Raw genomic sequence first — 171,709 nt, 5'->3', positions numbered from 1 at the left:
CCGACGACCTGAAGGGCATGAAGGTGCGCGGCCCGACACGGCAGATCACCAAGATGCTCGGCTACGTCGGCGCCACCCCGGTGGGCATGCCGCTGCCGCAGATCCCCGATGCGCTGTCCAAGGGCACCATCGATGGCTGCGTGATCCCGTGGGAGGTGGTGCCCTCGGTGAAGGTGCATGAGCTGACCAAGTTCCACAGCGAGTTCGAGAACTCCGGTGGCGCGCTTTACACGACCACGTTCGTGATGAGCATGAACAAGGCGAAGTACAACTCGCTGGCGCCGGACCTGAAGAAGATCATCGACAACAACTCCGGCATGGCCACGTCGGCCTGGCTGGGCAAGACGCAGCAGGGCAACGATCCCCTGGGCCGCAAGGCCGCGGAGGACCGCAAGAACCAGATCTACCAGATCACGGCCGCGGATGCCCAGGAGTTCAAGCGCAAGGCGCGCCTGGTCGAAGTCGAATGGGTGCAGGACATGGACAAGCGCGGCCACGACGGCAAGAAGCTGCTGGAAACGGCCCGCGCGCTGATCGACAAGCACGGCAAGGCGGCCGCGGCCCCGGCCAAGAAGGCGTGACAATCGCGGGGTGACGACCTTCCGAAGCCCCATCAAACACTGCCGCAATTGCGGCACCGCCGTCGTCTACCGCCTGCCGGACGACGGCGACACGCGCGAGCGCGCGGTCTGCCCCAACTGCGACACGATCCACTACGAGAACCCGCTGAACGTGGTCGGGACGGTGCCGTATTGGGGCCGGCAGGTCCTGCTTTGCAAGCGCAACATCGAACCCCGGTGGGGCAAGTGGACGTTGCCGGCCGGCTTCATGGAACTCGGTGAGTCCACCGAACAGGGTGCGGCCCGCGAGACCACTGAAGAGGCCGGCGCGCAGTTCGAGATGGAGGGGCTGTTCACCGTGCTGAGCGTGCCGCGCGTGGGCCAGGTCCACCTGTTCTACCGGGCGCGCCTGCTGAGCGAAGTGTTCGACCCGGGCCATGAAACGATCGAGGCCCGCTTGTTCGATGAAGAGCAGGTTCCCTGGGACGACATCGCCTTCCGGACCGTGCACGAGACGCTGAAGCGCTTCTTCGACGACCGGCGGGCCGGGCACTTCGGCGTGCACAACCTCGACATCGTCTAGGCCGGGAGCGCTTCCTCCCCGGCCCCTATTGCGGGCCCTGGCGCTGCTTGCTTTCCTCGCGCAGGCGGATTTCCTCGCGCCGCTTCACACACAGCGGGTGGTTGCGGGTGCCGGGCTTGTCGCACTGCTCGGCCAGGCAAAACTCGCGCGACAGGAACACCTTGTCGCGGCATTGCTCGACGGGGCTGCTGCCAGCGTTCACCGCTGGTGCCGCCGGCGGCGGGACGGGGCGCGGTGGCGGCGCCGGCGGCTGGTCGTCCGACCGGGGGACGGGCGCCGTGAATATCGGCCGGCTTGGCTCGGAAGCCGGTGCCCCGGGCCGCGCCGATGGCCGCGCGCTGGCGGGACGGCGGGCCTGACTGGCGGCGGCGGCGCGGGCGCTCGCTGAGCCCGCGGGCATGCTCGCCCCCGGAGTGGGTGCGATCACGAAGGGAGGCGGGCTGGCCGGCGGGGCAACGACCACAGGCGCATTTGCGGCAACAGGAGGCGCATCAGCTTGAGGGACTGGCTGGGGGGCGGCCGCGACGGGTTCAGGGGCTGAAGCGGCCGGCGTCGGGACGGCGACGACAGGCGGTGCGCTGCCGCCGCGGCTGAACATGACAGCCAAGGCGATCCCCGCGGCCACGAAAATGCCGATGCCCGCCAGCACGGCAACGGGCACCTTCTGGCGCGGCGCCGGCGCTGCGGTCTCGTCATCATCCATCGCACGCTTGCCGGCGCTCACGCCAGGGGTGCGGGCTGCGGGGGTTGCGGCGGCGGGCGCCGGCCGGGCTTCGGCTTTCACCGCGGGTTCAGTGACGTCCTGCGCTGGAGCGGCCGAGCCGATCGTCGTCGCCTCCTCCGAGGCCAGCACCTTGGCGGCGAACGCCTCGGCCTGTGCCAAAGGCGTGAGCGGAGCGGGTTCGGTGCTGTCGTAGGGCACGCCGGGGCGCGGCTCGATGACAGTCTTGGTGTAGTCCTCTTCGTCACTGAAAACCGAGGAGGAAGCGGGAGCAGGCGCCACGAAGGTGGTCGTCGCCACGAAAGCCGGCGCGGACGGATTCGTCGGTTCGCGGCTGGGAAGAAACGGCCGCGAAGAGTCGGAGCGCAGGCGCGTGGCCTCCATGTCCTGGTCGGCGGCACCGCCGATTCCGGGCTGCGTGCCTCCGCCGAAATTCGTCGAGTCACCGGACTGCCCCGAGAGCCGCCGCAAGCGGCGGCGCGCGAGGTCGGCGTAGATGCCGGCCGGAAACTTCTCCAGGAAACCCTCGAGTTCCTCGGCGTCCGTGGAGTCCTTGACGTCCTTCCAGTAGACCAGCTCCAGTTCCTGGGTGACGGCGCTGACGGTTCCCGTGTTGGTCCCCCCGCCAGGCCGCGTCATGCTGCCGGGCACCGAGCGGCCCCCCCGCGAGTTCGTGCCCTGCGGTTCGACCTTCTTGTTCGGGTTCTCCGGCGGCACCACCGTCTGGTCCTCGGCGCGCCGGATGGCGGATTGCAGCGCGACAGCGAAATCACGCGCCGTGGCGAAGCGCTCATCCCGGCCCTTGGCCAGCGCCCGCGCCACCACCGCATCGAGCGCCGGCGGCAGCCGCGCATTGAACGAGCTCGGCGCCGGCGGGTTGTGCCCGATGATCTGGTGGATGATGGAGAAGTCGTTGTCGCCGTCGAACGGGCGCTTGTCGGTGAGCAACTGGTACAGCACGATGCCCACGGAGAACAGGTCGGCCCGCGAGTCGATCTTCTGGCCCTGCACCTGCTCGGGGGCCATGTACTTCAGCGTGCCGACCATGCTGCCCTGGGTGCGGGTGGCGTCGCCCGAATCCTGGATGCGCGCGACGCCGAAGTCGGTGAGCTTGACCCGGCCGCCCGGTTCGATCAGCAGGTTCGCCGGCTTGATGTCGCGGTGCACGATGCCCTGCTTGTGCGCATAGTCGAGCGCGGACAGCAGGTCGCGGATGATCTTGAGGGACTGCTCCAGCGAATAGCGCACGCCCCGGTCCAGGTGGTGCTTGAGGTCGTCGCCCTGGATGTATTCCATGACCAGGAAGGCGATGTCGCCGTCGCGGTCCGAGTCGTAGACGCTGACGATGTTGGGGTGCTGCAGCCGCGCGGCCGAGCGTGCCTCGGTACGGAAACGATGCTCGTATTCCGCGGCGGCTTCTTCGGACAGGTTTTCGACCTTGACGGTCTTGATCGCGACGCGCCGGTCCAGGTTGGGATCGCGCCCCTCATAGACCACACCCATGGCGCCCTTGCCCAGCACCCGGATCAGTTCATAGCGGCCCAGCTTTTTCAGACTCACTTCAGCACTGCCGTGGGTAACAGGTAGAAACCCATTCTAGCCTTGCTCTCGCGCGGACCGGTCACCGTCGTTTGGCGGCTGTGTCGCGTTTCACACGGAGGAACTCCCGGATGTAGGCATCGACGAAGTGGCGGTCCAGCACGCGCTGCACCCATTGCTCCATCACCTGGCTCTGTTCGCCGTAATCCTTGACGAAGGCGTCCCAGGCCCGGGACGACTCGAAGAGGCGTCCTCCGGTGCCCAGCAGGCGCGTCTTCAGGGTCTCCGGATTGAACTCATCCAGCGTTCCGCGCACGGCTTCGCGCGATGCGAGGGCGACCGCCTGCTGGTGCGCCAGCACGTCCGCCACGATGTCGCCGACGGCACGGTCGGGCTGCACGAAACCGGCCGCGGCGATGCGGCCGCCGAACAGGTAGAAAAGCTTGGCCTCCGGCGGCATGTCCATCCGCAAGGGGTTGCTGTCCTTGGCGCCGATCATGGTGCGGTCTTCGGCGTGCAGCTCCTGCTTGGTCGCGGAGGCGCCCTGCGCGGCCTGCATCAGCCCCGCCAGCGCGATGCGCGTCAGGCGGCCGATGGTTTCCAACTCGCCGTCGCTCAACGCGGGCGCGCGCGTGGGATCGAGACCGAGGCCCTGGAAGAACGACTTCAAATCCGTCGCGGCCCCGAGGCTGTCGGCATGCAGCGCGCCGCTGGGCGAGCCCGGGCCGAACGTGCTGCCGAAGCCCCAGTCACCGAACGGATCGTCGTCCGTGGGCGCCGGCACGGTGTCCATCGCCTCCATCATCCCGCGGACCGCCGAGGTGGAATTGGCGGTCTCGCGCTCGAGCATCTCCCAGGGGTCCGCCGCTGGCGCGTCGCCGGAAACCATCGAGACGGTGACGCGATAGGACGACAGCAGCAGGGCTTCACCAACATGGAGTACGCCGCGGCCGCCGGGCGGCACCTCGCCGCCCGGGAGGTCGACCCCGTTCACGACGGACAGGACGTGGAAGTGCAGCTGCTCGGCCTCGTTCCAGACACTCAGGTGCCGGCGCGACACATTGCGCTCCGGGTCGGCCAGGCAGATCGTGCAGTCAGGGTCACGCCCCAGGATGAGCGCGGGGTCGCCCGGGTTGAGCCGGCGCGTGAAGTCCAGGCCCGGGCCGGCGATGTGCAGTTCCAGCGCCACGGGGAGGGGTCCTGCCGGTCAGGCCTTGACCGCGAAATGCGCCGATGGGGCGTCTTCCGCTTCGCGTTCGCAGCCGAACGTGATCTGGCCGTTGCCCACGAGGTAGAGCTCGGTGCGGCGCAACACCACCGGCTCGCTCTGGTTGCCCACGTAGACCCAGGTGCCGAAGCTCGAGACGTCGCTCAGCACGTACTGGCCGCCCCGCCATTCGATGGTGGCGTGGATGCGGGACACGCGCGAGTCGTTCACGGACAGGCTGGCCGAGGTGGAGCGGCCGAGCGTCATGCGCTCGCTGCGGGGGGTGAGCCGCACGGTCTGCCCCGCGGCAGTGACCTCGAGGTGGCCCTGCTGTGAGGGCGGCGAGAACATCGACGCGCCCATCACGGTGGCGTCGGTTTCGTGTTCGGGCTGCCATTGCACGCTGAAGACTTCCGACGCCTCGGTCTTGCCGCGCAGGTACATCGGCCCCAGGCTGCGCAACTGGGCCTGGTGGGCGGCGCTCAGCGCATCGCGCACGCGCTGCGTGGTGAGGATCTGGTCGGCACCGGCCAGGTCGGCCAGGCGGGCGGCACTGTTGACGGCGTCGCCGTAGCAGTCACCTTCGATCTCCACCACCTCGCCCGACTCGATGCCCATCTGCATCTGGACCGGATTGCCCAGGCCGCCCGGCACCAGCGGCTTTTCGACCAGCCGCTTCTGGATCGCCACGCAGGCCGTCAACGCATCGCCTTCCACCGGGAATACGACGAACAAACCGTCCCCGAGCAGCTTGACCACGCGGCCGTTGTGCTGTTCGAACGTCTTGGAGAGCGCCGTGGTGAGCTGGGTGACGAAGCGCCCGGCGGTCTCGTCGCCGAGCCGCTCGAAGATGCCGGTGCTCCCGACCAGGTCAGCGAATACGACAGTGGGCACGGTGGCGGCTCAGTCCCCGGTTATGTTTTCGTCTCGGCGCATGCTCGATCATTTTATGCCCGCTTGTGCAGCCCTCTTGTGCTGCATATCACCGCTTATACCCGCAACCCCAAAAGACGAAGCCGGCAGACCCCGAAGGACCTGCCGGCTTGCTGATGTCGCTGGTCGGCGTGGCGGGATTCGAACTCGCGACCCCTTGCACCCCATGCAAGTGCGCTACCAGGCTGCGCTACACGCCGAGCCCGCCATTATAGCCAGCACGGCGGGCCGTGCCCGCACATCAATGCACCGCGTTCAGCAAGTCACGGATCTCGAACAGTTCGCGCTTCAGCAACTGCAGCTTCTGCGTCATCATTTCGCGCTCCTCGGCGGGGCCGTCGTCGAAGGCCTCGATCGGGGAGTCGTCCATCTCGATCACTTCCACCCCTTCGAGCATGACTTCACCGGCGCGGCGCTTGTCGCGCTCGACCTGCACGATCTCCTGCAGCTTGTTGCGCGCGCCGCTGATCGTGAAGCCCTGGTCGTACAGCAGGTCCCGGATGCGCCGGATCATCAGCACCTCGTGATGCTGGTAGTAACGGCGGTTGCCGCGGCGCTTCATGGGCCGCAACTGCGTGAATTCCTGCTCCCAATACCGTAGCACGTGCGGCTTGACGCCGCATAGCTCGCTGACCTCACCGATGGTGAAGTAGCGCTTGGCGGGTATGGCTGGGAGGCCTTTCTCCATTGAAATCAATCTTGTAGGAGAGAAAGCTGCTAGGTTACTCTAACTGGTGCCGGAAGCAAAGACCGCCCCGCCGGCCTGCCGCCAGGCGTTGCTTTTTCGGGTGCCGGACGGTCATCCCCGCCCAGCCATCCGCTCTACCCCGGATTGGGGTCGGTGGGACCGCCGGCGCCCTGGATCTGCTCCTTGAGCTTGTGGCTGGCGTGGAACGTGACGACCCGGCGCGCGTCGATGGGGATCGCCTCCCCCGTGCGCGGGTTGCGGCCCGGCCGCGGCGCCTTGGTGCGGATCTGGAAATTGCCGAACCCGGAAATCTTGACGTCCTGGCCATCCACCAGGCTGGCGGCGATGAGGTCGAAGAACGCGTCGATCATGTCCTTCGACTCGCGCTTGTTCAGGCCGATCTGCTCGAACAGCAGCTCCGCGAGCTGGGCCTTGGTGAGTGCCGGCGTCTCCAGGCTCTCGACGGCAAACTCCATGATGTCCTCTCGCGTTCTTGTTGTTGTCAGGTCGGCCAATGCGTCATCCCCTCAGGCGGCCACCGAGATCGCCGGCGATGCGCTCGACCACCGCGCGCACCGCCGCATCGATCTGTTCGTCGGTCAGTGTGGCTTCGGCACTCGCCAGCGTCAAGCGCACCGCCAGGCTTTTTTCGTTGGCTGCCAGCGCGGGCGTGGCCTGCTTCGGCTTGTAGACGTCGAACAGCCAGGCATCGCGCAGCAGGCCCTTCGTGTCGGCCGCATGGATCGCGGCCATCAACGCCGCATGGTCCACGTTGTCGGCCACGATGACGGCGATGTCGCGCTCCGCCGGCTGGAACTTGGGCACGGGCTCGAACACCGGGATCCGCCTCTCGGTGACGGCCTCGAGATCCAGCTCGAACAGCACCGGCGGGTGTGGCAGCTCCCATTGCTGGCGCCAGCGCGGGTGCAGCTCGCCCACCACGCCGACCTGGCGGCCGCCGAGCAGGATCGCGGCGCAGCGCCCCGGGTGCAGCGCCGGATGGCTGGCGGCCACGAACTCAGCGCGCGCGGGGGACAGGAGCGCCTCGACGTCCCCCTTGGCGTCGTAGAAATCGCTCCCCGGCGTCTTGCGGCCCCACTGCAATCCGTCCGGCTCGCCATAGGCCAGCCCGGCCACCTTCATCGGCTGGCGCACGCCATGGACCGTGGTGTCGCTGGTCGGCACGCCGGCGTCGCGCGCGAACACGCGGCCCAGTTCGAACACGCGCACGCGCTCGGCCTTGCGGTCCAGGTTGAACTTCAGCACCTGCAGCAAGGAGCCGAGCAGGGAGGAGCGCATCACGCTCATCTGGCTGGCAATCGGGTTCAGCAGCTGGATCGGGTTGGCGTTGCCGGCGAGGTCACGCTCCCAGTGCGCTTCGACGAAACTGAAATTGATGGTTTCCTGGTAGCCCAGCGCCGCCAGCAGGCGTCGCGTGGCAAACCGGTTGCGGCGGTTCTCGGGCGGCAGCTTGGCGGTGATCGGCGCCAGCGGCGGCGTGGTGGGCAGGTTCGCGTAGCCGACGATGCGCACGACCTCCTCGATCAGGTCTTCCTCGATCGTCAGGTCAAAGCGGTACGCGGGCGGCGTGACGGTCACATTGCCGCGGTCGGCTTGCGCCGGCAGTCCGAGGCGCCGGAACGCGTCAAGGCACTGCGCTTCGGTCACGGGCATGCCGATGACCTTGGCCGCGCGCGCCACCCGCATGTGGACGGGCTTGCGCTCGGGCAGCTGGACGACCTGGTCGTCCATGGGCCCCGCTTCGCCGCCGCAGATATCGAGGATGAGCCGGGTGATGTGCTCGATGTGCTCGACGGTCAGGCTCGGGTCGACCCCGCGCTCGAAGCGGTGACCGGCATCGGTGGAGAAGTTGTAGCGGCGCGAACGCCCCTGCACCGCCTCGGGCCACCAGAAGGCCGCCTCCACGTAGACATTGCGGGTCGCGTCCGAAACGGCCGTCGCGTCGCCACCCATGATGCCGGCGAGCGATTCCACCTCGACATCGTCCGCGATGACGCCGACCTTGCCGTCCACCTCGATGGTGGTGCCGTTCAGCAGCTTCAGCTGCTCGCCAGGGCGGCCCCAGCGCACGTCGAGGGCGCCGTGGATCTTGTCGTAATCGAAGATGTGCGAAGGCCGTCCGAATTCGAACATCACGTAATTGGAAATGTCGACCAGGGCGGTCACGCTGCGCTGGCCGCAGCGGGCCAGGCGGTCCACCATCCATTGCGGCGTCTTCGCGGTGGTGTCCACATTGCGGATGATGCGGCCAGAGAAGCGGCCGCACAGGTCGGGCGCGCTGACCTTCACCTTGAGCTTCGCGTCGTGCACCGGCGGGACTGGTGGGAACGCGGGCTGAACAAGGGGCGCGCCGGTCAGCGCCGCCAGTTCGCGAGCCACGCCGTAGACGCTGAGGGCATGCGCCAGGTTCGGCGTGAGCTTGAGCGTGAAGACGTGATCGTCGAGCTGCAGCGTCTCCCGGACGTCCTGGCCCAGCCGGGCTCCGGCGTCCAGTTCCAGCAGGCCGCCATGGTCGTCGCTCAGCTTCAGCTCACGCGCGGAGCACAGCATGCCCTGGCTCTCGACGCCGCGCAGCTTGCCCAGTTTGATGGCGAAGGGCTGGCCGTCCTCGCCGGGCGGCAATTCGGCGCCCACCAGCGCGCAGGGCACTTTGATCCCGACGCGCGCATTCGGCGCGCCGCAGACGATGTTCAGCAGTGCGCCCTGCCCCACGTCCACCTGACAGACCCGCAGGCGGTCAGCATTGGGGTGCTGGGCGGCTTCCTTGATCTCACCAACGACGACCTTCGTGAACGGCGGCGCGACCGGGCGGAGTTCTTCCACCTCCAACCCGCCCATGGTGAGCGTGTCGGCGATTTCCTGGGCAGACAACGGTGGGTTGCAAAAGGCGCGAAGCCACGACTCTGGGAATTGCATGGGGCTTAGCGGAATTGCTGGAGGAAACGGATGTCGCCATCGAAGAACAGGCGCAGGTCGTTCACGCCATAGCGCAGCATGGTCAGGCGGTCCGGGCCCATGCCGAAAGCGAAACCGATGAACTTCTCGGGGTCCAGGCCCATGTTGCGCACCACGGTCGGGTGCACCTGGCCGGAACCCGCGACCTCGAGCCAGCGGCCGGCCAGCGGCCCGCTCTGGAACTGGATGTCGATCTCGGCGCTGGGCTCGGTGAACGGAAAGAAGCTGGGCCGGAACCGCAGCGCCAGGTCGTCGCTCTCGAAGAAGGTGCGGCAGAAGTCCGTGAAGACGACCTTCAGGTCCTTGAAGCTCACGTTCTCGCCCAGCCACAGGCCTTCGCACTGGTGGAACATCGGCGAGTGGGTGGCGTCGCTGTCGACGCGGTAGGTGCGGCCCGGGGCGATGACGCGGATCTCGGGCATGGCCTCACCGCGCTTCACCGCTTCGGCGAACTTCTTGACGTGCTGGTGGGCGTAGCGCACCTGCATCGGGCTGGTGTGCGGGCGCAGGTTGTAGTGGATGCCGTCGTCGCCCTGCATGTCGACGTAGAACGTGTCCTGCATCGACCGCGCCGGATGGTTCGGCGGGTTGTTCAGCGAGGTGAAGCTGTGCCAGTCGCTTTCGACCTCGGGGCCGTCGGCCACGTCGAAGCCCATGCTGGCGAAGATCTGCTCGATGCGCTCCATGGTCAGGCTGACCGGGTGCAGCCCGCCGGGTTCGCGCAGTCGGCCGGGCAGGGAGACATCGAGCGCTTCCGCTTTCAATTGCGCTTCGAGCTCGGCGTCCGCCAGGGCCTGGCGGCGCTCGGCGAGCGCCTGCTCGATCGCCTGCTTGGCCTGGTTGATCGCGGCGCCGCGCGCCTTCTTCTCGTCCACGGGCAGCGCGCCCAGGCCCTTCATCAGCTCGGTGATGCGGCCGGCCTTGCCGGTGAACTGCGCCTTGGCGTTTTCCAGGTCGGCTGGCGTGGAGGCACCCGCGAATGCGCTGCGGGCGCTCTCGACGACGGAAGCCAGATCGTTCGTGGTCATAAATGAAAAAGAGGCTAGCGCCCTTGCAAGCCCTAGCCTCTGGAGTGTGTTGCCTGGGTAGTGTGGACCGACTCAGGCAGCCAGCTTGGCCTTGACTTGTTCCACGATGCCGGTAAACGCGGCGGGGTCGTGATAGGCGATATCGGCGAGGACCTTGCGGTCGATGTCGATGCCGGCCTTGCGGATCCCGTTGGCGAACTGGCTGTAGGTCAGGCCGTTGGCGCGGGCCGCGGCGTTGATACGCGCGATCCACAGCTGACGGAAGACGCGCTTCTTGGCGCGGCGGTCGCGGTAGGCATACTGCCCCGCCTTCATCACCGCTTCTTTGGCGATGCGGTAGACGTTACCGCGGCGGCCGCGGAAACCCTTGGCGAGTGCGAGGACCTTCTTGTGTCGGGCGCGAGCCGTGACACCACGTTTGACGCGAGGCATGTGTGTTCTCCTTCTTCGTCTGGTGGTTACAGGCCCGCGAACGGCAGCATCTGCGCCATGTGACCCATGTTGGTCTCATGAACGCTGACAGGGCCGCGCAGGTGGCGCTTGTTCTTGGTGGACTTCTTGGTCAGGATGTGACGCTTGAAGGCCTGGCCGCGCTTGACCGTCCCGCCGGGACGGACGCGGAAGCGCTTTTTCGCTCCGCTCTTGGTCTTCATCTTGGGCATTTCTGCTCCTTCTAATTTGTGCTCGTGAGGCGCCGCGGATGTTTCCGCGTCTTGGAGGCCCCGAGCCACTAATGCGGCGGGCTTGCGCCCGCCTTTTTGTTCACCACGGACGACCAGCCCGTGGATCTTCAAAACTTTCCGATCCCCTGCCCGCTCAAGCCGTCGTCGTCGCGGCCGCCGCTTCGGCGGCCTTCTGCGCGCTTGGCTTGCGCTTGCCCGGCGCGATCATCATGATCATCTGCCGGCCCTCCAGCTTGGGGAACTGCTCCACGAGGATGGTGTCCCCGAGGTCGTCCCGAAGGCGCTGCAACAGCGCCATGCCGATTTCCTGGTGCGTGATCTCGCGGCCGCGGAAGCGGAGCGTGATCTTGCACTTGTCGCCTTCTTCCAGGAACCTGCGGATGTTGCGCAACTTGATGTTGTAGTCGCCGTCATCCGTGCCCGGGCGGAACTTGACTTCCTTGACCTCGATGACCTTCTGCTTCGACTTCGCCTCGGCCGCCTTCTTCTGCTCCTGGTACTTGAACTTGCCGTAGTCCATCAACCGGCACACGGGCGGGTTGGCGGTGGCGGCAATTTCGACCAGGTCAACGTCTGCCTCGCCTGCCATGCGCAGGGCTTCGGACAGGCTGACGATGCCCAGGGGCTCGTTGTTCGGCCCGGAGAGCCGGACCTCCGGGGCCATGATTTCCCGGTTCAGGCGGTGCTTGCGTTCCTCGCGTTGGCGGCGGTCGCGAAAGTCAGTAGCGATGGTCTCTATTCCTTCAAATCAATGACTGTCCTCAGACAGCGAAACCGCCCCAGTCCGCGCTTCAGAGCAGGAAAGCAGACTCGTCCCGGAAGGTGAATCAGCTCTTGCTGGCGATGTCGGAGGCGACTCTTTGGGAGAACGCTTCGAGGGACATCGCACCGAGGTCCACATTGCCCCGGGCGCGCACTGCGACGGCACCAGCCGCCCTCTCTTTCTCGCCGACGACGAGGAGGTAAGGCGGCTTTTGCAACGAATGCTCGCGTATTTTATACGTTATTTTCTCGTTGCGCAGGTCGAGCTCCACCCTAAGCCCTTGATTTTGCAGAGCTTTGGCGACTTCCCGGGCGTAATCGGACTGCGAATCCGTGATGTTCAGCACGACCGCCTGCACCGGCGCCAGCCAGGCCGGCAGCGCGCCGGCGTGGTGTTCGACCAACATCCCGATGAACCGCTCCAGGCTGCCCACAATGGCCCGGTGCAGCATGACGGGGTGGGCCCGGCCGCTGGTTTCGGTCACGTATTCGGCGCCCAGACGCTCGGCCGTATTGAAGTCCACCTGCATCGTGCCGCACTGCCACTGCCGGCCCAGGGCATCCTTCAGGGTGTATTCGATCTTCGGGCCGTAGAAGGCGCCGTCGCCCGGCGACACCACGAAATCGACACCCGAGCGGCGCAGCGACTCCATGACCGCATGCTCGGCCTTGTCCCACAGCTCATCCGAGCCGACGCGGTTCTCCGGCCGCGTGGCGACCTTGTAGAGGATGTCCGTGAAGCCGAAATCTCGGTAGACCTGCTGCAGCTTGGCGGTGTAGGCGACGCATTCGTCGAGGATCTGGTCTTCCGTCACGAAGGCATGGCCGTCATCCTGCGTGAAACCGCGCACCCGCATGATGCCGTGCAAGGCGCCGGAGGGCTCGTTGCGGTGGCACTGGCCGAATTCACCGTAGCGCAGCGGCAGGTCGCGGTAGCTGCGCATGTGCGACTTGAAGATCAGCACATGGCCGGGGCAGTTCATCGGCTTGAGCGCGTAGTCGCGCTTTTCGCTCTCGGTGACGAACATGTTCTCGCGGTAGTTCTGCCAGTGGCCCGTCTTCTCCCAGAGGCTCTTGTCGAGGATCTGCGGGCCCTTCACTTCCTGGTAGCCCGTGTCCTTGTAGACCTGCCGCATGTACTGCTCGACGGCCTGCCAGATGGCCCAGCCCCTGGGGTGCCAGAACACCACGCCCGGCGCGACGTCGTCGATGTGGAACAGGTCGAGCTCACGGCCGAGCTTGCGGTGGTCGCGCTTTTCGGCCTCTTCCAGCATCGTCAGGTACTGCTGCAGCTCGTCCTTCGTCGCCCAGGCCGTGCCGTAGATGCGTTGCAGCATCTCGTTGCGGTGGTCGCCGCGCCAGTAGGCGCCCGCCACCTTCATGAGCTTGAAGAATTTCAGCTTGCCCGTGCTCGGCACGTGCGGCCCGCGGCACAAATCCTCGAAGCCGCCCTCGGCGTACAGCGAAACGTCCTCGCCGGCCGGGATGCTGCCGATGATCTCGGCCTTGTAGTGCTCGCCCATACCCTTGAAATGCGCCACCGCCTCGTCGCGCGGCAGCACACGCCGCGTGACGGGCTCGTCCTTGGCCGCGAGTTCCGCCATGCGCTTCTCGATGGCGACCAGGTCTTCGGGCGTGAAAGGCCGCTTGTAGGAGAAGTCGTAGAAGAACCCGTTCTCGATCACCGGTCCGATGGTGACCTGGGCTTCGGGAAACAGCTCCTTCACCGCATAGGCCAGCAGGTGCGCCGTCGAGTGGCGGATGACGTCCAGCCCCTCAGGATCCTTGGCCGTCAGGATCGCGAGCTTGGCGTCGGCGGTGATGGGATGGCTCGTGTCGACGACCTTGCCGTCGACCTTGCCGGCCAGCGCGGCCTTGGCCAGGCCGGCGCCGATGGAGGCGGCGACTTCGGCCACCGTCACGGGGCCGGGGAACTCACGGCGCGAGCCGTCGGGGAGCGTGATCTGGATCATGGTGAAAAGCGTTTCGGCAAACAAAAAAGCGCGGGACAAGCCGCGCTTTTTCAGTTGGGTGGAAGCAACTCAGTGCACGCGACGACGCGGCCGCTAGCGGGCCGTGGACCTTTCCGGGGTAGTTCGCGGTGTCATAACCAAGGTGCCTTTCTCGCTCTTGCTGCAAGGATTCGAGCCGGGATTCTAACCCGCGGGCACGAATCCCACACCGCCGCAGCGGGGGCAATCCGTGATGACGGTCTGCTTCTCGACTTCGAAATGCTCGTTGATGTTCTCGCTGTCGATGCGCAGCTCACCGGTGCCGCTGCATTCGGGGCAGCGCTGCTGGTTGAGCTTGCTGGCGTCGAAGACACCGGTCTTTTCGTCTGTCGATGCGCTCATGGCCGGTCCCCGCTCTGTTTTCGTACAGGCCCAAATGTACTGAGGAATCCGGGAAAGGCAAAACCGGCCGCCGGGCCGGCCAAAAAAAAGCCCGCGGGCTGGCCGCGGGCGATTCGATGAGAAAAGTAGCGGGGGCGCGGCGCTCAGGCTGCCTTCTTGTGGTCGTCGAAGAACTGCTCGTCTTCGGTCGAACCCTTCAGCGCGGCCGTGGAGGCATTCGCCTCGATCGTCGTGGTGACCGCGTCGAAATAGCCCGTGCCCACCTCGCGCTGGTGCTTGACGGCGGTGAAGCCCTTGTCGGCGGCGGCGAACTCGGCCTGCTGCAGCTCGACGAAAGCCGTCATGTTGTTGCGGGCATAGCCGTAGGCCAGGTTGAACATCGAGTAGTTCAGGCTGTGGAAGCCGGCCAGCGTGATGAACTGGAACTTGTAGCCCATGGCGCCGAGTTCCTTCTGGAACTTGGCGATGGTGGCGTCGTCGAGGTTCTTTTTCCAGTTGAAGGAAGGCGAGCAGTTGTAGGCCAGCAGCTTGCCGGGGAACTTGGCGTGGATCGCGTCCGCGAACTGCTTGGCGAAGGCCAGGTCCGGCGTGCCGGTCTCGCACCAGATCAGGTCGGCGTACTCGGCATACGCCAGGCCGCGGCTGATGGCCTGCTCGGCGCCGTTGCGGCTGCGGTAGAAGCCTTCGACCGTGCGCTCGCCGGTGAAGAAAGGCTTGTCGTTCTCGTCGACATCGGTGGTCACCAGGTCGGCGGCTTCGGCATCGGTGCGGGCCAGCAGGATGGTGGGGGTGCCCATCACGTCGGCGGCCAGGCGGGCGGCGACCAGCTTCGACACCGCTTCGCGGGTCGGCACCAGCACCTTGCCGCCCATGTGGCCGCACTTCTTGGCGGCGGCCAGCTGGTCTTCGAAGTGCACGCCGGCGGCGCCCGCTTCGATCATGGCCTTCATCAATTCGAAAGCGTTCAGCACGCCGCCGAAGCCGGCTTCCGCGTCCGCCACGATCGGGGCGAAGTAGTCCACGAAGCCTTCGTCGCCGTGGCTCTTGCCCTCGCTCCACTGGATCTGGTCAGCGCGGGCGAAGGTGGCGTTGATCTTCTTCACGACCTTCGGCACGGAATCCACCGAATACAGCGACTGGTCGGGGTACATCTCGCCATTGCTGTTGGCGTCGCCCGCCACCTGCCAGCCGGACAGGTAGATGGCCTTCAGGCCGGCCTTGACCTGCTGCATGGCCTGGTTGCCCGTGAGCGCGCCCAGCGTGTTGACGAAGGGCTCCGTGTTGATCAGGTTCCACAGCTTTTCGGCGCCACGCTTCGCCAGCGTGTGCTCCACCTGCAGGGAGCCGCGCAGGCGCACGACGTCGGCAGCCGAGTAGCCGCGCTTGATGCCTTTCCAGCGCGGGTTCTCGGCCCAGTCTTTTTCCAGTTGGGCGATCTGCTGTTCGCGGGTCAGGTGGGTCCAGTTGCTCATTTGCTTTCACTCCGAAGGTTGCGTTGGGAACCGTTGCGGCCTGCACGGATGCAAGTGCAGTGCCGATGGGTGAACTGTAAGTCTTGTACAAGACCTTGTGAAGCTCTTATGTCTTATACAAGACACAAATTATCGTCAATGAATTCAATGGGTTACGGACAATATTCCTCAATGCGGAAAACTCTTTCTTGTATTGAGAAAATTTGGCGCGCCGCAGCATTGCTATTTTTTGCAATACGAAAAGCTTTTCACGGCTGGTGAAACAGGATCCAGTCGCCATGCCCGATCGACTGCTTGCCGCGCGCGCGTGCCGCATTGATCTCGTACACCAGGCACCGGATCGGGCGGCCCTGCACCGAAACGGGAACCTCGCGCTTGAAATACTCGCTCTCGGGTCCCGGGACGATCTGCTCGATCCCGTCCAGGACCTGTTCGAGCTCGGGCGTGACGCGGTAGACCTCGCCAACGACGGTGACCGCTTCCTCGCCGCCCAGCGTGAGGCCGGGATACCAGTCGATGTGGTACAGGATGCCTTGCACCTCGCCCATGCCCACGTAGTCGGGCGCCGGCTCCAGGCGGTTGATGTCGTTCCGGCCGCCGCGGCGCAGCGTGCCGTAGACGAAGACGTGGCGCCGGGCCCCATCGGATTCGCGCAGCGAATCCGCGGGGTGCGGTTGCGGGTCGGCTTCAGGCATGATGCGGCGTTTTTCGCGAACAGGCGCCATTCTCGGTGAGCTTCGTCCCCAATCGCCCGCTGGCCTATGGCTGCCTCGCCCTCAGCATGGCGCTGGTGGGCAGCTACGTCGCCCTCTCCAAGCCATTGGCGGCCGCCATCCCCGTGTTCCTGCTCGCCTGGCTTCGCTTCGGCATCGGCGGCACCGCCATGCTGCATTGGCTGCGCCGGCCGGCGAACGAAGCGCCCATGACCGCCCGCACGCGCAAGCTGCTGTTTCTCGAGTCCTTCCTCGGCAACTTCCTGTTTTCGATCTGCATGCTGTTCGGCGTGAGCCTGACCAGCGCCGTTTCCGCGGGTGTGATCATGGCGTCCATCCCCGCGGTCGTCGCCATCCTGAGCTGGCTCTTCCTGCGCGAACGGATCGCGCCCCGCGTCTGGGGCGCGGTGGCCTGCGCGGCTTTCGGGATCGCGCTGTTGGCGGCCGGCAAAGCCGAAGAACGAGGCGGAGCCGCCTCGGCCGACGCGCAATGGGCCTGGCTCGGCAACCTGCTGGTGTTCGGCGCGGTCCTGTGCGAAGCGGCCTATGCGGTGATCGGCAAGGCGCTGACCGGCGCGCTGGGGCCCAAGCGCATCACCGCGCTGATCAACCTCTGGGGTTTCGCGCTGGTGACGCCGTTCGGGATCTGGGCGGCCTTGCAATTCGATTTCGGCTCGGTCCAGGGCCACACCTGGCTGCTGCTGCTGTTCTATTCGCTGGCGGCCAGCGTCTGGACGGTGTGGCTCTGGATGACCGGACTGAAGGTCGTGCCCGCGGCCCAGGCCGGCGTTTTCACCGTGATGCTCCCGGTCTCCGCCGCGGCGGTGGGCGTGCTCGCCCTCGGCGAGAGCCTCGGCGGCCTGCAACTGCTGGCGTTGGCGATCGCGCTGGCCGGGGTGGTTCTGGCGACGTGGCGCCCTGGATCCCCACGTACGCCTTAGCTCCTCGCGCGGGGATGACAGGTCGCAAGGACCGCTTCGCGGCCCTCAGCGACCTGTCACCTTCCGGATCGCGGGTTTGATGTTCTCCCGCCGGGCCGGCAGGACGGCGGCATGCTCGCGCGGCGTGTTCAGCACGATGGAAGTGGATGTCTCCGTCAGGATGCAGAACTTGGTGACGACCGCGTCGAGGTGCTCGACATCGATGACCGCGATTTCCAGGATCCAGCTGTCTTCCCCAGTCACGTTGAAGGCGTTCACGACCTCGGGCGTCTGCTCGATCAGCTTGACGACCCGGGCGTATTCCACCCGGCCCACGCGCACGATGGCCCGGATGCCATAGCCCAGGCGCTGGTAGTCCACCACCGCCCGGTAGCCTTTGATGAAGCCGGCCATCTCCAGCTTGCGCACGCGCTCGGTCACGGCCGGCTGGCTCAGGTGCACCTGCCGGCCGAGCTCCGCCATGGTGATGCGCGCGTCGCGCTGCAATTCCCCCAGGATGCGGGCGTCGTAGGCGTCGAGCTCTGGAACTTCGGTCGGCATGCGGATCTACCTTGAAATCAACGGCCGCGACAGCCGCGGACCTTCAATGATGCATGGAAGACGGCCATCGGGCAATTTAGCATCGTGGACATGAACAGCGCCGTCCTCTCCTCGCGCCCTGCCCCTCGCGCCTCGCTCCTGCTGCCCGCCCTGCTGGCCTGCTATGTGATCTGGGGGTCCACCTACCTCGCCATCCGCCTGGCGCTGGTGAGTTTCCCGCCCTTCTTCCAGATGGGCACGCGCTTCCTCGCCGCCGGCGTGCTGCTGATGGCCTGGGTGGCCTGGAAGAGGCGTCCACTGCCCACGGTCGCACAGTGGCGCAACGCGCTGGTCATCGGGACCCTGATGCTGGGTGGCGGCATGGGCCTGGTGGCCAGCGCCGGGCAGCACATCGGCTCCGGCCTCATCGCCGCCTTCATCGCCATCGTCCCCATGCTGGTCTGCGGCTGGGGCCTGCTGTTCGGTCAGCGCCCCAGCCGCCTCGAGTTCGCCGGCATGGCGGTGGGCGTGGCCGGCGTCCTGCTGCTGGTGCAAGGGGCCAGCTTTTCGGCGGCGCCCGTGGGCATGGCGTGCATCGCAGGCGCGACGCTGGCCTGGTCGCTGGGCTCGGTGCTCTCGACGACGCGCCTGCCGCTGGCCGCGGGCCCCGCCGGCTTCGCCAGTGAAATGTTGTGTGGTGGCGCGGTGTTGATGCTGATTTCTCTCGCGTTGGGTGAGCAGTTCACCGCACCGCCGCAGCCGCAGGCGCTTGCCGCATGGCTCTATCTCGTGGTGTTCGGCTCGCTCATCGCCTTCAGCGCGTACCTCTACCTGCTGGCCAATGCGAGTCCCGCGATGGCGACCAGCTACGCCTTCGTGAACCCCGTGATCGCGCTTTTCCTGGGCGTCGCCTTCGCCTCGGAGGCGGTTTCCAATGGCGAATGGCTGGCCTGCGGCGTCATCCTCTTCGGCGTTTTCCTGATCTTCAGAGGGAAAACAGCCAACGGGCCCGGATAAAAAAGCAACATCTCCCAATGAAAAAGCCTCGTTTCCGCTTGGAAACGGGGTTTTTCTCCTTTAGCATCCGCAGTGCCAGCGAGAGTGGCAGTTCCGCTGGTGGTTCTTATCAACTTCTAGAAGGAAATCAAAATGGCAACTGCGAAAAAGGCGGCGAAAAAAGCCCCGGCGAAGAAGGCGGCTCCGGCCAAGAAGGCGGCAGCGAAGAAGGCGGCTCCGGCGAAGAAGGCCGCAGCCAAGAAGGCGCCCGCGAAGAAGGCGGCTCCGGCCAAGAAGGCCGCAGCCAAGAAGGCGGCGCCCGCGAAGAAGGCAGCGAAGAAGGCTCCGGCCAAGAAGCGCACCCCCAACGCGGCGTTCATGAAGCCCCTGACCCCCAGCCCGCAACTCGCGGCCGTGGTGGGCTCCGCTCCGCTGCCCCGCACGGAAATCGTGAGCAAGCTGTGGGCGTACATCAAGAAGAACAAGCTGCAGGACGCGGTCAACAAGCGCATGGTCAATGGCGATGCCAAGCTGAAGGAACTCTTCGGCAAGGCCCAGGTGTCCATGTTCGAAATGGCCGGCCTCATCGGCAAGCACGTCAAGTAAGCGGCAACGCTTCTGACGACAAGGGCCGCGCATGCGGCCCTTTTTCATTTGGCGGCCGCTCGGGCGGCCCTCCTCATTTCTTCAAGGCGTTCGCGCGGATCGCACTCAAGGTGCCACGCGTGGTGATCACCTCGGGATCCAGCATCACCTCGATCAGCGTGCCCTGCTTCCGTTCGAGTGCCGCAAGCAGTTCGGGCTCGAACTCGGCCGTGCGCGTGATGCGGACACCGGCGTAGCCGTAGGCCCGGGCCAAGCCAACGAAATCCGGGTTCGCCAGTTCGGTGCCATGCACGTGCGTGGGGTAGTCGCGCTCCTGGTGCATGCGGATGGTGCCGTACATGCCGTTGTTCAGCAGCACGATGATGGACTTCGCGCCGTACTGCGCCGCCGTCGCCAGCTCCTGCCCGTTCATCAGGAAGTCGCCGTCGCCCGCCATCGTGAGCGCGACGCGTCCCGACACGATGTTGGCCGCGATGCCGGCCGGCACCCCATAGCCCATGGCCCCGACCGTCGGGGCGAGCTGCGTCTTGTGCCCCTTGGCCAGGCCGTGATGCTGGAAGAAGCGGTGCGTCCACGAAGCAAAATTGCCGGCGCCATTGGTCAGCACCGCATCGGCGGGCAGGTGCTTCGCCAACAGTCCGACGATGGCCGGCATGTCGATCTCGCCCGGCAGCGCCTGCGGCACGAGGTTGCCCTCGTAGTCGGCCCGCGCGGCTTCGGTCCAGGCGGTCCACGGCACCTCGGGCGGAGCGGTCAGCACTTCGAGCGAACGCGCCGCGGCGTTCATGGTCGCGTTGATCGCGAGGTCGGCCTGGTAGACGCGATTCAGCTCCTCGGCGCTGGCGTGGATGTGCACCAGCTTCTGCTTCGCCTTGGGCGGCGTCAGCAGCGTATAGCCGCCGGTCGTCATCTCGCCCAGGCGCGGACCGATGGCCAGGATGAGGTCGCTTTCCTTCACCCGCGCCGCCAGCTTCGGATTGATGCCGATGCCCACGTCGCCCGCGTACTGCGGATGATGGTTGTCGAAGGTGTCCTGGAAGCGGAAGGCATTGCCCACGGGCAGCTTCCAGTTCTCGGCGAAGCGCTGCAACGCTTGCGCGGCCTGCGGGGTCCAGCCGCCGCCACCGGCAATGACGAAGGGCTTCTGCGCGGCCAGCAGCATCTCGCGCAATTTGCGCAACGAGCCCGGGTCGCTCCAGGCTTCCACCGCCTCGACCTTGGCAACCGGTCGCGCGGCGGTTTCCTTCACCAGCATGTCCTCGGGCAGCACCAGCACCACCGGGCCGGGCCGGCCGTTCATGGCGGTGGCAAAGGCGCGCGCCACGTATTCAGGGATGCGGTCCGGCTCATCGATGCGCTCCACCCGCTTCGCCATGCCCTTGGTGCTGGGGCCGAAGAAGCTCATGTAGTCGACTTCCTGGAAGGCTTCGCGGTCGCGCTGGTCGCTGGCGACGTCACCGACGAACAGCACCATCGGCGTCGAATCCTGGAACGCGGTGTGCACGCCGATCGAGGCGTTGGTGGCGCCGGGGCCGCGCGTCACGAAGCACACGCCCGGCCGCCCGGTCATCTTGCCGGCGGCCTCCGCCATGTAGGCCGCGCCGCCCTCCTGGCGATTGATGATGAAGCGGATCTGCTCGCGGTAGGCGTGGAAGCCGTCGAGGACGGCGAGGTAGCTCTCGCCCGGCACGCCGAAGGCGTGCGTCACGCCTTGCGCCACCAGGCATTCGACGATGAGATGGCCGGCGATCTGCGATGTGGCTTGCATGCTTGACTTAATTAACTGGAAAGTGAATTATCGGCGCATGGCCAGAGACCCCATCGCCGTGCCCGAAGAGCGGATGCGCGACGCAGACCGCTCGCAGAGCACCATCTTAGCCGCCGCCCGCGATGAATTCGCCGAGTGCGGCCTGGGTGGCGCACGCATGGACCGCATCGCGGAACGCGCAGGCCTGAACAAGCGGCTCATCTACTACTACTTCGAGGACAAGGAGAAGCTGTTCCAGGCGGTGCTGGAGCAGGCCTACCGTGACATCCGCGAGGAGGAGATCAAGCTGCACCTGCTGGAGCTCGAGCCGGCGGCCGCCGTGCGGCGCCTGATCGAGTTCACGTGGGATTACTACCTCGCGCATCCCGAATTCATGACGCTGCTCAACAGCGCCAACCTGCACAAGGCCCGCCACCTCGCCGGATCGGAGCGCGCCCGCGAACTCAATTCCCCGCTGGTGGAAACACTGGCCGCCGTGCTGGAGCGCGGACGCCGGGAAGGCAAGTTCCGCGGCGGGGTCGATCCGGTACAGCTGTACGTATCGATCGCCGGCCTGTCGTACTTCTACCTGTCCAACAACCCCACGCTGTCGGCCATCTTCGGCCGCGACCTCCTGGCGCCGAAGGCCCGCAGCGAGCGCCTCTCCCACATGAGCGACGTGATCCTGGGCTACTTGCTGCGCAGCTGAGAAACCCGCTGGCGCCGGGGGGCTTGCGCCGGCTCGCGCTCGCCCTATAATTCACCAGTTAGTGAATTAGCCAGTCCACACCTCATCCAGGAGACATCGATGAAGCTGAACCGTCGCACCGTGGCCGCCGCCGCCCTCGCCTTCTTCGCACCCCTCGCCGCCTTCGCCCAGGCCGGCTACCCGAACAAACCCATTCGCGTGATCGTCCCGTTCGCCGCGGGAAGCACCACCGACATCATTGCCCGTGCGATCGCCGACAAGATGGGCCAGAGCATGGGCCAGCAACTGGTCATCGAAAACAAGGGCGGCGCCAGCGGCACCATCGGCCAGGCCCAGGTGGCGCAAGCCGCGCCGGACGGCTACACGATCATGGTGCACTCGTCGTCGCACACGGTCAGCCCGCATACCTTCGCGAAGCTGCCCTTCGACACCGAGAAGGACTTCGTGGGCATCACGCCGATCTCCTCCACGCCGAACGTGCTGGTGATGTCGCCCAGCAAGAACATCAAGACGCTGCAGCAGCTGCTGGCCGCGGCGCGCGCCAAGCCGGGCAGCATGAACTTCGCCTCGGCCGGCCAGGGCAGTGCCACACACCTGAACGCCGAGAAGTTCAAGCTGGCCGCCAGGATCGAAGCGACGAACATCCCCTTCAAGGGCTCGGCCGAAGCCGTGACCGAGGTGATGGCCGGCCGCGTCGACTATTACTTCTCGCCGATCGCCCCGGTGATCGGTCAGATCAGGAACGGGCAACTGGTGGCTCTCGCCGTGGGTTCGCCCAAGCGCGCCGCCGCCCTGCCGGATGTTCCCACGACGGCCGAAGCCGGCGTGCCCGGTTCCGAATTCAACTTCTGGATCGGCATGATGGCGCCGGCGAAGACCCCACCCGCCATCGTCCAGCGGCTGCAGGACGAAGTGGTGAAGGCCCTGGCCACGCCCGAGGTGAAGGAACGTTTCGCCACGCTGGGCGCCGACGCCTGGACGCTCGAGCCGGCCGCCTTCGACGCGTACATCCGCGAGGAAATCAAGAGCAACGCCGCGCTGGTGAAGGCTGCTGGCCTGCAGGTCACGCAGTAAGGGACGACGACCATGGCTACCCAACGACTCGGAATCATCATGCACGGCGTCACCGGACGCATGGGCATGAACCAGCACCTGATCCGCTCCATCGTCGCCATCCGCAACCAGGGCGGTGTCACGCTCTCGAACGGCGACAAGGTCATGCCGGACCCCATCCTCATCGGCCGCAACGCCGAGAAGATCGAGGCCCTGGCCCGCGCGCACAAGATCGAGCGCTGGGGCACGGACCTCGACAAGGCGCTGCAGAACAAGGACGACACGGTTTTCTTCGACGCCGGCACGACGCAGATGCGTCCGACGCTGCTGGCCAAGGCGCTGCGCGCCGGCAAGCACGTGTACTGCGAAAAGCCGATCGCCACGACCCTGGGCGAAGCCGTCGAAATCGCCAAGACCGCGGAAGCGTCCGGCCTGAAGCACGGCGCCGTGCAGGACAAGCTGTTCCTGCCCGGCCTGCGCAAGCTCGACATGCTGCGCCGCTCCGGCTTCTTCGGCCGCATGCTGTCGCTGCGGCTGGAGTTCGGCTACTGGGTCTTCGAGGGTGACCTGCAGCCGATCCAGCGTCCCAGCTGGAACTACCGGGCCGAGGACGGCGGCGGGATGATCCTGGACATGATGTGCCACTGGCGCTACGTGCTCGACAACCTGTTCGGCGAAGTCAAGTCCATCTCCTGCACCGCGGCGACCCACATCCCGCGCCGGTGGGACGAAGCCGGCCAACCGTATGACGCCACCGCCGACGACGCCGCCTATGCGACCGCCGAATTGATCGGCCACAACGGCGAACCCGTCATCGCGCAACTGAACATGTCGTGGGCCACGCGCGTACGGCGCGACGACCTCGTCACCTTCCACGTCGACGGCACGCACGGTTCGGCCGTGGCAGGCTTGACGGACTGCCGCGCCCAAAGCCGCGTGACGACCCCGCGGCCGGTCTGGAATCCGGACGTCAAGCAGACCATCGACTTCTTCGACGGCTGGCAGGAAGTGCCCGACACCCAGACCTACGACAACGGCTTCAAGATCCAGTGGGAGCACTTCATCCGCCATGTGGTGGAAGACGCACCCTACAAATGGACCCTGCCGGAAGGCGCCAAGGGCGTGCAGCTGGTCGAGGCGGCCCTGCAAAGTTCCAAGGAACGCCGCTGGGTGGACGTGCCCGCATTGAACTTCTGAGAGCGCCATGGCACTGACCGTCAAGCTGCCGACGCCCGCCGGCGCACTGGAAACCTACACCGTGCGCGGCAGCGCACCGGTGAAGCCCGCGGCCGGCGTGAAGTTCAACCGCATCGCCTATTCGGCGGCGCACGTCGTGGCCGATCCGTTGGCAGCCATCGACCCATGGCTGCAGGCCGCGGTCGACTGGGACGCCACCATCGCCTACCGCCAGCGGCTCTGGTCGCTGGGCCTGGGCGTTGCCGAAGCCATGGACACCGCGCAGCGAGGCATGGGCCTGGACTGGCCGACTTCACTGGAGCTGATCCGCCGCTCGCTCGATGCGGCGCGGGACGTCCCCGGAGCCCTCGTGGCTTCCGGCTGCGGCACCGATCACCTCGCGCCGGAGAACGCGAAGACAGTGGACGACGTCATCCGCGCCTACGAAGAGCAGATGGCCGCCATCGAGAAACTGGGCGGCAAGCTGATCGTGATGGCCAGCCGCGCGCTGGCTCGCGTGGCCACTTCGCCCGCCGACTACGAGAAGGTCTACGGCCGCATCCTGTCGCAGGCGAAGCAGCCCGTGGTGCTGCACTGGCTCGGCGACATGTTCGATCCGGCGCTGGCGGGCTATTGGGGTACGAAGGACGTGGACGCCGCGATGGACACGGCCGTGGGCATCATCGCCGCGCACGCGTCCAAGGTGGATGGCATCAAGATCTCGCTGCTGGACAAGGACAAGGAAATCGCCATGCGCCGGCGCCTGCCAGCCGGCGTGCGCATGTATACGGGCGACGACTTCAACTACGCCGAACTGATCGCGGGTGACGCTTTCGGCAGCGAACCCACGCATGGCAAGAGCGACGCGCTGCTCGGCATCTTCGACGCCATCGCGCCGGCGGCGAGCGCCGCGCTCGGCGAACTGGCGCAAGGCAACATCGAGAAGTTCCACGCCATCCTGGGTCCGACCGTGCCGCTCTCGCGCCACATCTTCGCGGCGCCCACGCGCTTCTACAAGACCGGCGTGGTCTTCATGGCCTGGCTGAACGGCCACCAGAAGCACTTCACGATGGTGGGCGGGCAGCAGAGCACGCGCAGCCTCCAGCACTTCGCCGAGCTGTTCCGGCTGGCCGATGCGGCCAACCTGCTGGAGCAGCCGGAGCTGGCGGTGCGCCGGATGAACACCCTGCTCGCGCTGCACGGGATCGAAGGATGAGGGATTTCTCGGCCGACCACCGCTGGCTGTCCCTCAACACCGCGACGATCCGCAAGAGCCGCGGGGCCGACCTGCCGCTCACGGACATCCTCGAGGCCTGCGCGCGCAAGGGCATCCGCGCCGTCTCGCCGTGGCGCGACCAGGTCGCGGCAGCCGGCCTCGCGAATGTGTCGAAACTGGTGCGGCAGCACGGCCTGGAGCTCTCCGGCTATTGCCGCGGCGGCATGTTCCCGGCTGTCGATGCCGCCGGCGTGCGGGCCGCGCGTGACGACAACCGGCGCGCGGTGGATGAGGCGAAAGAGTTGAACGCCACCTGCCTGGTGCTGGTGGTGGGCGCGCTGCCCGGCGCGTTGCAAGGCAAGGCGACGCACAAGGACATCGCGCTTGCGCGCAACCAGGTGCAGGACGGCATCGCCGAACTGCTGGAGTACGCCCGCCAGGCGAAGATGCCGCTCGCCATCGAGCCGTTGCACCCGATGTACGCGGCGGATCGCGCCTGCATCAACACCATGGAGCAGGCGCTCGACGTGTGCGACGCCCTCGATCCAGGCAAGTCAGGAGCGCTGGGGGTCGCCGTCGACGTCTACCACGTGTGGTGGGACCCGAAGCTGCAGCAGCAGATCGAACGCGCGGGGCGCGAACGCCTGCTCGCGTTCCACGTCTGCGACTGGCTCACGCCCACCACCGACCTGCTGAACGACCGCGGCATGATGGGTGACGGCGTCATCGACATTCCCAGGATCCGCGGCTGGGTCGAAGCGCAGGGCTTCGCGGGCTACAGCGAGGTGGAGATCTTCTCCACCGGCAACTGGTGGCAGCGCGATGCGGAAGAGACGCTGGACACCTGCATCGCGAGGCACAGGTCCAGCGTCTGAGGGCGGGCCCGTCAGCCCACCGAGCTGTGCACCTGCAGCCCCGGGCGCCCCGCCGGCGGCACCACGCGCGCGGCACTCGCGCCGAACTCGATCTCGCCCGACAGCTGCCCGCCTTCCTCGATCACCACCTTGCCATAGCGGATGCGCCCGGTCACCTTGCCGGTGGAATAGATCACCAGCTTCTGCCGCACCGTGAGATTGCCGTCGAACAGGCCGCGGATCTCCGCGATGTCGATCTCGGCGGAGCCCTTGAAGGCACCGCGTTCGGAAATCTGGATCACGCGCGAATCCATCGTCGCTTCGACCGAGCCTTCGACCACGAGGGTGTCGCAGTCGGTGATCTCGACGCCCTTCAGCTTGATGTTCGGACCCACCGTCAGCTTGCTCTCGCCCTCCTTCGCCGGGGCGGCGGCGGCAGCAGCCGGCGCGGGCGCGGCCACGGGTGCCGCACCGGACACGGCGGCGGCGTTCGGGCTGGTGCCCGGCCGCCCCAGGGGCTCGCTCTCGCGCTTGTTGCTGTTGAAGAACGGGGATTGCAATGCCATGGGAACAGTCCTCTGAGTGGGTGTGGATGGAGAGCTGCCGATGCTACGCAGCGCACCTCTTACATGTTCATCGGATGAGGCAAGAGAGGTAACCAATTCCGTTGCGTGATGAAGACGATGCATGGGCGCTTTCGACGCTTCGCGCGCATCGGGGCTTGCGGCTCGCGCGGAGGCGCTGCACCATGGGTGGTGGACGGAGGAACCATGGCCCCAAGACTCGCATGCATGCTGGCGGCGCTCACGCTGGCCGCCGCGAATGTCGCCTGCGCCGCGACCGCGGGCCCCAACGACGATCAGCAGATCGAACACAGCGCATCCAACCTGCTGGTGGTGTTGCGCGAGTCGCCCGGCGCCAACAAGCAGGCCGAAGGCCTGGAGCCGTTCGGCAAGATCGCCACCCGGCTGCCCAATGGGCGCGACATCGAATTCGAGCCCAGCTGGTACCAGTACCTGGGCGACCTGCACCTGCGCATCGTTTTCGACGGCGGCCGCCAGGTCCAGAGCGCCTTGCCCCAGGACCTGGAACGGCTGTCGCTGGCGCCCGAACAAGCCCTCACGCGCGCCATCGGCAACCTGCGGGCGCGCTATGGCCCACCGGTGGCGCTGCCGTGGAGCGGCGGCCTCATGCAGGTCGGCGGCGACGCGCCCGACTTGAACAGCAGCTACCTGCTGGATCGCGACTTCTGGAACACGCAGCTGCGCGAACATCCGGCGGGCGTCGTCGTCGCGGTGCCCCGGCGCGGCGGCCTGGTCTTTGCCCCCGCCGACAACGAGACGGCCGTCATCAGCTTGCGCTTCGCCGCCGCCGCGCTCTACGCGGCGGGCGACCGCAACCGGCTGTCGTCCGCGCTGTACCTGTTCAAGGACGGGCGCTGGTCGGTGTTCCAGCCGCCGCAGAAGCCCTTCGACTAGCGCGGCCCTCTCAGCGCACCAGCAGCCGGCCCGCGAAGCGAAATCCCCCCTGGTGCGGCGTCAGCACCACCATCTCCGCGGTGGCCGGCGAGACGTCCGTCAGGGCCAGCGTGGTCGACCCATGCGTCACCATGAAGACATTGCCGCGGCCGGCGCGTTCGGCCACCAGCTTCTTCAGGGCCTCCACCTGCGCGACCGCGCGCTCCGGCCGGCCGAACAGGTTGCCGAGCGCCGCATGGACCTGCGGCTCCTTGCCGAAGACCAGCCGGGCGGTTTCCAGGCAGCGGCACCAGGGGCTGGAGAGCAGCGTGCCCACCGGCACTTTCTGCTCCCGCAACGCCTTGGCGAGCATGCGGGCCTCACGCCGGCCTTCGTCGTTCAGGTTGCGCTGGGTGGTGCAGTCGTCGAGCTTCATGCCGGCGGGGTCTCCCACGCCGGGCGTCGTCAGCCCATGGCGGATCAGGACGACCTGCCCGCCGCCCTTCAACAGGGACCAGACGGCCTCGTCGTCGGCCCACGCAGCGGGCGCGACCGCCAGCAGCAGCCAGGCGACCTGCCGGCACAGCAATCCCAACGACAGCATGGCCATCTCCTTCCGATAGCATGCTAATCCGACTTCAGGAGTCCCGCCAGTGCGACCTGCCCTACCGCGGCGTCAGTTCCTCCAGGCTGCCCTGGCCGGCATGGCCGGGGCGGTCACGCCGGCCGGCGCGCAGCCGGCCATGGCAACGCGCCCCATTCCCTCGACCGGCGAGCAGGTGCCGCTGGTCGGGCTCGGCACCTGGATCACCTTCAACGTCGGCCAGGATCCGCCGGCCAGGGCGCGCTGCGCGGAGGTGATGCGCGCCTTCTTCGAGGGCGGCGGCCGCGTGATCGATTCCTCGCCCATGTACGGCTCCTCGCAGGGGGTCGTCGGCGAGGGCCTGCGCAAGCTGGGAGCCCAGCGTGGCGTGTTCGCGGCCGACAAGGTGTGGACCTCCGGCGACGGCGCCGCGCAGGTGGAAGCGTCGCGCCGGCAATGGCAGGTCGAACGCTTCGACCTGCTGCAGGTGCACAACCTGCTCGCCTGGGAAAAGCAGCTGCCGCTGGTGCTGGAGATGAAGGCGCGCGGCCTGGTGCGGACAGTGGGGATCACCACCTCCGAAGGCCGGCGGCACGCCGAGATCGAGCAGATCATGCGCACGCATCGCATCGACTTCGTGCAGCTCACCTACAACATCCTCGACCGGGAGGCCGAGGCCAGGCTGCTCCCCCTGGCGCGGGACCGTGGCATCGCCGTGCTCGCGAACCGGCCGTTCCGCGAAGGCGCGCTGCTGCGGCAGCTGCAGCGCCACCCGTTGCCGCCCTGGGCCGCGGAGGCCGGTTGCTCCTCCTGGGCGCAGTTCGCGTTGAAGTTCGTGGTGTCGCATCCGGCGGTGACTTGCGCCATCCCGGCCACCAGCCGCGTCGACCACGTGCGGGAGAACCTGGGCGTGGCGCGCGGCCGCATGCCCGACGCCGCCATGCGTCAGCGCATGGCGGCCCACGTCGCGGCCCTGTGAGAAGCGCCCGATGAGCGAGTGGTGGTCGTATGGCCTGTCCGACTTCCTGATGTTCGCGCCGGGCACCTATTGGCGCTTCGTGGAACTGCACAACCGCGAGTACTGGCCGGGCCCGCTGGTGGCCGGCATCCTGGGCTTGGCCGCGTGGTGGATCACCGCACGGCAAGGGCCCGGTGGCCAGCGGTGGATGATGCTGTTGCTGGCCGCGGCCTGGTTCTGGGTCGGCTGGGCGTTCTATTGGGATCGGCTCGCGCAGATTCACCTGGCGGCGCCGCTGCTGGCCGGGGCGGCGCTCGTGCAGGGCGCGTTGCTCGTTGCGGTGGGGCTCGTGCCCCAGCACTCTGAGCCACGCCCCATCTCACTCCGCATGCGCAGGGCCAGCCTCGCCGCCGCCCTGGGAGCCATCGTTCTCTATCCATGGGCCGGGCTGCTGACCGGACGGCCCCTGGCGCAGGCCGAGGTGTTCGGCTGGATGCCGGACCCGACCGCCCTGGGCACGTTGGGGCTGGTGTTCGCCGTGCCGGCGCTGCGGCTCTGGCAGCGCGGCCTGCTCGCGGTGCTGCCGGCGCTGTTCATGCTGGCGGGTGCGGTGCACCACGCCAGCATGGCTCAATAGGGCACGCTGTACCGCATCCCCCGGAACCGCAGGACCGCGGCCTTGGGCCGGATCTGCTCGAGCACCAGGCCTGGCGCGAGCTCCGCGCCCTCGTGCATCACTTGCCCGCCCACCACCAGCATGCGTTGCGCGGCGTTCTCCGAATGGACGCCGCCGTTGATCACGAGCTTGGGCAAGTCACGCTGCACATCGGGCGGCAGGTCGGCGAACGCGACGACGCGTTCCGCGGGTGCGGGGGCCGCGGCCGGGGGCAAAGGCATCGCGCCGGGCGGCGCGGCGGCGGGCGCCGACGCAGGGAGCACGGGCACCCGCCGTGGCGCCACGGCGGGGCCGGCCGCGGCAACGGGAGCCGCCGGCGGTGCGGCCGCGGGCATCGGGGGCGGTGCGGGCTGCACCGCGGCGGCAGGCACGGCCGGGACGGGAATCGGCGCGGGCGCAGGCGCAGGCGCGCTCGGCGTGATCGGCGTGATCGGCCCGGCAACCGGCGGTGAAGCCGCCGGCGGCGCTGGACGCCAGAAGGCCAATGCAGCAGCGACGGCCAGACCCGCCGTCATGCCGGCGATCCAAGGCCAGCGCGAGCGCCGCCCAGCGTCGGCGCCGTGCTGCAAGGCGGCAGGCTGCGCATGGATGCCACGGGCGGGGTCCCGCTCGCGTTCGGCATCTGCCTTGCGCAGCGCGTCGAGGATGTAGGACATGGAAAGCGGCTCTCAGGGTTCCGTGCGCAGCCGCGGCTCGTCCACGCCGCTCGCGCGATTGAGTTGCATGAAGGTCAGGGGCCCGGGGTGGCCGTCGGCCGGCAGGCCTTGCGCGACCTGGAAGGCGCGCACGTCGGCGCGCAACCGCACATCCAGCCGTTGCGGCCCCGGCCGCGGTGAAGTTCCTTTCGCGCCCGCCAGCCGCTGCGCCAGCCATTCGACGGTGGGCCCGGCCTGGCCTTCGGTGAAGCTGTCGCGGTAACCGGCAGGCACGCGGACCAGCGTCGCAAATTCACCGTCCCAGCGTTCCGCCAGCGCCGCCAGCGTCACGGTCTGCTCCGAGCCGGCGGCGCGCAGGGTCGCGCTTTGCTCCGTCAGGCCGGAGAGGATCGCGTACGAGGGCTTGCCGGTCGCGGCGTCCAGCGTCACGATGCCCGGCCGGCCCAATTGGCGGATCAGCGCCAGGTTCAGCTTGCGGGTGAAGCAATGCAGCTGCTCGCGCGCGAGCGCGGCGCAGGGCTCGCCCTGGGCCGGGTCGGCTTTCCAGGACTGGGCCAGCTCGCGCCAGGCCTGCTTCTCGTCGCGCAGGAGGACGGGAGGGGGCGCGGGCGGTGGGGGAGTCGGCACCGTCACGGGTGCCGCCACGATTGCTGGCGCGGATGCCGTCACGGCCACCGGCGGCGGCGGTGCAGGTTTCGAGACGGCCACCGGCGCCGGCCGCACCGGCTCCTCCGTGACCTTTGTCGCCGCGGCGAGCAGGCCCGCGCCCGCGGCCAGCCCCAGCCCGGCGGCCAGCATGGTGCGGCGCCAGGGCCCCGCAGCCCGCGTCTGCGCAGGAAAGACTTCGGCCGCGGCGCGATCCGCGATCCGTCTGGTCACCGTGGCCTGTCCGCCCGCGTAGGCGCCGAGCAGCGCCCGGTCGCACAGCAAGTTGATGCGGCGCGGCACCCCACCCGCCAGCGCGTGGATGCGACGCAGCGCCCCGCGGTCGAACGGCAGCGGGCGCTCCAGCCCGCAGACTTCCAGCCGGTGCCGGATGTACTGTGCCGTTTCAGCCTCGCCAAGCGCCGCCAGGTGATAGCGCGCGATCACGCGCTGGGCGAGCTGCTCGAGTTCGGGCCGCGCCAGCATCTCGCGCAGTTCAGGCTGGCCGATCAGGATGATCTGCAGCAGCTTGCGCTCGCTGGTCTCCAGGTTGGTCAGCAGGCGGAGCTGCTCCAGCACGTCGGCCGAGAGGTTCTGCGCCTCGTCGATGACCAGCACGTTGTTGCGGCCGGCGGCGTGCGTCGCCAGCAGGAAGGCGTTGAGCGGATCGAGGTAGTCCTTGACGGTGGGCGGCAGCAGGTCGCGCGAGCGCACCTCGATGCCGAACTCATGGCACACCGTCTCCAGCAGCTCGATCACGGTGAGCTTCGGATTGAAGATGTACGCGAGATTGCAGTGCTGGGGCACCTGCTCCAGGAAGGAACGGCAGACCGTCGTCTTGCCGGTGCCGATCTCGCCTGTGAGCAGCACGAAGCCGCCGCCGCCCTGCACGCCGTACAGCAGGTGCGCCAGCGCTTCGCGGTGCTGTTCGCTCATGAACAGCAGGCGCGGGTCGGGCGCGATGGAAAACGGGTCCTGTTTCAGCCCGTAGTAGGCGGCATACATAGCCGGCAAGGATAACGCGCGCTTGTTGCGCGCCGGTTTTCAGGCCGGCGCGAGCACCGTGCGCCGCACCTTGCGCACATTGAATGCGCTGGCGATCAGCACGGATTGCATGATGACCAGCCCCAGCCAGACGCCCTGGTAATTCTGGCGGTCCATCAGCGCCCCAAAGATCAGCGGGGCGATCGCCTGCCCGATGTCGAGCCCGGAATAGACGACGCCATACACGCGTCCGCTGGCGTTTTCGGGCGTGGATTTCTTCACCAGCAGGTCGCGCGATGGGCCGGCGATGCCGCTCACGAAGCCCATGGCGCCGAACATGAAGGGGACCAGGATCGCGGGAACAGGTGCGAAGCCGATGGCCAGCGCGATCAGCGCCGCCATGCCGAAGCCCGCGCCCACGACACGCTCGATGCGGGCCGGGTCCGAGGCCAGGAAGCCGCCCAGCACCATGCCTCCGGCGCTGCACACCATGTAAATGGTGAGGCAGGCCGCGGCCACCCCCACCGGCACCTGGTGCAGCTGCCGCGCGGCTTCGGGCGCGAAAGCCTGGATCACGCTCAGCACCACGGCATAGAAGAAAAAGAAGGCGAAGCACATCCACACGGCGGGGATGCGCAGGAAGGCGAAGCTGCCTTCGGCCTGCACCTGAGCCGTCGTGCCAGGCTTGGCGGCAGGCGCCGCCGGCAGGGTCAGCGCATCACGCTTCCAGAACAGGACGCCCAGGACCACGAGGGTCAACACACCCGCCGATGCCAGCGCGGCCCGCCACCCGAACGCAATGGCGATCGGCACCATCAGCGCGGGCGCCAGCGCCCAGCCCAGGCTGCCCGTGATGCCGTGGAAGCTGTAAGCGTGGCCCAACCGGGGCGCGCTGACCTTACGGTTCAACAGCGTGTAGTCCACCGGATGGAAAACGCCGTTGCCGATGCCGGCGACGATGGCGAAGAAGGCCATGGACCAGTAATTGGGACTGATGGCGAAGCCAAAGGCGGCCACGGCAATCAGGCCCAGCCCGGCGAACAGCACCGGCCGCGGCCCATGCTTGTCCACGAGGAAGCCCGAGGCCGCCTGCACCGCGCAGGAAACCACGAAGAACAGCGTCATCAGGAAACCGAGCTCGATGTAGCTGGCGTTGAACGCGTCCTTCAGCCAGGGAAACAGCGGCGCCAGCAGGAGCTGGCTGAAGTGGCTGATCATGTGGGCGATGCCCACGAGTCCGATGACGCCGGCGTCCTGCCGCAGCGGGACGGCGGACAAAGGCAGCGCATTGCTGGGTGTGCTCATGGCTCAAATCGTAGTCGCGCACGGGCTTTCTGAAATGCGACAGAAGGACAGCTTTCGGCGAAAATCAGCCAATGCCTGTAACCGTGCCTCGTGCCAGCCGCGCCACCCCCGTCGGCGACACCGATCCGTTCACGCCCGATCGCGCGCGCCCGGTGCGGGTGCGCTCCCGCACCATGCCCGCCGACACCCATTTCGATCCGCACCGGCACGCGTGGGCGCAGCTTGCCTATTGCGCCACCGGAATCGTGCAAGTGACAGCCGCCGCCCCTGGCGACGCGGCCGGCGAAGTCACCTACATCGTCCCGCCATCGCGCGCCGTCTGGATCGCACCGGGCGCGCGCCATTCCGTGCACGTGCTGGAAGATGCGCAGTTCCGCACCCTGTACATCGACGACTCGGCCACGCCCGCGGGCTGGGGGGGTTGCCGGGTGCTGGTGGTCTCGCCGCTGTTGCGCGAGCTGGTGCACGCGCTGGACGCCCCGCGCCTGCCGCAGCCGCGGCAGGACCTGCTCACGCGGCTGGTGCTGGACGAACTCGCCAGGGCGGCGACGCAGCCACTGGGCGTGCCGATGCCGCCCGCGCAAGGCGGCGACAAGCGGCTGCGGGCCCTGTGCGAATCGGTGCTGCGCGCGCCCGCGGAGCGTGCCACGCTGGCGCAGTGGGCCGCCGACGTCGGGGCCAGCGAGCGGACGATGGCGCGGCTCTTTCGCGATGAGCTCGGCACGAGCTACCAGCAGTGGCGCCAGCAGGCGGTGCTTGCGCACGCCCTGCCCTTGCTGGCCCGCGGTGTCCCGGTGAGCCATGTGGCCGCCGCCAGCGGCTATGCGAGCGACAGCGCCTTCACCGCGATGTTCAAGGCAGCGATGGGGCAACCGCCGAGCGCACTGCAGGGCCGCGCCCCAGCCTGACCGGGTGGCGGCCGGCGGATGTACATTCCGAAACATCCGTCGAAAGTACGCGTAACGCAGCGCCATGACGCCCCTGGTCCAGCCCTTCCGAGATGCCGCCACCGGCACGGTCACCTACGTCCTCTACGAGCGCCCGGATGCCCCATGCGCGATCGTCGACCCGGTGCTGGATTACGACGCGAGCTCGGGGCGCACCAGCACCGCCTCGGCGGAACGGGTGATGGCCTTCCTGGCCGAGCACCGGCTGCAACTCGAGTGGATCCTGGAAACGCACGCGCATGCGGACCACCTGAGCGCCGCCGCCTGGCTGCGCGAGCTGCTGGGCGGGCGCATCGCGGCGGGCCGCAAGATCGTGGAGGTGCAGGTGGTGTTCAAGGAACTGTTCCACCTGGAAGACGATTTCGCGACCGATGGCAGCCAGTTCGACAAGCTGTTCGCCGACGGTGAAACCTTCTCCGTCGGCCAGCTTGCCGGAAAGGCGATCACGGTGCCCGGCCACACGCCGGCCTGCGTGGCCTACCAGTTCGGGGACATCGTCTTCGTGGGCGACACCCTGTTGATGCCGGATCTCGGCACGGCCCGCTGCGATTTCCCCGGCGGCAGCGCGGCCCAGCTCTATCGCTCGGTGCGCCGGCTGCTGCAATTGCCGCCGGCCACGCGCCTCTTCGTCTGCCACGACGAACCGCCGGCCGACCGCGAGCCGCGTTGGGAAACGACAGTGGCGGAGCAGCGCAGGCACAACATCCACCTGAACGACGGCGTCACGGAGGAGGAGTTCGTCGCCCTGCGCAACGCACGCGACGCGAGCCTGGGCCTGCCGCCGCTGATGCTGCCGGCCGTGCAGGTGAACATCCGGGCCGGCCAGTTGCCGCCGCCGGAGGCCAACGGCGTGGCTTACCTGAAGATTCCCCTGAACCTGATGTGAGGCAGCTTCAGGCCCACAAGGCGCGCATGGCGTCGGCGAAAGGCGCCGCGACATCGGCGGGCTCCACCGCCCGCCCCGCCACATAGACCTGCCGCGGCACCGTGCCGGGGCTGGAGAACACCAGCGCATCCAGCAGGTGGTCGTCCGGCACGCCCAGCAGCGCCGGCGCCTGCGCATCGAGCACCATGAAATCGGCCCGCTGCCCGACGGCCAGCCCCGCCAGCGGCACGCCGGCGGCGGCGCTTCCGCCCTCCAGCGCGCCTTCGAACAAGGCACCGGCCGAACTCTCCGTCAGCGCGGCACGCGCCGCGACATTGCGCTGGCGCAGCGCGAACCGTTGCGAATACTCCAGCAGCCGCAGCTCCTCCATCCAGCTGCGGCTGACGTGGCTGTCCGAGCCGATCGACCAGCGCCCGCTGGCGCCCAGCCAGGGCGGCAGGTCGAACACGCCGTCGCCCAGGTTCGCTTCTGTCGTCGGGCACAGCACGATCGCCGCTCCGCGTGCGCGCAATGCCGCCAGCTCGTCGCGGTCGGCATGCGTTGCATGCACCAGGTTCCAGCGCTCGTCCACGGGCGCGTTTCGCACCAGCCATTCGATGGGCCGCATGCCGTGGGTCTCGATGCAATCCTCCACCTCGCGCCGCTGCTCGCTGATGTGGATGTGGATCGGGCGCCGGCCGGCACCCGCGGACGCTTCGGCCAGTGCGGCCTGGTCCACCGCCCGCAACGAGTGCAGCGCCACGCCCGCATTCACCAGCGGCCCTTCCCCACCCAGGCCGTCCGCGATGCGCAGCACGGATTCCGGCGTGGAAGCGAAGCGCCGCTGGTCCTCGCGCAAACCCGGGGCACCGAAGCCACTGCGCATGTAGAGCGTGGGCAGCAGCGTCAGCCCGATGCCCACGCGGCGGGCCGCGCGCGCGAGCGCCAGCGCCATCTCCAGCGGCTGCGCGTAGGCCCGGCCATCGACGTCGTTGTGCAGGTAGTGGAACTCGCACACCTGCGTGTAGCCGGCACGCAGCAGCTCCGCGTACAGGTAGGCCGCGATGGCTTCCACCTGGGCCGGCGACACGCGCAGCGCCGCGCTGTACATGCGGTCGCGCCAGCGCCAGAAGTCGTCCTCGCCGCCGCCGCTGCGCTCCGTCAGCCCGGCGATGGCGCGCTGGAAGGCGTGGCTGTGGGCATTCACCAGGCCGGGCAGCACCGGGCCGGCCAGGCGCTGGACCCCATGCGCCGCGCCCTCGGCCGCGCTGTCCGGCGTCACCTGGCTCCAGAGGCCGAATGCATCCGTCTGCAGCAGGACGTCGTTCGCCCAGGCGCCCGCCACCCAGGCGCGGGGCGCGAAGAAGCGCTGGCCTTCAGCCGCCATGCAGCCTCTGCGCCGCCTCCAGCGCCGCGCCCACCATGGAGCGCAGCGTGGGCCGGATGGCGGCAGCCTTCAGCTCGTCGTAGACGAAGGGAAAGGTTTCGGCCATGTACAGCTTCTGCGTCATCTCGAGCTGCACGGCGTGGACGTGCTCCGCCGGCCGCCCGTAGTGGCGCGTGATGTAGCCGCCCTGGAACCGCCCGTTGAGCACGTGGGTCGCCCCAGGCGCGCGCGCCGCCGCCGCGGTGACGGCGGCCGCGATGGACGGGTGCGCGCTCGCACCGCCCGCGGTGCCGATGTTGAGGTCGGGCAGCAGGCCTTCGAACAGCCAGGGGATCTGCGAGCGGATGCTGTGCGCGTCCCAGAGCACGGCGAAGCCGTGCAGGGACTTCAACCGCGCCAGCTCGGCCGCCAGTGCGTCGTGGTAAGGCTGCCAGTGCTGCTCGCGGCGTCGCTGCCGCTCCGCGGCGTCGGGCGCGCCGCCTTCGACATGCAGCGGTTCGCCAGTGAAGAAGCGGGTCGGGCACAGCTCGGTGTTCGAGGCGCCGGGATACATGGGCGCGTCGTCGGGCGGCCGGTTCAGGTCGATCACGTAGCGCGAGAGCCGGGGCGTCAGCACGCTGGCGCCGAATTCATCCAGGAAGTCGTAGAGCCGGGCCAGGTGCCAGTCGGTGTCCTCGACGTCGATGGCGCGAGGCACGTACCCGCCGACCAGCTCCGGCAGGATCTCGGTGCCGATGTGTGGCATGCTGACCAGCAGCGGGGCCGTGCCGGTATGCAGGTCGAAGGTCATGCGGCCAGTCCTCCAGCGACGGTCTGGCGCCGCGGATTGGCGCCGATGGCATAGCAAAGTTGCGCGGGCCGCGCGACGTCCCACAGGACGAAGTCGGCGCGCTGCCCGGGGGCAAGCGTACCGCGATCGGTCAATCCCAGGGCGCGCGCAGCCGCGCGCGTCACTCCCGCCAGCGCTTCCTCGGGAGTCAGCCGGAACAGCGTGCAGGCCATGTTCAGCATGAGCAGCAGCGAGGTACAGGGCGAACTGCCCGGGTTGCAGTCGGTCGACACGGCGATCGGCACACCCTGAGAGCGCAACAGGTCCACCGGCGGCAGCCGCGTTTCGCGCAGGAAGTAGAAGGCGCCGGGCAGCAGCACCGCCACCGAGTTGGCGGCGGCCATCGCGCGGGCACCCTCCTCGCTCAACCACTCGAGGTGGTCGCAACTCAAGGCGCCGTAGCGCGCGGCCAGCGCCGCGCCGCCACTGTCGCTCAATTGTTCGGCGTGCAGCTTCACCGGCAACGCGAGGGAACTCGCGGCCTCGAACACCCGGGCGGTCTGCTCAGGACTGAAGGCGATCCGTTCGCAGAACGCATCGACGGCATCGACCAGGCCTTCGCCATGCAAGGCGGGCAGCATGTTCAGCACTTCGGTGATGTAGTCGTCCGCGCGGCCGGCGAATTCCGGCGGCAACGCGTGGGCGCCGAGAAAGGTCGTGCGCACGGCGACTCCCTCTTCCTGGCCCAGCCGGCGCGCCACGCGCAGGCACTTGCGCTCCTCGGCCAGCGAGAGGCCGTAGCCGGACTTGATCTCGACGGTCGTCACACCCTCAGCTTTCAGCGCGCGCAGGCGGACCCGGCTCTGCTCCAGCAGCTCGTCCTCCGAAGCCGCGCGCGTCGCGCGCACCGTGGAAGCGATGCCGCCGCCCGCACGGGCGATGTCTTCATAGCTGGCGCCATTCAGCCGGAGTTCGAACTCGTGCGCCCGGTCGCCGCCGTAGACGAGGTGCGTGTGGCAATCGATCAGGCCGGGCGTGATGAGCGCACCGCCGCAATCGTGCCGCGCTTGGGCCTGCGCATCCCATTCCGCCGGCAAAGCGGCGCGTGGCCCCAGCCACGCAATTCGACCGTCCTCGACGACCAGGGCCGCATCCTCGACCAGGCCGTAGGGCGAACCGCGCGCCATGGTCGCCACCGAACACCGGTGCCAGAGCGCGATGCTCACAGGCGGAACTCGATCCATAGGGCCTGGGTGGCTTGCAACTGCACCGAGGCGGGACCTTCCGTCTGCAGCCAGGCGAAGCTGCCGGGCCGCAGGTCGGCCGCCGCCGGACCGCAAGCGACCTGCGCCGCATTCGCGTGCACATACACGCCGACGATCGCGGGCACCTGCGGTTCAAAGCGCTGCGGGCCGGCGGTTCTGCGCAGCAGCGCTCGCCCCGGCGGTGCCATCAGGTTGAAGTCGCGCGTGCCGTCAGCGGCCACGCGGCAATCGACCGGCGCCGCGCCATCGAATCGCAACGGCGCGCTGTCCGCATCGAGCGTGTGCTCGTCCTGCCCCACCCGCAGCCGCACCGCGCCACCCTCCAGCACGGCGAACCAGCGCTCGATGCCGGGATAGGCGGAAAACGGGCCATCCGAAGCGATGTCCGCAACCGAGACCCGCAGTTCCCAATCGGCAACGGCCGGCCAGGCCAGCAGCTCGCGCGTCACGCCGCCGCCATTGCGCCAGGGGCTGGCCGCGACTTCGGCGAGCGTGACGACATTCCACCTCATGCCTGAAACTGCCCCGCGATGCTGTACCGGGCGCCGGGATACACCAGCCGCGCCACGCTGGCCGCGTGGGCGCCGCTCACGGTGCGCCGCATCATGACCAGACAGGGCTCGCCGCGCCGGATGCCGAGTTCGCGCGCCTCCACCTCGTTGGGCAGGCAGGCCTCGATCGAATAGCTCGCCTCGGTCAGGGGTGCGTGCTGCAGCAGGTGCAGCGTGGGCGAGGTCTGGGTGAAATCGGTGTTCAGGTAGTCCGGCGCCGCCGCGGGATTCACGTAGCGGTCCTCGTACTGGATGGGCACGCCGTTCTCCATGTGCACCAGGATGGTATGGAACACCCGCGCGCCCTTGCGCAGCCCGAGCGACTCGGCGACGGCCGGGCCGGCCTTTTCCTCCGTGACTTCCAGGATGCGCGTGGTGTGCACGTGACCGCGCTCGGCCACCTCTTCGTGGATGTCGCGAATGACGAGCTGCGACGAGATGCGGTGCAGCTGGGCCACTTTGGTGCCCGAACCCTGGACACGCGTCACCAGCCCCTCGGCGGCGAGTTCGCGCAGGGCGCGGTTCGCCGTCATGCGGCTGATGCCGAACTGCTCCATGAGGGCGCTTTCACTCGGCACGGGGTCGCCCGGCTTCCAGTCGCCCCTGGCGATATGCTGCCGCACCCAGGCTTTGACCTGCTCATAGGCGGGCACCACGTCTTTCTGCATGGCCGGGATGATAACCCCGGTTGACACAAGTTGTATAGACAACTAGGATGCCTGCGAATTCGTATCAGGAGCCCGCCGTGTCCGACCACTCCCAGTCCGCCTACCTGGCCGCCGGGCCGCGCCCGGTCAAGTCCCCGCACGGCACGCAGCTCAGCTGCGCCAACTGGCAGATCGAGGGCGCGTACCGGATGATCCAGAACAACCTGGACCCGGCGGTCGCCGAGAACCCGGACGAGCTGGTCGTCTACGGCGGCATCGGCAAGGCGGCGCGCAACTGGCCGGCCTTCGAGGCGATCCTCGCCACCCTGAAAAAGCTGCAGCCCGATGAAACGCTGCTGGTGCAATCCGGCAAGCCGGTCGGGGTGTTCCGCACGCACCCGGGGGCGCCGCGGGTGCTCATCGCCAATTCCAACCTGGTGCCCAAGTGGGCCACCTGGGAACACTTCAACGAGCTCGACCGCCAGGGCCTGATGATGTACGGCCAGATGACGGCCGGCAGCTGGATCTACATCGGCACCCAGGGCATCGTCCAGGGCACCTACGAGACCTTCGCCGAAGCGGCGCGCCAGCACTACGGCGGCAGCCTCGCCGGCCGCTGGGTGCTGACGGCCGGGTTGGGCGGCATGGGCGGCGCACAACCGCTCGCGGCTTCGTTCGCCGGCGCCTGCTCGCTCAACATCGAATGCCAGCAGTCGCGCATCGATTTCCGGCTGCGCACGAAGTATCTCGACAAGCAGGCCAAGGACCTGGACGAAGCGCTGGCCCTGATCGCGCACCACACGGCGCGCAAGGAGGCCGTGTCCATTGGCCTGTGCGGCAATGCCGCCGAGATCGTGCCGGAGCTGGCGCGGCGCGCCCAGGCCGGCGGGCTCCGGCCCGACATCGTGACCGACCAGACCTCGGCGCACGACATCATCAATGGCTACCTGCCCGCGGGCTGGACGGTCGAACAATGGCAGGCCGCGCAGAAAGATCCGGCGCAGCACGCGGCCTTGACGCAGGCCGCGGGCGAATCGTGTGCCGTGCACGTGCGCGCGATGCTGGCCTTCCACGCCATGGGTGTTCCCACCGTCGACTACGGCAACAACCTGCGCCAGGTCGCACAGGACTTCGGCGTGGCCGACGCCTTCGCCTATCCTGGCTTCGTGCCGGCGTACATCCGTCCGCTGTTCTGCCGCGGCGTCGGTCCGTTCCGCTGGGTCGCGCTCTCCGGTGACCCGGAAGACATCCGCAAGACCGACGCCAAGCTGAAGGAATTGTTCCCGCGGAACGAATCCCTGCATCGCTGGCTGGACATGGCGGGCGAGCGCATCGCCTTCCAGGGCCTGCCCGCTCGCATCTGCTGGATCGGCCTGGGCGAACGGCACATTGCGGGCCTGGCGTTCAACGAGATGGTGAAGAACGGTGAGCTGAAGGCGCCCATCGTGATCGGCCGCGACCACCTGGACAGCGGCTCGGTCGCCTCGCCCAACCGCGAAACCGAAGCCATGCGCGACGGCAGCGACGCGGTGAGCGACTGGCCGATGCTGAATGCGCTGCTGAACACCGCGAGCGGTGCCACCTGGGTCAGCCTGCACCACGGCGGCGGCGTTGGCATGGGCTATTCGCAGCACGCGGGCGTGGTGATCGTCTGCGACGGCACGGCTGAAGCGGCGGAGAAGATCGAACGGGTGCTGTTCAACGACCCCGCCACAGGCGTGATGCGCCACGCGGATGCCGGCTACGAGATCGCGGCGGAGTGCGCGCGCGAGCAGAAGTTGAACCTGCCGATGATCGGTTGAGCGTGCCAGGACCGGAAATCCTCGTTCCCGGCGAGCTCTCCCTGGCGCAGCTGCGCCGGCTGTGCGCCCCCGAGCCTTTGCAGGTCGCGCTGGCACCGTCCTGCCGCGCCGTCATTGCCGCCAGCGCCGAACAGGTGCGGCGCGCCACCGAAGGCGACGCACCGGTCTACGGCGTCAACACCGGCTTCGGCAAGCTCGCCACGCAACGCATCGCCAGGGAAGACTTGGCCCTGCTGCAGCTCAAGCTGCTGCGCTCGCACGCCGTCGGTGTCGGCGAGCCCTTGTCGCAGCGCGTCGTGCGCTTGATCCTGCTGCTGAAGGCCGCCAGCCTGGCGCGCGGTTACTCGGGGGTGCGGGAGGAAGTCATCGATGGGTTGCTGGCCCTGCACAACCGCGGCGTGATTCCGGTGATTCCCTGCCAGGGCTCCGTGGGCGCATCGGGTGATCTCGCGCCGCTCGCCCACCTGAGCCTGCCCCTGATCGGCGAAGGCGAAGTCTTCTACGACAACGAACGCATGCCGGCGGCGCACGCGCTGGAACGCGCCGGCCTGAAGCCGCTGGTGCTCGGCGCCAAGGAAGGCCTGGCCCTGATCAACGGCACGCAGGTGTCGACGGCGCTGGCCATCGACGCCCTGCTCACCGCCGACCGCGTGTTCGAGGCGGCCGTGATCGCCGGCGGCCTGACGCTGGACGCCGCCCGCGGCAGCGACGCGCCTTTCGACCCGCGCATCCATGCCGTGCGCGGCCAGCCGGGCCAGATCGCCTGCGCGTCGGCCTACCGCGCGCTCACGGCCAGCAGCGAAATCCGCCGCTCCCACCTGGAAAACGACGACCGCGTGCAGGACCCCTATTGCCTGCGCTGCCAGCCGCAGGTGATGGGAGCTTGCCTGGACCAGATGCGCTACGCGGCGCAGGTGCTGGTCCGCGAAGCCAACGCCGTCACCGACAACCCGCTGGTGTTCGCGGCGGAAGGCGAGATGATCTCCGGCGGGAACTTCCACGCCGAACCGGTCGCGCTGGTCGCCGATGCGCTGGCCGTGGCGATCGCGGAGATCGGCGCGATTTCGGAGCGCCGCGTCGCCATGCTGGTCGACACGGTGGTTTCCCGACTGCCGCCCTTCCTGACGCCCGAGCCGGGGCTGAACTCCGGCTTCATGATCGTGCACGTCACGGCGGCCGCGCTCGCTTCGGAGAACAAGTCGCTGGCGCACCCCGCCAGCGTGGACAGCCTGCCGACCTCGGCCAACCAGGAAGACCACGTGAGCATGGCCACCTTCGCCGCCCGGCGCCTGGGACCGATGCTACGCAACACCGCCCACATCGTCGCCATCGAGCTGCTGGCCGCCGCGCAGGGGATCGAATTCCTGCGGCCGCTGCAAAGCTCGCCGGGGCTGGAAGGCGTGCTGCGCCTGCTGCGCAGCGTCTCGCCGGCGATGATGGCCGACCGCAGCCTGGCCCGCGACATGGAAGCCGTGCACCACCTGGTCTGCAGCGGCGACATCGGCCACGCCATCGAAAGCGCCATCCCGGAGTTGCACGCATTGCATCTGGCATGACGGTTGCATAGAGTTCCCTACCTTCCCACGAATCGGAGAATCCCATGAAGAAGCTGCTCGCCCTGTCGCTCGCCGCGTTCGCCGCCACCGCGGTGCAGGCGCAGGAAACCAAAGTCGCCATCGGCATCTCGGGCTGGACCGGCTTCGCGCCGCTCACGCTGGCCAAGGAAGCCGGCATCTTCAAGAAGAACGGCCTGGACGTGACGATCAAGAAGATCCCGCAGAAGGACCGCCACCTGGCCATCGCCTCCGGCGACATCCAGTGCGCCGCCACCACGGTGGAAACCTGGGTGGTCTGGAACGCCGCCGGCGTCGCCACCACGCAAATCTTCCAACTGGACAAGAGCTACGGCGCCGACGGCATGGTGGTGAAGCCTGGGATCGCGAAGATCAGCGACCTGAAGGGCAAGACCATTGGCGCCAGCGCTCCCGGCACGTCCCCGTATTTCGCCCTCGCCTGGATGCTGAAGAAGAACGGCATGTCGGTGAAGGACGTGAAGGTCACGACGATGGAGCCGCAGCCCGCCGCCAACGCCATCCTTGCGGGCGTGGCCGATCTCGATGCCGCCATGACCTACGAGCCCTACCTGTCGGCCGTGCGCGCCAAGCCGGAAGCCGGCAAGATCCTCGCCACCACGCTCGACTACCCGATGGTGATGGACACCTTCGGCTGCGCCCCCAAGTTCCTGACGGACAACGCCAAGGCCGCCAAGGCGCTGGCCGACAGCTATTTCGAGGCCGTCGAGATGATCAAGAAGGACCCGGCCAAGAGCTACGAGATCATGGGCGCCGACGTCAAGCAGACCGGCGAGGCATTCGGCAAATCGGCCAGCTTCCTGCGCTGGCAGGACAAGGCGGCCAACCAGAAGTTCTTCGCGGGCGAGCACGCGGCGTTCACCAAGGAAGCGGCCGACCTGCTGCTGGAAGCGGGCGTGATCCGGGCCATCCCGGACCTGAGCAAGCTGGCCGACACGACCTTCATCCGGTAACTTGCGCCCCCTGCAACCCGTCGCCCCCGGCACGCGCATCGCGCTGGGGGTCGGCTTCTTCGTGCTGTTCGTCGCCGTGTGGGCTGCCGCCACGCTGGGCGGGTTCGTCTCCAAGACCTTCCTCGCCGACCCCATCACCATGGTGAAGTCCGGCTATGACCTGCTCCTCAAGCAGGGCTTCGCCAAGGACATCGGCATGACCATCTGGCGGGTGTTCGGCGGCTTCGCGATCGCCGCGGTGCTCGCGGTTCCGCTCGGCGTGCTGATGGGCGCCTACAAGCCCATCGAAGCCTTCTTCGAGCCGTTCGTGAGCTTCGCGCGCTACCTGCCGGCCTCGGCCTTCATCCCGCTCCTGATCCTCTGGGCGGGCATCGGCGAGGCGCAGAAGCTGGCGGTCATCTTCATCGGCTCTTTTTTCCAGCTGGTGCTGATGGTCGCGGTAAGCGTGGGCAACACCCGGCGCGACCTGGTCGAGGCCGCCTACACGCTGGGCGCCGGCGACCGCGGCATTGTCACGCGCGTGCTGCTTCCTTCCAGCGCGCCGGAAATTGCGGAGACCCTGCGCATGGTGCTGGGCTGGGCCTGGACCTACGTGATCGTGGCGGAGCTGATCGGCGCGTCCAGCGGCATCGGGCACATGATCACCGACAGCCAGTCGCTGCTGGCCACCGACCAGATCATCTTCGGCATCATCGTCATCGGCCTCATCGGCCTGGTGACCGACTTCGCCTTCAAGGCCTTCAACCGCAAACTCTACCCGTGGGCGCAGCTGTCCAGATGAGCGTTCTCCATATTTCCGGGGTCTCCAAGACTTTCACCGGCGGCACAGTGGCCCTGCAGGCGACCGATCTGCAGGTCGAAGAGAACGACTTCATCACCATCCTCGGCCCCTCCGGCTGCGGCAAGAGCACCTTGCTGCGCATGGTGGCCGGGCTGGACAGCCCCACGACCGGCAGCATCGCCCTGGACGGCAAACCGGTGGCCGGGCCGGGCGCCGACCGTGGCATGGTCTTCCAGAGCTACACGCTGTTCCCCTGGCTCACGGTGCTGCAGAACGTGTGCTTCGGCCTGCGCGAGAAAGGCATGCCGCTGGCCGACCAGCACGCGCTGGCCCGCCAGTTCATCGCCAAGGTGGGGCTGAACGGATTCGAGAACCACTTCCCGAAGCAGCTCTCCGGCGGCATGCAGCAGCGCACCGCCCTGGCCCGTGCGCTGGCCAACGCACCCCGCATCCTGCTGATGGACGAACCTTTCGGCGCGCTGGACCACCAGACCCGCGAACTGATGCAGGAATTGCTGCAGGGCATCTGGGAGGCCGAACAGAAGACGGTGCTGTTCGTCACCCACGACATCGACGAAGCCATCTTCATGGGCAACCGCGCGGTGGTCATGAGCGCGCGGCCCGGCCGCATCAAATGCGACCTGCCGGTGCCGCTGCCGCACCCGCGGCACTATGCGATGAAAACCGCGCCCGAATTCATGCAGCTGAAGGCGCGCCTGACCGAGGAAATCCGGGTGGAAGTCCAGCGGGCCGCCGGGCTGGGTGAACTCGGCATTGGAAGTCTTCCTACACCACGCGCATCAGCTTTCTGACCGGCCAGCCTCAGCCATTTTTCCAGAATCGCCGCATGGGCCGGGACTGCATTCCGGCAGGGAAGAAACATGAGCAGCGCCAGCGATTCAAGACAGGATACCGGCGGGGGCCAGGAGCAGCCGTCCTCCGGCTCGGAGCAGGAACATGCCGGAAGCTCCGGCGAGGGCGCCGCGAGCGCGCTCGCGCAACTGAAGACCCAGACCAAGCAGCATCGCCGCCTGACGGGCGACAACGAAGACCCGTCCGGGGGGCCCGGCCAATGACAAAGGACGGCAAGAGCAAACTCCCGCCGGCTGAAGACGGCTCCACCGGAGGTGACCGGGCGGCGCGCAGCGGCGAAGGTTCCAATACGGCCCTGGAAGCGCTGATCCGCAAGCGCAAGCAGCAGGGGTTCGACCTCACCGACGAAGACTCCGCGGACAACCTGCCTCCCGCCCTGCCGACGTAGACTGCGTACGTGGCCATTCCCCGCAGCGCCGGTTTGCTGATGTATCGCCGCCAAGGCGATGCCGTCGAAGTGCTGCTGGCCCATCCGGGCGGGCCCTTCTGGGCCCGCAAGGACCTCGGCGCCTGGACGTTGCCCAAGGGTGAATACGACGAGACCGAAGCGCCGCTGGAGGCCGCCTGCCGTGAATTCGTGGAGGAAACCGGCTTCCCTTGCCAGCCTCCGTTCGAGCCTCTGGGTGAAGTCCGGCAAAAAAGCGGCAAGCGCATCAGCGCCTGGGCCTTCGAAGGCAATGCCGACCCGGCCGCCCTGCGCAGCGATCTCTTCGAAATGGAATGGCCGCCCCGGTCCGGGCGGCAACAGTCGTTCCCCGAGATCGACCGGGTCGCGTGGTTTGGGCTCGATGAGGCCCGCTACAAGCTCATCCCGGGCCAGGCGCCCTTCCTGGACGCGCTGACCCGATCGCTTTCGCTCAAGCCGTAGCCATCGCCCGCCGGCCCGCCGGCGCCCGGCGGCTGGCGATCACGCTGCCCGCGAGTTCCAGCAGTTCGGCTTCGTCTTCCGCTTCCTCGCGCGTCGCCGTCGCGGCGCCGCGTTCGGCCTGCTCCGCGTGCGCCCAGGCGGCACGGATGGCTTGCAGGGCTTCTTCGACGCTCAACCGTGAACCGCCCTTGATGCGGAACCAGTTCGCGCACAGGGACTTTTCAGCGTCGTCGAAACAGCCGCCGTACTGAGCGTAGCCGATGTAGCCGACGCAGTAGGCGGGCGCGTAGTCTTCGAAGTCGTATTCCCGGCGGTAGTAGGACTCACCCCAATACACGCTCTGCCAGTAGGCCTCATGCACGTGCGGATCGATGCGGGCGTCGACGCAGATCCGCGGCTCGTCCGCTTGGTCGTGCCAGTAATCGGTCTGCGTGTCCTGCGTTGCGGCGGTCATGTCGGGTACTCCGTGTGTTTTCACTGGATGCCATGTTCGCCATTCGGCGCGGACCGCGGCGTAGGACGCCATCGTCGCGCTGGTGTCGGAGGCCGCACCCGTCGCATGCAGGCGCGCCCCCGGCGCAGCGCGCGCCGGCCGCTTACTTGCCCCGCAAGTACTCGCGGACTTTCTCGGCGCGGTCCCCCACGGCCTGCACGGCTTCCTTCAGGCGCTCCGGGGTCGTGTTGAGGCTGTTGGCCCAGTCACGCAATTCGTACTCCTGGTTGACGTTGACGCGTTCGCGGTCCTGGCCGCCGGATTGGGTCTTGTCGTCGGACATGGGAAATCTCCTGATCGTTTGCAAAAATTCATCCTAGGAAGGCTCAACCACGGCGCCTGTAGGACGCTGCTGTCACTTGGGCGGCTGGCGCGCCTGCACCGCCACGCCATACTTGGGGCGACTGGAGGTCAACATGGAAATTCGGGACAAGGTGGCCATCGTCACCGGCGGCGCGAGCGGCATCGGCGCGGGGATGGCCCAGCATTGGGCGCGGCAGGGCGCACGCGGCGTCGTCGTGGCCGACCTGAACCTCGAGCGCGCGCAGGGCGTCGCGGCGGGCATTGGCGCGCAAGCGGTGGCGATGAAATGCGACGTCAGCCGGGAGGCCGACATCCAGCAGCTCGTCCACGCCACGCGCGAGCGTTTCGGCCAGGTCGACATCTACTTCTCGAATGCGGGGATCCTCGGCAAGCCGGGCGGCATCGACCTCGAGGATGCCTTGTGGGACAAGATGTGGCAGGTGCACGGGATGGCCCACATCTGGGCGGCACGCGCCGTGGTGCCCGAGATGGTGGCCCGCGGCGAAGGCTATTTCGTGATCACGGCTTCAGCGGCGGGGCTGCTGAACATCGTGGAATCGGCACCCTACGGCGTCACCAAGCACGCGGCGGTCGCCATCGCGGAATGGCTGCGCATCGCCTATGGGCGCCAGGGCGTTCGCGTGTCCTGCCTGTGTCCGCAGTCGGTGCAGACGGACATGACCGCCGGCGGGACCGGTTCGGCCGGGCTTGACGGCGTCCTCACGCCCGAGCAGGTGGCGGAAGTCGTGACCCAGACCATGCGCGAGGAGAAGTTCCTCGCCCTGCCCCACCCCGAGGTGGCCAAGTACTTCCTGAACAAGGGCCAGGACTACGACCGCTGGCTGGGCGGCATGCAGAAGCTGTATTCGGCGCACATGGGCGCCGGCGCCAAACCTTAGGTCCAGGCCGCGATCGACGGTCGCACCGCGCGGGCACGCGTGGCGCGCCGGTCAACCCTTGAAGATGTCGTTGAAGACCTTGTGGGGCGGCATGTCCTTGGCGAAAGCAAAGTCGCCCTGCTCCAGCATTTTCCTGGCGGCCGCCATCATCGACCCGTAGGCGACCCGCGCGAGGGAGCCGCCCACGCTCAGGCGGCGCACGCCGGCTTCCTGCAGCTGCGCCAGGGTGAGCGGCACGCTGCCCATGATGACGTTGAGCGGCCGGTCGATGGCGGCGAGCACCGTGCGGATGTCCTCGAGCGTCTTCAGGCCGGGCGCGAACAGCACGTCCGCGCCGGCCTCCTGGTAGGCCTGCAGCCGGCGGATCGTGTCCGGCAGGTCGTTGCGGCCCCACAGGTGGTTCTCGGCACGCGCCGTGAGCATGAACTTGAAGCCGGTTGATCGCGCCGCCGCGACCGCCGCGCGAATCCGGTCGGTGGCCGCGTCGATGTCGTAGATCGGGTTGGCCGCGTCGCCAGTCGAATCCTCGATGGAGCCGCCGACGACGCCGGCCAGCGCAGCCTGCCGGATCGTCTCTGCCGCGTCTTCCGGCTTGTGCCCGTAACCGTTCTCGAGATCGGCGCTGACCGGCAGGTTCGTCGCGGCGCACAGCTCGCGCAGGTGCAGCATCTTCTCCTCGCGCGTGACGCTCATGTCGGGCTTGCCGCGCGAGAACGCGAACCCGGCGCTGGTGGACGCCAGCGCCTCGAACCCCATGTGCTCCAGCAGGCGGGCCGAGCCGGTGTCCCACGGGTTGGGAATGAGGAAGCACTGGGTGCCCGCGTGCAGCTGTTCGAAGCGCTGCGCCTTTGCTTGCTGGGTTTTCATCCGCCGCATTCTTGCACCGGCGGCGCAATGAAGCTGGCAGCAGGGAAATTGGAATCTGACCCCAATTAGCGGAGCGTGTCGAAGAGCGCGCGGGCCTGGCCGTGGCAAAGCGGCGGTTCGAAATCCGTGTGGTACGCGGCGAAGTACGCTGCATGGGCGGGGCTGGCCGGGTCCGCGGGTGCCTGGCCGTTGGTGCCATGGGCGGCGCGGATGGCCGCATCGACATCGACCGAGCTCACCGTGGTGACGCCGCGGCTGTCGAAGTCGGCCTTGAGCACGTTCTGGTGCAAGGCTGGCGAGACCGTGGGGTCGGCGGCGCCGCCGCACAGCAATGTGCGCGCACGCGGTGACCAGCCCAGCAAGTCGTTCCTTCGTGCCGCCACACGCAGCGGATGCGCCGGGTCGGTCTGCATGGCCGCCAGGTAGGCCGGCTGGAACAGCAGGTCGCGCGCCTGCCTTGCCGACACGTCGGAGCCGGGCAGCAGCCCGCTGGTCCGCAGGGACTCGAAGGTGTGCGTCGGATGGGGCAGCAGCGACTCGATGTAGGCGGCATAGGGATCGCGGAAAGCCTGGCGCACGTCGGCATAGGCGTTGCCGTAGATCTTCTGCCAGCTGGTCACGAGGAACGGCAGGAAGTACTGGACCCCTGTGATGTCGGCGCCGCTCGCGAGCAGGCCGGAGAGGTTGTAAGGGCCGGCCAGGTGCGCGCCTGCCACCAGGTTGATCTCGCCGGCGTGCGATTGCTCGATCTGCCGTTGCGCCGCCATCGACGCGTGCGCCCCCTGCGAGTAGCCGGCCAGCATGACCTTGCCGGACAACGCGGCGCCTTGCAGGGCGGAGGCGTTGCGGGCGGCGCGGATCGCGTCGACGAGCGTCGTGGCCTCGCTGTCCGCATGCAGGTACGGGTGGAAAGCATGCGTGGACTTGGCGAAACCGAGATAGTCGATGGCTACGACGGCATAGCCGTGGCCGGCATAGGTCGCGGCCAGCATCGCCGTCTCCCGGTCGGCGGTGTCCGCCAGCGTGCGCGCCCGGTTCACTTCGGTGCTGCGCGCGTAGGCGACGAGCGGATGGCTCTGCGCCGCGCACGCCCCCGCCGGCAGCAGCAGCGCGGCCGATGCATTCGACGCGGCGCCATCCACGCCGGGCGTCCGGTAGTTCAGCGCCAGGACGCGGACGTCGCAGCGGGCGCCGTTGCCCAGCGCTGTGGCCGTGGATGTGCCCACCTGGACAGGGGGTTCCAGCAGCGCGCCGCGCGTTGCGGTGGGGTCGGCCGGGCCGCCACCGCTGCCGCCGCCACCGCCACAGGCCGCCAGGGCGAACGTCACGAGGACGGCGAGGCAAGAGGAAGGAAGATGCATCGGGGTGTGCCTCATGGCCCGGCGAGCGGGAGCGAGAGCGTGAATGTCGTGCCGCGTTCGGCTTCCGATTCGACCTGCACGGATCCGCCATGGGCCTTGGCGATCTCGCGCACGATGTACAGGCCCAGACCGACGCCGCGCGCCTGCGCCACCTTGGTGGTGCCCCGGATCATGGGTTCGAAGAGCGCATCGCGCAACGCGGGCGGGATGGGGTCGCCATGGTTGTGGATGGACAGCATGCAGCGCCCCTCCTGCCGGGCGACCGTCACGGTCACGGGGCTGTCCGGCGAGCCATAGTGCGCGGCGTTCGCGACCAGGTTGCCGAGGGCCTGCGCGATGCGGTCCGCATCGGCCTGGCAGGCGACGGCTGAACCCGCATGAACAATGCGGCGCTCCGGAAACGCCGCACTCAACTCACCGATGCAGTCCGCCACCACTTCGTTCAGGTCCACCCTGACGAGGCGCACCGAGATGCCTTTGCCCAGCCGCGCCTGGGTGAAGTCCAGGAGGTCCGCGATCAGCCGTTCGGCGCGCCCGACGGAACGTTCGACGCGGGCGAGCGCGGTCCGCTGGGTGTCCGACAACGTGCCCATCCCCATCAGCACCGCACTCATGTGGATGGCCGACAGCGGGTTGCGCAGGTCATGGCTCACGATGCCGACCATCTGCTCGGCAAACAGCGCGCGGTCCTCCGCCTGCGCGCGCGCCACGGCGAGATCGGTCTGGTCCTGCGCGTGCTGGGTGGCCAGGTCTTCGGCGCGCCGGCGTTGCAGCAGCAGTTCGCGCTCGTACTTGTGGCGATCCTCGGCGACGAAGACGGCGACGTGCATCAGGCGCTCACCCTGCCAGGCCCGCTCGGCCAGGTTCACCATCACGGGGATCGGCGCGGGCTGGCAACGCAGTTCCAGCTTCACCTCGGCCACGGAGCCCTGCATCCGCACCAGCGGTGCCAGGTGGGTCTGGTAGAAGATGCGCCCGCCCATGGTGAGCAGGTCCTGGAAACGCGCAACGCCGACCAGGTCTTCCTTGCGGCATTTCAACCAGCGGCACAGGGTGCTGTTGACATCCAGGATCTCGCCCCTGGCGCCTGCCAGCAGCAGGCCGCATGGCGCCGAATCGTAGAGTTCGTCCGGCCCGGGCAGCGGGCGAGAAGCCATGGTCAGGGCCTGCCAACGCTATTTCTGGCGATGCGTTGCTCGCCAAAAAGGTCATGCGCAAGGCGCGAGTCCGCCGACGCAGTGACCTGCGTCAAGGACTCGTAACGCGGCGCATGGCCTTTTTGGCCGCAACCCGCAGGGAACGTGCCTAAAACCGCGCCATGCGTCGTTCCACTCCTAGCCAAGGCGGCCAGCCTTGGCGTCGTCGTGCGCCTAGCCTGGCGCGGTTTTAGACACGTTCGCATCGTCAGAAATAGCGTTGGCAGGCCCTGATTTCAGCGGGCCGCGAGGAATTCTTCCATCGCGGCGACGCTGGCGCTCGGCGCGCTCAGGTGGGGACAGTGCCCGACATTCTCGATGATGCGCAGGGTGCTCCTGGGGAGGACCCGATGCATGTACTCGCCGACGGCCACCGGAGCGATGACGTCGTCGCTGCACTGGAGGATCAGGGTGGGGGCCTGCAGCTTGGGCAGGTCCGCCCGGTGGTCCGAAAGGAAGGTCACGCGGGCGAAATGCTTGGCGATCTCGGGGTCGGTGCGGCAGAAGCTGTTGGTGAGCTCGGCCGCCAGTTCCGGCTTGTCGGGCGCGCCCATGATCACGGGAGCCATGTTGCTCGACCAGCCGAGGTAGTTGCTCTCGAGGGTTTCCAGCAGCGCGAGGATGTCGCTGCGCTCGAAGCCGCCGAAATACTCGCCGTCGTTGACGTAGCAAGGCGACGGACCCACCATGATCTGCGCCGCGAAGCGCTCCGGGCACTTCACGTTGGCCAGGGCGCCGATCATCGCGCTGACGGAATGGCCCACGTGGATGGCGGGCTCGCCGGGCGCCACCTCGTCCAGGATCTCGCAGATGTCGTCGGCGTAGCCGTGCAAGGTGGCGTACTTGTCGAAGTCGAAGGCCGAGAGGTCCGAGTTCCCGTTGCCGACCAGGTCGACCAGGATCACCTTGTAGCGATCGGCAAACCGGGGCGCGAGCAACCGCCACATGTGCTGGTCGCAGCCGAAGCCGTGCACGAAGATCATCGGGGTGCCGGACCCTTCGACGTGGACGTTGTTGCGGCGCAGGACGGACATGGAAGATGCTCTCTCGAAGGGACGGTCGAGTATGACGCGCCCGCCCGGCGCCGTCCGTAGGAAAGAACCTACGGCCGCCGCGGTGCCGCGGTCTTTACCTTCGCACCGTCAGCGGCGGGCCGCCGCCCGCGCGGGCCGCGCCGACAACGCAGGCCTGCGAGAACCCGTGGCGCGAGAAAACCGCGAGCACGTCGGCCACCACATCCGGGCTGCAGGAAACCAGCAAACCGCCGCTGGTCTGCGGGTCGGTCAGCAAGGCCTTGTCAACGGCGCCGAACTCGTCAGGCAATGCCACTTCGGCGCCGTAGCCCGCCCAGTTGCGGCCGGACGCGCCGGTGACGTGGCCCGCTTCGGCCAGGGCCCGCACACCCTCGATCAACGGTACCGCGGGCCAATCGATCTCGAGCGCCAGCCCGGCGCCGCGCGCGAGTTCCAGCGCGTGTCCCGCCAGCCCGAAGCCGGTGACGTCCGTCATGGCATGCACCCCTTCGAGCGCCGCGAGTTCCGGGCCCGGCGTGTTCAGGCGCGTGGTGGTGGTGATCATGCGTTCGTAGCCGGCGGCGTCGAGTTGCTCCTTCTTCAAGGCGGCGGACAGCACGCCGACGCCCAGCGGCTTGCCGAGCACCAGCACGTCGGCCGCGCGGGCGTCCGCGTTGCGCTTGACGCGCTTGGGATGCACCAGCCCCAGCGCCACCAGCCCGTAGATCGCCTCCACCGAATCGATGGTGTGGCCGCCCGCAACCGGGATGCCCGCGGCCTGGCAGACCGATTCGCCGCCCGCCAGGATGCGCGCGATGGTCGCCGTGCCCAGCACGTTGATCGGCATGCCGACAAGTGCGAGCGCCATGATCGGCGTGCCGCCCATGGCATAGACGTCCGAGATGGCATTGGTGGCGGCGATGCGGCCGAAGTCGAACGGGTCGTCGACGATCGGCATGAAGAAGTCGGTGGTGGCGATCAGCGCCTGCTCGTCGTTGAGCTGGTACACCGCCGCGTCATCCGCGGTTTCGATGCCGACCAGCAATTGCGGCGGCACCGGCATGCGGGCCGTGCCCTTGAGGATCTCCGACAGCACCCCGGGGGCGATCTTGCAGCCGCAGCCTCCACCGTGCGAGAGCGAGGTGAGGCGGGGTTCGGGCTTGGCGGTCGGACGGGCGGCTTGCATGCCGGCATTTTGCATGCCCCCGCCTGGGACGCCCTACTTCATCAAGCCAACGACCCCGACGATGATCAGGTAGATGGCGATGATGTAATTGAGCAGCTTGGGCATCACGAGGATGAGGATGCCGGCCACGAGCGCGGCGACCGGGCCGAGCTGGTTGATGTATTGCATGCGTGAGCTCCGAAAGAGGAAGCCCAGTATGGACCCGCCCGCGCCCGCGTGCGGCGGCCGTTACACGTAGCGCTCGGGGTCGGTCGTTTCCGCGAGTCCTTGCGACTCCCGCAGGATCCGCACTTTCTCGCGCAGGCAATGCACCCGCAACAGCAGCAGTGCCTCCCTGTCCGGGGCTGGAGCGGCCGCCTCCACCAGCCGCCGCTCGGCATCCATCAGCTGGACTTGCAGCTCCAGCCACTGGGGGTGCTCGGGTTCATGATTCCAGCTGTGTTGCATTTGCGGGCACCGGTTCTCCGGGGCGATGGGCCGGAGCTGCGCGAATGTTGCTCGCCCGGTCTCAATGCGCAATGGCTGCCCCATGAACCCCGTGTAAATCCGCGTGCCCAGGCCGTAACAATTCCTCATCTTCCGGGATCGCGCGGCGTGAAGCTCAAGCTTGTCGCCGCCACCCCTCGTTGGACTAGCTTCGGTACGACCGGACTTCGTCCGTCAGCGCCAGCAGGTCCACCGGCTTGACGAAGTGCTTGTTGAAGCCGGCCTCGGCGGACTTCTTCCGGTCCTCTTCCTGGCCCCAGCCGCTCAGCGCAATCAGCATCATCTCGCGGCCCCAGGACTGCTGGCGGATCCGGCGCGCCACTTCGTGCCCGCTGAGGTGCGGCAGGCCGATGTCGAGCACGATCACGTGCGGGAGGAAGTCCTGCGCGGCGCCCAGGGCTTCGAGGCCGTCGTGCACGGTGCGGGTCTGGTAACCCACGAGGGTGAGCACCTGCGCCAGCGTCTCCGCGCCGTCGACGTTGTCGTCCACGACCAGGACGCGCAGGTCACCCGCACTCGCCACTTCCAGCGGCGCATGCGGCGCGGCGCCCAAGGCCGGCTGGGCCTTGCTGGACAGCGGCAGGCGGACCGTGAACACCGACCCCCGGCCGGTCCCGCCGCTCTGGACCGAGACCTGGCCCCGGTGCAGCTCCACCAGCCGCTTCACCAGCGCCAGGCCAATGCCGAGGCCGCCTTGCGAACGCTCCAGCGTGCGGTCGATCTGGGTGAACAGGTCAAAGACCTTCGGCAGGTACTCCTTCGGGATCCCGACGCCCGAATCGCGGACCGTGACCACCGCGTGCCCATCGGCCGCGACCGCGGAGAGCTCGATGGTGCCGCGCTCCGGCGTGTACTTGGCCGCGTTGTTCAACAGGTTCGAGACCACCTGGCACAGCCGTGTCTCGTCGGCATCGACCATGAGCGTCTGCGGCAGGGGCAAGGTCACCGTCAGGGCGTGCCGCCGCGCTTCCACCAGCGGCCGGCTGGTCTCGACGGCCGTCTGGATGATCTGGTTCAGGTCGGTCCGTTCGAGCCGCAGCTGCACCTTGCCCTGGCTGATGCGGCTCACGTCCAGCAGGTCGTCCACCAGGTGCACCATCTGGCCGAGCTGGCGCTCCATGATGTGGCGCGCCCTTTCGTGCACCTCGGCACTCGGCGTCAGCTGCATGAGCTGCAAGGCATTGCGGATGGGCGCCAGGGGGTTGCGCAGTTCATGCGCCAGCGTCGCCAGGAATTCGTCCTTCTGGCGGTCGGCCTCCTGCAAGGCGCGTTCGGCCTCGACCCGCTCGGTGATGTTGCGGATCACGTACAACTGGCCGGTCCGCGCGCCGGAAGCATCGCGCAACAGCGAGACCCGCGTTTCCACGTGGATGTTGCTGCCATCGACGGTGCGGTGCACCGAGATCGCCTGGAACGCACCTTGCCGGTCCAGGGCCTCCTTGGCCGCCTGGCGGGCCGCGTCGTCGGTCCAGGTCTCCTCGAAGACCTCGGCCTTCGGACGGCCCAGGGTCGCCGATGCCGTCTTGCCGTACAGCCGCTCGGCGGCCGGGTTCATGAAGACCAGGTGGTGGTCGTTGTCGAAAGCGAGCACCGAGTCTTCCATCTGCGACAACACGTCCTGCCGCAGCTTGTTGGTGGCGGCATTCGAGCTGTCGAGCGTGTAGATGTCGCTGCCGACGATGAGCGCATCGACGTCGCCGCTCTGGATCGCGCGCAACGTGTCATGCGCCTCCTGCAGCTGGATGCGCAGTTCGGCGTTCTCGTGCGCCATGGCCTCCGGATCCGGCCCCATGGCGTCCATGGTCCAGTCGCCCGCCGCCGTCATGCCGCGCTCCTGCCCCTGAGGCCGAGGCCGTCCAGCAGCCGGTCGGCGTTGGACATGTCGCCGATGAACTTGCGCACGGGAAGCGGCGAAACCCGCACCAGCGTCGGCGCTGCCAGCACCTGGTCCTGCATCGCCTTGTCGACGTTGTCGGCGATGCTGAGGATCTCGAGCTGGTAGCGGCCCGCCAGGTGCTGCTCGCAGAAGGCGCGCGTATTGACGACGGCCTTCGACGAGAGGGGCGCCGCGGAGCTGAGGTAGAGCCGCAGGATGCAATCGTCGTTCATGGCTCAGTCCCGCGGGATGACGTCGAGTCCGACCAGCACCCGCTCCTCGTTGGAAAGGTCGCCGATGATCTTGCGGATGGGTTCCGGGAATTTGCGCACCAGGGTCGGCACCGCCAGGATCTGGTCGCCCGCCGCCAGCTGCGGGTTGACGAGCAGGTCGATGACTTCGATGCTGTAGCGGCCCGCCAGGTGGGTCTCGCACACCACTTTGAGGTTGGCGAGCGCCGCAGCGGACTTGGGCGTGGTGCCGGCGACGTAGAGCCGGAGCTGCCACTCGGCGACGGGGGCGTTCTTGCCCGTGGGGCTGGACGTCTTGCTGCTCATTTTTTCTGCTTTCCTGCTGGCTGCCGGCTCGCCTTCGTCGGCGCGCGGGCGGCGGCGATCTTGCGCGCGCGGGCCGCCATGCCCTCGGCCTCGAGCTTCTCGCGCGCGATCTGGAAGTTGATTTCGCCTGCGCGCTCCTCCGCTTCCGCGGTCAGCGAGGCGATCTGCGAATCCAGCATGCGGCGCCGCGTCGCCAGCTCGCGGATCCGGCGCTCGTGGTCCTGCTCTCGCAATTCGCCGGCGGCGAGTTCCTGGGCTTCCTGGGCCATGCGGGCCGTGCCGGTGAGCACGCGGTCCCCGGACAGGTACACGTCGACCAGGTCCACCCCGTGGTCGCTGAAGACGAACTCACGCACCTGGTTGCTGTGGTGCATCCCGCGCGACTTGAGCACCTGCAGCGTGCGGGTGCGCTCCCCGTTGAAGGCGAGGTTGTTCAGCAGCAGCCAGCTGTCCATCAGCGATGACACGCCGACCTCGGAGCTGGCGACGGGCTGGCTCGTGTCCGCGGTCAGGCTGGTGAACATCGCCGTGATGGCCCGCGCCTTGAGGAAATCGATCAGGCGCATCAGCGTGAGCTTGAGCCCGCTGTCCTGCTGGGTGGCGCTCAGGTTGCTGATCGGGTCGACCACGACAATGTCCGGCTTGAACTCCCGCACCAGGTCGTAGATTTCGACGAGGTGCTGCTCCAGGCCATGCAGGGTGGGCCGGGTGGCGTGGATCTTCAGCAGCCCCTTCTTCACCCACTGGCCGAGGTCGAGGCCGATCGAACCCATGTTGCGCAGCAATTGGCTTTGCGACTCCTCGTAGGCGAAGATCAGCGCCCGCTCGCCGCGCTCGCACGCCGCCGCCGCGAAGCTGGAGGACACGCTGCTCTTGCCTGTGCCCGGGGCGCCCGACACCAGGACGCTGCTGCCCTTGTAGAGGCCCTGGCCGCCGAACATGTCGTCGAGCCCGGCGATGCCGGTGGAAACCCGCTCGCGCGGTGCCTCATGCTCCAGCCGCATCGAGGTGACGGGAAGGACCGACAGCCCGTGGGAGCCGATCAGGAAGGGATACTCATTGGTGCCGTGGGCCGATCCGCGGTACTTGACGACACGCAGCCACCGGGTCGAAACCTGATCCGCGATCCGATGGTCGAGCAGGATCACGCAGTCGGCCACATACTCCTCGAGCCCATAGCGTGTGAGCGTGCCCTCGCCGCGCTCGCCGGTGATCACCGCGGTCATGCCGCGTTCTTTCAGCCAGCGGAAGAGGCGCCGCAGTTCGGAGCGCAGGATCGCATGGTTCGGGATGCCCGCGAACAGCGCTTCGACGGTATCGAGCACCACGCGCTTGGCGTTGACCTGGTCGATGGCATGGCCCAGGCGGATGAACAGGCCGTCGAGGTCGTACGCCCCGGTCTCCTCGATCTCGCTGCGCTCGACGTGAACGAAGTCGATGGCGACCTTCTTCTCGCGCACGAGCTTGTCGATGTCGAATCCCAGCGAACGCAGGTTGTCCGCGAGCTCCTGGGCGTTCTCCTCGAACATCATGAACACGCCGTTCTCGCCGAAATCCGTGGCCCCGCGCACGATGAATTCGGCACCCAGCATGGTCTTGCCGCAGCCGGCGGCCCCGCAGACGAGTGTGGGGCGCCCGCGCGGGAGTCCGCCCTGGGTGATCTCGTCCAGGCCGGCGATGCCGGTCGGCGCCTTTTCGATGCTTCCCCGAGGGCCGCCCGCCCGGTGTTTTTCGGATGTTTTTGCCACGGTAGCCGGCCTGGGCCGGGATGGGTTGGAACAGCGACGAATGCTATCGGATCGAGCTGTTTCCGGGGCGACCTCAGCCGTCGGACGGCAAGCACATCGGGTGTGCGTACGCCGCACACACCGTGGCGGCGCCGTCCTACGGATGAGCCGTGCGCGCCTACCCCGGCCTGGCCTGCTTTTCGACTTGCGTGCGCAGGCGTTCCTCCTGCTCCCGCAGCTCCGGCGTGAACTCCGCGCCGAAGTCCTCCGCCTCGAACACCTGGCGGATCTCGATTTCGGATTCACCCGGCATCGGGTTGGGGCACCGCTTGACCCAGTCGATGGCTTCCTGCAGCGAGGCGCACTTCCACATCCAGAAACCGGCCACCAGCTCCTTGGTTTCGGCGAAGGGGCCGTCGATGACCTTGCGGTCCTTGCCCGAGAAGCGGACCCGGGCGCCTTTCGAACTGGGGTGCAGGCCTTCGCCCGCCTGCATGATGCCGGCCTTCACCAGCTCTTCATTGAACTGCCCCATCTTGGCCAGCATCTGCTCGCTGGGCATCACGCCGGCCTCGCTGTCGGCCGTGGCCTTCACCAGAATCATGAATCGCATCTCGGGTTCTCCTTTGCGTTGGCATCCGGAGCAGAAGCGCTCCTGCATGCACGACGAACGAGCCCGCGTGATTTCGACAACCCGCGGGCCGGGAACCCCAAAGTTTGCAACAGGACGCGACGCCAGCGCAGGGCGGAGGCTCAGGCGCGCAGCATTCCTGTCCTGTCGTGGCAGTTGAAGTACTCGAAGTGCTGCTCGTCCGTGGTGGCCACGGACACCTCGTGGTAGAGCTTCAGTTTCGCGGCCGGCCCCAGCGCCGACAGGTACTTCATCGCAGCCCCGAAGATGGCCACGTGCGTCGGGTGCGACTCGGCCCAGCGCTCCAGCGCGGCCAGGCTTTTCCACCAGCTCATGCCGAAACTCTTTTCCAGCTCAGCCCCCTGCGCGTCCAGCACGCGCATGTAGCGGTTGGCGAAGCAGCCGATGGCCAAGCCGTCGTCCCGCAGGAAATCCATTCCCTGGCGCAACACCGGCTCCACGTCCTCCAGGTACATGCGACGCTCTTCCGGCGGCGTGTCGCCCCAGTCCTGGCCGGAGCGGATCAGGCACACGTTGTCGTGCGGGACCACCCGGCGATAGAGGCCCTCGGTCACCACGCGGGGCGCGCCGGCGGGCGCGAGCGCTTCGGTTTGCGACGCCGGCATGCGATCACGCGCGCCACCCCAGTACGCGTGCTCCTGCACCACGTCGCTCATGCCCGCGGAGACCACGGCCACGCCCTCGGCGCGCTCGCTGGACGAGAACAGGGTCTCGAAACGCTCCATCCTGGGCCTCAGCACCTCGGTGAAGGTGCCGCAGCCATCGAGCTTGTTCGCACCGGAAGCCCAGTGGGTGCCGTGCGCCGCGAACCACGCGTCGAACACGGCCGGCCGGTCCCAGTAGGCGATGGAGATGATGTTGGTGTACCCGGCCTCGTCCACATGGGACGCGCGGTCCCAATGCCCGGGAGCATTGGCCGCGCTGAAGGCTTGCTCCAGGCCGGCCAGTGCCTCACGGGGCTGGGCCGTCATCGACCCCCGGAACTGCAAGCCGAAATAGGCCATGGCCACCTGGGCCACGGCAGGCTGGAAGCGCGCCACGAACGAGGGGTACGGAGGCTGGTAGTCGTCGGGCACGCGCTTCTGGCGCGTGCGCGGGCACTGCAGGTGGACAGGGATGGCGGATTCCATGGTGCGAGCCTCAGTGCGTCAGCGGCGATGCCGGCTCGGCCGCGAGTTCGCCGCCCACCACCATGCCGGGCAGTGCCTGCGCCACCACCCGGTCTCCCGGCGTCTTGTTCAGCAGCAGGCGCGTCACGTCCGGCCGCGCGTAGTGCCCCGACGGATCCGCAGCGGCCTTGGCCAGGGAGATCATCCCCAGGTCGATGTCGGCGATGACGAGGCCCTCCTCGTTCTCGGGCAGCGGTGTGCCCATGGGTGACCCATCCGGCGCGTAGATCCGCGCGAAGCCGCCGCCTTCCAGCAGCAGCTGGCGCTTCACGTCGTCGGTGCACAGCAGCTCCACCATCTCCTTCGACACCGTGGCACACGGCGCGAGCACGAAGCACTGGCCTTCGGCCGCGTACATCTGGCTGGCCGCGTTGTTCAACTCCGGCCCCAGGGCGAACGCGGCGCCGCGGTACAGGGAGAAGCTGGGCCAGGCCGCCACGTGGATCTGTTCGTTCTGCGCGTACATGGCGTACTTGGTGAGCGGCTGCAGGTGCTCCCAGCAGCAGAGCGACCCGATGTTGCCGATGGCGGTCTCCATCACGGCCAGGTGGCTGCCATCGCCTTCGCCGAAGACCGTCCGCTCCACGTGCGTGGGCTTCAGCTTGCGGCGCGTCTGCACCACGTTGCCCTGATCGTCGAACAGGGCCTGCGCCATGTAGAGGCTGCCGCCGGCCTTCTCGCTGAAGCCCATGGACAGCCACATCCGGTGCTTCTTCGCCGCCTGCGCGAGCCGCCGGAACTCCGGCGAATCGAGGGTGAGCGAGTTGTCGTGGTAGCGCTGCACGAAAGGCATGCCGCCGGCCGGCGAATCCAGCCAGATCCACCACGGATAGCCGGGGATCCAGGTTTCGGGAAAGGCGATCAGCTGCACGCCCTTGTCGGCGGCGCGGGCCATCAGGCTCACGGCCTTGTCGATCGTGGCGTCGACGTCCAGGAACACGGGCGCCGCCTGGACGGCCGCGACGCGGGGCTTGGGGTGAGAACGGCTGGGCATGGCGGGCTCCTGGTGGTTGCAAAGGTGGAGCGATGGTCCGCCGGCACGGCCACGGCGTCTTGCCCAGGATTCGCCGCCTTGTTGACCTGGCTTCTCCGGGGCCTGTCGCCGACGGCGCTTTCGGTCCAGAATGGGCGCGCAGCAGGAGCTCCCATGGGCCAAGTCCTCACCACCGACACGGTGGCCGCCGGCCAGCGGCTCGCCTACTGGGTCGACATGATCTGCAGCACCTATGTGCAGCTGGAATGCGACGCGCGCGCTGCGGGTCCCTTCGACGGCGCCATCGAGAGCCACCGGATGCCGGGGCTCGACCTGTCCGTGGTGACCGCGAGCGCGCAGGACGTGCTGCGCACGCGCCGCCACCTGGCGCAGGCCGACGACGACTGTTTCCTGGTCAGCATCCAGGCGCGCGGCCACGGCCGCATCGAGCAGGACGGCCGCACCGCGCTGCTGGCGCCCGGCGACTTCGCCTTGTACGACAGCACGCGCGAGTACGGCCTGCATTTCGACGACGGCTTCCAGCAGATCGTATTGAAGCTGCCCGGCGAGCGGCTGCGCAACCTGGTGCGGGACACCGACAAGCTCACCGCCACGGCCGTCAGCGGCAAGGCCGGAGCGGGCCACCTGATGATCAACATGATCGACACGCTCTGGCGGGACATGGATACGTTGCAGCCCGCCAGCGCCGCGGCCGTGGCCGACGGCGTGATGAACATCCTGCTGGCCGGCCTGCAGACCCTGCCGGCGAGTCACTGCCCGGGCCTGTCGTCACTGGCCACCTATCACCTGGGCCGGATCAAGCAGGTGATCGCGACGCGGCTGGCGGACCCCGCATTCGGCGTGAACGACCTGGCCAGGGAGCTGGGCATGTCGGTGGCCCACATCCACCGGCTGTTCAAGAACGAGGCGACGACGCCGGCGCAGTACATCTGGGGCCGGCGGCTCGAGGCGTGCTCCCGCGACCTGCTGGATGCGCGGATGGCGCACCGCGCGATCAGTGACATCGCGTTCAGCTGGGGCTTCAACGACGCGGCGCACTTCAGCCGGGCCTTCAAGGAGCGTTTCGGCCAGGGGCCTCGCGCCTGGCGCATGCAGCGCAAGCTGCTGCCGAACTGACCGGGGCCGCACCATGCCCACGAAAACCTTCACCAACGGCCGCATCCGCAAGGCCGACTACGACTCGCGGTCGCGCCAGCTCGACCTGCACTTCGACAACAAGTCCGTGCTGGCCTACAAGCATGTGCCGGAAGAGGTGTTCCGGCGCCTCTGCAGCGCGCCCTACCCGGCCACGTACTGGGAGGACAGGATCGCGGAGGAGTATCCCAAGGGCACGCCGATGACGTCGCAGTTGGACCCCGACGGCGCGAAGAAGCTGGGCGACCTGCTCGGGGGCGGCGACCCGTCCTGAGCGGTCGCATGCGGCGGGCGCATGCACCCCATGCGAAACCGCCGCTTGGCGACTGTTGAGAGCCCGCCTATGCTGCGCGCATGGCCAACATCACACGAGAGATCCCCGTCAACGTGCCGCCCGGGCAGGTCTGGGAACAGGTCAAGGACCTGGGGAACACGCACCGGCTGTTCGCCGGCGTGCTGACGGATTGCAAGCTGGAGGAAGGCGCCCGCGTCGTCACTTTCGCCAACGGCATGGTGGTGCGCGAACTGATCGTGGAGGTCAGCGACGAGCGGCGGCGCGTTGCCTATGCGGCCGTCGGCGGGCGCACGACCCACCACAACGCGTCGCTGCAGGTCCTGCCGGGTGAAGCCGGCGGCAGCAGGGTGGTGTGGACGACCGACTTCCTGCCGGATTCGGTGGCGCCAGGGATCGCCGGGCTGGTGGACGCGGGCGCTGCGGCGCTGAAGCGCAACCTCGAGCGCCGAGCCTAGAACCGTTGCTTCGGCTCGACGTCGGTCACGTCACCCACGCGACCGAGGGGCGCCGCGTCCGCCCGGGGCGTGCGACTTGCGGCACCCGCCCGCCGGTACATGGCGAAGCCGTTGCGCGGATGCATGCGCATCACGAACGGCATCACCGGCCGGCCAGTCAGCCTGGCCCAGCCGGCGCGCAGCAGCCACAGCGCCAGCACGATCACGAACACGACGGCCAGGCTGGCCGCGAAGACGAGGCCTGCCGCCAGCAGGAACAGCCGGAACACGAAGGAGAGGATGGTGGGCATGCCGTCGGAGGGTGGAATGAACCCTGATTTTGCACCTTCGCCATTAGCTGACGATTAGCGGATGGCTCGGCGGGCGAGCCCCCATCCCGGCCTTCCCCCGCAGGGGGAAGGGGCAAGTCAAGCCGGCTGGGGCTCCTGCGGCGCCGGCGTGGCCCCGCCGAAATGGAACACCCCCGGCTCGCGCACCGGGTCCACTTCCACCGGGATCGCGCTCTTGGGCGGGAAGCGCCCCTCCAGGATCAGCTTGGACAGCGGGTTCTCGATGCGCTGCTGGATCGCGCGCTTCAGCGGCCGTGCGCCGTAGATCGGATCGAACCCCACCTTCGCGAGCTCTTCCAGCGCCGCCGGGCTGACCTGCAGCATCAGGTCCATCTTCGCCAGGCGCTGCTCCAGCACGCGCAACTGGATCTTCGCGATCTTGGCGATGTGGTCCGCGCCCAGGCCATGGAACACCACGGTCTCATCGATGCGGTTCAGGAACTCGGGACGGAAGTGGTTCTTCAGCTCGTCCCACACCGCCTCCTTCACGTCCTCGTAAGGACGGCCCGTCATGCCCTGGATCATGTGGCTGCCGATGTTGCTGGTCATCACGATCACCGTGTTCTTGAAGTCGACGGTGCGGCCCTGGCCATCGGTCAGGCGGCCATCGTCCAGCACCTGCAGCAGCACGTTGAAGACGTCGTGGTGCGCCTTCTCGACCTCGTCGAGCAGGATCACGCTGTACGGCTTGCGGCGCACGGCTTCCGTGAGGTAGCCGCCCTCTTCGTAGCCCACGTAGCCGGGGGGCGCGCCGATCAGGCGGGCCACGGAGTGCTTCTCCATGAATTCGCTCATGTCGACCCGGATCAGGTGCTCCTCGGTGTCGAAGAGGAAGTTCGCGAGCGCCTTGCACAGCTCTGTCTTGCCGACCCCAGTCGGGCCCAGGAAGAGGAAGCTGCCGGTCGGCCGGTTCGGGTCGGACAGGCCCGCGCGCGAACGCCGGATCGCGTTCGAAACCGCGGTGATCGCCTCGGACTGGCCGACCACGCGGTCGTGCAGCTTCGCTTCCATCAGCAGCAGCTTCTCGCGCTCGCCCTGCATCAGTTTGGACACGGGAATGCCGGTGGCCCTCGCCACGACTTCGGCGATCTCTTCGGCGCCGACCTGCGTGCGCAGCAACTGCGGCCGGCCCGTCTTCGCCTTGCCGGTCTCGGCGACCTGCGCCTCCTTCAGCTGCTTCTCCAGTTCGGGGATGCGGCCATATTGCAGTTCGGCGACCTTGTTGAAGTCGCCCTTGCGCTTGAACTCCTCGATCTGCTGCAGGACCTTGTCCTTTTCCTCGCGCACCTGCGCGCTGCCCTGGGCCTGCGCCTTCTCGGACTTCCAGATCTCCTCCAGGTCGGAGATCTCCTTTTGCAGCCGGACGATCTCCTCCTCGATCAGCGCCATGCGCTTCTGCGAAGCCTCGTCCTTTTCCTTGCGCACCGCCTCGCGCTCGATCTGCAGCTGGATCATGCGGCGGTCCAGCCGGTCGATGGCCTCGGGCTTGGAGTCGATTTCGATCTTGATCTTCGACGCCGCCTCGTCGATCAGGTCGATCGCCTTGTCCGGCAGGAAGCGGTCGGTGATGTAGCGGTGGCTCAATTCGGCCGCGGCGACGATGGCCGGGTCGGTGATGTCCACGCCATGGTGCACCTCATACTTCTCCTGCAGGCCGCGCAGGATCGCGATGGTCGCTTCCACCGTCGGCTCACCCACCAGGATCTTCTGGAATCGGCGCTCGAGCGCGGCGTCCTTCTCGATGTACTTGCGGTATTCGTCGAGCGTGGTGGCACCCACGCAATGCAATTCGCCACGCGCGAGGGCGGGCTTGAGCATGTTGCCGGCATCCATGGCCCCTTCGGCCTTGCCGGCGCCCACCATGGTGTGCAGCTCGTCGATGAAGACGATGGTCTGGCCTTCGTCCTGCGCCAGTTCCTTCAGCACGTTCTTCAGCCGTTCCTCGAACTCGCCGCGGAACTTGGCGCCGGCCAGCAGCGCCGCCATGTCCAGCGACAGCACGCGCTTGCCCTTGAGGGACTCGGGCACCTCGCCCGCGATGATGCGTTGCGCCAGGCCTTCGACGATGGCCGTCTTGCCCACGCCCGGCTCGCCGATCAGCACCGGGTTGTTCTTGGTGCGCCGCTGCAGGACCTGGATGGCGCGGCGGATCTCCTCGTCGCGGCCGATCACCGGGTCGAGCTTGCCCATGCGGGCGCGCTCGGTCAGGTCCAGGGTGTACTTCTTGAGCGATTCGCGCTGGCCTTCGGCTTCCGCGCTGTCCACGTTCTGGCCGCCACGCACCGCGTCGATGGCCGATTCGAGCGCCTTGCGCGAGATGCCGTTCTCGCGCGCGATCCGGCCGATGTCCTGCTTGGTCTCGGCCACCGCCAGCAGGAAGAGTTCGCTGGCAATGAACTGGTCGCCGCGCTTCAGCGATTCCTTCTCCGCCGCCTGCAGCAGGCTGGCGAGATCGCGTCCCACCTGGACTTGCTCGTGGCCCTCGACGGTGGGCAATTTGTGCATGGCGCCCTCGGCGGCCGCCAGCAGCCCCGGCACGTTGACGCCGGCCCGCTGCAGCAGCGGGCGCGGCCCGTCCTCCTGCCGCAGCATGGCCACCAGCAGGTGCGCGGGTTCGATGTAGGCGTGGTCGTTGCCCAGCGCCAGCGTCTGGGCTTCGCCCAGGGCTTCCTGGAATTTGGTCGTGAGTTTGTCAAGTCGCATGGAATGGCTCCGTTGCAGACCAGATAGCGCGAAAGTGGCCGTTTTCAAGCCCGAATCTAAGGCAGTCCCGCCTTTCCGGGATGACTAGAATCAAACGCATGCAGATCCACCAGATGTCGGTCACCTACCTGCCGGAGCAGGACCGCATCCTCATGCGGATCAATACGACGGCCGCGGAGGAGATGCGCCTGTGGCTCACGCGCCGGCTGATGGTCGGGTTGTGGCCCCTGCTCTCCAAGATGCTGACCGAGCACCTACTCAAGCTGGAATCGGCCGGTGCCGCCGTCACCGGCGCCAACCCCGAGCTGAAGAAGATGCTGGCCGAGTTCCGCAAGGAAGAGTTCCTGCAGCACGCCGACTTCGACACGCCCTACAAGGAGGAGCAGAACCGCCTGCCCCTGGGCGAGGAGCCCCTGCTCGTGACGGACGTGGATGCAACGCCGCTCGCGGGGGGCCCCCTGCGGTTGAGCTTCAACGAGCGGCCGCCCGGCGGTGACCGCAAACCGCGCAACTTCCAGCTGGAGATGGCGCCGAAGCTGATGCAGGGCTTGATGCACCTGCTGGAGCAGGCGCTGGTGCAGTCGCAGTGGCGGGAGGCGTTCGTGCCGGTGTCGCCGCCGGAGACGGCGGCGGATGATCCGGATGCGACGCGGCCGCGGTATTTGAATTGACGCGCCTGTCACCCTTCGGGCTTCAACGCGAACCCGGCAACCTGCTTGTATTCCTCCGAGATGCGCCGCAACTCCTCCTGGCTGACCAGGTCGTCGATGCTGCCCGCGTAGGGCCGGTGGCCCGCCAGTTCATCCGCCTTCATGATGATGAAGTCGGGCGGTACCGTGCGATTCGTCTCCACGATGCGTGAGGTCGGCGCGAGCCGCTGCGCTTCGTAGCGTTGCAAGGCGGCCCGGGGATCCCCGGCAGCCGCCAACTCGCGCGCCAGCGTCGCCGCATCGATCAGGGCCTGCGCGCTGCCATTGGACCCGCGGGGATACATGGGGTGCGCCGCGTCCCCCAGCAGCGTGATGCGGCCGAACGTCCAGCGCGGCACCGGGTCCCGGTCGACCATCGGGTACTCGAAGACCTGCCGGGCCTGCAGGATCAGCTGCGGCACGTCCAGCCAGTCGAAGCGCCAGTCGGCGAACATGGGAACGATGTCCTCCGGCCGCCCCGGCTTGTTCCAGTCGTTCATGGCGGCACCCGACTGCCGGATTTCCGCCACCCAATTGATCAGCTGGCTGCCCTGCCCATCGACGTCGTCCACGATGGGGTAGATGACCATCTTGCCGGTGTCGATCGAGCCGATGCGCAGGTAGCTCTTGCCGGTGAGGATGGGCTTGTGGACGGTCACGCCGCGCCAGGTGTTGATGCCGGCGAAGGCCAGGCCCTCCGCCGGGTAGAACTGCCGGCGCAAGGCGGAATTGACGCCGTCGCAGGCGACGACCACGTCGGCCCGCACGGTGTCGCGGCGGCGCCCCTGGCTGTCCTGGAAGCCGAGCGTCACGCCCTCCGGGTCCTGCTCGGCCCCCGTGCAGCGGTGGTCCAGGTGGACGCGGTCCGCGCCCAGCCTCTGCACTGCCGCGCGGTACAGCACGGTGTGCAGCTTGCCGCGATGGATGCCGATCTCCGGCAGCGCATACCCGGCATGGCGCCCGCGCGCCTCGCGGAAGATGAACTGTCCCCACCGGTTGAAGAACACGCTCTCCAGGTTCGCTATGCCCTGCGCCTCCAGCGGCGCCTGCACGCCGAGCGCGGCCAGCTCCCGCATGGCGTGCGGCAGCAAGGTGATGCCCACCCCGATCTCGCGGATGTCCGGCGCGCTCTCGTAGACGTCGCATTCGATGCCGCGGCCATGCAAACCCAGCGCGAGGGCCAGACCGCCGATGCCGCCGCCCACGATCGCGATGCGCATCATTCCGCCTTGATGCCCTGTGACTTCACCAGTTGCGCCCACCGGTCGGCATCCCGCTCGACCAGGCGCTTGAATTCGTCCGGACTGCTGGTGGCGGGGTCCATGCCCTGGGTCTGGAAGGCGGCGCGCACGTCGGGCGCCGCCAGGATCTCCTTCAGCTCGCGATTGAGCCGCGCCACGAGCTCGGGCGAGGTGCCCGGCGGCGCGAAGATGCCGTACCACATGTCGACGTTGACATTGCCGGCACGCGCCTCGGCCAGGGTGGGCAGGTCCGGCAGCAGCGCATGCCGCTTGTCGCTTCCGATGGCGAGGGCCACGAGCTTGCCCCCCTTGATCTGCGGCAGTGCCACGTGGATCGGCAGGAACATTGCATCCACCTGGCCCCCGAGCAGGTCGGTCACCGCCTGCGCCGTGCCCCGGTAGGGAATGTGCGTGAGGAACACGCCGGCGGTCTGCTTGAACAGCTCCATGGACATGTGGTGCGGGGTGCCGACGCCGGGACTCGCATAGTTGAGCCTGCCGGGCCGTGCCTTGGCAGCCGCCACCAAGTCGGCCGCGGTCTTGTAGCCGGTTTGCGGATGCGTCACCAGCAGGAGCTGGCCCCAGCTGGTCAGCGACACCGGCATCAGGTCCTTCACCGGATCGAAGGGCAGTTGCGGATAGAGGCCGCGGTTCATCACCAGGGTGTTCACGCTCACCAGCAGCGTGCCGCCGTTGGGCGCGGCGCGCACGACGGCCTCGGTGCCGATGTTGCCGGACGCGCCCGGGCGGTTGTCCACCACCACGGGACGGCCGAGGCGTTCGCCGAGCTTGGGGCCGACCGTGCGGGCGATGAGGTCGATGCCGGTGCCGGGCGTGAAGGGCACGATCAGGCGCAGGGGCGCCTGGGCGGCACCGGCCGGCGGCGTCTGGGCACTTGCCGCAAACGCGGCCAAGGCGAGGGCCGCTGCGGCGACACGGATGATCGGTTTCATGATGGGATGCCTCCAGTTGGCATGCTAACCACTATTCGGTGCGCCGCGCAAGGCACAATCCACGGATACCCGCAGCCCCATCCGATGCCCAGCCTCCAACAGAAGAACGCCAGCACGCTTTCGCGCCTCTATGCCCGCCCCGGCTTCCTGCTGCGGCGCGCCCACCAGATCTCGGCCGCGGTGTTCGAGGATGCCTGCCGGGAGCTGGGCCTCACGCCGGCGCAGTTCGGCGTGCTGACGGTGCTGCAGGCGCATCCCGGCATGGGCCAGTCGAGCCTGGCGCGCGCGCTCGGCTTCGACAAGGTCACGGTGCTGCGCGTGCTGCGCGGGCTCCAGGCGCGCGGCTTCGTCAGCCGTTCGCCGGCCCAGGACAACCGCCGCAACGTGTCGGTGACGCTCACCGCCGCGGGCGCGGCGGTGCTGGAGCAGGCGCAGAAGCCGGCTGAGAAGGCCTACAAGCGCCTGATGGCGCCGCTGAGCAAGGAACAGCAGGCGCAGTTGCTGGACCTGCTGCAGTTGCTGACGGGGGAGCTGGAAGAGGAAGCGCGCGCCGCGTTCGTCCCGCCGGGCGTGGCCGCCGCTGCGCGCGAGACGGCCTGACTATCCATTGCCGCCGGGGATGCCCCAGCGCGCGGCCGCCGCGTCGTCGCTGACCCGCGCGTCCACCCACTGCTCACCCTGCGGCGTCCGTTCCTTCTTCCAGAACGGTGCCTGCGTCTTCAGGTAGTCCATCAGGAATTCGCAGGCCTGGTAGCTCTGGCCGCGGTGCGCGGAGGTGACGGCCACCAGCACGATCTGGTCGCCGGGCGCCAGCAGCCCAACCCGGTGGATGATGCGCACGCCGAAGATGTCGAAGCGATGCAGCGCCTCGTCGATCATGGCCTCGATGGCCTTCTCGGTCATGCCGGGGTAGTGTTCCAGCTCCATGGAAAGCACGGGAGGCCCATGGGTCCCTTCCTCGCGTCCCCGGACGGTCCCGACAAAACTGCAGACCGCGCCGACGCGCTTGTCGTGGCGCCGCAGTTCGGCGATCTCGTTCGAGAGATCGAAATCCTCGTGCTGGATCGCGACGCGCGCCACGTCCTCAACCCCCGGTGACGGGTGGAAAGAACGCGACCTCGGCGCCCTCTCGCAGTGCCGCCGCTTCGTCGCTCATCACCTGGTCGATCGCCATGCGCACGGACTTGCCGCGCGCGAGCGCGCCGGCATGCGGCTCGCCGCGCGCGATCAGCTCGTCGCGCAAGGCCGCCAGGGTTTCCGCTCGCGTCTCCACCGTTTCGCCGCCCTGCCCGATCGCTTCGCGAATCGAGGCGAAGTACCGCACCGCGATCTTCATGACAGCAACTCCGCCAACGGCAGGAAGCGCAGCAGGTCGCCGCTGGCAATGGCCTGGCCGCCCGGGTTGTCCGCCAGCCCATCGGCCCACGTCATCGAGGTCAGCACCCCCGAACTCTGGTTGGGGAACATCTCGAGGCCGCCGTCGGCCGTGCGCCGCACGCGCAGGAACTCGCGGCGCCGATCAGGCCGCGGCAGCTCGAAACGCGCCGGCAGGTGCACGGCCGCGGGCTGCAGCTGCGTGGCGCCCTGCAGCTTCAGCAGGAAAGGCCGCACCAGCAGCAGGAAGGTGATGAAGCTGGACACCGGGTTGCCCGGCAACCCGATGAAGTGCGCCTCACCGATGCGGCCATGCGCGAACGGCTTGCCGGGCTTCATCGCGATCTGCCACAGGTCGAGCGTTCCCAGTTGCTGCACGGCCGGCTTGACATGGTCTTCCTCGCCGACGGAGACGCCGCCGCTGGTGAGGATGACGTCGTTGCCCTGCGCCGCGTCGCGCAAGGCCTGCACGGTCGCGGCGCGATCGTCCGGCACGATGCCCAGGTCGTTCACTTCGCACCCCAGCCGCCGCAACAAGGTGCGCAGGAAGAAACGGTTGGAGTTGTAGATGGAGCCCGGCTTCATGGCCTCCGGGGCGACCGTGCCCGGCATCACGAGTTCGTCGCCCGTGGAAAACAGCGCGACGCGCGGCCGGCGCGCCACCACCAGGCGGTCGAGCCCGATGCCGGCGGCCTGGCCCTGCGAGGCCGGGCCGATGCGTTCGCCGCGCGCGACCACCACGGCGCCGCGCCTCACGTCCTCGCCGCTGCGGCGGATCCATTGGCCAGCCGAGGGCACGCTCTGGATCCGCACCCGACCGTCCGGCAGGACCTCGGTGTCTTCCTGCATCACGATCGCATCGGCGCCCTGCGGAACGACCGCCCCGGTGAAGATGCGCGCCACGGTGCCGGGCGCGAGCGGCTCCGCCGGGCCGCCTGCGGCGATCCGCTGGCTGACAGTGAGCACCACACCCTCGTCCGCGATCTCCGCCCGGCGCACCGCATAGCCGTCCATCGAGCTGTTGTCCTGGGGCGGAATCTGCAGCGCCGATACCAGGTCCTGCGCCAGCACGCGGCCGTCGGCGTCGAAGGTGGAGATGGTTTCGGTGCCGCCCAGCACGTGCGCATGCCCCAGCAACTCCGCCAGGGCCTCGTCCAGCGAACGCAGCGGTGCGCGGGGCGTGCCTGCGGCCATCAGCCGGCTCGCTCCAGGTAGCTTTGGAACACACCCACGTGGACCAGCGCGGAGTCGGCGCCGTTGGGCCACAGATCCTCGCTGCGGAAACGCACGTCGTAGGTCGGTTCGTCCTGGGCCTCCACGCCGTGCGCGTGGGCGTCCGGGAACGGATAGGCAGGTGACTCGCCGACCACCACGCCGGTCTGGCCGCGGATGTAGGCCGGCAGGCGGATGTGGCCAGGCACGAAGTCCATCCGCACGCGCACGCGGTCACCGGGCTGGAATCGCTCGCGCACCACGGCGTTGCCGCGCCCGGGCTTGCTGGGGCCGGCCAGCGGGAACGCTCCCTCCGCGCGCTGCTCGAGTTCCTCGCGGGTGAACACGCCCTTCTCGACGCACAGCGTGGCCAGGCTGGTCAAGGTGCGCTCGTAGTAGCTCGCGCCCAGGTAGTGGCGCGGCTCCATGCGTTCGATCGCGTGGCGGTATTCGTCCATGTTGAAGATGCCGCTGCGCACGGCGAACGAATACAGCGAATTGGCACGCACTTCCCATCGCGCATGGAAGCCCGGCGCGTTCAGGGTGTAGCGGACCGGGCCGAAACCCTGCCGGCCGCCGAGATCGTGGACGCCGTCCATGGAAGGTTCTCCTCAGAGCCGCGCGACGCCGATCAGGGCGTCGCGGGTGACCACATCGGCCAGTTTGTCCTCGGGCCACCCCAGTGTGTGCGCCGGCTGCTCGGGCAGCACCATGTAGCGCGTGTCGGCCGTGGTGTCCCACACGCGGATTTCGGTGTCGGCCGGCAGGTCCAGCCCCATCTCGCGCAGGACCGTGCGGGACTCACGCACGACGCGGGCACGGTATTCCAGATCCTTGTACCAGTCGGGGGGGATGCCGATGATCGTGAAGGCGGTGCACGAGCAGAGCGTGCAGCAGATCACGTTCTGCACCTTGGCCGTGTTCTCCAGCACCACCAGGTGGCGGTGGTGCTTGGGCATGGACAAGCCAAGCTCGAGCACCGCGGCGCGGCCATTCGCGAGCAGCCGCCGCTTGAATTCAGAATCGGTCCAGGCCTTCGCCACCACACGGGCGCCATTGCGCGGAATCCACTCTTCCTCCGCAAGGTGGCTGAGCTCGGCGACGGCTTCGGTGGCCTTCATGCCGCGCGCCTCGAAAGCGGCCTGGATCGCATCGACGCGCCGCTCCACCGGGGCGACGTTCAAGACTGCACGAACCTGTTCCATCGGCGGTTCCTCAACTGTAGTTGTCGGGCTCGTAGTCGAACCGGTGCTGATTGTCCACGAGCCACTGGGCGACGGCGTCGGGACTGTTCAGATCCAGCACCGGCCGGAGGGTCGCCTGCGGCAGCCGATCGGGCGAGTCGGTGGCGATGGCCACGACGAAGTCGTCGTCGGGGTAGCGGGCCGGCTTGCCCGCTTCGGCCCGCCAGACTTCGATCTTCAGCAGGTTGCTGCTCTTGAAGCCCTCGACCAGCACCCAATCCACGCCGTCGTAGAGTTCGGCCAGCAGGTGGTGAACGGACAGTTCCGAAGGCCGTTCGAACTCGCGCATGAGCGCCAGCCGGCGGTCGGACGCGACGACCACCTCGAAGGCGCCCGCCTCGCGATGGCGAAAGGTGTCCTTGCCAGGGCGGTCGATGTCGAAATCGTGGTGCGCATGCTTGGCCACCGACACGCGCAAGCCGCGCAGTTTCAGCGCGGGGATCAGGCTTTCGACCAGGGTCGTCTTGCCCGAGCCCGAATACCCGGCGAAGCCGACGACTTTCATGAGGGGACTGCTTTCAGGCGCAATGCGCCGCGATGAACTGCTTGACCTGCGCGGCGTCCGCCGGCAGGACGGTGACGCGCTTCGGCAACTGCTCGATGCCTTCGAACCGCGCGGGCCGCTCGGGCTCGTGCCCCAGCGCTTCGACGATGGTGGCGGCGAACTTGATGGGCAGCGCGGTCTCCAGCACGATCATGGGCGTGCCCGGGCTCAGGTGCTCGCGCGCCACCTTCAGGCCGTCGGCCGTGTGGGTGTCGATGGTGACGCCGAAGCGCTGGTGCGTGTCGCGGATGGTCGCCAGGCGGTCGGCGTGCGTGCTCTTGCCGCTGACGAAACCGTAGCGCTCGCGCGCGGTGCGAAACGCGGGGTCGTCCCCCAGGTCGAAGCGGCCGGTGCGCGTCAACTGTTCGCCGAACAGCGACTTCACCCGCGCGCCGTCCCGGCCCAACAAGTCGAAAACGAAGCGCTCGAAGTTGCTCGCCTTCGAGATGTCCATCGAAGGGCTCGATGTCTCGTGCGTGTCGGCGGCGGCGCGCACGCGGTACACGCCGGTGCGGAAAAACTCGTCGAGGACGTCGTTCTCGTTGGTCGCCAGCACCAGCTGCTCGATCGGCAGCCCCATGCTGCGCGCCACGTGGCCGGCGCAGATGTTGCCGAAGTTGCCGGACGGCACGGTGAAGCTGACCTTGCGCGCGCCCGCTTGAAAGTAACCCGCGAAGTAATAGACCACCTGCGCCACCAGCCGCGCCCAGTTGATCGAATTGACCGTCCCGATACGGTACTTGCGCTTGAAGTCCAGGTCGTTCGACACCGCCTTCACGATGTCCTGGCAGTCGTCGAACACGCCTTCGATGGCCAGGTTGTGGATGTTCGCGTCCTGCAGGCTGAACATCTGCGCCTGCTGGAAAGGGCTCATGCGCCCGTGCGGCGACGTCATGAAGACGCGCACGCCCTTCTTGCCCTTCATCGCATATTCGGCGGCGCTGCCGGTATCGCCAGAGGTGGCGCCCAGGATGTTCAGTTCCGCACCGCGCCGGGCCAGTTCGTACTCGAACAGGTTGCCCAGCAGCTGCATGGCCATGTCCTTGAAGGCCAGCGTGGGGCCGTTGGACAGGCCTTCGAGGAAGACGCCGTCCTCCAGCGGCCGCAGGGGCACGATCTCCTGCGTGCCGAACACCTGCTCCGTGTACGTCTTGCGGCAGATCGCGCGCAGGTCATCGGCCGGGATGTCGTCGATGTAGAGCGAGAGGATCTCGAAAGCCAGCTCGTGGTACGGCAGGCCGCGCCATTTCTCCAGCGTCGCCGCGTCAACCTGCGGATAGCTTTCCGGCAGGTACAGGCCACCGTCGGGCGCCAGGCCCTCCAGCAGGATCTCGCAGAACTTCTTGCGGTCGGGGTGACCGCGGGTCGACAGATACAGCATCAGGCGAGTTCTTCCTTGCGGATGCGGGTGATGGTCTGCAGCACGGTGGGCAGCGCCTGCATCTGCGCGATCACGTCGTTCATCGTGCCTTCGCGGACCGTGTGCGTGAGCAGGATCAGGTCGGTCTGGGTCGAGCCGGCACCGCCGACGGCCGAAGCCTCGCGCTGCAGCATGGCGTCGATGCTGATGCCAGCATTCGCTAGCAGGCCGGCGACCTTGGCCAGCACGCCGGCCTGGTCGGAAACGCGAAGGCGCAGGTAGTAGCTGGTGACCACCTCGCTCATGGGCAGCACCGGCTCCCCGCTCATCTGGTCCGGCTGGAAGGCCAGGTGGGGCACGCGGTTGGCGGCATCCGTCGTGTGCAGGCGGGTGATGTCCACCAGGTCGGCGATGACGGCGCTGGCCGTCGGTTCGCTGCCCGCGCCCTTGCCGTAGTACAGCGTGGTGCCGACGGCATCGCCCTGCACCACGACCGCGTTCATCGCGCCCTCGACGTTGGCGATCAGCCGCTTGGCCGGCACCAGGCAGGGGTGCACCCGGAGTTCAATGCCACCGGCCACGCGCTTCGTGATGCCCAGCAGCTTGATGCGGTAACCCAGTTGCTCGGCGTACTCGATGTCGGTGGCCGACAACTTGGTGATGCCTTCGACATAGGCCTTGTCGAACTGCACCGGCACGCCGAAGGCGATGGCGCTCATGATCGTCGCCTTGTGCGCGGCGTCCACGCCTTCGATGTCGAAGGTCGGGTCGGCCTCGGCATAGCCGAGCCGCTGCGCCTCTTTCAGCACCACGTCGAAGTCCAGGCCCTTGTCGCGCATCTCGGACAGGATGAAGTTCGTCGTGCCGTTGATGATGCCGGCGATCCACTGGATGCTGTTGGCCGTGAGGCCCTCGCGCAGCGCCTTGATGATCGGGATGCCGCCGGCTACCGCGGCCTCGAACGCGACCATCACGCCTTTTTCGTGCGCGGCGGCGAAGATCTCGGTGCCGTGCACCGCCAGCAGCGCCTTGTTGGCGGTGACCACGTGCTTGCCCGCGGCGATCGCTTCCATCACCAGCGTGCGCGCCACGCCATAGCCGCCGATCAGCTCGATGACGATGTCGATGCCGGGGTTGGCGATGACCTCGCGCGCATCCTTGACGACACGCACCGCACCGCCGACGACGGCCTGGGCACGCTCGACGTCGAGGTCGGCCACCATGGTGATCTCGATGGCGCGGCCGGCACGCCGCTGGATCTCGGCCTGGTTGCGCTTGAGGACGTTGTAGACGCCGCTGCCGACGGTGCCGATGCCGAGCAGGCCAACTTGGACGGGTTTCATGCGGAATGACGTTTTCGGTAGTTGGCCAGGAATTTCGAGATGCGGCCGATGGCCTCGCGCAGGTCGTCCTCATGCGGCAGGAAGACGATGCGGAAATGGTCGGGCGTGGGCCAATTGAAGCCGGTGCCCTGCACCAGCATCACCCGCGTCTCCTGCAGCAGTTCCAGGAAGAACTGGCGGTCGTCCTGGATCGGGTAGACCTTGGGGTCGAGGCGCGGGAACATGTACAGCGCGGCCTGCGGCTTGACGCAGCTGACGCCGGGGATGGCCGTGATCAGCTCGTAGGCGAGGTCACGCTGGCGGCGCAAACGCCCGCCGGGCTGGATCAGCTCGTTGATGCTCTGGTAGCCGCCCAACGCGGTCTGGATCGCCCACTGCCCCGGCACATTGGCGCACAGGCGCATGTTCGAGAGCATGTTGAGGCCCTCGATGTAATCGGCCGCGGCCTTCTTGTCCCCTGACACCACGACCCAGCCGGCGCGGTAGCCGCAGGAGCGGTAGCTCTTGGAGAGCGAATTGAACGTGAGCGTGAGCACGTCCTCCGACAGGCTGCCGATGGCCGTGTGCTTGACGCCGTCGTAGAGCACCTTGTCATAGACCTCGTCGGCCAGGATCACCAGGCCGTGCTGGCGGGCGATGGCGACGATCTCCTTCAGCAGCTCGTCGGAATAGAGCGCCCCGGTCGGGTTGTTGGGGTTGATGACCACGATGCCCTTGGTGGCGGGCGTGATCTTGGCGCGCAGGTCGGCCAGGTCGGGCATCCAGCCGTTGGCCTCATCGCAGCGGTAGTGCACCGCCTTGCCGCCCGACAGCGTGGTGCAGGCCGTCCACAGGGGATAGTCCGGCATGGGCAGCAGCAGTTCATCGCCGTCATTGAGCAGCGCATTGGTGGCCATGGCGATGAGCTCGCTGGCACCGTTGCCGAGGTAGATGTCGTCGAGCGTGACACCCTTGATGCCCTGCTTCTGCGTCTCGTGCATCACGGCCTTGCGCGCCCCGAAGATGCCCTTGCTGTCGGAGTAGCCCGCCGAGTTGGGCAGGTTGCGCGCCATGTCCTGCTGGATCTCCTCGGGCGCGTCGAAGCCGAACACGGCGAGGTTGCCGATGTTCAGCTTGATGACCTTGTGGCCCTCTTCCTCCATCTGCCGGGCGGCGTCCATGATGGGGCCGCGGATGTCATAGAGAACGTTGGCAAGCTTGGTGGATTTCTGGACGGTCTTCAATGCCCCTCCGGGACGGCTGTTTCGCTCGATAAACCTATAATTTGAACATAGTTCGATGAAGCTCCAGCCCGATCGCTCCGACGCACAGACCATCAGCGCCCATGGGCCCGGATGGGTGGCTGTCGGCCAGGAAAAAATCACGCACAGCGTGGTCCTCAGCGCCGCGGGTGCCCGCTTGCCGTGGGCCGAACGTTTCGAGGACCTGGGCCAGGAACACTTCGACACACTTGCGCAGCTGGGCGTCGAAGTCGTCATCTTCGGCAGCGGTACACGCATCCGCTTCCCCCACCCGGCCTGGCTGGCCACCCTGCACAAGGCGCGTGTCGGCGTCGAAACGATGGACACCGCGGCTGCCTGCCGCACCTACAACATCCTCGCCCAGGAGGGCCGTGAAGTCGCGGTCGCCCTGCTGCTGGAACGGCCGGCCTGAAGACTCCGCGAGCCGCGGCGCGGTTTCGCTGTAAAATCACGTGTTGCAGCGGAGCCGGCGCGCAATTCTCATTGTGGCCGTGGGGCCCGCGGCCAACGAGCAAGTACTGTCACACCAGAACCACATACCTATGGCGATCGTTGTCAACAAACCCCTCCCCGAATTCGAAGCGAGCGCCACCGGCGGCCTCAAGGTCACGAACACCTCGCACCTCGGCCAGATCCTGGTGCTCTACTTCTATCCCAAGGACAACACGCCCGGCTGCACCACCGAGGCCATGCAGTTCCGTGACAAGTACAAGGACTTCGTGAAGGCCGGCGCCATCGTCTTCGGCGTTTCGCGCGACAACATGAAATCGCATGACGAGTTCAAGTCCAAGCTCGAGCTGCCGTTCGAGCTCATCGCCGACACCGAGGAAAAGATGTGCCACATGTTCGGCGTGGTCAAGAACAAGATCATGTACGGCAAGAAGGTGAAGGGCATCGAGCGCAGCACCTTCCTGGTGGGCGCCGACGGCATCCTGAAGCAGGAATGGCGCGGCCTCAAGGTGCCGGGCCACGTCGACGACGTGCTGAAGGCCGTCAAGCTCCTCAAGAAGGCTGCGTGAGCCACGGCAGAGCTTGACGTTTTGTCGCAACAGGAAACCGGCTGACATTGTCGCGACACGGCCCGTGTGCATAATGAATTCATGCCGTTGACCCCGACGCCACGCGTCATCACCGTCAGCTCCCAAGAAGCCGCCCGGCCTGCCAGGCGGCTTTTTTGTTGTTCGTTTCCACCACCCGAGAGCTTTTCCCTCCATGCCCCTGCCCCCCGCCCCCACCAAGCGCGCCGCCCTGCTTCCACCGGAGGCGTACGACGCGCCCGCCCGGTCCTCGCACAAGGCGGCGCGAAAACTGGAGGCGGCGGACAGCGACAGCCCGGTCGCTGAGCGGCCGCAGGCGCAGGACGACTTCGACCCGCGCTCCGGCGGCGGAGACGCTCTGCCGGGCGCCCACCCCGGCGCCTACGCCGGGGACGTCGAGACCTGGCTGGACGAGCCCCAGCCCGTGCGCAAGCGCAACGTCACGCAACCGGCCCCGGCGCCGCGCAAGAAGAAGCTCGCGGGTCCGTCCAAGCTCTTCGTGCTGGACACCAACGTGCTGATGCACGACCCGATGAGCCTGTTCCGCTTCGAGGAACACGACATCTTCCTGCCGATGATCGTGCTGGAAGAGCTCGACGGCCACAAGAAGGGGATGACCGAGGTGGCGCGCAACGCCCGCCAGACCAGCCGCGCGCTGGACGCGCTCGCGGGCGCCCAGGGCGCGGACATCGGCCAGGGCCTGAAGCTGGACACCACGGGCCACCGCGAGGCCGGCGGTTGCCTGTTCTTCCAGACGAACATGCTGGAGTCCAAGCTGCCCTCCAGCCTGCCGCCGGGCAAGGCCGACAACCAGATCCTGGGCGTCGTCGCGGCGCTGCGCGACAAGTTCGCGCCCCGGGAAGTCGTGCTGGTGTCCAAGGACATCAACATGCGCGTGAAGGCGCGTGCGCTGGGCCTGGCGACCGACGACTACCAGAACGACAAGACGCTCGACGACCTGGAGCTGATGTATTCAGGCTCGCTCGCCCTGCCGACCGATTTCTGGGCCAAGCACGGCAAGACGGTGGAGAGCTGGCAGTCCGGCAGCACCACCTTCTACCGCATCACCGGGCCCATCGTGCCCAGCCTGCTGATCAATCAGTTCGTGTTCTTCGAGGCACCCGGTGAGCCCAGCCTGTACGCGCGCGTCACCGAGATCCGCGGCAAGACCGCCGTGCTGAAGACGCTCAAGGACTTCGGCCACCTGAAGAATTCGATCTGGGGCGTCACCACGCGCAACCGCGAGCAGAACTTCGCGATGAACTTGCTCATGGACCCGGAAGTGGACTTCGTCACCCTGAGCGGCACGGCCGGTACCGGCAAGACGCTGCTGGCGCTGGCCGCCGGCCTGACGCAGGTGCTGGATGACCGGCGCTACACCGAGATCATCATGACCCGTGCCACGGTGAGCGTCGGCGAGGACATCGGTTTCCTGCCCGGCACGGAAGAAGAGAAGATGGGCCCCTGGATGGGCGCGCTCGACGACAACCTCGAAGTGCTGGGCAAGACCGACGGCGGCGCCGGCGAATGGGGCCGCGCGGCCACCAATGAGCTGATCCGCTCGAAGATCAAGATCAAGAGCATGAACTTCATGCGCGGCCGCACCTTCCTGAACAAGTACGTGATCATCGACGAGGCGCAAAACCTGACGCCCAAGCAGATGAAGACACTGATCACCCGCGCGGGACCGGGCACCAAGATCATCTGCATGGGCAACCTGGCGCAGATCGACACGCCCTACCTGACGGAAGGCTCGTCGGGCCTGACCTTCGCGGTCGACAAGTTCAAGGGCTGGCCGCACAGCGGGCACATCACGCTGGCGCGCGGCGAAAGGTCGCGGCTGGCGGATTTCGCCTCCGAAGTGCTGTAGCCATGAGAAAGGGCGCCCGGAGGCGCCCTTCACACACACACACGTTCCTGCGCGGATTACTGCGCGTTCACCGGCGTTCCCGCCATCGTGGTGGAGTTCACGCCGCGTTGGCCGCCTTGCGCGTAGTACGCGGCGCCGCCATCTTCGCTGTTCACCGCGGCGACTTCGTCACGCGAGGCGATGTAGGCGGCGGTGACGTCCTGGCGGTTCGCCTTGCTCACGAAGGTGCGCAGCGGGTTGTACTGGATCGACCAGGGGTTGACGCCCGACTTCTTGTACGTGGCCAGTTCGGCCTGCACTTCGGCGCGGGTCTTGGTGGACACGAAGTCGTCCTTCACGACGGTGGGCGTTTCCGCATGGGCGGCGCCGGCAGCGACGAAAGCGATGATGGGGAGCAGGAGCTTGGCATTCATGATGGGACCTTTTCAGTGACTTGGGTTGAGGTTGGTACGGAAGCCGCTTCTTGTTGCGCCGTCCGTGTAGTCACTGTAGGAGCCGCGGTTTAGCTCTCTCTGAGGGGTTTCTTAGCTGAGGGTTATCCCGAATACGGCGGCAAGGGCGCGAACTGGCCCGCGTATGCGCTGGATCAAGCGCGGGCCTCAGAGGCATGCGCGCCCGCCGGACCATCGGGCTAGCATGAGTTGATGACGCGGACCGCATCCTTGTCCAGCAAGCTCGTGCGCATCGGGGCCGCCTTGCTGGTGCTCGCGCTCGCCTCGATCGGTCTCACGTTGTGGGTGACCTGGCAGCTCGAGGGCGGTGCCGCCGCCGTGAACGAAGCCGGCCGCCTGCGGATGCAGACCTGGCGTCTGGCCAGCGCCGTGCAAGGGGCCACGCCGGCGGATGCCGTCACGTTGCGCGTTCGCGAGCTGGATGCGAGCCTCGCCCTGCTGCGCGCGGGAGACCCTGGGAGGCCGCTGTTCGTGCCCTGGGACCGGCACGTCGGCGCGGCCTTCGAAGCCGTGGAGTTCCTGTGGCAGGCCCAGCGACCCTTGTGGGCCGCGACGCCACCACCCGCGCCCGCCGCGGCGGACCGGGCCGCGCAGGACCTGGTGGCGGCGATCGACCGCCTCGTTTCCGGGATCGAGCGGCAGCTGGCGCAGCTGACGGCCATCCTGAACCTGTTTCAGCTGCTGATGGTGGCGATGGCAGTCGCCAGCGCGGTGGTGGTGCTTTACACCGGCTACCTGTATGTCATCAGCCCGCTCGGCCACGTGCGCCAGGGCCTGCGCCGGATCGAGGCGGGGGACTTCGGCACCCGCATCGAAGTGGGTACGGCCGACGAATTCGGCCAGGTCGCCGCCGGCTTCAACCGCATGGCGGGCACCCTGCAATCGCTGTACGGCGGGCTGGAGGCGCAGGTCGAGGCCAAGACCCGCCGCATCGAGGCCCAGCACGCGCGGCTGGCCGCCCTCTATGAAGTCAGCGCCTTCCTGGCGCAAGCCACCACGCTCGACGCGATGGCGCGCGGCTTCGCCCAACGGGTGCGCGCGATCCTGAAGGCCGAGGCCGCGGTGGTGCGCTGGTCCGAAGACAACGAGCGATTCCTGCTGGTGGCGGCCGACGGCTTCCCGCCGGCCCTGTGCGAGCAGGAACACAGCCTGCCGGCCGGCGCCTGCGCTTGTGGAAACCTGCAGCCGGCTTCGGGCACACGGGTCATTCCGATCCATGCCGACCTGCCGCTGCACCGGCGCCCGTGTGCCGAGGCCGGGTATGCGGCCCTCGTCAGCGTGCCGATCCGCCTGCAGCAGCGCCTGCTGGGCGAACTCAACCTGTTCTTTCGCAGCCCGGTGGCGCTATCGGACGAAGAGGCCGAATTGCTGGATGCCCTGGCGAGCCACCTGGCCAGCGCCGTGGAGGGCCTGCGCGCGGCGGCCCTGGCGCGCGAGGCCGCCGTGGCCGCGGAGCGGGGACACCTGGCCGGGGAACTGCACGACTCGATCGCCCAGTCGCTGGCGTTCCTGAAGATCCAGGCCCAGTTGCTGCGCACCTCGCTGCAGCGGGGCCAGGCGAAGCAGGTGCAGGCGACCCTGGACGAGCTCGACGCCGGGTTGCTGGAGAGCACGAACGACGTGCGCGCCCTGCTGCTGCACTTCCGCACTCGAACCAACATCGAGGACATCGAGCCGGCGCTGCAACTCACGCTGCAGAAATTCCGGCACCAGACAGGATTGCGCGCGCACCTGGAGATCAGCGGCCAGGGACTCCCGCTGCCGCCCGACGTGCAGGTGCAGGTGCTGCACGTGCTGCAGGAAGCCCTCTCCAACGTGCGCAAGCACGCGCGGGCCACCGAGGCCCGGCTGGAGGTCACGAAGGGACGCCGCTGGCGCTTCGCCGTGCACGACAACGGCGCGGGGTTCGATCCCTCGCTCGTGCAGGACGAAACCCATGTCGGCCTGAAGATGATGCGCGAGCGCGCGGCCTGCTTCGGCTGCGAGGTCCGCGTGGCGTCGGGCACGGCCGGCACCACGGTCGAACTGAGCTTGCCCGAGCATCCCGCCGTCCTTCCCGCCCGGCCGACGTCGCCGCAGGCGCCGAGGCACGCAGCGGAGGCGTTGCAGGCGTGAGCGAAACCGTCGGGGCGCCCGCTCCTCCGATCCGTCTTTTGGTGGTGGACGACCACGCGCTGTTCCGGCGCGGCCTGGTTGCCTTGCTGGCACAGGACGGTCGGTTCGAAATCTGCGCGGAAGCCGGCGACAGCGGGGAAGCCCTGCGTGCCGCCGCGCGGGAACCGCCGGACCTCGTGCTGCTGGACAACCACCTGCCCGGCGTGCGTGGCGTCGACGCGATCGCCGCGTTGAAGGACGTGGCTCCGCGTGCGCATGTGCTGATGCTCACGGTGAGCGAGGACGAAGACGATCTCGCGGCTGCGCTGCAGGCTGGCGCCGAGGGCTACCTGCTGAAGACCGTGCAGTCCGAGGCCCTGTGCGATTCCATCGTGAAGGTGATGGCCGGGGACTCGGTCGTGAGCCCGGAGATGACGCGCAAACTGGTCACGGCCTTCCGCGCGCGTTCGGCGCCGGGCGCGCCGGCGGAGGCCGCGGCCAGCCATGCCCCGGCCCCGCCCGACACCTTGTCGGCGCGCGAACGCGAGATCCTGGCGCTCATCGCCCAGGGCGCCTCGAACAAGGTGATCGCCCGCGCGCTGGGCATCGCCGAGACCACGGTGAAGATCCACGTCCAGCACATCCTGCGCAAGCTCGGCCTCAGCTCGCGCGTGCAGGCCGCCGTGTACGCCGCCGCGCGGGGAACCGCTTGATCCAGCGCAAGCGGCCGCGTCACGCAAGCGCCGCTACTCCTTCCGGACGATAGCGCGGGCCCCTTCGCCACCGCGGGGCCCTCCTTCAGGAGGATGTTCAGCTTCGCCGCCGGCTCGCACAGTCAGGGCATGCGAATTCCGGAGCGTCCAGATGGCAGGTGAACTGAAGACCGCACGCCAGGCGTGGTCGGTGTTGATCGTGAGCACGCTGGCCTTCACCGTGTGCTTCATGGTGTGGATGATGTTCGGCGTGATCGGCATCCCGATCCGGAAGATGCTGAACCTGAACTCCACGCAGTTCGGCCTCCTGACCGCGGTGCCGGTGCTGACCGGGTCCCTGATCCGCGTGCCGCTGGGCATCTGGACCGATCGCTACGGCGGCCGCATCGTCATGACGGTGCTGATGGCGTCCACGGTGCCGGCGATCTTCCTGATGGGCTACGCCACGGAGTACTGGCACTTCCTGACCATCGGGCTCTTCGTCGGCCTCGCAGGTGGGTCGTTTTCGGTCGGGACGCCCTACGTGGCGCGGTGGTTCCCGCGCGAGCGCCAGGGCATGGCCATGGGCGTCTACGGCGCGGGCAACTCGGGCGCGGCGGTGAACAAGTTCGTGGCGCCGGTGCTGCTGGTCGCGTTCGGCTGGGCGATGGTGCCGCAGGTCTACGCGGCCATCATGCTCGGCACGGTCGTGCTGTTCTGGCTGTTCAGCCACAGCGACCCTTCGCACCTCGTGCCCGGCAGCGTCAAGTTCTCCGACCAGCTGAAGACCCTGAAGGATCCGAAGGTGCTGCGCTATTGCCAGTACTACAGCATCGTGTTCGGCGGCTACGTCGCGCTGTCGCTCTGGATGGTGCAGTACTACGTGGGCGAATACGGGCTGGACATCCGCGTGGCCGCGCTGCTGGCCGCCTGCTTCTCGCTGCCGGGCGGCGTGCTGCGCGCCATCGGGGGCGTGCTCTCGGACAAGTATGGCGCCCACAGCGTCACCTGGTGGGTGATGTGGGTGAGCTGGATCTGCCTGTTCCTGCTGTCCTATCCGCAGACGGAATTCACCGTCGTCACCGTCAACGGGCCGCGCAGCTTCCACATCGGGCTGAACGTCTACACCTTCACCGCGCTCATGTTCGTGCTGGGCATCGCCTGGGCGTTCGGCAAAGCGAGCGTCTTCAAGTACATCAGCGACGACTATCCCCGGAACATCGGAGCGATCTCGGGCGTGGTGGGCCTCGCGGGCGGGCTGGGCGGCTTCGTCCTGCCCATCATGTTCGGCGCGCTGATGGACCTGACCGGCGTGCGGTCGAGCGCCTTCATGCTGATGTACGGCGTGGTCTGGGTGTCGCTCATCTGGATGTACTGGACCGAGGTGCGCCGCACCGCGGTGATGGGCGAGCACGCCTCGCCTTCCCCACTGGCGACCGCCCCGTGACGGCGGCCCGCCACCCGCATGGAAAGAAAGCAATGATCGCCACCTCCCTGCAACGGCCGTCCGGCCCCGACACGCGCGGAACCGTCGAGGACTGGCGGCCCGAAGATCCGCAGTTCTGGGAAACGACCGGCAAGCGCGTCGCCTACCGCAATCTCTGGATCTCGGTGCCGGCGCTGCTGTGCGGCTTCGCCGTGTGGGGCATGTGGGGGATCATCACCGTGCAGATGATGAACCTGGGATTCCCCTTCACCCAGGCCGAGTTGTTCACGCTCACCGCCATCGCCGGCATCGCCGGGGCGACGATGCGCATCCCCGCCTCGTTCCTGATCCGCGTGGCGGGCGGGCGCAACACCATCTTTCTCACGACCGCCATGCTGCTGGCCCCGGCGCTCGGCACCGGCATCGTGCTGCAGCACCCGGAGTGGCCGCTGTGGACGTTCCAGCTGATGGCGCTGTGGTGCGGCGTGGGCGGCGGCAACTTCGCCAGCTCCATGTCGAACATCAGCACCTTCTTTCCGAAACGGCTGCAGGGCACGGCGCTGGGGCTGAACGCCGGGCTGGGCAACTTCGGCGTGACCACGATGCAGGTCGTGATCCCGCTGGTGATGACGCTCTCGATCTTCGGCACGATGGGCGGAGCTTCGACGACTCTGGTGAAGGACAGCGGCTGGATCTTCGGCAAGATCGCCGCGGGCACGCCCACCTGGATCCAGAACGCGGGCTTCGCCTGGGTGCTGTCGCTGGTCCCCCTGTCGGTCCTGTGCTGGTTCGGCATGAACAACCTGAAGACGGTCACGCCCGACGCCGGCCATCCGCTCATGGCCTTCGCCCGCATCACCTGGCTCTACACGCTGGCCTTCATCCCGTCCATCCTGGGCCTCTACCTGTACCTGCCCAAGCCCACCGGCCTGGGCCTGATCAGCATGTGGGTCGCGATCCCGCTGGACATCGCGAGCGCGCTGCTGATCATGAAGCTGGCGGCCTTCGGCCCGATGAAGGAGAACGTGACGAAGCAGTTCGCGATCTTCCGGGACAAGCACACCTGGTCGCTCACCGCCCTGTACATCGTCACGTTCGGCTCCTTCATCGGCTTCTCGATGGCGCTCCCGCTCGCCATGAAGGTGATCTTCGGGATCAGCCACGTACCGGACGCAGCGGGCGTGATGCAGCACACCGCGAACAACCCGAACGCGCCCACCATCCTGGCCTACGCCTGGATCGGGCCCTTCGTCGGCGCCGCGGTGCGGCCGGTCGGCGGCTGGATCTCCGACAAGGTGGGCGGGTCCATCGTCACGCAGGTCATCTCGGTGGTGATGGTGCTGGCGTCGGTGGCGGTCGGCTACGTGATGATGCAGGCCTACGCTTCGCCCTCCCCCGAACAGCATTTCCCGGCGTTCCTGGGCCTGTTCATCGTGCTGTTCGCCGCCAGCGGCATCGGCAACGGCTCGACCTTCCGCACCATCGGCGTCATCTTCGACCGGACCCAGGCCGGCCCGGTGCTGGGCTGGACGTCGGCGGTGGCTGCCTACGGCGCCTTCGTCGCGCCCATCGTCATCGGCGACCAGATCAAGGCCGGCACCCCCCAGTACGCCATGTATGGCTTCGCGGTGTTCTACGCGCTGTGCCTGGTGCTGAACTGGTGGTTCTACCTGCGCCGTGGCGCCTACGTGAAGAACCCCTGACCCCATTCCCTGCGGACTCCGCGAAAGAACAAGAGCCATGAGCCATTTCCTCGATCGCCTCTCCTACTTCCAGCAGCCGCGCGAAAGCTTCGCCGGCGGGCATGGCCAGACGACCGGGGACGACCGGACCTGGGAAGACGCCTACCGCAACCGCTGGGCGCACGACAAGGTCGTGCGCAGCACGCACGGCGTCAACTGCACGGGGTCGTGCTCCTGGAAGATCTACGTCAAGGGCGGCATCGTCACCTGGGAAACCCAGCAGACGGACTACCCGCGCACGCGCTGGGACCTGCCCAACCACGAACCGCGCGGTTGCGCGCGCGGGGCCAGCTACAGCTGGTATCTCTACAGCGCCAACCGCGTCAAGTACCCGATGGTGCGCGGCCGGTTGCTCAAGCACTGGCGCGAAGCGCGTCTCACGCTCGGGCCGGTGGAGGCCTGGGCGAGCATCGTCGCGGACGACGCCAAGCGCCGCGACTACCAGCAGGTGCGGGGGCTGGGCGGCTTCGTGCGTTCCAGCTGGGACGAGGTCAACGAGATCGTGGCGGCCGCCAACGTGCACACCATCCAGCGGCACGGGCCGGACCGCGTGATCGGCTTCTCGCCGATCCCGGCCATGTCCATGGTCAGCTATGCCGCGGGTTCGCGCTACCTCAGCCTGATCGGTGGCGTGTGCATGAGCTTCTACGACTGGTACTGCGACCTGCCGCCTTCCAGCCCGCAGGTCTGGGGCGAGCAGACGGACGTGCCGGAATCGGCCGACTGGTACAACTCCAGCTACATCATCGCCTGGGGCTCCAACGTGCCCCAGACGCGCACCCCGGACGCGCACTTCTTCACCGAAGTCCGCTACAAGGGCACCAAGACGGTCGCGGTCACGCCCGACTATTCCGAAGTCGCCAAGCTGGCCGACATCTGGATGAAGCCACGCCAGGGCACGGACGCCGCCGTGGCCATGGCGATGGGCCACGTGATCCTGAAGGATTTCTACTTCCCGGGCCCGGGCCGCGAGCGCAGCGCCTACTTCGACGACTACGTGCGGCGCTACACCGACATGCCCATGCTGGTGATGCTGAAGGAGCACACCTTGCCGTCGGGCACCACCATCATGGTGCCGGACCGCTACGTGCGCGCGAGCGACTTCAACGGGAAACTGGGCCAGGCGAACAATCCCGAATGGAAGACCGTGGCCTTCGACGCGACGGGCAAGGTCGTGCTGCCCCATGGCGCCATCGGCTTCCGCTGGGGACCGGACGGCCGCGCCGACGAGGGGCAGTGGAACCTCGAGGCGAAGGAGGCGCGCGCGGGCCGGGAGGTCAGGCTGCAACTGTCGGTGATGGAAGGCGGGGCGGGCGAATTCGAAACCTCGAAAGTCGGCTTCCCCTATTTCGGCGGCATCGCGAGCGAGCACTTCCCCAACAACGAACAGGCCGACGTGCTCGTGCGGACCGTCCCGGCGCGGCGCATCGCGCTCGGCAAAGCCGGCGAAGAGCGTTCCGCGCTCGTCGCCACCGTGTTCGACCTGCAGGTGGCCAACTACGGCGTGGCGCGCGGGCTCGACGGCGAACTCGCCGCCGCCAGCTTCGACGACGACACGCCCTACACCCCGGCCTGGCAGGAACGCATCACCGGGACGCCGCGCGAGCAGCTGATCACGGTGGCGCACCAATTCGCCGAGAACGCCCACAAGACCCAGGGGCGCTCGATGGTGATCATCGGCGCCGCGATGAACCACTGGTACCACAGCGACATGAACTACCGCGGCGTCATCAACATGCTGATGCTTTGCGGCTGCGTGGGCAAGAGCGGCGGGGGCTGGGCGCACTACGTGGGCCAGGAGAAGCTGCGGCCGCAGACCGGCTGGACCGCGCTGGCCTTCGCGCTGGACTGGATCCGGCCGCCGAGGCAGATGAACAGCACCAGCTTCTTCTACGCCCACACCGACCAGTGGCGCTACGAGAAGCTGGGCATGGACGAGGTGGTCTCGCCGCTGGCCGACAAGAAGAAATTCGGCGGCAGCATGATCGACTACAACGTGCGCGCCGAGCGCATGGGCTGGCTGCCTAGTGCGCCGCAGCTGCAGACCAATCCGCTGCAAGTGGTGCGCGATGCGCAGGCAGCGGGCATGGACCCCAAGGCTTACGCGGTCGGCGCGCTGAAGGACGGCAAGCTGAAGATGAGCTGCACGGACCCGGACCACCCCGACAACTGGCCGCGCAACATGTTCGTGTGGCGCTCCAACATCCTGGGTTCCTCGGGCAAGGGGCACGAGTACTTCCTGAAGCACCTGCTGGGCACCAGCAACGGTGTGCAGGGCAAGGACCTGGGCGCGGAGGAGGCGAAGCCCGTCGAGGTCGTCTGGCACGACAAGGCGCCGGAGGGCAAGCTCGACCTGCTGGTCACGCTGGACTTCCGCATGAGCACGACCTGCCTGTACTCCGACATCGTGCTGCCCACGGCCACCTGGTACGAGAAGAACGACCTCAACACCAGCGACATGCACCCCTTCATCCACCCGCTGTCGACCGCCGTCGACCCAGCCTGGCAGTCGCGAAGCGACTGGGACATCTACAAGGGCTTCGCGAAGAAGTTCAGCGAGGTCTGCGTGGGCCACCTGGGCGTGGAAAAGGAGCTGGTCCTGGCGCCCCTGATGCACGACAGCCCGGCCGAACTGGCGCAGCCTTTCGGCGTGCAGGAATGGGCGCGCGGCGAATGCGAGCTGATCCCCGGCAAGACCGCCCCCAACATGGTCGTGGTCGAGCGCGACTATCCCAACGTCTACCGGCGCTTCACCGCGCTCGGCCCCTTGATGGCCAAGGCGGGCAATGGCGGCAAGGGCATCGCCTGGAACACGGAGACCGAAGTCCGGCAGCTCGGTGAACTGAACGGCCTCGTGCGGGAGCCAGGCGCCAGCCAGGGGCAGCCGAAGATCGAGACGGACATCGACGCCTGCGAGGTGGTGCTGCAGCTCGCGCCCGAGACCAACGGCCACGTCGCGGTCAAGGCCTGGCAGGCGCTCGGCAAGCAGACCGGCCGCGACCACACGCACCTGGCGCTGCACCGCGAGGACGAGAAGATCCGCTTCCGCGACGTGCAGGCCCAGCCGCGCAAGATCATCAGCTCGCCCACCTGGAGCGGGATCGAGAGCGAAACGGTCTCCTACAACGCCGGCTACACCAACGTGCACGAGCTGATCCCATGGCGCACCCTCACGGGCCGCCAGCAGTTCTACATGGACCATCCGTGGATGATCGCGTTCGGCGAGGGCTTCAGCTCCTACCGGCCGCCGGTGGACCTGAAGACCACCGCCGGCATCCAGGGCGTGCGGTCGAACGGCAACCCCGAGATCGCCCTGAATTTCATCACGCCGCACCAGAAGTGGGGCATCCACTCCACCTACACCGACAACCTGATGATGCTCACCCTGAGCCGCGGGGGCCCCTGCGTGTGGATCAGCGAGGTCGATGCGGCCAAGATCGGCATCGTGGACAACGACTGGATCGAGCTGTTCAACGTCAACGGCGCCATCACCGCCCGCGCGGTGGTCAGCCAGCGGGTGCCGTCCGGCATGGTGATGATGTACCACGCGCAGGAGAAGATCGTGAACACCCCAGGCTCGGAGATCACCGGCCTGCGCGGCGGCATCCACAACTCTGTGACGCGCATCGTGCTCAAGCCCACGCACATGATCGGCGGCTACGCGCAGTTCAGTTACGGCTTCAACTACTACGGCACGATCGGCACCAACCGCGACGAGTTCGTGCTGGTGCGCAAGATGAACACGGTCGACTGGCTGGACACGCCGGTGGCCGACCAGCTCATCGCGCCAACCTTGGCGCAGGGAGAGACAGCATGAAGGTCCGCGCCCAGATCGGCATGGTGCTCAACCTCGACAAGTGCATCGGCTGCCACACCTGTTCGGTCACCTGCAAGAACGTGTGGACCAGCCGCCCCGGCATGGAATACGCCTGGTTCAACAACGTCGAAACCAAGCCCGGCATCGGCTACCCGAAGGAGTGGGAGAACCAGGACAAGTGGAATGGCGGCTGGGTGCGCCGCGCGGATGGCTCGATCCAGCCGAGGCAGGGCGCGAAATGGAAGCTGCTGATGCGCATCTTCGCCAACCCGAACCTGCCCGAGATCGACGACTACTACGAACCCTTCACGTACGACTACGCGCACCTGCAGTCGGCGCCGGAGATGAAGACGTCGCCCACCGCGCGGCCGCGCAGCCTGATCACCGGCAAGCAGATGGACAAGATCGTCTGGGGGCCGAACTGGGAGGAGATCCTCGGGGGCGAGTTCGCCGGGCGCAGCAAGGACCGCAACTTCGACGACATCCAGAAGGAGATGTACGGCCAGTTCGAGAACACCTTCATGATGTACCTGCCGAGGCTGTGCGAGCACTGCCTCAACCCCGCCTGCGTCGCGTCCTGCCCATCGGGCTCGATCTACAAGCGCGAGGAGGACGGCATCGTCCTGATCGACCAGGACAAGTGCCGCGGCTGGCGCATGTGCGTGTCGGGCTGCCCCTACAAGAAGATCTACTACAACTGGAAGAGCGGCAAGGCGGAGAAGTGCATCTTCTGCTACCCGCGCATCGAGGCCGGCCAGCCGACGGTGTGCAGCGAAACGTGCGTGGGCCGCATCCGCTACCTCGGCGTGCTGCTGTACGACGCGGACCGCATCCAGGAGGCGGCGAGCGTGGAGCGTGACCGCGACCTGTACCAGGCCCAGCTCGACATCTTCCTGGACCCGAACGATCCGGCCGTGATCGAGCATGCCCGCATCGACGGCATCCCGGACCAGTGGATGGAGGCCGCCCGCAACAGCCCGGTCTACAAGATGGCGGTGCAGTGGAAAGTGGCGCTGCCGCTGCACCCCGAGTACCGCACGCTGCCGATGGTGTGGTACGTGCCGCCGCTGTCGCCGATCAGCGCCGCCGCCAACGCCGGCCACCTGGGCGTGAACGGCGAGATCCCGGACGTGAACCAGCTCCGCATTCCCGTCAAGTACCTGGCGAACCTGCTGACCGCCGGCGATACCGTGCCCGTGATTCGCGCCCTCGAGCGGATGCTGGCGATGCGCGCGTTCCAGCGCGGGAAGCACGTGGACGGCCGCATCAACCGGGCCGTGCTGGAACAGGTGGGGTTGTCCGAGCACGAAGTCGAGGACATGTACCACGTGATGGCGATCGCCAACTACGAAGACCGCTTCGTGATCCCGAGCACGCACCGCGAATACGCCGAGAACACCTTCAACGTGCGCGGCGGCTGCGGCTTCACCTTCGGCAACGGCTGCTCGGACGGCGTGTCCGACGTGAGCCTGTTCGGCGCGGAGAAGAAGCGCACCATTCCCATCAAGGCGGAGATCTAGACATGGCAGACAAACCCACCGGCCAGCCGGCGCGCGCACCCGGCGCCGTGACCTTGCGCGTCATCGCGGCCTTGCTCAGCTATCCGGACCCCTGGCAGCGGAGCCATCTCGCGGAGATGCGCGCGCTGCTGCGCCAGGACCAGGCCCTGCCAGGCACGCGGTTGCGCGAACTCGAGGCCCTGATCGGTTCGCTGCAGGGCGGCGAACCGCTGGAGCTCGAGGCCGCGTACGTCGAACTGTTCGACCGCGGCCGCGCGACCTCGCTGCACCTGTTCGAGCACGTGCACGGCGATTCGCGCGACCGCGGGCCCGCCATGATCGACCTGGGCCAGACCTACCAGAGTGCCGGGCTGGTGCTGAATGAAAGCGAACTGCCCGACTACCTCCCTGCGCTGCTGGAGTTCATCTCCACCCAGCCGCAGCGCGAGGCGAAAGCCTTCCTGGTGGAGATCGCGCACCTGCTGAACGGCATCTTCGGCGCGCTGCGCCAGCGTGAAAGCGCCTACGCCAGCCTGCTCGGCGCCCTCCTGGACCTCGGCGGGCAGAAGGCCGAGGCGGTGCCGCCACCGGCCGAACCGCCGCTGGACGAGAGCTGGGCCGAGCCACCCGCCTTCGACGGCTGCTCGACCCAGGGCCAGGCCCGCCCGGGCCAGCCCCAGCCCGTCCGGGTGGTCCGCAAGAACCACGGTCTCCAGGGAGTGGCGCCATGAAGTCCCTGCATGATTTCCTGTTCCAGGTGTACCCCTACGTCTGCTTCACGGTGTTCATCGTCGGCAGCCTGATCCGTTTCGACCAGAACCAGTACAGCTGGAAGAGCGATTCGTCGCAGCTGCTGCGCGCGGGGCTGCTGCGCTGGGGCAGCAACCTGTTCCACCTGGGTGTGCTGTTCCTGTTCTTCGGCCACCTGGTAGGGCTGTTCACGCCGCACGCGATTTACGGCGTGTTCATGTCGGCGGCCACCAAACAAACGCTGGCGGTCACCGCCGGTGGCGTGGCCGGTGCCGCGTGCTTCGCCGGCCTGTCGATGCTGATCTACCGGCGGCTGTTCGACCCGCGCATCCGCCACACCAGCCACGTGAGCGACATCCTGGTGCTGGCGGTGCTGTGGGTGCAACTGGTCGTGGGGCTGATCACGCTGCCCTACTCGATGCAGCACACCGACGGCAGCGTCATGCTGATCCTGGCGGACTGGGCGCAGCGGATCGTCACGCTGCGGCCGGTGGACGCCACCGCGCTGGCGGCGCTGCCCTGGCCGTACCTGTTCCATGTGGTGTTCGGGATGACGATCTTCCTGCTGTTTCCCTTCACCCGGCTGGTGCACATCTTCAGCGGCTTCGCCGCGGTGTCGTTCCTGTGGCGGCCCCACCAGGTGGTGCGCAGCCGGCGCCTGAACGTCCCGCCCGGACGCAACCTGCCCGGGCAGCCCAGCGCCGTGCCGCCGCGCGGCGCCGCCGCCGTGGCCCAGCCGGGCGATCACTGAGGAACACCATGGCCGATTCCATTTCCGCTGATGAAACCGTCGCCACGGTCAACGGGCAAGCCCTGCACGCCCCCGATGAGAAGCTGGCACCCGACGAACTGCGCCAGCGCGCCTGCACCGAGCTGCTGCGCCAGGCGGCGATGCGCGACGGACTGCTGCCCGACAGCGACCCGGCACCGGTCGCAGGCGTGCCGAGCGAGGCGGCGTCCGATGCCATCGAAGCCTGGCTCGAACGCGAGCTGCGGATTCCGCAGCCCTCGGAGGAAGCCTGCCGCCGGCAGTTCGAAGGCCACGCCGCGCGCTACCGCACGGGGGAGCGCGCGCGGGTGCGCCACGTGCTGTTCGCGGTGACGCCCGGCGTCGACGTGGTGGCCCTGCGCAACCGGGCCGAAGCCTGCCTGCTCGACGTCCGCTGCCACGACGGCAGCGGGGCCGACGGCTTCGCGCGCGCGGCCCGGGAACTGTCCAACTGCCCGAGCGGCGAGTCCGGCGGCGACCTCGGCTGGCTGGCGGCCGCCGACTGCGCGCCCGAGTTCGCCCGCGAGGTGCTGGGCCACGCGGAGGTCGGCGTCCTGCCGCGCCTGGTGCACAGCCGCTTCGGCCTGCACGTGGTCGAGGTGCTGGAGCGCGAGGCCGGGGCGGCGCAGGCTTTCGAAGCCGTGCGCGGCGCGGTGGAAATGGCGCTGCGCCAGCAAAGCTACGTCACGGCGCTGCGCCAGTGCCTGCAACTGCTCGCCGGCCAGGCGCGCATGGCCGGCGTGGAACTGGACGCCGCCGACACGCCGCTGGTCCAGTGACCACGCCCGCGCCGGACGAACTGCTGCAGCGGTTGCGGCAGTTCCGCTCGGACTATTTCCCGCGCCACCAGCAGCGCTTCCAGGATCTGGTCGCCCAGGGCCAGCATCCCAAGACCCTCTTCATCGGCTGCTCCGACTCGCGCCTGGTGCCCTACCTGCTGACCGGGGCCGGACCGGGCGAGCTGTTCATCGTGCGCAATGTCGGCGCGTTCGTGCCTCCCTATGACGGCTCGCACGGCCTGCACGGCACCATGGCCGCGATCGAATTCGCGGTGCTCACCCTGCACGTGGAAACCATCATCGTCTGCGGACACAGCCATTGCGGCGCCATCCGCGCGGCCTATGAGGGCACGCCGGACGAAGCCGTCGCCCTCAGGGCCTGGCTCAAGCTGGCCAGCGAAGCCCTGCTGCCGGTGCAGCCCGGGCCGGAAGCCTTCCGCCGCACCGAGCAGCGGGCCGTGGTCCTGCAACTGGAGCGCCTCATGGCCTATCCCATGGTGCGGCGCGAGGTCGAGCAGGGCCGCCTCACCCTGCACGGCTGGCACTACGTCATCGAGGACGGCGAAGTGCACGTGTTCGACGTGACCCGGGGTGATTTCGTCGCCGCCTCGCACGCCGACAACAGTGGCACGGGCCCGTATGCGCCGTACGTGGAGCACGATGGCCAGGTGCTCGACCTGGCGTCCGGCGGGGCGTGAAACGCCCGGCCGGCGGCCCGAATCGCAGTCCGACTACTCGAACGCCACGGGCTCGCCAGCGGGGTCGAGCGCGGAGTAGCCCTGCATGCGGCCGACGCGCAGGTTCTCGACCATGCCGCGCAGCGCGTCGTCGACCTGGCCGTCGGTCGGCCCGGCGCCGGCCTGGCCGCCCAGGGCCGCGATGAACACCACATGCCAGGGCGGACACGCCTGGCGCGCCTCGGCGGCCAGGGCCTCGAAATCCGTCAGCTCGTCCGGCCTCTTGTCGACGCAGGCCAGCGGCTCGAGGGTGCCGCCCTCGCCCGCTTCGAAGCGTGCCCTTTGCGCCGGCGTCGCGTCCTCGGGCAGCCCCGCGCCCGCGAAGACGAACAGCAGCCGCTGCGGCTCGGGCTGCCCGGCGGCGGACTGGAGCAATTCATGGAAATGGGGGCTGGTGGATGTCATGGTGCGAAGGGGAAACGGCCGGTCAGAGGATGCGTGAGAACTTGGTGCGGTTGCGATCGGCCTGCAGGTAGCGGTCGAACAGCATGGCGATGGCGCGCACGAAGAACCAGCCTTTGGCCGTCACCTGGATGGCGGTCTCGTCCACGGTCACCAGGCCCTCCGCGCAAAGCTTGTCCAACTGCTCCAGCTCGGCGCCGAAATACTTGCGGAAGTGGAGCAGCCAGGCCACCTCGATCGATTCGAAGACCACTTCGCCCTGGCACATGAGGGCCATGATGACGGCGCGGCGCGCCAGGTCGTCGCGGCTCAGGGCGAGCCCGCGTGCCACCGGCAGGCGGCCCTGGTCGAGATGGTCGCAGTACTCGGCAAGCGTCTTGGCGTTCTGGCTGTAGGTCGCGCCGACCCGCCCGATGGCCGAGACGCCCAAGCCGATGAGGTCGCAGTCCGGCTGGGTGCTGTAACCCTGGAAATTGCGGTGCAACCGGCCCTGCCGCTTGGCGACCGCCAGCGCGTCGTCCGGCCGCGCGAAATGGTCCATGCCGACGTACACGTAGCCGTCGCCTTCGAACGAAGCGAGCGCCTGCGACAGCATCGTCACCTTGGCCCCCGGTGCCGGCAGCTCCGCCTGCGCGATGCGCCGCTGGGACTTGAAGCGCTCCGGCAGGTGCGCATAGCCGTAGAGGGCGATGCGGTCAGGGCGCAGTTGCGAGACCTGGGCCAGCGTGCGCGCGAAGGACTCGGGGGACTGCCGCGGCAGCCCGTAGATCAGGTCGATGTTGATCGAATCGAAGCCGATGGCCCGCGCCTGCTCCATCAACGCGAACACCTGCCCGGCCGGCTGGATCCGGTGCACCGCCTTCTGGACGTCGGGGTCGAAGTCCTGGACGCCGAAACTGATGCGGTTGAAGCCCAGGTCCGCGATCGCCTGCAGCCGGGCCCCGTCCACCGTGCGCGGGTCCACCTCGATCGAGCATTCCGCGCCGGGAGCGATGGCGAAGCCGCGCCGCAGCATGGCCATGAGCTGCGCCAGTTCGACGTCCGACAGGAAGGTGGGCGAACCGCCCCCCAGGTGCAGTTGCGTCACGACCCGGTCGGTGCCGAGGATGGCGTTGTGCAGATCCATCTCCCGGCCCAGGTACCGCAGGTAGGATTGCGCCCGGTCGTGGTGCCGCGTGATGATCTTGTTGCAGGCGCAGTAGTAGCACAGCGACTCGCAGAACGGGATGTGCACGTACAGCGACAGCGGCAACGACAGCGCGGCCGGCCCCTCCCGGCGCTGGGCCAGGGCCTGTTCGTAGTGGTGCGGGGTGAACGCCTCCACGAACCGGTCCGCCGTCGGGTACGACGTGTAGCGCGGGCCGGGGACATCGAAGCGGCGCAGCAGCTCGGGCGTGATGGAGGTCGCGGTCATGCCCGGCACTTTGCGCCATGCGGGTACCGTCCCACTTGACCTTGGTCAACTCCGGCACCGCCGCGGCCCGGACAATTTGACCCATGTCAGAAGCTCCCACCAGCGTCGCCTGTTCGAACTGCAGCCTGCGCGAGCTGTGCATGCCGGCCGGACTGGCCCCGGGCGAACTCGCCCGGATCGACGAACTGGTCGCGACGCGGCGCAAGGTCAGGCGCGGCACCGCACTGTTCCAGGCGGGCGAGCCTTTCACCTCGCTCTACGCCGTGCGCACCGGCTTCTTCAAGACCTGTGTCGCCTCCGGTGACGGGCGCGGCCAGGTCACCGGCTTCCAGATGGCCGGAGAGATCATCGGCCTGGATGGGATCGTGAACGACCGCCACACGTGCGAGGCGGTGGCCCTGGAGGATGCGGAGGTCTGCGTCATGCCGTTCGACCGCATCGCCGAGCTCGCGCGCGAGGTGGGCGCGCTGCAGCACCACCTGCACCGCGTCATGAGCCGCGAGATCGTGCGCGAGCATGGCGTGATGCTGCTGTTGGGCACGATGAACGCCGAGGAGCGGCTGGCGGCCTTCCTGTTGAACCTGGCGCAGAGGCTGCACGCGCGCGGCTTCTCCAGCTCGGAACTGGTGCTGCGCATGACGCGCCAGGAGATCGGCAACTTCCTCGGGCTGAAGCTGGAGACGGTGAGCCGGACCTTTTCGCGCTTTGCCGAGCAGGGACTGCTGGAAGTGCGGCACCGCCAGGTGCGGATCGCCGACCCCGCGCGCCTGGCCGGCCTGCTGCCGAATCCCGGGGGCACCTGAAGTCCGGTTGCTTGCGTTGCGTCAAATCCATGCCCGCAGTGGCCCCCTACATTGACGCATCACCCGCAAGGAGCAAGCCATGAGCCTGCGCACCCTGTCCCAAGTCGATACCTGTGTCGACGTGTCGGCCCCGCTCAAGACGCTTTACCACTCGCATGAAGGCATCGTGAAGCAGTTGCGCGAGCTGGGCGAGCTGCCCCGCCTCGCGCAACAGATGGCGCAGGCGCGGCGGGTCTCGGCGGCGTCGGTGGCGCTGTTTCGCGACGACGTGCTCCTGCATCACCAGGACGAGGAGCGCGACCTCTTCCCGGCGGTGATCGGCAGTGCCTCGCCCGGCGCCGAGCGCGAATCCGCGCAGGCGCTCACCGCCCGCCTGGTCGCGGAGCACCGGGAGCTGGAGCAGATGTGGAAGACGCTGGAACCATCGGTCCGTGCCGTGGCCAGGGGCCGCGCCGAAGGCCTCGATGCCGTGCTGCTGGAGCGCCTGGTCCAGGCCTATGTGGCGCATGCGCGCTTCGAGGAGGAGCACTTCCTGCCGCTCGCGCAGGCCATCCTCGGGCGCAATCCCAACCACCTGGGCGCGGTCGGTGTCGCCTTGCACATGCGCCGCAAACCCGGCCTGCCCGGCTACATCTGAGGAGCCTTCCATGGAAGCGACCACGCGCCGCGGCGCGCTCCAGATCATCCGCGACGAACATTCCACGCTCGGCGCGATCCTGCGTTCGCTGCTGCAGATGCTCGCGCGCGGACCCGCCGGCAATCCCGGTCAGTTCTTCGACGTCGTGCGCGCCATGCTGTTCTACATCGACGAATTTCCCGAGAAGCGGCACCACCCCAAGGAATCCGGACTGCTGTTCCCGATGCTCCTGCGCGCGGCCCCCGAACTGGCCCCGGTGGTGGACGAACTGGAGCGGGAACACGCACGCGGCGAAGCACGCATCCGTGAACTGCAGCATCTGCTGCTGCGCTGGGAGCTGCTGGGCGATGGCCACAGCGGCATGTTCTCGGACGCCGCCCGCGACTACGTCACGTTCTACCTGCACCACATGAAAGTGGAGGAAGCCCACGTGCTTCCCGTGGCGGAGCGGGTGCTGGCCAGCACGGAGCGCGCCGAGCTGGACGTCGCCTTCCGGACCAACCGTGATCCGCTGGGTCCGGACGGACACCAGGGCAGCTACGAACGGCTGTTCACCCGCATCGTCATGAATGCTCCGGCGCCCATCGGACTCGGCCCTGCCTGAAGCCGCAGGGCAAGAACGCAGCAGCTGCCAAGAAAAAAGCGAGCATGAAAAGAGACCTTGCCCCTGCGCGCGCGGCGCTTCCCGTGCAACCCATCAGCGCCGACGTGCTGCGCGAGAAGTACCTGAAGGAAGGCGAGACTGGCGAGGACGCGCTGTTCCGCCGCGTCGCCCGCGCGCTGGCGAGTATCGAGGACGAGCCGCTGCGCGCCGGATGGGAGCAGCGCTTCCTGCGCAATCTGGAGGCGGGCGCGATCGGCGCCGGGCGCATCATGAGCGCGGCGGGCACGGGGCTGCAGGCGACGCTGATCAACTGTTTCGTGCAGCCGGTGGGTGACTGCATCCAGGGCCTGGACGAGGCGGGCGATCCCGGCATCTACGAGGCGTTGCGCGAGGCCGCGGAGACCATGCGGCGTGGCGGCGGGGTCGGCTACGACTTCTCGCGCATCCGGCCGCGCGGCGCCGAGGTGAAGACGACAGCCTCGCTCGCTTCCGGCCCCTGCAGCTACATGGACGTGTTCGACCACTCCTGCGCCACGGTGGAAAGCGCCGGCGCGCGCCGCGGTGCGCAGATGGGCGTGCTGCGCATCGACCATCCGGACGTGCTGGAATTCATCACGGCCAAGCGCCAGCCGGGGCGCTGGAACAACTTCAATGTGTCCGTGGCCGTGACGGATGACTTCATCCGCGGGCTCGAGGCCGGCGAAGACTGGGCGCTCGTGCACCGGGCGCGTCCCGGCGCCGCCCTCATCGCGCAAGGCGCGGCGCAGCGCGCCGACGGCCTGTGGATCTACCGCTCGCTGCCGGCCCGGCAGCTGTGGGACACGATCATGCGCTCGACCTACGACTTCGCGGAGCCGGGCGTGCTGTTCATCGACAAGATGAACCGCGACAACAACCTGCGCTACTGCGAGACCATCGCCAGCACCAACCCGTGCAGCGAGCAACCGTTGCCGCCCTATGGATGCTGCGACCTGGGGCCGGTGATCCTCCCGCGCTTCGTGCGGCATCCATTCAGCGTTGACGGCGAAGCGCGCTTCGACTTCGAAGCGTTCGCGGGCGCGGTGGCGGTGCAGGTGCGCGCCCTCGACAACGTGCTGGACCTCACCTACTGGCCGCTGGAACAGCAACGCGAGGAAGCGATGGCCAAGCGGCGCGTCGGGGTCGGTTTCACCGGCCTGGGCAACGCGCTCGCCATGCTGGGATTGCGCTACGACGCCGCCGACGGCCGCGCGATGGCGGCCCGCATCGCGCGCAGCATGCGGGACGCGGCCTATCTGGCCTCCGTCGAGCTGGCCAGGGAGAAGGCGCCGTTCCCGCTGTTCGACGCCGCCGGCTACCTGGAGCCGGGCACCTTCGCCAGCCGGCTCGACGAGCCGCTGAAACAGGCGATCCGCGAGCACGGCATCCGCAACAGCCACCTGCTGTCGATCGCGCCCACGGGCACGGTCAGCCTGGCTTTCGCCGACAACGCGTCGAACGGCATCGAGCCGCCGTTTTCCTGGACCTACACGCGCAAGAAGCGCGAAGCCGACGGCAGCCGCAGCGAATATGTGGTGGAGGACCATGCCTGGCGGCTGTACCGCGTGCTGGGGGGCGATACGGGGCAACTCCCACCCTTCTTTGTTTCCGCGCTCGAGATGCCGGCGGCGGCGCACCTCGCGATGATGGAAACGGTCCAGCCCTACGTGGACACGGCCATCTCCAAGACCGTGAACGTGCCGGCCGACTACCCGTACGAGGAATTCAAGGGCTTGTACCTGGCGGCGTGGCGCGCCGGATTGAAGGGGCTCGCGACCTACCGGCCCAACGCCATCGTCGGGGCGGTGCTCGAAGTCCGGCCGGCGCCCGGGGAGGCCGCGGACGCGCCCCCGGCTCCCGATGCCATGCGTGCCATCGTCGAAAGCCGGCCCAAGGGCCAGTTGCCCGCCGTCGCCGAGAAGGTGGAGTTCTGGACGCAGCAAGGCCGCCAGACCCTGTATCTGGTCGTCTCCTTCCTCCCCCTGCCCGACGGGCGCGAGCGGGCCATCGAGTTCTTCATGCCGGTCGGGCAGAGCGGCGAGTCGCAGCAATGGATCACGTCCAGCATGCGGCTGCTCTCGCTGGCGGCGCGCGGCGGCTTTCTCGAGCGCGCCCTGGCCGACATGCGCAAGGTCGCCTGGGACCGTGGTCCCGTGCGGCTGGGCAGTTTCACCCGGCCGGACGGCACCAGCGTGCCGTTGTGGCACGACTCCGAGGTGGCTGCCATCGCGTACGCCGTGCAGAACATCATCGCGCGGCGGCAGGGCGAGCCGGCCCCGCCGCTCGCCACGCCGGCGGCCGCCCCGCTTGCGACCATGGCCGCCGCCAAGTGCCTCGAATGCGGCGCGCACGCCATGATCCGCAAGGATGGCTGCGACTTCTGCACGCAGTGCGGCCATGTCGGGGCATGCGGGTGACAGTCACGGCAGCGGGGCTTGATGCTGGTGTGGACGCCCGCGCGCCGACGGGCGCGCGCGTTGAGCAGGTGCCGCGCGTTGCCGGGCGCACCGCGCGCCGAGGGGCGCGAGCGCCATCGAGCGGCGCGCGCACTTCCGGGGACTTCGCCGAAGCATTGATCCACGCCCGCCGGACCGTGCTGCCCAAGCGGCTGTTGGCGCCCGGGCCGGACGCGCGCCAACTCGAGCGCATCTTGCGGGCGGCGAGCGCCGCGCCGGATCACGACCAGCGCACGCCTTGGCGCTTCGTGCTGGTGCAAGTCGCAGCGCGCACCGTGCTGGCAGAAGGGTTCGCCGCGGCGCTGCGCGAACGCGACCCGGCGGCGAATCCGGCGCAGCTGGCGCAAGCCCGCGAAAAGGCATTCCGGGCACCGACGCTGCTGCTGGCCGTGGCACGCACCGGGCTGCCGGGCGATGGGGTCCCGCTGGCGGAACGCCTGGTCTCGGCCGGGTGCGCCATCCAGAACGTGCTGCTGATGGCCACGGCGCTGGGCTTCGGCTCGGCGCTCACCAGCGGCCAGGCCCTGCAGTCGCGCGCACTGCGTGAGCTGTTCGCGCTCGGCTCCGGCGAGCAGGCCCTGTGCTTCGTGAACATCGGAACGGCTTCGTCCGCCCCGCCGCCTCGGGCGCGGCCAGCCGTCCGCAGTTATGTGCGCGAACTCGGATCGCCTTAGACAAGCGGCGTGGGGCGGACCACTCTTCCATGGAACCGCTTCCCGGGCCCGCTCAGCGGATTCGCGGTGGCGCGGCCAGTTGTTCCGGGGTCGTGAAGTAGGCGCTCCACGCACCCCGCTGACCGCGCGCGCGCTCCAGTTCCGCCCGCGCCACGGTACGCAGGTGCACTTCGTCCGGGCCATCCATGAAGCGGAGCGCGCGGCCCCACGTCCACAGCCAGGCGAGCGGCGTGTCGGGTGACAGGCCCATGGCACCGAACACCTGCATCGCCCGATCCACCACCTGCGTCTGCAGGCGCGCCGCGACCACCTTGATGCCGGCGATCTGCGCGCGCACGTCGGCGGGCGGCTGCGGCTGATCCAGGCTCCACGCCGCCCGCAGCACCAGCAGCCGGGCCTGGTCGATTTCCAGCCGCGACTGCGCGATCCAGTCCTGCACGTTGGACTGGTCCGCCAGGTGGCGGCCGAAGCTGTGCCGCTCCAGCGCGCGGTCGCACGCCAACGCCAGTGCCAGTTCGCACTGCCCGATGGTGCGCATGCAGTGGTGGACGCGGCCCGGGCCCAGCCGTGCCTGGGCAAGCGCGAACGCGCCGCCCCAGGGGCCCAGCAGGTGGCACTCGGGCACGCGCACCTCGCGCAGGAGGATTTCGCAATGCCCTTCCGGCGACAGGTGGTGCATGATGGAAATGTTGCGCTCGAGGCTCACGCCCGGGGCGTCCGCGGGCACGAGCACCAGGCTGTGGCGCCCGTGGCGGGATGGCGTTTCGTCCGCGTCTTCGTTGCGGCACATCACGACCAGCAGCCGGCACCGCGGGTGGGCCGCACCCGTGATGAACCACTTGCGGCCGTTCAGGACCAGTTCGCCGCCCTCGCGCCGGACGACGGTTTGCAGGTTGGTCGGGTCGGACGACGCCACGTCGGGCTCGGACATCGCGAACGCGGAGCGGATCTCGCCCGCCAGCAGCGGCTTCAGCCAGCGCTCCCGTTGCTGCGCGGTGGCACTGAGCTGCAACAGCTCCATGTTGCCGCTGTCCGGCGCGTTGCAGTTGAAGACTTCGGCGCACCAGGGGATGCGGCCCATCACTTCGGCCAACGGCGCGTATTCAAGGTTGGACAGGCGCGTCCCCGGGTCGGCCGTGTCCAGGTGCGGCAGGCACAGGTTCCACAACCCCTCCTCCCGCGCCAGCTCCTTCAAGTCGTCGACGAAAGCCGGCCAGATGCCGGCGTTCGCGCTTTGCTGCCACGCGGCGTTGTACGGCAGCACGAAGCGGCCGATGAACGTCTCGAGCCGGGCACGAAAGGCTTGCGCTCGCGCCGATTCCGCGAAGTCCATCAATGGATCAGCAGCGAGCCCGCGGACTCACCGGCCGGCTGGAGCGGCCCGAGCGGATGGGTCTGCTTCTCCACGCGAACGGTATGGGCCTGGCCGGAGTAGTTCCGGAACAGCACCAGGTTATCGTCCACGACGTCGGTGCTGCCGTGGGGCAGCAGCGTCGAACAGCCGGCCAGCAGGCAGGCGGCCACGAGGAGCACGAAACGGCTTTTCATGCTTCCACTGTCGCCGCGGCGGCGTGGCGCCGGCTTGACCAACATCAAGCGGACAAGCGATCGTCCGGCCCACACTGGCCCGACCAGCAACCCCCGGGGAGAGCACGGTGTACCAACGCATTCTTGTTCCTGTCGACGGCAGCGACACATCCAACCAGGCGCTCACGGTGGCGATCGGTCTCGCCCAGGCGTTCCATGGCCGCCTGCGGCTGATTCATGTGGTTGCCGAGATGGGCTATTCGACCGGGCTGGAGCCCTATGGAGGCTATTCAGGTGGGCTCGTCCAGGCCATCCGCGAGGCCGGCTCCAGGGTTCTTGCGGACGGGATGGCCCTGGCCCGTGCCGCGGATGTCGAGGCGGACAGTGTCCTCTTCGACGAATTCGGTGGCCGGCTCGGCGAAACCGTCGCGGATGCCGCGACCGAGTGGAAGGCCGATCTGGTGGTGGTCGGAACCCACGGCCGGCGCGGCCTGGGCCGCCTGTTGCTCGGCAGCGGCGCCGAACAGATCATCCGCCTCGCCCCTGTCCACGTGCTCGCCATTCGCGGCACGAGCGCGACCGGTGAAGGTTGACGCCACCATGCAAGTCCAATTTCTAGGCGCGACCAACACCGTGACGGGGTCCAAGTACCTCGTGCGGCACGGCAAGTTCTCCCTGCTGGTCGATTGCGGCCTCTTCCAGGGCTACAAGCAATTGCGGTTGCGCAACTGGGCGCCGCTGCCGCTCAAGGCGTCGGAGATCGACGCCGTCATCCTCACGCACGCACACATCGACCACTCCGGCTATCTCCCGTTGCTGGTGAAGCAGGGCTTTCGCGGGAATGTGTACGCCACGGCGGCCACACGGGATCTCTGCCGCATCATGCTGCCCGACAGCGGCGGCCTGCAGGAGGAGGAAGCGGGGTACATGAATCGCCACCGCCTCAGCAAGCATTCGACCGCGCTGCCCCTGTACACGCGCCAGGACGCGATCCACAGCCTGGACAGGATCGAGACGGTCGCCTTCGGGAAGGCGTGGGAACCGGTTCCGGGTCTCAGGGGCTCGCTCACGCACGCGGGCCACATGCCCGGCGCCGCATCCGTGCGGCTCGACGACGGGACGGTTTCGATCCTGTTTTCCGGCGATCTCGGGCGCCCCGTCGATGCGCTGATGCGCGCACCCGACCCCATCGCCCAGGCGGATCATCTGGTCGTCGAGTCCACCTACGGCAATCGCCTGCACTCCGACCACGACCCGCTCCGGCAACTGGCCGACATCGTCAACCGGACCGCAGCGCGCGGCGGGGCGATCATCATTCCCGCTTTCGCCGTCGGGCGGGCGCAAGCCCTGATGCTGCGCATCCAGCAGCTGAAGGAGCACGGTGTGATCCCGCACCTGCCGGTCTACCTGAACAGCCCCATGGCCGCCGAAGCGACACGGGTCTTCCTGCGCCACCAGAACGAGCTGCGCCTCACGCCGGCCGAGTGCTCGGCCCTGTCGAATGCGGCGCACGTCGTCGGGACGCCCGAGGAATCCCGCGAGCTCAACGCCCGTCGCGGTCCGATGGTGGTCATCGCCGGCAGCGGCATGGCCACGGGCGGGCGCGTCATCCACCACATCAAGGCATTCGCCCCGCACAAGCGCAACACCATCGTGCTGGCCGGCTTCCAGGCCGGCGGAACACGGGGCGCGCACCTGGCCGCCGGCGACAGCACGGTGCGGATCCACGGCGAGGATGTCCCGGTGCGATGCGAAGTCGCGCAACTCGATTCGCTTTCGGCGCACGCCGACGCGGCAGAGATCGAAAGCTGGCTGCGCGGGATGAAGTCCCCACCGCGCACCACCTTCATCACGCACGGCGAGCCGGACGCCGCCGATGCGCTGCGGCAGCGCATCGAACGGACCCTGCGCTGGCCCACGCACGTGCCTGAATATCTCGAAACTGTCGACTTGCACTGATCCTCAGCCCACCTGTCTCACCGAGTCCATCCCATGTTCAAGCACATCCTTCTGGCGACCGACGGCAGCGCGGCATCCGAGAGCGCGGCCAGATCAGCCGTGAGCCTCGCACGCATTCATGGTGCCCGCCTGACCGCGGTCTTCGTGGTCGACCCGTTCCCCTATCTCGGCATCGCCAACACCAACCCGATGGGCCTCCATGCCTATCTCTCGGCCGCGCGCGATCACGCGGCTGCCGCGCATGCGCGCGTCATGGCCCTGTGCGCCGAACCCGGCCCGGCGGTCGACCTGCAGCTCCGGCTGCTGGAGGACGTGACGGCGGCCAAGGGGATCCTCGCGGCCGCGAAGGACGAGGGGACAGACCTGATCGTGGCCGGATCGCACGGCCGGTCCGGGCTCGACAGGATGCTGCTGGGAAGCGTGGCGGGCAAGCTCGTCAGCCTGTCGCCAGTGCCCGTGCTGATCGTCCGCTAGGCACCAGACAGAAGGGCTCGCCGCCCCACAACCCCTATTTGCACTGCCCGTGCATCGCTTGCATGCGCTGCCGCATCTCAGGCGTCATCGACTTCATCTTCTCCTGCATCATCGCTTGCTGCTCCGCGGGAGGCTTGCCGCTCATGATCTTCCTGTGCATCTCGCACTGGACCTGCATGTCCGTCGTATCCGGACTCGCGTGAGCGTGGGCCTCGCTCTTGGCGGGAGCCGCGGCACAGCCGGCGAGACCCATGGCGAGGAAGGCCGGCAAGGCCAGGGACATTGCTTGTGAAATCGGTTTCATCGGATCTCCTTGTCAGGCGGGTTTTGTCATGTACCCCATCCAGGGCCAGTAGGTCAGAGCGAACAGGACCAGCAGCGCCATGGTGGCCAGCGTGCTGCGGAAATCATGCTGCGCCTTCCTGGTTGCATCCCATCTTCGGCCTGACTGGCCGCGCGTCCATTGAGCCAGCTCAAGTCGGACGCAACGGATGGAGCGCCGTCCAGGCGACTCGCGTTTGACGGGGATCAAGTGAACCGGAGCCCGGCGCTTCAACAATGGACTCATCGCAGATCCGGAACACCCGCCATGAACTCCACGCTCGAACCCCTCCTGCCGCGCTTGTCGACGCTGCTCGTTGAACGGGAGGCGGAGCTGCGCGCCCACCTGGACGCCGACGACACATCGGCACTTCAGCCCGCTGACGACAACGACGTTTCGGATTTCAAGGATGTCGCGGCGCAGGAGAGCCTGTCGGCGGTGGAGGACGTGCAGGCGGCGCATGTGGCCGCCGAACTCGCGCTGGTCGTGGCGGCCAGGCGTCGCCTCGCGGATGGGACCTATGGATCGTGCACCGACTGCGACGCGCCCATCGACACCCAGCGCTTGCTGGCCGTGCCCGCCACCGCGCGCTGCGTTTCGTGCCAGGCCATTGTCGAGCGATCTCCCGGCCGGCAGTCGGGCGCCTCCGTCGTTCCGTGAGCCACCCCGACGCCACCGCCCGCGCCATCCCCGGCACCGTGCTCTTCGACGGTGCGCAGGCCATGAAGGGCTATGCGCTGAACAAGATGTGCTACTCCTTCAACGACGCCGCGAACCGCGCGGCCTTCCTGGCGGACGAGGAGGCTTACTGCGCGCGCTTCGGGCTCGACGACGCGCAGCGCCAAGCCGTCCGGCAGCGCGACGTCCTGCGGATGATCGCCGCCGGCGGGAACGCCTACTACCTGGCCAAGCTCGCCGGCATCTTCGGGCTCGACATGCAGGACATCGGCGCGCAGCAGACCGGCGTCAGCAAGGCCGAATTCCAGGCGCGCCTCGCCGCCGCCGCCCAATCCTAGGAAAGCCATGGCCACGATCGTCGGCACCCTCCTCACCTCCCATGTCCCGGCCATCGGCGGCGCGATCGCCAGGGGCCTGCAGGACACGCCGTACTGGAAGCCCTTCTTCGATGGTTTCAGGCCGGTGCACGAATGGCTGGCGCAGGTCCGGCCGGACATCGCCATCGTTTTCTACAACGACCACGGCCTCAACTTCTTCCTCGACAAGATGCCCACGTTCGCCGTGGGTGCCGCGGCGGCCTATCACCACGCCGACGAAGGCTGGGGCCTGCCCACCAGCCCGCCCGTGGCCGGAGACGCCGCGCTCTCCTGGCACGTCATCGAGGCGCTGGTGGCAGCCGAATTCGACCCGGTCACCTGCCAGGAAATGCTGATCGACCACGCGGTGACCGTGCCGCTCTCCCTGTTCTGGCCCGGTCCGTCCTGGCCGGTGAAGATCGTGCCCATCTGCATCAACACCGTCCAGTTCCCGCTGCCCTCCGCCAGCCGCTGCTGGAAGCTCGGCCGGTCCGTGGGACGCGCGGTACGGGCCTGGCCCGGCGCGCAGAAGGTGGTCGTGATCGGCAGCGGCGGGCTGTCGCACCAGCTCGATGGCGAGCGCGCGGGCTTCATCAACAAGCCGTTCGACCTGGCGTTCATGCGCAGCCTGGTGGAACAGCCGGAATGGGCGACCCGCTTCAATACCCGGGAGCTGGTGGCGCAGGCGGGCACGCAGGGGGTGGAGCTTCTCATGTGGCTGGCCGCGCGCGCGGCGCTTCCCGCCGGAGCGCGGCAGGTCGCCGCCAACTACCACATCCCGATCTCCAATACGGCCGCCGGGATGATGCTGTTGGCGCCGGAGCCGGAGGCCGAATGGGCCGTCTAGCTCGGGCGCCGCGGCTTGTCAGCGTTTGTCGCCCGGCGCAGGGGCGGAACACGTCGTGATCCCAAGCAGCGGATAAGCGGGACAGAATCGGAACGCCCCCGTCAACACGAGCAGGAGGCCGGCGTAGCCCCACGGACCGATCACTTCCAGCGCGGCCAGCAGGATCAGCAGGATGCCGAGCGCGATGCGTATGCCCCGGTCGATCGTTCCCACATTGGATTTCATGGAATCTTCCTTTCGGTGATGTGTCCGGGCGCGGCTGTGGCCACGGCATCGCCACCCTTCGAACCCAGCTGCTGCGTCCTCGAAGGTGGAGCAAAACGGTAGATGGTGCTGTTCAGGTGCCGAGCCACCTCGGCGACGTCGGCGTCGCTCCACTGAAGGCCGGCCGTTGCCTGCCAGCGCTGCACCTGCCCCAGCAGGGTGGTCCAGTCACGCGCCTGCCTGCGCTCGCGCCAGTGCATTTGCGTGGAGTGACATTCGATGCAGTGGTTGTTGTAAAGCAGCTCTCCGCGCGTTGGCGAAACGGTTTGCTGCGCGTGGGCGGCCGTGAAGCACGTTGCGAGCGCCAACGCCAACCCGAGCATTTCTTCAGCCTTCATGGTGCATCGCTCCTCGTCGTCCCATCAGTCATGCAGGGCAAGCACCCAGATCACTGCCCAACCGAGCAGACCGGCCACTCCGGCCACGAGCACGGCGAGTGCCACCCAGGATGGCCAGTTGTTCATCGGCGGGCGCAAGGTTCGGCCAGGATCATGAGAGTCTCCGAGATTGGTGCCAGTGTGTGCGCCCCCGAGCCGGGCGGCGTTGACGAGGATCAAACAGCCGCTTCGCGGCTTCGCAGGACGAGCCCCAGCGCCGTGGTGTCGCCGTCCGGCCGCACCGTGAACCCCAGGCTGCGGGCCAGCCCCGCCATGGCCTCGTTTTCCGGCAGGCATTGCGCGACGATTTCACGGGTGCCGCGCGCACGCAGGTGGTCCACGAGCTTGCGCAGGAGCAGCCGTCCCAGGCCCTTGTGCTGCCAGGCACTGGCCACGTGAATGGCCATCTCCGCGCGCTGGTTGTCGGGGTCGCAGACCGCCCGCACCTCGGCGACCATGCGTTGGCTTCCATCCGCCTGCCGCGGCGCGAGTGCGAGAAACGCGATCTCGCGGTCGTAGTCGATCTGGCTGTACCGCGCGAGTTCGGATGCGCCGACTTCCCTGCGGGTCATGAAGAAGCGCAGGCGCATGTCATGCGCAGGGGACTTCGCATAGAAGGCCTTCAGCCGGCCGGCGTCTGCCGGCCGGATCGGGCGCAGCAGCAGTTCCGTGCCGGCGACGGTCACGCGTTCTTCGAGGCCGGCGGGATATGGGCAGATGGCCGGCGCAACGCCCGCGGCGGCGCCGGCGAGCCGCACCCGCGCACGGACATCCAGGGCCACCACCCCATGCTCGTCGGCCACCAGCGGATTGATGTCCAGCTCGGCCAGCGGTCCCAGTTCGCTCGCCATGAGGGCGAGCCTCTCCAGGGTGTCCACCACCGCATCCACCTTCGCCGCCGGTTCGCCGCGATGCGCGTCGAGCCAGGGCGCGACGCCGCTGCGCGCGATCAGGTCACGCGCCAGTGCCGCGTTGAGCGGCGGCAGGCCGATCGCATGCGCGGCCGAGAGTTCCACGCCTGTTCCTCCCTGGCCGAACAGCAGCACCGGGCCGAAGACCGGATCGCTGCCGATGCCGGCGATGAGCTCACGCGCGTGGCGCCGTTTCACCATGGGCTGGACGGCGAATCCCAACACGCGGGCGTGGGGGCGCAAGTGCGCGATGCGCTGGTGCATCAGGACGATGGCCTTGCGCAGTTCATCGCCGTTGGCCAGGCCGAGCGCCACGCCCCCCACATCGGACTTGTGCACGATCTGCTGCGACACGACCTTGAGCGCCACCGGGTAGCCGAGTGCCCCCGCGGCAGCGGCGGCCTCTTCCGCATCGAGCACCATGCGGGTCGGCGTCGACGGGACGCCATAGGCGGCCAGCAGGTCGTGCGCCTGCTCCGGGTCGAGCCATTCCCGCCGCGCCATCGCGCAGTCCCGCAGGATGGCCAGGGCCCGTTCGCGGTCCGGCGTGAAATCACGGCGTTCTGCCGGCACTTCCAGCAGTGCCGCCTGGTTGCGGTGGTAGTGCACCAGCTGCAGCCAGGCCGTCACTGCGCGTTCCGGCGTGCTGTACCAGGGCAGCCCCTCGCGGCTGAACGCAGTGCGGGCGTTCGCCACGGCCTGCCCGCCCATCCAGCAGGAGAGTACAGGTTTGGCTGCGCCTTGCATCAGCGGCAGGCTCTCCAGCACGATGTCCGCCGACGGCACGATGGCCGTAGGCGCGTGCATGAAAAGCACGCCGTCCACCTCGGGCGCGGCCAGGAGGACCGCCAGTGCCTGCGCATAGCGGGAGGCCGGCGCATCGCCGACGATATCGACAGGGTTCGCACCGGACCAGGTGGACGGCAGGCACGCCCCCAATGCGCCGAGCGTGGTTTCCGACAACTGCGCGAGGGTTCCGCCACTGAGCGCCAGTGCGTCGGCGGCCAGCACGCCGGCGCCGCCCCCGTTGGTGAGGATCGCCAGGCGCTCGCCGCGCCAGGGATGCGGATACGCCAGCGTCTGCGCCGCATCGAACAGCGACTCGAGCGTGTCGACCCGCAGCATGCCCGCGCGGCGCGCGGCGGCGTCGAAGACCTTGTCCGCGCCGGCCAGTGCCCCTGTGTGCGACGCCGCCGCTTTCGCCGCCGCGGGCGTGCGGCCGGCCTTGACGACGATCACGGGCTTGTTGCGTGCCGCGGCGCGCGCGGCGGACATGAATTTGCGCGACGCCTTGATCGATTCGGCGTAAAGGAGGATGGCCCGGGTCCCGGGATCGCTCCCCAGGTAATTGAGCACGTCACCGAAGTCCACGTCCGCGCTGTCCCCGAGCGAAACGAAATGCGAGAAGCCGATGCTGCGCTCGCCGGCCCAATCCAGCATCGCCGTGGCGAGCGCGCCGGATTGGGTGACGAAAGACAACGTGCCGCCCATGGCGTTGCCTGGCGCAAAGCTCGCATTGAGCTTGACCGCCGGGACCAGCAAGCCGATGCAGTTGGGCCCGAGGATGCGCAGCAGGTACGGCTTCGCGGCGTCGAGCATGGCCTGCTCCAGCGTTCCTTCGCCGCCGGGCGCCGGCTGCTTCATGCCGGCGGACAGCACGATCGCCGCGCGCGTGCCCTTGCGGCCGAGTTCGGCGATCAAACCTGGCACCGTGGCCGCGGGCGTGCAGATGACGGCGAGGTCCGGAATGCCCGGCAGTGCGCCGACGTCGGGCCAGGCCGCCTGACCATCGACGGTCGCACGCGCCTGGTTGACGGACCAGACCTGCCCGGTGAACCCGCCCTGCTTCAGGTTGGCCAGCACCACCGCGCCAAGGCTTCCCGGCCGGTCGGAGGCGCCGATCACGGCGACCGAATGGGGGGCGAAAAGACTTTCGAGATTGCGGATGCTCATGGGCCAGGACTGGATGTTCAGGTGTCCCATGCTGCGCCGGCACTCGCGGCCTGCGGTTGACGTAGCTCAAGCCCCGGCCGTGGGCGCCGCAGAAGAATGGGCCTCCGATGGATTCGCGCCCGAACTTCTCACCCTCCCCCAGCCGGCTGCGCCTGCGGCGGCTGGGCATCGACACCTACCAGGAGCCGGTGCTGTTCATGCATCGTGACTGCCCCGTCTGCAGCTCGGAGGGCTTCGAGGCGCAGTCCCGCGTCGAGATCGGGTTGGCGGGACGCACGATCGTCGCGACGCTGAACGTGGTCACCGGCGACTTCCTCGCCCCGGACGAAGCCGGCCTGTCGGAGGCCGCCTGGCGATTGCTGAGCCCCTCCCCCGGCGACCAGGCCACACTGCGTCATCCGCCGCCGCTCGAATCGCTGGGCCACGTGCGCGCCAAGGTCTACGGCCGGCGGCTGACCGAGGCGGCGGCCCAGGCGGTGATCGGGGACATCGCCGCAGGGCGCTATTCCGACTTGCAACTGGCGGCCTTCGTGACGGCGTGCGCGGGCGACCGCCTCGACCTCCAGGAAACGGTGGATCTCACGCGTGCCATGTTTCGCGCCGGGGAGCGGATGCGATGGGGCGATGGCCTCGTGATGGACAAGCATTGCGTCGGCGGAATTCCCGGGAACCGCACCACGATGCTGGTCGTGCCCATCGTCGCGGCGTGCGGGCTGCGCATGCCCAAGACGTCCTCGCGCGCGATCACCTCGCCCGCCGGCACCGCCGACGCCATGGAAACGCTGGCCCCGGTCGACCTCGACGTCGCCCGGATCCGCCGCGTCGTGGAGCGCACCGGAGCTTGCATCGTGTGGGGTGGCGCGGTGCGGCTCAGCCCGGCCGACGACATCCTGATCCGGGTCGAGCGGCCGCTCGACCTGGACAGCCAGGGCCAGCTGGTGGCCTCCATCCTTTCAAAAAAGATCGCCGCCGGCGCCACCCACGTGCTGATCGACATGCCGGTCGGCCCCACGGCCAAGGTGCGCAGCGACGCGGATGCGGCTCACCTGTCACGGCTGCTGCATGCAGTGGGCGCGGCGCTGGAGCTGACGATTCGCGTGGCGCCCACCGATGGCCTGGCCCCCGTGGGCCGTGGGATCGGGCCGGCCCTCGAAGCACGCGACGTGCTCGCCGTCTTGCGGGGCGGTGCCGGCGCACCGGTCGACCTGGCCGGGCGAGCCTGCTCGCTGGCCGGGGAGATCCTCGAGATGGGGGGGATGGCCGCCGCCGGTGCCGGCCGCGCGCTGGCGCAGGAGGTGCTGCGGGATGGCCGCGCGTGGCGCAAGTTCCAGGAGATCTGCGAGGCCCAGGGCGGCATGCGCGAACCGCCGGTCGCCGCGCACGTGCGAGAAGTCCCCGCGGCGCGCAGCGGCCTGGTGGCCGCCGTCGACAACCGGCGCCTCGCGCGCATCGCCAAGCTGGCCGGCGCGCCGAAGACCGCCTGCGCGGGCATCGACCTCCATGTCGTGCCGGGCGACTTCGTGGAGCGGGGACAGGCGCTCTTCACCCTGCACGCGGGATCGCCCGGCACCCTGGCGTACGCGCTGGACTATGCGCTCCAGCAGCCGGAAGCGATCCAGGTGGTGGAGGACGCCTGGTGATCGTGCTGGCACTTCCTGGGGCGGCCGCACTGGCCGCCGACCTGGCCGGGCGGCTGGCCTGCCCCTGGAGCCAATTGGCGACGCACCGGTTCCCGGATGGCGAGAGCCTGGTCCGCATCGATGCGCCGGTCCAGGACCGGTGCGTGGTGCTGGTCGGCAGCCTGGACCATCCCGATGGCAAGACCTTGCCGCTGCTCTTCGCCGCCGACGCCGCGCGGGAGCTGGGCGCGGAACGGGTGGGACTCGTCGCGCCGTATCTGGCCTACATGCGGCAGGACATGCGCTTCCACCCCGGCGAGGCCGTCACCTCGCGCAGCTATGCGCGCCTCCTCTCCGGGGCGCTCGACTTCCTGGTGACGGTGGACCCGCACCTGCATCGCTGGCACGCCCTCGGCGACATCTACTCGATCCGAACCCAGGCGGTGGCGGCGGCGCCCGCCATCGCCCGCTGGCTGCGGGACCAAGTGCCGCAACCGCTGCTGGTCGGTCCCGATGCGGAAAGTGCGCAATGGATCGCCCACGTCGCGCACCTGTGCAGTTCGCCCTGGACCGTGATGGAGAAGACGCGGTCGGGCGATCGTGAAGTGCGCGTGGCGTTCGCGCCCGACAACGACTGGACTGGCCGCACCCCGGTCCTGCTGGACGACGTTGTCTCCACGGGCGGCACCATGGTGGCGGCCGTACGCGCGATCGCCGCGGCGGGCCTGGGCCCGCCCGTCTGTGTCGCGACGCATGCCCTGCTGGACGACGAAGCGCTGGACGCCTTGCGCGACGCGGGCGCGACCCGCTTCGTCAGCTGTGACAGCGTCCCGCATTCTTCCAACGCCATCGCGCTCGGCCCGCTTCTGGCGGATGCCGTCCGCGCGCTGGCGCGCCCATCCACCTCCTCACGGTAACCTTCATGAGCAAACGCATCCTGATCATCCAGGGCCACCCGGACCCCGACACCAACCATCTCTGCCATGCACTGTCCGGAGCCTACGTCGACGGGGCCGCCGAAGCGGGACACACTGTACGCAACATCGCCGTCGCGCAACTGGAGTTCCCGTTGCTGCGGACCCGCCACGAATGGGAGCACGGCGCCGTGCCGCCCGGGCTTCTCCAGGCCCAGGAAGACATCCGCTGGGCCGAACACATCGTCCTGTTCTTCCCGCTCTGGCTGGGCGACATGCCGGCGCTGCTCAAGGGGTTCCTGGAGCAGGTGGCGCGCCCCGGCTTCGCGTTCGCCTACAAGGACGGCTCCGCCGCCATGACCGAGAAGGGCCTCAAGGGCCGGTCCGCCCGGGTCGTGGTGACCATGGGCATGCCGGCACTCGTCTATCGCTGGTTCTATCGCGCCCACAGCGTCAAATCGCTGGAGCGCAACATCCTGGGATTTGTCGGCATGGCGCCGGTGCACGAGACGCTGGTCGGGCTGGTGGGGGACCTGAAGCCGGCGGATGCCCGCAAGTGGATGCGCAAACTCGGGGCGATGGGGGCACGCGCGGACTGACGGCGACGCGCCGGGTTGATGCCGGTCAAGTGCTCACGGGCCGTTGACCTGAAACTAGATGTTTCAGAAACCCAGGCCACCATGAACGAACAGGCCCCGGCGCCGCAGGCTTCCCACTCATCCGCTCCAACACTGGAAACCTTGCTGGAAGCGCTCCAGGCGAAGCGCCGCATCCCGGTGATGTCGCTGGCCGAAGCGCTGCAGGAGCTTCATCTCATGGACCGCGCGACCATTGTCGGGTTGCAAGGGGAGAACCCGAAGCTGCTCGGGATGCGTTGCCGCGAACTGGTCGTCCGCGGTCTGCTCACGCGCGAGCAACTTGGTCGCGCCCTGGCCCGGATGACCGGCTTGGCCGACATCGACACCATCGATCCCGAGCGGGCGCCGCCTCTGTTCCTGCGTCTGCTGCTGGAGCCCCGGCGGCCGGCCCCGATGCCACGCCTCGAACCCGCACGCTCCATCGCCACCCTGCTCGACGCGCTGGAGGCCCTGCACCACGCCCCGATCGTGACGCTGCGACAGGCGCTGGAGGAACTGCGCCTGCTCGACCCGGCGATGATCGCCAAGCTGGCGGCGGATGACCCGGACGTGTTCCGCGGCCACCGTATCCAGCTGGTCCGCCGTGCCGTCCTGACGCGCGATGAACTCGGCCGCGCCCTGGGCCGGGTCGCCGGGATTCCGGAGGCCGACGCCACGCGCTTCGACCTGGCTCCCGGTGCCTTCGAGGTCCTGCCGCACAAGTTGGCGCGGACCCTGCGTGTCCTCCCGCTCGGACCGCACGACGACGTGTATTTCATGGCCTCCGGTTCGCCGGACGACGCCGCGCTGCGCAAGACCCTGTGCGAGGCGACCGGGTCCACCGTCATGCTCGTCTGGGCGGACAGCAACGACGTCGTCGCGCGCGTCGAGCGTGAGGAGACGGCTCGCTTCGCCGCCGGGCAGGAGCCGGAAATGCTGGAGTGGACGCTGGTGGTGCCGCAGGAGCAGCGGCTCGAGCCGGACGACGTCGCCGCGCCGGCGCTCGAGGATCTCGTCGCCCTGGCCGAAAAGGAAGTCGATGCCGTCCTCGACCGCGGGCCTGCGACTGTGGTGGGCGAACAGTCGGGCATGGCACGCCTGGTGAAGAAGATGGTCATGGATGCGCGCAGCCGGCGGGCCTCGGACATCCACATCGAAACCAACCCGCATGGTGCGGGAACGCTGGTACGCATGCGCATTGACGGCGACCTGTGCCCGTACCTGACCCTGCCGGGGAAGCTCCGCGCGGCGCTGGTCTCGCGCATCAAGGTCATGGCCCGGCTCGACATCTCGGAACGCCGCCGGCCCCAGGACGGCAAGATCGACTTCGCGGAATTCGGCGGCGAGCGCCTCGAGCTGCGCGTGGCCATCCTGCCCACGCACGATGGAATGGAGAATGTGGTGCTGCGGCTGCTGGGCACGTCGGCGCCCATGGCACTCGCGCACCTGGGCCTGCAGCCGCGGGACGAAGCGACCATCCAGCGCCTGTCGAAACGTTCGTTCGGGCTGATGCTCGCCGCCGGGCCGACCGGTTCAGGAAAGACCACCACCCTGCACTCGATCCTGAAGGCGATCAATACGGAGGAGCGGAAGATCTGGACGGCGGAGGACCCCATCGAAATCACGCAGCCGGGGTTGAACCAGGTGCAGGTGAAGCCCGAGATCGGCCTGACCTTCGCCGCCGCGATGCGCAGCTTCCTGCGGGCGGACCCGGACGTGATCATGATCGGCGAGATCCGCGACGCCGAGACGGCCAAGATCGGGATCGAGGCCTCGCTGACGGGTCACCTGGTGCTTTCGACCTTGCACACGAACAACGCGTGCGAGAGCGTGGTGCGGTTGCTCGAGCTGGGGATCGACCCCTTGAACTTCGCCGACTCCCTGCTCTGCATCGTGGCGCAGCGGCTGGTGCGCGCGCTTTGTCCCGCCTGCCGCCAACTCGAAGCGCTCGGGGACGGCGCCTACGCGGCCCTCCTGGAAGAATACGTGGACCAGGGTCCGTCGGACCGCGCCGAGGCCGAGCGCCGCCTGCTCGATGCCGCCGGTGCGGCATCGCCTTCGGCGCTGCGGGTGGGCGTCGCCTGCGGCTGCGACGCCTGCGGCGGCACCGGCTACAAGGGTCGGCTCGGCGTCTACGAGGTGCTTGAGAACACCCCCGCGCTGCGGGAGTTGATCCAGCAGCGCGCGCGTCCCTCGCAGCTCCTGGCCAGCGCCGTGCAGTCCGGCATGCACAGCCTGCGGCATGACGCCATCGAAAAAGTCCTGCAGGGGCGCCTGGACATGGCGCAGGCTCGCGCGGCATACACCTGAAAGAGGATGTCGCTATGCACCCGGCCCTTCTACCTGCCGATGGCCGCGCCAGATGGAAGCCAGCAGCCAGATGCTGCCCGTCACCGCCCCCACGAACCCGAGCAGGCCGAACAGCGGCAGGCCGAGCTACTGCGGCCCGCCGGGCACCGTCATCACGATCGAGGACCCGATGATCAGCGCGGCGACGACGATCCCGACCGCGAGCCGCGTCGCGGCGCGGTCGATCTGCGTGCCGACGGCGCGCACCGCGGGGACATCGACATGGATGTCCAGCCGTCCACGGCGCAACGCCCGCAGCAGGGCCGCGAGCTCGCCGGGCATGCTGGACACGTCGGCCAGCAGGCTGCGCATGGAGGCCCACCCGCGGCGCAGGACCTGCTCGGGCGCATAGTGCGCGCGCAGCGCCCTTTCCAGCACCGGCAGCGCCTCGGCCGCCATGTCGAAGTCCGGGTCCAGGTCGCGGCCCATGCCCTCCAGCGTGATGAAGGCCTTGATCAACAGGCCCAGGTCCGACGGCAGGGCCAGGTGATGGCCGCGCAGGATGGCCAGGACTTCATTGAGCATCCCTCCGAATCGCAATTGCCGCAGCGAAACGCCGCTGTACCGGGCGACGAAGTCCTCGATCTCCGCGACCAGGTCCGCCTTGTCGGCCGCCTCGTCGCCGGTCCATGCCAGCAGGACGTCGGCGACCATCCCCGCTTCGTGCCTGACGAGCCCCACGAGAAGTTGCGCCAGCTGCAGCCTGCGCTCTTCGGTCAGGTGGCCCACCATGCCGAAATCGATGAACGCCACCCGGTGGTCCTGCAGGTAGAACACGTTGCCCGGATGGGGGTCGGCGTGGAAGAAGCCGTCTTCCACGATCATTTTCAAGACGGCGCGGGCGCCGCGCCGCGCGAGCAGGCGCCGGTCGAGACCTGCCTCGTCCACCAGGTCCAGGCGCGTGCCGGCGATGCCTTCCACGCGTTGCTGGACGCAAAGCCGTTCGCATGACGAAAAAACGCGCGGGATCAGGATGGGCGTCTCGCGTGGCGGTTCGCCAGGGTCAGCGGCTGCGTCCTCCCCATCATCGTAAGCCGCGAAGTTGCCGATCATCCGCGTGGCGTTGCGCGCCTCCGAGGCGAAGTCGAGCTCGCGCCTGAGCGACTGGCTGAATTCGCGCGCGAGGCGGCGCGGCCCGAAGATGCGCAACGCCGGACTTTGCGATTCCGCCGCCTGGGCCAGGCGATGCAGCAGCCGAAGATCGGCCTCCACCACGGCGCGAATGCCGGGCCGGCGCACCTTGACGATCACGGATTCGCCGGTGTGAAGCCGGGCCGCGTAGACCTGCGCCAGCGATCCGGCCGCAAGCGGCTCCATCCCGAACTCGGCGAACGCCTCTTCCGGCGGCTGTCCGAGGTCCTCGATGATCTGGGCCCGCACATCTTCGAAGCTGGCTGCACGCGCATGATCGTGGAGCCGCCCCAGCTGCGCGATCCATTCCGGGTCGAACAGGTCCACACGGGTGGCCAGCATCTGCCCCAGCTTGACGAAGGTGGGCCCGAGCTCCTCCAGTGCGCGCACGACGCGGGCCGCGGGCGCCATGTGCGCGAGCGCCGCGGCATCCTGCCACTTCAGCACGTGGCCGGCACTCTCGAGCGCGTCCGCCAACCCGAGCCGGCGGACCATGTCCCCGAATCCGTGGCGGATCAGGACCGCGGCGATCTCGTAGAGCCTGCCGACGTCCCTGACACTGAGGACGGCTTCCAGAAGCATCGTTTTCCTTGGTGACCAGCGGCCTTCACAGCCCGCACCACGCGGCGATGCGGTGCGCCGTTTCGCTCCACAGGCCCGCGGCCGCCGCCAGCACGAGGACGGCACCCGCCGCGCGGGTGCCCGCGCCCTGGCGGAACCGGTCGCCGAACGCATGGACGCGCGCCAGGAGCGCCGGAGCCATCGCCAGTGGAACGCCGCTCCCGAGGGCGAACAAGGCCATGGCGAGCGCGCCCTCGAGTGCATCGCCTGTGAGCGATGCCACGAGCAGGGCGGAGTAGAGCAACCCGCATGGCATGAAGGCCCAGAGCACCCCCGTCGCGAAGACGCCGCCACCGCGCGCCGCTTGCGGCCGCACGCGATCCCACACCCGGCGCCCGGCCAGCGCGACCCATTCGGGTTGCCGCGCCAGCACCAGCAATGTGAGGCCCCATGCCAGCACGCCGAGATGGAGCACGGTGAAGACGGGCCGCAGCACGGCCGCCTGCTGCGACAGCCAGGCGAAGGTTCCCACCGCTTGCGCCACGGCCGCCCCGGCGAGCGCATAGCCGGTCAGGCGCCCGCCCTGGAAAGCCCAGAGCGATCGCCACGGACCGCCCCGGCCGGCCCGGGCCACGCCAGCGCACGCCGCGCCGCACATCACGGCGCAGTGCGGTCCGCCGGCCAGTCCCATCAGCAGCGCGGTGGCCGCCAGAGCCGTGCTCATCGTCTGCTCACCCTGGATCGGCGACCCGTGCCACAGCGACGCCATGCCCGGGTACAGCCAGCGCGACGCGCGAAAGGAGCCGCTCATAGCCCGCCTTGCTCCCGCCCGCGAGTGGATCCGGCACGAAGGCGGCATCGAGTTCCACCCAATCGCTTGCATCCAGGAATTCGAGCGCCGCCGGCAGCAGTTCAGCCTCCTCGACGCGCATGTGCTCGAGGTAGAACCGCGCGTAGGCGTCGGCCGCCTCTTCGAACTCGGAACGCCGGCTTTCCCCGGCCAGCTCCCAGGCGAGCAGCTGGTGCTGCAGTTCGCGCACCCGGCCCTCGCCCCGCATGTGGTCGAACTCCAGCCGCCGGATCAAGGGCAGCAGCGCCGGCCGGGCCCGGGCGATCCTGGGAAAGAGCAGGTCCGACTCGCGCGGGTGGTGCAGCTTCTCCGGGAATTCGTCGATGTAGAACAGCATGGCCCGCAGCACGTCGAAGAAGCGCTCCGCGTCGTCGCCCGGCCCCTCGCGCAGCTTCAGCTGCAGCGCGTGCAGGACGGCGCGCAAGGCCGCGTGTTCATCGCGGATGACGGCGGCGGCTTTCAATGCACCCTCGCTTCGAATGCGCGCACCAGGCCCTCGAGGTCGACGATGCGGATGTGGCGCTTGTCGACCTGCAGCAGGCCCTGCGCCTGGAAGGCCGAGAATGCGCGGCTCACGGTCTCCAGCTTCAGGCCCAGGTAGCTGCCGATCTCGGCGCGCGACATGCGCAGGTGGAACTCGGTGGGCGAGTAGCCGCGCGCCTTCATGCGCTGGGAGATGTTCAGCAGGAAGGCCGCCAGCCGCTCCTCCGCGCTCATGCTGCCGAGCAGCATCATCAAGCCGTGCTCGCGCACGATCTCGCGGCTCATCAGCTTGCCGAGGATCATCTGCATGTCGGCGCTGCCGACCGCCAGTTCGGCCAGGGGCGCGTAAGGGATGGAACAGATCTCGGCGTCCTCCAGGGCGATCGCGGTGCTGGCGTGCGCGCCGTGGGCCAGCCCGTCGAGCCCCATCAGCTCGCCGGCCATGTGGAAGCCGCTCACCTGCTCGCGGCCGTCCTTGAGCATCAGGCTCGACTTGAAGGTGCCGCTGCGCACGGCGTAGATCGAGTGGAACTTGTCCCCGGCGTGGAAGAGGGGCTGCCCGCTCTTCACCTGGCGCCGGCTGAACTGGAGGCCGTCCAGCCGGTCCATGTCGCTGCCGGTCATGCCGCACGGCAGGCACAGGTCGCGCAGGTGGCAGGTGGAGCACTGCGTCTTGAGCGGCGCGATGGCCGGAGCCTGGCTGGTGCCACGGGGAAGATGGCGCAGGGGCACGGTGGCCTGGGAAGTGCTGGTGTTCACGTTTCTCGCTCCTCGAAGTCAATGCGTGCGGCAGGCGCGGACGACCGCGCCTGCCAGCTGGTCGAACTCGCCGCTCTTGTCCAGGAAGCCCACGGCGCCTTCGGCGAGGTAGCGCTTGCGGTAGGCCGGTCCGGCGTTGTTGGTGAAGACGATGAAGGCAATGCCGGGCGCCGCGCCGCGGACCGCCCGCAACACGTCCAGGCCGGTGCCGCCGTCGAGCTGGGCGTCGAGCACCACGACATCCGGCTGCGCGCCCAGGATCCCCGCGATGCAGGCGGCGGGGGTTTCCCCTTCACCGACGATGGCCATCTCCGACCCGGCCAGCAACACGGCGACACGCTGGCGGATGGCGGCGGAGTCGTCGGCGAGAAAGACCCTCAGTGGCTGGCTTGCGTCCATGTCCGGTACTTTGCCGGCGGCGACGCGTTCCGGACATCGGTGGCGGCTGAATCGCTGCCTCGTCCGACTCCGGGAGTGAGGGGTGGCGGACGGCTAGTCCGCCTAGGAAAATTCCTAGGAACCGGAGCCGTCGTCGGCCAACCCGTGGCGGATCGCATAGCGCACCAGTTCCGTCTGGTTCGCCAGCCCCAGCTTCTGCATCAGGTTGGCCTTGTGCGTGCTCACGGTCTTCACGGAGAGGTGGAGCTGGCCCGCGATGTCGGTGACGGACACCCCGGTCACGAGCAGCCGGAAGACCTCGAACTCCCGGTCCGACAAGGTCTCGTGCGGCGCCGCGGCGCTTGCGCCCGGCATGGCCCCGAGCGCGAGCTGCTCGGCGACTTCCGCGCTGATGTAGGCGCCGCCGGCCGCGATCTTGCGGATCGCCTGCTCCAGCTGCGCCGGCGCGCTCTCCTTGGTGAGGTAGCCGCTCGCGCCCGACTTGATGGCGCGGACGGCGTACTGCATCTCCTGGTGCATGCTCAGGACCAGGATCCGGAGCTTGGGCTTCTCGGCCTTCACCAGCTTGATCAGCTCCATGCCGCTGCGCCCCGGCATCGACAGGTCGAGCACGAGCACGTCGAATTCCAGTTCGCGCACCCGTTGCATCACCTCCGTGCCGTCACCCGCCTCGCCGGCCACGGTGAAATCCGCGACGTCGCCCACAATGCGCTTCAAGCCTTCGCGCACGATGGCATGGTCGTCGGCCAGCAGGATGCGGACCGTCATGCGGCCGCTCCCACCGGGATGCGGGCGCGAACGACCGTGCCTTGCCCTGGGGCGCTGGAGACCCGCACTTCGCCCTTGAGCAGGTGGGCCCGTTCGCGCAGACCGACCAGGCCGAGCGATTGCGGCTTGCGGGGCCCGGCCGTGTCGAACCCCGCACCATCGTCGCGCACCTCCAGCACCATGTCGCCGACTTCCCTCGCCACGCGCACCCAGGCCTGGCGCGCGCGCGCATGCTTGCCCACGTTGGCCAGCGATTCCTGGACGATGCGGAACACCGCCGTCGCGTACGGCTCCTCCAGTTCGAGTGCCTCATCCGCCTCCAGCGAGCAAGGAACGCCGGTACGCTGGCTGAAGTTCTGCACCGCCCATTCGATGGCGGGCACCAGGCCCAGGTCGTCCAGCACCAGCGGGCGCAAGTCGGACGAGATCCGCCGCGTGGCCGCCACGCTGGCATCGAGCAGCGCGAGCATCTGCGACAACTTCGCGGTAGCGCCGGCCGGGTCCTCCTGCAAGTTCTGGCGCACCCAGATGGTGTCCATCTTCAAGGCGGTCAGGGACTGCGCGAGTTCATCGTGCAGTTCCCGGGCGATGCGGCTTTTCTCCTGCTCCCGCACGCCGCTCGCCTCGGCGGCGAAGGCCGCGAGCTCCTCCTGCGCGCGCACGCGTTCCGTCACGTCACGCAGGATCACGGTGTAGACCGTGCCTTCGGCGGTGGCGAGCTGCGAGATCGACGCGTCGATCGGGAACTCTTCGCCGCTGGCGCGCAGGCCGTACACCAAGGTGCGGCCGCCCATGCGGCGGGAGGTGATGCCCGTGTGGCCGAACTGGCGGACCTGCGCCTCGTGACCGGCGCGGAAGCGCTCGGGGATCAGCATCTCCAGGCGCTGGCCCATCACCTGGTCGGCCCGCCAGCCGAAGATCTTCTCTGCGGCCCGGTTGTAGAGCACGATGCACTGGCCGGCATCGACCGAAATGATCCCGTCCATGGCCGAGTCGAGCAGGCCGCCGAGGCGCGCGGCGGCGGTGTCGCGGGTGGAGTCGGGTGCGGTCACCCGTGGAATTTACCCCAAGGTACGGCGCGCTTTGTCCACCTTCAGTTCGGCCGGCGAACTCTGCAGCCACGCGGTGAGCCCGCATGCGGCGCCGCTGACGGCCCAGAACGCGAAGAAGGCCGCCGTGTACGCCCCCTGGCGCGACCAGCCCAGCGCGTGGCCAGCCCAGTGCAGCTCCAGCGGGTCGACGAAGGCGAACACGGCCGCTTCGAGTGCGCAAGCCGCCAGGAAAGCGGGCCAGATCCAGACGAGCCGGCTCATGTCAGGGCGCCGCGGCGGGCGCCGGGGCCGGCGTGGCGGCATGGTTGCGGCCCTGCATGGCGGGCAGCAGCGACTTGTCGCGCAGCGTCTTGTTGATCCCGACGCCCCGCCGGTAGTAGTCCTGCGCCACCACCGGGTCCGGCCTGGCGATGGCGATCCAGACCGTCAGGATACCGGCCACCACGACCGTCGCCGGCCCCGCGATCAGCAGCCAGACGTGGCCGTGCTTCCACCAGGGCTCGGCGGGATGCTCATGCGGCTGCGACATGCTTGTCTCCTTCTTTCAACGTGGCACCAGGAAGACCGATTTCTCGCTCACGCGCGACTCGCCGGTGGCATCCTCGATGCGAAACAGGATGGGATGCGAGCCGGGCGTGGCCGACCCGTAGGGGATCTGCAGGCGGACCGCGACCCACCGCGACTCGGCCGGGCCCACCGAGGCTTCGGTCTCCGACGCCACGGAAAGGCCAGGCAGGCCCTCGGCCGCGATGCGATAGCGCTGCGGCCGTTCGGTGGCGTTCATCACCTGCAACCGGTAGACGTTCTCCAGCCGGCCACCCGCGACGATGCGCGACAGTGCGGCACGGTCGCGTACCACGTCCACCTTCAGCGGCGTCCGCAGGGCCAGGCTGAACATCATGCCGGCGACCAGCAGCAGCAGCAGCGTCGCATAGACGAGGACACGCGCACGCAGCACGCGCCGCCAGATGGCGTCGCGCCCAGCGCCGGCCGCCAGCGCCGCTTGCGTGGTGAAGCGGATCAGCCCGCGCGGATAGCGCATCTTGTCCATCACCCCGTCGCACACATCGACGCAGGCGGCGCAGCCGATGCATTCGTACTGCAGGCCCTGGCGGATGTCGATGCCGGTCGGACAGACCTGGACGCACAAGGTGCAGTCGATGCAAGCGCCCAGCCGCAATACGTGCAGGTCGTCGTTGCGGCCTCGCGTCCCGCGCGGCTCGCCGCGCGCCGTGTCATAGCTGACGACCAGCGTGTCCTTGTCGAACATGGCGCTCTGGAAGCGCGCGTATGGGCACATGTACTTGCACACCTGCTCGCGCAGGAAGCCGGCATTGCCATAGGTGGCCAAGGCATAGAAGAACACCCAGAACACCTCCCAGGAGCCCATGCGCGTCTGCAGGAACGCCAGGCCCAGGTCCTGGACGGGCGTGAAGTAGCCGACGAAGGTGAAGCCGGTCCACATCGCCAGCCCCAGCCACAGCACGTGCTTGAACCACTTCTTGACGAGCTTTTCCAGTGAGAACGGCCCGCCGTCGAGCTTCATGCGGGCGCCGCGCTCGCCCTCGACCTTGCGCTCGATCCAAAGGAACATCTCGGTGTAGACCGTCTGCGGGCAGGCGAAACCGCACCAGAGCCGGCCGGCCACCGCGGTGAAGAGGAACAGCGACAGCGCGCTGATCACCAGCAAACCCGTGAGGTAGATGAAGTCCTGCGGGTAGAGAACGTAGCCGAAGATGTAGAAGCGCCGGGCGGCCAGGTCGAAGAGGACCGCCTGCCGCTCGCCCCAGGGCAGCCAGGGCAGGCCGTAAAAGACGAGCTGGGTGAGTGCGACGAAGGCCCAGCGCCAGCGCGCATACAGGCCGTTGACGGAGCGCGGATAGATCTTCTGGTGCGACTCGTAGAGGGACTGGCCCTCCGCCGGGGCGGGGAAGATGGGAATCACTTTCATGGCATCCATGGTGCTGCGGCCGGGGCCCGGCGGGTTTGACCTGGATCAGGTGCGCACGGCTTTCCTCAGTGGCGAGGGGCCGGCGGCGGCCGGTTCGAGAGCCCCCAGACATACGCGCCCAGCACATGGATCTGCGCGTCCGTCAGCTTGCCGGATTGCGCGGGCATCGCGCTCGTCTTGCCGTGGTTGACGATGTCGATGATGGCCTGTTCGCCCCATCCATGCAGCCACACGTCGTCGGCGAGATTGGGAGCGCCCAGGGCGGGGTTGCCCTTCCCTGTGGCTCCATGACAGGCCGCGCACGCGCTGAACTTGCTCTTGCCGAGCTGCGCACGCAACGAGTCATGCGGCGCGTTCGACAGACTCAGCACGTAGTGCGCCACGTTCTTGACGTCATCGGTCGTGCCCACGGCCGCCGCCATGGGTGGCATCGCGCCGGTCCGTCCCTTGGTGATGCTCTCGGCGACCTGGCCGGGCGAGCCGCCATGCAGCCAGTCGGTGTCGGTCAGGTTCGGGAAGCCCTTGCTGCCGCGCGCGTCGGAGCCGTGGCACTGCGCGCAGTTGTTCATGAACAGGCGCTCGCCGATGGCCATGGCCGGGGCATCGCCCGCCAGTTCCTCGGGCTTGCGCGCGGTGAACTGCGCATACAGCGGCGCAAGCGCCTTGTCTGCCTGCGCCATCTCCGCCTCATACTCGCCGCGGGTGGACCACTTCAGCTCTCCCTCATAGGTGCCGAGGCCCGGGTAGGCCACCAGGTACAGCAGCGAGAAGACGATGGTGCCGATGAAGAGCCACACCCACCACATGGGCAGCGGGTTGTTCATCTCGGTCAGGTCGCCGTCCCATACGTGGCCGGTAGTGTTGTCGCTGGAGGCCGCCACCTTCTTGCGGGAGGTGATCCACAGCAGCAGCAGGCAGGCTGCGATGCCCACCAGCGTGGTAGCCGCCACGGCGATGGACCAGAAGGCATGGTTGAAATCGCTCATCGCTGCCCCTTCAGTCCTGGTCGAAGGGCAGCCTGGCCGCTTCCTCGAAGCGCGGTCCGTTGCTGCGCGCGTAAGCCCAGACGGCGATCCCGATGAAGGTGGCGAAGCTGGCGAGGGTGGCCGCGATGCGCAGCAGGGTGACGTCCATCAGTAAGCTCCTATTTCAGCGCGAGGCCTAGCGATTGCAGGTAGGCGACCAGGGCATCCATTTCCGTCTTGCCCTTGACGTCGGCGGCGGCCTTGGCGATCTCGCCGTCGGTGTAAGGCACGCCCACCATGCGCAATGCCTTCATGCGCGGCGCCATGTCGGCCGGATCCACGTTGGCCTTCTCCAGCCACGGGTAGGCCGGCATGTTCGATTCCGGCACCAGGTCGCGCGGGTTGTTCATGTGGATGCGATGCCACTCGTCGCTGTACTTGCCGCCGACACGATGCAGGTCCGGGCCCGTGCGCTTGCTGCCCCACTGGAAGGGGTGGTCATAGACGAATTCGCCGGCCACCGAGTAGTGGCCGTAGCGCAGCGTCTCGGCGCGGAACGGCCGGATCATCTGCGAATGGCAGTTGTAGCAGCCTTCGCGCAGGTAGATGTCCCGCCCGGCCAGTTGCAGCGCCGTGTAGGGCTTCACCCCGAGCACCGGCTCGGTGGTGGACTTCTGGAAGAACAGCGGGACGATCTCGACCAGGCCGCCGATGGCGATGACCAGCAGGATCAGCACGATCATCAGGAAATTGTTGGTCTCCACTTTTTCATGGGTGAATCCGGCGGCGGGGGTGCTGTTGTCGCTCATGGTGTGTGTTCTCTGCTTTCAGGCCGGTTGCGCAGCCGCCGGGATGACGGCCCGGGCGGAGCGGCCGTTGGCCACGGTCATCCAGGTGTTCCACGCCATCACGCACATCCCGCCCAGGTACATCAGCCCGCCCACCAGCCGGATCACGTAGAACGGGTAGGTGGCCTTCACGGATTCGACGAAGGTGTAGGTGAGGGTCCCGTCGGCATTGAGCGCGCGCCACATCAGGCCCTGCATCACGCCGGCGATCCACATGGCGGCGATGTAGAGGACGATGCCGATCGTGGCCACCCAGAAGTGCAGCTCGATCGCGGGCACGGAGTACATCTTCTTCTGGCCGAACAGGCGCGGGATCAGGTAGTAGAGCGAACCCATCGTGATCAGCCCGACCCAGCCCAGCGCGCCGGCGTGCACGTGGCCGACCGTCCAGTCCGTGTAGTGCGACAAGGCATTCACGGTCTTGATCGACATCAGCGGGCCCTCGAACGTGGCCATGCCGTAGAAGGAGAGCGCCACGATCATGAAGCGGAGCACCGGGTCGTCGCGCAGCTTGTGCCACGCACCGGAGAGCGTCATGATCCCGTTGATCATCCCGCCCCAGCTCGGCGCCAGCAGGATCAGCGAGAAGATCATGCCGATGGACTGCGTCCAGTCCGGCAGCGCCGTGTAGTGCAGATGGTGCGGGCCCGCCCACATGTAGGTGAAGATCAGCGCCCAGAAGTGCACGATCGACAGCCGGTAGCTGTACACCGGCCGCTCGGCCTGCTTGGGGATGAAGTAGTACATCATCCCGAGGAAGCCGGTGGTGAGGAAGAAGCCGACCGCGTTGTGGCCGTACCACCACTGGATCATCGCGTCCTGCACGCCGGCATACGCCGAGTACGACTTCATCCACCCCGCCGGGATGGCCGCGCTGTTCACCACGTGCAGCAGCGCCACCGCCAGGATGAATGCGCCGAAGAACCAGTTGGCCACGTAGATGTGCTTCACCTTGCGCGTGCCCACCGTGCCGAAGAAGACGATCGCGTAGGAGACCCACACGAACGTGATCAGGATGTCGATGGGCCACTCGAGTTCGGCGTATTCCTTGCCGGAGGTGTAGCCCAGGGGCAGGCTGACGGCGGCGGCGACGATCACCGCCTGCCAGCCCCAGAACGTGAACGAAGCGAGCTTCGGCATGAACAGGCGCACCTGGCAGGTCCGCTGTACCACGTAGTAGCTCGTGGCGAACAGCCCGCAGCCGCCGAAGGCGAAGATCACCGCGTTGGTGTGCAGCGGCCGCAGGCGCCCGTAGCTGAGCCACGGGATGCCGAAGTTGAGTTCAGGCCAGGCGAGCTGGGCCGCGATCAGCACGCCGACCGCCATGCCCACCACGCCCCAGACCACGGCCATCAGCGAGAACTGGCGGACGGCAGTGTCGTCGTAGGTCGTGGAAGCTGCGGGGTCGTTCATGGAGCACCTTGATGAGTAGCCGTCAGTGTCGAACCGCGCGCCGCCGCGGCGTTTGAGCGAGATCAATCGGAATGCAGAATCCGCTCGCCCTCGGCGTCGAGCGACTCGAACTGGCCACGCCAGACCGCCCAGGCCAGGCCGCCCAGCACGACGAGCGCCAGAGCCACCGACAGCGGAATGAGCACGAAGAGGATGTCCATGCTCAGTCTTCCCTCAGAACCGACAGCCGCGCCGCATTGGCGACGACGCCAAGCGAACTCAGCGCCATGCCCAGGCCGGCCAGCCAGGGCGGCATCGCGCCCGCGAGCGCCAGCGGCACGCAGACGGCGTTGTAGCCGGCCGCCCAGCCCAGGTTCTGGCGCATCACGCGGCGCGCACGCCGGGCCTGGCGCAACAGCAGCGGCACGGCGTCCAGGCGGCCGCCGAGGACGATGAAGTCGGACCGCGCCTGTGCGACGGGGACACCCTCCCCCATGGCGATGGACACGTCGGCGCGCGCGAGCACCGGGCCATCGTTCATGCCGTCGCCCACCATTGCGACGCGCCGGCCCGCGGCCTGAAGCGATTCGACGCGTGCCAGCTTGCCGGCCGGCGTGCTGCCCCCTGCCGCGCGGGGGATGCCCGCCCGCAATGCCAGGCGCTGCACGGCGGCGTCGTGGTCGCCGGAGAGCACCTCGACGTCCAGCCGCATCCGCTGGAGCGTCCCGATCGCCTGCATCGCCCCGGGCCGCAGTGTTTCGTCGAGTTCGAAGCTGGCAATCCATCCGGCATCGTCGGCCAGGTGGACCGCGGTGGCCGCGCCGCCGGCCGCACGGCAGAAGGCCGCCGAGCCCAGCCGCAAGCGGCGCGGCTGCCACCCGCTGTCCCCGGCCACCAGGCCCGTGACACCAGCGCCGGGGTGCTCCTCGACTCCGGAGGCCGTCCAGCCCACGCTGCCCGCCATGGCGGCGATCGCGCGTGAGGCAGGATGCAGCGAATGCCGGGCCAGCGCGGCGGCGAACCGCAGCGCATCCCCTTGCGCCGTCCCGGGCCGCGTGTGGATGGCCTGGACCGACATGCGGTCCACGGTGAGCGTGCCCGTCTTGTCGAACACCACCGTGTCCAGCGACGCGGCGGCCTCGAGCGCTTCGAGCCTGCGCACCAGCACACCGCGCCGTGCCAGCGCGCCGGCAGCGGCGAGGCTGGCGGCCGGCGTGGCCAGCGAGAGCGCGCACGGGCAGGTGACGATCAGCACGGCGACGGCAACGCTCAACGCCTGGCCTGGCCCTTGGGGCCACCACCACAACGCGGCCCCGGCAGCGGAAACGAGCACAAACACGAGAAAGGGCGACGCGATCCGGTCCGCGAGCTGGGCGAGCTTGGGTTTGTCCGCCGCCGCACGCTCCATCAGGGCGACGATCTCGCCGTGGCGCGTCGCCGCGCCCACGCGTTCGACGGCCACGCGCAGCGTGCCGGTCAGGTTGTGGCTGCCCGCTACCACGGGGTCGCCGGCCGCGCGCGCGAGCGGCGTCGATTCGCCGGTCAGCAAGGCCTCATCCACCCGGCTCCTGCCGGTGAGAACCTTGCCGTCGGCGGGAATGATTTCGCCGGCGCGCACTTCGACCTGGTCGCCGGCGGCCAGGTGGCGCACGGCGACGGATTCCAGCGTGCCATCCGGCTTCACCCGGACCGCGGTCTGCGGCAAGCGCCGCGCCAGCGCCTCCAGGGCACCGGCGGTCCGGCCACGCAGCCGCTGCTCCAGCAGCCGGCCGGACAACAGGAAGAACACGAACATGGTCACGGAGTCGTACCAGGCCTCGCCGGCAAACACGCCTTGGGGATCGATCGTCGAGGCCACGCTCGCGCCGAACGCGATCGCGACGCCGAGCGCCACCGGCACGTCCATCCCGACGCGCCCCGCGCGCAGGTCCCGCCACGCCGCGGCAAAGAAGGGCTGGCAGGAAAAGAGCAGCACCGGCAACGTCAGCAGGCACGAGGCCCAGCGCAGCAAGGCCGCGACGTCAGGCGTCATCTCGCCCGGTCCCGCGACGTACGCCGGTGTGGCATACATCATCACCTGCATCATGCAGAAGCCGGCGACCAGCCAGCGCCACAACAGCAGCCGCCCGGCCGCGTGACGCGACAAGGCCGCGAGCTGGTCACCCGCCGGGATCGCTCCGTAGCCGGCCTTGCGCAGCGCCGGCCACCACTGCGACGGGCGACCGTCCTGCGGCGACCAGGTGATGCGCGCAATCGCCGTGGCGCCGTTGACCGACACCCCGCGCACGCCGGGCAGCCCGTTGAGCGCCTGCTCGATGGCGAGCGAGCACGCCGGGCAATGCATGCCTTCGATCGCCAGGTAGGACTCCCAATCCGTGCCGTCAGTGCCCACAGGGCGGCTGAATGCCTGCCACTCCTGCCGCTCGTCCAGCAACGTGGTCCCCGCCTCGGTGTGCGGCAGGCCCGCGGGCAGGGCAACGGACAGAGTGACAGGAGGCATCGGCCAAGCCTAAAGGTGCAGGGATGCGGGCCCTTTGACCTGCATCAAGCCCGCACCCCAACGGCCATCTATGCTCCATCGCACAGGAGATCCACCATGTACCGTCGCATCCTCGTTCCCACCGATGGGTCCACGCTGTCCCGCAAGGCGACGCGCCACGCCATCGGGCTCGCCGGCGCCCTGGACGCCGAACTGGTCGTCCTGAACGTGGTTCCACGCTATCCCACGGCCTATTTCGAGGGTGGCGTTTCGCTGGAATCCTCGCAGGTCGCCCGCATCGAGAAGCAGTGGGCGGAGCAAGGCCAGGCCGTGGCGGCCCAGGTGCAGGCCGCCGCGACGGCGGCCGGGGTGAAAGCCAAGGCCGTGACCATGCATGCCGACCTGGTGGCCGAAACCATCCTGGCGGCGGCGCGCCGGCACAAGTGCGACCTGGTGGTGATGGCTTCGCACGGCCGAAAAGGGCTGAAGCGGCTGCTGCTCGGCAGCGAAACGCAGCACGTGCTGACGCACGGCACGATCCCCGTCCTCGTGCTGCGTTGAAGCAGAGAAAGAAATTCCATGAAGATCCTGATCCCCGTCGACGGCAGCGCCTACACGAAGAAGGCGCTCGCCTTCCTGGTCACCCATGAAGGCCTGGCGGGCGCGGCGCCCGAAATCCTGGTGCTGCATGTGCAGCCGCCCATGCCGCCGCGCGTCAAGACGATGGTCGGCGCGGCCGCCGTCCGTGACTACCAGCGTGAAGAGTCCGAGAAGGTGCTGCAGCCCGTGGACCGCTTCCTGCGGCGCCACGGAATCACGGCGGAATGCCGCTGGGTGGCCGGTCACGCCGGCGAAGAGATCGTGCGTGCGGCCGCGCGCGACAAGGCCCAGATGATCGTGATGGGGACGCACGGCCACGGCCTCGTCGGGCGAGCGCTCATGGGCAGCGTGGCCCAGCGCGTCGTGACCGACTGCACCGTCCCCGTCCTGCTGGTGAAGTAGCGCGGCGCGCGTTTCCCGGGTTGCCGCACAATATGGCGCCAACCGATGACCAGATCCGACTTCACCGACTTCGTCGTGGAACAGATGGCCGGCCTCGGCGGGGTGGAAGCCCGCCGCATGTTCGGCGGCCGCGGCGTCTTTCGCGCGGGTCTCATGTTCGCCCTGATCGCCGATGACATGCTGTATTTCAAGACCGACGAGGCCAACGTGGGCCGCTTCGAAGGCCGCGGCCTGCCGCCCTTCACGTACCTCGCCAAGGGCGAAAGGAAGTCGCTGCGCTACTTCCAGGCCCCGCCGGAAGTGTTCGACGAGGCGCAGGCCATGACCGAATGGGCGCGCGATGCGTTCGAATGCGCGCTGCGCAACCAGAAACCCAAGGCGGCGAAGCCGAAGTCCGCCGCCCGGAAGAAAGCCAGCCGCTAGAAGTCCGCGCTGCCCGAAGCCAGGCTCTCGAAGCGCGTCAGCTCCTTCATGAAAGCCAGCTTGACGGTGCCGGTCGGCCCGTTGCGCTGCTTGCTGATGATGATCTCGGCGACGCCGGGCTCCTTGGAGTCCTTGTTGTAGTAGTCGTCGCGGTAGATGAACATGATGACGTCGGCGTCCTGCTCGATGGCGCCGGATTCACGCAGGTCGCTCATCATCGGGCGCTTGTCGGTGCGGGATTCGACGCCGCGCGACAGCTGCGACAGCGCGATCACCGGACACTGCAGTTCCTTGGCGAGCATCTTCAGGCCGCGCGAGATTTCACCCACCGCGGTGGCACGGTTCTCGTCGTTCATCGAGGCCGAGGTGCTCATGAGCTGCAGGTAGTCGACGACGATCAGGCCGAGCTTGCCGCACTGGCGTGCCAGCCGGCGCGCATTGGCGCGCAGCTCGCTGGTGGTGAGGCCGGGCGTCTCGTCGATGTGCAGCGAGATGTTGCGCAGCTTCTCGATGGCTTCCGTGAGGCGCGGCCATTCGTCGTCCCTCAGCTTGCCGGTGCGCAGGTGCATCTGGTCGATGCGGCCGATGGAGCCGACGATGCGCACCGCGAGCTGGCTGGCGCCCATTTCCATGGAGAACACGGCGACCGGCAGGCCTTCGTTCAGCGCCACGTGCTCGGCGATGTTGATCGCGAGCGCCGTCTTGCCCATGGAAGGCCGCGCAGCCAGCACGATCATGTCGCCGGCCTGCATGCCCGAGGTCATGCGATCCAGGTCGTAGAAGCCGGTCGGCACGCCCGTGATGTCGTTCGGGTTGTCCGCCATCTCCTGCACGCGGTCCAGCAGCTGCACGACCAGGCTGTCCATGCCCTGGAAGCCCTGCTTCATGCGCGAGCCCTCTTCCCCGATGTGGAAGATCTTCTGCTCCGCCTCGTCCAGGATCTTGTCGACCGCCTTGCCCTGGGTGTTGAAAGCGGCCGTGGCGATCTCGTCGGAGGCGCTCACCAGCTTGCGCAAAATGGAGCGCTCGCGCACGATCTCCGCGTAGCGGCGGATGTTGCCCGCACTCGGCACGTACTGGGCCAGGGCGTTGAGGTACGGCAGCCCGCCGATCTCCTCGGCCTTGCCGAGGCTTTGCAGCTGCTCATAGACCGTGATCACGTCCGCCGGCCGCGTGGCGTTGATCAGGCCCCCGATCGAGGCGTAGATCAGCCGGTGCTCGTAGCGGTAGAAGTCGCTGTCGGTCAGCAGGTCGCCCACGCGGTCCCAGGCGCCGTTGTCCAGCAGCAGGCCGCCCAGCACGCTGGACTCGGCCTCGATGGAGTGCGGCGGGATGCGCAGCTGCGCCACCTGCCGGTCGCGCGGAAAATCGTCGTCGACGGCGCTCAGGACTGCGGACATGGGACCCTTCTCTTCAACCGGCAAGCTTAAGTTCGACGCGGCCGCGCGTCTACGGACAAGTCTGCTGACAACCTGTGGATGACGCTGTAAAACCGGTGGTCAGAATAGGAAAGGCCGCCCCGAGAGGCGGCCTTGACAAGAACAAGGACGAGGCGCCGACAGGTGCCTCGTTATCGTCCGTTAAGCTGTTTCGCCGTAGACAGTGACCGTGATCTCCACCACCACATCCGTGTGCAGCGCCACCGAAACCGTGCTGTCGCCGACCATCTTGATCGGGCCGGTGGGCATGCGCACCTGCGCCTTGGCGACGGGGAAACCGAGCTTGGTCAGCTCTTCGGCGATGTCGTGGTTGGTGACCGAACCGAACAGGCGGCCGTCGACGCCGGCCTTCTGCGTGACCTTGACGGTGGTGCCGGAGAGCTTCTCGCCCTGGGCTTGCGAATCGGCCAGCTTCTTGGCGGCAGCCTTCTCGAGTTCGACGCGCTTGGCTTCGAACTCGGCCTTGTTGGCTTCGGTGGCGCGGCGGGCCTGGCCGTGCGGGATCAGGAAGTTGCGGGCGTAGCCGTCTTTCACCTTGACGATCTCGCCAAGGTTGCCGAGGTTCACCACTTTTTCGAGCAGGATGACTTGCATGGTGTTCGTCCTCAGATGCGGTGCTGGTCGGAATACGGCAGCAGCGCCAGGAAGCGCGCGCGCTTGATGGCGGAGTTGAGCTGGCGCTGGTAGATCGCGCGGGTGCCCGTCAGGCGCGCCGGGATGATCTTGCCGTTCTCGGAGATGAAATCGCGCAGGGTGTCGATGTCCTTGTAGTCGATCTCTTCGACGTGCGCGACGGTGAAGCGGCAGAAGCGCTTGCGCTTGAACAGCAGCGACTGGGTGTTGCGCTTCGGACGCTTGTCCTTGTTGAATTTCTTGAACGTGGCCATTGGGGACCTCTAGGAAAAAGTATCTTGCTGAAATGACTGGATGTGCAGGACCGGGTGCTTGCCGTTGCGCGGCGCCGCCAGGAAGCCCGTGAACCGGAATTCGCTGCCGATCGCCTGGCGCACCAGGGTCTCCGCCGCGGTCCCGAAGGCCACCGCCTTGAGCTCCAACTTCACCTGCCTCGTCTGCCCGGCTTCGACCAGTTCCGACTCGTGTTCGAGCCGCAGGTCGATCGCTGGCAGTCCGGCGGGGGTGTAGCGCAGGGCCGCAGCCTCCGCGATACGGGCGCTCAGGACGGTCTGGTTCACCCCATCTGGATTACGACTGGAACTCCGCCTGCTGCTGCTTGCGGGCTTCCTCGCGTTCCACCGTCTTCATCATGGACGACGGGCCGGTGTCGGCCTTCTTCTTCACCACGGTCAGGTGGCGCAGCACGGCGTCGTTGAAGCGGAAGGCGTGTTCCAGCTCGCTCATCACGGCGTTGTCCGCCTCGATGTTGATGCACAGGAAGTGGGCCTTGGCGAGCTTGTTGATCTGGTAGGCCAGCTGGCGGCGACCCCAGTCCTCGACACGGTGCACCTTGCCGTTGCCGGTGGTGATCATGCCCTTGTAGCGTTCCAGCATGGCCGGAACCTGCTCGCTTTGATCCGGGTGGATCAGCAAGACGATTTCATAGTGACGCATTGAGACTCCTTGTGGATTCAGCCACCCCCGGCGTCGGAAGTTGGGGTGTGGCAAGGGGAAAACCTATGGTTTCGGTGAAGGCTAACAACTGCCCGCAGGGCTTGTTATGCCGGAACCAAAGCCCGCGATTATAGCCCGAAGCTCACGGCCGCCCTTCCGTCGCTTCCGCACCGCCCGCAGAGCTAGTCGTTCAGCGCCCGATCCAGGGTGGCGAAACGCTCGTCGCCCACCGCTTCCCGGATGCGCGGTGCCAGGGCCAGCAGGTCCATGTAGTTGGTCGTGGCCTCGACGGCGGACTTGAGCCGGTAGTTGCGCAGCCCCAGGCCCGCGGTCAGCAGCGTGGCGATGGGATACGCCTCGTCGAAACGGTCTTCCAGGGTCCGCGCCGAACGCTTGGCCTCCAGCTTGGCCGCGTTGGCATGCATGGCCGCGAGACCCGCGGGCACCTCCCGCACCAGGCCGAGTTCCATCAACTTGTCGATGTCCGCACGCGTCACGCCGCCGGCAGCAGTGGCCGCCAGCACCTCGTTCAGCGCCTTCTTGCCGTCGATCAGGATGAATGCGGCCCGCTGCTTCGGCGTCAGCTGCACCGAGCGGTCCCTGAGAACGCGGTGTCCTTCGTCTGTCTTGCCGATGATCATTTCGCCTCCGTCGTCGCTTCCCTGCCGACAGGACCCGAGTTTGCCCAAAAAAAAGCCGCCCGGCCAGCCGGGCGGCTTTCACGCGGGTTTCCCGCTCTAGACAGCGCGCGCGGCGGTTCCCCGGAGTTCGGGGTAACGCACGTGCTCGATGAGCTCCTGCGTCTTCTTGTCGGGCGCTGGCGTGACCAGGCTCACGAGGATGATGACCGCAAAGCCCAGCGGCACGCCGAAGACACCGGCGGAAATCGGCTGGATGCCCCACCACAGCTCCACCGGCGACGTCACGCCGAAGATGCCGCGCATCCACGGCTGCGTGGTCACCATGTAGTAGAACGTGATGCCCAGGCCGGCGACCATGCCCAACGAAGCCGCGATGCCGGTGGCGCGTTTCCAGAAGATCCCCAGCACCAGCGCCGGGAAGAACGCCGCCGCCGCGAAGGAGAACGCCGCCGAGACCAGGAACAGGATGTCGGCCGGTTTCTGGGCAGCCACGAACGCGGCCGCGAGGGCGACAACGAGCAGCAGCACCTTGGACAGCGTCACGCGCCGCGCCGTGGACGCGTTGGGATCGATCATCTTGTAGTACAGGTCATGGCTCAACGCGTTGGCGATCGTCAGCAGCAAGCCGTCCGCCGTGGAGAGCGCGGCAGCGAGACCGCCGGCAGCGACCAACCCGGAGACGACGTACGGCAGTCCGCCGATAGCCGGTGTCGCCAGCACGACGATGTCACCGCCGATGTTGATCTCACCGAACTGCAGGATGCCGTCCTTGTTCAGGTCGATCACCGAGAGCAGGGAGGCGTCCACCTTGTTCCACGCCGATATCCAGAATGGAAGCTTGTCGAACGAACTTCCCACCACCGTGCTGAAGATCTCGTACTTCACGAGGACCGCCAGGGCCGGTGCCGTGAAGTACAGCAGGAAGATGAAGAACAGCGACCAGGTCACCGAGCTGCGCGCCTCCTTGACGCTGGGCGTCGTGTAGTAGCGCATCAGGATGTGCGGCAAGGCCGCCGTGCCCACCATCAGGCAGAAGATCAGCGCGAGGAAGTTTCGCCGCGACGTGTCGTACGCCGTCTTGGCCGCCGCGTCGCCGTTCGGGTCCCCGGCGAAGATGGCTCCGTGGCGCGGCATGCCGCCTAGCGGTTTGTCCTTGGCGATCGCCGCGGTGCGGGCCGCCGTCCAGGCCTTCACGGCCGCCGCCTCGTCCTTGGGCACGGCGGCCAGTGCCTTTTTCGCCGCATCCACTTCGGAAGCCAACGCGTTGGCGGCGGTCAGATCGGCCACCTTCTTCTCGGCTGCCGCCTTGTCCGCGGCCAGCGCCGCGCCCGGGGCCTTCAGCTTTTCGCCCAGGGCCACCGCACGGTCCGCGTACACCTTGCGAACTTCGAGCTCCTTGGGGTCGGCGATCAGCTGGGCTTCCCTGGCGGTCACCTTCTCCAGCTGGTAGCCGTACACCAGCTGCGGAATGGGGACACTGGTCTGCTTGACGGAGAGCCAGATCACGGGGATCAGGTACGCGATGATCAGGATGATGTACTGCGCCACCTGGGTCCAGGTCACCGCGCGCATGCCACCCAGGAAGGAGCAGACCAGGATGCCGCCGAGGCCCAGGAAAATTCCGATCTCGAAACCCACGCCGGTGAGGCGGGTGGTGATCAGCCCGACGCCGTAGATCTGCGCCACCACGTAGGTGAAGGAACAGAGGATGGCCGCGAAGATGCCGATGAAGCGCGGGACGTTGCCGCCGTAGCGCTCACCCAGGAAGTCGGGGATGGTGAACTGCCCGAACTTGCGCAGGTACGGTGCGAGGAAAAGCGCCACCAGCACGTAGCCGCCCGTCCAGCCCATGATGAATGCCAGGCCGCTGTAGCCCGTCAGGTACAGGGTCCCCGCCATGCCGATGAACGACGCCGCGGACATCCAGTCGGCACCGGTGGCCATGCCGTTGTACAGCGCCGGCACCCGCCGGCCGGCGACGTAGTATTCCGCCGCGTCTGTGGTGCGGCTCATGACCCCGATCCCCGCGTAGAGGCCGATCGTGGCCAGCAGGAAAATGAAGCCGATCCAGTCGCGGTTCAGCCCCATCTGCTCGAGGATGGCCAGGACGATGACGAAGGCGATGAAGCCCCCGGTGTAGAAGCCGTAGACCTTGCCTAGCTGCTTCTTGAACGCGGCGTTGGAGGAGGCGTGGCCGGTGACGGCCCCTGTGGATGCGGATGCGTCAGCCATGATTCATTCCTCCTCGGCAACGCCGTATTCCTGGTCCAGCTTGTTCATGTAGTGCGCGTAGTACCAGATGATCAACACGTAGATCACCAGGGCTCCCTGCGCGCCCATCCAGAAGCTGAACGGCCAGCCAAAGAAATTGAAGTTCAGGTCGCGGGCGAAGTACCCGACGACGAACGTCACGACGAACCAGATCGCCAGCAGGATGCCGGTGATGCGAAGGTTCTTCTGCCAGTACTCCCGATGCCTGTCGGTCATCTGCATGACTTGTCTCCTTCCGGGCCTTGGGGGCCCTCTGCTCCACCTGTTGCCATGACAGCCCCCGCGGCTTGCGCCGCAGCCTGCAACCGGGCCGCTCCACTCAGGTGGCCGCTCAGCTGGCGTCTGGGACGGACAAGCCCGTCTCCCGGACCAGTTGGGCGGCCACTTTCGGCTCGAACCCTTGCAGGTGCCGGATGATCTTCCGGGCCTCCTCGGGTTCGTGCCGGTCCACATGAACACGCGCCAGCTGGTACCAGCCGTACGGGCTCATGGGTTGCAATTTCGTGTTGCGCTTCAGCGCGATGACGGCTTCGTCGAACCGCTGCAGGCGGATCAGCACCAGGCCCAAGCCGTACCAGGCGCGGTCCAGGTCGGGCGCCAGTTCGGTGGCGCGGCGAAACGCGGTTTCGGCCCGTCCGTACTCCTGGGCCTCTTCCAGCATGAATCCGTGGTTGTACCAGTGGCGCCCGTTGCCCGGCTCGACCTCGAGCAACCTGTCCATGCCCCTGAGCGCGGCGTCCCGGTTGCCCAGCTGCGCCTGCAGGTGGGCAATGCTCGCCAGCACGTACGGATCCCGCGGGAACTCGCCGCGCATCTGCTCGAACACCGCCAGCGCTTCCTGGCGGCGCGCGAAAACCAGCAGCGCCATCGCGCGCCACTTCAGACCCAGGTAACGCAGCCGGCTCATTTGCACAGGTGCACCCCGATGCTGACGCAGATGTCGATCTTGGTGATCGTCGCGATGATCCACACGAAGGAGAGCAGCAGGAAGGCGACGATCGGAACATGCCGGTCGATCACCACCCTGGGCGTGATGAACCGGGCGCCGGCCACCAGGGGACGGGTCACGACCTGGAAGATCTGGTAGAACAGATTGCGCTCACGCTGCGCGCCTGCCAGGAGGCCGAGCACCCACTGCCCGAACAGGGCCAGCAAGGCGACTTCGGCCAGCAACTTCACGATGTTCACGAATAAGAGCACATCGCTCCTTGTCTTTGTCTCCGCCACCCATGGTTTGCACAGCGACTTACGGTGCTCTTACAAGGCGGCCTTCCCATCGGCAAACCCCCATAGGGATTACCCGGCGAAATTTGCTGTTTCCCAACGTATTGCGAGCCAGGGCCTTCACGGCGCCGGGCAACAGCGCATACTTACGCTGAACTGACAGATGTACGTTGGGTAGAAGAAGAAGGAGGTCTCGCATGTTCGACAAGACAGCGACCTATCACAAGTCGGCAAGCGGCAGCGAAGCCATTGCCACGCGCAGCAGCGCACTGACGCCGAAGCTGCGATCCATGCTGATCCTGATCGATGGAAAAAGGGGCTTCGACGAGCTGGCCAAGCTGGGCTCGATTTTTGGCGACCCTGAACAGCAGATGGCCCAGCTCGCCGAGCTCGGCTTCATCGAACCCGTTGGGGGCACGGCAAGCCCAGGCAAGGCGCACCCTCCGGCAGCCGGAGGCAATGCCGGCGCATCGGCCGCCGCCCCCCAAGTGACCTTGCTCGAAGCCCAGCGTTATGCGGTGCGACGCCTGTCCGACCTGCTGGGCCCGGTCGCCGACGAACTGTGCCTGCGCATCGAACGAACCCGCAATCCGCAGGAGTTCCAGGTCGCGCTGCAACGCGCGGAGGCGATGTTGCGGCAGATCGGCGGCAGCGCCAAGGCGGCACAATTCGCCGCCGAGATGGAGAGCCGCCGCCCGGGTTAAGCAGGGCTCAGCGTTCCGGCACTGCGCCGCCATGCAACTGGCGTGCGAGCAAGCTCACCACCAGCGTCACCACCAGACCCACGGCGACGCCGAACACCCCTGCCGACGCGGGCAGGATGCCGAACCACAAGGTCTGGGACCCCGCGAGCCGGAACAGCGCCCGGACGCTGGCCGCGTTCATCAGCATGTAGGCGACCGTGACACCCAGGCCGGCGAGCATGCCGGCCACGGCGCCCGCCCTGGTGGCGCGCGGCCAGAAGATGCCCAGCAGCATCGCCGGGAAGAAGGCCGAGGCGGCCAATGAAAACGACGCCGCCACGAGTGGCAGGATGTCCGCAGGCTTCAGCGAGGCCACCAGGGCGGCCATCAGCGCGACGCCCAGCAGCGCGAACTTGGACAGGATGACGCGCTGCTCGGGCGTCGAGGGATGGGCGGCGTCGTGGCTGTAGATGTCGCGCACGATCGCGTTGCTGATGGTGAGCAGCAGGCCGTCGGCGGTGGACAAGGCGGCGGCCAGCCCACCCGCGGCGACCAGGCCCGACACCACGTACGGCATGCCCCCGATTTCCGGCGTGGCCAGCATGATGATGTCCGCGCCCAGCCGGATCTCGCCGAACTGCACGATTCCGTCGCCGTTGACGTCGCTCACTGAAAGCAGGGATGGATCCACCTTGCCCCACTGCACGATCCAGGTCGGCAGGTTGTCGAAGCTGCTGCCCACCAGGCTCTGCATCACCTCGAACTTCACCAGGACGGCGAGCGCCGGGACACTCAGGTACAGCAGCACGATGAAGAACAGCGCCCAGGCCACGGAGTACCGCGACTCGGCCACGGTCGGGGTGGTGTAGAACCGGGTCAACAGGTGCGGCAGGCCCGCCGTGCCGACCATCAGGCAGAACACCAGCGCCAGGAAATTCAAGCGTGACGCGGAGAATGCCGCGCGTTCCTCGGGCGTCCCGCCGGCGTCACCCGCGAACGGACGTCCGTGCGGCGCCAGCCCGCCCAGCGGCTTGGCGCGTTCCAGGCTCTCGTCCATCGCGCGGGTCCAGAGCTCGCGCGCGCCCGCCACGTCGCGCGGGAGCGCCGCCAACTCACGGTTGGCCGCGACGATGCGGCTCGAATCGGCGTTCTGCTGCTTCAGCTGGCGGATCCTTTCCTGCGCCGCGGCGCGTTCGCGCCGCAACGAGGATTCCGGCTCGGCGAGCCAGGCCCGGTACTGGTCCGCCCGCCGCAGGAATTCGGTCTGCACCTGCTTTTCCTGCGGGGAGTCGATCAGCGCCTTCTCCAGTTCCCCGATCTTGCGCAGCTGCTCCCCATAGACCAGCGGCGCCAGCGGATTGCCCAGCTGCTTGTAGGCGAGCCAGGACACCGGGATCAGGAAGGCCAGCAGCAGCACGACGTATTGCGCGACTTGCGTCCAGGTGATGGCACGCATGCCGCCGAGAAACGAACAAAGGAGGACGCCGCCCAGTCCGAGCAGGATGCCGATCTCGAACTGCACGCCGGTGAGGCGTGAAGCGATCAGGCCGATCCCGTAGATCTGCGCGACGACATAGGTGAAGGAGCACAGGATGGCCGCCAGCGCGGCGATGATCCGCGGCCAGCGGCCACCGTAGCGGTGCTGGAAGTAGTCGGGCACCGTGTACAGCTTCAGGCCGCGCAGGTAGGGCGCCACCAGCAGGGCCACCAGGCAGAAGCCGCCCGTCCATCCCAGCACGAAGGCCAGGCCGCCGGGCTGCGCACCCAGGCCGGAAAAGCCCTGCAGGTAGAGGCCTCCCGCGAGGCTGATGAACGAGGCCGCGCTCATCCAGTCGGCGGCCGCCGCCATGCCGTTGTAGAAGGGCGGGATGCGCCGGCCGGCGACGTAGTACTCCTCGGCGTCGGTCGTGCGGCCATAGATGCCGATGGCCGCGTAGATCATCACCGTGGAGAACAGGAAGATGGGGCCCAGCCAGTAGCGCGACAGGCCGTTCTGCTCGGCCCACGCCAGCACGCCCAGCACTGCGCACAACCCCACGACGTATTGCGTGAGGATGCGCGCCAGCCGGGCCTTGTACGCGGCGTAGTCCTGGTTCGCGGCCATCTCTTCCTTGCAGGGCAGTGGCGGATGATCCCATCGGCCGCGCGCGCGGCCCTAGAGGGTATCCGCCAGTGCGGGGCTTGCCGCGCCTAGCCGCGCGCGAGCTGCTGCCAGGTGGCGATGACGCTGTCGGGGTTGAGCGAGATGGAGGAGATGCCCTCGTCGGCCAGCCACTGCGCGAAGTCCGGGTGGTCGCTCGGGCCCTGCCCGCAGATGCCCACGTACTTGCCGCTGGCCTTGCACGCGGTGATGGCGCTCAGGAGCATGGCCTTCACCGCCGGGTCGCGCTCGTCGAAATCGGCGGCCAGCAGCTCCAGACCGGAGTCCCGGTCCAGGCCCAGCGTGAGCTGGGTGAGGTCGTTCGAGCCGATCGAGAACCCATCGAAGAACTCGAGGAACTGCGCCGCCAGGATCGCGTTGCTGGGGATCTCGCACATCATGATCAGCTGCAGGCCGTCCTGCCCGCGTTTCAGGCCCTGCGCCGCCAGCAGCTGCGTGACCCGGTCGGCCTGGCCGAGCGTGCGCACGAAGGGCACCATCACCTGGACGTTCGTGAGGCCCATGTCGTCGCGCACGCGCTTGAGCGCCTCGCATTCCATCGCGAACGCCTCACGGAACTCCTCGCTGACATAGCGGGCCGCGCCGCGGAACCCCAGCATGGGGTTCTCTTCCTCCGGCTCGTAGCGGCTGCCGCCGATGAGCTTGCGGTATTCGTTGCTCTTGAAGTCGGACAGCCGGACGATCACCGGCTTGGGCCAGAAAGCCGCGGCGATGGTGGCGATGCCTTCGGCCACCTTGTCGACGTAGAAAGCGCGCGGCGAGGCATGCCCGCGCGCGACCGATTCGACGGCTTTCTTCAGGTCCGGCGCGACATTCGGATAGTCGAGGATGGCCTTCGGATGCACCCCGATGTTGTTGTTGATGATGAATTCCAGCCGCGCCAGTCCCACGCCGTCGTTGGGCAGCTGGGCGAAATCGAAGGCCAGCTGCGGGTTGCCCACGTTCATCATGATCTTGGTCTTGATGGGCGGCATCGCGCCGCGCTGGACCTCGGTCACTTCGGTCTCGAGCAGGCCGTCGTAGATGAAGCCTGTGTCGCCCTCGGCACAGCTCACGGTGACCAGGGTCCCGTCTTTCAGCAACTCGGTGGCGTTGCCGCAGCCCACGACCGCGGGGATGCCCAGCTCGCGCGCAATGATGGCCGCGTGGCAGGTGCGGCCGCCACGGTTGGTGACGATGGCGCTCGCGCGCTTCATCACCGGCTCCCAGTTCGGGTCGGTCATGTCGGTGACGAGCACGTCGCCGGCCTGCACCTTGTCCATCTCGGAAATGCTGTGCACCAGGCGTACCGGGCCCGTGCCGACCTTCTGCCCGATCGCACGGCCTTCGGCCAGGACGGTGCCCTTGCCCTTGAGCTTGTAGCGCAGCTCGGCCTTGCCCTGCTGCTGGCTCTTCACCGTCTCGGGGCGCGCCTGCAGGATGTAGAGCTGGCCATCGGTGCCGTCCTTGCCCCATTCGATGTCCATCGGGCGGCCATAGTGCTTCTCGATGACCAGCGCATAGCGCGCGAGCGCCTCGACGTCCTCCGTCGTGAGCGAATAGCGGTTGCGCTGCTCCAGCGGCACGTCGACGGTCTGCACCAGCTTGCCGGTCTTCGCCTTCTCGTCGGCGGACGCGAACACCATCTGGATCAGCTTGGAGCCGAGGTTGCGGCGGATCACCGCACGCTTGCCGGCCTCCAGCATCGGCTTGTGGACGTAGAACTCGTCCGGGTTGACGGCGCCCTGGACGACGGTCTCACCAAGGCCATAGCTGGACGTGATGAAGACCACCTGGTCGAAGCCCGACTCGGTGTCGATGGTGAACATCACGCCCGCGGCGCCGAGGTCCGAGCGCACCATGCGCTGAACGCCCGCCGACAGCGCGACGTCGGCGTGGGCGAAACCCTTGTGGACGCGGTAGCTGATCGCGCGGTCGTTGTAGAGCGAGGCGAACACTTCCTTCATCTTGTGCAGGACGTCTTCGATGCCCACCACGTTGAGGAAGGTCTCCTGCTGGCCGGCGAAGGAGGCGTCGGGAAGGTCCTCGGCCGTGGCCGAGGAGCGCACCGCGAAACTTGCTTGCGGGTTCCCTGCGCTCAGCTTCGCGAACGCCATGGCGATGGCCTCCTGCAGGTCGGCGGGAAAAGGTTGCGCTTCGATCCAGCCGCGGATCTCGGCACCGGCGGCGGCGAGCGCGCGCACGTCCTCGGTGTCGAGGGTCTTCAAGCGGGTGTCGATGCGCTCGGCCAGCCCGGCGTGGGCCAGGAACTGGCGGAAAGCGTGCGCGGTGGTCGCGAAGCCCGTGGGCACGCGCACACCCTGGGGCAGTTGGGAGATCATCTCGCCGAGGCTGGCGTTCTTGCCGCCAACCGCCTCGACGTCGGTCATTCTCAGGTTTTCAAACGGTACGACCAGGGCGGTCGGGCTGAAAAGGGCAGACATGGGAAAACTCCAGAAAGTGAAACCGGGTCTGCGCTCCAGCGCGCCGCGCCCTGCCCCGCCGGCAGGCTTTTTGGTTGTTCGAATCGATGTCTGCGGGGCATGGCGCGTGAAATTCGGATAATTGGCGCGATTGTAGGCCCCACCACCATGCACACCCGAACGGTTTTCTTCGTCTCCGACGGCACCGGCATCACCGCCGAAACGTTCGGCAACGCCATCCTGGCCCAGTTCGAATTCAAGCCGCGGCACGTGCGCCTGCCCTTCATCGACTCGGTCGACAAGGCGCACCAGGTCGTGCGCCAGGTCAACCACACGGCCGAGGTCGAAGGGCGCAAGCCGGTGGTCTTTACGACCCTCGTGAACGTGGAAGTGCTGCAGGTGATCGAGGAAGGCTGCAAGGCGATGCTGCTCGACATGTTCGGCACGTTCGTGCGGCCGCTCGAGATCGAGCTCGGCATGAAGTCGAGCCATCGGGTGGGACGCTTCGCGGACGTCAGCAAGAGCCAGGAGTACCACGACCGCATCGAAGCCATCAACTACAGCCTGGCGCACGACGACGGGCAGTCGAACCGTGACCTCGAGCAGGCCGACGTCATCCTCGTCGGCGTGTCGCGCAGCGGCAAGACCCCGACTTCGCTCTACCTGGCCATGCAGCACGGCCTGAAGGCGGCCAACTACCCGTTGATCCCGGAAGACTTCGAACGCCGCCAGTTGCCCGCGGCGTTGACCGCGCAGCGACAGAAGATCTTCGGGCTGTCGATCCTGCCGGAACGGCTGTGCGAGATCCGCAACGAACGGCGGCCGAACTCGAAGTACGCCTCACTCGAGAACTGCCGCATGGAAGTGGCCGAGGCCGAGGCGATGATGCGGCGCGAAGGCATTCGCTGGCTCTCGACGACCACGAAGTCGATCGAGGAAATCGCCACGACGATCCTGCAGGAGATCCGGCCGGAGCGGCTCGAGTACTAGTGGTCCGGGCGGGCGCCTCGGCCGTCAGGCTTCGCTGGCGATGGTCCAGCAGTGCCGGCACTTGCTGCAGCAAACATCCGTTGCATCCGCGCGCGTGCCCACCACCTTGAAGCGGCCATATTCGCCGCAACTTCCGCAGTTAGCCTGGTTGGCCACATCCTCGGCGCGCGTCAGCAGGAAGAGATAGCGCCGCAGGGCCCAGAGCCCGATGGCCGCGCAGAGCAATACCAAGATGACGTTCATCGCCCGGTCCCCCTCGGAGGCGCCCCGCATCGCCTCGAAGCTGCCGAGCAGCCCCACGGTGCACAGCACCGTCAGGACCATGTGCGCATGGCTGCTCAGCAGCTCGCGCTCATACCACTTGCGGAACCCCACCCGTTCGATCCCGACGGCCAGCGCATGGTTGAGCGGATTGGTGGACTTGGAGGGCACGCCCCATCTTCGCAAATGCCGAGCCAACGCGCTTGCCAGCCAGTAACGGATAGGAAAAACCAATCCAATGAATTGGGTCAATGAATTGGAATAATTCTCATCTACGCCTTAATCTACCCCCTGTCGCCAACAAACGAACCACAAAGGAAGTCAAATGTCCCTCATCAACACCCAAATCCCCGAGTTCACCGCCACCGCCTACCATCAAGGCAAGTTCGTCCCCGTCACGCAGGACAACTTCAAGGGCAAGTGGTCCGTCGTCGTGTTCTACCCGGCCGACTTCACCTTCGTCTGCCCGACCGAGCTGGGCGACCTGGCCGACCACTACGCCGAATTCCAGAAGCTGGGCGTGGAGATCTATGGCGTGTCCACCGACACCCACTTCACCCACAAGGCCTGGCACGACACGTCGGACACCATCAAGAAGGTCCAGTACCCGCTGGTCGGCGACCCCAGCCACCAGCTGGCGCGCTTCTTCCAGGTGCTGATCACCGAAGGCGAAGACACCGGCCTGGCCTTGCGCGGCACCTTCGTGATCGATCCGGACGGCCGCATCAAGACCATCGAAGTGCACGACAACGGCATCGGCCGTGACGCCACCGAAACGCTGCGCCGCGTCCGCGCCGCGCAGTACATCGCCGCGCACCCGGGTGAAGTGTGCCCGGCCAAGTGGGAAGAAGGCGCCAAGACCTTGACGCCCTCGCTCGACCTGGTCGGAAAGATCTGAGGTAGCGCAATGCTCGACGCCAGCCTCAAGGCCCAACTGGCCAGCTACCTGGAGCGCATCTCGCAGCCGGTGGAAATTGCGGCGGCGCTCGACGACACCCCCGCGTCCGGCGAGATGCGGGCCTTGCTGAAGGACATCGGGGAGTGTTCCCCGCTGATCCGCATCAGCGAGACCGAAGGCGGCGTGCACCGCACGCCTTCCTTCTCGATCAACCGCCCCGGTGAGAACCACGGCCCCCGCTTCGCGGGCCTGCCGATGGGGCATGAATTCACATCGCTCGTGCTGGCCCTGCTGCAGGTGGGCGGCTATCCGCCCAAGGTCGAGCAGGCGCTGCTCGAGCAGATCCGCGCGCTCGAAGGTGACTTCGAGTTCGAGGTCTACGTCTCGCTCACCTGCCACAACTGCCCGGACGTCGTGCAGGCCCTGAACCTGATGGCGGTGCAGAACCCGCGCATCAAGGCCACGATGATCGAAGGCGGCCTGTTCCAGGACGAGATCCGCGAGCGCCAGATCATGGGCGTGCCCACGGTGTTCCTGAACGGCACGATGTTCGGCACCGGGCGCATGAGCCTGGAGGAGATCGTCGCCAAGATCGACACCGGCGCCGTCGCCCGTGAAGCCGAGAAGCTCGCGGCCAAGGACCCCTTCGACGTGCTCATCGTCGGCGGCGGGCCCGCAGGCGCGGCGGCAGCCGTTTATGCGGCGCGCAAAGGCATCCGCACCGGGATCGCTTCCGAGCGTTTCGGCGGACAGGTGCTGGACACGCTCGGCATCGAGAACTTCGTCTCGGTGAAGGAAACCGAGGGGCCCAAGTTTGCGCTGGCCCTCGAGGAGCACGTGCGCCACTACGACGTCGACATCATGAACCTGCAGCGCGCGAAGGCGCTGGAGTCCGAGGACGGCCTGATCAAGGTCGAGCTGGAAAGCGGCGCTTCGCTCAAGGCGAAAACCGTCATCCTGTCCACGGGTGCGCGCTGGCGCAACATCAATGTGCCCGGCGAGAAGGAGTTCAAGAACAAGGGCGTGGCGTATTGCCCTCATTGCGACGGGCCGCTCTTCAAGGGCAAGCGCGTGGCGGTCATCGGCGGGGGCAACTCCGGCGTGGAAGCGGCGATCGACCTCGCGGGCATCGTCGCCCACGTCACCCTGGTCGAATTCGACACCAAGCTGCGCGCCGACGAGGTGTTGCAGCGCAAGCTGCGCAGCCTGCCGAACGTCACGGTGGTCATGAATGCGCAGACCACGGCCATCACCGGGAAGGACAAGGTCGACGGCCTCACCTACAAGGATCGGGCGAGCGGCGAGGAACAACGGGTGGACCTGGAAGGCGTCTTCGTGCAGATCGGACTGGTGCCGAATACCGAATGGCTGAAGGGCACAGTGGAGCTGTCGCGCTACGGCGAAATCGTGGTGGACGCGAAGGGCCAGACTTCGGTCCCGGGCGTCTTCGCGGCCGGCGACGCGACCACGACGCCGTTCAAGCAGATCATCATCGCCGCCGGAGATGGCGCCAAGGCCGCGCTCGGTGCGTTCGACCACCTGATCCGCAGCAGCGCACCCGCCTAGCCCGGCTCCGGAACGCGAACACTTCTCACACGCAGGCACACCGCCTGCGTGGGGAGACTGCCCATGGACTGCATCGATTGCGCAACAATCCGGGACACCAGCCATCCGGAGAAGAAAAAATGCAAGGCGATCCCCTCGTCATCAAGCACCTGCAAGCCCAGCTCAAGAACGAGCTGACGGCCACCAACCAGTACTTCCTGCACTACCGCATCCTCAAGCACTGGGGGTTTTCGCGCCTGGCAAAGAAGGAGTACGAGGAATCCATCGGCGAGATGAAGCACGCCGACAAGCTGATGGAACGCATCCTGTTCCTCGACGCCCTGCCGAACCTGCAGGACCTCGGCAAACTGATGGTCGGCGAGAACGTGCCGGAGATCCTCGACTGCGACCTGAAGAGCGAGCGCGGCGCGCAGGCCGCCGTGAAGGACGGCATCGCCCATTGCGAATCCGTGCGTGATTACATCTCGCGCGAGATCCTGGAGCGCATCCTCGAGGACACCGAGGAGCACATCGACTGGCTCGAGACGCAGATCGACCTGGTGGCCAAGGTGGGGCTGCAGAACTACCTGCAAAGCCAGATGGAAGAGGCGAGCTGACGCAAGCCCGCTGCAGTTCCGAGAAGCCGGCCACGCGCCGGCTTTTTCATGTGCAGTCAGAATCACGGTCCGTCTCCATCCGCCTGCCATCCCTGCCATGAGCGCCTTCCAGACCGAACGCGTGCTGACCGTCCATCACTGGACGGACCAGCTTTTCTCCTTCACCACGACGCGCGACACCGCTTTCCGCTTCATCAACGGCCAGTTCACGATGATCGGCCTGCCGGTCAACGGCAAGCCCCTTTTGCGCGCGTACAGCATTGCCAGCGCCAACCATGAGGAGATGCTGGAGTTCTTCAGCATCAAGGTGCCCGAAGGGCCACTCACGTCGCGGCTGCAGCACCTGAAGCCCGGCGACGACCTGATCGTGGGCCGCAAGCCCACGGGCACCCTGCTGCTGCAGAACCTGCTGCCCGGCAAGACGCTGTGGCTGCTGGCCACCGGCACCGGGCTCGCGCCTTTCCTGTCGCTGATCAAGGACCCGGACACCTACGAGCGCTTCGAGCACGTCGCCATCGTGCACGGCTGCCGCACCCAGGCCGAACTCGCCTACCGGCAGCTGTTCGAGCACGAACTGCACGAGCACGAGTACCTGGGCGAGTACGTGAAGAAGCAGCTCCTGTACTACCCCACCGTCACCCGCGAGAAATTCCGCAACGAGGGCCGCATCACGGAGCTGATGGCGTCCGGCAAGCTGTATACGGACCTGAGCCTCCCCGCGCCGTCGCTGCAGGACGACCGATTCATGGTGTGCGGCAGCCCCGCCATGCTGCGCGACCTGAAGACGCAGCTCGAAGCCTCGGGCTTCACCGAGGGCAACATGCAGCACGCGGGACATTTCGTGATCGAGCGGGCCTTCGCCGAACGCTGACTGGCACCCCAGTCCGACGCAAATGAGATAGATTCGCATTTGCGTTACACTTGGTTCAGCAGTATTCGGCCAGCCAAGCCGCGGCTCTCCAGGGGCGGCGCCCAGCCAGCCCAATTTTTGGCCTGTTCCTGATGTGCACAGGCCTTCTTTTTGGAGGCTAACTTGGCAAAATCCGCTCGCTCCGGCCGCAAGGCCACTCGCCCGTCCGTCATCCGGACGACCACCCCCGCCACGTCCCCCCGTGCTCGCGGCGGTACCGGCTCCCAAGCCGCCATCCTGCCCCTCGGCGCGATGATGCTCGCCGCCTCCTTCGGCGGCTGGGCCCAGACCGCTCCCGCCGAAGGCCGCACCTTGCCGCAGGTGACCGTGAAGGAACGCGCCGAAGCACCCGAGGGCAAGGAAGCCCTGCGCGCCACCACCACCAACATCGGCAAGGGCACGCAGGAACTGCGGGACATCCCGCAGTCGATCACGGTGGTCACCGAAAAGCTGATGGACGACCGCAACCTCGACACGGTGAAGGACGCCCTGCGCCAGACCTCGGGCATCACCTTCCTGGCCGCGGAAGGCGGCGAGGAGGACATCCGGTTGCGCGGCTTCTCGCTGGCCGGCACCGGCGACATCTTCCTGGACGGCATGCGCGACCCGGCGTTCTACGACCGCGACACCTTCAACCTGGACCGCGTCGAACTGCTGCGCGGCTCCGCGTCGATGCTGTTCGGACGCGGCTCCACCGGCGGCGCCGTCAACCAGGTGAGCAAGGTGCCGCGGCTGATCAACCAGCATGAAGTGATCACGACGCTCAGCACCCATTCCTATGGCCGCGTCACGGGCGACTTCAACTTCCACACCGGCGAGAACGCGGCGTTGCGGCTCAACGCCATGGTCAACAAGGCCGACAACAACGGCGCGGGCAGCAGCATCGACAAGCACGGCCTCGCCGGCTCCTACCGTTGGGGCATCGGCACGGCCAACGAATTCATCGCCAGCTTTTACTACCTGGACAACGACAACGGCATGAACTACGGCTTGCCCTGGATCAAGCCGCGCGCCAGCGACACCAGTGCCGCCAACACCATCATCGGCAGCCTCGCCCCCGACGCCTACTACGGCATGGCGAGCGACTACAGCGCCGGCGGCGCCAAGGTCGCGAGCTTCGGCCATATCCACCGCTTCGGCGACGGCAGCGAGCTCAAGAGCCAGGTCCGTGCCGGCGACTTCAAGCGCGACCAGCGCGCCGCCACCATCCGCTTCGCCCCCGCCGCGCAGCAGCCCGGCGGCCAGGCCGTGGACCTGAGCAACTTCGGTCCGAACACCGTCTTCACCCGCGGCACGAACCTGAAGGTGCAGGACGTCGAGACCATCCACGCGCAAAGCGACCTGAGCACCAAGTTCCAGGCGTTCGGGTTCCGCCACGAACTGACGACCGGCATCGACGCCGCCCGCGAAGAGAAGAAGGTCTACGCCGCGCTGACGGCAGCGCAAGGCGGGCCCACGTTGGTGAAGCCGCCGACGCTGGCGGGCACGCCTGGCGACGGCGCGTCCATCGATGAAGGCCTCCGGGTGTTCCGGCCGGGCAACCAGTTCGTGTCCAAGGCATGGGGCATCTATGCGCAGGACCTGGTGCAGGTCGCGCCCCACTGGAAGCTGCTGGCCGGCCTGCGCTACGACAACCTGGATGGCGCCTATGACAGCTTCGCCGTCCCGGCCAATGCCACGAGCCCGGTGACCACGACCAGTTATCGCCAGCAGATCTCCGAGGTGAGCCACCGCCTCGGCGTCCTGTTCCAGCCCGACGCCTTCCGTTCCTTCCACTTCTCCTACGGCTCGTCGTTCAACACTTCGGGCGACACGTATTCGTACAACGCGCAGTCCGCCAACACACCGCCGGAGCAGAGCCGCAACTTCGAGATCGGCGCCAAGCTGGACACGTCCGACAAGCGCTTCACCACGCGGCTGGCGCTCTTCCATTCCACCAAGACCAACGAACGCAACACCGATCCGGACACGGCGGCGACCCGACTGCTGCTGTCCGGCAAGCGGCACAGTGCCGGCTTCGAGGTCGACGTCGTGGGACGCTTGACGCCGCGGTGGGAGATCTACGGCTCCTACACGTGGATGCCGATCGCCAAGGTGGACAAAGCCGCCTCGACGGCCACCACCGTGGGCAACCGCGAAGGCGACCGCCCCGGCCTGAGCCCCAGGCACAGCGGGACGGTCTGGACGACCTACCAGCTCACGCCCCAGTGGCGCGTCGGTGGCGGCTTGAATTTCCGCAGCAAGCAGGCCCCGGCCGACGTGACGGCGCCGGCCTGGGAAGCGCCCTCCTTCGTCACGGCGGACCTGATGGCGGAGTACACCGTGAACCAGATGTATTCCATCAAGGCCAACCTCACGAACGTGACGGACAAGCTGTATGGGGAGTCGCTCTATCGCGGCCATTACATCCCTGGGGCGGGACGCCTGTTCCAGGTTTCGCTGACCGCCCGGTTCTGACCGACAAGGAGCACAGCCGCCGCCATGCTCATCACCTTCCCGCTCCTCACGCCTGAGGAACTCCAGCAGGCCCGGCGCCTGCTGGCCGGCGCCTCCTGGTCCGACGGCCGCGCCAGCGCCGGCGACCAGGCCGCGCAGGCCAAGCGCAACGAGCAGCTTCCGGCGGACTGCGAGGCTTCACTGGCCTTGCAATCCCTCGTCACCGCCGCACTCGACCGATCGCCACGGTTCCTGGCTGCCGCGTTGCCTCGCAAGCTCTTTCCGCCGCGCTTCAATCGCTATCGCGGGGCCAGCAACCACTACGGACCGCACGTCGACAGTGCCGTGCGCTTCGCGGAGCATGGCGTGCGTGTGCGCACGGACCTGTCCTGCACCGTCTTCCTCAGCGCGCCGGAGAGCTATGACGGCGGCGAACTGGCGATCCATTCGCCGGGCGCTTCGCCCGAACGGGTGAAGCTGCCGGCGGGCCATGCCGTGCTCTACCCGGGCACGAGCGTGCACGAAGTGACGCCGGTGACGCGGGGCGAGCGCCTGGCCTCGTTCTTCTGGGTCGAAAGCATGGTGCGCCGCGACGACCAGCGCCGGCTGCTGCTGGAGCTCGACGATGCCCTGGTGGCCCTGCGCACCGAGCATGGCGAGAGCGCTGCCACGGTCGCTTTGACAGGGACGTATCACAACCTGCTGCGCATGTGGGCCGATACATGAGCCTCGTCCCCACCCTGACCGAACTGCCACCGGCCCGCAGCGCGGCGGCGTATGCCACCCATGCGCAGGCCCGCCTGGATGCGAATGCCTGGAACTACGTCGAAGCCTCCGCTGGCGATGGCCGGACCCGGCAGGCCAATCGCGACGCCTGGGACGCCATGACGCTCTGGCCGCGCGTCCTGCAGCCCCTGGGCGGCCTCGACTTGACGGTCGAGCTGCTCGGCCGGACTTGGCCGACGCCCCTCCTCGTGGCGCCGATGGCCCTGCAAAAACTGGTACACGCCGATGGCGAACTCGCCACGGTGCTCGCCGCTGCCGCCCAGGGCGTGGGGATGGTGCTGAGCACGCAGACGAGCATGCCCATGCAGCAGGTTTCGCAGGCCGTCCGCGACGACGTCACTCGGGGTCCGCTCTGGTTCCAGCTCTACATGCAGGGTGGCCGCGCCGCCACCCTGCGGCTGGTGCGGCAGGCAGAGGCCGCCGGCTACGAGGCGATTGTCCTCACGGTCGACGCCAGCTTCCGGGCTCCGCATGCCGCCTTTCGCCTCCCGGCGGGTGTCGCGGCGGTGCATCTGCCGCCGCCGGCGCACCATGATGCCGGCGGGCTGCTGGCAGCCGCTCCGACCTGGGACGACGTCGCCTGGCTGCTGTCGGAAACCACGCTGCCCTTGCTGTTGAAGGGCGTGCTGCATCCGGAAGACGCCCGAGAAGCGGTTCGCAGCGGTGTGCAGGGGCTCATCGTGTCCAACCACGGTGGTCGCAACCTGGACACCGCCATCGCGTCCGCCACCGCCTTGCGGGCCGTCGCCGATGCCGTCGGCGGCACCCTGCCGCTGCTGGTGGATGGTGGCCTGCAGCGGGGCACCGACGTGCTGAAGGCGCTCGCCCTTGGCGCCTCGGCCGTGCTCATCGGGCGCCCCGTCCTGCATGGGCTCGGCACGGCCGGCGCGGCCGGCGCCGCCCATGTACTGCGGCTGTTGCGCGACGAGCTGGCGATCGCCATGGCGCAATGCGGCATCCGGCGCCCGGCTGCCGCGTCGCGTGGACTGCTCGCTCCGGAAAGCCCTTGAAATCATCCAGTGATTGCAAATGCGAGCGATTCGCATTTATACTGGCGCCAGTCTCAACCTGCCAGCCAAACCGAACCATGATCGTCTGCGTCTGCCGCCGCGTCTCCGACCGCGAAATCGTCCGCCATGCGCGGGCGGGCATGAGTTTCGACGACATCCAGTTCGAGCTGGGTGTCGCCACGCAATGCGGCCAGTGCGAAAGCTGTGCCCGCGAAGTGATGGCCCAATGCAGCGCCCACCATCCCGTGGCCGCGCTGCACTACGACACCTCGGTGGTCCAGCTCGCTCCCAGCATCCGGGAAAGCGCCGCATGGCCCACCTCCTCGTCCTCGGCGCCGGCCTGATCCTCGTCCTGGGCGCCGCCTGGTGGGCGTTCTCTGACCGCCCCTGACGCGCACCGCACCGCCCCACGCGCCATGTCGGCCCTTTCTCCCTATCCTTCGCGGATGCCCCGCCTCTCCCGCAATGTCGTCATCGCCGGCGGCGTCGTGCTGTTCCACGTCGGCGCCCTCTGGGCGCTGCAGAGCGGCCTGCTGCGGCGCGCGGTCGAAGTCATCGTGCCGGTCGCGCTGCTGAGCGAGATCATCCAACCGCCCGAACCGAAGATCGAGCCGCTGCCTGTGCCCAAGCCACCGGAGCCGGTGCCGCAACCGGTCGTGAAGCGCAAGACCACGCCGACGCCACCGCCCGCGCCGCAACCGGTGGCGCTACCCGATCTGCCGCCGGCGCCGAATGCGCCGACCGGGGTCGTCGAACCGCAGCCGCCCCCGCCGCCCATGGCCGCGCCCGTCGCGGTGGCTCCAGCGCCGCCCGCCCCTCCTCCGCCACCCCCCAAGGTGGAAATGCCGTCGAGCGACGCCGATTACCTGCAGAACCCGAAGGCCACCTATCCGCCTGTGAGCAAGCGGCTGGGCGAGCAAGGCACCGTCATCGTGCGCGTGCTGATCGGCGCCGACGGTCTGCCGCGCAACGCGGAACTGAAGAAGTCGAGCGGCTTCGACCGGCTCGACAAGTCCGCACTCGAATACGTGATGAAGTGCCGCTACAAGCCCGGCACCGTCAACGGCGTCCCGCAAGCCATGTGGAAAGACGCTCCCGTCGCTTTCGTCCTGGAGTAACCAACAAGAAATGAACACCGAATTCGGCCTGATCAACCTCTGGAACCAGGGGGACTTCGTCTCCCGGGGCGTCGCCATCCTGCTGCTCGGCATGTCGCTCGCCTCGTGGATGGTGATCATCGTCAAGGCGCTCGACCTGCGGCGCTATGCGCAGCAGGCGCGCAGCATCGAGAGCTTCTGGCATGCCGCCGACTTCGCGGACGGGCTGAACAAGCTGGGCACCGATCCCGCCAATCCGTATCGCACGCTCGCCCTCGAAGGCCGCGAGGCCATCGCGCATCACAATGCGCAGCCTCAGCTGCACGATTCGCTCGACGCGAGCGAATGGCTCACCCGCACGATGCGCAACTCGATCGACGAGTCGACGGCCCGCCTGCAGTCGGGCCTGGCCATCCTGGCTTCCGTGGGTTCGACCGCCCCCTTCATCGGCCTGTTCGGCACGGTCTGGGGCATCTACCACGCCCTGCTCGCCATCGGGGTGTCCGGCCAATCGACGATCGACAAGGTGGCCGGTCCGATCGGCGAGGCGCTCATCATGACGGCGCTGGGCCTGGCGGTCGCCATTCCCGCGGTGCTGGGCTACAACGCGCTCGTCCGGGGCAACAAGAGCGTGCTGTTCAAGCTGAACCGCTTCGCCCACGACCTGCACGCCTACTTCGTGACAGGCTCGCGCGTTTCCAGCAGCGGGACGACCAAGGTCGTTCCCATGAAGAAGGGGGCCTGACATGGCTTTCGGCACGCAGGACGAGATCGACGACGTCATGAACGAGATCAACATGACGCCCCTGGTGGACGTGATGCTGGTCCTGCTCATCATCTTCATCATCACGGTGCCGGTCATGAAGCACTCGGTGGCCGTCGACCTGCCGCGTGCCAACAGCACGCCGCAGGACGCCAAGCCTGATTCCATCCGGCTGTCGGTGGACGCCACGGGCCAGTACTTCTGGAACGAGCAACCCCTGGCAGAAGCGGACCTGTTCGCACGGCTCGCCGCGGAAGGGCGGCGCGAGCCGCAGCCGGAACTGCACATCCGCGGCGACAAGGAAGCCCGCTACGACCGGGTGGCGCAAGCCCTGGCCGCGGCCCAGCGATCGGGCCTGCGCAAGATCGGATTCATCACGGAGCCGAAGCCCCAATGAACACCCCATCCGCCGGAATCAACCGTGGTCCGCAGGGCGCAGAGGCGCCGGCGGACGGCGCCTCCAAGGAGCTTGCCGCGCGCCAGCTGCCGATGCCCAGCGACCAGCTGCTGCGCGGCCGCCGCATCGTCGAGATCGCGCACAACGGCGAGGTCTATCGGCTGCAATCGACGCGGCTGGGCAAGCTGATCCTCACCAAGTAGCCGCCACGGCTTTTTTAGAGGCCGAGCGCAGCGATGCCGGCCCGCGCGATCTGGGCGTCCTCGGTGGATTTCACGCCGCTCACGCCCACGGCGCCCAGGCACTGGCCGTCTTTCAGGACCGGCACGCCGCCTTCCAGCAGGCCTTCCAGGCCGGGCGCGCTCAGGAACGACACCCTTCCGCCATTGATCATGTCCTCGTAGACCTTGCTCTCGCGGCGGCCCAGCGCCGCCGTCCGGGCCTTGGCCGGCGCGATCTGGGCCGAAATCGGCGCGGCGCCATCCAGGCGCTGCAGCCAGAGCAGGTGGCCACCGTCATCGACGATGGCGATGCTCACGGCCCACTGGTTTTTCAGCGCTTCGGCCTCGGCGGCGGCGGCGATGGCCTTGACGTCGGCCAGTTCCAGGGTGGCTTTGTTCTTCATGCTGGGGCGTTTCGCGGGGAAAGCGACAAGCATAACGCCCCGGAACTACGCCGATTGGCGGATACCCCTTGCCAACCCAGCCTTGAACCAACCTAGAATGCGCCCATCTAACTGCCTGAAGGCAAAGGAGGCCTAACCATGACCGACCACGTCCAAGACACCAACCTAGACTACGGCAACGCAGTCTCGTCGCAGGAAACGCGCAACCGTGTCCTGCGAAACACGTACTGGCTGCTGGCCCTCAGCCTGATCCCCACCGTGCTCGGCGCGTGGATCGGCGTGGCGACCGGCATCACCCGCGGACTTTCCGGCGGGCTGGGCCTGATCGTCTTCCTGGGCGGCGCCTTCGGCTTCATGTACGCCATCCACAAGACCAAGGATTCAGCGGCCGGCGTGCCCATCCTGCTGGCCTTCACTTTCTTCATGGGCCTGATGCTGTCCCGGCTGATCGCCGCGGTGCTCGGCCTGAACAACGGCGCCAGCCTGGTCATGACGGCCTTCGGCGGCACCGCCGGCGTGTTCTTCGTGATGGCCAGCGTCGCGTCGGTGATCAAGCGCGACATTTCCGGCATGGGCAAGTGGCTGTTCGTCGGCGCGCTGGTGGTGCTGGTGGGCGGCATCATCAACGTGTTCGTCGGCTCGTCGATGGGCATGCTGGTCATCAGCACGCTGTGCGTCGGCATCTTCAGCCTGTACATGCTGTACGACCTGAAGCAGATCATCGACGGCGGCGAGACCAACTACATCACCGCCACCCTGGCGCTGTACCTGGACATCTTCAACGTGTTCCAGAGCCTGCTGGCGATCCTGGGACTCACCAGCGGTGACGACTGATCTGCGCCTGACCTGAAAAAGCGGGGCCTTCGGGCCCCGTTTTCATTGCGGCTCCAAGTCGAACACCGCCATCGACTCCACGTGCGCGGTGTGAGGAAACATGTTCACCACGCCCGCCGCGCTGCAGCGGTAGCCGCCCTGGTGCACCAGCAGGCCGGCGTCGCGCGCCAGCGTGGCCGGGTTGCAGCTCACGTAGACGATCCGCTTCGGCGGTGCCCAGGCGCCGCGCAGGGCAGCATCCTGGTGCAAGTCGGCGACCGCTTTGGCCAGCGCGAATGCGCCTTCGCGCGGCGGATCCACCAGCCAGCGGTCGGCCGTACCGTCCGCCACCAGTTGTTGCGGGGTCATCTCGAACAGGTTGCGGGCCGCGAAGGTGGTCGGCGCCAATGGCGCAGTGCCCCGCCCGACCTGGTTGAAGGCCAGGTTCTCGCGTGAGCGCGCCACCAGCGCCTCGCTGCCTTCGATGCCGAGCACCTCGCCCGCGCGGGTGGCCAGCGGCAAGGTGAAGTTGCCGAGGCCGCAGAACCAGTCGATCACCCGCTCGCCGCGCTCGACCCCCAGCAGGCGCACCGCGCGGTCCACCAGGACGCGGTTGATGTGCGGGTTGACCTGCGTGAAGTCGGTGGGCCGGAACGGCATGGTGATGCCGAACTCAGGGAGCGCGTAGGAAAGCTCAGGGCCGCCCTCGTCCAGCAGGCGCACCGTGTCCGGGCCCTTGGGCTGCAGCCACCACTGCACGCCCGCGTGCTCCGCGGCGAAAGCGCGCAGCTTCGCGAGGTCGCCGGCACTCAGGGGTTCCAGGTGGCGCAGCACCAGCGCCGTCACCGTGTCGCCGCAGGCCAGTTCGATCTGCGGGCAGGTTTCGATGGCGTCCATGGCACCGATGAGGGCGCGCAGCGGCAGCAGCAAGGCGCTGACATGAGGCGGCACGACATGGCATTCGCGGATGTCGGCCACGTAGCGGCTCTTGCGCTCATGGAAACCGACCAGCACCGCGCCCTTCTTGCGCACGTGGCGCACGCTGAAACGGGCCCGCCAGCGGTACCCCCAGGCCGGCCCTTCGATCGCCGGCAGCACCACGTCGGGCTTCACCTTGCCCAGGTGCCACAAGTTGTCTTCGAGCACCCGCTGCTTGATCGCCACCTGTGCGCCTGCGTGGAGGTGCTGCATCTTGCAGCCCCCGCAGGCGCCCTCGTGCAGCCCGAAGTGCGGGCAACGCGGCCGCACCCGTTGCGCAGACTGCTCGTGCACGGCGAGCAGCGACGCCTGCTCCCAGTTGTTCTTCTTGCGGTGCACGTTGGCCGTCACCCATTCGCCGGGCAGCGCGCCATCGACGAACACCACCTTGCCATCTTCGCGGCGCGCGACGCCCTGGGCGTCGATGTCGAGGGATTCGATCTTCAGCCAGCCGGCCGGGCGAACCCCTGCCTTCTTCTCTTCGGTCATGCCCGGATTGTCTCAGCCCCAGGCCGCGAGGTATTCCTGCCAGTGCGGCTCGGCCGGCGCCAGTGCGGCCAACGACTGCTTGACCAGCACGACCTCCTGCTCGTATTCGGCTTCGGTGAAGCCGCCACGCATCTTCTGGAAGCGGCAATACACCAGGTAGGTGTTCATCACGTCCGTCTCGCAATAGCGGCGGATGTCCTCCAGCTGGCCGGCCTGGTAGGCGGCGTAGACCTGCGAGCCGTCCATGCCCAGCTTGCCAGGGAATCCGCACAGCTTGGCCATGGCGTCGAGCGGCGCATTGGCGCGCGGCTGGTACATGGCCAGCAGGTCCATCAGGTCGAGGTGCCGCATGTGGTACCGCCCGATGTAGTTGTTCCACTTGAAGTCGCGGTCGTCCTCGCCCATGTCCCAGTACTTGTTGGCGACCACGCCGTGGCGCAGGCCGCGGTAGTGCAGCACGGGCAGGTCGAAGCCCCCGCCGTTCCAGCTGACCAGCTGCGGCATGTGCTTCTCCAGCCGGTTGAAGAAGCTCTGGATCACCTTGCCCTCGCTGGCACCGTCACGGTCCACGAACGAATGGACATGCAAGCCCTCCGCGTTGCGGAAGACGCAGCTGATCACCAGCACGCGTTGCAGGTGATGCGGCATGAAGTCGCTCTGCTTCTTTTCCTCGCGCTCCTTCACCCAACCGGCGTAGACCTCGGTATCGGGGAGCTCGGCCGGTGCGCCGCGCAGCACGCGCAGACCCGCGATGTCGGGAATGGATTCAATGTCGAAAACGAGAACGGGCCAGGCCATGCATGCGACTTTATCAGTCGCATGCATGGCCTGGCCTGCGGCCGCGTCAGGAGACCCCCTCCCCGCCCTCCCCCTGAGGGGGAGGGAGAAAAGCCCGCCGGTCGCCTCGGCGACCTAAAAAAGCGCCTCTTTGTTGATTCCGCTTCGGACCATTTGACGTTTCAGCTTCACCAGCGCTTCGTTCTGGATCTGCCGCACGCGTTCACGCGTGAGCCCGAGGCGGTCGCTGAGCACCTCGAGCGTTTCCGGCTCGCGGTCGTGCAACCCGAAGCGGCCCTCCAGCACTTCCTTCTCCCGATAAGGCAGCGCCTCGAGCCAGCTGTTGAGGAGGCGCTCGACCTCGTGGTTCTGCGTGACCCCCGTCGGATCCAGCGTGATTTCGTCGGCCATGTGATCGCCGAGGGTGTGTTCGTCGTCGGAGCGCTCCATCACCGCATCGAGCGACTTCGGCGTCTCCGCCATCGCGAGGAGCTGGGCGACCTCCTGCACGTCCCGGCCCAGCAGCGCCGCGACGTCCTCGACGCGCACACCCTCGCCTTCCACACCACCGCGCGTGGCGGCGAACGCCGGGTCGTTCTCCAGCGTGCGGCGGGCGCGCAGCACCTGCTGCAGCTCCCGCACCACGTGCACCGGCAGGCGGATCACCCGCCCCTGGTTCATGACGGCGCGCTCCACGGCTTGCCGGATCCACCAGGTCGCGTAGGTCGAAAAGCGGAAGCCGCGCTCCGGCTCGAACTTGTCGATGGCATGCATCAGGCCCAGGTTGCCCTCCTCGATGAGGTCGGACAGGGGAACGCCACGGCCCAGGTAGCCCTTGGCGATGCTGACGACCAGGCGCAGGTTGTGCTCGATCATCGATTGGCGCGCCTGGAAGTCGCCCGCGCGGGCCCGCGTGGCGGTTTCGAATTCTTCCTGCGGCGTGAACAAGGTCGTGCGGCGCACCTCGCGCAGGTACAACGTCAGCGTATCGCTGGACTCGCCGTAGACCTCGGCCGGGATGTCCCTCAACTGCGCTTCGGGCACCGCTGGGGCATTCGCCTCCGGCTCATCCATGGGAGCGCCATCCGCGTCCGCCCGGGCGCCCTCGGGCGTCGGTGGGGTGGACGCTGCGCGCCGCTTCATGCAGCTACCTGGGCGGGAGGTACCGTGTTGGATCGACCGGCTTGCCCTGCCGGCGGATTTCAAAGTGCAGTTTCACGCGGTCCGTGTCGCTGGACCCCATCTCCGCGATCTTCTGGCCCTTGCGCACCGCCTGGTCTTCCTTCACCAGCAGGGACTGGTTGTGCGCGTAGGCGGTGAGATAGGTGTTGTTGTGCTTCAGGATGATGAGGTTGCCGTACCCGCGCAGGCCCGCGCCCGCATAGACGACGCGGCCGTCGGCGGCGGCGAGCACCGGGTCACCGACCTTGCCGCCGATGTCCACGCCCTTGTTCTTCTGCTCGTCGAAACCGGCGAGCACGGCGGCCCCCGAACCCGTGGGCCAGGCGAAGTTGACCTCGTCGTCGCCCGGGGCGACCGGCGGCGTGTTCACGGGCAGGGTCGGCGCGGCAGCCGTCACGGTGCCGCGCGGGCTGCTGGCCGCGGCTGACGCGGGGGGCAAGGGCGCGGTGGAAGCGGAAGCAGGCGCGACCGGACGCGTCACCACGCCATCGGCGGTGGCGACTGCCGCCGCGACGGGCGGCTGCACGCGCAGCACCTGGCCCGTTTCGATGAGGTTGGGATTGTCGAGGTTGTTCCAGCGCGCGATGTCGCGCCAGTTCTGCCCGTTCTCCAGCCCGATCCGGATGATGGTGTCACCCGGCTTCACGGTGTAGTACCCAGGCTTGCCCGCATTCTCCGCACCCGGGAGCTTTGGCGGTTCGGGCGTCGCGACCGCCGGCGCGGGCGCCACGCGCATGCCCGTGCGGTCCTCGACGGGGGCGGGCGTGCGGCTGGGGGAGGCGCACGCACCCAGCAGCGCGCTGGCCACCAGGGCCAAGGCCAAGTCGAATCGGCGCGAACGCGGCATCTGCATCGTTTCCATCTTCAGGCAATGCCTGATTTTAGGGGGACAAAGTGAACCGTCTCAAGAACAGTTTGCCTGACCTGGAGCGGCGTCTTTTCAACCAGCACCAGGGCTTGCTGCCCCGTCGCCAGCACCGTGGGCGCGATGATGCGCCCGCCGACCGCCAGCTGATCCACCCAGGCGGCAGGCACCGCCTCGCCGCCGGCCGCCGCGATGATGGCGGCATAGGGCGCCCCCTTCGGGTAGCCCAGCATGCCGTCACCGAACAGCAGGTGCACGTTGGCCAGGCGGAAAGTGCGGAGGTTCTCGCGTGCCTTCTCATGCAGGCCGCGCAGGCGTTCCACACTATAGACCTCGGTCGCCACGCGGCTCAGCACCGCCGCCTGGTAGCCGCAACCGGTGCCGATTTCCAGCACGCGGCCGAGCCGCCCTTGTGTGCCCGCCAGCAGCAGTTCGATCATGCGCGCGACAACGCTGGGCTTGGAGATGGTCTGCCCCAGGCCGATCGGCAGGCTGGTGTCTTCGTAGGCCTGGTTGACCAGTGCGCTGTCGACGAAGCGATGGCGTTCCACGGTGCCGAGCGCTTCGAGCACGCGCGCATCGATGATGCCCTGCGCCGCGATCCGCTGCACCATGCGAGCGCGGATGGCGTGCGAGTCGAGGCCCAGGCCGGTGGGCGTTGGCGATTGCACGGCAGACTGCGCGACGGGGGCCCGCGCGCGCGGCGCCTGTCCGAGCGGCCCTTGGTCGAAGCGCGCCGGAAACCCGGGCCGGCGCGTCATTGCCCGCCTTGCTGCGGCGGCATCCGGCCGGCGGTCTGCGCCCATTCGCGCAGCGCATCGTGGTCGGTCAGATCCACCTTGAGTGGCGTGATTGTCGGGTGGCCCTGCAGGGCGGCGTGGAAATCGGTGCCTTCCGCGTCGTCCTTCGCGGCACCCGCACCACCGATCCAGTACATCACGTCGCCCCGCGGGCTGGTCTGCGAGATCACCTTCTCGGCCGCGTGGCGGCGGCCCAGGCGGCAAACCTTGAACGGCTTCAATTCCTCATACGGAAGATTGGGGATGTTCACGTTCAACAGCCATGTGGGCTGGTCGGTCTTGCGCTCCGCCAGCAGGTACTGCACCAGCTCGCGTGCCTTGCGCGCGGCCGTGTCGAGGTGGGCCCACCCCTTCTGCGTCTGCGAGAAGGCGATGGCCGGCGCACCGAACAGGTAGCCTTCCATGGCGGCGCCGACCGTGCCCGAATAGATGGTGTCGTCGCCCATGTTGGCGCCGTTGTTGATGCCACTCACGACGAGATCCGGCATGTACCCGAGCAGGCCCGTGAGCGCGATGTGCACGCAGTCGGCCGGCGTGCCGTTGACGTAGCGGAATCCGTTGGGCGCGATGTTCACGTAAAGCGGCGCGTTCAGCGTGAGCGCGTTCGACTTGGCGCTGTTGTTGTGCTCGGGCGCCACCACCTCGACCTCGCCCAGGTCCTTGATGGCGTCGTACAGGGCGACGATGCCCGGCGCCTGGTAGCCATCGTCGTTGGAGAGCAGGATCTTCATCGGTGGCCCATTGTAGGCACGCGGCGGTCACGGCAGAGACAACGGGCCGCCGCGCGGCTGCCTATGATGGCGCCAACTGTTTTCCTGGAGAGTGGACATGCATGCCTGGCTTTGCGAGAACCCCGTCGGCGTCGACGCGCTGCAATGGAAGGAACTGCCGACCCCCGAGCCCAAGGCCGGTGAGGTGCTGGTGGAGATCAAGGCGGCCAGCCTGAATTTCCCCGACCTGCTGATCGTGCAGAACAAGTACCAGATGAAGCCGCCGCTGCCCTTCGTGCCTGGCTCAGAGTATGCAGGCGTGGTCGCGGCGGTCGGTGAAGGCGTCACGCAACTGAAGGTGGGTCAGTCCGTCGCCTGCCTCGCCGGCACCGGCGGCTTCGGCACCCACACCATCGCCGAGGCGGCACGCTGCATGCCGCTGCCGGCCGGCTTCAGCCACGTGGATGCCGCGGCGTTCATCATGATCTATGCAACCTCCCACCACGCGCTGGTCGATCGCGCGCAGTTGAAGGCCGGTGAAACGGTGCTGGTGCTCGGCGCCGCGGGCGGCGTCGGAACGTCCGCCATCCAGATCGCCAAGGCGATGGGCGCGCGCGTCATCGCCGCCGCGTCCACCGACGAGAAATGCGCGCTGTGCAAGGAGATCGGCGCGGACGCGACCATCAACTACACGACGCACGCCGTGCCGAATGCTTTCCGTGAAGCGATCAAGGCCGCGACCGACGGCAAGGGCCCGGACGTCATCTATGACCCCGTGGGCGGCGACTTCGCGGAGCCGGCTTTCCGCTCCATCGCCTGGCGCGGGCGTTACCTGGTGGTCGGTTTCGCCTCCGGCCCGATCCCGAGCCTGCCGCTCAACCTGACACTGCTGAAGGGTGCCTCGCTGGTCGGCGTGTTCTGGGGCGACTTCGCGCGGCGTGAACCCAAGGCCAACGCCGCGATGATGGGCGAACTGGCCCAGTGGTACGCGCAGGGCAAGGTCAAGCCGGTGATCGACCGCACCATGCCGATGGCCGAGTTGAAGGCCGCGTACGCGCACATGGGTTCACGCGGCGTCAAGGGCAAGCTGGTGATGGTCAACGAGTAGCACGCAAGCCCGCTATAATGGCGGGCTCTACGGTGGCTGTAGCTCAGTTGGTAGAGTCCCAGATTGTGATTCTGGTTGTCGTGGGTTCGAGTCCCATCAGCCACCCCAGCAAGTTCTCCATGAAAAAAGCCGCGGGCTCCACCCGCGGCTTTTTTCATTGGCGTGCCGCGTTACTGCGCCGGCACGCCGTCCTTCGGCTTCGCCACCAGGATCTGCGCCTTGTACCGGTCCTTCAGCGTGTTGTAGTACGAAACCGCCTCGGCCGACGCCCAGGCCCGCAGGTACTGCTGCTGCTCCGCCTGGGCTTGTGCCGGCACCGGCGCTTCGCGCGGCAGCACCTTGTTGATCTTCAACACCGCATAGCCGTCAGCCCCCAGGTCGACCCCTGTGAATGCAGGGAGGGAAGCGGGGTCGACGCGCAATGCGGCCTCGATGATGGGACGCGGAACCTTGTCCACGTCCTGCCGTGAAAGTGGCCTGGCTTCGGAGATTTCGGAGGCAGCCGGGGCGGCCGCCTTCCACGCCGCCAGCTTGGCCTGGCCTTCCTTCTTCGCGAGTTCGGCAGCGCGTTCGGCGACCAGCTTCTCGCGCACCTGGGCCTTCACCTCGGCCAGCGGCCGGGCGCGCGCCGGGGTGTACTGGCTGATGCGCCCGGACACCATCTGGTTGGGCCCGACCTCCACCGCTTCGGTGTTGCGCTTGCGATCCACCGAGTCGGGAGCGAACAAGGCCGTCAGGAATTTGGGGTTGGCCAGCGGCCCGGTCGCGCCCGGCGCCGGCGTGCGCAAAACGTTGGTCGCACTCTTGATCTCGAGCTTGAGCTTGTCCGCCACCGGCTTCAGGCTGTCGGACTGCTCATAGACCGTGTTGCTGAAAGTGTCGGCCGCCTCGGCGTACTTGCGCGCCGCCTGCTGCTTTTTCAGGTCGGCTTCGAGCTGCGGCCGCATCTCCTCGAACGTGCGCTGAGCGGGCGTCTTCACATCCGTCACCTGGATGATGTGGTAGCCGAATTCGGTTTCCACCACGTCGCTGATCTCGCCCTCTTTCAGCTTGAACGCGGCGTCCTCGAACGGCTTGGTCATGGCGCCGCGCGCGAAGAAGTCGAGGTCGCCGCCCTGCTTGGCGGAGCCGGGATCCTGCGATTCCTTCTTGGCCACTTCCGCGAAGCTCGCCGGGTTCTTGCGCACCTGCGCCAGCAATTCGGCCGCCTTGGCCTTGGCCTTTTCCTTGTCGCCCGCTGATGCGGTCTTGCCCGCCGCCAGCAGGATGTGGCTGGCGCGGCGCTCTTCCTTGCTCGCCAGCTGCGCGGCATTCTGCTCGTAGTAGGTCTTCAGGTCCGCCTCGTTGAGCGTGATGCCCTTCTGGATGGCGGCGAGGTCCAGCATGACGTATTCGACGGCGGCCTGCTCCGGCGCCTGGAACAGCTGCGGGTTCGCCTTGTAGTAGGCCTCGATCTCAGCATCCGTCGGCTCCACCTTGGCCGCGAATTTCGCGGTCTCGAAGCGGGCCAGTTGCACCTCGCGCTTCTCGAAATAGCTGCCCAGCGAAACGTTCGCCTGCGCCGCCGGCGCGACGGCCGAAGCGCCCACGCCGACCAGCACCTGCCGCGTCGACAGGTCCCGGCGGATCTGCGACTCGAAGATTTCCGGCGTCATGCCCTGCGCCTGCAGCACCTGCCGGTAGCGCTCGATGTCCAGCTTGCCGTCCGGGCCGCGCAGCGACTGCACCAGTTCGTTGCGCTGCAGCTCGCGCGCCACGCGCTGGTCGGGCACGACCAATTGGGACTTCTCGGCCGCGGCGGCGAGCACGCGCTCGCGGACCACCTTCTCCAGCGTGCCGTACTTCGCCTGCGGCGAATCGAGCAGCTTGGCGTCGATGTTGGGCATCTGGGAACGGATGCGGTCGACTTCGATCTTGTGCGCGTTGTCCCATTCCTGCTGGGTGACCTCGCGCCCGTCCACCTTGGCGACGACCTCGCCTTTGTCATTGAAGCGGCTGTAGCCCTCGAGCCCGAACAGGACGAAGGACGGCACGATCAGGACGAACAGCAGGAGCTGCATCACCTTGGTGTGCTTGCGGACGAAATCAAACATGGATCAACTCGTTCAAAAAACCAAAAGGCGAACCCTCGGTTCGCCTTCTCGTTGGTGGGTGCTGACGGGTTCGAACCGCCGACCTACGCCTTGTAAGGGCGCCGCTCTACCAGCTGAGCTAAGCACCCCACCGGGGGGACCGGCCAATCAGTTCAGCGCATCTTTCAGCGCCTTGCCGGGACGGAACTTGGGTACCTTGGCAGCCTTGATTTTAATCGCAGCGCCGGTTCGGGGGTTGCGGCCGCTGCGGGCGGCCCGTTTGCCCACGGCGAAGGTGCCGAACCCGACCAGGGAAACCGAGCCGCCTTTTTTCAGCGTCGTCTTGATGGCGCCGATCATCGACTCCAGCGCGCGGGTGGCCGCGGCCTTGGAGATGTCGGCGTGCTTGGCGATGTGCTCGATCAGTTCGGTCTTGTTCACTTGGGAGGCCCCTCGTACGAATTGGTTGTGACAGTTGTCTCTTGAAAAATTTTGTCTCCCGGTTCCGGCGCGTCGCTGAGGGCGCAAAAAGGGCTGGAACGGGAGACTTTGTTCGCGGCCGCCAAGGCCACTGCGCCGATTAAAGCGATGGGCCGAAACCGTGTCAATACGACATGCGGCAATACAACACGCGGAGGCGGATTCTATAGTCAAAACGCTAGGCGCCATGCGGCCTGCGGGCCGATTTTCATGCGGCAGTGCGCCATGCCGCGCACATGTCGCGCGCGGTGCCCGCAATTGGTTACAGCGCTTCGGCGATCGCCCGCCCGAGGTCGGTCGTGCTCGCGCTGCCGCCGATGTCGCCCGTGCGGGGCGCACCGGATTGGGGATGCAGCACCTTCTCGATCGCGGCGAGGATCGCGTCGTGCGCCTCCTTGTGACCGAGGAATTCCAGCATCATCGCGCCGCACCAGATCTGCCCGATCGGGTTGGCGATGTTGCGCCCGGCGATGTCCGGCGCGGAGCCATGCACGGGTTCGAACAGCGAGGGAAATTTGCGGTCCGGGTTCAGGTTGGCACTCGGCGCGATGCCGATCGTGCCCGTGCAGGCCGGGCCCAGATCGCTCAGGATGTCGCCGAACAGGTTGCTCGCCACCACCACGTCGAAGAACTCCGGCCTTTGCACGAAGTGGGCGGTGAGGATGTCGATGTGGAACTTGTCCAGTCGGATGCCGGGGTACGCCTTGCCCATCTCGGCCACCCGTTCGTCCCAGTACGGCATGGTGATGGCGATGCCGTTCGACTTGGTGGCGCTCGTCAGGTGCTTCTTGGGCCGTGACTGCGCGAGCTCGAACGCGAACTTCAGCACGCGATCCACGCCGATGCGCGACATCACGGTCTCCTGCATGACGATTTCCCTTTCCGTGCCGGGATACATCCTTCCGCCGATGCTGCTGTACTCGCCCTCGGTGTTCTCGCGCACGATGTACATGTCGATCTCGCCGGGCTCGCGCCTGCTGCCGTCGCGCCGCACCACGGGGCAGACGATGCCCGGCATCAGCCGCGCGGGCCGCAGGTTCACGTACTGGTCGAAGTCGCGGCGAAACAGCAGCAGCGATCCCCAGAGCGAGACGTGGTCGGCGATCTTGTCGGGCCAGCCGACCGCGCCGAAGTAGATGGCGTCATGGCCGCCGATCTGGTCCTTCCAGTTGTCCGGCAGCATCTGCCCGTGCTTCTCGTAGTAGTCCCAGCTCGAGAAATCGAAATGGTCGAACGCCAGATCGATGCCGAACTTCCGCGCCGCGGCGTCGAGCACGCGGATGCCCTCGGGCATGACTTCCTTGCCGATGCCGTCGCCGGCGATCACTGCGATGCGCTTCTTGGTCAATTGGAACTCCTGAAGAATTGGAAAGCGTCGTTCAGCAGAAGGGCGGGCGCCTCTTCCGCGATGTAATGGCCGCAGGGAACGCTGCGGCCGGTGAATTCGTCAGCAGCATCGCGCCAGAGCGCGGCCACGTCGAAGTTGCGGCCGACCGCGCCATGCTCGCCCCACAGCACGCGCAACGGCTGGCGAAGCTTGCGGCCGGCGGCCGCGTCGGCCTCGTCATGCGTCAGGTCGATGCCGGCGCTGGCCCGGTAGTCGGCGCAGATCGCTGCGGCCGTACCCGGCAAGGAAGCGCAGCGCTCGTATTCGGCCAGCGCTTCCGGGGCGAAAGCCGCCAGGCCCGCATGCCGCGCGCCCATCACGTTGCGCACATAGCGCGCGGGATCCGATTCGATCAGCGCCTCGGGCAACGGCGGCGGCTGGATCAGGAAGAACCAGTGCCAGTAGGCGCGGGCAAAGGCCTCGTTGGTCTGGCGGTACATGGCGAGCGTCGGCGCGATGTCGAGCAGCAGCATGCGTTCAACCGCTGCAGGATGGTCCAGGGCCAGGCGATGCGCGACACGGGCCCCGCGGTCATGCGCGAGCACCTGGAAGCGCTGGTGCCCCAGGCTGCGCATCACGTGCAGCGCGTCCAGCGCCATTTCGCGCTTGCCGTAGGCCGCGTTCGCCTCGCCAGCTGGGGGCCGGCCCGAGTCCCCGTAGCCTCGCAGGTCCAGCAGCACCACTTCGAAGCGTTCCGCCAGGGCCGGAGCGACACGGTGCCACATGCAATGCGTCTGCGGATGCCCATGCAACAGCAGCAAGGGCGCGCCCTCCCCGGCCCGCCGGGCCATCAGCGCCACGCCTTCGCGTTCGCTCCGCAGGGTCTCGAATCCATCCAGCATGGCCGATTCTGGCATTGGCGGCGCGGCACCGGCAAGCAATAATGCGGCAATCGATTCTTTCCAGCCGTGCAGCAATCCAGCCCTGTCCTCGATCGTGCCGACCTCGAGCTGCTGCTCGCCATCCGCCAGCATGGCAGCCTGGCTGGGGCCGCGTCGGCGGCCAACGTCGTGCCCTCGGTCATCACCAAGCGGCTGGCTGGGCTGGAGGCGCGGCTGCGCGTCAAGCTGTTCCAACGGACCACGCGGCGCGTGACGGCCACGGCGGAAGGCGAAGCGTTGTGCGAGCGCGCGAGCGCGCTCGTCGCGGGCTTCCAGGCGCTGGAGGCGGAACTGCAGGAGCGGCGCAGCGATGCGGTCGGTCACATCCGCCTGGCTTCGACGTTCGGCTTCGGCCGCCTGTGGCTCGGACCGGCCCTGGCCGAATTCCAGGCTCTGCATCCCCGTCTGACGGTGCAGCTGCAATTGACGGAGCAGTTGCCGGACCTGGCAGTCGACGGTTACGACGGCGCCGTCTGGCTCTGGGCGGTGCAAGGTCAGCGGGCGTCCGAGTGGACCGGGCGGCGGCTGGCCCGCAACCAGCGCGTGCTCGTCGCGGCGCCCGACTACCTGCGCCGCCATGGCACGCCCGCTTCGATCGACGACCTCGCGAGCCATGACTGCCTGCTGGTCCGCGAGCACGAGCACCGCTTCGACGTCTGGCGGCTGCAGAAGGAACGCGACCGCAGCGAGGTGCGCGTGCGCGTGCAAGGCGCCCTGTCCAGCAATTCCGGCGAGCTGGTGCGCGACTGGTGCCTGGCCGGCCGCGGCATCATGCTGCGCAGCCTGTGGGACATCGCACCCGCGATTGCCGGCGGGCAGCTGGTACGCGTGCTCCCCGGCTACGCCATGGTCGACGCCGACATCCACTGGCTGGCGCCGCACAGCAATGCACTGCCGCGCCGCCTGCGCCTGCTCATCGACTTCCTGGTGGAACGTTTCCGGAGCGAGCCCTGGAAACTGCTCAAGCAGCCCGTGACCGGACGACCAGGCTCACGCCCACCGCCGTGAGCGCCATGCCCGCGATCGTGAGCACCGTGATCGGCTCGCCGAAGAGCGCCCAGGCCATGAGCGCCGTCGTGGGCGGCACGAGGTAGAGCAGGCTCGTGACCGCGGTGGCGGCACCGCGCTGGATCAAGAGGTAGAGCAGCGAACTGCCGCCAAGCGTGAGTGCGAGAACCGACCACGCCATCGCGCCGATCATCTCGCCGGTCCAACGCATCGCCTCCTGCTCCAGCAGCGCGAGCGGCAACGTCACCACGAAAGCGGCGGCGAGCTGGACGAGGTTGGCCGTGCGCACGTCGCAGGGCGCGACGAAGCGTTTCTGGTACAGCGTGCCGGCGGTGATCGCCAGCAGCGCGCCGCCCGCGAAAGCCAGGTTGAGCGGATGCACCTCCCCCAGCCCCAGCTTCTGCCATACCACGAGCAGCAAGCCAACGAGGCCCAGCGCCAGGCCGCCCCATTGCCGCCGCGCGACTTCGCCGCCGCGTGTCGATATCCAGATGGCCGTCAACACCGGCTGCAGGCCCACGAGCAAAGCCGCCAGCCCGGCGCCCATGCCCGACTTGACCGCGGCCCAGACGCCGCCGAGGTAGCCCGCATGCATCAGGACGCCGGTGACCGCGAGATGCGCGAGCTGGCGGCGGTCCTTCGGCCAGGCCGCGCGCGCCAGCAGCGCCCAGACCAGGAAACAGGCGACCGAGAGGGCGTAACGCATCGCCAGGAATTTCATCGGCGGCGAGTGCGGCATGCCGTAGCGCGCGACGATGAAGCCGGTGCTCCAGATCAGGACGAAGACGATCGGCATCGCCCGCACCATGGGGTCGGCCCGCGAGGCCTCGGTCATCGCACGAGCCTCAGTGCTTCACGCGCTTGCGGATTTCCGGCAAGGCCTTCTGCAGGTAATAGACCATCGACCAGACCGTCAGGACCGCGGAGATCCAGATCAGGCCCGTGCCCCAGATGCCGGTGTCGATCACGCCGAACAGCACGCCGTCGAACAGCAGGAAGGGGATGGCCACCATCTGCATGGTGGTCTTCACCTTGC

General features: G+C 67.9%; 182 protein-coding genes, 3 tRNA genes and 1 pseudogene (1 of these 186 only partly in view). 78 read left to right on the top strand and 108 right to left on the bottom strand.

The genetic code is table 11. From position 1 onward, the window contains the following. Both FN976_RS04625 and FN976_RS04620 read left to right on the top strand, forming a co-directional pair. Nucleotides 1-581, top strand: a 581-nt coding sequence (locus tag FN976_RS04625) for a type 2 periplasmic-binding domain-containing protein (RefSeq protein ID WP_489885025.1), incomplete at its 5' end; no start/stop codon positions are given. Between the two features lie 10 nt (nucleotides 582-591). Next, the gene (locus FN976_RS04620; protein ID WP_145891448.1) at nucleotides 592-1,143 is read left to right on the top strand and encodes an NUDIX hydrolase; all 552 of its coding nucleotides are present in this window, start codon (nucleotides 592-594) and stop codon (nucleotides 1,141-1,143) included. A 25-nt stretch (nucleotides 1,144-1,168) separates the two neighbouring features. Here the strand turns inward: FN976_RS04620 and FN976_RS04615 are convergent, their stop codons facing one another. The 15 genes from FN976_RS04615 to FN976_RS04545 all read right to left on the bottom strand — a co-directional run bounded on the left by FN976_RS04615 (nucleotide 1,169) and on the right by FN976_RS04545 (nucleotide 16,201). Next, nucleotides 1,169-3,424: a serine/threonine-protein kinase gene (locus FN976_RS04615; protein WP_145891446.1), complete on the bottom strand. Its 2,256-nt coding sequence runs from the start codon at nucleotides 3,422-3,424 to the stop codon at nucleotides 1,169-1,171. Nucleotides 3,425-3,485: 61 nt separating this feature from the next. Further along, the gene (locus FN976_RS04610) at nucleotides 3,486-4,592 is read right to left on the bottom strand and encodes a type VI secretion system-associated FHA domain protein (protein WP_145891444.1); all 1,107 of its coding nucleotides are present in this window, start codon (nucleotides 4,590-4,592) and stop codon (nucleotides 3,486-3,488) included. An 18-nt stretch (nucleotides 4,593-4,610) separates the two neighbouring features. Next, a complete protein-coding gene (locus tag FN976_RS04605; protein WP_145891442.1) occupies nucleotides 4,611-5,504 on the bottom strand; it encodes an adenylate/guanylate cyclase domain-containing protein in 894 nt (297 codons plus the stop codon). A 162-nt stretch (nucleotides 5,505-5,666) separates the two neighbouring features. Further along, a tRNA-Pro gene (locus FN976_RS04600) sits at nucleotides 5,667-5,743 on the bottom strand. A gap of 41 nt (nucleotides 5,744-5,784) precedes the next feature. After that, nucleotides 5,785-6,231, bottom strand: a complete 447-nt coding sequence (locus tag FN976_RS04595) for a MerR family transcriptional regulator (RefSeq protein WP_145891440.1) — start codon at nucleotides 6,229-6,231, stop codon at nucleotides 5,785-5,787. A gap of 134 nt (nucleotides 6,232-6,365) precedes the next feature. Beyond that, nucleotides 6,366-6,707, bottom strand: a complete 342-nt coding sequence (locus FN976_RS04590; protein WP_145891438.1) for an integration host factor subunit alpha — start codon at nucleotides 6,705-6,707, stop codon at nucleotides 6,366-6,368. A 43-nt stretch (nucleotides 6,708-6,750) separates the two neighbouring features. Beyond that, entirely contained in the window at nucleotides 6,751-9,168 is a 2,418-nt protein-coding gene (gene pheT, locus FN976_RS04585; protein WP_145891436.1) for a phenylalanine--tRNA ligase subunit beta, read from the bottom strand. 5 nt (nucleotides 9,169-9,173) lie between these two features. Beyond that, nucleotides 9,174-10,235, bottom strand: coding sequence for a phenylalanine--tRNA ligase subunit alpha (gene pheS / locus FN976_RS04580; protein WP_145891434.1), 1,062 nt, complete (start codon nucleotides 10,233-10,235; stop codon nucleotides 9,174-9,176). Nucleotides 10,236-10,307: 72 nt separating this feature from the next. Next, a complete protein-coding gene (gene rplT / locus FN976_RS04575) occupies nucleotides 10,308-10,667 on the bottom strand; it encodes a 50S ribosomal protein L20 (protein ID WP_145891432.1) in 360 nt (119 codons plus the stop codon). A gap of 26 nt (nucleotides 10,668-10,693) precedes the next feature. Further along, nucleotides 10,694-10,897 (bottom strand): 50S ribosomal protein L35, encoded by a 204-nt coding sequence (rpmI, locus tag FN976_RS04570; RefSeq protein WP_145891430.1) that lies wholly within the window; start codon nucleotides 10,895-10,897, stop codon nucleotides 10,694-10,696. A 154-nt stretch (nucleotides 10,898-11,051) separates the two neighbouring features. Next, entirely contained in the window at nucleotides 11,052-11,657 is a 606-nt protein-coding gene (gene infC, locus FN976_RS04565) for a translation initiation factor IF-3 (RefSeq protein WP_145891427.1), read from the bottom strand. Between the two features lie 88 nt (nucleotides 11,658-11,745). Then, nucleotides 11,746-13,653 (bottom strand): threonine--tRNA ligase, encoded by a 1,908-nt coding sequence (gene thrS / locus FN976_RS04560; RefSeq protein WP_145891425.1) that lies wholly within the window; start codon nucleotides 13,651-13,653, stop codon nucleotides 11,746-11,748. Nucleotides 13,654-13,836: 183 nt separating this feature from the next. Further along, nucleotides 13,837-14,034 carry a hypothetical protein gene (locus FN976_RS04555; protein ID WP_145891423.1) on the bottom strand — a complete coding sequence of 66 codons (198 nt, stop codon included), beginning with the start codon at nucleotides 14,032-14,034 and terminating at the stop codon, nucleotides 13,837-13,839. A gap of 143 nt (nucleotides 14,035-14,177) precedes the next feature. After that, a complete protein-coding gene (aceA, locus tag FN976_RS04550; RefSeq protein ID WP_145891483.1) occupies nucleotides 14,178-15,488 on the bottom strand; it encodes an isocitrate lyase in 1,311 nt (436 codons plus the stop codon). A gap of 266 nt (nucleotides 15,489-15,754) precedes the next feature. Then, the gene (locus FN976_RS04545; protein ID WP_145891421.1) at nucleotides 15,755-16,201 is read right to left on the bottom strand and encodes a gamma-glutamylcyclotransferase family protein; all 447 of its coding nucleotides are present in this window, start codon (nucleotides 16,199-16,201) and stop codon (nucleotides 15,755-15,757) included. A gap of 86 nt (nucleotides 16,202-16,287) precedes the next feature. Here FN976_RS04545 and FN976_RS04540 point away from each other — a divergent pair, with 86 nt between their 5' ends. Then, complete coding sequence (locus FN976_RS04540) at nucleotides 16,288-17,160, top strand: DMT family transporter (protein ID WP_145891481.1); 873 nt, start codon at nucleotides 16,288-16,290, stop codon at nucleotides 17,158-17,160. A gap of 45 nt (nucleotides 17,161-17,205) precedes the next feature. Here the strand turns inward: FN976_RS04540 and FN976_RS04535 are convergent, their stop codons facing one another. After that, nucleotides 17,206-17,700, bottom strand: coding sequence for an Lrp/AsnC family transcriptional regulator (locus FN976_RS04535; RefSeq protein ID WP_145891419.1), 495 nt, complete (start codon nucleotides 17,698-17,700; stop codon nucleotides 17,206-17,208). Nucleotides 17,701-17,790: 90 nt separating this feature from the next. Between FN976_RS04535 and yedA the strand changes: the two genes are divergently transcribed. Both yedA and FN976_RS04525 read left to right on the top strand, forming a co-directional pair. Then, complete coding sequence (yedA, locus tag FN976_RS04530) at nucleotides 17,791-18,696, top strand: drug/metabolite exporter YedA (protein WP_145891417.1); 906 nt, start codon at nucleotides 17,791-17,793, stop codon at nucleotides 18,694-18,696. Between the two features lie 132 nt (nucleotides 18,697-18,828). Next, nucleotides 18,829-19,281 carry an SWIB/MDM2 domain-containing protein gene (locus FN976_RS04525; RefSeq protein ID WP_145891415.1) on the top strand — a complete coding sequence of 151 codons (453 nt, stop codon included), beginning with the start codon at nucleotides 18,829-18,831 and terminating at the stop codon, nucleotides 19,279-19,281. 73 nt (nucleotides 19,282-19,354) lie between these two features. Here the strand turns inward: FN976_RS04525 and FN976_RS04520 are convergent, their stop codons facing one another. Then, nucleotides 19,355-21,049 (bottom strand): thiamine pyrophosphate-binding protein, encoded by a 1,695-nt coding sequence (locus FN976_RS04520; protein WP_145891413.1) that lies wholly within the window; start codon nucleotides 21,047-21,049, stop codon nucleotides 19,355-19,357. Between the two features lie 37 nt (nucleotides 21,050-21,086). Between FN976_RS04520 and FN976_RS04515 the strand changes: the two genes are divergently transcribed. The 5 genes from FN976_RS04515 to FN976_RS04495 all read left to right on the top strand — a co-directional run bounded on the left by FN976_RS04515 (nucleotide 21,087) and on the right by FN976_RS04495 (nucleotide 26,057). After that, complete coding sequence (locus FN976_RS04515; protein WP_145891411.1) at nucleotides 21,087-21,737, top strand: TetR/AcrR family transcriptional regulator; 651 nt, start codon at nucleotides 21,087-21,089, stop codon at nucleotides 21,735-21,737. Nucleotides 21,738-21,836: 99 nt separating this feature from the next. Further along, a complete protein-coding gene (locus FN976_RS04510) occupies nucleotides 21,837-22,811 on the top strand; it encodes a tripartite tricarboxylate transporter substrate binding protein (protein WP_145891409.1) in 975 nt (324 codons plus the stop codon). 12 nt (nucleotides 22,812-22,823) lie between these two features. Then, entirely contained in the window at nucleotides 22,824-23,987 is a 1,164-nt protein-coding gene (locus tag FN976_RS04505; RefSeq protein ID WP_145891407.1) for a Gfo/Idh/MocA family protein, read from the top strand. A gap of 7 nt (nucleotides 23,988-23,994) precedes the next feature. Continuing rightward, nucleotides 23,995-25,182 (top strand): dihydrodipicolinate synthase family protein, encoded by a 1,188-nt coding sequence (locus FN976_RS04500; RefSeq protein ID WP_145891405.1) that lies wholly within the window; start codon nucleotides 23,995-23,997, stop codon nucleotides 25,180-25,182. Beyond that, nucleotides 25,179-26,057 (top strand): sugar phosphate isomerase/epimerase family protein, encoded by an 879-nt coding sequence (locus FN976_RS04495; protein WP_145891403.1) that lies wholly within the window; start codon nucleotides 25,179-25,181, stop codon nucleotides 26,055-26,057. Before FN976_RS04500 ends, FN976_RS04495 begins: the two co-directional genes overlap by 4 nt. Before the next feature lie 11 nt (nucleotides 26,058-26,068). Here the strand turns inward: FN976_RS04495 and FN976_RS04490 are convergent, their stop codons facing one another. Beyond that, entirely contained in the window at nucleotides 26,069-26,602 is a 534-nt protein-coding gene (locus FN976_RS04490) for a bactofilin family protein (protein ID WP_145891401.1), read from the bottom strand. Between the two features lie 204 nt (nucleotides 26,603-26,806). Between FN976_RS04490 and FN976_RS04485 the strand changes: the two genes are divergently transcribed. Then, on the top strand, nucleotides 26,807-27,514 hold the full coding sequence (locus tag FN976_RS04485; RefSeq protein WP_145891399.1) for a DUF1444 domain-containing protein: 708 nt from the start codon (nucleotides 26,807-26,809) through the stop codon (nucleotides 27,512-27,514). A gap of 10 nt (nucleotides 27,515-27,524) precedes the next feature. On the opposite strand, the gene FN976_RS04480 is transcribed toward FN976_RS04485, so the two are convergent. Further along, nucleotides 27,525-28,097, bottom strand: coding sequence for a histidine phosphatase family protein (locus FN976_RS04480; RefSeq protein ID WP_145891397.1), 573 nt, complete (start codon nucleotides 28,095-28,097; stop codon nucleotides 27,525-27,527). A gap of 100 nt (nucleotides 28,098-28,197) precedes the next feature. Here FN976_RS04480 and FN976_RS04475 point away from each other — a divergent pair, with 100 nt between their 5' ends. Both FN976_RS04475 and FN976_RS04470 read left to right on the top strand, forming a co-directional pair. Beyond that, on the top strand, nucleotides 28,198-29,055 hold the full coding sequence (locus FN976_RS04475; RefSeq protein ID WP_145891479.1) for an aldo/keto reductase: 858 nt from the start codon (nucleotides 28,198-28,200) through the stop codon (nucleotides 29,053-29,055). 10 nt (nucleotides 29,056-29,065) lie between these two features. Further along, nucleotides 29,066-29,671 (top strand): DUF6064 family protein, encoded by a 606-nt coding sequence (locus FN976_RS04470; protein ID WP_145891395.1) that lies wholly within the window; start codon nucleotides 29,066-29,068, stop codon nucleotides 29,669-29,671. Here FN976_RS04470 and FN976_RS04465 read toward each other — a convergent pair. Genes FN976_RS04465 through FN976_RS04455 form a run of 3 tightly spaced genes read right to left on the bottom strand, consistent with a single transcriptional unit; the run spans nucleotide 29,665 to nucleotide 33,300 of the window. Then, entirely contained in the window at nucleotides 29,665-30,366 is a 702-nt protein-coding gene (locus FN976_RS04465) for a general secretion pathway protein GspB (RefSeq protein WP_145891393.1), read from the bottom strand. The two genes, FN976_RS04470 and FN976_RS04465, sit on opposite strands and share 7 nt — an antisense overlap. A gap of 12 nt (nucleotides 30,367-30,378) precedes the next feature. Further along, a complete protein-coding gene (locus tag FN976_RS04460; RefSeq protein ID WP_145891390.1) occupies nucleotides 30,379-32,016 on the bottom strand; it encodes an AAA family ATPase in 1,638 nt (545 codons plus the stop codon). Nucleotides 32,017-32,055: 39 nt separating this feature from the next. Further along, nucleotides 32,056-33,300 carry an MFS transporter gene (locus FN976_RS04455; RefSeq protein WP_145891388.1) on the bottom strand — a complete coding sequence of 415 codons (1,245 nt, stop codon included), beginning with the start codon at nucleotides 33,298-33,300 and terminating at the stop codon, nucleotides 32,056-32,058. A 71-nt stretch (nucleotides 33,301-33,371) separates the two neighbouring features. On the opposite strand from FN976_RS04455, the gene FN976_RS04450 reads away from it, so the two are divergent. Together FN976_RS04450 and FN976_RS04445 are read left to right on the top strand one after the other, a co-directional pair. After that, entirely contained in the window at nucleotides 33,372-34,208 is an 837-nt protein-coding gene (locus FN976_RS04450; RefSeq protein WP_145891386.1) for an AraC family transcriptional regulator, read from the top strand. A 64-nt stretch (nucleotides 34,209-34,272) separates the two neighbouring features. After that, the gene (locus tag FN976_RS04445) at nucleotides 34,273-35,133 is read left to right on the top strand and encodes an MBL fold metallo-hydrolase (RefSeq protein WP_145891384.1); all 861 of its coding nucleotides are present in this window, start codon (nucleotides 34,273-34,275) and stop codon (nucleotides 35,131-35,133) included. A gap of 7 nt (nucleotides 35,134-35,140) precedes the next feature. On the opposite strand, the gene FN976_RS04440 is transcribed toward FN976_RS04445, so the two are convergent. Genes FN976_RS04440 through hutC form a run of 5 tightly spaced genes read right to left on the bottom strand, consistent with a single transcriptional unit; the run spans nucleotide 35,141 to nucleotide 39,752 of the window. After that, nucleotides 35,141-36,499: a formimidoylglutamate deiminase gene (locus FN976_RS04440; RefSeq protein ID WP_145891382.1), complete on the bottom strand. Its 1,359-nt coding sequence runs from the start codon at nucleotides 36,497-36,499 to the stop codon at nucleotides 35,141-35,143. Continuing rightward, nucleotides 36,489-37,289: an N-formylglutamate deformylase gene (gene hutG / locus FN976_RS04435; RefSeq protein ID WP_145891380.1), complete on the bottom strand. Its 801-nt coding sequence runs from the start codon at nucleotides 37,287-37,289 to the stop codon at nucleotides 36,489-36,491. Before hutG ends, FN976_RS04440 begins: the two co-directional genes overlap by 11 nt. Then, nucleotides 37,286-38,512 carry an imidazolonepropionase gene (hutI, locus tag FN976_RS04430; RefSeq protein ID WP_145891378.1) on the bottom strand — a complete coding sequence of 409 codons (1,227 nt, stop codon included), beginning with the start codon at nucleotides 38,510-38,512 and terminating at the stop codon, nucleotides 37,286-37,288. The genes hutG and hutI overlap by 4 nt, the downstream gene beginning before the upstream one ends. Continuing rightward, complete coding sequence (locus FN976_RS04425) at nucleotides 38,491-39,045, bottom strand: HutD/Ves family protein (protein WP_145891376.1); 555 nt, start codon at nucleotides 39,043-39,045, stop codon at nucleotides 38,491-38,493. The genes hutI and FN976_RS04425 overlap by 22 nt, the downstream gene beginning before the upstream one ends. After that, entirely contained in the window at nucleotides 39,042-39,752 is a 711-nt protein-coding gene (gene hutC, locus FN976_RS04420) for a histidine utilization transcriptional repressor HutC (RefSeq protein ID WP_145891374.1), read from the bottom strand. Before hutC ends, FN976_RS04425 begins: the two co-directional genes overlap by 4 nt. Nucleotides 39,753-39,799: 47 nt before the next feature. On the opposite strand from hutC, the gene hutU reads away from it, so the two are divergent. The 8 genes from hutU to FN976_RS04380 all read left to right on the top strand — a co-directional run bounded on the left by hutU (nucleotide 39,800) and on the right by FN976_RS04380 (nucleotide 46,600). Beyond that, nucleotides 39,800-41,533 carry a urocanate hydratase gene (gene hutU, locus FN976_RS04415; protein WP_145891372.1) on the top strand — a complete coding sequence of 578 codons (1,734 nt, stop codon included), beginning with the start codon at nucleotides 39,800-39,802 and terminating at the stop codon, nucleotides 41,531-41,533. Further along, the gene (hutH, locus tag FN976_RS04410) at nucleotides 41,530-43,089 is read left to right on the top strand and encodes a histidine ammonia-lyase (protein ID WP_222432771.1); all 1,560 of its coding nucleotides are present in this window, start codon (nucleotides 41,530-41,532) and stop codon (nucleotides 43,087-43,089) included. The genes hutU and hutH overlap by 4 nt, the downstream gene beginning before the upstream one ends. 44 nt (nucleotides 43,090-43,133) lie before the next feature. Continuing rightward, the gene (locus FN976_RS04405) at nucleotides 43,134-44,078 is read left to right on the top strand and encodes an ABC transporter substrate-binding protein (RefSeq protein WP_145891368.1); all 945 of its coding nucleotides are present in this window, start codon (nucleotides 43,134-43,136) and stop codon (nucleotides 44,076-44,078) included. A 1-nt stretch (nucleotide 44,079) separates the two neighbouring features. Next, on the top strand, nucleotides 44,080-44,859 hold the full coding sequence (locus FN976_RS04400) for an ABC transporter permease (protein ID WP_145891366.1): 780 nt from the start codon (nucleotides 44,080-44,082) through the stop codon (nucleotides 44,857-44,859). Next, entirely contained in the window at nucleotides 44,856-45,671 is an 816-nt protein-coding gene (locus FN976_RS04395) for an ABC transporter ATP-binding protein (protein WP_145891364.1), read from the top strand. The genes FN976_RS04400 and FN976_RS04395 overlap by 4 nt, the downstream gene beginning before the upstream one ends. Before the next feature lie 69 nt (nucleotides 45,672-45,740). Then, nucleotides 45,741-45,935, top strand: a complete 195-nt coding sequence (locus FN976_RS04390; RefSeq protein ID WP_145891362.1) for a hypothetical protein — start codon at nucleotides 45,741-45,743, stop codon at nucleotides 45,933-45,935. Beyond that, nucleotides 45,932-46,120 (top strand): hypothetical protein, encoded by a 189-nt coding sequence (locus FN976_RS04385; RefSeq protein ID WP_145891360.1) that lies wholly within the window; start codon nucleotides 45,932-45,934, stop codon nucleotides 46,118-46,120. The genes FN976_RS04390 and FN976_RS04385 overlap by 4 nt, the downstream gene beginning before the upstream one ends. Nucleotides 46,121-46,129: 9 nt before the next feature. Next, a complete protein-coding gene (locus FN976_RS04380; protein WP_145891357.1) occupies nucleotides 46,130-46,600 on the top strand; it encodes an NUDIX hydrolase in 471 nt (156 codons plus the stop codon). Here FN976_RS04380 and FN976_RS04375 read toward each other — a convergent pair. Together FN976_RS04375 and FN976_RS04370 are read right to left on the bottom strand one after the other, a co-directional pair. Continuing rightward, nucleotides 46,590-47,054 carry a hypothetical protein gene (locus FN976_RS04375; protein WP_145891355.1) on the bottom strand — a complete coding sequence of 155 codons (465 nt, stop codon included), beginning with the start codon at nucleotides 47,052-47,054 and terminating at the stop codon, nucleotides 46,590-46,592. The two genes, FN976_RS04380 and FN976_RS04375, sit on opposite strands and share 11 nt — an antisense overlap. Before the next feature lie 142 nt (nucleotides 47,055-47,196). Continuing rightward, the gene (locus FN976_RS04370) at nucleotides 47,197-47,376 is read right to left on the bottom strand and encodes a DUF3606 domain-containing protein (RefSeq protein WP_145891354.1); all 180 of its coding nucleotides are present in this window, start codon (nucleotides 47,374-47,376) and stop codon (nucleotides 47,197-47,199) included. A 133-nt stretch (nucleotides 47,377-47,509) separates the two neighbouring features. Here FN976_RS04370 and FN976_RS04365 point away from each other — a divergent pair, with 133 nt between their 5' ends. Beyond that, nucleotides 47,510-48,295 (top strand): SDR family oxidoreductase, encoded by a 786-nt coding sequence (locus FN976_RS04365; protein WP_145891352.1) that lies wholly within the window; start codon nucleotides 47,510-47,512, stop codon nucleotides 48,293-48,295. Nucleotides 48,296-48,346: 51 nt separating this feature from the next. Here FN976_RS04365 and FN976_RS04360 read toward each other — a convergent pair whose 3' ends face one another. From FN976_RS04360 to FN976_RS04295, 14 genes are all read right to left on the bottom strand, one after another. Next, nucleotides 48,347-49,162 (bottom strand): isocitrate lyase/PEP mutase family protein, encoded by an 816-nt coding sequence (locus tag FN976_RS04360; protein WP_145891350.1) that lies wholly within the window; start codon nucleotides 49,160-49,162, stop codon nucleotides 48,347-48,349. A gap of 65 nt (nucleotides 49,163-49,227) precedes the next feature. After that, nucleotides 49,228-50,523, bottom strand: coding sequence for a lipase family protein (locus FN976_RS04355; protein ID WP_145891348.1), 1,296 nt, complete (start codon nucleotides 50,521-50,523; stop codon nucleotides 49,228-49,230). 11 nt (nucleotides 50,524-50,534) lie between these two features. Beyond that, nucleotides 50,535-51,680 (bottom strand): PAS domain-containing sensor histidine kinase, encoded by a 1,146-nt coding sequence (locus FN976_RS04350; RefSeq protein WP_145891346.1) that lies wholly within the window; start codon nucleotides 51,678-51,680, stop codon nucleotides 50,535-50,537. A gap of 275 nt (nucleotides 51,681-51,955) precedes the next feature. Then, nucleotides 51,956-52,753, bottom strand: a complete 798-nt coding sequence (locus FN976_RS04345) for an alpha/beta fold hydrolase (protein WP_145891344.1) — start codon at nucleotides 52,751-52,753, stop codon at nucleotides 51,956-51,958. A 94-nt stretch (nucleotides 52,754-52,847) separates the two neighbouring features. After that, nucleotides 52,848-53,918: a selenide, water dikinase SelD gene (selD, locus tag FN976_RS04340; RefSeq protein WP_145891342.1), complete on the bottom strand. Its 1,071-nt coding sequence runs from the start codon at nucleotides 53,916-53,918 to the stop codon at nucleotides 52,848-52,850. Between the two features lie 33 nt (nucleotides 53,919-53,951). Next, complete coding sequence (locus tag FN976_RS04335; protein ID WP_145891340.1) at nucleotides 53,952-54,086, bottom strand: DUF3096 domain-containing protein; 135 nt, start codon at nucleotides 54,084-54,086, stop codon at nucleotides 53,952-53,954. 60 nt (nucleotides 54,087-54,146) lie between these two features. Next, entirely contained in the window at nucleotides 54,147-54,365 is a 219-nt protein-coding gene (locus tag FN976_RS04330) for a hypothetical protein (protein ID WP_145891338.1), read from the bottom strand. A 184-nt stretch (nucleotides 54,366-54,549) separates the two neighbouring features. Then, on the bottom strand, nucleotides 54,550-56,229 hold the full coding sequence (locus FN976_RS04325; protein WP_145891336.1) for a hybrid sensor histidine kinase/response regulator: 1,680 nt from the start codon (nucleotides 56,227-56,229) through the stop codon (nucleotides 54,550-54,552). Continuing rightward, complete coding sequence (locus FN976_RS04320; RefSeq protein WP_145891334.1) at nucleotides 56,226-56,513, bottom strand: circadian clock KaiB family protein; 288 nt, start codon at nucleotides 56,511-56,513, stop codon at nucleotides 56,226-56,228. Before FN976_RS04320 ends, FN976_RS04325 begins: the two co-directional genes overlap by 4 nt. A 3-nt stretch (nucleotides 56,514-56,516) precedes the next feature. Then, a complete protein-coding gene (locus tag FN976_RS04315) occupies nucleotides 56,517-56,837 on the bottom strand; it encodes a circadian clock KaiB family protein (protein WP_145891331.1) in 321 nt (106 codons plus the stop codon). Continuing rightward, on the bottom strand, nucleotides 56,834-58,585 hold the full coding sequence (gene kaiC, locus FN976_RS04310) for a circadian clock protein KaiC (RefSeq protein ID WP_145891329.1): 1,752 nt from the start codon (nucleotides 58,583-58,585) through the stop codon (nucleotides 56,834-56,836). Before kaiC ends, FN976_RS04315 begins: the two co-directional genes overlap by 4 nt. Nucleotides 58,586-58,742: 157 nt before the next feature. Then, a complete protein-coding gene (locus tag FN976_RS04305; protein ID WP_145891327.1) occupies nucleotides 58,743-59,177 on the bottom strand; it encodes a YciI family protein in 435 nt (144 codons plus the stop codon). Nucleotides 59,178-59,317: 140 nt separating this feature from the next. After that, nucleotides 59,318-60,346, bottom strand: a complete 1,029-nt coding sequence (locus FN976_RS04300) for a phenylacetaldoxime dehydratase family protein (protein WP_145891325.1) — start codon at nucleotides 60,344-60,346, stop codon at nucleotides 59,318-59,320. Nucleotides 60,347-60,356: 10 nt separating this feature from the next. Next, nucleotides 60,357-61,379 (bottom strand): carbon-nitrogen hydrolase family protein, encoded by a 1,023-nt coding sequence (locus FN976_RS04295; RefSeq protein WP_145891323.1) that lies wholly within the window; start codon nucleotides 61,377-61,379, stop codon nucleotides 60,357-60,359. 153 nt (nucleotides 61,380-61,532) lie between these two features. On the opposite strand from FN976_RS04295, the gene FN976_RS04290 reads away from it, so the two are divergent. The 3 genes from FN976_RS04290 (at nucleotide 61,533) to FN976_RS04280 (ending at nucleotide 63,263) form a co-directional block, all read left to right on the top strand. Beyond that, entirely contained in the window at nucleotides 61,533-62,495 is a 963-nt protein-coding gene (locus FN976_RS04290) for an AraC-like ligand-binding domain-containing protein (RefSeq protein ID WP_145891321.1), read from the top strand. A 13-nt stretch (nucleotides 62,496-62,508) separates the two neighbouring features. Next, a complete protein-coding gene (locus tag FN976_RS04285) occupies nucleotides 62,509-62,787 on the top strand; it encodes a KTSC domain-containing protein (RefSeq protein WP_145891319.1) in 279 nt (92 codons plus the stop codon). Between the two features lie 80 nt (nucleotides 62,788-62,867). After that, nucleotides 62,868-63,263 carry an SRPBCC family protein gene (locus FN976_RS04280; RefSeq protein ID WP_145891317.1) on the top strand — a complete coding sequence of 132 codons (396 nt, stop codon included), beginning with the start codon at nucleotides 62,868-62,870 and terminating at the stop codon, nucleotides 63,261-63,263. Here the strand turns inward: FN976_RS04280 and FN976_RS04275 are convergent. Together FN976_RS04275 and clpB are read right to left on the bottom strand one after the other, a co-directional pair. Continuing rightward, entirely contained in the window at nucleotides 63,260-63,553 is a 294-nt protein-coding gene (locus tag FN976_RS04275; protein ID WP_145891315.1) for a hypothetical protein, read from the bottom strand. The genes FN976_RS04280 and FN976_RS04275 overlap by 4 nt on opposite strands. 117 nt (nucleotides 63,554-63,670) lie before the next feature. Next, nucleotides 63,671-66,295: an ATP-dependent chaperone ClpB gene (gene clpB / locus FN976_RS04270; protein WP_145891313.1), complete on the bottom strand. Its 2,625-nt coding sequence runs from the start codon at nucleotides 66,293-66,295 to the stop codon at nucleotides 63,671-63,673. Between the two features lie 98 nt (nucleotides 66,296-66,393). On the opposite strand from clpB, the gene FN976_RS04265 reads away from it, so the two are divergent. Continuing rightward, nucleotides 66,394-66,966, top strand: coding sequence for a hypothetical protein (locus FN976_RS04265; RefSeq protein ID WP_145891311.1), 573 nt, complete (start codon nucleotides 66,394-66,396; stop codon nucleotides 66,964-66,966). An 8-nt stretch (nucleotides 66,967-66,974) separates the two neighbouring features. Here FN976_RS04265 and FN976_RS04260 read toward each other — a convergent pair whose 3' ends face one another. After that, entirely contained in the window at nucleotides 66,975-68,204 is a 1,230-nt protein-coding gene (locus tag FN976_RS04260) for a flavin-dependent oxidoreductase (protein ID WP_145891477.1), read from the bottom strand. Then, the gene (locus tag FN976_RS04255; protein ID WP_145891309.1) at nucleotides 68,204-69,178 is read right to left on the bottom strand and encodes a tripartite tricarboxylate transporter substrate binding protein; all 975 of its coding nucleotides are present in this window, start codon (nucleotides 69,176-69,178) and stop codon (nucleotides 68,204-68,206) included. The genes FN976_RS04260 and FN976_RS04255 overlap by 1 nt, the downstream gene beginning before the upstream one ends. Nucleotides 69,179-69,262: 84 nt before the next feature. Between FN976_RS04255 and FN976_RS04250 the strand changes: the two genes are divergently transcribed. Then, nucleotides 69,263-69,778 (top strand): MarR family winged helix-turn-helix transcriptional regulator, encoded by a 516-nt coding sequence (locus FN976_RS04250; RefSeq protein WP_145891307.1) that lies wholly within the window; start codon nucleotides 69,263-69,265, stop codon nucleotides 69,776-69,778. Here FN976_RS04250 and FN976_RS04245 read toward each other — a convergent pair whose 3' ends face one another. The 9 genes from FN976_RS04245 to FN976_RS04205 are packed head-to-tail and all read right to left on the bottom strand — an operon-like array spanning nucleotide 69,779 to nucleotide 77,478. Beyond that, complete coding sequence (locus tag FN976_RS04245; protein WP_145891304.1) at nucleotides 69,779-70,258, bottom strand: molybdenum cofactor biosynthesis protein MoaE; 480 nt, start codon at nucleotides 70,256-70,258, stop codon at nucleotides 69,779-69,781. Nucleotides 70,259-70,262: 4 nt separating this feature from the next. After that, entirely contained in the window at nucleotides 70,263-70,514 is a 252-nt protein-coding gene (locus FN976_RS04240) for a MoaD/ThiS family protein (RefSeq protein WP_145891302.1), read from the bottom strand. Beyond that, nucleotides 70,511-71,746 (bottom strand): molybdopterin molybdotransferase MoeA, encoded by a 1,236-nt coding sequence (locus FN976_RS04235; RefSeq protein WP_145891300.1) that lies wholly within the window; start codon nucleotides 71,744-71,746, stop codon nucleotides 70,511-70,513. The genes FN976_RS04240 and FN976_RS04235 overlap by 4 nt, the downstream gene beginning before the upstream one ends. Then, nucleotides 71,746-72,363 (bottom strand): nitrile hydratase subunit beta, encoded by a 618-nt coding sequence (gene nthB / locus FN976_RS04230; protein WP_145891298.1) that lies wholly within the window; start codon nucleotides 72,361-72,363, stop codon nucleotides 71,746-71,748. The genes FN976_RS04235 and nthB overlap by 1 nt, the downstream gene beginning before the upstream one ends. A 12-nt stretch (nucleotides 72,364-72,375) precedes the next feature. After that, a complete protein-coding gene (locus FN976_RS04225; protein WP_145891296.1) occupies nucleotides 72,376-72,969 on the bottom strand; it encodes a nitrile hydratase subunit alpha in 594 nt (197 codons plus the stop codon). Nucleotides 72,970-72,979: 10 nt separating this feature from the next. Continuing rightward, a complete protein-coding gene (gene mobB, locus FN976_RS04220; RefSeq protein WP_145891294.1) occupies nucleotides 72,980-73,513 on the bottom strand; it encodes a molybdopterin-guanine dinucleotide biosynthesis protein B in 534 nt (177 codons plus the stop codon). Between the two features lie 13 nt (nucleotides 73,514-73,526). Beyond that, on the bottom strand, nucleotides 73,527-74,933 hold the full coding sequence (gene thrC / locus FN976_RS04215; RefSeq protein WP_145891292.1) for a threonine synthase: 1,407 nt from the start codon (nucleotides 74,931-74,933) through the stop codon (nucleotides 73,527-73,529). Continuing rightward, nucleotides 74,933-76,255, bottom strand: a complete 1,323-nt coding sequence (locus FN976_RS04210) for a homoserine dehydrogenase (protein ID WP_145891290.1) — start codon at nucleotides 76,253-76,255, stop codon at nucleotides 74,933-74,935. Before FN976_RS04210 ends, thrC begins: the two co-directional genes overlap by 1 nt. Then, nucleotides 76,252-77,478 (bottom strand): pyridoxal phosphate-dependent aminotransferase, encoded by a 1,227-nt coding sequence (locus FN976_RS04205; protein ID WP_145891289.1) that lies wholly within the window; start codon nucleotides 77,476-77,478, stop codon nucleotides 76,252-76,254. Before FN976_RS04205 ends, FN976_RS04210 begins: the two co-directional genes overlap by 4 nt. Before the next feature lie 55 nt (nucleotides 77,479-77,533). Here FN976_RS04205 and FN976_RS04200 point away from each other — a divergent pair, with 55 nt between their 5' ends. The 3 genes from FN976_RS04200 (at nucleotide 77,534) to FN976_RS04190 (ending at nucleotide 80,403) form a co-directional block, all read left to right on the top strand. Further along, nucleotides 77,534-77,908, top strand: coding sequence for an Mth938-like domain-containing protein (locus FN976_RS04200; RefSeq protein WP_145891287.1), 375 nt, complete (start codon nucleotides 77,534-77,536; stop codon nucleotides 77,906-77,908). 130 nt (nucleotides 77,909-78,038) lie between these two features. Further along, a complete protein-coding gene (locus tag FN976_RS04195) occupies nucleotides 78,039-78,515 on the top strand; it encodes a peroxiredoxin (RefSeq protein WP_145891286.1) in 477 nt (158 codons plus the stop codon). Nucleotides 78,516-78,708: 193 nt separating this feature from the next. Beyond that, a complete protein-coding gene (locus FN976_RS04190) occupies nucleotides 78,709-80,403 on the top strand; it encodes a PhoH family protein (protein ID WP_145891284.1) in 1,695 nt (564 codons plus the stop codon). Between the two features lie 56 nt (nucleotides 80,404-80,459). Here FN976_RS04190 and FN976_RS04185 read toward each other — a convergent pair whose 3' ends face one another. Continuing rightward, nucleotides 80,460-80,816: a DUF4148 domain-containing protein gene (locus FN976_RS04185; protein ID WP_145891282.1), complete on the bottom strand. Its 357-nt coding sequence runs from the start codon at nucleotides 80,814-80,816 to the stop codon at nucleotides 80,460-80,462. Between the two features lie 231 nt (nucleotides 80,817-81,047). On the opposite strand from FN976_RS04185, the gene FN976_RS04180 reads away from it, so the two are divergent. From FN976_RS04180 to FN976_RS04135, 10 genes are all read left to right on the top strand, one after another. Then, complete coding sequence (locus tag FN976_RS04180) at nucleotides 81,048-82,970, top strand: type IV pili methyl-accepting chemotaxis transducer N-terminal domain-containing protein (RefSeq protein WP_145891280.1); 1,923 nt, start codon at nucleotides 81,048-81,050, stop codon at nucleotides 82,968-82,970. Continuing rightward, entirely contained in the window at nucleotides 82,967-83,662 is a 696-nt protein-coding gene (locus FN976_RS04175) for a response regulator (RefSeq protein ID WP_145891278.1), read from the top strand. Before FN976_RS04180 ends, FN976_RS04175 begins: the two co-directional genes overlap by 4 nt. A 151-nt stretch (nucleotides 83,663-83,813) precedes the next feature. Beyond that, nucleotides 83,814-85,088, top strand: coding sequence for an MFS transporter (locus FN976_RS04170; RefSeq protein WP_145891276.1), 1,275 nt, complete (start codon nucleotides 83,814-83,816; stop codon nucleotides 85,086-85,088). A 32-nt stretch (nucleotides 85,089-85,120) separates the two neighbouring features. Next, nucleotides 85,121-86,770 (top strand): MFS transporter, encoded by a 1,650-nt coding sequence (locus FN976_RS04165; protein WP_145891274.1) that lies wholly within the window; start codon nucleotides 85,121-85,123, stop codon nucleotides 86,768-86,770. Between the two features lie 37 nt (nucleotides 86,771-86,807). Then, on the top strand, nucleotides 86,808-90,626 hold the full coding sequence (locus FN976_RS04160) for a nitrate reductase subunit alpha (protein ID WP_145891272.1): 3,819 nt from the start codon (nucleotides 86,808-86,810) through the stop codon (nucleotides 90,624-90,626). Next, the gene (gene narH, locus FN976_RS04155; protein WP_145891270.1) at nucleotides 90,623-92,146 is read left to right on the top strand and encodes a nitrate reductase subunit beta; all 1,524 of its coding nucleotides are present in this window, start codon (nucleotides 90,623-90,625) and stop codon (nucleotides 92,144-92,146) included. Before FN976_RS04160 ends, narH begins: the two co-directional genes overlap by 4 nt. 2 nt (nucleotides 92,147-92,148) lie before the next feature. Further along, complete coding sequence (gene narJ / locus FN976_RS04150; protein ID WP_145891267.1) at nucleotides 92,149-92,856, top strand: nitrate reductase molybdenum cofactor assembly chaperone; 708 nt, start codon at nucleotides 92,149-92,151, stop codon at nucleotides 92,854-92,856. Further along, nucleotides 92,853-93,626 (top strand): respiratory nitrate reductase subunit gamma, encoded by a 774-nt coding sequence (narI, locus tag FN976_RS04145; protein WP_145891266.1) that lies wholly within the window; start codon nucleotides 92,853-92,855, stop codon nucleotides 93,624-93,626. Before narJ ends, narI begins: the two co-directional genes overlap by 4 nt. An 8-nt stretch (nucleotides 93,627-93,634) precedes the next feature. Continuing rightward, the gene (locus FN976_RS04140) at nucleotides 93,635-94,423 is read left to right on the top strand and encodes a peptidylprolyl isomerase (RefSeq protein WP_145891264.1); all 789 of its coding nucleotides are present in this window, start codon (nucleotides 93,635-93,637) and stop codon (nucleotides 94,421-94,423) included. Further along, nucleotides 94,420-95,121, top strand: coding sequence for a carbonic anhydrase (locus FN976_RS04135; RefSeq protein ID WP_145891262.1), 702 nt, complete (start codon nucleotides 94,420-94,422; stop codon nucleotides 95,119-95,121). The genes FN976_RS04140 and FN976_RS04135 overlap by 4 nt, the downstream gene beginning before the upstream one ends. A 33-nt stretch (nucleotides 95,122-95,154) precedes the next feature. Here the strand turns inward: FN976_RS04135 and FN976_RS04130 are convergent, their stop codons facing one another. Then, nucleotides 95,155-95,565, bottom strand: coding sequence for a ribonucleotide reductase subunit alpha (locus tag FN976_RS04130; RefSeq protein ID WP_145891260.1), 411 nt, complete (start codon nucleotides 95,563-95,565; stop codon nucleotides 95,155-95,157). Between the two features lie 22 nt (nucleotides 95,566-95,587). Beyond that, a complete protein-coding gene (hemN, locus tag FN976_RS04125) occupies nucleotides 95,588-96,976 on the bottom strand; it encodes an oxygen-independent coproporphyrinogen III oxidase (RefSeq protein WP_145891258.1) in 1,389 nt (462 codons plus the stop codon). A gap of 83 nt (nucleotides 96,977-97,059) precedes the next feature. On the opposite strand from hemN, the gene fnr reads away from it, so the two are divergent. The 5 genes from fnr (at nucleotide 97,060) to FN976_RS04100 (ending at nucleotide 102,168) form a co-directional block, all read left to right on the top strand. Next, the gene (gene fnr, locus FN976_RS04120) at nucleotides 97,060-97,779 is read left to right on the top strand and encodes a fumarate/nitrate reduction transcriptional regulator Fnr (RefSeq protein WP_145891256.1); all 720 of its coding nucleotides are present in this window, start codon (nucleotides 97,060-97,062) and stop codon (nucleotides 97,777-97,779) included. Between the two features lie 79 nt (nucleotides 97,780-97,858). Next, nucleotides 97,859-98,416 carry a hemerythrin domain-containing protein gene (locus FN976_RS04115; RefSeq protein WP_145891254.1) on the top strand — a complete coding sequence of 186 codons (558 nt, stop codon included), beginning with the start codon at nucleotides 97,859-97,861 and terminating at the stop codon, nucleotides 98,414-98,416. A 10-nt stretch (nucleotides 98,417-98,426) separates the two neighbouring features. Continuing rightward, on the top strand, nucleotides 98,427-99,020 hold the full coding sequence (locus FN976_RS04110) for a hemerythrin domain-containing protein (RefSeq protein ID WP_145891251.1): 594 nt from the start codon (nucleotides 98,427-98,429) through the stop codon (nucleotides 99,018-99,020). Nucleotides 99,021-99,064: 44 nt separating this feature from the next. Further along, nucleotides 99,065-101,455 (top strand): adenosylcobalamin-dependent ribonucleoside-diphosphate reductase, encoded by a 2,391-nt coding sequence (locus tag FN976_RS04105; protein WP_145891250.1) that lies wholly within the window; start codon nucleotides 99,065-99,067, stop codon nucleotides 101,453-101,455. Between the two features lie 155 nt (nucleotides 101,456-101,610). Further along, on the top strand, nucleotides 101,611-102,168 hold the full coding sequence (locus FN976_RS04100; protein ID WP_255440119.1) for a nitroreductase family protein: 558 nt from the start codon (nucleotides 101,611-101,613) through the stop codon (nucleotides 102,166-102,168). A gap of 52 nt (nucleotides 102,169-102,220) precedes the next feature. Here FN976_RS04100 and FN976_RS04095 read toward each other — a convergent pair whose 3' ends face one another. Together FN976_RS04095 and FN976_RS04090 are read right to left on the bottom strand one after the other, a co-directional pair. Then, the gene (locus FN976_RS04095) at nucleotides 102,221-103,501 is read right to left on the bottom strand and encodes an acyl-CoA dehydrogenase family protein (RefSeq protein ID WP_145891245.1); all 1,281 of its coding nucleotides are present in this window, start codon (nucleotides 103,499-103,501) and stop codon (nucleotides 102,221-102,223) included. Beyond that, a complete protein-coding gene (locus FN976_RS04090) occupies nucleotides 103,501-103,716 on the bottom strand; it encodes a putative periplasmic lipoprotein (RefSeq protein WP_145891243.1) in 216 nt (71 codons plus the stop codon). Before FN976_RS04090 ends, FN976_RS04095 begins: the two co-directional genes overlap by 1 nt. Before the next feature lie 107 nt (nucleotides 103,717-103,823). Here FN976_RS04090 and FN976_RS04085 point away from each other — a divergent pair, with 107 nt between their 5' ends. From FN976_RS04085 to FN976_RS04075, 3 genes are read left to right on the top strand one after another with little or no spacing between them, the layout of a single operon-like run. Continuing rightward, the gene (locus FN976_RS04085) at nucleotides 103,824-104,288 is read left to right on the top strand and encodes a universal stress protein (RefSeq protein ID WP_145891241.1); all 465 of its coding nucleotides are present in this window, start codon (nucleotides 103,824-103,826) and stop codon (nucleotides 104,286-104,288) included. A 7-nt stretch (nucleotides 104,289-104,295) separates the two neighbouring features. After that, the gene (locus FN976_RS04080) at nucleotides 104,296-105,654 is read left to right on the top strand and encodes an MBL fold metallo-hydrolase RNA specificity domain-containing protein (protein ID WP_145891239.1); all 1,359 of its coding nucleotides are present in this window, start codon (nucleotides 104,296-104,298) and stop codon (nucleotides 105,652-105,654) included. A gap of 33 nt (nucleotides 105,655-105,687) precedes the next feature. Beyond that, nucleotides 105,688-106,128, top strand: coding sequence for a universal stress protein (locus FN976_RS04075; protein WP_145891237.1), 441 nt, complete (start codon nucleotides 105,688-105,690; stop codon nucleotides 106,126-106,128). A gap of 34 nt (nucleotides 106,129-106,162) precedes the next feature. Here FN976_RS04075 and FN976_RS04070 read toward each other — a convergent pair whose 3' ends face one another. Then, nucleotides 106,163-106,432, bottom strand: a complete 270-nt coding sequence (locus tag FN976_RS04070; protein WP_145891235.1) for a hypothetical protein — start codon at nucleotides 106,430-106,432, stop codon at nucleotides 106,163-106,165. 285 nt (nucleotides 106,433-106,717) lie between these two features. Here FN976_RS04070 and FN976_RS04060 point away from each other — a divergent pair, with 285 nt between their 5' ends. From FN976_RS04060 to FN976_RS04050, 3 genes are read left to right on the top strand one after another with little or no spacing between them, the layout of a single operon-like run. Then, the gene (locus FN976_RS04060) at nucleotides 106,718-107,110 is read left to right on the top strand and encodes a TraR/DksA family transcriptional regulator (RefSeq protein WP_145891231.1); all 393 of its coding nucleotides are present in this window, start codon (nucleotides 106,718-106,720) and stop codon (nucleotides 107,108-107,110) included. Next, nucleotides 107,107-107,466, top strand: coding sequence for a protocatechuate 4,5-dioxygenase subunit alpha (locus tag FN976_RS04055; RefSeq protein WP_145891230.1), 360 nt, complete (start codon nucleotides 107,107-107,109; stop codon nucleotides 107,464-107,466). Before FN976_RS04060 ends, FN976_RS04055 begins: the two co-directional genes overlap by 4 nt. Before the next feature lie 7 nt (nucleotides 107,467-107,473). Next, entirely contained in the window at nucleotides 107,474-108,331 is an 858-nt protein-coding gene (locus FN976_RS04050) for a class III extradiol dioxygenase family protein (protein ID WP_145891228.1), read from the top strand. Nucleotides 108,332-108,349: 18 nt separating this feature from the next. Here FN976_RS04050 and FN976_RS04045 read toward each other — a convergent pair whose 3' ends face one another. From FN976_RS04045 to FN976_RS04035, 3 genes are all read right to left on the bottom strand, one after another. Then, a complete protein-coding gene (locus tag FN976_RS04045; RefSeq protein ID WP_145891226.1) occupies nucleotides 108,350-108,556 on the bottom strand; it encodes a YgaP family membrane protein in 207 nt (68 codons plus the stop codon). Beyond that, complete coding sequence (locus tag FN976_RS04040; RefSeq protein ID WP_145891224.1) at nucleotides 108,553-108,933, bottom strand: cytochrome C; 381 nt, start codon at nucleotides 108,931-108,933, stop codon at nucleotides 108,553-108,555. The genes FN976_RS04045 and FN976_RS04040 overlap by 4 nt, the downstream gene beginning before the upstream one ends. A 215-nt stretch (nucleotides 108,934-109,148) precedes the next feature. Then, complete coding sequence (locus FN976_RS04035; RefSeq protein WP_145891222.1) at nucleotides 109,149-111,836, bottom strand: bifunctional acetate--CoA ligase family protein/GNAT family N-acetyltransferase; 2,688 nt, start codon at nucleotides 111,834-111,836, stop codon at nucleotides 109,149-109,151. 107 nt (nucleotides 111,837-111,943) lie between these two features. On the opposite strand from FN976_RS04035, the gene FN976_RS04030 reads away from it, so the two are divergent. The 4 genes from FN976_RS04030 (at nucleotide 111,944) to FN976_RS04015 (ending at nucleotide 117,296) form a co-directional block, all read left to right on the top strand. Continuing rightward, nucleotides 111,944-113,476 carry a thymidine phosphorylase family protein gene (locus FN976_RS04030; protein WP_145891220.1) on the top strand — a complete coding sequence of 511 codons (1,533 nt, stop codon included), beginning with the start codon at nucleotides 111,944-111,946 and terminating at the stop codon, nucleotides 113,474-113,476. Further along, a complete protein-coding gene (locus FN976_RS04025) occupies nucleotides 113,473-114,372 on the top strand; it encodes a ribose-phosphate diphosphokinase (RefSeq protein ID WP_145891218.1) in 900 nt (299 codons plus the stop codon). The genes FN976_RS04030 and FN976_RS04025 overlap by 4 nt, the downstream gene beginning before the upstream one ends. Before the next feature lie 5 nt (nucleotides 114,373-114,377). After that, nucleotides 114,378-114,968, top strand: coding sequence for an NAD(P)H-dependent oxidoreductase (locus tag FN976_RS04020; protein WP_145891216.1), 591 nt, complete (start codon nucleotides 114,378-114,380; stop codon nucleotides 114,966-114,968). 81 nt (nucleotides 114,969-115,049) lie between these two features. Continuing rightward, nucleotides 115,050-117,296: a GspE/PulE family protein gene (locus tag FN976_RS04015; RefSeq protein WP_186510744.1), complete on the top strand. Its 2,247-nt coding sequence runs from the start codon at nucleotides 115,050-115,052 to the stop codon at nucleotides 117,294-117,296. 12 nt (nucleotides 117,297-117,308) lie between these two features. On the opposite strand, the pseudogene FN976_RS04010 reads toward FN976_RS04015, so the two are convergent. From FN976_RS04010 to FN976_RS03935, 16 genes and pseudogenes are all read right to left on the bottom strand, one after another. After that, nucleotides 117,309-118,808 (bottom strand): annotated as a pseudogene (locus FN976_RS04010) (ABC1 kinase family protein). A 265-nt stretch (nucleotides 118,809-119,073) separates the two neighbouring features. Continuing rightward, nucleotides 119,074-119,838 carry a sulfite exporter TauE/SafE family protein gene (locus FN976_RS04005; RefSeq protein ID WP_255440116.1) on the bottom strand — a complete coding sequence of 255 codons (765 nt, stop codon included), beginning with the start codon at nucleotides 119,836-119,838 and terminating at the stop codon, nucleotides 119,074-119,076. Beyond that, the gene (locus tag FN976_RS04000; protein ID WP_145891213.1) at nucleotides 119,759-120,340 is read right to left on the bottom strand and encodes a hemerythrin domain-containing protein; all 582 of its coding nucleotides are present in this window, start codon (nucleotides 120,338-120,340) and stop codon (nucleotides 119,759-119,761) included. The genes FN976_RS04005 and FN976_RS04000 overlap by 80 nt, the downstream gene beginning before the upstream one ends. After that, the gene (locus FN976_RS03995; protein ID WP_432417846.1) at nucleotides 120,337-121,092 is read right to left on the bottom strand and encodes a helix-turn-helix domain-containing protein; all 756 of its coding nucleotides are present in this window, start codon (nucleotides 121,090-121,092) and stop codon (nucleotides 120,337-120,339) included. Before FN976_RS03995 ends, FN976_RS04000 begins: the two co-directional genes overlap by 4 nt. A gap of 45 nt (nucleotides 121,093-121,137) precedes the next feature. Next, nucleotides 121,138-121,518: a response regulator gene (locus FN976_RS03990; protein WP_145891211.1), complete on the bottom strand. Its 381-nt coding sequence runs from the start codon at nucleotides 121,516-121,518 to the stop codon at nucleotides 121,138-121,140. A 114-nt stretch (nucleotides 121,519-121,632) separates the two neighbouring features. Next, nucleotides 121,633-122,286 (bottom strand): response regulator, encoded by a 654-nt coding sequence (locus tag FN976_RS03985; protein WP_145891209.1) that lies wholly within the window; start codon nucleotides 122,284-122,286, stop codon nucleotides 121,633-121,635. Next, nucleotides 122,283-123,338, bottom strand: a complete 1,056-nt coding sequence (locus FN976_RS03980) for a sensor histidine kinase (RefSeq protein WP_255440115.1) — start codon at nucleotides 123,336-123,338, stop codon at nucleotides 122,283-122,285. Before FN976_RS03980 ends, FN976_RS03985 begins: the two co-directional genes overlap by 4 nt. Before the next feature lie 9 nt (nucleotides 123,339-123,347). Continuing rightward, on the bottom strand, nucleotides 123,348-123,599 hold the full coding sequence (locus tag FN976_RS03975; protein ID WP_145891207.1) for a hypothetical protein: 252 nt from the start codon (nucleotides 123,597-123,599) through the stop codon (nucleotides 123,348-123,350). A gap of 1 nt (nucleotide 123,600) precedes the next feature. Beyond that, the gene (locus FN976_RS03970) at nucleotides 123,601-123,867 is read right to left on the bottom strand and encodes a FixH family protein (protein WP_145891203.1); all 267 of its coding nucleotides are present in this window, start codon (nucleotides 123,865-123,867) and stop codon (nucleotides 123,601-123,603) included. A 15-nt stretch (nucleotides 123,868-123,882) separates the two neighbouring features. After that, nucleotides 123,883-125,298: a cytochrome c oxidase accessory protein CcoG gene (gene ccoG, locus FN976_RS03965; protein ID WP_145891201.1), complete on the bottom strand. Its 1,416-nt coding sequence runs from the start codon at nucleotides 125,296-125,298 to the stop codon at nucleotides 123,883-123,885. A 56-nt stretch (nucleotides 125,299-125,354) separates the two neighbouring features. Next, a complete protein-coding gene (gene ccoP / locus FN976_RS03960; protein WP_145891199.1) occupies nucleotides 125,355-126,275 on the bottom strand; it encodes a cytochrome-c oxidase, cbb3-type subunit III in 921 nt (306 codons plus the stop codon). A gap of 10 nt (nucleotides 126,276-126,285) precedes the next feature. Next, the gene (locus tag FN976_RS03955; RefSeq protein WP_145891197.1) at nucleotides 126,286-126,423 is read right to left on the bottom strand and encodes a cbb3-type cytochrome oxidase subunit 3; all 138 of its coding nucleotides are present in this window, start codon (nucleotides 126,421-126,423) and stop codon (nucleotides 126,286-126,288) included. 10 nt (nucleotides 126,424-126,433) lie between these two features. Further along, the gene (ccoO, locus tag FN976_RS03950; RefSeq protein ID WP_145891195.1) at nucleotides 126,434-127,063 is read right to left on the bottom strand and encodes a cytochrome-c oxidase, cbb3-type subunit II; all 630 of its coding nucleotides are present in this window, start codon (nucleotides 127,061-127,063) and stop codon (nucleotides 126,434-126,436) included. Nucleotides 127,064-127,081: 18 nt separating this feature from the next. After that, a complete protein-coding gene (ccoN, locus tag FN976_RS03945; RefSeq protein WP_145891193.1) occupies nucleotides 127,082-128,515 on the bottom strand; it encodes a cytochrome-c oxidase, cbb3-type subunit I in 1,434 nt (477 codons plus the stop codon). 62 nt (nucleotides 128,516-128,577) lie between these two features. Next, complete coding sequence (gene ccoS, locus FN976_RS03940; RefSeq protein ID WP_145891192.1) at nucleotides 128,578-128,715, bottom strand: cbb3-type cytochrome oxidase assembly protein CcoS; 138 nt, start codon at nucleotides 128,713-128,715, stop codon at nucleotides 128,578-128,580. 2 nt (nucleotides 128,716-128,717) lie between these two features. Continuing rightward, nucleotides 128,718-130,994, bottom strand: coding sequence for a heavy metal translocating P-type ATPase (locus FN976_RS03935; protein WP_145891190.1), 2,277 nt, complete (start codon nucleotides 130,992-130,994; stop codon nucleotides 128,718-128,720). Between the two features lie 96 nt (nucleotides 130,995-131,090). On the opposite strand from FN976_RS03935, the gene FN976_RS03930 reads away from it, so the two are divergent. From FN976_RS03930 to FN976_RS03920, 3 genes are read left to right on the top strand one after another with little or no spacing between them, the layout of a single operon-like run. Beyond that, nucleotides 131,091-131,534, top strand: coding sequence for a universal stress protein (locus FN976_RS03930; protein ID WP_145891188.1), 444 nt, complete (start codon nucleotides 131,091-131,093; stop codon nucleotides 131,532-131,534). A gap of 18 nt (nucleotides 131,535-131,552) precedes the next feature. Beyond that, nucleotides 131,553-131,975: a universal stress protein gene (locus FN976_RS03925; RefSeq protein WP_145891186.1), complete on the top strand. Its 423-nt coding sequence runs from the start codon at nucleotides 131,553-131,555 to the stop codon at nucleotides 131,973-131,975. 45 nt (nucleotides 131,976-132,020) lie between these two features. Next, nucleotides 132,021-132,398, top strand: a complete 378-nt coding sequence (locus FN976_RS03920; RefSeq protein ID WP_186510743.1) for a TfoX/Sxy family protein — start codon at nucleotides 132,021-132,023, stop codon at nucleotides 132,396-132,398. On the opposite strand, the gene dnaB is transcribed toward FN976_RS03920, so the two are convergent. The 10 genes from dnaB to FN976_RS03870 form a co-directional block, all read right to left on the bottom strand. Further along, nucleotides 132,395-133,798 (bottom strand): replicative DNA helicase, encoded by a 1,404-nt coding sequence (gene dnaB, locus FN976_RS03915; protein ID WP_145891184.1) that lies wholly within the window; start codon nucleotides 133,796-133,798, stop codon nucleotides 132,395-132,397. The genes FN976_RS03920 and dnaB overlap by 4 nt on opposite strands. 180 nt (nucleotides 133,799-133,978) lie before the next feature. Next, entirely contained in the window at nucleotides 133,979-134,431 is a 453-nt protein-coding gene (rplI, locus tag FN976_RS03910) for a 50S ribosomal protein L9 (RefSeq protein ID WP_145891182.1), read from the bottom strand. An 11-nt stretch (nucleotides 134,432-134,442) separates the two neighbouring features. Then, the gene (rpsR, locus tag FN976_RS03905; RefSeq protein WP_145891180.1) at nucleotides 134,443-134,724 is read right to left on the bottom strand and encodes a 30S ribosomal protein S18; all 282 of its coding nucleotides are present in this window, start codon (nucleotides 134,722-134,724) and stop codon (nucleotides 134,443-134,445) included. 9 nt (nucleotides 134,725-134,733) lie between these two features. Then, complete coding sequence (priB, locus tag FN976_RS03900; protein WP_145891179.1) at nucleotides 134,734-135,030, bottom strand: primosomal replication protein N; 297 nt, start codon at nucleotides 135,028-135,030, stop codon at nucleotides 134,734-134,736. A gap of 10 nt (nucleotides 135,031-135,040) precedes the next feature. After that, a complete protein-coding gene (gene rpsF / locus FN976_RS03895) occupies nucleotides 135,041-135,406 on the bottom strand; it encodes a 30S ribosomal protein S6 (RefSeq protein WP_145891177.1) in 366 nt (121 codons plus the stop codon). A 182-nt stretch (nucleotides 135,407-135,588) separates the two neighbouring features. Continuing rightward, nucleotides 135,589-136,047, bottom strand: a complete 459-nt coding sequence (locus tag FN976_RS03890; protein WP_145891175.1) for a hypothetical protein — start codon at nucleotides 136,045-136,047, stop codon at nucleotides 135,589-135,591. A gap of 96 nt (nucleotides 136,048-136,143) precedes the next feature. Next, nucleotides 136,144-138,279, bottom strand: coding sequence for a sodium:solute symporter family protein (locus FN976_RS03885; RefSeq protein WP_145891173.1), 2,136 nt, complete (start codon nucleotides 138,277-138,279; stop codon nucleotides 136,144-136,146). A gap of 3 nt (nucleotides 138,280-138,282) precedes the next feature. Beyond that, a complete protein-coding gene (locus tag FN976_RS03880; protein ID WP_145891171.1) occupies nucleotides 138,283-138,540 on the bottom strand; it encodes a DUF4212 domain-containing protein in 258 nt (85 codons plus the stop codon). A 109-nt stretch (nucleotides 138,541-138,649) separates the two neighbouring features. Continuing rightward, on the bottom strand, nucleotides 138,650-139,225 hold the full coding sequence (locus FN976_RS03875; protein ID WP_145891170.1) for a tetratricopeptide repeat protein: 576 nt from the start codon (nucleotides 139,223-139,225) through the stop codon (nucleotides 138,650-138,652). Then, complete coding sequence (locus FN976_RS03870) at nucleotides 139,222-139,506, bottom strand: hypothetical protein (protein WP_255440109.1); 285 nt, start codon at nucleotides 139,504-139,506, stop codon at nucleotides 139,222-139,224. The genes FN976_RS03875 and FN976_RS03870 overlap by 4 nt, the downstream gene beginning before the upstream one ends. 233 nt (nucleotides 139,507-139,739) lie before the next feature. On the opposite strand from FN976_RS03870, the gene FN976_RS03865 reads away from it, so the two are divergent. Continuing rightward, nucleotides 139,740-140,246 carry a hypothetical protein gene (locus tag FN976_RS03865; RefSeq protein ID WP_145891166.1) on the top strand — a complete coding sequence of 169 codons (507 nt, stop codon included), beginning with the start codon at nucleotides 139,740-139,742 and terminating at the stop codon, nucleotides 140,244-140,246. Nucleotides 140,247-140,253: 7 nt separating this feature from the next. Here FN976_RS03865 and FN976_RS03860 read toward each other — a convergent pair whose 3' ends face one another. After that, nucleotides 140,254-142,329 carry a VC_2705 family sodium/solute symporter gene (locus tag FN976_RS03860; RefSeq protein WP_145891164.1) on the bottom strand — a complete coding sequence of 692 codons (2,076 nt, stop codon included), beginning with the start codon at nucleotides 142,327-142,329 and terminating at the stop codon, nucleotides 140,254-140,256. A gap of 86 nt (nucleotides 142,330-142,415) precedes the next feature. Next, nucleotides 142,416-144,809: a phosphoenolpyruvate synthase gene (gene ppsA, locus FN976_RS03855; RefSeq protein ID WP_145891161.1), complete on the bottom strand. Its 2,394-nt coding sequence runs from the start codon at nucleotides 144,807-144,809 to the stop codon at nucleotides 142,416-142,418. A 147-nt stretch (nucleotides 144,810-144,956) separates the two neighbouring features. Between ppsA and ppsR the strand changes: the two genes are divergently transcribed. After that, nucleotides 144,957-145,778 carry a posphoenolpyruvate synthetase regulatory kinase/phosphorylase PpsR gene (gene ppsR / locus FN976_RS03850; RefSeq protein ID WP_145891159.1) on the top strand — a complete coding sequence of 274 codons (822 nt, stop codon included), beginning with the start codon at nucleotides 144,957-144,959 and terminating at the stop codon, nucleotides 145,776-145,778. Nucleotides 145,779-145,802: 24 nt separating this feature from the next. Here the strand turns inward: ppsR and FN976_RS03845 are convergent, their stop codons facing one another. Further along, nucleotides 145,803-146,210 (bottom strand): hypothetical protein, encoded by a 408-nt coding sequence (locus tag FN976_RS03845; RefSeq protein ID WP_186510742.1) that lies wholly within the window; start codon nucleotides 146,208-146,210, stop codon nucleotides 145,803-145,805. A gap of 154 nt (nucleotides 146,211-146,364) precedes the next feature. Between FN976_RS03845 and ahpC the strand changes: the two genes are divergently transcribed. The 12 genes from ahpC to hemP all read left to right on the top strand — a co-directional run bounded on the left by ahpC (nucleotide 146,365) and on the right by hemP (nucleotide 156,701). Further along, nucleotides 146,365-146,937 (top strand): alkyl hydroperoxide reductase subunit C, encoded by a 573-nt coding sequence (ahpC, locus tag FN976_RS03840; RefSeq protein WP_145891155.1) that lies wholly within the window; start codon nucleotides 146,365-146,367, stop codon nucleotides 146,935-146,937. A gap of 9 nt (nucleotides 146,938-146,946) precedes the next feature. After that, nucleotides 146,947-148,503, top strand: coding sequence for an alkyl hydroperoxide reductase subunit F (gene ahpF / locus FN976_RS03835; protein WP_145891153.1), 1,557 nt, complete (start codon nucleotides 146,947-146,949; stop codon nucleotides 148,501-148,503). Nucleotides 148,504-148,622: 119 nt separating this feature from the next. Further along, nucleotides 148,623-149,099 carry a bacterioferritin gene (gene bfr / locus FN976_RS03830; protein ID WP_145891151.1) on the top strand — a complete coding sequence of 159 codons (477 nt, stop codon included), beginning with the start codon at nucleotides 148,623-148,625 and terminating at the stop codon, nucleotides 149,097-149,099. A 97-nt stretch (nucleotides 149,100-149,196) separates the two neighbouring features. Then, entirely contained in the window at nucleotides 149,197-149,970 is a 774-nt protein-coding gene (locus FN976_RS03825) for a ferredoxin--NADP reductase (RefSeq protein WP_145891149.1), read from the top strand. Between the two features lie 162 nt (nucleotides 149,971-150,132). Continuing rightward, complete coding sequence (locus FN976_RS03820; protein ID WP_349291336.1) at nucleotides 150,133-152,466, top strand: TonB-dependent receptor; 2,334 nt, start codon at nucleotides 150,133-150,135, stop codon at nucleotides 152,464-152,466. 24 nt (nucleotides 152,467-152,490) lie between these two features. Then, nucleotides 152,491-153,171 carry a Fe2+-dependent dioxygenase gene (locus tag FN976_RS03815; protein ID WP_145891147.1) on the top strand — a complete coding sequence of 227 codons (681 nt, stop codon included), beginning with the start codon at nucleotides 152,491-152,493 and terminating at the stop codon, nucleotides 153,169-153,171. Continuing rightward, nucleotides 153,168-154,241: an alpha-hydroxy acid oxidase gene (locus FN976_RS03810; protein ID WP_145891145.1), complete on the top strand. Its 1,074-nt coding sequence runs from the start codon at nucleotides 153,168-153,170 to the stop codon at nucleotides 154,239-154,241. Before FN976_RS03815 ends, FN976_RS03810 begins: the two co-directional genes overlap by 4 nt. Nucleotides 154,242-154,318: 77 nt before the next feature. Then, nucleotides 154,319-154,585, top strand: a complete 267-nt coding sequence (locus tag FN976_RS03805) for a (2Fe-2S)-binding protein (protein ID WP_145891143.1) — start codon at nucleotides 154,319-154,321, stop codon at nucleotides 154,583-154,585. Nucleotides 154,586-154,657: 72 nt separating this feature from the next. Beyond that, nucleotides 154,658-155,359: an energy transducer TonB gene (locus FN976_RS03800; protein ID WP_145891141.1), complete on the top strand. Its 702-nt coding sequence runs from the start codon at nucleotides 154,658-154,660 to the stop codon at nucleotides 155,357-155,359. Nucleotides 155,360-155,369: 10 nt separating this feature from the next. Next, a complete protein-coding gene (locus FN976_RS03795) occupies nucleotides 155,370-156,083 on the top strand; it encodes a MotA/TolQ/ExbB proton channel family protein (protein WP_145891139.1) in 714 nt (237 codons plus the stop codon). A gap of 1 nt (nucleotide 156,084) precedes the next feature. Further along, nucleotides 156,085-156,498: an ExbD/TolR family protein gene (locus FN976_RS03790; RefSeq protein WP_145891137.1), complete on the top strand. Its 414-nt coding sequence runs from the start codon at nucleotides 156,085-156,087 to the stop codon at nucleotides 156,496-156,498. Further along, entirely contained in the window at nucleotides 156,495-156,701 is a 207-nt protein-coding gene (gene hemP / locus FN976_RS03785) for a hemin uptake protein HemP (protein WP_145891136.1), read from the top strand. The genes FN976_RS03790 and hemP overlap by 4 nt, the downstream gene beginning before the upstream one ends. Before the next feature lie 14 nt (nucleotides 156,702-156,715). Here the strand turns inward: hemP and FN976_RS03780 are convergent, their stop codons facing one another. Then, nucleotides 156,716-157,123, bottom strand: a complete 408-nt coding sequence (locus FN976_RS03780; RefSeq protein WP_145891134.1) for a GlcG/HbpS family heme-binding protein — start codon at nucleotides 157,121-157,123, stop codon at nucleotides 156,716-156,718. Between the two features lie 138 nt (nucleotides 157,124-157,261). On the opposite strand from FN976_RS03780, the gene FN976_RS03775 reads away from it, so the two are divergent. Continuing rightward, complete coding sequence (locus FN976_RS03775) at nucleotides 157,262-157,957, top strand: Bax inhibitor-1/YccA family protein (RefSeq protein ID WP_145891132.1); 696 nt, start codon at nucleotides 157,262-157,264, stop codon at nucleotides 157,955-157,957. Between the two features lie 42 nt (nucleotides 157,958-157,999). Here the strand turns inward: FN976_RS03775 and rlmD are convergent, their stop codons facing one another. From rlmD to surE, 6 genes are all read right to left on the bottom strand, one after another. Continuing rightward, complete coding sequence (rlmD, locus tag FN976_RS03770; protein WP_145891130.1) at nucleotides 158,000-159,403, bottom strand: 23S rRNA (uracil(1939)-C(5))-methyltransferase RlmD; 1,404 nt, start codon at nucleotides 159,401-159,403, stop codon at nucleotides 158,000-158,002. 12 nt (nucleotides 159,404-159,415) lie between these two features. Beyond that, nucleotides 159,416-160,201: a 3'-5' exonuclease gene (locus tag FN976_RS03765; RefSeq protein ID WP_145891128.1), complete on the bottom strand. Its 786-nt coding sequence runs from the start codon at nucleotides 160,199-160,201 to the stop codon at nucleotides 159,416-159,418. A gap of 114 nt (nucleotides 160,202-160,315) precedes the next feature. After that, on the bottom strand, nucleotides 160,316-161,254 hold the full coding sequence (gene rpoS, locus FN976_RS03760; RefSeq protein ID WP_145891466.1) for an RNA polymerase sigma factor RpoS: 939 nt from the start codon (nucleotides 161,252-161,254) through the stop codon (nucleotides 160,316-160,318). Nucleotides 161,255-161,327: 73 nt separating this feature from the next. Then, nucleotides 161,328-162,215 (bottom strand): peptidoglycan DD-metalloendopeptidase family protein, encoded by an 888-nt coding sequence (locus tag FN976_RS03755; RefSeq protein WP_255440124.1) that lies wholly within the window; start codon nucleotides 162,213-162,215, stop codon nucleotides 161,328-161,330. Nucleotides 162,216-162,226: 11 nt separating this feature from the next. After that, a complete protein-coding gene (locus tag FN976_RS03750; RefSeq protein WP_145891124.1) occupies nucleotides 162,227-162,988 on the bottom strand; it encodes a protein-L-isoaspartate(D-aspartate) O-methyltransferase in 762 nt (253 codons plus the stop codon). Next, entirely contained in the window at nucleotides 162,985-163,758 is a 774-nt protein-coding gene (surE, locus tag FN976_RS03745; RefSeq protein ID WP_145891122.1) for a 5'/3'-nucleotidase SurE, read from the bottom strand. The genes FN976_RS03750 and surE overlap by 4 nt, the downstream gene beginning before the upstream one ends. Before the next feature lie 97 nt (nucleotides 163,759-163,855). Between surE and FN976_RS03740 the strand changes: the two genes are divergently transcribed. Both FN976_RS03740 and FN976_RS03735 read left to right on the top strand, forming a co-directional pair. Further along, a complete protein-coding gene (locus FN976_RS03740; RefSeq protein ID WP_145891120.1) occupies nucleotides 163,856-164,845 on the top strand; it encodes an NADPH:quinone oxidoreductase family protein in 990 nt (329 codons plus the stop codon). A 32-nt stretch (nucleotides 164,846-164,877) separates the two neighbouring features. Further along, a tRNA-His gene (locus FN976_RS03735) sits at nucleotides 164,878-164,953 on the top strand. Between the two features lie 62 nt (nucleotides 164,954-165,015). Here FN976_RS03735 and FN976_RS03730 read toward each other — a convergent pair. The 5 genes from FN976_RS03730 to FN976_RS03710 all read right to left on the bottom strand — a co-directional run bounded on the left by FN976_RS03730 (nucleotide 165,016) and on the right by FN976_RS03710 (nucleotide 169,626). Continuing rightward, the gene (locus FN976_RS03730; protein ID WP_145891118.1) at nucleotides 165,016-166,938 is read right to left on the bottom strand and encodes a SurA N-terminal domain-containing protein; all 1,923 of its coding nucleotides are present in this window, start codon (nucleotides 166,936-166,938) and stop codon (nucleotides 165,016-165,018) included. Nucleotides 166,939-166,990: 52 nt separating this feature from the next. After that, nucleotides 166,991-167,066: transfer RNA gene (locus tag FN976_RS03725), tRNA-Val, on the bottom strand. 19 nt (nucleotides 167,067-167,085) lie between these two features. Further along, on the bottom strand, nucleotides 167,086-167,586 hold the full coding sequence (locus FN976_RS29830; protein ID WP_255440103.1) for an HU family DNA-binding protein: 501 nt from the start codon (nucleotides 167,584-167,586) through the stop codon (nucleotides 167,086-167,088). 73 nt (nucleotides 167,587-167,659) lie between these two features. Then, nucleotides 167,660-168,745, bottom strand: coding sequence for a tartrate dehydrogenase (locus FN976_RS03715; RefSeq protein WP_145891114.1), 1,086 nt, complete (start codon nucleotides 168,743-168,745; stop codon nucleotides 167,660-167,662). Further along, nucleotides 168,742-169,626 carry an alpha/beta fold hydrolase gene (locus FN976_RS03710; protein ID WP_145891112.1) on the bottom strand — a complete coding sequence of 295 codons (885 nt, stop codon included), beginning with the start codon at nucleotides 169,624-169,626 and terminating at the stop codon, nucleotides 168,742-168,744. Before FN976_RS03710 ends, FN976_RS03715 begins: the two co-directional genes overlap by 4 nt. Nucleotides 169,627-169,692: 66 nt before the next feature. Here FN976_RS03710 and FN976_RS03705 point away from each other — a divergent pair, with 66 nt between their 5' ends. Further along, on the top strand, nucleotides 169,693-170,673 hold the full coding sequence (locus FN976_RS03705; RefSeq protein WP_145891110.1) for a LysR family transcriptional regulator: 981 nt from the start codon (nucleotides 169,693-169,695) through the stop codon (nucleotides 170,671-170,673). Here the strand turns inward: FN976_RS03705 and FN976_RS03700 are convergent. Together FN976_RS03700 and pgsA are read right to left on the bottom strand one after the other, a co-directional pair. Then, a complete protein-coding gene (locus FN976_RS03700; protein WP_145891108.1) occupies nucleotides 170,627-171,508 on the bottom strand; it encodes a DMT family transporter in 882 nt (293 codons plus the stop codon). The two genes, FN976_RS03705 and FN976_RS03700, sit on opposite strands and share 47 nt — an antisense overlap. A 10-nt stretch (nucleotides 171,509-171,518) precedes the next feature. Continuing rightward, on the bottom strand, nucleotides 171,519-171,709 hold the end of the coding sequence (gene pgsA / locus FN976_RS03695; RefSeq protein ID WP_145891106.1) for a CDP-diacylglycerol--glycerol-3-phosphate 3-phosphatidyltransferase. 379 nt of this gene lie beyond the right edge of the window; 191 of the gene's 570 nt are visible here — the last part of the coding sequence; its start codon lies beyond the right edge, outside the window — the gene reads right to left on this strand; its stop codon occupies nucleotides 171,519-171,521.

Source organism: Caenimonas sedimenti (assembly GCF_007833165.1).
GTDB classification, from domain to species: Bacteria; Pseudomonadota; Gammaproteobacteria; order Burkholderiales; family Burkholderiaceae_C; genus Ramlibacter; species Ramlibacter sedimenti.
Note: the sequence above shows the minus strand (reverse complement) of the source record. Positions and strands in the feature narration are given on the sequence as shown.

Bases quoted from the DNA above. Each gene is read 5' to 3' on its own strand.
- FN976_RS04595 (WP_145891440.1), bottom strand. From the start codon at position 6,231: ATGGAGAAAGGCCTCCCAGCCATACCCGCCAAGCGCTACTTCACCATC.
- FN976_RS04590 (WP_145891438.1), bottom strand. From the start codon at position 6,707: ATGGAGTTTGCCGTCGAGAGCCTGGAGACGCCGGCACTCACCAAGGCC.
- pheT (WP_145891436.1), bottom strand. From the start codon at position 9,168: ATGCAATTCCCAGAGTCGTGGCTTCGCGCCTTTTGCAACCCACCGTTG.
- pheS (WP_145891434.1), bottom strand. From the start codon at position 10,235: ATGACCACGAACGATCTGGCTTCCGTCGTCGAGAGCGCCCGCAGCGCA.
- rplT (WP_145891432.1), bottom strand. From the start codon at position 10,667: ATGCCTCGCGTCAAACGTGGTGTCACGGCTCGCGCCCGACACAAGAAG.
- rpmI (WP_145891430.1), bottom strand. From the start codon at position 10,897: ATGCCCAAGATGAAGACCAAGAGCGGAGCGAAAAAGCGCTTCCGCGTC.
- thrS (WP_145891425.1), bottom strand. From the start codon at position 13,653: ATGATCCAGATCACGCTCCCCGACGGCTCGCGCCGTGAGTTCCCCGGC.
- FN976_RS04555 (WP_145891423.1), bottom strand. From the start codon at position 14,034: ATGAGCGCATCGACAGACGAAAAGACCGGTGTCTTCGACGCCAGCAAG.
- FN976_RS04545 (WP_145891421.1), bottom strand. From the start codon at position 16,201: ATGCCTGAAGCCGACCCGCAACCGCACCCCGCGGATTCGCTGCGCGAA.
- FN976_RS04540 (WP_145891481.1), top strand. From the start codon at position 16,288: ATGGCGCTGGTGGGCAGCTACGTCGCCCTCTCCAAGCCATTGGCGGCC.
- FN976_RS04535 (WP_145891419.1), bottom strand. From the start codon at position 17,700: ATGCCGACCGAAGTTCCAGAGCTCGACGCCTACGACGCCCGCATCCTG.
- yedA (WP_145891417.1), top strand. From the start codon at position 17,791: ATGAACAGCGCCGTCCTCTCCTCGCGCCCTGCCCCTCGCGCCTCGCTC.
- FN976_RS04525 (WP_145891415.1), top strand. From the start codon at position 18,829: ATGGCAACTGCGAAAAAGGCGGCGAAAAAAGCCCCGGCGAAGAAGGCG.
- FN976_RS04520 (WP_145891413.1), bottom strand. From the start codon at position 21,049: ATGCAAGCCACATCGCAGATCGCCGGCCATCTCATCGTCGAATGCCTG.
- FN976_RS04515 (WP_145891411.1), top strand. From the start codon at position 21,087: ATGGCCAGAGACCCCATCGCCGTGCCCGAAGAGCGGATGCGCGACGCA.
- FN976_RS04510 (WP_145891409.1), top strand. From the start codon at position 21,837: ATGAAGCTGAACCGTCGCACCGTGGCCGCCGCCGCCCTCGCCTTCTTC.
- FN976_RS04505 (WP_145891407.1), top strand. From the start codon at position 22,824: ATGGCTACCCAACGACTCGGAATCATCATGCACGGCGTCACCGGACGC.
- FN976_RS04500 (WP_145891405.1), top strand. From the start codon at position 23,995: ATGGCACTGACCGTCAAGCTGCCGACGCCCGCCGGCGCACTGGAAACC.
- FN976_RS04495 (WP_145891403.1), top strand. From the start codon at position 25,179: ATGAGGGATTTCTCGGCCGACCACCGCTGGCTGTCCCTCAACACCGCG.
- FN976_RS04490 (WP_145891401.1), bottom strand. From the start codon at position 26,602: ATGGCATTGCAATCCCCGTTCTTCAACAGCAACAAGCGCGAGAGCGAG.
- FN976_RS04485 (WP_145891399.1), top strand. From the start codon at position 26,807: ATGGCCCCAAGACTCGCATGCATGCTGGCGGCGCTCACGCTGGCCGCC.
- FN976_RS04480 (WP_145891397.1), bottom strand. From the start codon at position 28,097: ATGCTGTCGTTGGGATTGCTGTGCCGGCAGGTCGCCTGGCTGCTGCTG.
- FN976_RS04475 (WP_145891479.1), top strand. From the start codon at position 28,198: ATGGCCGGGGCGGTCACGCCGGCCGGCGCGCAGCCGGCCATGGCAACG.
- FN976_RS04470 (WP_145891395.1), top strand. From the start codon at position 29,066: ATGAGCGAGTGGTGGTCGTATGGCCTGTCCGACTTCCTGATGTTCGCG.
- FN976_RS04465 (WP_145891393.1), bottom strand. From the start codon at position 30,366: ATGTCCTACATCCTCGACGCGCTGCGCAAGGCAGATGCCGAACGCGAG.
- FN976_RS04460 (WP_145891390.1), bottom strand. From the start codon at position 32,016: ATGTATGCCGCCTACTACGGGCTGAAACAGGACCCGTTTTCCATCGCG.
- FN976_RS04455 (WP_145891388.1), bottom strand. From the start codon at position 33,300: ATGAGCACACCCAGCAATGCGCTGCCTTTGTCCGCCGTCCCGCTGCGG.
- FN976_RS04450 (WP_145891386.1), top strand. From the start codon at position 33,372: ATGCCTGTAACCGTGCCTCGTGCCAGCCGCGCCACCCCCGTCGGCGAC.
- FN976_RS04445 (WP_145891384.1), top strand. From the start codon at position 34,273: ATGACGCCCCTGGTCCAGCCCTTCCGAGATGCCGCCACCGGCACGGTC.
- FN976_RS04440 (WP_145891382.1), bottom strand. From the start codon at position 36,499: ATGGCGGCTGAAGGCCAGCGCTTCTTCGCGCCCCGCGCCTGGGTGGCG.
- hutG (WP_145891380.1), bottom strand. From the start codon at position 37,289: ATGACCTTCGACCTGCATACCGGCACGGCCCCGCTGCTGGTCAGCATG.
- hutI (WP_145891378.1), bottom strand. From the start codon at position 38,512: ATGGATCGAGTTCCGCCTGTGAGCATCGCGCTCTGGCACCGGTGTTCG.
- FN976_RS04425 (WP_145891376.1), bottom strand. From the start codon at position 39,045: ATGAGGTGGAATGTCGTCACGCTCGCCGAAGTCGCGGCCAGCCCCTGG.
- hutC (WP_145891374.1), bottom strand. From the start codon at position 39,752: ATGCAGAAAGACGTGGTGCCCGCCTATGAGCAGGTCAAAGCCTGGGTG.
- hutU (WP_145891372.1), top strand. From the start codon at position 39,800: ATGCCTGCGAATTCGTATCAGGAGCCCGCCGTGTCCGACCACTCCCAG.
- FN976_RS04405 (WP_145891368.1), top strand. From the start codon at position 43,134: ATGAAGAAGCTGCTCGCCCTGTCGCTCGCCGCGTTCGCCGCCACCGCG.
- FN976_RS04395 (WP_145891364.1), top strand. From the start codon at position 44,856: ATGAGCGTTCTCCATATTTCCGGGGTCTCCAAGACTTTCACCGGCGGC.
- FN976_RS04390 (WP_145891362.1), top strand. From the start codon at position 45,741: ATGAGCAGCGCCAGCGATTCAAGACAGGATACCGGCGGGGGCCAGGAG.
- FN976_RS04385 (WP_145891360.1), top strand. From the start codon at position 45,932: ATGACAAAGGACGGCAAGAGCAAACTCCCGCCGGCTGAAGACGGCTCC.
- FN976_RS04375 (WP_145891355.1), bottom strand. From the start codon at position 47,054: ATGACCGCCGCAACGCAGGACACGCAGACCGATTACTGGCACGACCAA.
- FN976_RS04370 (WP_145891354.1), bottom strand. From the start codon at position 47,376: ATGTCCGACGACAAGACCCAATCCGGCGGCCAGGACCGCGAACGCGTC.
- FN976_RS04365 (WP_145891352.1), top strand. From the start codon at position 47,510: ATGGAAATTCGGGACAAGGTGGCCATCGTCACCGGCGGCGCGAGCGGC.
- FN976_RS04360 (WP_145891350.1), bottom strand. From the start codon at position 49,162: ATGAAAACCCAGCAAGCAAAGGCGCAGCGCTTCGAACAGCTGCACGCG.
- FN976_RS04355 (WP_145891348.1), bottom strand. From the start codon at position 50,523: ATGCATCTTCCTTCCTCTTGCCTCGCCGTCCTCGTGACGTTCGCCCTG.
- FN976_RS04350 (WP_145891346.1), bottom strand. From the start codon at position 51,680: ATGGCTTCTCGCCCGCTGCCCGGGCCGGACGAACTCTACGATTCGGCG.
- FN976_RS04345 (WP_145891344.1), bottom strand. From the start codon at position 52,753: ATGTCCGTCCTGCGCCGCAACAACGTCCACGTCGAAGGGTCCGGCACC.
- selD (WP_145891342.1), bottom strand. From the start codon at position 53,918: ATGCAAGCCGCCCGTCCGACCGCCAAGCCCGAACCCCGCCTCACCTCG.
- FN976_RS04335 (WP_145891340.1), bottom strand. From the start codon at position 54,086: ATGCAATACATCAACCAGCTCGGCCCGGTCGCCGCGCTCGTGGCCGGC.
- FN976_RS04330 (WP_145891338.1), bottom strand. From the start codon at position 54,365: ATGCAACACAGCTGGAATCATGAACCCGAGCACCCCCAGTGGCTGGAG.
- FN976_RS04325 (WP_145891336.1), bottom strand. From the start codon at position 56,229: ATGACGGCGGCGGGCGACTGGACCATGGACGCCATGGGGCCGGATCCG.
- FN976_RS04320 (WP_145891334.1), bottom strand. From the start codon at position 56,513: ATGAACGACGATTGCATCCTGCGGCTCTACCTCAGCTCCGCGGCGCCC.
- FN976_RS04315 (WP_145891331.1), bottom strand. From the start codon at position 56,837: ATGAGCAGCAAGACGTCCAGCCCCACGGGCAAGAACGCCCCCGTCGCC.
- FN976_RS04305 (WP_145891327.1), bottom strand. From the start codon at position 59,177: ATGCGATTCATGATTCTGGTGAAGGCCACGGCCGACAGCGAGGCCGGC.
- FN976_RS04300 (WP_145891325.1), bottom strand. From the start codon at position 60,346: ATGGAATCCGCCATCCCTGTCCACCTGCAGTGCCCGCGCACGCGCCAG.
- FN976_RS04295 (WP_145891323.1), bottom strand. From the start codon at position 61,379: ATGCCCAGCCGTTCTCACCCCAAGCCCCGCGTCGCGGCCGTCCAGGCG.
- FN976_RS04290 (WP_145891321.1), top strand. From the start codon at position 61,533: ATGGGCCAAGTCCTCACCACCGACACGGTGGCCGCCGGCCAGCGGCTC.
- FN976_RS04285 (WP_145891319.1), top strand. From the start codon at position 62,509: ATGCCCACGAAAACCTTCACCAACGGCCGCATCCGCAAGGCCGACTAC.
- FN976_RS04280 (WP_145891317.1), top strand. From the start codon at position 62,868: ATGGCCAACATCACACGAGAGATCCCCGTCAACGTGCCGCCCGGGCAG.
- FN976_RS04275 (WP_145891315.1), bottom strand. From the start codon at position 63,553: ATGCCCACCATCCTCTCCTTCGTGTTCCGGCTGTTCCTGCTGGCGGCA.
- clpB (WP_145891313.1), bottom strand. From the start codon at position 66,295: ATGCGACTTGACAAACTCACGACCAAATTCCAGGAAGCCCTGGGCGAA.
- FN976_RS04265 (WP_145891311.1), top strand. From the start codon at position 66,394: ATGCAGATCCACCAGATGTCGGTCACCTACCTGCCGGAGCAGGACCGC.
- FN976_RS04260 (WP_145891477.1), bottom strand. From the start codon at position 68,204: ATGCGCATCGCGATCGTGGGCGGCGGCATCGGCGGTCTGGCCCTCGCG.
- FN976_RS04255 (WP_145891309.1), bottom strand. From the start codon at position 69,178: ATGAAACCGATCATCCGTGTCGCCGCAGCGGCCCTCGCCTTGGCCGCG.
- FN976_RS04250 (WP_145891307.1), top strand. From the start codon at position 69,263: ATGCCCAGCCTCCAACAGAAGAACGCCAGCACGCTTTCGCGCCTCTAT.
- FN976_RS04240 (WP_145891302.1), bottom strand. From the start codon at position 70,514: ATGAAGATCGCGGTGCGGTACTTCGCCTCGATTCGCGAAGCGATCGGG.
- FN976_RS04235 (WP_145891300.1), bottom strand. From the start codon at position 71,746: ATGGCCGCAGGCACGCCCCGCGCACCGCTGCGTTCGCTGGACGAGGCC.
- nthB (WP_145891298.1), bottom strand. From the start codon at position 72,363: ATGGACGGCGTCCACGATCTCGGCGGCCGGCAGGGTTTCGGCCCGGTC.
- FN976_RS04225 (WP_145891296.1), bottom strand. From the start codon at position 72,969: ATGGAACAGGTTCGTGCAGTCTTGAACGTCGCCCCGGTGGAGCGGCGC.
- mobB (WP_145891294.1), bottom strand. From the start codon at position 73,513: ATGAAAGTCGTCGGCTTCGCCGGGTATTCGGGCTCGGGCAAGACGACC.
- thrC (WP_145891292.1), bottom strand. From the start codon at position 74,933: ATGCTGTATCTGTCGACCCGCGGTCACCCCGACCGCAAGAAGTTCTGC.
- FN976_RS04210 (WP_145891290.1), bottom strand. From the start codon at position 76,255: ATGAAACCCGTCCAAGTTGGCCTGCTCGGCATCGGCACCGTCGGCAGC.
- FN976_RS04200 (WP_145891287.1), top strand. From the start codon at position 77,534: ATGAAGCTCCAGCCCGATCGCTCCGACGCACAGACCATCAGCGCCCAT.
- FN976_RS04195 (WP_145891286.1), top strand. From the start codon at position 78,039: ATGGCGATCGTTGTCAACAAACCCCTCCCCGAATTCGAAGCGAGCGCC.
- FN976_RS04190 (WP_145891284.1), top strand. From the start codon at position 78,709: ATGCCCCTGCCCCCCGCCCCCACCAAGCGCGCCGCCCTGCTTCCACCG.
- FN976_RS04185 (WP_145891282.1), bottom strand. From the start codon at position 80,816: ATGAATGCCAAGCTCCTGCTCCCCATCATCGCTTTCGTCGCTGCCGGC.
- FN976_RS04180 (WP_145891280.1), top strand. From the start codon at position 81,048: ATGACGCGGACCGCATCCTTGTCCAGCAAGCTCGTGCGCATCGGGGCC.
- FN976_RS04170 (WP_145891276.1), top strand. From the start codon at position 83,814: ATGGCAGGTGAACTGAAGACCGCACGCCAGGCGTGGTCGGTGTTGATC.
- FN976_RS04165 (WP_145891274.1), top strand. From the start codon at position 85,121: ATGATCGCCACCTCCCTGCAACGGCCGTCCGGCCCCGACACGCGCGGA.
- FN976_RS04160 (WP_145891272.1), top strand. From the start codon at position 86,808: ATGAGCCATTTCCTCGATCGCCTCTCCTACTTCCAGCAGCCGCGCGAA.
- narH (WP_145891270.1), top strand. From the start codon at position 90,623: ATGAAGGTCCGCGCCCAGATCGGCATGGTGCTCAACCTCGACAAGTGC.
- narJ (WP_145891267.1), top strand. From the start codon at position 92,149: ATGGCAGACAAACCCACCGGCCAGCCGGCGCGCGCACCCGGCGCCGTG.
- narI (WP_145891266.1), top strand. From the start codon at position 92,853: ATGAAGTCCCTGCATGATTTCCTGTTCCAGGTGTACCCCTACGTCTGC.
- FN976_RS04140 (WP_145891264.1), top strand. From the start codon at position 93,635: ATGGCCGATTCCATTTCCGCTGATGAAACCGTCGCCACGGTCAACGGG.
- FN976_RS04130 (WP_145891260.1), bottom strand. From the start codon at position 95,565: ATGACATCCACCAGCCCCCATTTCCATGAATTGCTCCAGTCCGCCGCC.
- hemN (WP_145891258.1), bottom strand. From the start codon at position 96,976: ATGACCGCGACCTCCATCACGCCCGAGCTGCTGCGCCGCTTCGATGTC.
- fnr (WP_145891256.1), top strand. From the start codon at position 97,060: ATGTCAGAAGCTCCCACCAGCGTCGCCTGTTCGAACTGCAGCCTGCGC.
- FN976_RS04115 (WP_145891254.1), top strand. From the start codon at position 97,859: ATGAGCCTGCGCACCCTGTCCCAAGTCGATACCTGTGTCGACGTGTCG.
- FN976_RS04110 (WP_145891251.1), top strand. From the start codon at position 98,427: ATGGAAGCGACCACGCGCCGCGGCGCGCTCCAGATCATCCGCGACGAA.
- FN976_RS04105 (WP_145891250.1), top strand. From the start codon at position 99,065: ATGAAAAGAGACCTTGCCCCTGCGCGCGCGGCGCTTCCCGTGCAACCC.
- FN976_RS04095 (WP_145891245.1), bottom strand. From the start codon at position 103,501: ATGGACTTCGCGGAATCGGCGCGAGCGCAAGCCTTTCGTGCCCGGCTC.
- FN976_RS04090 (WP_145891243.1), bottom strand. From the start codon at position 103,716: ATGAAAAGCCGTTTCGTGCTCCTCGTGGCCGCCTGCCTGCTGGCCGGC.
- FN976_RS04080 (WP_145891239.1), top strand. From the start codon at position 104,296: ATGCAAGTCCAATTTCTAGGCGCGACCAACACCGTGACGGGGTCCAAG.
- FN976_RS04075 (WP_145891237.1), top strand. From the start codon at position 105,688: ATGTTCAAGCACATCCTTCTGGCGACCGACGGCAGCGCGGCATCCGAG.
- FN976_RS04070 (WP_145891235.1), bottom strand. From the start codon at position 106,432: ATGAAACCGATTTCACAAGCAATGTCCCTGGCCTTGCCGGCCTTCCTC.
- FN976_RS04060 (WP_145891231.1), top strand. From the start codon at position 106,718: ATGAACTCCACGCTCGAACCCCTCCTGCCGCGCTTGTCGACGCTGCTC.
- FN976_RS04050 (WP_145891228.1), top strand. From the start codon at position 107,474: ATGGCCACGATCGTCGGCACCCTCCTCACCTCCCATGTCCCGGCCATC.
- FN976_RS04045 (WP_145891226.1), bottom strand. From the start codon at position 108,556: ATGAAATCCAATGTGGGAACGATCGACCGGGGCATACGCATCGCGCTC.
- FN976_RS04040 (WP_145891224.1), bottom strand. From the start codon at position 108,933: ATGAAGGCTGAAGAAATGCTCGGGTTGGCGTTGGCGCTCGCAACGTGC.
- FN976_RS04035 (WP_145891222.1), bottom strand. From the start codon at position 111,836: ATGAGCATCCGCAATCTCGAAAGTCTTTTCGCCCCCCATTCGGTCGCC.
- FN976_RS04030 (WP_145891220.1), top strand. From the start codon at position 111,944: ATGGATTCGCGCCCGAACTTCTCACCCTCCCCCAGCCGGCTGCGCCTG.
- FN976_RS04020 (WP_145891216.1), top strand. From the start codon at position 114,378: ATGAGCAAACGCATCCTGATCATCCAGGGCCACCCGGACCCCGACACC.
- FN976_RS04015 (WP_186510744.1), top strand. From the start codon at position 115,050: ATGAACGAACAGGCCCCGGCGCCGCAGGCTTCCCACTCATCCGCTCCA.
- FN976_RS04005 (WP_255440116.1), bottom strand. From the start codon at position 119,838: ATGAGCGGCTCCTTTCGCGCGTCGCGCTGGCTGTACCCGGGCATGGCG.
- FN976_RS03990 (WP_145891211.1), bottom strand. From the start codon at position 121,518: ATGGACGCAAGCCAGCCACTGAGGGTCTTTCTCGCCGACGACTCCGCC.
- FN976_RS03985 (WP_145891209.1), bottom strand. From the start codon at position 122,286: ATGACGGTCCGCATCCTGCTGGCCGACGACCATGCCATCGTGCGCGAA.
- FN976_RS03975 (WP_145891207.1), bottom strand. From the start codon at position 123,599: ATGAGCCGGCTCGTCTGGATCTGGCCCGCTTTCCTGGCGGCTTGCGCA.
- FN976_RS03970 (WP_145891203.1), bottom strand. From the start codon at position 123,867: ATGTCGCAGCCGCATGAGCATCCCGCCGAGCCCTGGTGGAAGCACGGC.
- ccoG (WP_145891201.1), bottom strand. From the start codon at position 125,298: ATGGATGCCATGAAAGTGATTCCCATCTTCCCCGCCCCGGCGGAGGGC.
- ccoP (WP_145891199.1), bottom strand. From the start codon at position 126,275: ATGAGCGATTTCAACCATGCCTTCTGGTCCATCGCCGTGGCGGCTACC.
- FN976_RS03955 (WP_145891197.1), bottom strand. From the start codon at position 126,423: ATGGACGTCACCCTGCTGCGCATCGCGGCCACCCTCGCCAGCTTCGCC.
- ccoO (WP_145891195.1), bottom strand. From the start codon at position 127,063: ATGAGCGACAACAGCACCCCCGCCGCCGGATTCACCCATGAAAAAGTG.
- ccoN (WP_145891193.1), bottom strand. From the start codon at position 128,515: ATGAACGACCCCGCAGCTTCCACGACCTACGACGACACTGCCGTCCGC.
- ccoS (WP_145891192.1), bottom strand. From the start codon at position 128,715: ATGGACATCCTCTTCGTGCTCATTCCGCTGTCGGTGGCTCTGGCGCTC.
- FN976_RS03935 (WP_145891190.1), bottom strand. From the start codon at position 130,994: ATGCCTCCTGTCACTCTGTCCGTTGCCCTGCCCGCGGGCCTGCCGCAC.
- FN976_RS03930 (WP_145891188.1), top strand. From the start codon at position 131,091: ATGTACCGTCGCATCCTCGTTCCCACCGATGGGTCCACGCTGTCCCGC.
- FN976_RS03925 (WP_145891186.1), top strand. From the start codon at position 131,553: ATGAAGATCCTGATCCCCGTCGACGGCAGCGCCTACACGAAGAAGGCG.
- FN976_RS03920 (WP_186510743.1), top strand. From the start codon at position 132,021: ATGACCAGATCCGACTTCACCGACTTCGTCGTGGAACAGATGGCCGGC.
- dnaB (WP_145891184.1), bottom strand. From the start codon at position 133,798: ATGTCCGCAGTCCTGAGCGCCGTCGACGACGATTTTCCGCGCGACCGG.
- rplI (WP_145891182.1), bottom strand. From the start codon at position 134,431: ATGCAAGTCATCCTGCTCGAAAAAGTGGTGAACCTCGGCAACCTTGGC.
- rpsR (WP_145891180.1), bottom strand. From the start codon at position 134,724: ATGGCCACGTTCAAGAAATTCAACAAGGACAAGCGTCCGAAGCGCAAC.
- rpsF (WP_145891177.1), bottom strand. From the start codon at position 135,406: ATGCGTCACTATGAAATCGTCTTGCTGATCCACCCGGATCAAAGCGAG.
- FN976_RS03890 (WP_145891175.1), bottom strand. From the start codon at position 136,047: ATGATCATCGGCAAGACAGACGAAGGACACCGCGTTCTCAGGGACCGC.
- FN976_RS03885 (WP_145891173.1), bottom strand. From the start codon at position 138,279: ATGGCTGACGCATCCGCATCCACAGGGGCCGTCACCGGCCACGCCTCC.
- FN976_RS03880 (WP_145891171.1), bottom strand. From the start codon at position 138,540: ATGCAGATGACCGACAGGCATCGGGAGTACTGGCAGAAGAACCTTCGC.
- FN976_RS03875 (WP_145891170.1), bottom strand. From the start codon at position 139,225: ATGAGCCGGCTGCGTTACCTGGGTCTGAAGTGGCGCGCGATGGCGCTG.
- FN976_RS03865 (WP_145891166.1), top strand. From the start codon at position 139,740: ATGTTCGACAAGACAGCGACCTATCACAAGTCGGCAAGCGGCAGCGAA.
- FN976_RS03860 (WP_145891164.1), bottom strand. From the start codon at position 142,329: ATGGCCGCGAACCAGGACTACGCCGCGTACAAGGCCCGGCTGGCGCGC.
- ppsA (WP_145891161.1), bottom strand. From the start codon at position 144,809: ATGTCTGCCCTTTTCAGCCCGACCGCCCTGGTCGTACCGTTTGAAAAC.
- ppsR (WP_145891159.1), top strand. From the start codon at position 144,957: ATGCACACCCGAACGGTTTTCTTCGTCTCCGACGGCACCGGCATCACC.
- ahpC (WP_145891155.1), top strand. From the start codon at position 146,365: ATGTCCCTCATCAACACCCAAATCCCCGAGTTCACCGCCACCGCCTAC.
- ahpF (WP_145891153.1), top strand. From the start codon at position 146,947: ATGCTCGACGCCAGCCTCAAGGCCCAACTGGCCAGCTACCTGGAGCGC.
- bfr (WP_145891151.1), top strand. From the start codon at position 148,623: ATGCAAGGCGATCCCCTCGTCATCAAGCACCTGCAAGCCCAGCTCAAG.
- FN976_RS03825 (WP_145891149.1), top strand. From the start codon at position 149,197: ATGAGCGCCTTCCAGACCGAACGCGTGCTGACCGTCCATCACTGGACG.
- FN976_RS03815 (WP_145891147.1), top strand. From the start codon at position 152,491: ATGCTCATCACCTTCCCGCTCCTCACGCCTGAGGAACTCCAGCAGGCC.
- FN976_RS03810 (WP_145891145.1), top strand. From the start codon at position 153,168: ATGAGCCTCGTCCCCACCCTGACCGAACTGCCACCGGCCCGCAGCGCG.
- FN976_RS03805 (WP_145891143.1), top strand. From the start codon at position 154,319: ATGATCGTCTGCGTCTGCCGCCGCGTCTCCGACCGCGAAATCGTCCGC.
- FN976_RS03800 (WP_145891141.1), top strand. From the start codon at position 154,658: ATGTCGGCCCTTTCTCCCTATCCTTCGCGGATGCCCCGCCTCTCCCGC.
- FN976_RS03795 (WP_145891139.1), top strand. From the start codon at position 155,370: ATGAACACCGAATTCGGCCTGATCAACCTCTGGAACCAGGGGGACTTC.
- FN976_RS03790 (WP_145891137.1), top strand. From the start codon at position 156,085: ATGGCTTTCGGCACGCAGGACGAGATCGACGACGTCATGAACGAGATC.
- hemP (WP_145891136.1), top strand. From the start codon at position 156,495: ATGAACACCCCATCCGCCGGAATCAACCGTGGTCCGCAGGGCGCAGAG.
- FN976_RS03780 (WP_145891134.1), bottom strand. From the start codon at position 157,123: ATGAAGAACAAAGCCACCCTGGAACTGGCCGACGTCAAGGCCATCGCC.
- FN976_RS03775 (WP_145891132.1), top strand. From the start codon at position 157,262: ATGACCGACCACGTCCAAGACACCAACCTAGACTACGGCAACGCAGTC.
- rlmD (WP_145891130.1), bottom strand. From the start codon at position 159,403: ATGACCGAAGAGAAGAAGGCAGGGGTTCGCCCGGCCGGCTGGCTGAAG.
- FN976_RS03765 (WP_145891128.1), bottom strand. From the start codon at position 160,201: ATGGCCTGGCCCGTTCTCGTTTTCGACATTGAATCCATTCCCGACATC.
- rpoS (WP_145891466.1), bottom strand. From the start codon at position 161,254: ATGGATGAGCCGGAGGCGAATGCCCCAGCGGTGCCCGAAGCGCAGTTG.
- FN976_RS03755 (WP_255440124.1), bottom strand. From the start codon at position 162,215: ATGCAGATGCCGCGTTCGCGCCGATTCGACTTGGCCTTGGCCCTGGTG.
- FN976_RS03750 (WP_145891124.1), bottom strand. From the start codon at position 162,988: ATGACGCGCCGGCCCGGGTTTCCGGCGCGCTTCGACCAAGGGCCGCTC.
- surE (WP_145891122.1), bottom strand. From the start codon at position 163,758: ATGAAGATCCTGCTCTCCAACGACGATGGCTACCAGGCGCCGGGCATC.
- FN976_RS03740 (WP_145891120.1), top strand. From the start codon at position 163,856: ATGCATGCCTGGCTTTGCGAGAACCCCGTCGGCGTCGACGCGCTGCAA.
- FN976_RS03730 (WP_145891118.1), bottom strand. From the start codon at position 166,938: ATGTTTGATTTCGTCCGCAAGCACACCAAGGTGATGCAGCTCCTGCTG.
- FN976_RS29830 (WP_255440103.1), bottom strand. From the start codon at position 167,586: ATGGCGCCTAGCGTTTTGACTATAGAATCCGCCTCCGCGTGTTGTATT.
- FN976_RS03710 (WP_145891112.1), bottom strand. From the start codon at position 169,626: ATGCTGGATGGATTCGAGACCCTGCGGAGCGAACGCGAAGGCGTGGCG.
- FN976_RS03700 (WP_145891108.1), bottom strand. From the start codon at position 171,508: ATGACCGAGGCCTCGCGGGCCGACCCCATGGTGCGGGCGATGCCGATC.